This is a genomic window from Metabacillus sediminilitoris (assembly GCF_009720625.1).
Lineage (GTDB): Bacteria > Bacillota > Bacilli > Bacillales > Bacillaceae > Metabacillus > Metabacillus sediminilitoris.
Genome location: NZ_CP046266.1, coordinates 1,028,874 through 1,259,559, shown reverse-complemented (window position 1 = coordinate 1,259,559; position 230,686 = coordinate 1,028,874). Strand labels below are relative to the sequence as shown.

Genomic DNA, 230,686 nt, shown 5'->3' with positions numbered 1-230,686 from the left:
CATGTTAATACTCCCTATAACCGTTATTTCAGCCATATTTATCCCTCACAGTTTTATACTTTTATTGACTTCGATATCTTCGATAAAATTTCGGAGCTTAGAAACCGCTAATTCTAATGAGAGATTTGGCTTAAATAAACTAGAAGTTCCACAAACTAGCATATTTGCCCCATTCTTCAATACATCAGGAATGGTTTCATAGCCAATATTCCCATCCACTTGAATATCAATCTTGTATCCGTTTTCATTAATAAGATATGTTAAATCTGCTAGCTTCTTGTTCATAAGTGGAACAAATTTTTGTCCCGCAAATCCAGGATTGACAGTCATTACTGTTATATAATCAACAACATCTAATACATATTCAATATCTTGAATAGAAGTTGCTGGATTTATTGCTACTCCTGCCTTCAAACCTCGATCTTTTATCGTTTGTAAAGTTCTTTGCAAATGATTCGTCGCTTCAGCATGAACAGATATCATGTCTGCACCCGATTCTATAAACAAGTTTAAGAAATCTTCCGGCTTTTCTACCATAAGGTGTATATCAAATGATTTTTCTGTAAACTCTCTTAATCTCTTAATTAAATCTGGGCCTAGTGTAAAGTTTGGAACAAATTTCCCATCCATTACATCGATATGAAAAAAATCTACACCTGCTTGATCTAGTGTTAAAACTGAATCTTGAAGATTCCCCATATCAGCACACATAAGTGAAGGACCGATTAATGCCATACGTAAACTCCCTTTCATCACCATTTTATTAAAACCCCTTACATATGAAGGGATAGTCGCTTTTCAGTTTGTTTTCTTGTTAGATTTACTATATAAAGAATCCCGCTTTGTTACTAGGAGACAATATTCTGATTAGGGTGATATTATTCGGATGATTACAAAAGACTTCTTTATTTAAACAGAAAAAAACTCCGTATTTTGCTGACACTTTCTTCAAAATACGGAGTTTCCTATTAAGAAAAATCTTATTTCTCTTGCAACACTTGCTGTTTATAATTTCTTTCCCTATATTGGGATGGAGATTGATTCGTCCATTGTTTAAATAGTCTACTAAAATATTTTGTATCTTGATATCCCACATTTGTAGCGATATCATAGATTTTCATATCTGTCTTTTCTAGTAATTCCTTAGCCTTTTTTAACCTTGCATTTGTTACATAATTTAATATGGTTTCACCTGTCTGAACTTTAAAGATTTCACATAAATAAGTAGGGTTTAAATAGACATTGTCTGCCATTTTCTTAATGGTAATATTTTCACTCAAATGATGATGAATCCACGTTTTTACTTGATGGATTGGATCAGTTTGCCCGGAATCTATTTCTTTCATTTTATTTACCAAACGAATCATCCAGTTTTTAATTTCATCCTTTAATTGAATGAAATTCGCCGCTTTTTTAGTCATTTGAAATGTTTCAATAAACATCTTGATATCTACAGAAAAACGATCGTTTTCCACCAAATGATTGATGCTGCGAATACATAAATATTGTATAGACTCTTGAATTAATAAAGGTGATTTTAAGCTTTCGATTTCTCGAAAGAAATGAGAGAGCGCCTTTGAGATTTCTGCTTCACTTTTTTCATCGAGTGCATTCATAATTTGCTCCGTATATTTGTACACCGAAGATGACATTGTCGATGATTTTTCAATTGAGAGTTCGTTTAAAGTACTCAGACGGAAAATAACATGATTACCTTTGATCATACGAAATTGGATTAGTGATAGTAATTGCTCTCTCATAGTTGGCAAAAGTGATAAATCTTCAAATTCATTTCCGATTGCAATCGAGGCTGTAAATTTCAAATATTTTCGAATGATCATTTTTAATTTTGCTAAATATTCCTCAACTAGACTGGAGAAGGATGGATTCACTCTAATCAATTCCTGATCATATAACAATAACCAAAAACTTAAATTATCATTTTTCCAAACCCAAGAATCTATCCCTTGATTGCTTAAATCATTTGCTATCGACTCTTTTATAATATTCTCAACAGCAAAATGCCAAGCTCTACGCTCTGATGCTGAAATTCCCTTTGATTTTGCGAAAACTTGGTCAATGTCGATATGAGCAAATAGATACCGTCCCTTCGGAAACTGAAAATCCCATTCCATTAAGGAAATATCTGTTTCATCGTTCCAGGTCAACTCACTTAAAAATTGAATTTGTTTCGTATAAAATAATTGAGATGCTTTTTCTTGAATATCTCTCAATCTATCTTTTTCTTTTTGTTTTTGTATAATTTTTTCTTTTACTTCATTTAATTGTAATTGAAATTTTTCGCGATCGATCGGTTTTAAAATATAATCGGTTGCCCCTTCCCGAATCGCCTCTTGTGCATATTTGAAATCATCAAAGCCACTAATAATGATTGAAAAAAAGTCATTCGATTCGCTGTTTAATTTTTTTATAAGTGTTAAGCCATTCATAATTGGCATTTGAACATCAGTAATTAATAAATCAATTGATTTAAATGTATTCACAATGGCATCATACGCTTCTTGTCCATCGGAAAATGCCCCGATCACTTCCCAGTCTTCTCCATTTGATCGTACAAGTCTTTCAATTCCTTTTCTTATTCTCGGTTCATCATCTACAATAACAGTTTTGATTTTCCCCACTGTTAATTTCCCCTTTCGATATTACTTAGGCTAGGTTCAACGGTTTTAGGAATTCGTAGATAGACTTCTGTTCCTTTATCGACTTTACTTTTTATTTGTAAGCCAAATTCCTCACCAAACATCATCGCAATCCTTGCATGTACATTGATAATCCCAAATCCAGAATCTCTGCTTTTCATTGGATCAGATCCTAATAAATGATGAATCCTTAACAAGGTGTTTTCATCAATTCCAGGTCCATTGTCTCGGATAATAAATAAAATAACCGACTTACCATCTTGATTGATTTCTTCAACCACTTCGATTTCGATTTCGATTTCCTTTCTTTTTTCTAATCCGTATTTGATTGCATTTTCAATGATCGGTTGTAATACAAACTTCGGTGTATAATACTTACAACTTTGAACCTCTTCATGAATTTGAAAGGATAACCGATCTTCAAACCGAAATTTTTGAATATCCAAGTAATCACGAATGTGTTGAACTTCACTAGCAATTAAAACTAGACTGTCTTTATTACTAATCGAAAATCTCATCATTCTTCCTAACAATGTAATCATATGAACGCTCTGTTCTTGCTCGCCGTCTTCAATTGCCATTCCGATTGTTTCTAAGGTGTTGTACATAAAATGAGGATTAATTTGTGATTGTAATGCGTATAACTCAGCATTTTTTTGCCGAATCTCTATTAAGTAGTTTTTTTGAATCAATTCTCGTATTTTATTAACCATGGAACGAAAACTTTTTGCTAAAATACCGACTTCATCATCTGAATGTATAGGAACTTCTACATTAAAGTTGCCTGTTTCTACATCTTTCATAATATGGCTTAATTGTTTAATCGGTTTTGTTACTGTCCAAGCTAAAAAAATAGATATAACCGTCGAAATACAAGCCATTATAACAAAGATTAAAACGGTTACATTTCTAACAATATCTGTTTGTTCCGTTAGGTTTTTCTTCGGTATACTATGTCCTAAAATCCAAGGAAATTCTTTACCTTCATCTAAACTAATTAGTGTTTGTTGACCATTTACATTTGTACGGAAGCTTCCATTAAATAGTGGAAAATGCTCAATTTCTTTCATTGTTTTTCCCATTCGATCTGGATTTGTATGATAAAAAATCTTACCTTGTTTATCCATAAGCCACATTTCAGTATTTTCTTTTCTATTCAGGTCTTCTAGAACTCCCTCAAAAAAACTGACATTTACAGCTAAATATAAAGTACCTAAATATTCTCTATTATCAAAGTCTGTAATTTGTTTAACAAGTAATATAAATGATGGGTTGTCTTTAAATGTTAGATTAATTTGATTGGATAACAACAGATCCATCTCACCGAACTGAATCCGATCATTGGCATAAGGTAAAGATCCATCCTCAAAACCAAATCCTTGATAAGATGTTCTTGTACTAGCAAATAGGCGTTGATTTGAAACTAAAAATGCACCCAATATATCAGAATTATTTGATGTAAGGTAAATACTAGATAAATAGTTTTGAACAACATACTTACCTCGAAGCTGAGATGACTTATTTTGTACCCCGTGATTCCTTAAAACTTCCATCACTTCACCAGAGCTATATATAAGTTCAGGCAAGCCTTCAAGCTTCCTAATTTCATTTTCAATATTTTGATTTGCTTGATTTAATAATTGTGGAACATATTCTCCAACCTGTCTCTCAATAGATTTGGAGAATTGGTTATAGACAATGAATCCTAATGTGGCCATTGGAATGACTGTTAATAATATGTAGGTAATGATTAATTTGTTAGATAATCTCAAGCTCTTTATTTTTCTATATTTAAAAATCATATTGATCAACATTTTCCTTTGAAATATTAATTGGCTGGCCCATAATGACCATATCATCTTCATATCCAATAATTCCAATATTCTGAATTTGTTGTCCACTATATGGACTCTCACCATTTAGTAAGTTATTTCCCAAGCTAACTGTTAAGTACCCTAGTTTTTGAGGACTCCATAGTGTGATCATTTGTGCAACTCCCTCTTTTAGAAACGGCTTCATTAATAGGGGAGATGATACACCGATTACTTTTATATCTCCTGTCTTTCCCTTATCTTTGACAACCTGGGCAGCTACAGGGGGATTGACAGTAGATATACCAATAATCCCTTTTAAATCTGGGTATTTCTCTAAAACCTTTTGTGTTGCCAAATATGCAGTATGTGGGTCTTCATTTGTTGGTATTACATCTACCCGTTCCATATTCGGATAATACTCAATATTTTGCTGATCGATCCATTTGATCCAATCATTTAAATTCGCTGCAGTGGATGAGCCAGTTAATATGACATATTGTCCATTTTCATTCATTTCTGAGGCAAGCACATCCATTAAATGTCGTCCTAATATTTCTGGGTTGACCATATTAACAAAAAAACTCCGGAATTCTGGGTTGGTATCTGAATCCCATGTAATAACTTTTATTCCTCTATTTTTTGCCTTTTGCAAAGCATAGCCCAATTTTATTGGATCATTTGCCGCAACTGCAATGACATCTACATTACTTTCAATCAATCCTTCTATGATTTGTGCTTGCTCTTCCCAACTAGCGGTTGATGGACCTTTATAAATGATTTTTACACCTAAATCTTTCCCAGCTTCTAAGGCTCCTTCTCTAACAGCGTTAAAATAAGGGATCCCTTCAATTTTAGGTACAAATCCAATCGTATAAGGTTCATCATTTCGTGTCTTTTTTGGTTCAATGTCCTTCTGTTTGTTTCCTTCACCATTATAAACAACTTTATACTCAGTCGATGTTCCCCCAAGTATACTGCAACCACACAAAGTAATTAGAATTAATGTAAAAAGAAAGTATTTTATTTTCACAATAATTCCCTCCATTCATACTATTTAAGAGAACAAATTCATTTAGAGAATAGAGGAATAAAAGTTATAATAAAGTGACTGAATCACTTTCAAAATATATATTGATTTCATCATATCTAATGTTATAAAACGCTTTCATTTTCTTCCAAAAATATATAAGCATATCCTCATATTTATTTTTGGATGTTTAACATATTTTGCGAATTTACACCTATTATGCAGGTACTTATTACTAATACAAAATTATACCATATTAATCTTTAAAAAAATTATTTATATCCTATTAAATTCCCCCCCTTTAATTGTTTTTCATAGACATTGCTGTTTCAATAGTTACTAATATGTTCATCATAATGGAACATAGATTATTGGGGACTTACATAGATTTTACATAGATCAATAAAACACAACCTTTTTTGGTATAACTAGATATATGGTTGTGTAAGCAATTGATCTGCTAGGTGAAAAGCATCATACGACATCGTTTTATCAATACTTGTAAACCTTTGCTTATTTTGTGAATTTGGATGATATCCTCTGGGAGTTCTATAATAATCTACTGCTTCTGACACGTCTAAAGTAGTAATACCAGCTTCATCTCTTTCTTCATGGGTATTCGGGATATAGTTAATAATTAAACCTTCATCACCACGTGCTACAGCAGAACGTTGTTTACTTACTTCATCTAAAGCTTTAATAGTTTAGTCAATGCTACGTGGTGGTCAGTTAAGTATCCAAATTGAGAATGTCAAAAAAGATATATTAATAATTGTAAAAGACAATGGAGTCGGAATGACAAAAGAACAGGTAGATAGACTTGGTGAACCTTACTATTCAACTAAAGGTTCAAAAGGAACGGGACTTAGGATGATGGTAGTAAACAGCATTGTCAAAGCAATGAATGGAATTATTCGAGTTGAAAGTGAGGTAGGTGTTGGGACAACTTTTCGTTTTATTTTCCCACATAAACTTTAATTAAATACGTAAATTGAACATTCAAGGAACATAGAAAATAAGAGTTTATCTTACAATATAGAAGATAAGTCTTCTTATGTAAGCTTATTTGATAGATCCATAGAGGAATTGATATAATTCTTCCTCTTTGCACAAATACGGTTAGGGTATTGTTTTATTTCTGCTATGTTTTTCACAGAAGAATTAAAAAAACAATATAATCCTGTATTTTATATTAACAAACTTCCCCTGTTAAGAACCTAATTTTGCTATCTTATTCCTTCCAAACGTAATAAAACTCCTGGAAATATTAATTACCAGGAGTTAGAAGCGTTTTCATTTTCATTCTTATAATGCAGCAATATCGTCTTTGTTTACATTTGATTTAATTTGTGCAATTCCCTTTTGAATGTCTTCCATTCTCTTAGCATCAAGATGATAGAACTTCATTGCTATAATTGATACGATCAAGCAAAGAGCTGGTAAACCAAATGCTAATACTAATGTTGTAACAAACAATGGTGTGGTTAATGAATCTCCAACTTCAGGAAATTGTGACTTGTAACCAATAATTCCGACAACAGCACCAACTATAGTAGGTGCTAAAGATGAAACAAGCTGATCAATAAAAGAGAAAATCGTTCCCATCATCCCTGGTACGTAACGTCCTGATTTATGTGTTTCATAGTCTGATACATCGGCGATCATTGGAACAACTAATGTTGTTGGAATATTGGCAAAGCCTATCGCTACTGAATATAGAATTAAGAATAAGACAGTCGAAACTCCAATACTCTTAAGTGAGATTGTTGACGGATTATCTATTAGTAAAAATAGAACAATTAAGCCCGCAAAGCCTAGTATTCCGATCCATGCTGAAATAACATATGACTTTTTTAAACCTGTCTTTCTAGCGATGCTAACAATATAGAATGTAATAAATAAAGTTGGAATAATTGTAATCATACCAATTGTACCACTTAGCGTATAATCCCCTAGTAAAATACCAAACAACATCACGCCTACTACAGAATAACGATTAATGCTCATTGCTAATTTATCAAATGATGCGGAAATTGAAAGCATCTGTAACGGCCTGTTTCCTTTAATAACGCCCCAATACTCACGTAAAGTAGTTTTTGTTCCCTCTTCTGCTAAACCATAGTATTCCTTCTTATCTTTTGCCCAAATACCTACGATAGCGAACAGTGCACATATCCCGGAAATAATAAGTCCATACATATTCAATTCTGTAAATAAAGATAAAGTAAAATTTCCGTGTTTGGGTACTAGATAGTTTGAAACAAAAATTTGTCCCCCAGTGAAAACTCCAATGTTATAAACACTATCAAAAATTGCATAAAGCGGACGCTGTTTTGGATTATTTGTTAATACAGTTTGACCAGCTTTTGTAACACTGCATTGTAATGAATAACCAATTTTGTTGATAATCAACATAGCCGTAAAGAAAATGAACTGCACCGATTCTGGCAATAAATGAGTAACACTAAAGATAATAACGATAGTACCAGCAGAAATAATATTTCCTACTATAATTAACGGTGTAAACTTACCAAACTTAGACTCAGTCTTATCAATGATATATCCAATGGCCGGATCAATTATTCCATCGAATAGCCGTGCTGCCATTAAAACCGAACTGATTATCATCACAGCAAGTCCTGCAATCCCTGTAGCATAATAAGTAACAAACCCTAGTATAAAAGCGTGAAGATTCGTGGATGTGTTGTTTAGCGTAAAAAAGGCAACTTGCCATAGTTTTGCTTTATTATTCGTTGAATTTGACATAATCCCTACCCCCTTATTAAATTAAGCGATCTCATTTAAAGATATAAAAAGTTGGAATATTCCTTATCAAGAAAGCCCTTTCATTAAAATCTAAAATTCAAGCTATATTATTTACAAAGTCAAAGTGTTGGCTTAACCAGTACTTTGACTTTGTGTAACCGTTTGTCTTTTAACCTTTATAACCAAAGTCCGGTATTTCTTTCCAACGCTCTCTTAAATGGTGTGCAACAGCCTTTGGTTTACGATCACGGGTGAAAATACCTTTTTTATTACCTTGAACACGCACTATTCCTTGACTTGTAGCAAAATCAGCAAAGTTCCACACTTGCTCACCAATAAATTCCTTATATTCATCAAAAACTTCATGACTTGAACGGTAGAATTCAACCTGAAATTCTTCTGTAAACATAACAGGGTCAACATCATGCAAACCTGCTATCGTATCTGCACCATACTCTGTGAACATAATTGGTTTTCCAGGGCATCGTTTTCTCCAGCCGTCCAGTTCTTTCCCAAGATATGCTTTGACGATATCCCATTCACCACCTTCGATATACCATCCATAGTAACGATTTAAGGCAAGTATATCGACAATTTCAGCGATCTGACATTTTTCTGGGCTTGACTCTACATGAGTTACGATTGTAACAGGCCTCTTCTGCGGATCAATTTCTTTTGCCAAATTCACAAGAGGCTCAAAATATTCACGAGCACCTTCCTCCTCTGAAGCTGGTTCGTTTGCAATAGACCACATAACAACACTCGGATGATTTTTATCCCGTGCAATTAAATCTTTAATTACCTGGCAATGATGGTCGTATGTTCCAATATGTTCCCATGTATTACGAAACTCCCTTCCACCAAAGAAAGTAGCAGCAAAATTTAAATGAACACCAACAGCTGGAGTCTCATCAATCACAACAATACCTTCACTGTCTGCCAAACGCATGATTTCCTCTGAATACGGATAGTGTGCAGTACGGAAGGAATTTGCACCAATCCATTTCATTAAGTTGAAATCCATGACATTTGCAGCTTCGTCAAATCCTCTGCCGTGAATTGCAGTATCTTCATGTTTACCGAATCCTTTAAAATAAAATGGTTTATTGTTAATTAGGAACTTACCATCTTTTATTTCTACTGAACGTACACCAAATGGCTGTTCATATACATCAACCACCTTACCATCTTTAATAAGTTCGATTTTTAATGTATAAAGATATGCATTTAAAGGTTCCCACAGTTTTACGTTTGATATATAAAGAGATCCTTCTTCCCCTGATGCTGACGCTACAGTTAAACCACTTTCGTCTATAGCACTCACTGTTACTTCTGCATTCCCAACAATATCAACTTTATATTGAACAGTCCCATCAGTATCAGTAACAACAGCAACATCCTGTAAAAATGTTTTCGGTGTTGTATATACCTTTACTGGTCGATGCAGACCAGCATAGTTAAAAAAATCAAAATTTGGTTGATTCCTTATTACTTTCCCTATACCTTCAACCTCACGTTCTTTGTAAAAACCAACAGGTAAAGTTGTTTCATCTAATATATTATCAACCGCAACAGTTAATCGATTCTTTCCACTCTGCAAGTATTCGTTAAGCTCTGCTTCAAATGGTAAAAATCCACCTTTATGCTCAATTACTAGCTCCCCATTGATATATACTTTTGCTTTATGTGTGGCTGATCCGAATCGAAGAACAATACGCTCTGTTGAAAATAGTTCTGGAACAATAAATTCTCGCTCGTACCATACCAAACCAACATGATTACGAATATCACCAGTAACACCAACATCATTAAAAGAAGATGGTACAGCCATACTGATCGAGTCTGTTAATCCGTTTTTATACCACTTTTCATGAAGTCCTTCACCTTTATCCACTTTAAACCGCCAGATACCATTTAAGTCAATGACACTACGTGTTTCAGTTATAATTGGGTATAACATATTTGTTGACTCCCCCGTTCTTCCTTTTTACCTAGGATATTAATCTCTACTAAACTTTTGAAACCGATTTCTTAAAATGATTATAGTTTTTATTTTTATAACATTATGGTATGTTTTACAGATAAAAAGTAAAAATTACACATAATTTTCAATTACATTTACTTGTTCTAGGGGGTTTAAAAATGCTTAACTCACTTGAAGGTTTACAATATATTTGTAGATTAGTATTTAACTTGCATAAAATACCAATCTTCTTATTTGATAAAAAGGGGAATTTAGTATATGAGATATTAACCGATTTTTCTCGTAATCCGTTGTATCCCTCACATGAGGCTATAATAGTTCAACTATTTTCAGGTACTACTACTTATCGTGTCCCAATACTTAAGGAATCTAAATACCTTGAAAAGTATTTCTCAATCAGTATCTATTCAAATGATCAATTTATCGGAACGATCGCAGTTGGTCCTGTTATGAATTTTAGGATGACAGAAGAAACCATTAATGGCCTCTTTAGAGATCATAATATAATAGCAACCAAGGAAGAAATGATCCATTATTATAAGCAAATTCCCGTTTTAAATAATTATGATTTTATTAATTTAAGCATGGTCCTTCACTACATGGTTTATCAACAAAAATTAGAATTGGTAGATATCTTAAAAAATAATGAAATAATGGAAAGAGAAGAAGATGATATAGAACAACCAGACATACATATAACTGAACAACTTCAAAATAACAAAGTTCATACGGACATTTCAGTTGAAAGGAAAATTTTGGATTGTGTAAAAATGGGGAGAAAGGATGAACTAAGAGAAACTTTTCATGCCATTCTTAAACAGGGGAAATTAGGAATACTTTCGAAAACTAGTTATTTACGGAGCCAAAAAAATCTAGGTATCTCAATCATCGCACTCGCCACAAGAGCTGCAGTAGAGGGCGGACTTTTTCAAGAAATTGCCTACAACCTTAGTGATTTATTTATACAGAAACTTGAGGAATTAAACGAGAGCAAGGAAGTCACCAAATTAACGGAAAGTGCCTTATTAGAGTTCGCAGAAAGAGTTGCACATAGCAAAAAATATAAATATTCCAAACCAATTAACATGTGTCAAAATTATATATTTACTCATCTATACGAAGATATAACCCTAACACAACTAGCTGATTTAACTTCAATGAATCCGAATTATCTTTCAGTACTATTTAAAAAAGAAGTTGGAATTTCGCTTCGTCAATATATCCATGAGGTCAAGGTAAACGAAGCAAAAAACTTATTGACTTATACTAGCTATTCTTCTTCAGATATTTCCAGTCTCCTAAATTTTCATGACCAAAGCCATTTTATAAAAGTATTTAAAAAAATTGAAAGAGTAACACCAAAACAATTTAAAAATGGGTATTTTAAATTTCGCGAACAGTAATTCAATCGGTACCAAAGTTAAGACAATAATGTCATGATATTGCATAATTACCTCCACCCATTTTACTTACTCGGGTGGAGTATTTAAATATATCCATATCGACTTTAAGTATAAAAAAGTGGTTTATAGGCTAGTTTAGAAAGGCAATAGTGAGTATAGCAGATTATTTCAATTGACTAGTATTGATGAAATAAAAAAAGTAGGCAAGGACACAATGGAAAAAGACGACATTAGAATTTCATTTTCGCAGTTCGAAATACAAGAAAATTATTAAATATTATCATTCATGATAAAGAAGGTGGTTTTCTTATTGCGCAAAAAGACCGTCTATGATAGCCATGTTCTTTTTCTACTTTTTTACTCAAAAATAACGGGTCCCTCTAATCTTTTTATAGATACAATGAGGTTATGGTTCTTTACTCCGGGCAAGATACGGGACGCTCACAGCCGCTTTATGAATCTACTTTTCTTCTTGCCAATACCCAAGCAAATCTCTGTGCACTATCTTTAACCTACTGATCTTCCATAGCAGTGTTCCGAGTCGTGCACTGACTATCTGTTTCCACTATTTACGCATGTAACGCACGAGCCCTATACCAGTCCCACAGTTTTGGACAAGGATAGTTTTTGCGTCTAAACTAGCAGCGTGAGCCAGACTATATAAAAGCGACTTCTTGTCGCAACATAATCATCATTATAGGAAACCGCATGCTAAGTAGGCTTTTAAAAGCTTTTTTATTTATAATAAGTAATCAATAAAAATAAATAAAAACACCGTTTTCAATAAACGGTGTAATAAAAATTCGTCCTAAAATAAGTTAGCTTGGATCATTTTCATCTAAAGAGAGGGTAGTTACGTTTGTATACTCTCCTCTAGAAATTTCCTCTGGGGTGGCATCTTTTTGCAATTCATCTTCAGTATTCATTCCTTCTGCAATTGTTGGTTTATCAGTTGAGTTTTTTTGTTTTTTCATCTATTACACTCCTTTCAGGTGTATTTTCCCCAACAATAAACCTTTCATCCTCTGGTTATAAAAGTTCAAAACCATTGCAATTACCGGCTGTTTAGATAAGATGCCGGCACCAGCTAATAATATGCCTCCCCAACTAATAGAGGGATTGCGGAATATAGACTTCTATCATTCATCTGATCAGAGTTTTTATCATAAAATCATCACAATTGTAGAAACGATGTAAGAATTTGTTGAAATCAACATAACATCAACTGACAATATATTTATACTCTAGCTGCTTGACTTGTAAATCCTATATCTATTTATGTAAAACCTGCCGTTATTTTATTTGATTATGACGGTTTTTTTATTGGAATAATTGTACGATTTGATTGTTTTTTGATTTTTTTTCGATAGACGATTTTAGACAATGTGACACTAAATTCATATAAAATGAATAGTGGTACGATAACCAATATATCTGAAATGATATCGGGTGGAGTTATGAAAATAGCTATGAGGGTCAGTAAAAAGTACGACAGCTTTCTAGCCTTAGAAAGAAGCATCGGATTAATGACACCTATAGAAGTAAGGAACATAACAATGATTGGAATTTCAAATAGAAATCCAAACGGCAGCGTTAAGTTAATCATAAATTTAAAATACTTTTCGGCCGTAAACATGGTTTCAAACTGCCCTATAGATAAGGATAATAAAAAGTTAAGAACAAGTGGATACACGACAAAATAACCGAATGAAAGTCCTGTAATAAACAAAGTAAACAATCCAGGAATGTAGGCTAATGTTATTTTTCGTTCTTTTTTCGTTAGTCCTGGTCTTACAAATAACCACGTTTGATGTGCAGCAATTGGTATGGTAAGCGCGATCGCACATACTCCTGAAATCATAAAATATACCCAAAGAATTTCACTCGGTCCTAAAACGGCTAAATCACGATTAAGATCGCGAATAAGCCACTCATAAATGTCCTTCACAAAAATGAAGGCACCAAATATAAATAAGATAAAGGCGAGTAATGTAATGATGATTCGTTTCCTTAATTCTCCAAGGTGATTAACTAACGTTAACTCTTGATTTTTCATATAAGGATCTTCCTTCTTCCCTTTAGAAATAAGAGGAAGATGTAAGCTTTAACCTACATCTTCGACATTTTTACTTAGATTGACCACGATCTTCTTTTTCCTCTGACATTAAATCCTTTGCTGAGCTTTTAAATTCTCTTAATGTATTCCCAAATGCACGACCAATTTCAGGTAACTTGGATGGACCAAATATAATGAGAGCAATAATTAATATTAATATAAGTCCAGGTACTCCAATATTTTGTAACATGTTGTTTCCTCCATAAAAATATATTTTCAAACGATTAAAACGGATAGATGAATGATATTTACCCTTGTATCACTATTTCCTTTTCTCCACTATTTAATGGTAAAGGATTCATACTTTGATCGTTCGCTGTTAAATCAATTCCATAATCCTTTGCAAAAACCATGTGAGTTTCGACAAGAACATCCTCTTTATTTTCATCTAAATTGAATACTCTTGCTCCACGAAGTCTATTCCTATCAGCACCAGAAAGACCATACGTACCGAAACCTGTGTTTCCAGCATATCCAAGCAAAATTCCATAATAGTTACCACAATAGGTGTTAATATGATCATGCCCGCAGAAAACGCCTTTAACGTCTCCCCTATCTAACATAGCAGAAAACAAGCCGCCGTTAACCGGTCCTGGACATTCATCTTCATTTCTTTCACCTACTATTTGATGCTTTGCCACTGCCAATTCATGATTTGCTGCTGTTCTACTATCCACACTGCCATACCACATGAAGCGATGTTCCCAAAGAGGGATATGAATGAACACGAGCGAAGGTACTTTATACCCGTATTGCTTTTCAATTTTCTTAGATTTCTCATAATACCAATTAACTTGATTAAAACGGAGCCAGTCCCATGTCGGGTATCCTTTAAAATCTTGCCCAGCTATTTGTGCAGGAGCATATCTACCACTATCAAGAAGCCAAAGGTTAAATGCGGCTTTATTACCTTTCGATTTCTTAATTAACAGGTTCATATTCCCTGTTCCAGTAAGACCTTTTTCTCCAGGCTCGTTCATATTATATTTGTACTGCATATAGAACTTCAGCATGTCCTCCTCGACCATTCCGCTCTTAGAAGAGGAATCTTCATCATGATTTCCAAACGTAACTGCCCATTTAATCCCTCTTTTTTCCATCGGTTGTGCTACATTATTTAGGGCTTGTTTCATTTCTAATTCCGTATCACAGCCTCCAGATATATTGTCACCGTTAAGAACAACAAAGTCCGGCTTTTCTGAGTCAAGAACTTTCTCCATAAGTTCAAGTGTTCTGCGATCAATACGTTCATCATCTTGAGTATCGTTAAATTGTACGACTTTAAACTTTCCATCTGAGTTGAATTGAAGTTTAGTATTTTCTAGTTTTTCTGCATGTGCTTTGTTCGTAAATAAATCTCCCGGCAATCCAGCAGACGCAGCTGTTAACGCTAGCGTACTCATTCCTCCTATTTTCAAAAAACTCCTTCTGTCCAGCCCTTTGTTTTGATCCTGATTACTCATAAAAATTACCTCCAATTTTTTAAAATGAATAGAACCTAGCAATCGAAAAGAGAAAAAAAGAGGGAAATTCAAAAACTAGCAATCATTATTTAAAATTGAACTGCCGCCATCTCCCTGTAATCTACTTATTCATCATAGAAAAAAAATATTGATAGATTATTAATCATGCTAGAAAGATAAGTAAAAAAAACAAAGAAAAAACAGAAAACAAATAAACCAAAGAAACCACACTAATCGCATTTATTAAAGAAAACACTCAAATTTTTAGTAGAAAAGATCGATAAAAAAGAGGTTTTTTGATTTTGTTTCACTTACCATTTTTGTTTCATTTACAAAACTTAATATTTTCGTAGTCTTTTTTTTATATTTGGTTTCTATAATTGATTAAAACAAAACAAAACAAAATGATTGAGGCATTGGGAGGATAAAATGAATAAGTCTTTAATTGCAGAAAGGTATAGAGCAATCATTAGAGAACTTGAGATAAAAAATAAAATTAATGTAGTAGATTTAGCAGCAAAATTAAACGTAACACCTGAAACGATTCGAAAAGATTTAAGCGTGCTTGAGGAGAAAAAGAAATTACGCAGAATTCATGGTGGAGCTATTCAATATTTTGGTTTGATTAAAGAACCTCATTTTAATAAAAAAGTCGGCATCTCTCATAATCAAAAAAAATTGATAGGGGAAGCTGCCGCAACTTTCATTATGAATGGAGAAACAGTTGCTCTAGATGTAGGGACAACAACCCTTCATATTGCGAGTTCAATTAAAAACGTAAAAAATGTTACGATTGTAACCAACTCTTTAGCAGCAGCCGAAATCCTAAATAATCGATTAGAAAATCAATTATTTGATGGTAAAGTAATCGTACTTGGTGGAACGACTGATCCCCTGCAACGTTCAATTACTGGATCATTAACGAATCATTTATTAGAGCACTTTTATTTTGATAAAGCGTTTATTTCATGTGGAGGAATCAGCAAGGAAGGAATATGTGATTACAATATTGATGAAGCAACTGCATCTTCTATTATGATGAAGAGATCAAGACATGTTTATGTTGTAACTGATTCTTCCAAAATTAATCAAAAGGCTCTTTTTCATATAGGGTCATTCTCCTCAATCGATTGTGTTATTACAGATCAAGAAATGCCTATTGATTGGTCTAAAGATGCTGTGATTAGAGAGAAAGATTGGATAAAAGTAGGTGTCATGAATGAGAATTGATTACCGTAAAGTATCGAGTGGATCATATTGAGGATTAACGAATATTTCTTTAAAAACAAAATAGGCTAAGTAGCAATTATCATGCAATACTTGGCCTTCACTCATTAAAAAATAAACAATGTAAATCACAATAACCTTAAAATACAGTAAATCGCAAATTTTTATTTTCCTCTTAAATGCCTTTTAATTCTTATTATGCTAAAAGCTAGCATTTGTTAAAGAAAGACCAACTGAATTTCTATTATCATTTAGCTCACATAATATAAAAAAATGACGTGCTAAAACTGTTACCAGTTTACACGCCATTTTCAATGTCATTTAACTATATTGACCTTAAAACAGAACCCTTTAAAAATGCTTGCCCCGTCATCATTTTTATATTTGAGCTTGAAGTTCATTTACAAACTGTTTTTGTTCATGTTTAATATTAGCTTGAGCTGCTGCAAGTCGTGCAAGAGGTACACGGTATGGTGAACAGCTTACGTAATCCAATCCTACTCTATGGCAGAATTGTATCGAATTTTTTTCTCCTCCATGTTCTCCGCAAATTCCTGTTTTTAACTCTGGTTTTGTTTCTCTACCTAGTTTTACGCCGGTTTCTACAAGTTTGCCTACACCTTCTTGATCAAGTGAAACAAATGGGTTTTCTGGCAGAACTTTGTTTTCAATATAGGCTTGGAGGAACTTACCCTCTGCATCATCACGACTAAATCCAAATGTAGTTTGCGTTAAATCATTTGTTCCAAAGGAGAAAAAGTCCGCCTCCCCGGCAATTTGGTCAGCTGTTAAGGCTGCTCGCGGAATTTCAACCATCGTACCTATCAGATAATCAAATTCTTGTCCTGTTTCTTCCTTAACTTGCTGCCCAGCATTAATGACCAATTGACGCATTTCTTTTAACTCATTTACATGACCAACCAAAGGAATCATAATTTCTGGTTTTACGTCCAGTCCTTTTTCCATCATTTCCGAAATGGCATAAAAGATTGCTTTTGCCTGCATGACGTAAATTTCTGGAAAAATCATTCCCAGTCGGCAGCCACGATGCCCCAGCATTGGATTAAATTCATCTAATTGACGTACCTTTCTTAAAAGATGTTCCTTATCTTTTAATTCTTTCGAATGTGGATCTGTGATCTGTAGTTTTGTCACTTCAACCAGCAGTTCTTCCTTATCCGGCAAAAACTCGTGGAGAGGAGGATCTAATAAACGAATGGTTACAGGATGCCCTTGCATAGCTTCAAAGATTCCCACAAAATCCTCTTGTTGCATTGGCAATAGCTTAGTGAGAGCGCTTTCTCTCTCCTCATATGTTTCAGCAAGGATCATATCCTGAACAATTGAGATACGATTCGCATCCATAAACATATGCTCTGTACGGCACAATCCGATTCCGCCAGCTCCAAATTCAAAAGCTTTTTTAGCATCCTCTGGATTGTCGGCATTTGCTCTTACGCCAAGCTTTCTTTCCTCATCAGCCCAGCTAAGTAACAATTGAAACTCGTCTGAAAGCTGTGGCTCGATCATTGGAATCTCACCTAAGAAGATTTCACCAGTTGAACCATCAATTGTAATAATATCTCCCTGATTAACGATCGTATCTCCTACTTTAAACTGCTTTGATTTCAAATCAATTTTTAATGCTTCACAGCCACATATACAAGCCTTTCCCATCCCCCTTGCAACAACTGCAGCATGGCTTGTCATTCCTCCACGGCTAGTAACCGTTGCACCAGCCGCTACAATTCCATGAATATCGTCAGGTGTCGTATCTGGGCGAACAAGAATAACCTTTAATTCATCTTTTGCTAATCTTTCTGCATCATCTGCATCAAATACGACTTGCCCAGTTGCTGCTCCAGGCGAAGCTGGCAGACCTTTAGCCAACTGTTTCCGTACATATGAATCATCAATTCGACGATGAAGCAGCTGGTTAAGCTGATCAGGATCTACACGCATAATCGCTTCTTTTTTATTAATAATTTGTTCTTTTACTAATTCAACCGCTATTCTAATTGCTGCTTGAGCTGTTCTTTTACCCGTCCGGGTTTGGAGAATAAAAAGTTCTCCACGCTCGATTGTAAACTCAATGTCCTGCATGTCTTTATAATGCTTTTCAAGAAGTTCGCATGTCCGGGAAAACTGCTGATATACTTCTGGCATTTCATCTTGAAGGGTAGCAATTGGCTCGGGAGTACGAATCCCTGCAACAACATCCTCTCCCTGAGCATTTATCAAATATTCACCGTAAAGCTTCGCTTCTCCTGTAGATGGGTTACGTGTAAAAGCAACGCCAGTACCAGAATCGTTGCCCATATTACCAAATACCATGCTTTGAATGTTTACCGCTGTCCCAAGATGACCAGGAATTTTTTGAAGACGGCGGTATACAATCGCACGTTGATTGTTCCATGAATCAAATACAGCACTGATGGAGAGGAATAACTGCTCCTTTGGATTCTCAGGAAAAGTCCTTTTAGCATGCTTTTTAACAATGTCCTTGTATCCTTTAATAACTTCTTGCCAATCTTCTGCAGACATTTCAGGATCTGAATCATATCCCTTTTCTTCCCTGATTTCCTCTAAAAATTGCTCAAAATAAAAACCATCCACATGAAGGACAACATCACTAAACATTTGTATGAACCTGCGATAAGAGTCATATGCAAAACGTGGATTTTTTGTAAGCTTTGCGAGCCCCTCCACAGTGTCATCATTCATTCCAAGGTTTAAAACTGTATCCATCATTCCCGGCATCGAATGTACTGCACCGGAACGGACGGAAACAAGCAGCGGATTTGATGGATCTCCAAGTCTTTTACCTGTTTTTTCTTCAAGAATGTTAAGGGCTTCTAAAACCTGAAATTCGATCTCTGTTGAAATCGATTTTCCAGCATCATAATATGTGTTACAGGTCTCTGTTGTTATCGTAAAACCATAAGGAACGGGTAACCCAATTCGGGTCATTTCTGCTAAGTTAGCCCCCTTACCTCCTAAAAGTTCCTTTTTTTGGCTGTTCCCCTCATCAAACATATAAACAAATTTAACCATGTAATACTGCTCCTCTCTTTTTTAACATTGCTAGTATTAAATCAGCCGTCTCTTCTATCGCTTTATTTGAAACATTAATGACCGGACAACCTATTCGTTTCATAATTTTCTCAGCATATTCTAATTCTTTAAGGATTCGATCCAAATTCGCATAATTCGCTTGGGTTGTTAACCCTAAATTTTTTAATCGCTCCATGCGAATTTCATTCAGTTTGTCTGGTGTTATGATTAAACCAACACATTTATTTTTGGGAATATCGAAAAGTTCATCAGGAGGTGCGATTTCAGGTACTAAAGGTACATTTGCCACCTTAAATCGTTTATGGGCCAAATACATAGAAAGCGGTGTCTTTGATGTTCTAGAAACTCCAATTAATACAATATCTGCATGTTTTAACCCTCTTACATCTTGTCCGTCATCATATTTTACTGCGAACTCAACCGCTTCAACTCTGCGGAAATAGTTATCATCTAATTTCCTCATAAGCCTTGGCTGCCTGACAGGATCCGTATTAAATTTTTGTATAAATGCTTCCATAAGCGGATTCATTAAATCAATCGCCATTATTCCTGCTTCCCCTGCCCGCTGGTCAAGAAATTGCTTTAAAGACGGTATGACGATCGTATAGGCAATGATTGAGTTATTATATTTAGCGGCAGTAATGACATTATTAAGATCTTTAATATCCTCTACATAGGAAATATGTTTGATTTCAACATTTTCCCCAAATTGTGATGCAACTGCTTTTACCATCAGCTCAGCTGTTTCGCCAACCGAATCAGATACTACATAAACAATTTCCTTCTTATTCACATCCGACCTCCTATTCCTTTCCCTCTTAATTGTTTCATAGAGTTATTATGTTATACTATTTATCCAATATTCATATAAATATGTTATACTATTTAATAATATATTACAATTAATGATGATTCGTTACAATCCCTTTCTTTGAATATAGTCTAAAAACTCAAAATAAGATGAAAATAAGGATTAAATTATAAAAACTATTACGTTCATAAATTATCTTTAGACTTTTATAGACAATAAAAATGTTAATTTCCTATATTCATTTAAATACATTTTTTGTTAAAAAATCCATTCTCGTTTTTGCATTATCTTTTGTAACGATATCAACGCCACTATCAATCCTTTTGTCTACATGTTCTCCCTTAATTGCTTTTAATGCTTGCTCTACACTTAAGTACCCCATATCATAAGGATTCTGGGCTAAGGTAATACTTAACTTCTCCTCTTCAACAGCTTTCAGCATTCCTTTAGTACCGTCCGATCCAATGACAGGAATCTTTAATTCTTCTTCCTCTATTGCTTTCAGTGCATCTAAAGCTAGGATGTCATTTGTAGCAAACACCCCTTTAATATCAGGATAAGTTTGCAATATGTTACTCATTTCTGATTTCAAATTCACAGATTTGTCATATCCTAGCTGTTCTATGACAATCTCAATTTCCACACTTTCTAAAACCTCTTTTGCTCCCTTAATCCGGTCATTCACAACGGAATTAGTTTTTGAATCGACAATAAACAATACTTGATCCCCTGGATACAGTATTGAAGATAATATTGCTCCTGCTTTTTTTCCTAATCTAAGATGATCTGTCCCAATAAAAGTAGTTTGATCCTTCCATCGAGCATCTTGATTCAACATTATTACCGGTATACATCTTTTTTGATACTCCTTGAATATGGGAATAGTAGCAGATGGTTGAATTGAAGTGACGATTAGTGCATCTGGATTTTGTTTCAGAACATCTTTCAACATAACTATTTGTTTTGAAACTGAATATTGTGAATCAGGCGCAATTACTTTCCCATCTATATTAAAATCATCAAATCCTTTTTCTATTCCTGCTTTGATGGTCTTCGAATAATCAGTGTTTAATTCTTGTAAAACAACAACAACTTTTTGGTGTATATCTAACAACTTATTGGAATAAGAACAATCTCCTTTTAATCTTCATAACGAATTTTCTATTCTTTTAAATAAAATGAATAATGGCATAATAAATACTTCCATTTTTGTTCTTACAATCAGACTCTATGAATTTAGAAGGAGAGATAAAAGTGATAGATATTTTAAGAATCGGAAGTGCCTTTATAGGAGTAATTGTAGGTGCTGGATTCGCCTCTGGACAAGAAGTACTGCAATACTTTACTAGTTTTGGATTAATGGGTATTTTGGGAGCGATTACGGCAACAGTTCTTTTTTCATATATTGGCATGTGGCTGGGTAGTCACACAAAAACAACATCACATAAAGAAGTTATATACAGACTTAGTGGACGATACCTTGGAAAAGTTATTGACTATATTCTTATCTTTACATTATTTGGGGTAGGAGTTGTCATGATTGCCGGTGCAGGTTCTAACCTGAATCAACAGTTTGGATTCCCTTACTTTGTTGGTTCCACTCTTATGACTATACTAGTCATTTTAACAGGATTATTAAATGTAAATCGTGTCGTTTCCATTATTGGAAGCATTACCCCATTTTTAATATTTATTGTTGTGTTAATATCCATTTATAGTTTAGTAACTATAGATGGAACATTTGTAGAACTTAACCAAGCAGCACAAACAACACCTACTACACTGCCAAACTGGTTTATTTCCAGTATTAATTACGTTTCATTTAACGTTGCTGTAGGAGCTTCGATGTCAATTGTAATGGGCGGAACTGAAAAAAGTCCCAAAACAGCTGCAACAGGTGGATTAGTTGGTGGACTTGTTTTAGGAATACTTATTATATTAATCCATTTATCTATATTTTCTAAAATCAAAGAAGTTGGTGCCTTAGACATGCCTATGTTAGGGATTGGTAGTCATTTATCACCTATACTAGGCATTTTGATGTCATTAGTTATATTTGGGATGATCTACAACACCGCTATTGGAATGTTCTTTTCGTTTACAGCTCGTTTTGCAGAGTCAGAAACAAAGAAATTTAAAATAATCTTTATCAACACTATGGTTGTCGGATATGTGGCAAGTTATGCAGGATTTACCGACCTAATCAGTTATTTTCACCCATTGATCGGTTACCTTGGTATCATCTTAATCGTTACTTTAGTTATTGCCCCATATATTATTAAGAAACAGGATAAGGAAAATTTGTATATAGAAAATTAATTTTAACTTTTATTGATAACAGCAATATAGTAGTTGTTTAAAACCTAGCGGGAGACCTTTAATCTTACTTATTGATTATTCAGAAACTATTTTAACAGTTGTTTGTAATTGAATTTCTACATTACCTCGAATTGCCCGACTAATCATACAGGAGTTTTCTGCTTTCTCAGCAAGTATATATACCAATCTTTTGTCTCGGTCGGAGGCATTTTGTTTCAATACAATTTCAGGACGATGGATAATTTTCTTATACGTAATGATGCCTTTGGTTACATCAACAATTCCTTCTGACGTCATTGTTAAACCGGCCTTATCCAATTGACTGCGCTCCATCATAGCAGCTAGAGTAATAATATAACAGGTTGCTGCTGCGCCAAGAAGCATTTCGTCGGGATTGGTCCCTATTCCGGGACCATCCATTTCCGGTGGGATAGAGATTTTTGTTATTAAATTGCCAGTTTCAATTTCTCCAACATCATTACGTAATCCGGGCCAGGTTGCTTTCAAATGAAAACTATGTTCTGCCATTTTTCTTCCTCCTTGCTTTTGTATCTTTTAGTGTAAAGCATTTAAGTAAGAAAGAGCCAAAATGTTTGTTACATTAAAGAGGAATATTTAGTTTGGTTATTTTTGCACCAAAACCAAAAAATAGGACTGATTCAAAAGGTCATTTTAAGTGTCTTTTTGGGTCAGCTCTGTTTTTTATTAATTAGCAATCTTTCAATCCTTTAATTGTTCAAATTGCTTTGTATATTTTAGGAGTTAAAACATCTTCACCAAAAATAAGGGTAGGAGAATCAATAAAAAGTTGATAGGTAAATCTTTCGCCACAATACTCATGGTTTCACCGGACTTTCAAGTGAAAGTTGTTTTTTCCATTTGCCACTTGATTATTTTAACCATGATTCCAATTATCCGGGTCCCACGAGATAGAGTGCGATACTTTGAATGAACAGCAGAGAAGACCTTCGATAATAAACAACGAAGCATCATCATCCTGTTTACATAAACCACCAACTATTGATCACTTGATAAAGTGAAATAGGTAATATAACAAGTGCAAAAACAAGGAGTATGATATGTACAAAGTTTACCGTACGCTTTCGTTTATTTTGAAGAAAGAGCAATATCCAAAGAATAGCTAAAGACATATTAATGACATCTGATAAAAGCTCAGTTCCTGCCAATGACCTCATCTCCTATGATCTTAGTTTAAACTTAGTTGTGAAAATCCCCTCATATTTCTCTTTCTTATCTCTTTAGATCATATACCGCATGATCATTCAAACAGGTGAACCATGAAAAGCAGCCTTGACTTTTGAGACAGTGCTTGACTGCTTTTAAGGAAAAGATAGTCTTGCACGAGAAACTTCGTAATGAAATCAACTCATGCAAAAACAATCGTTTTATTACCATGAACAATTACTTTATCTTCAACATGCCAGGAAACGGCTTCGGCAAGAACTCTTCTTTCCACATGACGTCCGGCAATTTTTAAATCTTCTGCTGTATAGCGATGATTTATCCGCTGTACATCTTGTTCAATAATGGGTCCTTCATCAAGATCATTGGTTACATAGTGTGCAGTTGCTCCAATTAACTTCACTCCGCGGTTAAACGCTCTCACATAAGGATTTGCTCCAACAAATGCTGGTAAGAAAGAATGATGGATGTTAATAATTTGATTTGGAAACTTGGAAATAAAATTAGGGGAAAGAATTTGCATATATCTTGCCAGGACAATAAAGTCTACTTTCCCTTCCAATAGTTCTAATGCCTTTTGTTCAGCGTCTTCTTTCTTTTCTTTAATCATTGGGATATGATAATAAGGGATGCCATAACCCTCAACTACTTCTTTTAAATCAGCATGATTACTGATCACCATGGGAATTTCCACTTCAATTTCCTTGGATTTCCATCGCCAAATCAGTTCCATAAGAGCATGATCCGCTTTAGAAACAAAGATGGCCATTCGCTTCATCTGTTTTTTGCTGCTCAACGTCCAATCTAAAGCATAATTCTGGGCCAACACATGTAGATCTTGTTCAAGTTTTTCAAATGAAGAATCGAAATCTTCCAAATCAAACTCGATACGCATAAAGAATTTACCTGCTTGTGGATCGGTTGTATGTTGATCAAAATGTACAATATTCGCTTTATGTTCTAATAAAAAGTTAGTTACAGTCGAGATAATACCAGGCTTTTCTGGACAAGAAATTAATAATTTGGCTAGGTTATGATTTACTGTTGTATTCAATACCCTTCCCCCATTCTTTAAATTTGATCTTAAAATGTTTAAAAAGAGAAGTGCCTTCAAAATAACAGAATAGAATGTATCAACACAATTTATTTAAAACGTTCATCATAAGTCGCGTTTTCATTAGAACAATACTATTGCACGATTTCCTTAGCTCTAAGCATGAATCTCCTTACCATCTACTGCTAATGCTGCTTCACCAATCGCTTCAGCTAATGTTGGATGGGGATGAATCGTATGGGCAATATCCATGGCTGTTGCATTCAATACTCGAGCAATACCTGCTTCTGTAATCATATCAGTTACGTGCGGCCCAACCATATGCGCTCCTAATAGCTTATTAGACTCTTCTTCAACAACAAGTTTGACAAAACCATCTGATTCACCAAAAACAAGAGCCTTTCCTATTGCACGGAAGGAGAATTTCCCTGTCTTTACTCGATAGCCTTTCTCCTTTGCCTCATCCTCGGTTAATCCTACACTCGCTACTTCCGGTCTGCTGTATACACATTTTGAAACAAGAGTCGAATCAAGTGGTGAAGGATTTTCGCCTGTCATATGTTCAATTGCGATGATTCCTTCATGTGAGGCAACATGAGCAAGCTGCAATCCGCCAATTACATCACCGATTGCATAAATGTTTAGTTCATTTGTTTGGTAGTACTCATTTGTTTGAATAAAACCGCGCTCCATTTCAATCGTAGTATTTCCAATTCCAATTCCTTCCACATTTGGCAATCGCCCGACGGATACTAATAATTTATCTGCAGTAAATAGCGTTTCTTTCCCTTTATGCTCCGCCTTAATTGAAACACCCTCACCTTTTTCTAACGTTTCTGGAAGCACCTTTGCCCCTGTTACGATTTTGACGCCTTTTTTCTTCATTAAACGCTGTAGTTCCTTTGAAACATCTTTATCTTCTGTCGGTAATATGTGATCTGCATATTCAATCACGGTTACTTCTAATCCGAAGTCAACGAGCATCGATGCCCATTCGATTCCAATAACACCGCCGCCAACAATGATAATAGAATTTGGCAGCTCTTCCATTTGCAATGCTTCATCAGATGTCATCACATATTGTCCATCCGCTTCTAGACCGGGGAGTGTTCTTGGACGAGATCCTGTTGCGATTAAAATATTTCGAGAGTTTAGAATGATTTCCCGTTCTTCGTTGTTCATTTCTACTAAAACATCTCTTGACTCTAAAATACTTCCTTTCCCCTCATAAACATCAATTTTGCCTTTTTTCATTAAATGTTGAACACCTTTAAATAATCGAGTCGTAATTTCTTCTTTCCGTTTCTGTACTTTTAAGAAATCCAGTCCAACTTCAGGGGCAATGACACCAAACTCTTCTGCATTTTTTGTAGTAGTATATACTTCAGCACTTCTTAATAATGCTTTGCTAGGAATACAACCGGCATGAAGGCATGTTCCACCGAGCTTCCCCTTTTCAACTACTGCAGCTTTTAAACCTAATTGAGATGCACGAATAGCAGCAACATATCCGCCTGTACCGCCACCAATGATGACAACATCATATTCTTTTATCATCTTATACCTCTCCTTTTGTGTTTAATTTGAAATGCTTAAAATACAAAAAGTACAGAAAAAGATATACAAAACTTGTGATGGACTCCTCCGTCCTTTTGTTTGAAAGATAACTATTAGTTGGGTATCTTTCTTTTGGAAAGGCTTTGTTAAAGTTGAATGTTGATATATTTTAAGTGGTGCTCACAGGCTCAATATATTAGTAAATCCTGATAACGAAAGGTTCCTGTTGGTGAAGATCGAATGATATCTATCATTTTTTGCAACATGATAATTTCTCCATTTAATTAATGATTGATTTTTATAACATCTGAATCAAATATGCCTTTATTCCTTTTCAATTCGTACATATTCTGTCTATAGTCATCTATATTCTTACTTAAATCTAGTGCCTTTTTCAAAATCATAAACCTTCTTCCTTTCTACCATTTATCAAATTTTGTTCATCTAGAAATCCTAAGTATCCTCCATAAAATGAATACAAGTTTTTATATCCATTTTTCTGCTACTCTGACAACCAGAAATCAACACTATTCTTTGATGACAACTTTTAGAAAAGAAGGTTCCCATTTCCATTAATACCGATAGTAAAACTAGGATAAGTAAATTGAGTATCTCAAATTCCCTTGAACTCTCCCAGTCTATTTGTACCCTACCAACCACGTTCCTGCATTCGTTATGAGTGGCTCAATGTTAAAATTTCAATACCTATCATTGCAGTACAAAGTCCTGTTGAAAAATTCGCAATTACCCTACTCCGCCTGCTGCACGGATGTCTGCCGGTACATGCTCAAGAGTCACTACAGCTACTGCTACTGCTTCTTAGCCATTTTTGCCTGCTCAACGCTCACGACATTCATAATGAAGCCGCCTTTTTGCATTTATGCTATACCTCTTTTTACTCGTTCTGTACCTAATTGTTGCAAATAAACTTCCTCCTGTTAGTCAATTGCGCATGCACTTGAGATAAAGCTCTCTCCAACTAGAAAGCCGTGTTCATCAGTATAATCAATTTGCGTTTCTTCATTTAAATAGCGCTTTGTAAAACGGTCGATACGAAATTGAATACCTCCATATTCAATAACTGTGTCATTTCGTCGCTGCTCATCAAAAACAAGAATAAATTTGACAGACAGTCCGCATCCGCCAGCTACATCGGCATCGATTCGAGGAGATTGTTCTTCCTTCAACCCCATTGCTTTCATCTTGTTCAATGCCGCCTCTGTTAATGAGATAACCATCAAATCCTCTCCTTCTCGCCAATGTCTTATATATCATGATTACACATTCACTTTTGCTGCCAGGACCTGTTCATCCGCATGATAGGAAGAACGAACGAGTGGACCTGCTTCACAATGACTAAACCCTTTTGACATGGCAATTTCCTTCAATTCATTGAATTCCTGTGGGCTCCAATATTTTTTGACTCTCAAATGACGTTTGGTTGGCTGCAAATATTGACCAATTGTCATAATGTCAACTTCGTTAGCCCGAAGATCATCCATCGTTTCCATGATTTCTTCTTTTGTTTCTCCTAGACCAATCATAATGCTTGATTTCGTTGGAATATTGGCATTCATTTGTTTTGCTCGTTTTAAAAACTCAAGAGAACGTTCATATGTTGCACGTGCACGAACTCTCGGGGATAACCGTTTTACGGTTTCAATGTTGTGATTTAAAATATCTGGCTTTGCATCCATTAATGTTTTTAAGTTGTCATATTCTCCATTCATATCGGATGGAAGAACTTCAATGCTGCAAAACGGATTGCGGCGCCTCACTGCCCGTACCGTCTCAGCAAAAACTCGAGCTCCGCCGTCTTTTAGATCATCACGGGCAACAGCCGTAATCACGACATGCTTTAAGCCCATCTGCTCCACTGATTCTGCCACACGTTCTGGCTCTTCCCAATCAAGTTCAGTAGGAAGCCCTGTTTGAACCGCACAGAATCGGCAGGCACGTGTGCATACACTTCCTAAAATCATAAAGGTTGCTGTTTTGCGTACAGCCCAGCATTCATGAATATTAGGGCATTTTGCTTCTTCACAGACCGTATGAAGCTTTTTTTCCCGCATCATTTTTTTTAGGCCTGTATACTCTTCATTGGTATTTAATTTAATTTTGAGCCACTCTGGTTTACGAACATAATCAATGGTCATATCATTCACTCCTATAACGGGAACATAACATAGACTTAAATAAGCCATATTTACGATACTTATATTCTTCAGTATTTATTTAGTTTTTATTTGAAACTACCAAGAATGAACGAGTGAGAAAATTCTTTACTCTTTTCCTTTATTCCTGGTAGTGTATTTTCAACTTTACAATTAGTTTCTCCCTGCTCAAGGCTTAAGAAGGCGAGAAGATTAACAGGTGGAATAACCTGGCTCAATCTAACTAAATCTACTAAGCTCTCGAGATCACTCATTTTCACTCTGGATAACGTGAGCTCCACAACTAATCATTAGTAGGGGGATGCTCCCCCACAACGATGATTTTATGCTTTTACGGTTTCTTTTTCTTGCTCTACCGCTTCCTCTTTTATATAACGCAAGATAGGTTGTCTTGCTGCTTGAACTTCATCTAATCGGCCAATGATCGTAGTATGCGGTGCCTCTAATACGATATCTGGATTTTCTTCCACTTCTTTAGCGATTTGAATCATCACTTCTGCAAAGGCATCCATGGTTTCTTTTGACTCTGTTTCGGTCGGCTCAATCATCAAACACTCCTCTACATTTAACGGGAAGTAGATTGTCGGTGGATGGTAGCCGAAATCAAGCAGACGTTTTGCCATATCGAGTGTTCTAACGCCAAGTTTTTTCTGTCTGGACCCAGATAAAACAAATTCATGCTTACAAACTTGTGAATACGGTGCATCAAAATACGGCTCAAGCTTTTTACGAAGGTAATTCGCATGAAGCACTGCACTTTCTGACACTTGACGTAGTCCTTCTGGTCCCATCGTACGAATATAAGTGTACGCACGAACCAAAATACCGAAGTTTCCATAATATCCTTTTACACGACCCATTGAAAGTGGGTGATTAGAGTTTAATACATATTTGTCACCGTCTTTTTCAACGCGAGGTATTGGTAGATATGGAATAAGTTTTTCATTTACACCTACTGGACCAGCTCCAGGGCCACCGCCTCCATGAGGCCCAGTAAAAGTCTTATGAAGATTTAAATGCACGATGTCAAAACCCATTTTTCCCGGTGTTGTTTTCCCTAAAATCGCATTTGAATTTGCACCATCATAGTAAAGTAATCCGCCTGCTTCATGGATAACATTTGCAATTTCCACAATTTCTTTTTCAAATAATCCTAGTGTATTAGGATTTGTTAGCATCAATGCGGCAGTATCCTGGTCAACATGCTTCTTTAATTCTTCTAAGTCGACTAGACCCTTCTCATTAGATGGAATTGTGACCGTTTTAAACCCGGCAACGGTGGCACTGGCAGGGTTTGTACCGTGGGCTGAGTCCGGAACAAGTACCTTTGTTCTTTTTTCTCCTTTTTGCTCAAGGTAGGCTTTAACCATCATTAATCCGGTCCATTCTCCTTGAGCCCCTGCAGATGGCTGTAAAGTTACTGCATCCATACCTGTGATTACCGCTAACTCTTCTTGTAAATGATATAAAAGCTCTAATGCTCCTTGAACCGTTTCTTCCGACTGATAGGGATGAATACGACTAAAGCCCTCTAAACGAGCTACATTTTCGTTAATTTTCGGATTATATTTCATCGTACAAGAGCCAAGTGGATAAAATCCATTATCAATACCATGGTTTTTATTAGAAAGCGCTGTATAATGGCGTACAAGCTGAAGCTCTGATACTTCCGGAAGCTCTGCTGCTTCATCACGGATCAAGTGCTTTGGAAGTTTATCTTCTAAATTGACTGTGTCAACATCACTTTCCGGTAGGCTTGAACCAACACGGCCTGGACGGCTGATTTCAAAAATTACATCATTATATTCAACCATTTACAACGTCCTCCAATACTTTTACAAATTGGTCAATCTCTTCTTTTGTTCGTTGTTCTGTTACGGCAATAAGCATTTGGTTGTCAAAGCCATAATCAATTCCTAAGTCATACCCACCAATTATTCCAGCTTCAAGAGCTTTTTCATTAACTTCTTTAACTGGACGAGGAAGCTCCACAACAAATTCATTAAAGAATGGAGATTGATTCTTAATAGTAAATCCTTTTTCTTGTAGACGCTTTGCCATGTAATCAGCCTTCTCAAAGTTCAGCTGCGCCATATGACGAACTCCTTGCTTTCCAAGTGCCGTCATACAAATAGAAGAAGCAAGAGCATTTAATGCCTGATTGGAACAAATATTGGATGTCGCTTTATCACGGCGAATATGTTGTTCACGTGCTTGCAATGTTAACACAAATCCACGTTTTCCTTGTTCATCTGTTGTTTGTCCTACAATTCGTCCTGGTATTTTACGCATGAATTTTTTACTCACTGCGAAATATCCACAGTGTGGTCCACCAAAGGACATCGGTATTCCAAGTGGTTGCATATCACCTATCACAATATCTGCTCCAAGTTTACCTGGTGCTTGTAACAGTGCAAGTGCAAGTGGATTTGCACTTACAATCAACAGTGCTCCGTGTGCATCTGCAATCTTTTTAATTTCTGCTAGATCTTCAATAGAACCGAAGAAATTCGGGTATTGAACAATTACTGCTGAAGTATCCTTGCCAATTTGTTCCTGTAACTTCACTAAATCTGTAACATCAGTAGCAAGATCTACTTCTTCAACAGTGTATCCTTGACCTAATGAAACCGGATTTATTATCGCACGGGATTCAGGATGAACTGCCTTTGATATAAGCACTTTTGATCGTTTTGTTGACGCAACTGCAAGTGACGCAGCTTCAGCAAGTGAAGTAAAGCCATCGTACATGGAAGAATTGGCAACATCCATTCCTGTCAATTCACTTACCATTGTTTGAAATTCAAAAATAGCTTGTAACTCACCTTGGCTAATTTCTGGTTGATACGGTGTATAAGCTGTGTAAAATTCAGATCTTGAAATCATATGATCTACTACACTTGGAATGTAGTGATCATATGTGCCTGCACCTAGAAACATTGGGTAATTATTTGCATTTTTATTTTGTGAAGAAAGCTGCTGCATTTTTTTCATTAGTAACGGCTCAGGAACCGCTGCTGGAATGTTTAATTCGCCTTCTAGTCGAATTTCAGCTGGAATGTCTTCAAACAACTCATCTATTGAGGAGACATTTAAAAGGTCAAGCATTTCCTTTTGATCTTGTTCCGTGTCTGGAAGGTATCTATATGTTGCTGTCATATTATTCCTCTCCCTCATTAATGAATGCCTCGTACTCTTCTTCTTTTAAAAGAGATTCTAAATCTTCTAGATTGGAAACTTCTACTTCAACTAACCAACCTGCATCATATGGATGTTCGTTAATTGTCTCAGGAGCATCCTCTAAATTCTCATTGACAGTAACAACCGTACCTGATACAGGTGAGAACAATTCAGAAACTGCTTTAACTGACTCGATTGTTCCCATTGATTCATTAGCTGTTACATCATCATCAACAGATGGGTTTTCAACAAAAACGATATCTCCTAACGCCTTTTGTGCATAATCAGTGATTCCAATTCGCACACGATTTCCATCTAATTTTAATACCCACTCATGTTCCTTGCTATATAGTAAGTTTGCTGTCGCATTTGTCATTGATTTTTCATCCCTTCACATAAATAGTTTTTACTATGATTTATTCGAATTTTAATAAAATGAATTTCACCTGAAATATGCATATAGAATGCACGATGACTAGGAATTACTAATTTCTGAAAAAATTACATTATGTCTCTTTTCATTTTATTTACCTTTTTTATAGAATGGTGTTTTGACAACAACTGCGTCAATTTGCTTATTACGGATTTCCACTTTTAATTGCATATCTACTTTAGCGTGTTCTGCTGAAATTAATGCTAGACCGATGCTTTTCTTTAAAGATGGTGATTGTGTTCCTGATGTTACGACACCAATTTCTTTTCCATCTTCAGAAAATACTTTGTAACCGTGACGAGCGATTCCTCTTCCTGTTACTTCAATACCAACTATTTTTCGTTTTAGTCCTTTTTCTTTTTGTTCTGTAAGTGCTGCTTTAGCGATAAAATCACTTTCTTTGTTCGTTTTTACAGCAAAACCAATTCCTGCTTCAAGTGGGCTGATTTCACTTGAGAGCTCTTGACCATACAGCGCAAGACGTCCTTCAAGACGAAGAGTGTCACGTGCACCAAGTCCACATGGCTTTAAGCCATCTTCGGTACCTACTTCTAGAAGCTTATTCCAAAGTGCTTCCACTTTTTCATTAGCTAAATAAAGCTCAAAACCGTCTTCTGCTGTGTAGCCTGTACGAGATACGAGAACGCCATCGATTCCACCAATATTTACATTTTGAGCAAAGGTGAAAAAGCCTATTTCTGATAAATTAACATCTGTTAAATTTTGCAAAATACTTTCTGCCTTTGGTCCTTGGATAGCAAGTTGTGCAGTGTCACTTGAAATATTTTTAAGTGTCACTTCTCCTTTTAAATTCTGCTTCATCCACTCGAAATCTTTCTCAATGTTTGAAGCATTAATAACGAGTAAATATTTTTCGTTTTCCAATTTATATACTAATAAATCATCTACTGTACCTCCGTCCGGATAACACATCGCTGTATATTGTGCTTGATTAATGCTAATCTTTGCTACATCGTTTGTTACAAGGTAGTTAATATAGCTTTCTGCATCTTTCCCTTCAACGAGCACTTCGCCCATATGAGAGACATCAAAGAGTCCTGCTTCCTTTCGGACAGCATCATGCTCTTCTAAAATGCTGGAAAACTGTACCGGAAGTTCCCAACCTCCAAAATCAATGACTTTTGCTCCATATTTTTTATATACTTCAAAAAGCGGTGTTCGCTTTAAAACTGTTCTTGTACTCATTGATACACCTCCGATTAAGATCTCTTACAAAATAACTGTTCTTTTACCTTTTTACCTGTTTCAGTCATCGCCAGACCGCCAAGCGCTGTTTCTCTAAGTGTTCTAGGCATTTCTTTTCCGATTTTGTACATGGCCTCAATCACTTCATCACATGGAATGCGGCTTTCCACGCCAGCTAGAGATAAATCAGCAGATGAAAAAGCAATGGAAGTACCAATGACATTGCGCTTAATACAAGGTACTTCAACTAGTCCTGCAACAGGATCACAAACTAAACCTAAAAGTGATTTCAAAGCAAGTGCTGTTGCATTCACCGCTTGTTTTGGGGTTCCGCCTTTTAATTCAACAATCGTTCCTGCTGCCATGGCTGTTGCCGAACCGACCTCCGCCTGGCATCCTCCTGCGGCTCCTGAAATAAAGGAACGGTTCGCAATGACATAACCAAGTGCACTTGCTGTGAACAATCCCATGACTAAATCTTTATAGGAAGTGCCATCATTTTTGTGTAGAGAGAACAATACTCCGGGTAAAATGCCGGCTGCTCCAGCTGTTGGAGTAGCCACAATGACCCCCATTCGCGCATTGCTTTCAGAGGTGGCCAGTGAAAAAGTCATCGCATCGCTTATATAGTTTCCTGATAGGGCTCTACCTTGATTTACATAATCGCTCATTTTAACGGCATCACCGCCGGAAATGCCACTTGGAGCAGCTGAGGCATCTTTTGTACCGCCTTCAACTGCCTCCTTCATTTTGATTAGTCGTTCTGCCATCATACTAATGATCGTTTCTTTATCTTTTCGCGATTTTTCTATTTCCATCATCAGCATGATTTCACCAATTGTTTTTTGTTCTCTTTCACAAGCTTCGATCAGTTCTTTCATAGACTGAATTTCCACCATATTGTCTCCACCAGTACCTTTCCTCTTGGTTAATACTGACTAGCAAGGACTGCAAAGTTATCACCAGCGCTTAAGCGAATATCTACCATCTCTTCGTCAATCATAAAGATTTTAGATAAGCCACCGCCAAGTGATGCACCACCTACTTTTACTACACATTCCCCGCGTTTTGCCGTAACAACCGTTGTATTCGGATGTTCAAAGTACGGACAACTGTCTTCAAGTTGAAATTCATAGAATAGTCCATATTGTGAGGTCAGCTCGATCGAATGTTTAATCCGTGCATCATCTGTTTCCATTCCAAGCAATCCGCCAAGAAGGGCTTTATCTGTTCCATGACCTTGATGTGTTTCGGTAAAAGAATCGTAGAAAATAATCGTTGCTTCTTCTGGACATCCGCCTACCAATTCATGAATGAACTTCCCAATCGAAACAACACCAGCTGTATGAGAACTGGATGGTCCTACCATGATAGGACCGATAATGTCAAAACAACTTTGAAATTCCATCATGATACTCCTTTCTTACACGGTGATTGGTTGTTGAAATAATGGATACATTTCACAAATCTCTTTTGTTGTTTCTTTTGCTTGTTCAAGAACGTATGTCTCCCCTTTGCTCTTTAAAACAGCTGCGATGACTTTCGCGATCTGCACCATTTCTTCTTTTTTCATTCCACGTGTTGTTAACGCCGCTGTTCCCATGCGGATTCCACTTGTAACAAACGGACTTTGAGGATCATATGGAATTGTATTTTTGTTGACGGTAATACCGGCTTCTTCAAGCAGCTTCTCTGCTTCTTTTCCTGTTAAGTCCCATGAGCGAACATCTAGCAGTACAATATGGTTGTCTGTGCCGCCAGATACCAGGGTTGCGCCGTTTTTCTTTAATTCTTCACCAAGTATGCCTGCATTTTCGATAATTTGTTTGGCATAGACCTTGAAACCTGGCTGTAGTGCTTCTTGGAAGGCAACTGCCTTCGCCGCAATAATGTGCATAAGAGGCCCGCCTTGAATTCCCGGGAATACAGCTTTATTAATGGCTTTTATCATTCTTTCATCATTTGTTAAAACGATACCACCGCGCGGTCCTCTCAATGTTTTATGAGTAGTGCTTGTCACCACATCTGCATATGGGATTGGTGATGGATGGAGACCGGCTGCAACAAGTCCTGCAATGTGAGCCATGTCTACCATGAATTTGGCTCCAACTTGATCTGCAATTTCCTTAAAGCGTGCAAAATCTATCGTTCTTGGATAGGCACTTGCCCCTGCAATAATCAATTTTGGTTTTTCTTTCTTCGCGATTGCTTCCAGCTCATCATAGTCAATCAAGTGAGTATCTTCTCTCACTCCATAAGACACAATCTCAAACCATTTTCCTGAAATGCTGACAGGGCTTCCATGAGTTAAGTGGCCACCATGAGAAAGGTTCATTCCCATCACTTTATCACCTGGTTGAAGCAGCGCGTAAAAAACAGCGAGATTTGCTTGTGCACCTGAGTGAGGTTGAACATTGGCATATTTCGCACCAAACAGCTTGGTGAGGCGCTCTATAGCTGTTTGTTCTGCCACATCGACAAATTCGCAACCGCCATAGTAACGCTTTCCTGGATAACCTTCTGCATATTTATTAGTCATCACGGTTCCCATCGCTTCTAATACGTCCTGGCTTACAAAGTTTTCTGATGCAATCAACTCCAGTGTTTGATGTTGGCGATGCTTCTCCTTCTCGATGGCTTCAAAAATTATTGGATCATTTTTTTGTAAACTCATTTCTACTCCTCCTTGAAATTTTGTCCAGACTTCCTTCGGCTGTATCAAACAATGTTTTGAAAATTTTAGAATAGCTGAAAACACTAAAATCTCTTTCTCGCTACAAATCTTCTTTTCCAAGAAAACTGCAGCGAGACAAGACGCTCTACTCCCTTTTTTGCACGCAAAAAAGGACAGAAAAGGGTAGCATAGCGTTCTCTACCCTTCTCTGTCCTTTTACCTGAGAGTTTAACTCCATTATTCATAGAGTCTTCCCCTTTGGTGGCGTACTCTATATACGCGCTCTCCAGAGGTGCGTCCCGTTGTGGTTCCATCTACCTGAGAGATTTGTTCCAAGGGTCTTTTTGGAACTTGCTCCTTCGGTGGCTTGTTTCTTGCTCTCTCCCACAACCGTCATCCGCTCATATTGAATTTTCATTATATTTAGAATAATTGTTGGAAATAGGAATGTCAATCTTTTTGTAAGCGTTAACAACATTTTTTATTTTGTAAGTGAAATAAATAACTAGCCCGATGATTAACCATGTTATAAAGCTATTCTAAGTACTTGCGGGCAATTGAAGAACTAAATAGCCACAAAATAGGTTCGCTAATATTGGCAGCAGCGGAACAAACAGTACTTTAAATTTCCTTTCCAAATCTGGCTGAGTTTAGCCAATTGATACATCGATAAAAGCGAAAAGAGTACCGATACCTCTTAATTTTCCGCTACCTGTTCTTGATTCGCCTGATCTGCATGAGTTGCATTCATTTTCCGCATCTTATAAATCGCGATCAGCAAAATAAACCAAACAGGAGTTACAAACAAGGCAATACGAGTATCTTCCGCAAGTGCTAGCACGACAAGAACGAACGCTAGGAAAGCAAGGATCAAGTAATTGGCAAATGGATAAAACGGCAATTTAAATTTGTTCAGTTTCGCTAGATCTGGTCTTGTTTTGCGGTATTTCAAATGACTGATGACTGTAATTCCCCAAATAAAGATGAAACATACTGTAGAAATACTTGTAATCAGTGTGAATACTCCCTCTGGCATTATATAGTTCAACACAACGGAAATAAGAATGACGACAGTTGAAAAGAACAATGCATTGGAAGGTACTTTACGGGCATCAAGTTTTGCAAATGGTACAGGTGCATTTTTATCTTTGGCAAGTGAGTATACCATTCGGCTTGTACTGAAGATGGCGCTGTTACATGCCGAAGCAGCGGATGTTAGGACAACAAAATTGACGATACCAGCAGCTGCAGCGATACCAACTGCTACGAATACTTGAACGAAAGGGCTTTCCGTTGGGACGATGGCGTTCCACGGATAAACACTCATAATGACAATAAGTGCCCCAATATAGAAAATGATAATTCGAATAGGGATATTATTTATTGCTTTTGGAATAACTCTCTCTGGATCTTCTGTTTCACCTGCAGTAAGACCTACAAGTTCAATGCCAACAAACGCAAACACTACCATTTGGAATGAAAGGATAAAGCCATTTATGCCATTTGGGAACATACCATCGTGGCTCCATAGATTCGTGAAACTGGCTGCGCCTGAATTTGTGGAAAAGCCTTTAATAATCATGAAAATACCAATGACAATTAGGGCTAGTATCGCAATGACTTTGATTAATGCGAACCAGAATTCCATTTCGCCAAAAAGTTTTACAGTTGCTAGGTTCATAATTAGCAAAATAACAAGGGCAATTAACCCCGGCATCCACTGTGGTACAGAGGGAAACCAATACTGGGTATAGAGTCCAACTGCTGTTAAGTCAGCCATTGCGATTGAAATCCAGCAAAACCAGTAGGTCCAGCCGGTCACAAAAGCTGCCATATTACCTAAATAGTCTCTTACAAAGTCAACAAAAGAATGATAGTTCAAATTGCTTAAGAGTAATTCTCCAAGTGCGCGCATGATTAAAAAACAAATGACACCTGTAATCATGTAAGCAATTAAAATCGATGGTCCTGCTAAATGTATAGATTTTCCTGCTCCGAGAAATAATCCCGTTCCGATAGCCCCGCCAATAGCGATTAGTTGTACGTGCCTGTTCTTAAGACCTCTTTCCAATTTTTGCTCCTGCATACGATTTTCCTCTCTCTACTTTTCTAGGATATTTGCAATTATAATTTTAAATTAATATCCCAATAAAAGTTTAGTATTATGAGTTAATCTGACCAAAAAAGCGCTTACAAATTTGGATAAAATAAATACTCAGGCAGGATCTGCATGCAGCAGTCATCCCTGTCTATACAAAGATTCCTGTTTCAATAATGACTCCAATCACTAACATGGTTAAATCCAAGGCTCCTAACTTTTTTCACAGGGCAGTTTCTTTAACTTTTGATTGTGTAATGTAGCTAAAAATAGCCTTTTAACGAAATAAGGTCATCAATCACTATAATCAAAACAGAATGAAGATTGATAGCTGCATTGATAGTCTTGTGCTTATCCTCCTCCTTTTGCTTATACCTATCTTTCTCTAACAAAAAAAGGACAGAGAAAAATAGGCATTTTCCTATTTTTCTCTGTCCTTTTACCTGAGAGTTTAACTCCTTTGGTGGCACATGGCTCTCTCCAGAGATGCGTCCTATTGTAGTCCTTTTTACCTGAGAGTTTGATTCCAAATTTATTAGAACTTGCTCCTTCGGTGCTAAACAATGCGTTTAGTCTCTCCCACAATATTCATCCGCTAATATACAATTAAATATATCCTATTCTATTAAAAGCAAAAAGTCAACTTAATATTCAGAATTCATTATTAATTTCAATTTTTAAAAATGCTTTGGAGGAAAGTTGTTTTTAGGTATCTATCTACTACAGATAAACTTTACAGTTATTAACCCTAACATAGATAGTAGAAAAGCCAATAAACAAATCTATATTCAAACCAGGTTGAGAAAATAAAATCCTCAACCTGGTTTATTCTAGTTCTATTAGTATAGATTTTATTATCTATTCATAGATAGTTTATTTATGGAGCAGTCTGCACCACTTTCGCACCGTACATATAAGTCTTCCATCACACCCCACTGTCAGGATCACCATTCTTAGTAGCTTGACTCGGTAATTGTATTGCTAATCTAATACACTGTTAAGATATGATCATCTATAAACCATAACGTACAAATTATTCTTTTTTCTAATCTAATTCATAATACCCGCAAACAACATATCCCACTGCTTTTGCTGCCACGAGCAGGGCATCTTCATCGATATCAAATTTAGGATGATGATTAAAATAAGGTTTTTCTACTCTTTTAGGTGTACATGCAATGTAAAAGAAGCAAGAAGGGAATTTTTCAGCATAGTAAGCAAAGTCTTCAGATGGCGGCATTGCTGGAAATTCCTTCACTTCTTTAATATCTTTATCATTTGCATTCATAAGGAACTCAGCAACCCTTTCTGTTAATGCAGGATCATTATATAAAGGTGGATAATCATTCGTATATGTTAGCTCACATGTTACACCAAATTCTACTTCAAGACCTTTTACAAGTCGTTTAACTTCTTTTTCAATTGTTTCTTTTGTTTCAACAGTCATATAACGGATATCGCCTTCAAGCTCTACACTGTCTTTAATGACATTGAATGTCCCTTTTCCATCAAAAGATCCAATCGTAATCACGCCAATATCAAAAGGACTTAAACGACGGCTAATAATCGTTTGAGCGGCGGTGACAAAATGAGAACCAGCCACAATGGCATCATTCGCTAGATGTGGTGAGGATCCATGACCGCCTCTGCCTTGAATTTTTAATTTTAAATAAGCCCTTCCGTTAAAAGAATAACCAGCGTGATAACCAACAACTCCCGCTTCATCCATTGGCAGCAGGTGGATACCAAATACATTATCTAAGTCGTCTAGCAAGCCGGATTCCACGATACTCCTTGCCCCGCCTGGTGGCACTTCTTCCGCATGTTGATGAATAATTTTGATAGTACCAGGAATTTCATCTTTTAATGTAATTAAGCAATCCGCCAAGATTAATAAATAGGCTGTATGGCCATCATGGGCACATGCATGCATAACACCTTCATTTTTGGATTTAAATGGTACATCCGTTTCTTCGACAATTGGAAGCGCATCAAAATCAGCGCGCAGACCAATGGTTTTTCCGGACTTTCCACCTTTGATTGTCACGACAACTCCGTATCCATTTCCTACATTCGATTGGACTTCTACATTCTTACCTTTATAAAAATCAATAATATATTGAGCAGTTTTTTCTTCTTTGAAAGAAAGTTCGGGATTTTCGTGTAAATGTCTGCGAATTTTAATAATCTCATCTTTACGGGACTCCAACATTTCCATTAATATACTTTTCATAGCTCGTCATCCTTTGAATATTTTTCTAAAATGCATTACATGTGGCGCAAAACATTTCAAACTGCTATTTATTCAACAACAGGGCTTCCAGCTGATTTATTTTTAGAAGTATTAGATATTTTTCCGGCATTTTTTATTCCATGAAGATAATGGATAATTGCACTTTGTCCTGTTCTGTGACTTTTCCATTTCTTGAATAAAGGTATGTAACTTTTTAAATCATACGTAATCATCATGTTTAGCTTGTAACGCTTCTATAGATCCTTCTGAGGGTTGTTTTTTAGGTCCTTTTTCCATGAATGGACGAGGAAAATCCTACGCCTCGAGAGTATTCTGGTCCCTTCAGATAATCTAATCCCCTATCTGCTTTTAAATGAAATGACGATAGTAAATAAAGATAAAATAATCAATATTCCTCCAACAAATGGATTGTGTTCAATTGATAGCTCTTCAACGACCATACCACCAATAATAGAACCAACCGCTACACCTAAATGAAGGGCGGAATTATTTAAACTCTGCTGAATATCAGAGGTTTTAGGAGATGTTTCGATTAAATAAGTTTGCATGGCCGGTGAAATCGCCCAGCTTAAAATCCCCCATATAATTAGCGTAAGAAATAGCATCGGAAATATTTCTGTCGTAAAAGGTAAAATAAAAAATACAAAAGAAAACAGAATGAGTGCCAATAAAATAGATCGTTTTGACCCAAACAAATCAGCCAAAACACCTCCAATACCTCCTCCACTCACTGCAGCCACCCCAAAAATTAAATACACTATACTCACCCATCCCCCATCCAGATCAGTAGTCGTCTGGATGTATGGACTAAAATATGCATATATAACGGTATGACCAGACATATAAAGAAACGTAGTCATTATAGCAAATGTAATTTTAGGGCTTTTTAATGAAGCTAATTGAACTTTTAACGGAACTTGTGTTTTTGGTTGTATGCTGTCCATAAAGAAATGAACACCAATGATTGATAAAGCTGTTAAACCAGTTATCAATATAAATGGTGCTCTCCATCCAAAAGCATTACCAAGTAAAAGGCCAATCGGTACTCCTAAAACAAGTGAAGCACTGACCCCCATTGATACAAATCCAATTGCTCTGCCCCGGTATTTTTCCTCTACTAAACTTGGAGCCATAACTAAACATAAAATGATTAATAATGCCCCACTCAGAGCTAAAATGATTCGTGCAATAAATAAAATGGTAAAGTTCGGGCTCAATACTGTAATGATACATCCTATTAAAAATATGTATAAACAGATTAATGTTAACTTTTTTCGTTCTACCTTGGCTGTTATTACTAATAAAATTGGAGAGGCGATTGCCATTATTAAAGCAAATACAGTAATCAGCAATCCTACTTGCGCCAAACTTACCTGTAAATCTTCTGCTATTAGATCTAGAATCCCGCTGATAATCAGTTCAACCATTCCAATAACAAATGATATGACCATTAAAAAATACACTCTTTTATCCATGTTGTCTTCCTTCCACATCTTTGTCTCCATTTAATACTAGCTTTCATATTTAAAAAATACAATTTTTGTATTATGACAAATCTTATAAATGCCCATTATTTTTCCTCATTCATTTTTGTCTGATTTATCAACATATTTAAATGTTAATTAATAGTCCATTAAATGAAGATCTTCCTTACTTAAGAAATGCGTCCGTTACTTGAATAAGGAGGAAAAACCATTCATCTTGAGCCATTTTCACTACTTTACCTCCTACATAAATATAGAATTTGGTTATCTTCAACTGCTTTTAAAAACAATTAAAGTGGTCTTGCAATTTCATATCCTTGTTCTACTCGAATATTAATTTCACTTTTTTTGAAATATTGGTATTTTAACCATCCATTAGCACTACCAGTAGCCACGTTTCGGGAATACAATTATAATCTGCACGGTTAAATATGATTCTTTCATGAAAGAATAACATTACATATTTAAAGCTGATCTGCAGAACTAAAAACAATGATTTTTAAGAAAAGGAAGAATACTGATGAAAAAGTTTTTATTTTTATTTACATCATTAACTATTTTTTTAAGTTTTTTTGTCCTAAATAATACGGAAGAACCTCATTATGATGATTTTCAAGTTAAGGACACTTCAGAATCAGAAAATAACGTGATCCTTTCAAAAGAAAATAATAAAACTTACACAGCTTCGTTGTCTGCAATTGGTGACGTTCTTATACATGACCGGGTATACAATCCAGCACATATCGGAAACGGAAAGTATAACTTTGTATCTCATCTAAAACAAGTTAAACCATACTTAGAAAAGGCAGATATTACTGTTGCGAATCAAGAATCGATGATAGGTGGTACTAAAATTGGCCTTTCGTCATATCCTTCTTTTAACAGTCCTCATGAAGTGGGTGATGCGTTAAAGCATAGTGGGGTCGATATAGTAACACTAGCAAACAATCATACATTAGATCGTGGAGAAGATGCAATACAAAGTGCAATTACTTACTGGAATAAGATCGGTATGCATTATACTGGTTCTTATGTTTCTTTAGAAGATCAAAGGAAAATCAGAATAATAGAAAAGAATGGTATTATTTTCTCCTTTTTAGCTTATACCTATGGTACGAATGGTATAAAAATCCCAAATGATAAACAGTATTTAGTTAACCTGATAGATGAAAATAAGATAAAAAAAGACATTTCAAGTGCAAAAGGAATATCTGACGTTGTTGTCGTCAGTCTTCACTTTGGAAAAGAATATCAAAGGTTACCAAATGAGGAACAGATCCAATTGGCTAGGCAATTAGCACTAGCTGGTGCTGATATTATCATCGGTCATCATCCTCACGTTCTTCAACCAATGGAATGGATTAAAAGAGAAGACGGAAGACGTTCGATTGTTGCATACTCTCTAGGAAATTTTTTTTCTGGTCAAACTGGAGACTATAAAGATATCGGCGGCATTATGCAAATAAAAGTTGATAAAATAGTTAAAAATGATGAAACAATCATTACGCTAAAAGAACCTTTATTTATACCTACATTTGTGGATAGTAATTATTATGTTACCCCTCTCGCTATGATAAATGGTAATGAATCATTATATAATGAAATTAAAAACCATATGAAAAAATGGATGCCTGAATTAAAGTTTTCAACCCAATTTTAAGGACCGTTACTTAAAAATCAAAAAGGATCTACGCTTTATTTTATATCAACTACCTTCTTTGTTTGAAGATTGAATTTCATCCCCCCCTATGTTTTCTAAGGGATTTCTGCTCTTTTATACACATATCTTTCTTTGCAGATTCGAACATTCGATCTGCAAAGTTTTGAATATAGGCTTCTGTTAACTATTTAAGAAAAATATACCCAATAAGTCACGGTTAAGATTTTCTAACACATACCACTTATAGGTCCAATATTCATATTCTCTAACGTATATTGCACACGCTTTAGAAAATCTTCCGAACCTTTTTTATTACTAGAATGAATAATTGTCGTTGGCCATAGGTCGAGCTGCGCTCCGCCCTGGCAAACTTCAGTTCAGCAAGAATAACAACTCAACTATATTTAGCTTTATCAATTCTGGGGTACTTCTCTGAAATCCTACGCCGGTAACTATCAGGTAGCTTAAGTTAAATAAGCAACTGAAAGGATCTTCTCAGTTGAAGGTACTTTTCACATTGCCCATAAATAGTTTAGATTTCATGTTGTTTTTGTGGGAATATTTAGGTTAACGTCTATTCCTAGGACATTAGTGGAACATAGAATAAATTTGTGTTCACCTTAAAAATCCAAGGACTTAGGAGAGCGATGTATGGAAATAAAAAATCAAAGACAATACCGAGAAGATTTGTTGAAGTGGTGTAATCATTTTTATTTTCACTGGGAAAGTAGAAAACCAAGTTTTTCAAAACTTTTTGATTTAAAAAGCCTAGAAGAATGGGAAGAGTCATTCCGTGGATTAAAAGAAAGACTACAGACAGATTTAAAAGTTAATTACGATGACTATCAAACAGCTAAAAGCTTATATGAACAGTGGGAACTGCTATATGAAGAATCTCAGGGTTATCAGAAAGAAGAATCTGATGTGAGAAATATTGCTGAATTACCATCTGATTCTGATCGGGAAACAGCAATGTTTAGTCAGGAGGTAAACAATACAGTAGAAGAATTAGATAAAGAATGGGTTGAACTCATTCAAATGGTTATTAATTTAGAAATACCGATACAAGAAATCAGAAAATTTGTTTCAGATTATAAAAGGGCAGTAAATTCATAATAATCGTTTTAAATTTTATGATCGAATACAAAAAAGGAAAGTCTACACCCAATTTCTCACACCGACGAAGATTAAGTAATATTGGTTGTAGACCTAGTTTCCCTAAAAAATGTTACTTAAATGATATAGAAAAGAAATTCACAAATAAAAAGTGAATGAATGTTTCCTTTTATTGTACATGTATTTAGTAAGTCCTTCTATATAGCATCAGGCAACGTACTGGCTCCTGTTACTTCGAAATACTTTGCCAGTTAGATTTTATATGAATAGTGAGTTTATGATTTAGATTCTTGAAAGAATAGTCGCTAATGTTTTGACATCATTGAGTATTTCTGTGAAAAATACTCAATGATGCTTATAATCAGAAAAAACGTGCCCAAAAGTTATAATTTTGGGCACCCTCTTTTAACTTTTACTCTTTTTTAACCTGATATTTTTTTATTTTATCGATATAGTTGATTACTCGAACCATGTGTTGGATTTTGGTACTGAATTACATATTGTTGAATTTGCTCCTGATTTTCAGGAAAGAAGAGTTTTATGCACCTCTAATTCAATATAATGACCCGATTGAGGAACAACAATAAAATATTCCTTTTCTGCCTATTTCACATAATCCGATGTAATAAATGGAGCTTTGTTTATACCCATTTTTTAAGGATATAGAACGTCACTTAATTAGGAACTAAAAACGTGTTTTATTTTGGTGATTTGCGAAAGAGCTGCAGAAATCACTATATCTTTAAGGACATATTTACTGCTTCAATAGCATGTATATAAGTTGTGTCAAACAGAGGAACATCGGAATCCTCGGATTTTATTAATAATCCAATTTCTGTACAGCCTAATATAATTCCTTCAGCTCCAGTTTCGATTAAATTTTGGATAACCTTTTTATAATAATCCCTTGATTTTTGTTGAACCTTACCTAAACATAACTCTTCATAAATAATCTTGTTTACAATCTCTCTTTCATTAGGATTTGGAACGATAACCTTTATACCATTATATTCTAAACGTGATTTGTAAAAATCTTGCTCCATAGTATACCTTGTGCCAAGTAATCCTACGGAACTAATTCCTTGCTCATTGATTTTATTAGCTGTTGCATCAGCAATATGTATAATAGGGATGTTAATTTTTTCCTGTATATCATTTATAACCTTGTGCATGGTATTGGTACAAATAACGATAAAATCTGCGCCCCCTTTTTCTAGAGAATGTGCAACGTCACCCAATGTTTCACCAGCTTTTTTCCAATCGCCCTCTGACTGAAAACGCTCAATTTCTTCAAAGTCAACGCTGTATAAAAGGCATCTTCCAGAATGTAACCCTCCTAACCTTCTTTTCACTTCTTCGTTAATAATCCGATAATACTCAACAGATGATTCCCAACTCATTCCACCAATAAGGCCAATAACCTTCATGTTAAATCCCCCTAACCATAGCCATTTTTGTAATTCTTATTTAACATCAAATACAAACCTTCTTATTTAAAAACTTCCCTATAAAACAAAATACATCTTTTAACAAACTTCCATTTACAAAAAGTTAATTCCTTCTAATATTCAGAAAATGGCCCAATAGTTAAATAAGAATGTCTAAAAGGAAAAGCCCATATTATATTACAATTATTCTAAATAAATAAGTCCTTAATCAATCTATTTAAGACTTACGAGCATATCTATTTAAAAATCAACAAATAATAGTAGTTAAATTTAAGGATATATAGGTATCGATTAAAACTTAGGAGGAATATTATGGAGAAAATTATACAAAACTTAGATTTGTCAGCAAAAGGTATATGGTTTCCAATTACATAAGGTACTATCGCTTTTATTTATATGATTTTCATGCCGAAACGATTAAGTTGGAGAGAGATTTGTCTTATCTTTGGTACGATTGGCTATGTAGCAATAATAATAGATGTGTTCATTATGTTAAATTACTTAGATGTATTTGATTTAGGTCGTGACCCCAAGCAAGAAGGAATTGGTGATTTGATATGTTATGGTTTCATCCCTTCCTGTTATGCTGTAATATTTCTTAACTATTTTAAACAGGAAAAGAAATGGATATATGTTACCCTTTTTACTCTCTTGTCCTTCTTGTCTGAATGGATGCTTGTTCAAGTAGGATATATGAAATTAAAAGGATGGCATACTTGGTTTTCTATCCCTGTATTCATTATTGTTTTTGGTTTTTGGTTACCTTGGCAATTAAAGTTAATTCGAAAACCGGCATAAATAAAGGTTTTTAAACAAAATATTGAAACGGTATATCGCATTCACATTTAATACATCTCTTTATAATCATTTGTCATTTTATTTTCTATAATACCTATATTTGTATTGTTTCTTCTCTGCTTTTCAACTGGCCCTAAAAATGAAAAACGAACGCTTATCCATGTTCCAGGATCGCGCCCTTTAATGGAATAACTGTTATATAGCCTCATTCATAAAATCACTTAATCCTTCATCAACTAAACCAGCTAATAGGATGTCAACATTTTTCAATAAAAATCCTATAAACAAAATGATATACTAAAAATATTCATGCCAAATAACCTTCCTCATTTATATTGGAAGGTTTTTCATGTTTTGCCTAATTGTTTTTGTTAAGCTAAATCCAGGAAAGCTTCTTTACGTTTTAGTAAGGCATAAATCCAATGAATAAGCTTATTTACACATGCAATCATTGCGACTTTAAAAGGTTTTCCTTCTTCTCGCTTTCGATCATAGAACTCTTTTAGCTTCTTATTACGAGAGGATCTGATCCCACAGAGAACAGCCATATATAAGGCATGTCGCAGTCTGCTTGAGCCTCTCTTGGTGATTCGATTAATCGTCGCTGTAAATTTCCCCGATGAATGTACACTTGGATCGATTCCAGAGAAGGCAACCAATTTTTTAGGGTGATTAAACCGTTCGATTTCTCCAATTTCAGAAATAATCGTTGCCGCGATTTTTTCTCCGATACCGGGAATCGACTGGATAATCTTATATTCTTCTATTTCTCCTGCCAGGGCATCTATTTGATCATCTAACTTTGCTAGATGCTCTTGGTATTGGAGAAGCAGTTGAATATACATTTCAAGGCTTATCAAATGACTTTGATAGACTATGCTCTTAAATGGGTTACGCTGAGCTGCTTCATAAAGCTTCTTTGCCCTTTCTTGTGCCCAACGTTCCGAACGACTCATACATAAACTCGCTATTTTATCGGTTACCTTGTTTTCTCCAGCCTGTACCACAGATTCTGACGTACTAAATTCCAGGAGTATGTTTAGAGAAACTTTTGAATACAAATCTCCAAATACCCCTTTATATTCAGGAAACACTTGATCTAAAATCGCATGAAACTGTAACTTAGCTTGAACATACAAACCCGTAAGGGTTTCATGTTGTCTAGTAAGATGACGAAGGTTTAAACGTTGGATACCCCTTTTTTTATAGGGTTCAAGCTCTTCTTTGTAATACAGTTCACACAAGCGAAAAGCATCTATTTCATCTGTTTTCACATTTCGCAAACTCGATTTTTTTGCCTGATAAGACAGTAAAGGATTGATCATAATGTATAAATAATTCTGTTCCTCTAAAAACTGAATGACAGGAGTGTGATAATGTCCCGTCGATTCTAATATTACACTTGGTTTTATACCAGTCTCATTTTCTACCACTTTCAAATAATGAAGTAAGGCATCTAGTCCCTCAGTCGTGTGTGATACACTAAAACTTTTTCCAAACGGCTTTCCTTTATCTAAAAATGCTTGAACCTGGCTTTCCCCTTTTGAAACATCCAGACCGATTACTGGATTCATTCTTTATCTCTTCCTCTCCATTTGTTTTGCCAGTAGCCCCTATTCCTCTTGCAGTATCATAGCTTCGCTTGTTATACGAGATCGTTGTCCCAACCAGCCTCAAACATGTTTCTTCAAGTAGGGGGCGGACAGTTTAGTTGACGAGATCATGGTCCCACGCACCCGTACGTCCTACCCTGGCTACCGATATAATAGGTCCTATATAAAAAAGGTCAACCAGTAAAAACTGGTTAACCTCATAATACGAACGCACCCTTTAGCCATCCATGAAGCGCAAAATCGGCGCTTCACCACAAAGAATGAAAATCGTCCATACTGCTTCTAAGGCTGGGAGAGGAAGGTCGATAAACTATGGTGCCTTAGAGCCCATCCGTTAGTCTGACTCCAACGACCACGGTGCACCACAAACTGTCGCTCCCTTACGGGAAGCACTCATGGTAGATTAATCCTTATTCTGATTGTTGCACCAGCCTCCAATTTACAAGCCTAGAAAGGAAGAATTTCAATGGATGTAATCATTGAAAGAGCATGTGGTATGGATGTTCATAAGGACAATATCACTGCATGTATTATGACACCTGATGGAAAGGAGATTCAAACGTTTCCTACCAAAACAGTTTTTCTGCTTAAGTTAATCGACTGGATTAAGGAACATGACTGTACTCATGTCGCAATGGAAAGCACGAGTGTTTATTGGAAACCTATCGTTAACCTACTAGAATCTGAAGGGATTGAGTTTCTAGTAGTAAACGCCCAACACATGAAGGCACTCCCCGGTCGTAAGACCGACGTTAAAGATGCCGAATGGATTGCCCAACTTCTTCGCCATGGTTTACTCAAAGCGAGTTTCATTCCAAACCGTATTCAAAGAGAGCTGAGGGAACTTGTCCGTTATCGCCGCAGTATTATCGAAGAACGTGCAAGACAACATAATCGAATTCAAAAAGTTTTAGAAGGAGCCAATATCAAACTAGGCTCTGTCGTTTCAGATATTATGGGGGTTTCCTCGAAGGATATGCTTCGAGCTATCGCTGACGGCGAGGATGATCCTGAGAAACTAGCAAACTTCGCTCGTCGTACAATGAAAAAGAAAAAAGCAGAACTTGAATTAGCACTTCAGGGCTATGTTAACCCACATCAACGCTTAATGCTTAAAACGATTTTAACTCACATTGATTTTCTAACTGAGCAAATTGAAATGTTAGATCAAGAGATAGCCCAACGAGTAAACTCGTATGAAGAAGATATTGAAAGACTAGATTCGATTCCTGGAATCGCCAGAAGAATGGCTGAACAAATCCTAGCTGAAATCGGTACTGATGTTCAAAATCAATTTCCAACTGCGGCACATCTTTGTTCATGGGCAGCTCTCGTACCTGGACATAATGAAAGTGCTGGGAAAAGAAAATCAACTAAATCTAAAAAAGGAAATAAGTATTTAAGATCAGCATTAACTGAAGCAGCTCAATCAGTCAGAGGGTCAAAAAACTATCTTGGTGCATTGTATCGACGAACAGCAGGACGAAAAGGCAACAAAAGAGCAGCTATAGTAGTTGCCCATGCGATATTACGGATCGCATATTACCTGTTAACTAGAAAAGAAATGTATGTAGACTTAGGCGAAGACTACTTTGATAAACAAAGACAGGTATCAATTGTACGCCATTCGGTTCGAAGACTAGAAAACTTAGGCTATACGGTTACAATAACAGAAGCTTCCTAATCCATTAAACAAGTAAATAAACACCAATGATCAGACGCTCTCCCCTTTTAAAAAGATGAATGAGCTGCGTCTATTTAAGTATTGCCATTTTTCGGATCTAACAGAAGTTAATTTTCATGGTAGTTTAAGTACAATCTTTCACACTTTTTGCCCAGGTTCAATTCTCTTTCATTGACCTTTATCTCTATATCTTTTAAAATTCATTCAGCAGTTGAAAACAAATTATTGGCAATATAATCGTTCCTCAAAAAGCACGGAGAGGGCTTCTTTTTTAATGAAACCTTGCTATCGTTAAGGTTTGTTGGGAAAGGAAGGTTTTCTCCTTATCCGCATTCCTTTGGAATAGTGTAAAAAAGTGGGAGTTGATAGAATGGATTTCTTGGGACTGTTCAAGCAGTTGCCCGTACAAATTTTAACGGTGGCCCTGCTTATTATAATTACGGTTTATTTGATCCGCAAATCCATCAAGCTTTTCTTTGACAAAACGAGCATCTTGGATGAAAAGCGGGAAGAGACATTGATGCATTTCTCCAACCAGGTGACAAAGGTATTGGGACTTGTGATCTTCTTTATTTTTGTGCTTAGCAATTTCTTCGACCTGACAAAACTTGTCACTGGTTCGGTCGTTCTGGCTAGTGCCTTGGCATTGATCCTCCAGCATATCATCCGCGATTACATTATGGGGCTGACCTACTTGTTTGAGCGCCAGATCCATCACGGAGATTATGTAATCATTAATGGAAATCGTCAGGGGAAAATCGAGGAAATCAGCATGCGTCATCTGAAGATCCGCCAATATGACGGATACCTCTATACGGTCTCCTATAGCAACATCACGGAACTTCAGAACGGGAATCGGGGCATGCGCCGGGTGAACGAAAGCCTTGTCCTCAACTATAGGCAAAATCCAGACGATGCTTACAAGGTGATAGAGGAAGTGGCAAATACATGTAATGAGAAGTACGGGGAATACTTGTTAAAGGATGAGAACGGCGTTCCCGTGGAGAGTTTCAAATTCAACCAAATCACCGAACTGAACGTGGATTTCAGGGGTCACCGATATTCATTAACAGGTGTTGTGAAGGAAGCGGATTTCGTAGAAGTAGGTAAAAAAGTGAGGTATGAATTGGCGATAGCTGCCTACAAGAACGACTTGATGATGGCAGAGAGCGGGGGATTGGAAAGCCAACAAGGCTTGTGATCCTCAAGCTTCCTTAAAAACAGAACATCGAAGCCTTTTTCAACTCGGAAATATACGAACCTTTAAAGAAAATAAGAATGGCAAATACCATTAGAAAAGCAATCGCTGCAGAAGGTCTATAGTTTATAAATATTTCTTCAAAAAAGCAGACTGCTATTTAAGCAGTCTGCTTTATCCTTATAATATACCTTCTTTTGCTAACCTGCCCGTTCGTATTATAAGGTCAGCCAGATATTTCTGGTTGATCATTTTTTATATGATTTTATTATTACAGTAGCCAGGGTAGAACGTAACTGCCCGTGGGGCTTGACCCCGTCAAGTAAACCGTTCGCCCCCTACTTGTAGAAACATGATTGAGGCTGGTTGGGACTTAAATCTCGTATAACAAGCGAAGCTGTGATACTGCATGGAGGAATTAGGGGTTACTGGCAAATTTACTAGTTTAGGAGGAGATTTAGAATGAATCCAGTCGTGGGTCTGGATGTTTCAAAAGGTGAGAGTCAAGTTCAAGCATTTTTAGATAAAGGCAATCCATATCGTAAGAGCTTTAAAGTTTCTCATACTGTTGAGGGTCTTAATTCACTTGTAGTGTTTCTTGAGGATGTGAAAAGAGAGTCTGGAAAGAAGCCTTCAGTCATTTTAGAAGCTACTGGGCATTACCAAACTCCTCTCGTTCATTATTTAGAAGAACGAGGATATTTATTGATTATCCTTAATCCATTGATTTCATATAAGGCAAGAAGTTCTAGTTTAAGGAAAGTTAAAACAGACGCAGTTGATGCTTATTTACTTTGTGAGTTGTTCTATAAAGAAGAGTTAGAGCCATATAAAAAGCGTGGAGTCCAGTTACTAAACCTTCGTAATCTTACAAGGCAACATGAAAATATAACTGGAGTCATGATTCAAACAAAACTTCAATTTCAGGCTGTGCTTGAACAAGTATATCCTGAATATAAAGGGGTATTTGGAGATTTATATTCTGTGGTGTCACTCTTAACTCTTTCAGAGTTTCCCTCTTCTGAAGATATTTTGAGAGCTAGTGAAGAAACAATTAGAGACAAGATATTTGAATTATGTAATAGTAGATCAATCAAATGGGCTAATGAAAAAGCGATTCAACTAAAAGCTGCGGCGGCTCGTAACCCTTTTGAAAAGACAGTTTATCAGAGTCATATTTTAAGTCTGGGTATGTATATAAATATTCTTCTTCAATACAAAGAGCATCTATCAAAGTTAGAGTCAGAGATAGATGCCCTCGCAAAAGAAATTGAAGAATATAATATCATCAAATCTATCCCTGGTATCGGTGAAAAAATCGCGGCAACGATTATTTCTGAAATTGGTGAGATAGATCGATTTAATAATCCTAAGAAACTTGTAGCTTTCGCTGGGATCGATCCTAGTGTATTTGAATCTGGTAAGTTTACAGCCACAAAGAATCGGATAACAAAACGAGGATCTAGTAGGCTTCGTCATGCCTTATATATGGTCGTTCGTTGTGCCATTCGTGATTGTCGTAAGAAGAAAACGACGGATGAAATCATCCCTCGAAACAAAAAAATGAGAGAGTTTTACGACAAGAAACGTGAAGAAGGAAAGCCCTTCAAAGTAGCTGTAATAGCTTGTGTAAATAAGCTATTACATTGGATATTTGCCCTTTTAAAGAATAGAACTACTTTCCAAGATATAGCTTAGAACCTAAATCTAACTAAATAACACAAAACCTTCCAAAATTAGACTAACGGAAGGTTATTTGACATGCTTATTTTTAGTATAGCATGTGATTTTTTATATTTTTATTGAAAAATATTGACATACTATTAGCTGGTTTAGTTAAAATTGCCACCCAACGGCAGCTAAGATAACATTTTACCTTTACTTCTTATACTATTTTTCCCTTACCTAAATTTATATGGTAAAAAGTTGGTTAGTAATGTTAAATCCAGTTTTATTAGTGCTTATTTACAGAACTAATACAGTTTATTCACATTAGCTTAACAAAGTAATGTTATTTTAAAATAGCGTTAAAACGCTATGAACAAAAAATATGAGTTATTCGAAAGAGGAGGACATTATGAAATATCTAAATAAGAAACTCGCTTTAGCTCTAGTTCTAACTATATCAACTGCAACTTTCTCTACAGCGTATGCAGCTGTTTCAGAACCAACAATGGCTGCAAACACTGAAACTGTGAATACAGCAATAAAAAATGATGAGCCTACATCAGATAGAATCGAACACTATAAAGAAATGGCCATGTACTATTACTGGCATGGCGGAGATATAAAACAAGCAGAAAAAGAAATTTTTAAGGGAATTACACTAAAAGGTAAATATGATGTAGTTGAAAATGCATTTAAAGAAGCAGTGTTACTTGATCCTTACGATCTGGATTTAAAATTTTCACTTGCATCAACACAAATCATTCAGAAAAAAACATCAGAAGCTTTAGGAACATATGAACAGATATTAAATTTAGATCCAGAAAATTTTAATGCTAATCTTCTTCAAGGACTTTATTCTAAAGCAATTGGAGACAATTCTTCATATAAAAACTCGATTTCAAAGTTAAAACAAATTGATTCTAAAAAGGCAAATGAATATCTTCAAAAGTTAGAAACAACAGATTCTGTTATCAATGAAAAATTAAACACTGCACCACCAGCTAATCTGCCCCAAAAAGACCATGCAATTGTTATACTTGGATACGCTCTTGCAGAAGATGGTTCTATGAAAGAACCTCTTATTGAACGTTTAAAAGCAGGTATTGCCATAGCAAAACAATATCCAAATTCCAAAATTATTGTATCAGGAGGAGTTCCAAAACAAGGAATCACCGAAGCCGATGCAATGAGTAACTGGTTACAAACTCAAGGAATTGAAAAAGATAGAATTATTCTCGAAAATAAATCAACAGATACAGTAGAAAATGCTCTTTTCTCAACTGAAAAGCTAGAAAAAGAGGGAATAAAAGATGTAACGCTTGTTACAAGTGCAAGCCACATAAGAAGAGCGTTAACAGTGTTTAATGAAGCTAGCGATTTTTATGCTAAATTGAATGGAAAAAACAGCGACAGAGACTTTACTAATGTCGTGTATTTAGATTACCCATCTATAGAGGAAGCGCAGAAGGTATCTAAGGATGAAATTCTAGTTATCTACCGTGACCTTCTAAGGACTTCTGGCATCTGGCAATACCCTGGACTCCAAAGATAAACCAAGAGACCTACTGAACTTTTTTGAATACTCTTTCTCAAACTCAGTTAATTAATTAATTCATATAATCCCTTTTGTGTAGACAGTTTAAAAACATGCTGTTACGCAGGAGGGATTAATATTTTTTTCCAACTCTTATCTTCTGTTACCCTGTCCCGTTACCTCAAACTAATAGATAATGCTGATTCAATTTCCGACAAAACCTATCCCCCCGAACAAGCTATGTGGTTTGTTTCAATTAGTTTATTCAATGAGTAAGATTTGAAATCCTTCTTAAACTAACCTGCCCCTTTAGCCGCCCATGCAGCGCAAAAATCAGCGCTGCACCACAGAGAATGAAAATGGTCTAGAACCGTCAATACTGATTCTACGGCTGGGAGAGGAAGGTCGATAAACTATGGTGCGTTAGAGCCCACCCTTTAGTCTGACTCCTTCGACCACGGTGCACCACTGACTGTTGCTCCCTTGCGGAAGCACTCATAGTAGATTAATCCCTGTTCTGGTTGTTGCACCAGCCTCCACTAATATGTCGTAGAGAGGAAAATTAAAATGGATGTAATCATTGAACGAGCATGTGGGATGGACGTTCATAAAGACTCTATCACCGCATGTATTCTTACACCAGAAGGAAAGGAGATTCAAACTTTTTCAACGAAAACCGTGTTTTTGTTAAAACTATTAGACTGGATTAAGGAACACAATTGTTCTCATGTTGCCATGGAAAGCACCAGCGTATACTGGAAGCCAATTGTGAATTTACTAGAAAGTGAGGGAATTGAATTTTTAGTAGTCAATGCACAACACATTAAAGCTGTTCCTGGACGGAAAACTGATGTAAATGATGCTGAGTGGATTGCGAAGCTTCTTCGTCATGGATTAATAAAAGCTAGCTATATTCCCAATCGAGATCAAAGAGAATTACGAGAATTAGTTCGATACCGTAGAAGTATCATTCAAGAACGGGCGAGACAACAAAATCGAATCCAAAAAGTGTTAGAAGGTGCTAACATTAAACTGGGTTCAGTTGTGTCACAAATTAAGGGTGTTTCCGCTATGGAGATGCTTCGTGCGATTGCTGATGGAGAAGATGATCCCGTAAAGCTCGCAAGCTTCGCTCGCAGAACATTGAAAAAGAAAAAAGAGGAACTAGAGTTAGCATTACGAGGCTACATTAGCCCTCATCAGCGAATGATGCTTAAAACAATTATCACTCACATTGATTTTCTTACAGATCAAATCGAGAAGCTTGATAATGAAATTGCAGAAAGAATGAGTTCTTATCAAGATGACGTTGAACGTTTAGATTCAATTCCAGGTGTCGCTACCCGTATGGCAGAACAGATTCTAGCTGAGATTGGAACTGATGTTAAAAATCAATTTCCAAGCGCTGCTCATATGTGTTCTTGGGCAGGGTTAGTTCCAGGACAAAACGAAAGTGCTGGTAAAAGAAAATCTTCCAAAACTAAGAAAGGGAATAAATATTTAAAATCAGCCTTACAAGAAGCAGCTCACTCAGTAAGAGGATCTAAAAACTACCTTGGGGCATTGTATCGACGTACAGCTGCCCGCAAGGGTACAAAACGCGCTGCTATTGTTGTCTCTCATGCCATATTGCGAATATGTTACTATCTTTTAACACGAAAAGAAATGTATGTAGACTTAGGTGAAGACTACTTTGATAAACAAAGAGCACAATCAATTGTACGTCATTCGCTTCGACGACTTGAAAGCTTAGGCTACACCGTTTCGCTGACAGAAACAGAAGCATCCTGATCCAGTCTAAAGATTAGCTTTTTAATTGCCTATGAATCAGGCGCTCTCCTTTTTTTAAAAATGAATGAGCTGCGTCTTCTTTAGTATTGCCTTCTTTTCTTCCTTACATAATTTAATTTTCATAGTAGCCGCCCATGCAGCGCAAAAATCAGCGCTGCACCACAGAGAATGAAAATGGTCTAGAACCGTCAATACTGATTCTACGGCTGGGAGAGGAAGGTCGATAAACTATGGTGCGTTAGAGCCCACCCTTTAGTCTGACTCCTTCGACCACGGTGCACCACTGACTGTTGCTCCCTTGCGGAAGCACTCATAGTAGATTAATCCCTGTTCTGGTTGTTGCACCAGCCTCCACTAATATGTCGTAGAGAGGAAAATTAAAATGGATGTAATCATTGAACGAGCATGTGGGATGGACGTTCATAAAGACTCTATCACCGCATGTATTCTTACACCAGAAGGAAAGGAGATTCAAACTTTTTCAACGAAAACCGTGTTTTTGTTAAAACTATTAGACTGGATTAAGGAACACAATTGTTCTCATGTTGCCATGGAAAGCACCAGCGTATACTGGAAGCCAATTGTGAATTTACTAGAAAGTGAGGGAATTGAATTTTTAGTAGTCAATGCACAACACATTAAAGCTGTTCCTGGACGGAAAACTGATGTAAATGATGCTGAGTGGATTGCGAAGCTTCTTCGTCATGGATTAATAAAAGCTAGCTATATTCCCAATCGAGATCAAAGAGAATTACGAGAATTAGTTCGATACCGTAGAAGTATCATTCAAGAACGGGCGAGACAACAAAATCGAATCCAAAAAGTGTTAGAAGGTGCTAACATTAAACTGGGTTCAGTTGTGTCACAAATTAAGGGTGTTTCCGCTATGGAGATGCTTCGTGCGATTGCTGATGGAGAAGATGATCCCGTAAAGCTCGCAAGCTTCGCTCGCAGAACATTGAAAAAGAAAAAAGAGGAACTAGAGTTAGCATTACGAGGCTACATTAGCCCTCATCAGCGAATGATGCTTAAAACAATTATCACTCACATTGATTTTCTTACAGATCAAATCGAGAAGCTTGATAATGAAATTGCAGAAAGAATGAGTTCTTATCAAGATGACGTTGAACGTTTAGATTCAATTCCAGGTGTCGCTACCCGTATGGCAGAACAGATTCTAGCTGAGATTGGAACTGATGTTAAAAATCAATTTCCAAGCGCTGCTCATATGTGTTCTTGGGCAGGGTTAGTTCCAGGACAAAACGAAAGTGCTGGTAAAAGAAAATCTTCCAAAACTAAGAAAGGGAATAAATATTTAAAATCAGCCTTACAAGAAGCAGCTCACTCAGTAAGAGGATCTAAAAACTACCTTGGGGCATTGTATCGACGTACAGCTGCCCGCAAGGGTACAAAACGCGCTGCTATTGTTGTCTCTCATGCCATATTGCGAATATGTTACTATCTTTTAACACGAAAAGAAATGTATGTAGACTTAGGTGAAGACTACTTTGATAAACAAAGAGCACAATCAATTGTACGTCATTCGCTTCGACGACTTGAAAGCTTAGGCTACACCGTTTCGCTGACAGAAACAGAAGCATCCTGATCCAGTCTAAAGATTAGCTTTTTAATTGCCTATGAATCAGGCGCTCTCCTTTTTTTAAAAATGAATGAGCTGCGTCTTCTTTAGTATTGCCTTCTTTTCTTCCTTACATAATTTAATTTTCATAGTAGTTGAATAACAAAAAAGCCGGCAATAAATGTAACCTTTGCTCCAAGAGCTCGTAACACTGGCATTCTCATAAAGTCGGACAAGTTTTGTTGGTTACCGGCGGTGAGGGTTGGTATCAAGAAGAAGAAAAACCATTCTCGGTTACTCAAAACGGGAGATGTGGTGAACATTCCGCCAAATGTAAAACATTGGCACGGTGCGACAAAAGACAGTTGGTTTGCACACTTAGCTATGACACCGGGCGAAACGGAATGGTTAGATCCTGTCAGTGATGAATGGTTTAATAAATTATAATGGAAGTACTATGAAAAAAGCAGATTTTAACTATGGTAATCGGCTTTTTTCTATGATTTCGGGAAAAATTTTACTTCAACTAACCTGCCCCTTTAGTTTAAGTACATTTCTTCACAATCTCTTCTAAAATATCCATTTGAAAATGAGTTACTCAACAATCTGGCCCGTTTGTTGAAGATATGCACCCTATTTATTCATCCCAAAGCTAATAATGTATTCCGCTTTTTATTGAAAGAGCATCTGCTTGCAAGCAGATGCTTCTTTTATTGAAGGGTTTCTTTTATTATATATTGACCTTTTTAAAGTCTTTTTCATATTCCTTAACTAACTTATAAAAAGTTGTCTTTTTAACACCTAATTTGCCCATGGCTTTAACGGCTGTCATCTCTCCTGCTTTCCAACGATCATATAGACTTCTTTGAATTCTTCTTTAACCTGTACTTTTGATCGACCAAATGCTGCGCCATTTTGCAAAGCTATATCAATTCCTTCACGCTACCGTTTCCGAATGCGATCTCGTTCTTCTTGTGCCATCCAAGAAATAATCTGTAAAACAAGATCCGCAATAAAGATACCTAAGCTAATCCTTGTATTGTGTCGTGTCCAATAAAAGCATATCCACTACCACAATGTCTGCCTGGATATCTTCGTAATATCATTCCTCTCCTGCAAAATCCCTTTTTTATTTCGACCAAATCGATCTAAGGAATGAATATAGAGCACATCGCCTTTACGTATAATTCTTTTGAGCAATTGATACTGAACTCGGTCAAAATCTTTACCACTCTGTTTATCCATGAAGACGTCTCTTTCGTCTACACCCATTTTTTTCATAGCTTCAAGTTGTCGTCCTTCATTTTGATGACTCGTATGTATCCAAAACTTTCAAACGTCCATCTGAATCTCCTTTATTTTGGTTACAATTATTTCTTAAACTGACTCCCTCTATAAAGAAAGGAATACCCTTAGCTTCGATTCACTTTCTAATAATTCCATCTCTTGTTCAATAATATGGCCCAGGCCAGAAGTGGTGAAATTTCAATTTACTGTATATATCTAAGCATCATCAATTACTGCAAAAATACACTACTTTCCTCTTGAGTAACGCTATCCATTGATATTATTACTCTAGTGCAACCTTTGATTTTTTCCCTTTAAGCCACCTTCGGTAAAGAAACAAAACAACTAGAATAAAAGCTATGTATAAAGCAAGAACTTGCACGAATGTTTGAAAAGAAGTAAATAATTGATTTCCTAAATAGGCATAAACGATCATTGCAGGAACCTGACCAATGGCGGTTGAAAAAAAATATGTTTTAAATGACATAGTGCTTAACCCAGAATAGATGTTAATTACCAGAGGAGGAATAACATAAATTAATCGGGTGAGCAATACGGTAATAAAAGGACTCCGATTAATAATACCATTCAAATTTTTAAAAGCTTTATATCGAATTACATATTGTTCAAATTCATGAATAAAAAAATAACGTGCCAGAACAAAAAAGATTATTGCACCACCCACTGAGCCAAACCAGTTAATCATACTACCAATCCAAATCCCATATTTTGCCCCCATCATTCCAGCAAAAACTGAAAATGGAATAATTGGAACCACACTTAACACTACCGACAGAAAGAACATTAAAGGAATTTGTGAAAAATCACTGTCATTTAACCATCTAAATAAGAAAGCTCTATAATAATAGACAGTAAGGAGGATGACACCATATATTATCGCAAAAATTAACCCTTTTCTCATCGATTTAAACCTCCCAACATAGATACTAGAGCTTTTTCAGTAATTATCCTTATATAACACTATTATCTGTGGATTAAAGACAAAATATGATTGTCTCAAAACAAGAACAAATAGGGGGAATCAGAATGAACAATTTTAACACTCTTTTTTCATTAATAAGAGGAAGAAGTAATCAGCGTTTCTTTAACATGTTTGGAAATAAAAAAACGAATAACGGTAGCATGATATTATGGTCATTACTTGGCTTAACGACACTTGGTGTAATCGGAAGCCGTAATACAAGATGGGTACAAAAAATCCGAGAAGGATATAACAACCTTCGAAATAATACGAGAATACCATTAAAAAACCAAGTATATTTTCTAATGAATTTACTGAAGATATAACACCTAAAATTCTTAATAAGAACAATAATAATCAATAGAGGTTTTTTTCAATAGGGACTTTCTTAAGAAAGTCCCTATTCTCATTATTTTTGGGTACCTACTAGCTATAAATTAATATTGTATTAAAACCCCCATAAACAAATTTAGTTTACCTGTTAATCAGGGTAATATTCTAAAAAAACCAATTAATAGGTTTCGAAAACAACTACAAATCTAAATAAAGATATACCAAGTAAATAACATAAGGGTGATAATAGTTTAAAAAATAATTGATTAAAATCCATACAAATCATTGATCGTATACAAGGTGTGTTAGACAAGCAGGTTAGTATATCAAAGTTACAAAGTGAGATATCATTTATTGGGGATTTCTGTTAATAATCAAATGAATGGCGTTAAGAATAAGACAATTAAAAAAGTCGATTTATTTATATGAAATCGACTTTTTTTAGGCTGAATTTTATTAGCGTACAAAAATTCTGAAATGATGCAGTACCTTTAACTATCCTATTTAATCTAATGCGTTATGCTTCTTTTTCTTTATTCGGCGAAAAGAAAACCTGTTTGGAATCTCGTGAAAATGATAAACGACGTTTGCTGATGTACAAGCAACAGTATGTTTGCTTACTTTCAAAGGTTCCGTTATGGGCGAACGGCTGAAATTGTTATTCTGAAGCTGCTCTACGGAAAAGCCCTTTTTAGCTAAAGCTTCATCAAATTCTTTCTAGGCAGCTTGTTTAGCCTTAAACAACATCATTTGTATTCTGCTATAAACGTTAATTACCCCATCTCCCATTGTTTCAATTGGAAGAAAAATCGCTTCAGGGTGAATCTCGGTCATGAGTGACTGAACTCCGTCGAAAACACCAGATGAAGGCATGCATCCGAATTGTTTAACAGAAATGGTCAATTTAACTTGACGAAATAAAAACTGCTATAGAAAATCTTAAGTGATTTTACCTATCTACGGGTGCAACCGTATGACAAAAAGAGCCTTTTCAAGCTAAACAGAAAAGGCTCTCGAATTATCGCTGCATTATTTTGTTTTCAGCTCGTTTCATATTCGTTTGAACGGTTGATTTGCTAACACGTAATAAGCAGCTATTTCTTCATAGGAATAATGCTGACCGTCGGTGACAAACCAATCGACACTACACTACAATATTATCTTTATTCCTTCACCCGACCAATCTTTTTGTTCAAACTATTATAATAGAATCATGTTAATATGGATAAAACTATAATCTCGATAACAATGAATTAACTATTAGCTCACATTGCTTATTTTCTCTTCTTGATCTTCTATCATCACTTCTTTTGGAACTGCAAATAAGTAAGTGATGATAAGTGCGGCAGCAAAGATCAAAATAGAAACCACTAGATAAGCAAGGAGCTGATTCCACTCATAAATGTACATTAAAGGAGACAGCACTACGGCCAACCCATATGAATTCGCTTGAATGTTTAATAAGGATAGAATTGCGCCTCCAACTGCCGAGCAAGCAATCATCACATAAAGTGGATTCATACTGTACCTCATCACGACACCAAACAGCGCAGGTTCACTAACACCAAGTAATTGTGTAGCAGTTGCACTTGCCCCCATAACCTTTACCGTACTTTTTTTCGCTTTAATTGTAATCGCCAAACAAGTACCTGCATTTGCAAAACCATACATCGCACATAACGTAATAAGCGGATTAAACCCTGTATTTGCAAGCAATGTTGTTTCAATCATAATAAACAGGTGATGCATTCCCGTCATAACGGCTAACGGATAGATAAAACCAATTAACAATCCTCCAATACCAAGAGGAGCATCAATAAGTTGTGTAACAACCGTTATTAATCCCGCTTCCACAAAATGCAATAAAGGCCCTAAAATGAGCAAACCTGTAATCATCATACATAATAAAACAAAGAAAGGTGTAAAAATTAAATCTAATGCATTCGGCATAACAACTCGTAACTTCTTCTCAAGTTTTGCTCCCAGAATCCCAACAACGAGAGCCGTTAATACACTACCTTGGTAACCAACAACCGGTATGAATCCGAAAGCCATAATCGGTTCTACCCCACTATTGATATCTGCTACCGCATAAGCATTTGGAAGGGCTGGGGAAACAAGCATTAACCCAAGGACAAAACCAATAATAGGCATACCGCCGAAATTTCTAAATGCTGACCAACAAATTAATGCTGGCAAGAAGGCAAAAGCAGTATCTGTCAGAACAGATATAAGAGTGACTAGATAACTAGGAATATCATCAATGTTCATACCCATTAAGCTTAATAGTGCATCACTAAATAACACACCCTTTAAACCAAGGAATAAACCCGTTGCCCCAATAATTGGGATAATCGGGATAAAGATATCGGCCAACGTACGTACAGCCTTTCTTATTCCCTTTTCGTTTTTAGAAGAAGATTCACCCTTCTTCACTTGCACATCCTCTCGGTCAGGTTGGTCACCTCTTAAAGCTGAGTAAACCTTATTAACAGTACCAGTTCCTAATATAACCTGGTATTGCCCTGCATTAAAAAACACACCTTTAACTTCATCAATCTTTTCAATTGCTTCATCATCAATCTTCTCGCGATCTTTAACCGAAAATCGCAATCTTGTTGCACAATGAACATATGACTCTATATTATCCTCACCAATGACGTTAACAATTTCTTTTCCAATACGTTCGTATTTGTTTTCACTCATAATAGCTCGCTTCTTTCTGTTGAAGTACTAGTGCTTGATATGGTTTCAAAGAAAATTCGTTTTCACTTATCGTTTCTTTTTCATCTTTGTAATTGTTTAATAAAAAATAATAATTATTATGTTCAAATTTGACTTTTTGAGTTTCTGAAGAAAAATTGAAATAGCAAACAACTTCTTCATTATTCAATTTACGTTTATAAGCAATAATCGTAGGGTGTTCTTCTAAAATAGGCTCAAACTCGCCATAAATTAAACATTCATTTGACTGTCTAACTCGAATGATTGTTTTATAAAAATTCAGGACGGAATCCGGGTCCTGCTCTTGTTGCTCGACGTTGATCGTTTTGTAATTCTCGTTCATTCCTAACCAAGGCTTAACTTTTGAAAAGCCACCATATTCTTTTGAATTCCAATGAAATGGCGTTCTTGAGTTATCACGGCTTCGTAAATTAATAAAGTGTAATGCCTCTTTTTCACTAAAGCCTTCATTCATGGAACGATAGTACTGATCAATACTTGAAATATCATCGAATTCCTCAATACTTTTCCGTTCGAAGTTTGTCATTCCAATTTCTTGACCTTGATAAATAAAAGGTGTTCCGCGAAGATAGAAAAACAACGCTCCCAGCATTGTCGCAGAGAAGTAGTTGCGATTCTCTTCTTTTATATATTTACTTATCGATCGATTTTGGTCATGATTTTCTAAAAAGTTTGCACCCCAGCCTGCTTTTTGGATTTCCTTTTGGCTAGTAAAGATTAATTTCTTAAGGTCTAGTACATCCCAGTCGACTCTCTTAAACCACTCACTACCAGAGGCTACATCAAGGTCTGCATATCGAAAATCAAAAATCATTGAAAAATAGCCATTGTCCCCAATGTAATCATCGTATTGCTCATAAGGTACTCCTGGAGCTTCGCCAATCGTTACACAATCATACTTGGAAAAGGTTTCATCTTTTAATTCATGTAGGAATTCTTTTATGCCCGGTTGATTACGAGCCTTTTTTGTACATTTTACAAGCCCATCTACGCCATCTGCAGGGAGATTATCATAGTTTTGATCTTTCTTTATAAACGTTATGGCATCTACTCTAAACCCTGCAATGCCCTTATCCAACCAGTAATTAACCATTTTATATAATTCTTCTCTGACTTGCTTGTTTTCCCAATTTAAGTCAGGTTGTTTCACATCAAAGGAATGAAAATAGTACTCTTCTGTATTTTTCAAAGGCTCCCATACACTGCCACCGAATACAGAGCGCCAATTTGTAGGAGGCTGACCGTCTTTTCCTGATTTCACAATATAATAATCTCTATATTTACTATTATGTGGGTTCTCAAGTAAATCTTGGAACCATGGATGTTCATCTGATGTATGATTTATAACTAGATCAAGGACAATTTTTATTCCCTTTTCTTTTGCCTTATCAATTAATTCGTCTAGATCTTTCATATTACCGAACTCTGGATTTAACCGATAATAATCTGAGATATCATACCCATTATCTGCCATTGGTGATTGATATATTGGGCAAATCCAAACCATCGTAATACCCAAAGATTGTAAGTAATCTAGTTTTTGTGTAATTCCTTTTATATCTCCTATCCCATCATTATTGGAGTCATAAAAGCTTTTAGGATAAATTTGATAAATAACTTCTTTTTGCCACCACTTCTTCTCCATGTTGTCCCCTCCATCATTGTATATATTTAATATATTTTTAAGATAATCATTTGTGGTATCGGTTCCATGCAGGTATAAAAAAATACCCTATGACATCTTAAGTAAAGTGCGAATAAATTAACACTTATGATAAAAAAATGATTGCAAATCTAAAAAAACTATATGGTATCGGTTCCATATGTAAATAAAAAAATTATTTCGTTGATGGAACCGGTTTCTATTTTAAATTATACTTTTAGTTTTTGATTTCTGTCAACGCTTTCTTTAGAAATTTTTATACCTCCTAACTTTCAAAATGTGAATACCTTTATTTTCTAAGGATTATAAAGTGAAACTGTAATGAGAGTTTCACTTTATAATCGATAGGCATCCTTTACATAACTATGTGGATTGTCGAACAATCAACTCGATTGGCAACTCGTAGTTTTGAATCTCCAGTTTTGGATTTTCAAGCATCTCTATCATCACTTCAATTGATTTTTCTCCCATTAGATCTACTGGTTGTCGAATAGTCGTTAGCTTTGGATCTAGTATTTCTGCAATTGGCTGATCATCAAACCCAATAATTGCAAGGTCAGAAGGAACAGTTAAACCCAATTCTTTTGCTTGGATCATGATTCCACCAGCAACTTCATCACTTCCAGTAAAAATAGCAGTTGGGCGATCTTCCATCTCTAGAATTTGCTTCATTACCTGTTTACCATCCTCAATCGTATGTTGGTCTACAAAAATCCATTTCGGATTGATCTTAATACCCGCCTCATGTAACGCTTTTTGAAACCCTTGATTACGATCTTTCCCTTTCCCCTGCTCATCAAACAATCCACCAGTACAGTAAGCAATTTTTTTATGACCCTTTTCAATTAAATGCTTAACACCTAAATATGCCCCTTTTGTTTGATCCAACCGGATCATTGGAACTTCTGATTGATTGACGTAATCATTGCATAATAAAATTGAGCCGTATTCCTTATATGACTCTATCATATCCCAATCATTTTCAATTGAAGTCATAATAATTCCATCTACTTGCTTTGTTTTTAATAAGTTTAGGAATGCTAATTCTTTTTCTTTATCTTCATAACTTTGGCCAATCAATACTTGGTACCCCATTTTATAGGCGGCCTGCTCAATCGAATTAACTAAATATGAAAAGAATGGATTGACAATTCTAGGGACAATAACACCTATCGTAGTCGTTAACTGTCCTCTTAGCCTTCTTGCAGAAGGATTTGGTGTATAACCAAGCTCTTTCATAGCATTTAGTACTAATTCTCTCTTTTTGTCCGAAACATACGGATGATTATTTATTACACGTGAAACGGTTGTTTTCGATAATCCGGATAATTTTGCAACATCTGATATTGTAGCCACTTGCTCTCACTCCACTTTTAGTATAAACATGAAATCAGTTTCATATTATTTTACTTTAGTAAAGATGCCTATTGCAATGAATTTTAATCAATCAAATTATTCGGGACATATTATTTAAGCTATGAATTAATTACGCTCAGTATCTCTTTTGGTACTATACTGCTATGTCCTTTTGCGAAAAGTGATAATTGCCAACCTTGCAAATTGCTTTTTTTCAACTTCTAACTTTGCCAATCTCAGAATGTATTAGGTTGTATTCCTTCATTCATATACCAAGCTGTTGTCATTGACACCTTTTTGATCGATAACAAAAAAACGCTCCAAATTGGGCGTTTTTGTTTTTTATAAAGTGATAACTATTTTATTAATGGATATTTAGGATTTTATAATTTTTATGAGCAACCACCGTTTTATTTCCTTCAAACTCTTGCTGCGAGTGGTTTTCTGTAATATTTATGATCACCGAGTTCTCATTTACTTTTTCCACGATTCCTTTTACACCAGTTTTAGATATAATTTCATCACCTGTATTTGCTTTCATATATTAGCCTCCTTCCAAAATATAATAACCTATAAAATAACAAAAAATCCATAAGTTTACATAATTGATTGTTATCGGTAATTAAAAAGGATCTTCGATTGAAGATCCCTTTATGCTGCTTGTTTAATTAAAGCGCCCCTTCGTTATGAACTATACCCCGAATAATGGACACCACTAAAAAAGGTGCCCTATATTCGGGGTTTTTTGTACCTCTCAAAAAAATCCCGTTTATAATAAACTTAATGAATATGAACGGAGGATTATCTTAATAAGGAATTTATATACAGATTTTCAAATTTAGGAATTAGAAAAAAATCCAAATATAGTAAGTGTTTCAGAACGGACAATAACAGTTACGTTTTAATCCGCTGGTTCTTGGCTATTTTTTTAAGGGAGAAGACTGAATAATTCTACTTGCTTAGTAAAGTGTTAGAAGTCATTGAAACAGTCTTACGAAAATTCCCTAATATTCAAGGAGTAGTTGCTACTAGTGATCGATTAGCTCTAGATGTGTAAAAAAACATTAGAGGAAAAAGAGGTAAAAATTCCTGTCATTGGGAAAGATGGTATTTCAGAAATGGTAGAAGCCATTGAAGCAGGAAAGATGAATGCTAGTAAAGCGCAGAATCCCTATGACATAGGATATCTAAGTGTAAACAGGCAAAAAGAGCAATTAATGGAGACAAAACTAAAAAAAGAATTATAGTGGTATTGATATTATAACTTAGGGTAATGCCAAAGAAAGATTAAATTTTTTTCAAAAACTTTTAGATTGAAAACCTAGGAAACCCTTGGAATGTCTGGTTAAGGTGCAAAAATGAATGTACATTAAAACTGAATTTTAAAGAGGACAAACCTCGAGAGACTTATCCTTTATTTATCGATATTTCCAATCCTTAGTTACTGCCTTTAGATAACGATTTTATAAGTCTCTTTAAGGTAATTAAAAACCATAAGATCAAAATTCTTTAAAGCTTGGTCTTTATCTTCTCCAAATCTAACTAAGGTTATATCCTCATTAATTGAATTGAAAATGATGTAACCTTTATCTCTAATCCATATCAATTTTAAATGATCGAATTCTTTTATTACAGTAGCTATCATTTCCTGTGTTTCGATTTTCATTATATATACCTCCTACATATCAAAGAAATCATCTACTCTTGCATTTTGGTCTAATTGTCGTATAGCGATCATTACTTTTTTTATGGTGGTTGCTGTAGGTGAATAATCAGGATCGGAACATATTCTACTTGCTGTACTTCTGCTGATTTTAGCTGCTCTAATTAAATCCTCTTGAGTAAACCCGCGCTTATCAATAAATTGACCAACTTTACTTCGTTTTTTCCCCAAACCCCACATCAGCATATACCACTCCTAATGCTTTAATATCTAGATGAAGTATTAACTGGATTTTATAGATATATACAATATTTTTTCAAATTTGGGAGTATATTTTCAAAAATGAAAAAGTTTTTCATTATTTACATATATGTCTCAATAAAGCAAAGCATTTCTGTATCATCTACGAAGATGATAACTTTTACTCGTCCCTTTAACATCTGGCCCAAAATAAAAATAAGCGCTAATCTTGTAGAGATAGCGCCTGATTGCTGTAGATCATTGTTAAGCTAAAGATAATTATGGTTAAATGACATTGAAAATGGGGAGTAATTACTTATTAAGACTTTTCTAACCATCATCAGGTGTCACCGGCTATTGAAGAAATGCTCTATTACTTTAACTTCATACATTTTAGCGACACTCTTTAAGATAAGTGGAGATTGGTTTTACGTCCTGCCTCCTGTCGCCTTTCCTTAATACAAATCACTCCAATTAAGCCTATCATGGAGAAGATAACTGGAGTGATAAAACCGAAGTAATATCCATCACCGATACTACCTGAAGCAGACTGAAAATGATCCAATACATTTCCAAAAATACTTGGCAGCAATACGGCACTTAGAAATCCACCCGTATTCGCAAACCCAGAGACAATGCCAGATTCTATTATAGGAAAAGATTGACGAACCACAGCAAATGTTAAGGCACTTGCCCCATATCCAAAGCCAATGATAAAGAAGAGCATAATTAAAAAGGAAAATGGCGGATTCCCTTTAAAAAAAAGAAAGGAAGACCAACTCAATAAAGTAGTGATATGAATAACAACATAAGGCTGTTTAATTGTTTCTAACCTACTTGAAATCCAGCTCGTTAGAGGAGCACCTATAAGCGCACCGATAAGACCAATCATAATGAGCTGACTCGCATCTGAACGTGTCATTCCATACACATTCATCCCATAGGGTACTGCCCACGAACTGATAAATCCTACATACGCACCGACAACCCCAAAGTGACAAAAGAATAAAGCCCATGCTTGCCGATTCGAAAACATTCTTCGTAATAAAACCAATGTTTTTTCACGTTGTATTTCATTTTTAACCAATACCGATTCATTAAGAAAGATTTGTTTTGGTTTTTTTAAGAGTACAAAATAAAGGAGAATTCCGCTTAAACATAATAATACTCCTGCTGAAAAAAATGCTGTCCTCCAACCAAGTAAGACAATCCATGCAGAGAAAGGGACTGTCGCCAAAACGAAACCAAGGCTTCCTGTCATTCCAGCCAGACCAATTAATCGAACAAATTCCTTTGCATTAAACCATTGGCCCAAAATTAACACCATATTTACCCAGATGGTCGCATCCCCCGTCCCCGTCATTATTCTTGCGAAAAATAAGACAACTTCATGCGTACCAAGACTATAAATAATTGTACCTAACCCTGTAAGTAGTGCACCTATAATTAAAAAATAATTGGGCCCAAAACGATCAGCCAAAATACCCATTGGAATTTGCAAACCTGTGTATACAAAAAATTGTATACTTGTCAGTAACCCAATCGTTGATGCAGTTACATTAAAATCCTTCATCACTTGGTCTGTAATCAATCCTGGAGCGGTTCGTTGGCTCGCCATTAATAAATAAGTAAACATTACAGAAGCAAATATAACCCATCTAAATCTGTTATTTTGTTTGTCCAATGATTTCTACTCCTGTTAGCTTTTACTCTATATATATGAATTTCTTATAGCTGTAGAATCAAGCACCCGTTAATAAAGTACAATAAGGTTTATTCATACTCACATTTTATTGGTTTTACAAATTCTAGTGATTTTTTTGCAAGTACTAGAGAAGTTTGTGTGGTATGACCGTATAACAAGGCTATGCCCGTCATACCCTATCCAGCCTACACTCATCCCCTTATCTATTTTTATTACCACTGCTTCGCTAATTTTACTTTCCCAATTACCTTGCCATTGACTTTCTTCTCCACTAAAAAAATCTTTATTTGTTTTTGTATCAATTTCTTCCACTGCGTTGATTTCAAAGTGCATAGTAAATTCATCAATGACCAACTCAATAGCTTTCAAGAATTATTTGTTTGATCTCTTTAAACTCTGGTGCCTCTAGTTGTTGTTTTCTCCCTGCTCCCCTTTTAGAGTTTATTTTGAATCTTGTCTTTTTATTTATTAAAAATAAAGGGCTTACAATAAAAGTAAGCCTTTAAAAGCATAATGATATTTAAGTTTAATCGTCTCCCTAGATAGAATCGTATACATAAGTTCATCTACTATATACCCAAGTCTAGAGGTTGGTCTCTTTTTAAATTAGAATAATATATTTAGTATTACAAGCATACGAATCAAGGAATAACTAAAAGGATTGTGTCCTGTAGAGTACAGGATCCAATCCTTGATAGTTTCATATATTACTTGTCTAAATTTTTGGAGTCACTTCAAAATCGGCCTCTAAGTTTTTCTAGATAATCAATTGATCAAAGCATAACGCTTACAATCGTACCGGATAATAAACTGACTAAAGTGGCTCCAAATAAAAGCTTTAACCCAAATTGGGAAACTACATTTGCTTGTTTCTGGTCGATGCTCTTCGTCGCTCCTGCAATAATCCCAATTGAAGAAAAATTGGCAAATGAAACGAGGAATATTGATAAAATGCCAACAGATCGCGGCGATAAATCTGCCGCTGCTTTTGATAAATCGAGCATAGCAACAAACTCGTTTGTCACTAATTTTGTCGCCATGATTTTACCTGCTTCCAACATTTCCGATGCCGGAATTCCCATAATGAAGGCAAGCGGCGAGAACACATATCCTAATAAAGTTTGGAACGTAATGCCAAAGATAGAGTCGAATACGCCATTAATCGCTGTGATTAATGCCACAAATCCGATCAGCATCGCTGCAACAGTGACAGCAATGGCAAATCCGAGCATAATATATTCGCCCAGCATTTCAAAAAATGTTTGTTTTTCTTCCTCTTGCAATTCTAAAATATCTTCCTCTTCTCGTACCGTGTAAGGGTTTACAATATGGACGATGATAAATCCGCTGAATAAGTTCAAAACAAGTGCCGTAACCACATACTTCGGATCAATCATCGTCATATACGAACCGACAATTGACATAGAAACCGTTGACATGGAAGATGCACAAAGCGTGTATAAACGATTTTTAGGCAATTGACTCAATTGATCTTTTACTGTAATGAATACTTCACCTTGCCCGATAATCGCTGCAGCAACAGCATTATATGATTCTAATTTTCCCAAGCCATTTATTTTGCTTAATAATAAACCGATCCCTCTGATGATAATAGGCAAAATTTTAAAATGCTGTAAGATTCCAATTAACACAGCAATAAAAACGATTGGAAGTAATGCATTAAGGAAAAATGGAAATGCCCCTTCATTTGCCAACCCGCCAAATACGAAATTAACACCTGATGCCGCGTATTCCATCAACGTTCCAAACACATTGGAAATCCCTTGTATCAAGATAAGCCCGACACGCGTATTTAACAAGAAATACGTCAAAATTAACTGTATAACTAGCATGATTGCAATCGGTTTATATTTTATTTGTTTGCGATTGCTGCTTACAAGAAAAGCCAGTAAAAAAATAGTGATTAGTCCGAGAATGAAGATGAGAAATTTCATGCTCTATTTCCTCCTCCTAAAGAGATATGAATAGCAATCTAGTTTTTATTTATTTCGTTAATGAAACTGCTCATCCTTAAAGCAAATACACGTCATGCTTGTCTATCTGCTTTAAGGAGTAAAGTTTGAGCATGCAAATATTCCTTTTCATCTTTTTGCAAAATTTAATGTACAAAAACTGACGTAGCGATGATGTTCAACAGAAACAGTGCAGCGATCACATACACCAAAGGAGACACTTGTTTCCACTGACCTATGGCCGCCTTCATCAGCGGGTATGCGATGAAACCGAATGCTAAACCATCAGGAATGCTGGATGTCAACGGGATGCAGACGATAATTAAAAAAGCAGGAAACCCTTCAGAAAAATCATGCAAAGGGATGTGGAGTACGCTTTTCATCATCAATGCCCCAACGATGATCAGCACTGGAGCAACGGCATTGCTAGGTATGAGCTGAATGATTGGCAGCGCCAGCGCTGAGAATGCAAACAAGACCGCTGTCACTAAGGTTGGGATACCCGTCTTCCCTCCTTCAGAAATCCCTGATGCACTCTCAGCCGCGACAATGGTCGGACTGGTGCCAAAAATTCCCGAAGTAATCGTGGAAACCGCTGCCGCCTTGTATGCACGGGGGAACTTTTCGGGATCCGCCAATAACCCGCTCAGCAAACCCATGTTTTCAAAAAGGACAATCATAGTCATAGAAAAAATCGCGATCCAGAAAGAAATCTGCAAGACACTAAAATCGGCGGAGGCAAAAACCTTGCCGTAAGCGTGCAAGTCTGCTGAGTTACTGGATATTTCTGCTTTTCCTGTCAGTGCAAGGGTCAGGATGCTCGTAAAAAAGAGACCAAGCAGCAAACTTCCTTTTACGTTTCGGGCAAACAGGATCAAAGTGATCACGAGACCAACTATCGTTGACAATGTGACAGGGTTTCCGAAATCCCCCAATGCAACAAAAGTCGTTTCATTAGGCTGAATGATCTCCCCCTTCTGCAGCCCGATAAACGTAAGGAATAGTCCTATACCTGCTGTAATGCCATGTTTTAACGATGCAGGGACGGACGTTAATATCCTGTTTCCTAACGGAGTCATGCTGGCGCAGAAAAAGAGCAGTCCTGATGCGATCACTACAGCCATACCCTGCTGCCAAGTAAGTCCCAGTGATTGAACAATGGTATAACTAAAAAATGCATTTACCCCCATCCCCGGAATCAGTATGATCGGCGCATTGGCCCAAAGAGCCATCAGCAAACAACCTGCAATAGATGCAAGGATGGTTGCCATGACACCGGCACTCAATGAGATTCCAGCGTCTTTTAGTATTAAGGGATTAACCAAAATGATATATGCGCTTGTGAAAAAGGAAGTCACACCTGCTGTCATCTCTCTTTTCCACGTTGTCCCGTGTGCTTCCAACTGAAAATATCGGCTAAACCGCTGTATCATTATACTTTCAATCCTCCATATAAAATCCCGCACCCACCCATTATGCTTAAGGAGCATAACAATATTGCCTGTCTATTCTCTAATGCTAATTTCATCCATCTACGTATAACTCTTAACAATGCAATTAATCTATCTTGTAACAAACAAATTGCATTCCTCTACAATTCAATAATGATTCCTTTAACCAATTGCAAAAATTGGGCTTTAATTATTTCAGTTGTTTCTATCACTTCGTCATGCGTTAAAGTATCATCGGAAATCCCGGCTGCCATGTTGCTGATGCAAGAAATGCCAAGAACATCTAACCCACAGTGCCTTGCAACGATTACTTCAGGCACTGTCGACATTCCGACCGCATCCGCACCGATCATGCCCAAGAATTTAATTTCGGCCGGAGTTTCATAACTAGGTCCAAGCACCCCGGCATAGACGCCTTCCACAACTTTCACTTTTTCCTTAGCTGCAACTCCCTTTGCCAAAGCAATCAATTTCTTTGAGTAAGCTTCAGACATGTCTGGGAATCTTTCGCCGAATTCGGCTTCATTCGGACCAATCAACGGGTTTTGGGATGTTAAATTAATATGGTCCTGAATGATCATTAAATCTCCTGGTTTAAAGCTTCGGTTAATGCCTCCCGCTGCATTCGTGACAAGGATCTGCTTGACCCCAATCGCTTTCATAACACGGATTGGGTAGGTAACAGCTTCCATCGAATGCCCTTCATAAAAGTGGAACCTTCCCTGCATCGCAATGACGCACTTTCCCTTTAAGTCACCGATCACCAACCTGCCTTTATGGCCAGCAACTGTTGAAACAGGAAAATGTGGAATTTCATCATAAGAAATGCTTATTGGATTTTCGATTTCTTCTGCTAATACGCCAAGTCCCGAGCCAAGGATGAGACCTATTTCTGGGGCTTGTCCGGCTTTAGAAAGGATATATTCCCTCGTTTGTAGAATTTTTTTACTTAAGATCATTTGTTTTCCCCCTTCAAGTACAATAACTTAAATTTATTTGTTGTACGATGTCTGACAAGTGATGGTAAAAAAATAGTCAAAAAAAGTTTCGAATTATCTCGTAAGGTCAGCATGCAACCGGTTTACTTCGGCCATCACTTTTTCTTCATCAATCGTTAAGCAATTGCCATCTTTCACAATTAGCTTGCCGTCAATGTAAACATCACAAACATCACGTCCGCTTGCCGCATAAAGCAAATGTGAATAGGCTTCACTAAGCGGCTGCAAATGCGCTTTATCATATGGATAAATGGTCAAAAAATCAGCTTTTTTGCCTGCTTCCAAAGATCCCGTATATCCCATGCCAATCGCTTCTGCTCCCACTCGAGTGGCCAAGGAAAGCGCAGTTTGCGCAGTAAATTTTGTTGCATCTTTGTAGACGCCTTTTTGCAGCAATGCAGCTGTTCTTGTTTCCTCAAACATATCAAAGTTGTTATTGGAGGCAACACCATCGGTTGCAATTCCCACTTTAATCCCTTTATCCAAAAGACTGACAACGTCCGCGATCCCTGATCCAAGCTTCAAATTGCTAATCGGGTTATGTGCGACCCGAACATCATATTGCTTTAAAATCGATCGCTCTTCATCGTTAAGAACCACTCCATGCGCCATGACTGTTGGCTGATCAAACAGGCCCAACCGGCGAAGAAACTCTACAGGTCGAACTCCGTAGCGCTTTTCGATATCCAAAACTTCAAAATCCGTTTCCGAAACATGGATGTGGACCATCAAATCATTCTCTTTAGCAATCCGCGCGCTTTCAGCGATTGCTTCAGGCGTGCAAGCATACGGGCTATGAGGCGCCACCATCGCAGTCAAGCGACCATTGGCATACGTTTTATAAGTTTTGGAGAACCGTTCAGCCCCTGTAAGATTCGCTTTCTGCTCTTGTTCTGTTCCGAAACTGAAAATCGAATAAGAAAAAGCTCCGCGCATACCAGTTTCTCCAATCACTTCCATCACTACATCCGCATCTATTCCATTCGGATTGAACATATCCGAGAATGTCGTTGTTCCCGATTTTAACATTTCCAACATGCCAAGCTGGGCACTTACTGAAGCGATTTCAGTAGTGAATTTTGCCTCAATCGGCCAAATCTTCGTTTCCAGCCAAGGTTTCAGCAGCATATCGTCCCCATTTCCGCGTAAAATCGTCATCAAAATATGGGAATGGACATTCACAAGGCCGGGAAGAACCCATTTCCCACGAAGATCCACCACTTGATCTGCATCTGACAGAAGATCTGCTGAAGATGGGCCGATATAGGAAATCTTTTGATCATCTACGATCATCATGCCATTTTTAAAGATATGATTGTCCATATCCATTGTATAAAAATCAGCATTTAGATAAGCTATTTTCAATTCCTCCACCTCCTAAAATTCTTTTAATCTTGCAGCATTAACCGCATACCATAATAGAAAGTTCTATTGCGAAAAGCATTTCTTATTTTTTCTTGGATGCAGTTTTCACCAATGATATCAGCCACAACATCCGGATCCATTAAATTCTTCGTCTGTTCTTAAGTGAAAATCCCACTCCAAAACTCAGTTTTCATACCACCTATATAAATGCCGAAAACAGGAATAGGATTATATTTTAGGTAGTCTTTTCGCTCACATCGTTGTTGGATGTCTGACAACTGAAAGCGTTTGATTCATTCTAGCATTTTAAGTTCTGATATTCAATATTTTTTTTTAGGTAAATCAAAAAACGAATTCATGAAACTTCAGTAAAATATTAACAAGTGATTAGGATTCTCTTTATCCGTTTACAACATAAGCATTTGGGTCATTAAGAAAAGCTGAAGCAACTGTTTAGCGGCATATGGATTGGACCGTTTCGAATGAGATAGGGATACATGAAGACGTAGTGGTTCGGTGTTGACTTATCGCAAGGAGGTGTTGGAAGTCCAATAGCCACTACGCGCTGGGCTAAACAAAAAACAAAGTTCAAAAACTCTTATAATTTACTATCCTAAAAAAATGTGCATCTAAGCGATACACATTCTCTCTAACTGCATATTAAAACTATAAAACTTCTCTTATTTTAAGCGCTTGCGGAAAACATTGAAGCTAAAATTATTGGAACGGAAGTAATTGATTGAGTATAAGACAAGGCGGGTTTTTTCATCAAAATGCGATTGTTTCAAAACGAGCAAAGGTGTTTTCACATCGCATTTCAAGTTTTCTGAGATCTCCGGCAAACCATTGATCGTTTCTATATTCGTTGTTGCACAATCGATTTTAACCTCTGCTTTATCTTCTAAAAAATTGAAAATCGACTCCCGATCCAGTGTGCACCCTTCTGGCAATAGATGAGCAGGAATCTTATCGATACAATAGACCAAAGGTTCTTGATTCGACGTTCTTATTCTTTTCACTAACAGTATTTTTTCGTCATCTTTGAGATTAAATATTTCTTTTTCTTCGGCATTTGCGGTTTTATATTCTGAGAAGATCAGCCTAGTTCCAGGTGTATGCCCTCCTCTCAGAATTAAGTCTGTTACACTAAAAAGTTCCTCTATGCCGCTTGTGTATAAAGGTTTCGCTTTTACAAAAGTCCCGATGCCGTGCTTTTTAGTGACGATATTTTCTTGTTCCAATGCTCGTAAAGCTTCTCTTATCGTTGAGCGGCTCACTTTGAATTGTTTCGCCAATTCAGGCTCTGAAGGCAGCCTCTCGCCAGGATTAAAATCTCCCTTTTCTATCCTATCTTTTATATTATCCATAATAATCAAATACCGTGATTTTTGAAAATCCTCCGAATACATGAACTCGACCTCCATAAAAACATTCGTTAGTTTAACGTATCAAAATAACCTCGATTTGACCATATGTATTCTAATAAATTTCGATCTTGCCTATCACAGTAAAGCTTGATTTGGACAAATACACCTGCAATGAACAAGATTAAGTGATACAGAGGTTAATGACTGCTGTTGTTTACGTTTGTTTTAGAAAGTCAAATATATATCATCAGAATTTTGATGCGCACAAAAAGAAGCCAATCATTTTTTTTATGACTGACTCTTTTATCCTTATAATCTTTTAAATCATATCTAAGGGTGACATCCATTAGAGACTTAATTATCCTTCTATTTCCCGTCCATATTGATGACATTGTCCCCAACAATCAAAGCACCAGGATTGGCTAAATCGTATTGAAGCTTCCAAATCTCAGGGGGGACGGATATATTTTGAATGCCATTAGCAAAAATACTCTTCAAAACATTATCTAATATTGCATCTTCTTTTATCTACAATATACTTTTTCTACATTCATACTTTACCTCCACAATTTAAATAGGTTGAACTAGTTATAAATTTAGCAATTTATATAACAATGCGTGATATTTATATATTGACCTTTTCCGCCTATTTACGTTGAAAGCACTACATAAACTAGATAATGATCTTCTCGTTTTTTACGGTAAGTATTTTATTTTTTCTTCAATCGGTGTTCTTTCTTTTGGTTGATTTATTTCTTCTGGGTAACCTAAACCAAAGATCCCAATCATACCCATCCGGAACTCCAAGAATTTCACGGTTTTTCTGTGCAATACCCATCGATGACTAAAATGTTCCAACCCCTTCTTCCCAAGCAGCTAAATTAAAATTCTGAACAAAGCAAGCAGTAGCAAGTCCATTTTCTACTGTTTCGGCGGCTAAATGTTATTAGTTTCATTTCCAATCCTACAAATAGGATTATTATCCAATAAAATATACGACATTTCTCTAATAGTTCTGCTAAGGGTTTGATTGATAGAAGGTATCTTCAAAAGAATACAAATTAGTAACTTAATTGAAGGAGTTGTTCATTAAATTGTTCAACATCTAGATTTAATTGCTGAATAAGTTGCTGCTTAGAACGAAAAGCTTTTTCTTCTCGGATAAAGAATAAGACTTCTACCTCTAATTGCTCATGATAAATATTCTTATGAAAGTCTAAAATATGAACTTCATATGAAACCCTGTTATCATCTTTAAAAGTTGGTCTTACGCCAATATTCATAACTCCATAATAAGCTTTTTCATGGTGAATTACTTTTACTCCATAAACACCTTTTTTTAAGTTATCTTTATTTACAGAATATAATGCAAGATTAGCTGTAGGAAAACCAATTGTCCTCCCAATCTGACGACCTTTGACAACCGTTCCTTCTATTGATGCTCCTAGTGTGTGGTTCCTTTCCTCCATCAATCTCACCCTTTTCTAATAGTTTTAGCTAGTAGCTTTTAATACATATACTGTTAGGACTCGTAATCTATTTGTGAATGTAATCAAGTTCAATTCATAATAATTTATTTTACTAATGGATAGAATTCTGCCGGTATTGCTCCGAAATGTCTGCGATGATAAAGCATTGGTTCTTTGTCTTCCTTTTGAATATTGATTACTTCTCCAATTAAGATTGTGTGATCTCCTGCTTCAACTGTTTTAAAGGTTTTACATTCCATAACAGCGAATGCTCCTTCAATAATCGGAAGTTGATTATCAGATAATTGCCATGTGCAATTGCTGAATCGGTCGACATTTTTGCTAGCAAATGTTTTACAAAGCTCCTGTTGTTCCCCTGCTAAGATATGAACCGCGAATTTACCGCCTTCAATAAATGATTGAATAGTTGACACTCTATGATCAATCGACCAAAGAATCATCAGTGGATCTAGTGATACGGATGCAAAGGAATTTACCGTTAGCCCTAGTGGTGTACCCTCAATGTCAGTCGTAGTCAAAATAGTTACGCCTGTAGGATAGTTGCCCATAACCTCTTTAAAAAGCTGTTGATTTTCAGTATTTGTCATGATTATCTCTCCTTAGAGTTTGTATTTGAATTACTTTTAGTAGACGAAACATATCTGACCAACACTTTATTAAATATGTTCCATTCAATCAATTTCTTATTGGATACTGCTAATTTCACTTTCTTCATTAATAAAACTCTCATTTACTTTACGTGCGGAATATTTTTCTTGTACAAATAAAAGTGTAATCGCTCCTATAATTCCAGGAATGGCAAAGACAAGAAAATTTTGATAATATGGCAGACTCATACTAAAAAGAAATCCTCCCATCATTGGACCTGCAATAGCTCCTAATCTCCCCACTCCTAAAGCCCATCCAAGACCGCTTGAACGCATTTCTGTCGGATAATATTGGGAGATGTAGGAATTACAAATAATCTGTGTTCCAATTGTAGAAGCACCTGCGATTCCTACAAGAATATTTAATATAATCATATTTTCCAAAAAACCAATCAGTGTAAGTGATACTCCGGCAGAAATAAAAAAGACGATTAATACTTTTTTAGCATCCCATTTATCTGCCATCCATCCGCCGAATATTGCTCCTAAAACTGCACCGAAATTTAGGACAAATAAGAACATTAATCCAGAACCAACCGATAATCCAGCCCCAGTCATTAAATTTGGCAGCCATGTATTTAGACCGTAAATCATCAGCAGGCACATGAAAAAAGAAATCCAAAACATGATTGTGCTGAAAGCGCGACCATTTTTAAATAATTTAACTACTGGTGCACCCGGCTCAGATCTAAATTGCTCAAATCCTTGATTTTCACTGCGTGTGTATAATGGCTCAATTCTTCTTAGAACTGAATCAATTTTACTTGGTTGGTTTTTAATTACTAAAAACCTTGGTGATTCTGGCAATGTTTTGTACATTATGGGCAACAACAATAGAGGCAGGACACCGACGAAAAATAGCGATCTCCATCCAAATTGTCCTATCATGACAATTGCAAGGCCTGCAGCCATCATTCCTCCAACAGAATAGCCACTAAACATAACGGAAACTAAAACACTTTTTAAAGACTTCGGGGAATATTCTGTCATCAATGCGACTGTATTTGGCATAATACCACCTAATCCTAACCCTGCGATAAACCGAAAGATACCAAATTCGAGCGGGCCAGTTGAGAAGCCAAGTAAAGCAGTAAACAAGCTGAAAATAGCAATACATGTTAACATCACACTTTTTCTGCCCATTTTATCGGCTAATGGACCAAAAATGACAGCGCCTAGCATCATTCCAAATAATGCTGCACTTCCTAATGTCCCTGCCTGTGTAGAAGTTAACGCCCATTCTTTCATAAGTACAGGAAGAACTGATCCATAAACAACGAGATCATAGCCATCAAATATCATGATAAAGGCACACCAAAATACTATAGATGCATGAAAGCGGTTAAACTTTGATTCATCAATAAGTCTTGCAAGATTAATAGAATTCATCTTTTACCTCCACATTTATTCTTTCTCTGAATCTGCATCTGGCGGCTAAAACTCATGATGTTAACGTTTGTAAATTATTTTCAGAAGAGATATCCCTCCTTTTTATTATATTCACAATCGGTAAACAAAATTATCCTCTTGTGAATAACAGTTTATTATATAAAAAGATCATTTGTAAAGTTCTTTTCTGAATATTCTTTAATTACGCTTTAAGGAAATATTCAAAAAATTTTCAAAAAAACACTTTACAAGATTTCCAACCCTCTGTTATCGTTTTAGTAACGAATAGTGAATCGAATTTACTAATCGTGAACAAAATAATTGATGAGGTGAGTTTTTATGAAAATAGGCTATTTTACACTGACTGACAACCCGATTGAATATGGTGATACTAGAAAAGACCCTAATCAAATGATTTTAGATTTAGCAGAACAAAGTATTTATGCGGAAGACTTAGGGTTCCATTCTCTTTGGGTACCAGAGCACCATTTCAGTGCATTAGGAGTCTTACCTTCTCCTTCTATGTTTCTTGGCCATGTAGCTGCAAAAACAAAACGTATCAAACTAGCACCTGCAACTGTATTACTTCCAGCAAGCCATCCAATCCGTATGGCAGAAGAATATGCATTATTGGACCTACTAAGTGATGGTCGAGCAATCTTCTCTGCTGGACGCGGTTATGATAAACGTGAATATGACGTTTTTGGAATTGACTTTAATAAAAGCCGTGAAATTTTCTTTGAAGGTTTAGATATTGTTCAAAAAGCTTGGAAACAAGGTACTCTTTCATATGAAGGTAATTATTTCTCTTTCCCTGAGATTGAATTAACTCCAAAACCTGTCCAAGATCACTTGCCAATTTATGTAGCCGCTTTCAGTAGACCTTCTATTGAAAAAGCTGCAGAAATGGGTGAAAACGTTATCTTCGCTCCTTTTGCAGCTAATATGGTTTTCGGAACGATGGAAAACGCTATCAATACATTTAACGACTTATCAAATCAACACGGCTTCTCAGATAAAAAAGCAAGCTGTTCTTACTTTATTAATGTAACTGAATCAGCTGAAGAAACAGAAAAAACAAAACAAAGAATGTTAAAATACTTTACTGGTTTAGTTCCTGCATTCCCAGATGATCCAACAAAGGCTCCACCACATATTCGATATTTTGCTGAAATTGTTGATAATCTTAAAAATATGACTACTGATAAATTAGGCGATAAGAGCATTATTGTTGGAGATGCAGAATATGTAACAGAAAAACTGAAGGAAATGGAAAGAGCTGGATTAGACGAAGTTATTTTATACTTTGACTTTGGAGGTCTTTCTCACCTTGAAACAATGAAGGCAATGGAACGTTTTGCAAAGAATGTTATGCCTCATTTCAATCAAGAAGAATCATTAGTTAAATATTAAGATTACGAGAGGTTTTCTCAAAAAGTCTGCTCTTTCAACAAACATCAATATTTAGTTATATTGGTTTTGAGGAACAGACGCTTGCTGAGACAACCTCTTTTTACTAAACAGAAAGAAGGTCCTCATATGAAAACAATGACAAAAAATATAACCTCTATTACTCCAGTACATCTTCCTGACCTGCATTTTATCCAATTTTGCGAGAAAGAATTTAATGTTAATAGAGGTATTTATAATACAATTGATACTTGGTTTTTTAATTATGGGATCAAAAACCTATTAGAGAGACGACAGACCATCATTTATTTTCTACAAAACCTTAATGAAATAAGAAAAAAAAATAACACAACTAAAATTAAATTTGGTAGCGGCGGGCTAACTTCTTCTCTTACTGAGTTTTGCCAAACTAATCATTTATAAGTGGTTGCTAATATAGTATTGGAAACTAATGGCCTATATCCTTTCTTCTTTACTTTTTCCGCTAGAGTCTTTACTTGCTATAATTAGTTTATTAGGTGGCTAAATCCTTTTTTAAAACTGTATAATGTTTAAGGAAGCCTACAGTAAAGAAATAATGGTAGTAATTTAATACATTCATTATTTTTCTAATTAAATGAACAAGGAGATACAACATGGACGGGGAAGAAGTAAAAAGCAAAGGTATACAATCCATTGAAGTTGGTATGGATATACTAAAGAAAATTGCTGAAAGAAACAAACCTCTATCAATTACAGAAATAGCGATAATATGTGATACTTCTAAAAGTAAACTACATCGTTATTTAACAAGTTTCGTTAAAACGGGGATTTTAGAGAAAGACCAAAATGGCAAATATATTCTTGGAACTGAATTAGTTATGCTCGGATTCAAAGCTTCACAAAAATTAAATATTATTGACATAGCTGCCCCACATCTAATTGATATAAAAGATACATTAAATGAGACTGCTGCACTTACAATTTGGGGAGAAAGCGGTCCTTTTTTTGTGAGCTGGGAAGAAGCAAATGGGCCAATTAATATAGGGATAAAAGTAGGATCTAGGGTGAGTGTTACTCAAAGTGCTTCTGGAAGAGTATTTGCGGCCTTTCTAAATAAAGAAGCAACTGAAGAGAAAATTAATAAAGAACTAAATAAATATCACCTTAGCCAAGATCAATTTCAAGAAGCAATTAGCTTCGTTAAAAAAAATGGGTATTCCTTTGTCAACAGTACAATTATTCAGGGGATTAGTGCAATCGCCTCTCCCATTTTCAATCGCTCGTCTAACTTGGTAGCAGTACTTACTGTAGTTGGACTTGAAAACTCTTTAGATACATCAGAACATTCCAAAGCAGTCCATATTTTAAAAGAAAAATCAGTCATGTTATCTAGACTGTTAGGATGGAATGGTGATTTATAATTTTTAATTGACCCTAAATATATAGTTACTTCTCTTTTAGGTGCTATATGTTGGGGTTTTTAGGTTTTTAACATATTCGATATGTAAATATATTCTAAAAATCTGTATCAAAACTCTTGAATTTTGGTATTTCAACAAGTATTTAACTTAACTTTTCCCTCATTTGTACAAAAATAAGTATCATTTTCGCTCAAATTCGCAGTAATCTTTCACCAACTACTCTGCATTGTTAGTTCACAAGAAAAGCTGCCAAAAAGGCAGATTGATCTTCCATTATCGCATAAGTTAGTTGAAAAGCTGCCGATTACTGAACTGCCCCGTAAATGTTAGACACTAAACTAACATTTACGGGGTGTTTTTATGGCGAAATTTACAACGGAAGATAAAATACAAATTACATTGAGATACGTTGAAGGAAATGAAAGTATTGAAAAAATTGCAGGAGAAGTAAAAGTTAGTCCTCCTATTTTAAGTGGATGGGTTAGGCTTTATGAACAACACGGTATAGAAGCATTTATTAAGTCCTATACAAATTATTCTGTGGAGTTTAAACTAAATGTACTCAATTATATGAACGAAACGGGTACATCTTCTTATGACACAGCTGCCATTTTCAATATTTCTTCACCAGGTATGATCCGAAATTGGCGAAAGGCTTTTGAAACTGGAGGAGTTGATGCCCTACAATTAATGAAAAAGGGGCCTTCATCCATGAAAAAAGTATCGAAATTAAACAAAGAACAACAACCACCCGTTGAAGGATCGATCGAAGCTCTACGAGCTGAAAATGAGCGTTTACGTATGGAGAATGCCTATTTAAAAAAGTTGAACGCTTTAGTTCTAGAACAGGAAAAATTACAAACAAAATCAAAGCGCAAGTAATTTTTGAACTAAAGCATGAGTTTGATGTAGTGGAACTAGTTAAAGTCGCAGACATTCCACGTAGTACGTATTATTACTGGGAAAAACGATTAAATTGTGAAGATAAATATGCAAAGGTAAAAGAAGCGATTGAAGCTATTTATCATGAACATAAAGGACGCTATGGTTACCGTCGTATCACCAAACAATTAGAAAGAATGAATATTCACCATGATCCAAAGACAATTAATCGTTTAATGAAAGCGATGGGCTTAAAATGTGAAGTGCGGATGAAAAAATTCCGTTCGTATCGCGGAACAGTAGGCAAAATCGCGCCGAATTTATTGAATCGTAATTTCCACGCAGACAACATGAATGAAAAATGGGTAACTGATGTTACAGAGTTTCATTTATTCGGGGAAAAACGTTATTTGTCGCCTGTTTTAGATTTATGTAATGGAGAAATAATTGCGTATAAAGTTATGAACCGTCCAGTTTATGCTCTTGTTGGAGATATGATAGAAGAAGCAGTAAAAAGGATACAACCTGATGATGAAATCGTCCTCCATTCAGATCAAGGCTGGCACTATCAAATGAGTAAATATCAAAATAAATTAAAAGCGCACGGTATACGACAAAGTATGTCCCGTAAGGGAAACTGTTTAGATAACGCAGTCATGGAAAATTTCTTTGGCTTATTAAAGTCTGAACTACTCTACTTACAAGAATTTGAGAGTATGGAACATTTCGAACGAGAATTAGAAGAATATATTTATTACTACAATCACAAACGAATAAAGGCAAAATTAAAAGACCTAAGCCCCGTTGAATACCGGACTCAGGTCTTGAAAGCAGCCTAACCTTTTTGTCTAACTTTATTGGGTCAGATCATACCCGGTTCATCTAGCTTTTCTACTTGCTATCGGCAACACCTTTTTATCCTTGTATGCCAGACTAATAGTTCGAACAACAGGTGGAGAAATTGCTTTCGTTACACGACCCCCTCCCTGTCAAAATAAGAATATATAAAATTTGAGGTTAAATTGCTATCCATTTTATTTATTCATGATAACACATTTTTCTATTGGAATTGATCCTAAATAGAAATACGAATATTTCTTGTTAGTTAGAAGGTACTTTGCAGTTGTATTTTTCATATAGAAAATCATTTAGGTGCTGATATATTTCAAGTTTGGCGTTAGTAGTTTTACTCCGATTCCCCTTTGTGTATGCACTTTTTCAACCGACTGCGCCATTTCAAAAGGAGAAAAATAGCTATCATACAACACAAGATGATTAAGAAAAACTTCAAAAAATGTTCTATCCAAGTAAAGACAAGCTGCCATTGATTACCGAACACATAACCGATCCCTATAAATATAGATACCCATAAGGCTGCCCCTGTATAGGAGTAAACTGCAAAGGTCCGATATGGAACAAGAATGATGCCCGCAAAGTAGCCGTTAAACTGTCTCACACCGGGCAAGAAGAAACCAAAAAGAAGCATTTTGTTCCCATATTTTTCATAAGTTTTTCTTGTTTTCTTCAAATATTCTGGTTTCAAAAACAGCCATTTACCGTATTTCTCGATTAGTGGCATGCCTATTTTTTTTCCGATCCAATATGTAATCGTTATACCTAGCACTGTTCCAGAATAAGCCGCAGCTAGAGCTGGTAGAAGATCGAGAACATTTTTGTAGGATAAATATCCGGTGTATGCAAGTGTCGAATTTCCAGGTGGTATCGGAAAAGCAATTAATTCAATGGGAAGACCGATCAACAACACTAAATATCCATATTGAGCAAACAAACGTTCAACGATTTCCATAAACTCTCCCTGTCTGCTTTTAATAATAGAGGATAGATGTATTATCCATATCTATTTGAGTCCTATATCATTATCATTAGTTAATTATTAGACTTTATACAAAAAAATGGTGTCAGACATTTGAGATGGACAAATATCCTATCGTGGCTTTTTACACCTTAGCTATCAAGTTAGGCAAATAAATATTTTGTCTTAATTAAGAAACTGGATCCAATACATAAACTCTTTTCTATGGTAATGCAACCTGACGGCGTAATTCTTATTATCGATATTTATGAAAGCAACCGATTTATAAAAAAACAAAAAAGCTTTGATCCCTATCTATCAACGGATCAAAGCTTTCACTTTAGATGATCTGAGGAATTCTAACACCCGACCACATACGAAGTATAAATAAGCATTGAATATAGCTGTTTACCTTTTAAAAAATTTAGCTCGTAACCTCCAGAAATACTTCCGAAGGTTACGAGGGTTACCTTAAGAGGCTAAATCATTAATCGTTTTTAACTTAACGCTTTTTCCGGCACCTCATAAAAATCTACCCATACTGCATCGTTATCAGCAGATTTCACACATTGCTCAACCCAATTCCAAGGAGGAATTCCGACTGTAGCTGTGAACACACCGGTAAAGTAGTGAACATTTTTAAAACCTGTTTGTTCACTAATATCTTTAATGCTTATATTTGTCGTTTTAAGTAGAAAGCTGATTTTTGTATCCTTTCATTTTTCACATACTCTGAATAACTAACTCCTAGCTCTTTTACAAAAAGTCTTGATAAGTGTCGACTAGAGATATGTAAATATTGAGCTATATCACTGAGTTTTAATGTATCAGATAAGTTATCTTTGATGTACAGCTTTGTTTGAGTTAGAATCGGTGAAGTCTCTTCATTTAATACTTCATTATTTGAGTTAGTTGAGAACATTGGACTGAATCTTTCGAGTAAAGAAAGAATAAGGAAGTAAGCAGTATTTTTAAGTATTTCTTCGAAGAAGGGATAATCACTTCTCGAGGCCTGAGACAGTAAAGATTCCTAAAGTAAAAAGAATGATGCCCCTTCTTCAACATCAATCATAATCTTGGTGCACTCCCTAATCTGCTCCATCATCAAGCTTTTTATCTTGGGAAGGCTTCTTTTTTAGAAACTCGTATCATTTCACTACGAAAATATTTATTAAAATATTTTTCTACCTTTACATGTAAATCTTTTTGATACCACTTTGATAAACCATGTTCTTCAAATAGTTTTGGCATTCCTAATCTTTCTGAACGTTTCCCCATCAAGCCATCCCCAATACTTAGAGTATCGATCCAAATATGGTCCGCGATACCATCCAATACTTTTGGAAAATCAGGAGTAAAGGGTAATACTGGAGAAATTGAAGCTTGTGTCGATACTCCAGCATCATGTACTTCTTTTAAGGCTTTGATCCGTAATTTTATACCAGGTGCATATGGAGAAAATAGTTGCTTTATATCTTCTCTATCTGTTTCGATTGTCATCGATACAAGGACTTCACATTTATCTTTCAAATTCACTAACAAATCAATATCCTTAGTGACCAGTGGGCTTCGTGTTTGGATTTGAAGAAAGTCGGGTGGATTTTCAATCATTTCTTCTAATATCCCCCGTGTAATGTTCGCTTTACGTTCTATGGGTTGGTAAGGATCTGTTGCAGAAGACATAAAAATATTCACTGGTTTATTTTTTTTATGAAGCTTGATCATTTCATTTCGGTAATTTTCTGCTGCGTTTGTTTTTATGTCCAACCATTCTCCCCAAGGAATTTCTTTGAATCTTTGAATCGGCATTTCTCTTACATAACAATACCTGCAAGAAAACGCACAACCACTATAAGGATTCAATGAATGAGTAAATCCAACATCTAAATAACCCTTTGCTTCAGTAAGAATTTTCTTTGCGAGGATTTCTTTTATTTCAATCCCCATATACGTCACTCCTTTCTTTAAAGTGATTGAAATATGTTAGTGAAAAGCTCTTATGTAGTTTCTTGATTAGCAAGCCTTAATCTTTGTTGAGTAAATGATTTCTTTCTAAAACTCTTTAGCTACACTGTTAGCCTTTTTCTTCCCTACAGCTACTTCATAATTCATTTTTCTCATTTCCTCATCAGTAATTAAACCAGCACGTTTATTTAAAATACCTCTTAACTCTGGATATTTTTCTAATGTTATTTGCTTTAATAAGGGTGCTCCTTGATAGGGAGGAAATAAATGTTTCTCATCCTCTAATACGGTAAGATCATATCTTCGTAATTCACAATCAGTTGAATAAGCATCTACTAAAATTATCTTACCCGAATTTACAGCAGCATACCTTAATTCTGACTGCATAATAATTTTTAGAGAATTGAATATCATAAAGTTTTTGTATGCCGAGGAATCCATCTTCACGCTCTGGAAATTCTGGCGTAAAGCTAACTTTTATCATACCTTCTACTGGTTTTAAGTAAGAAATAGTCTTAGGTTTTATTGTAGGTATTAGCCAAAAGGTACTCACACAGACACAGAATTTACGGTCAATGGAGGAGGATGGGATAATAGAACGCCAAGTTTATGCCGAGGTTCCACCAAGAGTAGAATATTTTCTTAGTGATTTAGGTAATACACTCAGACCAATTATAGATGTAATGGCTGAATGGGGATCAGGTTATCAATAAATGATGAACAACAGTTCCAATTGAATCGAATTATATAGATTTTTAGAAAAAGTATCATGGTGATGTGGAGATTTAAACTTACTTCTTTTTGGATCTGATATACCTTCTTTTCAATTCAGTCACTTTTTGACGCAAAAAAAGTGTCATTCATAACATTTCTGAATGACACTTTTGTTTAAAAATGAATTAAGCAGTAACTGCTGCTAAATTTTTTGCCACAGCTGCAACTTTTTCTAAACCTTCAGCAATAATTGTTTGGGCTTGATCTGGCATTGCATTATGACCTTCAATAATAACTTCATCAATGATTTCCAAACCGAATACTCCGCCAACAACATTTTTAATATAAGTAGCAGCCATTTCCATTGGTGCCGCTTCTGGTGTTGAGTAGACGCCACCACGTGCACTTAGAATAATCGCTTTTTTGTCAGTCATTAATTGTACTAATTGGCCATTTTCATCATATTTGAATGTAAAACCTGCTTGGTATACATAGTCAATGAAAGTTTGTAATTTAGCTGGGATTGTTAAGTTCCATAACGGGAACGCAAATACAACTACGTCTGCTGCAGTTAAAGCATCCATTGCTTTTTGTTTTGCTGCTAAAAGTCGTTGTTCAACATCTGTCATTTCTTCCCCAGATTCTACTTTACCGAAAGCGTTGAATAACTCTTGACCAAAGTAAGGCATATCTTCTGCAAATACATCATAAGTAGTTACATTTACACCTTCTATGTTCTCCATGAAAGTTTCATACATTTTACTTGATACAGCATCTGAAGCTGGACGATTATTGGCTTTTACTACTAATACGTTCATTATATGTCATTCTCCTTTAATTAGATTACTTTTAATTGATTTATCTCGAATTAATAATATATCAATCTAGTATAATAGTCAACAAATTAAATCGTTATCACATTCTACATTCTTCAATAAATATTTTGTCTTTTCGTATTTTATTCACATCAATTTTGAACTGGTTCATACATTGTTTATTTGATGGTTTCAACTATTGTTAGTAAGTCTTTAGTTGACCTTGATATGCGACTTATTTCGCGAATGATTACAGTATCACCTGATTCAAGCTCTTCTAATATCCTTTATAATTCTGGACGCTCCATTGAAGCACCACTTATTTTTTCTATTTAAAACTCCGTGCAACCTGCTTCTTTCAATGACTTCTTTTAAGGTGCAATGTTCTGTCCTTTACTACTTTCCGAATGATCCCACTGCTTTCAGATACATCACCTCATTACAGTTATCTTTAACTTATTTTTCTAACGATTAGGGTTAATGGTCTATTGGTAATGGAAATAATGAGGTCTTACAAAAAAAAGCAAGGCTTTAAGCCTCGCTTCTTAATTATTGTATGCCTTCATTTGTTCTTCTCAAACAAATTTTTGTGTAATGAAATCATATGGATGGTCCTTCTTAGCATATGAGATTATCCTAAATAGTAGTTAATTTAAAATTAGATGTACCTCATAGAAAATTTATAAATTAGCTAATTTGTTTATATTTACCTTCAAAGAATGAGAACATCTTTCTCTGAAATTAATGCAGATACATTCGTATCTTCTTCAAGCGGATTTCCTACTTTAAGTTTCTTTGTTTCCTCAACTAATTTATCTACAAATTCTCCATATTCATTTTCATGGACATAAATACGTTGTAAGGAGATACAAACCTGGCCTTGATTACTGAAGGCTCCTTGTACACATCTTGGTACAACCTTTCAAAAAATTTATGAATATTTTTACTGTAATCCCTTTCAATAACACTTAGACTTAGTTAAATACTATATTTCCAGAACTATTTTTAGGATTAATCCAAGTATCTGAAGTCCATCCTGTAAGATCGTAATCACTTAAAGCTTGATCAACGAATGCTTTATATTTTGCTGTTTGTCCAGATGTATCCGCCATTTTAAGAGTATCGAGACGAATAGCATCTTGATTCCCTGCATAGTTAATTTCATACAATTCACCACGTCCCCCGAACTCTGTTCCAATCGCATCCCAAACTAATTTTAATAATTTAACGCGTTGCTCAGCAGTTATCCCCTCAGAACCTTTATAGTATTTATCTAAATATTGACGAATTTCAGGATTTAAAAAGTCTTGTGCACTTGAAGGCAATTGAATAAGTCCGCCAGCAACAACTTGAGCAAAAATTTCTTTAATTTTAGGCCAAACCATCGGTGCAAATGTACGATATGCAGTCGCATATGTGCTATTAGGTAATACATATCCATTAGGCGCTTCTTCTGGATCAAGTGCCATTGCAGTTGAAATTGACCAAAACATATTTCTCCAAGCAATGACTTCCCCGATGCTTGCCTGAACGCCTCTAAATTGATTTGAGCCAGCAGCTTCAGTTGCTTTCATCAACAAGCCAACCATAAAATCAAGTTTTACAGCAAAACGCGTACATCCTTGGAATGTATAACGATTCAGCCAACCAGTTTTAGGTCTAAAACCATTCGTAATTTCTATATTTTTGTAGGTTAAAATATCCTCCCACGGAATGAATACATTGTCTAATACGATTACAGCATCATTTTCATCAAAACGACTTGAAAGTGGATAATCAAAAGGTGTTCCTAATTTCGTGGCAATTTCTTCATAAGATTGACGGCTAATCATCTTTAATCCTGGTGCATTCATTGGAACAAAGAAGATTAACGCATGGCTGTCATCTCCTGGAAGAACAGGTGCATAGTTCGCTACGAAATTATAATGTGTTAATGCCGCAGAGGTTCCTACCATCTTGGCACCGCTTACAATAATCCCATCATCTCTTTCCTTAACGGCACGAACAAATACTTCTTTATTTTTTTCTAGTGGTTGGCCCCGATCTAATTGTGGATTAACTATTGTATGGTTACAGAAAGGAACATCTTTTTGTGCTTTTTTGTACCATCTTCTAGCATTATCTTCAAAACCCTCATAAAAATCTGCATATGGTCCAAGAGAACCTGTAAAAGCCGCTTTATAATCCGGTGTACGTCCCATAAATCCATAGCTTAGTCTTGACCACTCTGCCATGGCATCCCTTGCTTCCAATAATTCTTGTGCACTTTTTGAAGCTTTGAAAAATTTATGTGTTTTAAATCCGAATTCAGATTCTGTCGTAAGGATTGGAGCCGTCCGTGGGTCATGCAAAGCATCATACATACGTGCAATCGACCTTGCGGCATTTCGATAAGCCGGATGTGTTGTTACATCATCCACTTTTTCCCCATTTAAATAAACAACACGTCCATCCCTCAAACTCTCCAAATACTCTTTACCAGTTAACATAAAACCAACCTCCATTACCATTAGAATATTTTGAATAATTAAATGATAACAGGTAATTCTACGACAATTCTTGTTTATAATCTCTAAATGAATAGACATATTTTGTTGGTTTTATGGCTAAGCTGCACATCTTTTTAATCCAATTTTATTTCGCCTTCTACAATGAGAACCTGTAATGTGATGAATAATTGATATCCATATGCAGGGTTACGAACTTCTTGTCCAAGTAAAGATTCGATTTTCTTTATTCTGTAACGTAATCCACTCATAGACAATGAAAGATCATCCATCGTTTTCTCAAGATTACAAGAATTTGATAGAAATACATAAAGCGTTTTGATAAGTTCTGTATTATCAGTTTTATTTTCATATAATGGCCCTAATAAATGTTTTGCCTTTTGTTTGATCGCTATATTGTTTTTGGAATGAATCAACATGCCGACAACACCAAGATCTTCAAAAAGAATCATTTTATTAGAAGAAGCGGCCATTTGTAATGCAGTTATAGACTCTTCGTAAAATTCCGATGCCCGCCCGATATCTTTGGCTAACGTACTAATCCCCATTTTAAACGTGCAATCTATAAAACGTTTCTCTAAAGAATTAATAAAACGGTTACTTACATGTGTGATGTTTTCACCTTTTGAATCGATTTGCATAAGGACAACAATATTTCCGTTTCGTTGTCCAATTAAGACATTTGAGCGATCTTTAAAATATGTGAAAACAGACTCCATGATCTGTTCGTGAAAATGCAGATCATTTTCTAACGTTTCATTGTAACTACTATATTTTATAGAAATAAGGTAATAAGGGCGTTCTAAATTTATATTCACATAACGTCCACGTTTTAAAATTTCTCCTTTAGATGAAAAATGGCCGTTAAGTATTTGCTCCAGAAAGTAACCTTTCATACGCTCCAGTGCTTCAAATGAATTTTTCTCATTTAGCATATAGAGAGAACAAATCGTTGCCACTCTTTCCAAAATCATTTGATCCACTTCTGTCGGGCCCTTAGCTTCTTTTTCATAAATAAAAGAACAATATCCTACAATCTTGTTTTCTAATACGATTGACGTAACTAAACGATGATGATGTGCATGAGAAAATTTAGTTGTTTGATGAAAATAATCGTTTCGATGATCTCGATTTTGCAGCTCATTTTTAAAATCTGAAACTACTTCTTCAAATCTATCAGAAGATAGACCTGCAAATGAAATCGGGGTAAATTCTACATCCTCTATAATAATTGGATGTTTTGTTGTTTCAAAAACAATGTCTACAACGGATTGTAAATTATTCCCTCTTATTAATTCTTCCGATAACCTTTTATGAATGGAGAGTGTAGTAGATAGATTATTACGTTCTTCAAGCAATTTCTCATATGTTTGTTCTAATTCTTTTACAATCGTCTTATTTTCATAGTATTGTAATTCATCATCTACCATCCCTCCCCATTCATGAAGAGATTTACCAACATAACGACATGTTTCATCCCCTGTAGCTTTACACGCTATCTCTTTAAAAATAACAGTATGTCCGCAAATGCCAGAATAGTAACCGCTCGCATAACCAATCAGTGTATAACAAACTGGTAATTTCGACTGCCCAAATTGACGTAAATGCTCTTCTGCTTCATATGAACTAAACCAGCTTCCTTCTACATGAACAGATTTTGCTGATCCACTCGAATCATAATCAACATGAAGGTGTGAAGTTTTCACTTTCGTATAACCTTTCATCATGTGTAAAACTGGACCCTGCCGCAAAATATCTTTAATAGAAGGCAAGTTCTTTTGAAGCATCTTCTTTGCATCATTCATTCCTAAATTCCATCCGTATCGAATAAGGAATCCTTTCATTCGATCCATGCCGATATTTTCAATTAAGTCCTTACGAAGCGTTCCAAAGACAGATGATGATGTTAAAATCATTCTTTCGTTTTCTAAATAAAGAGATCCCTCATCCTCATTAACATTAAAAGGTTCATGTAATAACATATTCTTCACCTTCTTATACAAAAATCATAATTACTATACCTCCGAGTCTAGCAATTTTTATAACAAATTTATAGAGTTATTATCCAGGGTTTCATAATAATCTTATTAAACTCTTTATGTTCATTATTTTAAATTAGAAGTTTATAGCAGACCCTTTATCTTTTTCGACTGATTCTTCTTGACTGTTTTTTTGACGGGTTATTACCATATAAATGATGAGAAGTAAAATAATAAATAAAGAAGTATAACTATACATAACTTTATAACCAAACTGACCGGCCACCATTCCGAGAGTGGGAGCTCCTACGGCCATCCCTAAATCCATACAGGTAAGAATCATCGCATTGGCCGTTCCTTTTTTATTTGGTTCCACTTGACTGACCGCCCATGATTGAAGGGTTGGATGCATTGTTCCATAAGCTACACCATAAAAAACGGCTGCAATTAATAGAATCAATAGATTATTCGTCACTCCCAAAAGTAGTAGCCCGATAACACCACAAATCCCAGCAGGGTAAATCAACATTTTATGGCCCTTTTTATCAAAAATCCTCCCTGATATCGGTCGAATGAAAAGCATCACAAACATGAAGATTAAAAAAAAGAGAGAAACATTTGCACCTAGTCCTGCTTCTCTACCGAGCCCGTCAATAAAATTAAACACACCACCAAATGTCACACAAAGCAAAAATACTAATATACTTGGAAGTAATGCTTTTTTATCAAAAATAAACTGAAAAATAGAGACATTCGTATTTGTTTGATGATCTTCTTTTGTTTGTTTATTTGAATGAACATTTCGAATAAATAAACTGCCGACAAAAATTCCAGTTACAATCATAAGGGTAAACAAAAGCACAGTATTAAAAGAATGGGAGTGAAATAATGATAAAGCTAGTACTGGAGATAAACTAGCTCCTAAACTTGTGGCCATACCAAAGTAACCCACTCCTTCCCCTAGTCGTTCACGCGGGATGATGTTCGTTGCCATTGTTGCTAATAGAGTAGTAATAATACCAAACCCTACTCCTTCTAATCCTCTAATAAAGAGTAAAAAAGGAATAGAAACTCTATTGTAACTAATTAGTATACAGAGGAAAATAAAAATCAGAGTCATGATTATCGTTTTTTTCATATTGATTTTATGAAGAAAAATACTAATAAAAGGGCGGGTAAAAATGGCTGCCAACATAAATGCAGTCGTCATCATTCCTCCTAGTGCTGGATTATGACTAATATCTATAACAAATACTGGAAAAGATACATTTAACATATGCAAACAAAGAAAAAATAAAAACGTGATCATGATGACTTGGAAAAATTGAAAACTCCATAATTTTGGTTTGATTTTATACATTCATACTCCTTCTTTCTCAAATGTGAGATCTCACTAACTAGAACTTAATCAAGATTAGATATACTACATTAGAAAAACTTGGCTTATCGCCAAGTCCTAATGGCGAAAGCCTTAGTTTTTCTTATACTATCATCCTTAAGATATAATTTCTGATAGTATAAAAAATGAAATAGAGTACATGTCGTTATTGCTAGACAATGTACTCTACTACTAAAATTAATTCCACTACTATATAACAATAAACATATTTTCATATTCTTCAATCTGACTATTACCGAATTCTTGCTCAATAAAATACATAGTAATATTGCCTTCATCATAATTTATATGACTATTTAATAAATGGACTTCAATTGTACCTGTATTATGAAGCGGAACATAAAATGTGCCGTCGAAAATGGAATTGTCTAATTCTGCGGTTATTTTATAAAGACCCTTTTTAGGTAAGTGATAAGAATGGTCAATTTTGATTGTCAAAACATTTTCATTATGGTTTATATGATAATTGCGAATTACTTTTCCTTTTATAGAATAATAATCTTCTAAATACATTGGGATCTTTTGTACTTCACCAGTAATTAACATTTCTCGAATCGCGCTTGAGCTTATCTTCTCATGATTATGCTCCAATTTAGAGACAGTCGTTACATCAAATCTTCCATTACTATCTGAAACCATTTGATCCATATTTCCCTGACCTTTATAGCCATAGGTGAAGTCGAACCCTGCAACAACGTGTTGACACTTTAACCCTACTATATATTGCTCTACAAATTGTTGATGTGAAAATTCCGAAAAATCGGTATTAAAATTTACAATAAATAATTTTTCAACTCCCAAACATTTAAATATTTCTTTTTTTACAGGCAAAGGGGTTATATAATGATCTATTTTTTTCGTTTTACTAATGACATTACTAGGATGAGGAAAAAATGTCATTACTGTAAATTTAATTTTCTCCTTTTTGGCAATTTCTTTTGCAGTCTCAATAATTTTTCTATGTCCTTTGTGTACACCATCAAAAAAGCCAAGTGCCATGACACACGGTTCACTATTTAGTGAAACTGTAAGATCAATAGGATGGTCTAAATTTACAACTTCCATTTTTTCTTCACCCCAATTTTTTAGATTAACTAATGTTCTTATATTGTCCTTCAAAGAATGATAAAGGGTTTCCATCATTTAATGAAATATCCGTTACCTCACCAATATATAGCGTATGATCACCTTCAACATGTGAATTATGAACATTGCATGTCAGATTAACAAGTGCACCATCAATTACTGGTAACTCATCCATCCATTTAAAGTTAACATTACGCTTTTCTTTTATTTGACCAGCAAATATCATCGACATTTCTTTTTGCTCTTCAGATAAAAAACTGACAGCAAATTTACCAGATTCTTTAATATACTCATTCATTTTTGCTTTTTCTCCAATTGAAATTACCACTAGTTTAGGAGAAAGTGAGACTGACATAAATGCATTAGCTGTCATACCATGAGCTTCTTTGTTTACAGCAGTTGTAATTACCGTTACACCTGTTGCGAATTTTCCCATTGCGTTACGAAATAAACGATCATCCATTATTAACTACACTCCTTAATTTCGATTGATAACGACCAATTTCATTTCTGTCATTTCTTCAATTGCATATTTAATCCCTTCTTTACCAGTACCACTTTCCTTTACGCCGCCGTATGGCATGTGATCGACACGGAATGTAGGGATATCATTAATAATGACTCCACCTACTTCTAAGTCATCAGCTGCATCTAAAGCTTGAGCAATATCATTCGTGTAAATTCCAGCTTGTAAGCCGTATCTAGAATTGTTTACGTGCTCAATTGCCTCTTTTACTGACTTTACTTTATTTACAATAACGATTGGAGCAAATACTTCTTGACAAGACACTTGCATGTTTGGATCAGTGTTCAAAATAACAGTAGGATATAATGCATTACCTTCTGAATATCCGCCAGTCGCAACAATCGCCCCGCCATCTTTTGCCTCTTGAATCCATGAAATTGTTCTTTCAACATCTTTCTCTGAAATTAAAGCAGATACATTCGTATCTTCGTCAAGCGGATTACCTACTTTTAATTTCTTTGTTTCATCGATTAATTTTCCCACAAAATCATCGTATTCATTTTCATGGACATAAACACGCTGTAAAGAGATACAAACCTGACCTTGATTACTAAAGGCTCCCTGCACACATCTCGGTACAACCTTAGCCTTATCAATACCTTCATCAATGATGACTGCTGCATTAGAACCTAGCTCTAGCGTTGTTCGTTTTAAACCGGCACGACTTCTAATTCCGATTCCAACAGCAGGGCTGCCAGTAAATGTAATCATGTTCACACGATCATCCATGACAATTCCGTCACCAATTACACTCCCACTACCTGTTACAACGTTTATAGCACCATCTGGTAACCCAGCTTCTTGTAAAAGCTCAGCAATGAAGAAAGAAGAAATTGGAGTTTGTGACGCAGGTTTTAAAACGATTGTGTTTCCTGCTGCAATAGCGGGACCAACTTTATGTGCAACGAGATTCATAGGAAAATTAAATGGTGTGATCGCACCAATAACCCCTAGCGGCTCTTTAACTGTGTAGGCTAGACGATTCTCTCCACCAGGTGCAGCATCCATAGAAATTGTTTCGCCACCGATACGAGTTGCTTCCCCAGCAGCAAATTTATACGTTTGTATCGTACGCTTTACTTCTTCTCTCGCTGTCGTGATTGGTTTTGCAGCTTCTAATGCAATTATTTTTGCTGCTTCCTCAGATCGTTCTTCTAAAAATGCGACTAATTTCTCAAGGATGGCTGACCGTTGATGAATTGGCATCTTCGCCATTTTTTTACGCGCAGCATATGCAGCCCCAATTGCTTCGTCTAATTCTTCCTTTGTTGCCATAGGAATTTCAGCAATTGGTTCTGAAGTATAAGGAGATTTTAAAATGGAATAATTTTGAGCTTCAATCCATTTTCCGTTAATAAATAAATGTTTTCTAAACATAGTTTCGATCTTTGTCACTTACCAGCACCTCCGTTTCAACTAATAGTAAACTCTAAATCACAAAATTTTAATTTTCTATTTAAGTATGTTAATATAAACGTGATGGCAAAGAACCGGCAGATTTACTGAGTTTGGCCGCACAGAAGAAATGCCGTTCCTATACCAGTCTTAACGTTCACGTTTATAGTAGTGAGTCATTTATTAGATAACGAAAATTGGTTTAGCTTGTTTTAATTTTCCAGGAGCAGTCGTTACTTGTTCTCCAGTATGAACATCTAATACTGTTGATGCTTCATTAAACCAGCAATCTGGTGCTTCTGCTCCCCAGAATGTTTGGCGGCGTTTGTCGTTTAATTCCCAACGTACTGGTTTGAAATCTGGATCACTCGTTAAATAGTCTCCATTGTATAACTCAATACGGTGGCCATCTGGATCTCTTAAATATAGGAAGAACGCATTTGATAAACCATGTCGTGCTGGTCCACGCTCAATATTGTCTGCATAGCCAAGAGATGCAAGTACATCACAGCCTTGAATAAGAGCCATTGGATCACTTAACCAAAAAGCAACATGATGAACTCGAGGTCCTTGACCGTTCATAAATGCAACATCATGTACTGATGGCTTACGGTGTATCCACGCTGCCCAAATTTTATCATCATCATCTGCAGTGTATTCAGAACAAGCAAACCCTAATTCATTAATGTAGAAATCATAAGCTTTTTGAACATCAGGTACCATATTATTAAAATGGTCAATACGTTGAGCCTTAGCACCTTGGTATAAATCATACCGTTGAAGCATTCTTTCTGCTGCATCCATTTTTGCAAAAAACTCGATCGGTAAGCCAGAAATATCTTGAACTCGTAATGCACGTCCAATCGCATGTTGGCTGCCTTCCTCTAACCACTTCGTTTTCATCCCGCGTTGCTCAAAGAATACAGCTAACGAATCTAAATCTGCCTCAGACCGTACTTTATAGCTTGTTACTTCTATATTTGGAGTATCTGCTTTCTTCAATACAAGACTATGGTGAACATGCTCCTCAAGACCTCTTAAATAAATAGTAGAATCATCAGATTCAGTTTCGATTAACCCAAGACCTTTTACATAAAAATCACGAGATTTCTCTAAATCAGTCACATGTAAAATCGCTCTAGCCGTACGGATAATATCAAAATTCACACTCATTTGAAAGCCCCCTTATACATTTAGAAAATTAGAATTTGTATTTTTTACTGCTTTTCCTAAGAAATCCTTTACTCGATCTTTCAATAAATCTTTCGCTTGATAGTTATCGAAATAAGTCATACCCATTCTGATCGGATCACCGAAGAAATAGTACTCATAATGCATTTGTCTGCTTCCGAATGCACTCATTGTAATATCCCATGCTAAACGGAATAATTGGACACGCTCGTAACCTTCTAGGTTTTTACCTTGTAATCCACGGTGAGCAATTGCACCAATATCCGGATTATTAAAGTCAGCTTCTGTCGGAATACCCATTAAACCAGATGCACCTAGTACACGTAAGATTTCAACAAGACGTGGATAAATTCTTGGATACCAGTTACGAGCAGCATCTAATGCTTCAAAATCTGGTGTCATTGTGCCCCATTTATCTAGCTGTGCATTATGCTCTGCACGATAAAGATGTGATTTCATCGCTTCAAGTGCCAGCATAATTTCAGTTCCTTTGTCTTTTACGTGTTGGAAACCGTCAATTCCAATTGCATCCATGACAGATAATGCAACACCTAGTACAAATTCAGTTTTGATAATATTTTTAGAAATAACTTGGTGTGACATATGAACAACAGCATTTGTTTCACGGAACGTGCGGTTACAGATTGAAGAATTTCCACAAACAAATACTCTTTCCCAAGGTACGAATACGTTTTCAAAAGAAACAATCGCATCACCTTCTTCAAATCGGGATCCAAGTGGGTGATCATAAGCATTTTTACCGTAATCAAATGACTCGCGGCTAATATATTTAAGGCCTGGCGTATTATTTGGAATCGCAAATGCTAATGAATATGGATCGTCTTCTTCTCCAGCTTTTTTAACTGTTGAAGGAAAAACTAGAATTTCATCTGTAATTCCACCTTGAGTTGCTAACAAACGAATCCCATCAACAATGATACCTTCCTTTGTTTTCTCAACAAGGTGAAGCGCAACATTTGCATCCTTTTGTTCACTCTGTGCTTTTGCACGGTTAATTTGTGGATGGATTAATGTATGTGTTAAGCTAATATCATTTTCTCTAGCAAACTCGTAATATTTACGTGCATTTTCTGCAAACATTGGGTCTGCTTCAGCAAATAATTCATTCGAAACACCCATTGCCATAACTTCTGCATTTAGATAGTCAGGAGAACGCCCCATCATACCTCCTGATGTTAGCGCCCATTCCTGTATGGCTTCACGTCTTGCCATGACATCATCAATTGTTTTCGGCTGTAACCATGTAGTACCAACTTTTTCACCTGTCGTTGGTGATGTGTATAGCATTTTTTCTGGTTTTTCAAACTGTAGATCGTATAGGTTTGCCATTGATTGAATGACACCTTTTAAACCTGGATGTTCTGTTACGTCGTTTACTCTTTCTCCGTGAATATAAATATTGTTATTTGCCTTCTTTAAGCGTTCAATATACTCTTTACCTGTTTTTGCACCCATCTTAATTCACTCCCTAATCAATGATATATTTATTTCTTCTTTCCAAACTGTGGAATATGGTGATCACCTATTGCCACATGAATAACTTTCGGCTCTGTATAGAATTCAAAGATTGCGTAATGTCCGCCTTCTCGGCCAATTCCGCTTGCTTTCGTACCTCCAAATGGAATGCGAAGATCACGAGTGTTTTGTGAATTGATCCAAAGCATTCCTGCTTCTACAGCTTGTGCTACTCGATGGCCGCGTTTAATATCATTCGTCCAAACATAACCAGCAAGGCCGTATTTTACGTCATTTGCAGCAGCAACAACTTCTTCCTCTGTTTCAAATTCAATGACCGCCATAACAGGTCCGAAGATTTCTTCCTGACAAACTTTCATATCATTTGTTGCTTTCAATAATAATGTTGGTGGAACATAATTCCCTGCTTTAAATTCTTCAGGTATAACCCCTTGAATAACTTCACAGCCTTCTTGTTTTGCAATTTCAATATACTCTTTTACTTTGTTATAATGGCCTTTCTCAATTAATGGTCCAAGTTGTGTTGATGGATCCATTGGGTCACCAATTTTAATATTAGAAACTCTTTCCTTTAATGCTTCAACAAATTGGTGTTTAATGTTCTTGTGTAAAAATACGCGAGAGTTTGCTGTACAACGTTCACCATTGAATGAGAAAATTCCCCAAACCGCAGCATCTAAAGCACGGTCAAGATCTGCATCATCAAAAACGATTAATGGTGATTTTCCACCAAGCTCCATCGATGTTTTCTTTAATGTATCAGCAGCATTTTTTATAATGATAGAACCTGTAGTAGTTTCTCCTGTGAACGAAATTGCTTCAACATCAGGATGAGCCACAAGTGAAGCACCTGCTGTTTCACCGAAACCATGAACAATATTAAAAACGCCTTTCGGTAATCCTGCTTTATGAATGACTTCAGCTAATTTATTCGCAGTTAATGGTGATAGCTCAGCCGGTTTTAAAACAACGGTATTTCCAGTTGCAAGTGCTGGAGCAACCTTCCAAGTTTCTAACATGAATGGAGCATTCCAAGGTGTGATTAATCCTACAACACCTAATGGTTTATAAATGGTATAGTTAATAAATTCATCGTCTACTTGGTATGCTTCTCCATGCAGCTTGGATTCTACCATTTTTGCATAGAAGCGGAAGTTTGTAGCAGCACGTGATACCATTTTTCTAGTTTGACTAATTGGCAGACCAGTGTCTATCGCTTCTAAAATAGCAATCTCTTCAACTTCTTCATCAATGACGTCTGCAATACGATTAATGTATTTCATCCGTTCAGAAATTTTCATCGTACTCCAAGTATTTTTAAAAGCGTTGTTAGCAGCTTTTACTGCTTTATTAATATCTTCTTCGCGTCCTTCAGCAATATTGTTAATTTGTTCATTTGTAAATGGACTCATATTTGCAAATGTTGTCCTAGACTCTGACTGAACGAACTCGCCGTTAATGTATAACTTAACGTCCTCTACTTTTACGTTTGCCCGTACATTACTTTTTTCAGAAACTTTATTAACCACTCTTTTCACTCCTTTTTATGACACTAAATAATTAGTTTTTGATGTTTTTTTTAGAGAGGATAGACGCTTGATAATTGCCTGTCCTCTCTTTTATAAGAAACGGTCATCTTTTTAAAATCTATTTATTTTGTTACAACACTATCAGGAAGATCCACGTGAGTCTTCACTACGCTTCTGATTTCATCTTGTAATTTTTGTGTTGGTAAATCCATTGGTAAACGTAAGATTGGTTTGATTTTACCCATCATTCCTAATGCTGCTTTAATAGGAGCAGGGTTTGTATCTTTAAACAGAACATCATTTAGTTCCATTAAGTCATAGTGTAGATCAAGAGATCTTTGTACATCCCCGTCTCTCCAAGCATTGTAGATTTCAGCAACTTTATCAGGAACAACGTTTGCTGTTGCGCTGATATGTCCTGCGCCGCCGATTGCAAGCATTGGGTAGCAAAGTAATTCAATGCCTGAATACAAGTTGAAATCTCTTCCACATTTTAATAACACACGGTTAATATGTTCGAAGTCTTTATTTGATTCTTTAACACCGATAATGTTCGGGCAAGCATCTTTTAATTTCACCAATGTATCAATCTGTAAATTTGTTGCTGTTCTACCTGGAATGTTATAAAGGATGATCGGTAGTTCAGGAACTGAATCAGCAACTGCCTTGAAATGTTTAAACAACGCATGTTGTGATGGTTTATTATAATAAGGAACAATGACAAGTACTGCATCTGCTCCGATTTCTTGTGCCTTTTTCGTTAAATAAAGTGTTTCTTGATGATTTGTTGATCCTGTACCTGGAACGAATGGAACTCTGCCATTGATTGCTTTTGCAGCTGCTTCCATCACCTGAACTCTTTCATCAACAGTCAAGGAGCTAGGTTCTCCAGTTGTTCCTGTTACTGAAATTCCATGGCTTCCACTTTCAATATGCCAATTTATTATTTTTCCGAAAGAATCAAAATCAATTGACCCATCTTCATTAAATGGTGTAATGACAGGAGATATAGAACCTCGTAATCTTTGTTTAGCTTCATCAAATCTAGACATGCTTTAAACCTCTCCTTTTGGAATAATAGTTAATTCGAAAATTTATGAATATTTTTACTGTAAACCCTTTCAAAAACAGTGTATCATGTGTTAAATTATATGAAAAATATTGATTATGTTTGTTTTGTATATGAAAAAAGTATGGATTTTAAAACGAATAGCGCCTTGTTCAGCCCCGGGAAATGAAACGATCAGGAATAGAAGGGTTTTTTGCCTTCAATTCCTGATCGGCTGCAGACTAAAGAAGCATAAGAATGCAACGTCCTGTTGCTTCACTGCATTTGCACGTCTTACGCTTCGGCTGACAGCGCTGGAGCTGGTACTGGTGCACTTTTCCATAGTTCAAGAAATTAATAGTTTTCTAAACAGAAACAAGACAAGGGGGCAAAAGATGGATATTAAACAACTTCACTATTTTTGTACAATCGTTCAAGAAGGGCAAATTACCCGCGCTGCAAAAAAACTTCATATGGCACAACCTCCACTAAGTCAGCAGCTGAAACTATTGGAACAAGAGCTTGGAGTAAGACTGTTTGACCGAAATGGGAGAAATATGGATTTAACCGATTCCGGAAAGGTTCTTTATAAAAGAGCAACAAGAATCCTTTCACAAGTTGATGAAACAATGACCGAAGTAAAGGAAACGGGAGAAGGGATAAAAGGGGTACTATCTATCGGGGCAAGTAAATCCTGCTTTGCCTACCTACCAGAACGCATCCGCACATTTCGAGAAAAATATCCTCTTGTAACGTTCCAATTAAGAGAAGGAGACACCTTTTACATTGGGGAATTATTGAAAAATCGAGAAATTGAGCTAGCAATTACACGACTGCCATTAGAAATGGATGACATCTCTATGATACGTTTCCCTATAGAGCCATATATTTTAGTTATTCCACAATCGTGGCAGGATCAAGTGAAAAACAGATTATCCATTAAAATGATTGAAATTAAAGACTTTCCATTATTACTCTTACATCGAATTAATGGTAAAGGACAATTTGAAATTGTTATTAACGAATGCCGAAGTCACGGCTTTGAACCAAATGTTGTCCTTGAGTGTCCAGATGCTTCCATGCTTCTCTCTCTCGTTGCAGCTGGAGTCGGAGCAACAATTGTACCAAAATCTACTCTTCTATCACATTATTCTGATCAAACAATTGCAATTGAACTTGAAGATGCCTCTATCATGTCTGAATCCGCAATCATTTGGTTAAAAGATCGTTATCTATCGAAAAGCGCAAATCATTTAATTGAAACGTTTAAACAAGTTTAAGACCCTATTTACATTCCTTCACAACTCACTTTAAATAAAACGACAATTGAAATCATATATGGAATCATATATATTTTACTAGAAGGTAGGGAATGTGTATGGAAAAAAAATTAAATAAACGACAATATGCTTATGAAGTTATTCGTTCAAGGATAATAGACGGAGTTTATGTCCCTGGCCAAAGAATTATCATTGATCAAATTGCGAAAGAAGTTGGCTCCAGCCCTATTCCAGTACGTGAGGCTATACACCAGTTAGAATCTGAGCAATTGATTGAATACAAACCAAATGTTGGAGCAGTCGTTCATGGAATTAATGATGATTTATACAAAGAAACACTCCATGTACTAGCACTTCTTGAAGGCTATGCAACTGCTCTAAGTTCAAAATTTATTACATATGAGGGAATAGAAAAGCTAAAACAATATAATCAGGAAATGAAAGATTCCCTTACAAATTTTGAACTAGATAAAATAGGCAGACTCAATAGAAAGTTTCATAATTTGATTTATTCCTTTTGTCCTAATAAACTCTTGTTAACCAATATCCAACAAATGTTAGATCGTTTAGATACAGTTAGGAAATCAGAGTTTACTTTTTATCCAAAGCGTACTCCACAGTCTATTCTAGAGCATGAGCAAATTATTGAATCATTATGTGAAGAGCATGACTTCCGTAAAATTGAAGAACTGGCAAGACAACATAAATTGAATACCCTTCAAGCATTTAATGAGCAATAAGAAAAGTGCAAGCACCTTGTTCAGCTCCGACAAGCTTATGACTCGAGGCGTTAGGCACTGAAGCTAGATACCTCAACTAAGTAAAAAGAAATTATCTTTTTTACTATTTAAAAAGGCGATTCTATAAAGAATACGCCTTTTTCCTAATACATCTATTTATTAAATACCACTTTCATAATCAATGTTGAACAACACCTTTAACGTCACTTCCTGTATTTGACTTAACTACAATCTCTGAAAAATTATCCTCTACGATCTGTTTCTTACGTGCACCTACCAGTGTGCCAATATAACATGCAAAGAATCCTAACGGAATCGAAATAATACCTGGTGAGGCAAGTGGGAAGATAGGTTCTCCTGTAATTAAGGCAGCACCTGGTATTGGATTCCAGACATTCGGACTAAATGCTACTAGAAGAAGTGTACCAAATAAACCAACAAGCATACCGAAGATTGCACCAGTTTTATTAAACTTCCTCCAGTAAATTGTAAATAGAATGACTGGTAAATTCGAACTTGCAGCAAGTGTAAAGGCTAATGATGCTAAAAATGCGACATTAAATTGTTGAAGAGATAATGATAGAGTAATCGAAATAATCGTAATGATGATTGATGCAAGACGAACCATATTCATTTGCTGCTTCTCTGTCGCTTTTCCATCTTTTATAATTTCGTTGAATAAGTCATGGGAAAAAGCCGTTGCTCCAGTAACCACAATTCCAGCAACAACTGCAAGAATGGTAGCAAAAGAAACTGCAGAGATGAAAGCAAACATAAGGTCTCCCCCTACTAACTGCGATAGCAATGGTGCGGCCATATTTCCTGCTGGATTAGCCTCGATAATATTATCAGTTCCGACTAGTTTTGCAGCCCCGAAACCAAGGAAAATGACCATAACATGAAAAGCACCCATGATCCACATAACCCAAACGACAGATTTTCGCGCTACTTGAGCATTCGGTACAGTAAGAAAACGGACTAAAACGTGAGGAAGACCTGCTGTTCCCAGTAATAGGCCCAGTGTTAAGGATGCCGCATCCCAACCACTCGTATACTTCACACCTGGATTTAAGAAATCAGCTCCAAATGGTGTTGCCGTTTTCATATCAGTGAATATCCCAATAAAATTAAAATTAAATTGCCACATTACCATAACAAACAGAATAAATGTCCCGCCTACTAAGAGGATTGCTTTTATTATTTGTACCCAGCTAGTTGCCGTCATGCCTCCGAATAAGACAAATGCTAACATACCAATTCCAACGATAATGACTGAAACATTAAACGGAATACCTAATAATAATTTAAATAAAGCCCCTGCTGCCACAAGTTGTCCAAGCATATAAAAAATTGAAATGACGATTGTATTAATAGCTGTTACTGCACGAACTTGTTTAAATTTATAGCGGGCTGTAACCATATCTCCCAATGTATATTTTCCTAAATTACGCAATGGTTCTGCTACTAAAAATAAAATCACAAGGAAAGAAACAAGTGCAGGATACATGAGGAAAAATCCATCATACCCAGTTAATGAAAAGGCGCCAATTAATCCTAAAAAGGTTGAAGCAGACATAAAATCCCCTGCCAAAGCAAGACCATTTTGCCTAGCCGTTAATCCACCTCCAGCAGTATAAAAGGAACCTGCTGTTTTTGTTTTTTTAGAAGCGTAATACGTAATAAAAAGTGTTCCTAACGTCATAACAGCAAAAAGAATAATGACATTGATACCCATAGATTATAACCCCTCTTTCTCCAAAATTTCCTTTGCCTTTTCGTCAAAATAAGCCGCTTTCTTTACATAGATGCTACAAACAAGTAATGACACTGGTATAAAAGAAATACCATAAATCCAGGCAAAAGTGATATCTCCAACTACTGGTTGATTTAATAGATCTGTGTATAAAGCAAGAAATGGTAAAAGAAGCGAGTAAGCCATGTAAAAAAGTGTAAATGGTACAATAAACTTTTTCTTGTTTGAAAGCAATTTTTTAAATTCTTCTGTTGAAGCGATGTGCTCGTAATCGATTTGCTGTTTCATTTCCTCAAAAGGAATCTTCTCATTCATTTGACTCATATTTAACAACACCTCTATTCAAATTAGTTTCTTGCAAATTTCTTTAAGAGGATACATTTCTGAAAACCCTTTCAAAAGTACTCTATCATTTGTTTTCTTCAAGAAAAAATATTAATTATATATGTATGCCATACGAAATTAGTATAGAAAGTTCCTTTTCCTTTTAAAATGCTATAACTGTTCACATGGACATCCATTTATTCTTAGTTGAACAATAAAAATAATTTGAAAACAAATCACAAATCATATATGATTTGTGATATGACATCGTATTTTCTGAACCCTTTCATGATTTATTCTGTAATCGCTTAAACTATTAAAAAGAAAATCTACTGCAGTTATACAAGGGAGTGAAGGTTATGAGTAAAGCAATAGTTAAATTTAGTAGTTTGCTTCATACGAAAGAAGTGGTTGTCGATTCAAGCAGTAATACAATATTCCTTAACGATAAGAAATTCACTACAGAGCAAACCTCATTGGACGCTCCAATATCCGGTACAGTGTATGGAACAATTCTAAACTATAAGGGTGAGCTTGAAGCATTAGGCACAGCTGTTAATGAAGCACCCTACAAGCAACCGCCAAAAGCACCTGTTTTATATATCAAACCAATAAATACAATCATTGGTTTTCAAAAGCCAATTCCATTGCCTTCTAATGTTTCTAATTTACAAATCGGTGCTGCATTAGGGGTTGTCATTGGAAAAAATGCGACAAATGTAAGCGAAAAGAATGCCTTAGAATATGTGGCAGGGTACACAATTGTCAATGATGTCAGTGTTCCTCATGATAGTGTCTATCGACCAGCGATTAGTCAAAAATCAAGAGATGGTTTCTGTCCTGTAGGTCCTTGGGTCATTGAACGTGATGCCATAGCTGATCCGAATCAACTTTCCATTCAAGTGTTTATCAATGGAGAGTTAAAACAGCAAAACACAACAGCAAATTTAATTCGTCCTGTATCACAGCTAATTTCTGAAATTACCTCTTTCATGACTTTATATGAAGGTGACACACTTCTAGTTGGCGTACCAGAAAATCCTCCACTAGTAAACGAAGGAGATCTTGTTCGAATTGAAATAGAAGGAATTGGTTCATTAGAAAACAAGGTCAAGCCAGAAGTTGAAAGTCTATTGAAGGAGGAAGCAAAATGAAACATGCACGTGTAGCATTTAAAGGAGCAATCCATCATGCAATTGAATCAGATGGACATCTTAAGTTAGATAATGGTCAAATTGTAAGTGAAGAAGAAGTTGTTTGGCTTCCACCTGTTGAACCGAGAACTGTTTTTGCATTAGGGCTAAATTATGCAGATCATGCCGCAGAGCTTGCATTTAATGCACCTACAGAACCATTAGTATTTCTTAAAGGACCTAATACCTTTGTTGGACACCGCTCAAATACCTATCGTCCAGCTGATGTAACATATATGCATTATGAATGTGAACTTGGAGTCGTGATCGGGCGATCAGGACGTAATATTAAACAAGAAGAAGCCTATGATTATGTCTCAGGATATACAGTTGCAAACGATTATGCCATTCGTGATTACCTTGAAAATTACTACCGTCCGAATTTGCGCGTTAAAAATCGGGACACATGTACACCAATCGGTCCTTGGTTTGTGGATGCAAAAGATATTAAAGATCCTATGAATCTACAATTACGGACATATGTAAATGGGGAAATTACACAAGAAGGAACGACGAAGGATATGATTTTTAGTATCCCAATGTTGATTGAATACTTAAGTAGTTTTATGACACTAAACAAAAATGACATTATCCTTACAGGTACGCCTAAAGGCTCAGTCGATACGAAAGTTGGAGATGTCGTTATGACAGAAGTTGAAGGTGTAGGCCGATTAGTTAACACAATTATCGGTGAAGAATAAACGCGAAAGCACCTGAGCAGCATTAGGCAAATAGTACGTTGCCTATAGGAGGCAAAATCGCGACACTAGCGTTTTACACAAGTTTCAAATCTACATTTCGGAGGGAAAAATGCCACATTTTATTGTTGAATATACAGATAATATTAAAACCGAAGCAAACATTCCTCTTCTTCTTGAAAAGGCAAACAAAATATTAATCTCTAAATCTCCTCTCTTTCCAGTTGGAGGAATTCGCTCTCGTGCAATTGAACTGAAAGATTATTATATTGCTGATGGTGAAGAAGATTATGCTTTTGTACATGCAACATTAAAAATCGGCGCAGGCCGTTCTGAAGATGAGAAAAAAGCAACTTGTGAGGAACTATTTTCTGCAATGAAAGATCATTTTGCTGAACTATACAATAAACGTTACTTGGCATTGTCAATGGAACTATTTGAATTTAGTGAGGCAGGTACGTATAAACAAAATAATATTCATGGACAATTTAAAAAATAGTCTAAGGTAAAGCTCTTTTATATTTGAGCACTATGGTGATTGGAGCGGAAACGTTCCGTTGTAATAATCGGAACAATCTTACTTTTAATAACTGATTGTGGTACATTAACTAACATAAAAACTCTATACTAACTGATTGAATATGTGAAAAGATCAGTTAGTATAGAGTTTTATTTATGCAATATAGTTTAAGACTTAACTTTTGAGCCTAAACTCCAAAAATTTGATTGAATATCTATCACTTTTTCTACTGCCTCTTTCTGATGAGGATACAACACATTCGTTGGTAAAGTAGCAATAGCCTCATAATAAGGGTCTTCTGTTACTTTACTTTTTAACCCACTTAAAGATTCTATAATTCTCAATGAACAAAAAGGAACATACGCTGCACTATACCCGCCTTCATGACTAAAGACTAATCGATTTTCACATAGTTTCTCAGCTAAGTCTTTGACCAATTTTGCCATTATTCCAAATCCATCAGCTGTGACCATCATTCTAGCTAACGGATCAAATACATTTGCATCCTGTCCAGCTGCTACAATAATAAGTTCAGGTTTAAATTGTTCAGCTATAGGAAATACCACATTTTCTAATGCATAGATATATCCAGCATTTCCAGTTCCAGCTGGAAGTGGGATATTTACGTTATAACCTAGTCCTGCTCCCTCGCCGTTATGATTCATTAACCCTCTATTAGGAGGAAAGTTTAGTTCTTGATGAAGAGAAACTGTTAATACATTTGGATCATCATAAAAAATATTTTCTGTCCCATTTCCATGATGAACATCCCAGTCTAATATTAAAATTCTGTTTAAATCATATTTTTCTCTCGCATGCTTTGCTGCTACTGCAACATTATTAAATATACAAAATCCCATCCCTTGATCTTTTTCAGCATGATGCCCTGGTGGCCTTGTAAGGGCATAGACATTTTTAACTTTACCTTCCATTACAGCATCGACTCCAGAAATCGTCCCACCAGCAGTTTTTAATGCTATTTCATAAGATCCTCTTCCTACTAGTGCAAAGTCACCTGCATCACCTCCAGTTGTATCACTAAGATGCTTTACTTTATCAATATAAGATGAAAGATGAACCCTTTCGATTTCCTCCCTAATAGCAGCTCTTGGTTCCATTACTTGTAATTCTTTGATAAATTCACTTCGTTCTAATAGATTTTTTATTCGTCGTTTACTTTTAGGACTTTCACCATGTTCATCTGCTTCAATCCATCCGCCTGGTTGAAGGGATAATGCTCCATTACCAGTATCATGCCAAAAATAACTTTCATCATAGATAAATCCTGTTTTTAATGTCATTAATTTTTCCTCCTTAAAATTAATAATTTGATGTGAAAATATAAAACTTATATTGTAAAGTCATGATTGTTTAGCAGTTTTATTTGTTACTATTACCTTAGAATTCCTTTTATTTGTTTCTTTAAGGAATAATCCAAAAACAGCCATTACTAGCGCTGAAATTGATGCAATAATCATCATAAAGGTTAAACCAAATGAATCTGCATATGTACCAGCCATACCCAAAATGACTGACCCTAAGATTTCACCTAGGCCAATAATGAATGCACTTGATGTTGCTATTAATTGGATTGAAACACTTTCACTAGGTATAATATTTTGAAAAATCGGTGCAATGGATCCTAATAAGCCTCCAAATATGATTAAAGCTCCAGCACCTATCCACCCACTTGGTGCTATATATAGACCTAATGGTGCTAGCACTGCTAGCAAGGAAAACAATACTAAAGCAGTTTTTCTACCATAATAGTCAGAAAAAAGTGGAACAATAATTGTTGAACCAATCTGTAAAATCTCCATAAGCGACATGATTAAACCCATTTTAGGGATCGAAAAATGACTAACTGATGTTAAATATAATGGTGCAAAAGAATAAAGAATCCATAAACCAGCCATACAGCAAATAAAAATTAAAATACTAATGTTCACATTTCTATACTTAAAAACGGCTAAAAAGCTGGATTTTATAGTTGATTCACTTTCCTCAACTTTTGATAAGACTGTTCTTACTTCTGCTGTAAATTTCCAAATGATAAAGCCTAGCACTAAACTAGGGATTCCTATTAATACAAAAGCCCATCTCCAAGTTGTAAGTGTTATTAATTGAGTAACGATCAAGGGACCCAGTGTTGTAGCAATAACTGCAACGCCAGCATTTACTATACCCGCATTTCTTCCAAAATTCCCTTTAGTGGATACAGAGGCTACCATCGTCATGGCTATTGGTAAAATAGGGCCTTCTGCTGCTCCAACTAAAAATCGAATAAACAACAAATAAGTAAAAGAATTCGCCAGTGCCGATAATGCTGAAAAAATCGAGGTTGCAATAACCGCTGCTATTAATATGATTTTCCTCTTTCCTGTTTTATCGGATAATACCCCTATGACTGGACCAACTATGGCAAATCCAATTGTTTGCCACATGACAACCTGACTTACTTGACTATTCGTTATACTTAACTCTTCAACTAATGCAGGAACGATATAGGATAAAGCGGTACGATCCAAAAAAATAAATCCCAAGCTAAAAACATTATTAAAACGACCCTATACTCATAACCTCTTGAACCCGGAATACTATCCATTTAATCCCCCTTCTTTAGACTTATTAATATTCAACTACTACATTTATAAATTTACAAAATTAGTCATGCTAATTCATTGTAAAAAACGGAATTATTTAATTTTTTCAAATTTTCCAAACTGTTTTGTTTAGATTTTTCATTTTGCTCTATCTTGTAATCTTTCATATTACATCACTAAAAGATTCTTTATTATGAAAAAACCATATCATTTTCGTATATTCTAAATTACCTCTTCTAAGTTTCCTTTATAAGTTATATAATTTGTGTAATCGCTTACAAAAAGGATAATCTTCTATCACAGTAAGTCTTCCCAACAATTTTATGTCAATCATTATCTCGTAAAATTACCTTGTGACATTTTATGACATGTCTCTTGTGTAATTACATACCATGTTTACTATTGTTAACATAAATACACAATAAGGGGGAAAATAAATGTTTAATAAAATGAGATATTCTTTTTTCCCATCTCAACCGGAAATCATGTCTAATTGTTCGTTTTATAAAGAATATAAGCCTATGAAATCGGCAAATAATGATATAGCACTTTACTGTGAATTCCAGCTAAAAGATAAAGCATCTTCTATTTTACCTATTATTCCCGATGGTTCTATCGAAATACTCTTTTCATGTGATGAAAAGGAACCTATTGCATTTGTAGCTACCAGCCCTGAGAAAAGATGTGATTATCAGTTCCAGTCAAATATTCGTTATTTTGGTATTAGATTATCACCAGGCCAAAATAAAATACTTTTTAACTGCTCTATGAAAGAACTATTAAACTACAAACAAATTCCTCTATTGGATGTGCTTAAAGAAGATGAGTCTTTTATAGAAGGAATGCTCATTAAAAAGAACTTTAAAGAGAGAATAAATTGGGTTCAGTCATACATAAACAAAAGTGACACCGATCATTCTTATGCTAAAAATCTCCTTACTTATTGTTTAAATAGAATTTATTCAACAAACGGTACGATAAATATAAATGAACTATCATCGGAAACTGGTTATACGGATCGATATATCCGAAAGAAATTTGAGAGTTTTGTTGGCTATTCTCCTAAAAAGTTTTCTCAAATTGTAAGACTTCAACACTCTATCAATAAACTTGTGTCACAAAACATAAAGGTATCCAATGTAATTGATGAGCATGCTTTTTATGATGAATCTCATTTTTACAAAGATTTTAAGAAATATATCTCCCTAACTCCTAATGAATATTTAGATCAATTAATAAACCAAGGTTAAATAACAATTTCATATATCGTTTACATAAGAAAAACCGGGCAAAAACCGCCCGGTCCTTTTTTATTTAGAGATAATTTATACTCTATACCATGTACACCTTTGTAATACTCGGGGGTACATTTCTCCACCACATGTTTCGCAAGAAAACATTGGAGGGTTACACCCCTTCATACAATTAGTATTTGATTTTAATAAGTTTAGCAATCGAATTAGATAAATAAAATTGGGTATAGTCAATCTATTAACTTCCCATCATAAAAGTAATTTGGTCCAATGTATCCTGTCGTTTTCGGTTCTAATAAAAAAAATGTGCCCCCTTAAAAGAGCCACCCTATCTGAAAATAAACAATACGACCTTTTAAAGATTAAATTCTAACAAACTAATATACTATTATAAAAATTTAAATTAAATTTGTTTTTCAAATGCTTTAAGCGCATCTGACATTCTATTAATAATATCCTCCACTTGAGTTTTTGTAATAATAAGCGGCGGTGCAAGAGCGACAGTATTTGTTCCTTTCCAATCAAAGTAACGTAATTGCAACCCTAAATCCATACATAGATCTGTATATTTTGCGGCTGCATGCTCAGATGGATCAAACGGAACACCCGTTTCAGGATCTTTTAACAATTCAATACCCGCTAATAGTCCAAGCCCTCTTACTTGTGTCACGTGTTTATGGTTGCTTTCTAAATACTTTAAGCCTTTTAATAATTCTTCACCTCGAAGTCTACTATTTTCTACAATATTATCTCTTTCTAAAATTTCAAGCGTTTTTAACCCTACTGCGCAGGCCATTGGATGCCCACTGTATGTGAAGCCGTGGAACATCATTTCATCTGATAGAATAAACGCTTCTCTAATGTGCTCTCTCATAATAACGGCTCCAAGATGTGCATATCCGCTAGAGATCCCTTTTGCCACACATAATAAGTCAGGTACTACATCCCAGTTATCTACACCAAACATTTTACCTGTACGTCCAAATCCACAAATTACTTCGTCGGCAATCATTAAAATACCATGCTCATCACAAAGCTTACGTACTGCTTGAAGGTATCCTTCAGGAGGGAATCTCACACCACCGGCCCCTTGAATAGGCTCCACGATGACAGCAGCAATGGTATCAGCACCTTCTGCTTCAATCACTCCGCGAATGGAACGGGCATAATTTGGATCGCTCTTATCTCCTCGCTCTGCATTTAATGCATGTGCTATTGCTTTGAGAAAATTCGGTGCATTAGATGTAGTGAAATTTTGGAAGCCTTCAATACCAGTGGCACTTGTTGCACCTACTGTAACGCCGTGAAATGATTGCTCCAGAGAAATAATTTTTGTTCGCTCCGGCTTCCCTTTTATCTTCCAATAGAAGCGTGCTAACTTAAAGGCTGTATCATTTGACTCTGAGCCCCCGGAAGTAAAGAAACAAACATTTAAATCACCAGGTGCTAATGAAGCTACCTTTTGAGCCAGAAGTATTGCAGGCTCGTTTGACTGACCACTAAAGGAAGAACTGTATGCCAGCTTTACCATTTGATGTTTAGCAGCTTCAGCAAGTTCCTCATTACCATAGCCAAGATTGACATTCCACAGCATGGATACCCCATCAATTCGTTCTTGCCCTTCAACATCCTTTAGGTAAATTCCTTTTCCTTCTGAAAAAATGGTTGAAGGACCGGATAAATAATGAGCTTTTGGTGGAGTAGTTGGATGTAAGTAATGTTTTATATCGATTTCTGCTAATTCTTCTCTAGTTAAGGTTCCAAGTCTATTTGTTTGTTGCATTTCTATTCCTCCTATAAAGTTTACATTTTATTTTTATACTAAAGGATTCTGCCTACCTGGTTACAACATCGCTTTGTTACCATAACTTTTCTACTAAACTTCATTTATACTGTTACATTTTGACGTTCTAAAACATTTTCGATAGAAACATAGGAATAACCATGTGCTTCTGCAACTGCATGATACGTTACGTAACCATCAATAACATTAATCCCTTTTGCTAATGCACGATTCTCTTTGGCTGCTAGTTTGTACCCTTTATTGGCAATTTGAATACCATATGGAATCGTGACATTTGTTAAAGCTAATGTAGATGTTCTCGCAACAGCGCCTGGCATATTAGCTACTGCATAATGAACGACTCCGTATTTAACGTAAGTAGGATCACTATGTGTAGTAATATGATCAATGGTTGCAATTGAACCGCCTTGGTCAATCGCGACGTCTACCACAACAGAACCGGGGTTCATCGTTTTAATCATTTCCTCTGTTACTAATTGAGGAGCTCGAGCTCCTGGAATAAGTACTGCACCAACTAATAAGTCCGCTTTTTTAACAGATTCCGCAATATTATAGCTATTTGAAGCTAATGTTTTTAAACGACCTTGGAACATGTCATCCAGTTGTCGAAGACGATCGATATTTACATCTAAAATCGTTACATTTGCTCCCATTCCAACGGCCATTTTTGCAGCATTCGTTCCAACAATCCCACCGCCAATAATGACCACCTCTGCTGGTGATACTCCAGGTACTCCCCCCATTAGTACACCTTTACCACCGTTAGGATTTTCCAAGAAACGAGCTCCAATCTGGACAGACATTCTTCCTGCTACTTCACTCATAGGTGTTAATAACGGAAGTGTTTTATTGTCTAATTGGATGGTTTCATAAGCAATAGCCACCACTTTCTTATCTACAAGTGCTTTGGTTAATTCTGGTTCAGGAGCAAGATGTAGGTACGTATATAGAATTAATCCCTCGTAAAAATAACCATATTCCTCAGCAATAGGTTCTTTTACCTTAATAACCATTTGTGCTGACCATACTTTTTTAGCAGATGAAACGATTACAGCACCCGCATCCATGTAATCTTGATCTGTAAATCCACTTCCTAATCCTGCACCTGTTTCTACCCATACTTCATGATTACACTTTTTAAATGCTACAACTCCTGCTGGAGTAATACCAACTCGATTTTCATTATTCTTAATTTCTTTTGGAACACCGATTATCATGATTATTCTCTCCTTTTTCCTATCTGCCTTTCTAGTCGCATAAAGGATTTTTTAAATAGTTTTTTATTCTACTAATGTTTTGATTTCTTCATTTTTATTTCTTATGAATCTTTTGAACTCTTTAGAGAAGTATGAACGAATGAGGAGGTAGATCAAACCAATTCCCATCCAAGTAAAACCAACGATTTTCCCGGCTGTTGAAAGGCCCCATAAGATATACAAACAAACTGCCATCCCCATTAAAGGGACAAATAGGAATTTAAAGAAATTTCTTTGCTTATTTTTGATATAATAGTGGTTAATAACACAAACATTAACAAAAGAAAATCCTAGTAACCCTCCAAACGCTACTAAATCTGATACTAGTTGCATATTCATTAATATGGCACCGATAATGCCTAATATAGACATTAAAAGGATATTGTTTACAGGTGTTTTAAATGTTGGATGAATATATCCGAAGAATTTTTTAGGAATCACTCCATCTCTCCCCATTCCTAAAAGCAGTCTGCTTGATGCTGACTGACTTGCCATTGCACTAGCAACACCAGAAGCTATAATGGTCGATGTAACGAAAGTCTGAAGAATTACTCCGCCAATGATGTTAAGGACATCAAAAAATGCTGTATCAGGATTTTCAATGGATGTATAACTACCCTGCAGAATGACAGCTAAATAGGTTACTGAAACAAAAAATACCGTTTGAATGACACAAGTAAAAATAATTCCCCAACCAATTTTGTTTCCTCCTATATCTGTTTCCTCTGCTAATGTTGTAATGGCGTCAAATCCCAAGTAAGCAACAATCACGATAGCAGCTCCACTTATAATTGCGCCTATTGAAAAAGAATCCTGACTATAAATGGCACTAAAGTCAATTAGTGACAGATCTCCTGTTACAATATAATGTCCAGCACTAATGACAAACGCAACCACTGCCATAACCATAAGTAACACTAAAATCGTATTAACCTTTGCTGCTACTTCAATACCAATAATATTTACGATAGTGATAGGCAAAGCAAAAATGAGGACCCATATCCAAATTGGAATACTAGGCACTAGTGCATTGGCAAAATTAGCACTGATCAAAAACGTCAGCATTGGAATTAAAAGATAATCAAGCAACATTCCCCATCCTGCAATAAACCCGATTCTTGGATGAAGTGCCCGCTGTGCATATGTATAAGTAGAACCAGCAACGGGATAAGCTTCTACCATTTTTCCAAAACTATAAGCAGTAAATAACATAGCTACAAAGCCAATAATATAGGACAGTACGGAATGCCCTTGAGAAACTAACGTAATGATTCCGAATAATGACATGGCTGCAACTGGAGCCATAAAGCCAAGTCCAAAAATCACTAAATCTCGGAACTTTAATGTTCGTTTTAATTCTGGCTCACTTGATGTAATGGGTAAAACATCCAATAATTCTTTTGATTCCACTGAAAACACCTCCATAAAAAAAGTAAGCTTCAAACATAAGAACTGTTTTTTATAGAAAGCTGTCTATTACCATTTGATCATTCCGTTACAATTGAAACATTTCAGGATATCCATTTTTAATCTGTCTTACCAAAAATGCGGTACGATTTAAGAAACTTACTCAATTGCAATAATCCCAATATCATGTAGAAGCTAAGTGATACATTTATTTAGGAGGTTTTACTTGCTAACTCAATTTTCTTGTTTCTCATTTTGATGTTTTTACTCTCCCCTTCTTTCTATTATTCTTACTTAAGTGATTAAATAAGATATATTTATAGTACATTATCTTTTTTAAAAAATTATTGTAAAAAACGGAACATTCAGATATACTTCCATCTCCATTTTATTAAGTGGTCACATACACTCTAGTAATTTAAAACAGCCCTAATCCAGTATTTAACTATTTGGGCTATAAAAAAGATTAAATCGTCTAGAAATCTTGCTTATCATATTAAAATGGATACTCAAGGTTATCCTTTTGGATAGAAACCCATTTAGTCGTAGTAAACTCCGCAACGACCCATTCATATCCAAAACGCCCAATACCGCTTTGTTTAATACCACCGAAAGGTACATTTCCCTCCAAAACTTGTGGTATATCGTTTACATGCGTTGTACCTGATTCAATCTTAAGAGCTAACCTTTCACCTTTTTCTAAGTCACTAGTTACTATAGAAGAAGATAAGCCATATTCAGTGTCATTGGCAAAACGAATCGCTTCCTCATCACTTTCAGCTCGAATGATTTGTGCAACTGGTCCAAAAATTTCAGATGTTGCAAGGCTTGAATAATTAGGGACATTAACAAAAACAAATGGCGAAATAACATTACCTGTTCGTTGGCCCTCCAGAGCAATCTTTAATCCATCTTCTTTTGCCTTATTGACTAGCCCCATAATTTTATCTGCTTGTTTTTCATTAATGACAGGTCCAATAACCGTGTTAGGATCTTTAGGATCGCCTACTGTTAAACCCTTTACCTTTTCTACAAATTTACTAACAAACTCATCATAAATATCGTTTTGAACGATGATACGATTTGTAATAGCACAGATTTGACCACTATGAAGGAATTTTCCAAAGATAGCTATTTTAACAGCTTGTTCAACATCAGCATCACCTAGTACAACTAAAGGATTATTTCCTCCAAGTTCTAATGCCATTTGTTTAAATGTACCACCAGTTACTTTTGCAATATGTTTACCAACACCAGTTGATCCTGTAAAACTAATAAACGAGGAGTTAGGATTTAATAAGAATTCATCTTCAGATTCTTGTAGATCAGTTAAAATAGAGTTGAACACTCCAGCAGGAAGTCCTGCTTCTTCAAAAGCCTTCGCAAAAACCTGTCCACCTACTATCCCAACTTGCAGATCAGGCTTATGAACAACGCTATTCCCAAGAGCAATTGCAGGGAAAATCGTTCTTGTCGCCATGTTGAAAGGGAAGTTAAAAGGTGTGATTGAAGTAATAACACCTAAAGGCAATCTATATACACGGTTAATCTTACCTGGTGTAACAGATGAATAATCTTTTGGTGAGTATATTTCATCAACCATATTAATAGCATCTTTTATATCACTAAGACCAAATCCAAACTCAACTTGAGCTTTAAGCAATGTTCCACCTGTTTCACGTGTAATTAATTCCAATATATTCTCACTATTTTTCTCCAAGTAATCTAATGCTTTCATTAAAACTTCTCTTCTTTGTTCTGGAGTAGATTTAGCCCATTCCTTTTGTGCTGATTTTGCTTTATTATAAGCATCTTTTATTTGTTCTAAATTAGCTAACTCTACTGTTGTAATGGTTGAATGATCATAAGGATCTTTGATTGAATAATTCCTCCCGCTGCCACCTTCTACCCATACACCATCAATAAAGCTTTTGCTCATTTTATTTATCCATTCAAAGCAGTTTGCATCTAATACCTGATTCTGTGTCATTTGAAAGCCCCTTTCTAAAATGAGAATCTTTTCACCTTGGAAGATTTTATATTTCAGTATTCTTAACAGTATGTAAATCATATTGTAAGCGTTATCTTTATTGAAATTAATGTAAAAAACGGAACACTCAGAATAGAAGGATTGTCACTACTAACTCAACCATGAGAAAACGAGATAATTTCTACAAATAAAAGCTATTTATGTGTTGGGATTTAAATGAAATAAAGCGATTCTCTTATCTAAAAAATGATTATTTCTTAAAATAGCAATCTCATTTAGTAGTATATGTTTTTATATCTAATATCAAGAGAACCCTGACATAATGACGAGATAAAGGATGTCAATTTGGAACTAAAATGGTAAATTCCATCTTGATTCCCCCTCATAATCTATGCGAGTTTATGTAATATGGAAAAATGGATATGTTAATATATCTATAAGGATTGAAAAATTAAATAAAAAAGAGGCTGAGAAAATTCCTCATCAGCCCTCTTAACATGTTTCAAGTAAACGATTATGTGAACGATTTTTTTCGAATTTTTAAAAATGACTTCTGCATATTGCATTAATTCTCTTAACTTTTGCAAATTGCTCAAAGTATGTTTTTGCTTATGCTTTACTTCTTCATCCGTTAACTGTTTTCTAGCTACTGACTTTCCTGTAGGGTTCTTTTCTAAAAGATTGTTGTTTTTTAGTAGTTTTTTAAGCAAAAAACTATTTTAGGTTGATTGGAGCGGAAGTACGAGACTCCTGCGGGTGTAGCTGGACAGGTGAGACCACGACAGGCGTTTACGCAGAGGAGGCTCACCGCCCGCCCCTCGGAAAGCGAGCATCTGGAGCAGAAATCAACCACTCCTCACTACAAAGTAATTGCAAAAAGGTTTGCTAAAACAGCCTAATTTTAAAAAAACCACATCCCTAAAAAAGGGACGTGGTTTGACACGTTCTTCTTTCTTTGGAAACAGCAACTAACTTTAATTCAATACTTTTCAAATAACGGTACAAAATAGTTAAGGACATGGTGAAATACCATGTCCTTTTAAAATTTGATCTAATTTGATTTCTTTTTTTATTATTTCTTCAGCATTCTAACTAAATAAAAAAACTCGGTAGATTTAATTTCGAGCCAGCGTTTTGTAACTCCTCTTTTTCATTACTCACAGGTTCTTCTTCTTTCTTTTTCTCTATACCCATTCATCATTTTGAAATGAAATAAACTTTATTGAACACTCACTACTGTTTTTTCTGCTAAGGGTAATAGACGCATTTTGATGTCTTCCCTATTTACATGCTTTTGCGAAACACCTGATTCTATTGCAGCGTCAGCAACGGCAGCCGCTACATATGCGGCCACTCTGCTGTCAAATGGATCTGGAATGACATAATCGCTATGTAGGTCCTGCTCATCAATTAATCCAGCAATCGCATAAACAGCTGCAAGCTTCATTTCTTCATTAATTTCTTTTGCGTGAACATCTAAAGCTCCCCGAAAAATACCAGGGAATGCAAGTACATTATTGACCTGGTTAGGAAAATCAGAACGTCCTGTTCCTACTACCAGGGCTCCCGACTCTTTTGCCTCCTGGGGCATAATTTCCGGTACAGGATTTGCCATTGCAAAAATGATTGAATTATGATTCATAGAACGAACCATTTCTTTCGTAATAGCACCTGCTGCTGAGACTCCTACAAATACATCTGCTCCCACAAGTGCATCTGCTAATAAACCTTGTTTTTGTTCTCTATTGGTAATACGAGCCATTTCCTCTTTAAATGGATTCATTCCCACAGAGCGACCTTCATAAATGATTCCTTTTGTATCACATAAAATGGCATCTTTTACACCCATTTGAAGAAGTAGCTTAACAATTGCCACACCTGCAGCACCTGCTCCATTTACGACAACACTGATATCTTCAATTCTTTTATCAGCTAATTTTAAAGAGTTCATTAACCCCGCAGCTGTTACAATGGCTGTGCCATGCTGGTCATCGTGAAAAATCGGAATCTGACAAGCTTTTCGTAAGCGATCCTCAATTTCAAAACAATGTGGAGCCGCAATATCCTCTAAATTAACTCCACCAAACGTTGGCTCCAATAATTTGACAACTTCAACAATTTTATCTGGATCAGTTGTATCTAGACAAATAGGGAAGGCATCCACATCAGCAAATGACTTGAATAACAATGATTTACCTTCCATTACAGGCATTGCGGCTTTCGGTCCAATATTACCAAGGCCAAGTACAGCTGATCCGTCTGTGACAACCGCAACTAGATTCCCCTTCATTGTATAGTCATATACTTTGTTTTCATCTTCATGTATTTCTATGCAAGGCTCTGCTACCCCTGGTGAATAAGCTAGACTTAAATCTTTTGCATTACGTACAGCAACTTTTGAGTGGACACCGAGCTTTCCTTGATTTTCCTTGTGCATCTTTAATGCTTCTTCACGTAAAGTGGACATCTTTTTTGACTCCTTTTGTTAGTGTAATAGATTATGATTTATTTAAAAGAGATAAGGAATCTTTGTACAGTATGGACCTTATTTTAAGGCAAAATGACTAAATTGCTATTTCCCTTTTATATCACGTACAGATCTTAAACAATTGCTTTTGAAAGATTATTATCATTAAAATAAATTATTTCCGAAAGAACCTTGTTACTCCCTTGTATATTCTCGTACGTTTCCCGGGCTTCTCTTTCAGTTTCAAATTCATACATTGTCATGTTAGCCTTTGAATAGTGAATAATGATCCACACTATGAATTCCTCCTAAAGATATCGTTTCATCATTTTCATAAAGATAGATAAGTAATTTATTCTAAACGTATCGCATGTACTCGAATTATCATCCTACGTTTAACTTCCGGCACCTTAGACAAAACCATTACAAGATTGTAGGTCCCATGGCTGATTTGTTGTTAAAAATGCAGCTAATTCTTTACTTTTTTGTTTTCTTTCTTTACGGATTCTTGCTCTCTCTGGTGCAGTTTCATGTAACTTTTTTTCTTCCTCTGATTCGGGAATCACCTGTGGAACGCGTGTTGGCCTTTTCTGTTCATCAAGAGCAACAAAAGTTAAGAGGGCAGTCGCTGCCATTTTACGTTTACCGCTTTTTAAGTCCTCTGCGATAATTTTCACAAAAACTTCCATCGATGATGTTCCTGTCCAAGTTACATATGATTCGAAACAGACTGAATCTTTCGGCTGAACAGGATGTAAAAAATCAACTGAATCTGTTGAAGCCGTTACACATTCTCTCCGGCTATGACGTGCTGCGGAAATGGAAGCGATTTGGTCCACATCACTCATTAATTTTCCGCCAAATAATGTATTGTGATTATTTACATCATTTGGGAATACACGACTTGTTCGTATCACTCGTGACTCTTTGCAATATTTTGCTTCCATACATACATCCCCTTAAAACATATCAATCTATTGACGCTACGTTGTTTACCCCATTCATGACCTGGATTGCTTCGAAAACTTAATTTAGCTTCTCTATTAGATCAAGCGCTCCTTACAGAGAAGCTAAATCAATAAATCATTTTATTTAAATTTTATCCTTCTATTAATAAAGATTCTGGATCCTCCAACAGCTCTTTTATCATAGCTAGGAAGCTAACAGCTTCTTTGCCATCGACAATGCGATGATCATAAGAAAGAGCAATATACATCATTGGACGGTTTTCTATTCGATCATTATCGATAGCGATCGGTCTTGTTTGAATTTTATGCATACCGAGAATACCTACCTGCGGAGCGTTTAAAATCGGCGTTGACATTAAAGATCCAAATACGCCGCCATTTGTAATGGTAAATGTACCACCTTGTAAATCTTTTAATGACAGGGCATTGTCTCGTGCTTTTTTGCCGAGATCGCTAATATCTCTTTCAATTTCAGCGAAACTTTTTTGATTTGCATCACGCACAACCGGTACAACCAATCCCTCTGGAGCTGCTACTGCGATTCCAATATCATAAAATTTCTTGATGACAAGCTCATCCCCTTGAATTTCGGCATTCAAAAGCGGGTATTTCTTTAAAGCTGCTACAACGGCTTTCGTAAAGAACGACATGAATCCTAGACGAACATCATGTTTTTCAAAAAAGGCATCTTTACGTTTTTTGCGCAGATCCATAATAGCCGTCATATCGACTTCGTTAAATGTCGTTAACATCGCAGCAGTATGCTGGACTTCAACGAGACGTTTGGCAATGGTTTGACGACGGCGGGACATTTTTATGCGTTCCATCGGTTTGTCGTTCTCGTGATCTACCTGTTTAGCGGATGGCTTGGAACTTGTCTTTTCCGATTGTGGCTCTTCTTTTGTAACAGGTATCTGCGTGTGTGCTTTCACATCGTGCGGTCTAATTCTGCCAAGTGGATCACTGCTGACTACTTGACGTAAATCAATTCCTAGTTCTCTTGCTAATTTTCTTGCTGACGGTGAAGCAATCGGTTGGGCTGCTTTTGGAATTTCTGGTGCTGGCGGGGTACTCGCATGCTGCACCGCTTCTTTTTCCGATTTTTCCGGAGCTGCTGGAACAGCTTGTACTTCACCTTCAGCAACATTGTCTTCTAAAATGGCGATTACATCTCCTACTTCTACTGTATCTCCAGGCTCTTTTAGTACTTTTGTTACGACACCTGAGTATTCTGTGTTTACTTCTAAATTGACTTTGTCTGTTTCCAATTCTACTACACTTTCACCTTTGGTCACTTTATCACCAATCGTAACGAGCCATTCTAAAATGGTTCCCTCTGTAATGGATTCTGCTAGATCTGGTACTTTGATTTCAATCATGTTACTTCTCCTCCCGTGCCTTTATCTCTTCATTAATTTAATAAATGTGCTAATCAGTTTGTGCTTATGAATGTTAGTTTATAGCAACCATACTCCTTGTTTATCTGTATCTACTAAACTATCAATTTTCAATGTTTGATGGACAATGCGTTCTTGTTCTTTCTTATGAACTAGCGGGTCACCACCTGCAGGACTGGAACGATCCGGACGTCCAATGTACCCTACTTTTAAGCTTCCAGAAGCGAGCTCAAATAGGATAGGGGCGATATAATGCCATGATCCCATATTCTTTGGTTCTTCCTGCACCCAGACCATTTCTTCTAAGTGTGGATATCGCTGCAGTATTGCTTTCACTTCATCTTTCGGAAATGGATACAATTGTTCGATACGTATAATGTGTATCTCATCCAGGCTTCTAGCTTCTTTCGTTGCTTCAATGTGGGCAGCCAAATCAATTGCCATTTTACCTGTTGTTAATACTAGACGCTTCACTTTGTTCACCTTAGTACCTAGCTGCGGCTGTTCCACTACCATTTGAAAATGACCTTCACTAAGCTCTGTACCAACAGAAGCAGTCAGTGGATGTCGCAGCAAACTTTTCGGCGTCATAATGACTAATGGTCGAACAAACTCGGATCCTAAAATAGCGGCCTGACGACGTAAAATATGAAAATATTGCGCTGAACTTGTCACGTTCGCAATTGTCCAGTTATTTTCAGCTGCCAATTGTAAAAACCGTTCCTTACGAGCACTCGAATGTTCCGGTCCTTGCCCTTCATAACCATGAGGCAATAAGAGGACGAGACCTGATTTTTGCCCCCATTTCGCTCTTCCTGCGGAAATGAATTGATCAAAGTACGGTTGGGCGGTGTTGGCAAAGTCACCGTATTGCCCTTCCCAAATCACAAGTGTTTCAGGTGCAAACACATTATAGCCATATTCAAAACCAATCACTCCCGCTTCAGAAAGAGGGCTGTTGTGAACTGCAAACGAAGCCCGTGCTTGTGGGATACGGTGCAAAGGTGAAAAGGTTTCGTTTGTGCTGGAGTCATGCAGTACGATGTGACGCTGTGCAAACGTTCCACGCTCCGAATCCTGACCAGTTAGACGAATCGGCGTGCCTTCTTTTAGCATCGCTGCGAATGCCAAAGCTTCCGCTAACGCCCATTCTACCTTTCCGTTCTGTTCCAAGGCATTTTCACGACGTTCCAAAATTCGCTTTAATTTTGGATATACATAAAAACCGTCTGGCCATTTCAGTAAATCCTTATTTAATTCACGAAGGGTATCAATGTGAACCTTCGTCGCAATACTTGGAATTCCTTTGGCAATAACTCCTGGTACCATTACCTCTGCGAGAGGTTCCTCTTGCTTCTTCTCAGACGCTTTTTCATACTCGGCTTGCAAAGTATCTTGCACACTGCTATAGATTTGTTGTATTTCTTCTTGATTGAGAGTGCCATTTGCTTTTAATTGATCAGCATATAATTCTCTTACGGTTGGATGTTTTGTTACTTTTTTGTACACCTGCGGCTGGGTGACCGCCGGATCATCCATTTCATTATGGCCAAATCGCCGATATCCAACTAAATCAATCAAAAAGTCTTTTTTGAAGCGTACCCGGTATTGATAGGCAAGATAGATGGCTTCTAGACATGCTTCTGGATCATCGGCATTCACATGTACAACTGGAATTTCGTATCCTTTCGCAAGGTCACTCGCATATCTTGTGAAACGGGAATCATGACTGTCTGTCGTAAAACCTACCATGTTGTTGGCGATAATATGGATAGTTCCACCTGTTCGATATCCTCTTAATCCCCCTAAATTCAAGGTTTCTGCTACAATTCCCTGACCAGGAAACGCCGCGTCTCCATGGACTAAAATTGCAAACGCTTTTGAAGTATCCTGTCTAGGGTAGCCGGTGTGATGGCGTTCTTCTTGAGCGGCTCTAGCAAATCCCTCTACAACCGGATCAACAAATTCAAGATGGCTAGGGTTATTCGCTAACGTAATACGGGTACGAACAGCACCGGAACCTTTCATGAATCGATCTCTTCCTAAATGATATTTCACATCTCCGGTCCATCCCTCACTAATATCGAGCAAATCTCCTGATGGCCCTTGTGGTTTTGCGGAGGAGTGCTGAAATTCAGAGAAAATCTTATGATAAGGTTTTTCTAATACATGAGCTAGGACACTTAAACGACCACGGTGAGCCATTCCAATCATGACATTGCGTACGCCATCCGCTGCACCTTCACGAACCGCATTCTCGAGCATCGGTACTAGCATGTCGACTCCTTCTATAGAGAATCGTTTTTGACCGACAAACGTTTTGTGTAAAAACTGTTCAAATCCTTCAACATCTGCCAGCCTCTTTAATAGGCTTTTACGTTCTTCCTTTGATCGTTCACGTATTAAAGAACCGTTTTCCACCATCGTAGTTAACCAAGTTCTTTCTTCCATATTGTGTACATGACCGAACTCGTAGGCCAAAGAGCCCGTGTAGACATTCTTTAATTTGTTCACTGCATCAAGTGCGTTGTGAATCCCCTTTGGAACATCTGTCCATACCAACTCAACTGGAATCGCTTTCAAATCATCTTCACTTAAGCCATATTGTTCAGGAGATAGTATAGGGTCATCATTTTCATTATTTTCTAACGGGTTAATTCGCGCGGCTAAATGTCCATATGAACGAATGTCATCAAGTAGTTTTACTGTTTTTATGATTTTTTTCGTACCTGCCAGATCGTTAGGAACAGGACTTGAACTTTCTACACTATGTTGAAATTGATTTTCTTCAACGAATATAGGAGGACCCCAACTTACAAAAAGCTCCTTTAATTCTGGATTAACGGTGTCAGCATCATTTACATACAACTCATATTGTTCCATTACATAGCCAAGGTTTGGACCATGAAAATTTCTCCAAGGATTTTGTTGATTTTTCTGTATTGTCAATTACAATACCCCCATTGTTTCGTTACTTCTTAATATTTTGTATTGCATGATTAGATAAATAAGTATTAATTGCTTACGGATAAGGATAATGTAATAATTGAAATAAATAAAATAGTGAAAAATTATATATAAATATAAAAAAAATATATATCGCAAGGATTTGGGGAATAATGGATTATCGTGATTGGGAAATATTGAAGGTTCTTTATAGCCAAAAAAATATAACAAAAGCAGCCAGGCTTTTATTTATTACTCAACCCGCATTAACAAACCGTTTAAAGCATATGCAGGAAGAACTGGGTATTAAAATCGTAACCCGTGAAAGCAGAGGAGTTCATTTTACTCCTCAAGGAGAATATCTTGTCCATTGTGCTGAGGAGGCCCTTTCTCATTATCAAAAAGTCAAAGAAAATGTTCGCAATATGAGTAATATTTCTAGTAATGAAGTTGTAGGGACATTAAAATTGGGCGTATCAAACTTTTTTGCCAATTATGAACTTCCTTATATTTTGAAATTATTTAAAATGCAATATCCCCATGTTGAATTTAAAGTGATTACAGGATGGAGCAGAGACGTCACTCAACTGATACACAATAAAGATGTTCATATCAGCTTTATTCGAGGAGACTATGGTTGGAGAGGATTATTGAAACACCTATTATTTGAAGAAACAATATGTATTACATCAAAGGAAGAAATAGATATGACAGAACTCCCCCATCTTCCAAAAATCGAATATAGAGGGGATTACTTATTAAAATCAATAGAAGATCATTGGTGGGCTGAAAACTATGCGGAAGAACCCTTTATTAGTATAGCAGTCGACCAAGTTGATACCTGTAAGGAAATGGTTATCAATGGCTTAGGATATGGGATCTTGTCCAGCAGGGTACTTGCAGGAATAGATGATTTATATAAAATAGATTTAACTGATCAAAATGGAGATCCTATACTGCGAAGAACGTGGATGTATTACCATGAGGAATCTCTAGAATGGAATGTCGTTAAGGCCTTCGTCAATTTTATCGAAAATTTCGATTGGAAAGAGAAATGAATGATTGGTTCTGATAAAAAACTACTATTTAACAAAGGGAAAGATGAAAAATTCACCTTTCCCTTTGTTAATTTTGCACTTTATTCTTACACTTCTGTTGTCTGGAAAAACTGTGGTAAATGCTCCTTATGTGCTTCTAGCATTTCATCTAAAATCACTTTACCTACTTTATCAGATGGAACAAGCGGATTTATTGTCATAGCCAGTAAAGCTGTATCGTAGTTACCAGTAACAGCTGCCTCCGCAGCTACACGTTCAAATGATTTAATTTGTTGCACTAGACCTCTTACAGCAACTGGTAAATCTCCATTTATGATTGGTTTTGGTCCTTCTTTCGTGATGACACAACTTACTTCCACAGCTGAACCATAAGGGATGCTAGCGATTGCACCATTATTAATTGTGTTAACAGGCTGAATATCCCGTTTATCGTTATAAATAGAAGAAATTAATCGAACGGCAGCATCACTGTAATACGCTCCCCCACGTTCCTCTAACTGAGGTGGTTTAATTGATAAATTAGAGTCTTTGTACAACTCAAATAATTCTTCTTCTAATTTTTTTACGACTTCTGCTCTTGTTTTGCCTTCTTTAAAGTTTTTCATCTCTTTTTCTAGCATTTCATCACTCTTATAATAGTAGAGGTGATATGGACAAGTTAGGACATTTAATGCGCGAATAAATTCCGCCTCCCACCCTTGCCCTTCTATGTTTTTAACAAAGCTGCTGTTCTCTGGATTAGATAACAGTTCTATTACTCTCTCTTTAACACTTACACCGTCCAGATACACATCTAATCCATATACCATATGATTTAAACCAGCGAAATCAATTCGAATACGAGAATGGTCAACATCTAATAGTTTTGCTACTCCCATCTCAATTCCAATCGGAACATTACATAAACCAACAATTTTCTTGTGGTCCGTATAGCGAAGAACAGCTTCAGTCACCATACCTGCTGGATTTGTAAAGTTAATCAACCAAGCGTCTGGACATAGTTCTTTCATATCTTTTACAATATCCAAAATGACTGGTATCGTACGCAGTCCCTTAAAAAGTCCACCTGGTCCATTTGTCTCTTGACCTAATACCCCATGACTTAAAGGAATTCTTTCATCTTTAGCACGAGCATCCAGTAAACCTACGCGAAATTGTGTCGTTACAAAATCTGCATCCTTCAATGCCTCTTTCCTATCTAAGGTTAGATGAACCTCGATTGGAAGTCCTGCCTTTTCAATCATTCTTTTTGCAAGGTTCCCTACGATCTCTAACTTTTCCTTCCCTGCTTCTATATCAACTAACCATAATTCCCTTACAGGCAGTTCATCATATCTTTTAATAAAACCTTCTACTAATTCAGGAGTATAACTTGAACCTCCGCCAATCGTTGCGATCTTAATTCCCTTATTCATGGATCATTCCTCCTAAAAAATAACTTATTTACACAGCCTATTATAGAGAAGGAAAAGGGAATTCGACATAGTTTTGAAAGCGTTAGATTTGTTTTTCACTTAAAGGTATTTGTTTCTTAAAAGTAACACTGTGTTTCTCTTTTGAAGTATAATAACAAAAGAAAGTTCACACGAAGGGAGAAAAGGATTTTGTTTACGAATGAAGTAATTGCAACATTCAATGACCTTGAGATGCTCATTTACAAATATGTTATGCAACATAAAGAGAAAGTCATTTATATGCGTATACGGGATCTTGCTGATGAGGCTCATGTTTCCACATCAACAATCATGCGGTTCTGCAGGAAATTAAATTGTGAAGGCTTTTCAGAATTTAAGGTAAAACTGAAGCTAGCAATGGATGAAAAGAGGGACACCCCGATCAAAAGCGGCCAGCATGTGGTAGCGGAGTTTTTAGAGCGCACTCAAAATGAAAATTTCACTTCTAAATTAGAGGATGCTGCAGATGCCATTTCTAAAGCAAATCATGTATATTTTATCGGGATCGGCAGTTCGGGTACTCTTGCTGAATACGGTGCTAGATACTTTTCAAGCCTAGGTACGTTTTCTACATACTTAAAAGATTGGTATACGCCTATTCACGCCAACTTAAATAATAGCATTACGATTGCTTTATCCGTTTCGGGAGAAAATCAGTTTACCATATCTCACATTCATCAGTTGAAAGATAAAAACAGTAAGATTCTAAGTATTACAAACAATGGACAGTCTACAATAGCCAAAATTTCTGACAAAAATGTATCCTACTATGTGTCGGAGGAATTTTTTGAAACTTCAAATATTACCACACAAATTCCAGTTATTTTTATTTTAGAGGAATTAGCAAGAAGGGTGTATGAAAAGAGTAGAAAGAGTGATTGACTTGGAGTAAGCCTCAAAAATAAACAAATTACTTGTCATTGCTAATAAAAAATAGAAGAAAAGGAAAAATGATAAAGTAGGAAGAATTTTTCAAGCTATCTTATAAAAGAAACTAAAACCTATGAAAACAGCAGTTGCTTTAGACCGTTATATCGTTTAAATTTTTTCCGTATAATTTTTCACATCATAGTTAGAGAAACTAAACAGGGAACGAAATCCGTTCCCTGTTTGACTACATGACTAACCCTATTTAAAGTTTTTTACTTAGTGAATTTTAGTTTAAAATCACCATTATATGGAATATGTTCAACGGTAATAGTTATGTCATTACCATCTTTGTCTTTACCGTTTCTTTTATAAGTGAATTTATTTTCATTTAGTTCTGTTAGTTCGAGAACTGCACCATACTTCATTCCTTGTGAAACATGAGCTCTTAACTTATTTCCATATACAACATCGAAATAGCCGTAATCACCGCGGCTTTCACCAGTTATGGCATCAAAAAATTCATATTTATTGGTTTTATCATCATATCTTGCCAGACCTAAATAATTTGAATTATAGCTTGATACATCATTGCCGTTTTCATCTAATGCCACTGTTCCTTGCCATAGGGTGCTGGATAAAATTTTATCCCCATCAAAATTTGTAACTACTTCACCTGTGTAAGTTTCCAAAGTCTTATTTGGTTCAGTAAAGGCAAGTTCTGTTTCTTTATAAGGAATATGATCAACGAATACCTCTACGTCGTTACCATTCGCATCTTTACCCATTCTTTTATAGGTGAACATATCTTTATTTAGTTCTGTTATTTCGACAACAGCTTGGTAACCCATTGATTCTGAAATTAATACCCTAATTTTCCCATCATTGGTAATAAAGAAAGTTCCTTTATCGCCGCGGCTTTCTTTTGTCGTTTTATCAAAGAATTCATATCTCGATGTTTCATCATCATATTTTGCAAGACCAATAAGATTTGCGTTCTCTTTTGTTAAGTCATTATTATCTTTATCATAAACCTTTGTACCTTGCCAATTTGTGTTACTTAGAATACTAGCCAATTCCTGTCCTTTGGTTAACTTATTTTCTTTTTTAGTCTCTTTAACAGTTTGTTCCTGCTTCTGTTCACTTTGTTTGGCTTGTGTTGTACTACATCCTGTAATGACTAATGTTAACCCTAAGAAAGATGATAATATTATTGCTTTTTTGTTCATTTTGTTTCCTCCTCATTTTTAATGTAGTGCAGTTTATATTAATTTCTAGTAGTATTACGGTTCTGTTTTTAACGATTGAGTTGATTCTGGTTATTTTGCTCCTGCTTTTAAAAACATTTATTCAATGTCTTTAAGTCCTTTTTTACGTGCATGTTGTAGAGGAGTCACATTATTTTGATCAGGGATGTTGACATCTGCACCGTGATCAATCAGTAAATTCACGGTTTGCTGCTGTTTTTCATCTCCATCATTTAAAATAATTGCTTCCAATAAAGCCGTCCAACCAAGGTCATTTACATGGTTAATATCAATATCAGTATTGGTTAGAAGCTCTTCGATAACATCGACATATCCATGCTCTGAAGCAGGGATTAAAGCGGTCCCTCCATACCTATTAGTCAATGCTGGGTCGGCACCTGCTTCAATCGTTAGTTTTAGGATCTCGATATAACCTTCTGCACCAGCATACAAGAAGGGGTTATTTTCTATGTTATCCTGGATATTGACGTCTGCACCTGCTTCAATTAGGATTTTTGCAGTCTCAACATCATTGTTATAAGTCGCAATCATAGCAGCAGTTCGCCCTTCTGAATCCTGTGTATTAATATCTGCACCTTCCTTAATCAATCTGCTTACTAGTTCTGTTTCTTGACGTTCCGCAGCTTGAATAAGCTGTTGATTCAAATCTATTTCTAGTACCTCTTCTTGATTTTTTTGTTCTCCTTCGCTATCTGAAACACAACCCTGAAGAATGAAAATACATCCAAGGACGATTGTCAGCCATCTCCACATGAGATTCCCAACCTAACGATATTTATGATTTTTTTGTTATTATAATTGTAAAAGTTAAGCAAAGATTCCCCTTTTTTATATACATTCCGACAATACTTATTCTTTATATTTGAGCTTCCAAGTAATATTCCCCCTCCTATCTACTTAGTTATTTCGTCCGTCTAAAATGATATTAATACTTAATGTTAAACTGCCTCTAAACTAATTCTTAAAAAAAGATAAACTTATTAGAAAAATTTTTTAATATAAATAAAAAAACCCCGTCACATTAGTGACGGGCCAAAACATACTATTTAAACATTAAATCGATATCCGGCTCCCCAGACGGTTTCCAAGAATTTCGGATTTGCAGGATCTCTTTCAATTTTCCCACGTAATTTTCTGATATGAACTGTCACAGTTGAAACATCTGCAGCTGATTCTAACCCCCAAATATTTTCATAAAGCTGCTCTTTGCTCAATACTTGATTTGGATGCATCACAAAAAAGACAAACAAATCGAATTCCTTTGTAGTAAATGGAACTTCTTCTCCGTTAATATGAACTTTGCGTGCTGACTTATCAATCGACATTCCATGAACGAAAATTGTATTTGTTTTAGCTTGGCTTCCTGCTAAACGTTCATAACGCGCTAAATGTGCTTTCACTCGAGCAACCATTTCACTGGGACTAAAAGGCTTTGTTATATAATCATCTGCTCCTAACCCGAGACCACGAATTTTATCGATATCCTCCTTTTTGGCAGACACAAGCATAATAGGAATATTTTTGACAGCGCGTATTTGTTTACATATCTCAAATCCATTTACTCCTGGAAGCATAATGTCCAAAATAATTAAATCATAATGATTTTGAAGGGCCAGTTGGAGCCCTTTATCACCAGAATGTTGAATATCAACACTAAAATGATTAATTTCCAAATAATCTCTTTGCAATTCTGCAATACTAACTTCGTCTTCAATAAGTAATATCTTTTTCACATTAGCTCACCCTTCATTAAGGAAAAGAAGACATCTGTACCTTTTCCTAGCTCACTAGTTGCCCAAATATCCCCTCCATGCTCCTCGATAATTTGTTTTGCGATTGCAAGTCCTAATCCACTTCCACCTGTTTGAGAATTTCTAGATTTTTCAGCTCGGTAAAAACGTTTAAAAATGTATGGCAAAGCAGATGGTTCAATTCCATAGCCATTATCTGTAACTTGTACAACCACATCAAATAGTCCTTCATGCAGAGAAATGGAAATGTACTTTTTATCTTTATTCATATACTTCACACAATTACTAATGAGGTTTGCCAATACGCGTCTTAATTTCTCTCTATCTGCTGTTACATTTATCGGTTTAGACAAAAGATGAAGTTCAATCTGTATCCCTTTTTGAAGTAAATCCAAATGAAGTTCTTCTACATAGTCTCGCATATATTCAACCAGGTCGATCGTTTCAAAAGAGAATGGCTCTTTCTTTAAATCCAGTTTTGAAAATAAAAACAGTTCATCAATCAATAAATCCATATCTCTTGCTTTTGAATAAATAGTTGTTAAATATTTCTCCATTTTTTCCGGGGTGTTTGCTACACCGTCCTTTATGCCCTCAACATATCCAATAATAGAAGTAATGGGTGTCTTCAAATCATGAGATATATTAGAGAGAAGTTCTTTTCGATTTTCTTCATACTGAATCTGGAGATTGACGGACTCTTTTAATTTTATTCTCATTTCCTCAAACGCTCTATTTAATTGTCCGATTTCATCATTAGAAGTAGTTTTGATCTCAAAGCTTAAATCTCCTGATTTTATCCGCTCTGCACCTTCTTTAAGAATTGAGATAGGCTTGATGATGCTTCTTGAAACTAAATAGTTCAACATTCCAATAATCATGATAAACAGAATGAGCAATAGACCGAATAAAATTGGAAACAACTCTCGGGACAACTCTGCATAGGAACTTACCTTTCTCAATACAAAAATACTTCCTTCACTTTTATCTGAAAAATAAAAGTCAAACTTCACATATGTGAAAAAAAAGTCATCAATTTTTATTGTATCTCGCGTATTGATGTTCGTTTCTTCAAACCCTGGAAGTGACTTAACCAATGCTTGCTGATCAAGTGTTGGGGAAACATACTCAATATTCATATCTTTTCTAACGACAATTTCGATATCCTTATGTTCAATCTTCTTCAACTGTTCATCGTTTAGAAGCTGTTCAGGATTATTTTTAGCCAAAAGCTTTAAATCAAGAAACACACTTTCCTCTACTGTAGTCAAAGGTTTTTGAACATAAGATTTTTTGTAAAAATACTCGATAGATTTTATATCACCTGTTATCGCAAAAATAAGTAAAAACCCAGCTGCTAATAATAAAGTGATAGAAATAAGGATTACTCCAACGTAGGACAACAGAAACCTCGTTTTAATTGACATTATTTATTCACCCCAGCTTATTTCTTTCACTCACACTTAATAGAATTTTCACCTTTTAATGAGCTTATTTTTGATTACAAACGATCAAAGCCACACGGTTATCGATATTTTTTCTAAGAAACTAAAAGAACCATATCACACAATCCTTAAAACTTTCTAAAATATGTATGAAAAATTCCTAAACATCTAAAATAAAACGTGACTTCAATTAGGAAGTTTTCCTTTCTACCTAATAAATAGATAGCAATGCTTTTTTTGATGTTTACAGACAATTATCTCTCACCTATCCACTTTGGTTCTCTTGAAACGAGGCGGATAAAAATCCCCCTATATAAACGTTATCAATACGTATATCTTTTGGATCTGCATTTCACTTTGTTTTATGTATGAGCTTAGTGTTTTTGTTTATAATTCCACTTACGCAGAAAAATAAGTGCCTTTTCAAAAACAAAAATACCTCCCAATTATATTAGAAGGTATTACTGAAAGCCATGAAACTTTAATTTCTACTGATATGATTATTTTATCAACTATAATAAAATCACAATAGAGCTGCATTAGTAATGTAGCTCTTTGTAATTTCCTAGTTGATTAATTTTTAGAGGTATAGATTACTTGAGTTCCTGCAATTAGATCATGTATAGATCGTTTATCTTTTCTTAATCCTATCATAAATGCACTAATAATGAATGCAGTTCCAAGTGTTACACCATAAACAAGCGATGCTAAAATGTATCGTTTCAATGTTGTACCAATTCCTACTTTTTTGCCATCTGTACGTACAATTTTAATACCTACCACTCTTTTACCAACTGTAAAACCTGACCATATCACAGGGATAATAAGATAATATAAAAAATTAATGCTATTTACAAATATTTCTGTTGCAATGTCAGATACACCTAGTAACATGCAAATAAGATAAAGTGGTGTAAGTAATAATCCATCAATAATAATTGAACCTAAACGAATCCAAAATCCTGCTGCTTTGTGTCCATTCATGTTGTTTATTCTACCTTTCTAATAGTATTTGTTCATATTTTAATATTTTTCCTTACAATTGCATACAGGAATAATATAACACATGCCCTCTCCACCGGAATTAAATGGAATCTCTATATGAAATGACTTCAAATCTACTAAGGATCGAGTACGAAAAGGAGCCAACTTGCTTAAAGAATGCGCCCTATTGTTGAATTATCAAAGTGCCGACCAATGTCGGATCCCTTTCAAGATTCGTAATGTTGAAAGTTTCAAGGAGTTTCTTATCTTTTATAAGACATGAGCTCTTCCGGAGACCTTTGTTACAATACAACATGGTGACATACTAATATAAAGCTAAAGGAATAAGAAAAGCTCTTAACTAAAATCATGGGAAGGGAGCAAATAAAATGGTAACCATTATCTGTGATCTTTGTAATGCATACAATTATTGAACAATTTGAGGATGAAAAAGTATCAACTTTATATGGTCAGTGTAGTTGCAGTAATAAGACAAAGGAAAATGAAAGTAACTAACGAATTCTATGCTTACAAATGATAAACATTAATAGAATTTAAAATTCCCTAATTTGGAATCGCTCTCAATTATTTTTATCTTCTTTAGTAATGCTTTACTAAAAAAGCTACAATCCATTAGTTTAAGGAATTGTAGCTTTTTTAACTATTCTTAAATATTACCAAAGTTATTAGTAGAATATATCCCCTTACTTTTATCGATTGGATTATTATGAAACACTAGAAACAGTATGATTACTGCATCTAGCGTTTACTATTTCCGATGATCCGAGAGGGAATTGGATTCTATTTCATTGCAAAAAAACTAGCTTTCGAGTTCTAAGACTTGAAAGCTAGTTTAGCTGCTGTAAATCATGTTAGGTTAAGCAATCTCTTATTTACCTCATAATAGTTTTGATAAATTTATCAATCGTTTTGTATTTTCTTCAGAGATTGATTTTCCACTTTGAGCTTTTAATTGATTTTCAAAAGCATTTAGTTGACCATTCATCGCCTGAAGATTACCCTTTGCTGCAGATTCTTTCGCAGCTTGAAGCTTTTTCACTAGTGATTCAGCGACCCCTTCTTTTGTGACTAGAGCTTCTGTTAATCGACCTAAACTATCAAAGTCAACAGTCACTGTAAATTGGATTTCAGCGTTCGCTGTATTACCTGCATTGTCTGTCGCTGTAGCAGTGATTTTATTTATTCCTAACTCAAATTCATAAGCTGGTCCTGCAACATTTTTGCATTCTTTTGAAGCAATCCCAGACAGCTCATCGCTTATACTACAAGTGATCTTAATAAACGAATCAACCGAATACGTTTCTTGATGACCCGTAAATTCTATCACTGGTGCAGTCGTATCAAGAGTAATCTTTTGTTGGTATGACTCGCTGATGTTTCCGGCATGGTCTTTAAATTCAACAAATACTGTTTTCTCTCCATCTCCAGCTGGCAATGTTAATTCTTTTGATGTTTGATATTCCTCCCACTCACTCCACTCTTTTGCATCAGTTGAATAGCGCATCTGACTAACTCCGCTTATATCATCCTTCGCTTCTAGAGATAAAGTGACAGTTGAATCATTTGTATACTTTGCTCCATCATTAATCATAAATTGTCCTACTGGTGGTGTAGAATCTTGTTGTTTCTCTACTGTGACAACACTAACAGCCATTAATCCGCCATCAACTGTTGTTGCACTGATTTTTGCAGTCCCTTCTTTCAGGGCAGTTACTTTCCCGTTTTCATCAACAGTCGCTACTTCTTCATTATTACTAGACCATACAACAGCTTTATTGACTGTGTCATTAGGTGCAACTGTTGCACTTAGCTTTCCTGTTTGCCCCTCTGACAACTTCAATGTTTCCTGATCAAGTGTTACACTTGTTGGATGTTGTACAGGACTTGGGACTTTAACTGCTGGAACATTTGCAAGTATTGCTTCATGCTCAGCTTTTGTAACAGGGATTACTGTTCCATGACGCGGACGTGCTGGTAAGTCATAGTCTTCAGACATTTTCCATTCACCTGACTGCAAATCGGTTGTTTCAAAAGGAACATATCCTCTGCCGCCAAACTCATCAATAAACATATACCATTTTTCTTCAGTATTCGATTTGAAGATGGTTGGCCCTTCACCTGCACCAATTGAGCCTTTACCAATCCCCTCTTTAATAAGCTTGAAGTTAGGATCAAGTACAGAATCTCCTACCTCTTGGAAAATAAATTTACCGTTTGGTGAAGAAGCAGTATTGTTTCTTTCATCCTTTGATAATCGATAAACTTTATCGTAATGTTCAATCATCGTTGTATCAATGACTGAGTATCCACGATCAATATATACTTCAGGTTCTGTAAATGTATAGAAATCTCTTGTTTTACTGTACATCATTTTGTTATAAGTTGATCCACTATGTTCTTCATTATCATATAACTTAGAAGCCCAGAAAACGACATACTCTCCTGTCGTATCATCGTAAAAGATTTCAGGTGCCCACGTATTTCCTGCTTCTTTTGGTGCAACTTCGACCATTCTTTGCTCAGACCAATTAATCATATCAGTGGATTCCCAAACCATAATCGATCTGCTTCCAGATCTTTGTGCTCGATCCCAGTTCCAATCTCCATTTATTTTTAAATCTGTCGCAATTAAATAGAATTTATCACCTTCTGGTGAGCGCATGATAAACGGATCTCTAAGTCCTTTTTCACCTAAATCAGAAGTGATGGCAGGAGCTCCATTGTTTAACTCATTCCATTTAAGTGGATTGTTGCCTTCACTTAATGCGAAATAAATTTGTTCCCCATTGGTGTAGCCTTCACCTGTAAAGTAACTGAAGACGTAACCTTCATACTTTTCTTTTTTCGGCATTTCTTTGATATTTGCTAAAAATGCCTTTGTAATTGTTTCGTTATTTAATTTGATCGTTGCTGTTAACTTAACTTTTGTATTTCCTTCGCCATATGCAGGACGTTTTACCTCCCCGGTAGAGGTAATGATCTTTGAATCACTTGATTTCCATGTAATCGTTGACCCGTTTTCTCCGGATGTCGGCAATGTTAAATTTCCGCGAACATCATCAATGTTATAAACCTTCAATAGTTCTGCATCTGTTTTTACTGCGACAGAATCGTGTGGTTTCTTTACTACGGTTACTGTAAATTCTTTTGTTGCCTCGTTCTTTCCGTCTGAAACAGTTGCTGTAATCGTTACTGTTTTGTTTCCTTCTTCATATGCAGGTCTAGTAACCTTTCCTTCATTTGAAATGATGTCCTTATGATTTGATTCCCAGGTGATAGAAGTTCCGTTTGCTCCTGTCTTAGGGAATGTTAAATCTAATGTGATTTGATCTTTGTTTTCGTTCTTATTAATAATAGTTGAGTAGTCTAATTGTTTGATCGCATTTTGAAGGAGCAATCCATCCATTTTAGCAATTTTTTCATCCGCTTTTTCTTTTAATTTACTTACTTCCGAATCTGTTAATGCACCATCATAAACTTCAAAATCGGCAATCATCCCGCCAAAGTATGGATCACTAGAATAGAATGATCTTCCGATAAATCCACTTCTGCCATTTTCATTGTTTATTTGTGCTAATGTATACCCATTTGTAGGTCCAGTTGCTACTTCAACACCATCAATATACAATTTCACTGTTTTATCTTCACCAGACATAACGGCTGTGACCAATTTCCATTCATTTGACTTTAGTGGTCCTGTTGTTGCATTTGCTCCGGCCTCATTATTCCAACTTGTTATTCCAAGACCGACTCGAGCAGAACGGTCACCTGAATTGCGTTTTGGTGTTGTGAAAAGATATTTATTATTGTCCTGACCTAAAGCAAAAATCCATTCAGCCTCATTCTTGCCATCCCAATTAACTAAAGATGAAACAGTTACACTTTCTAAACCGTTTAAGACACCTTGAGGCATTTCAATATAGGAGCTTGTAGAGCCACCTTTAAAGTTGATAGCACCAGCTTCTTCTCCTTTAATGACTTCAGCGTTTTGCGGGTTTACAAACTTTCCATCAAAATTACCTGTCTGATCGACCACTTTCGTGTCTTCAATTTTATTCATATCATAATCAAGAATTAACTTTGTTTCGTTTGGCTCCTCAACTGGAGGTGTAGAAATCTCTTCATCTGCTAAATTAGCAATTTCTTCAGTGTTAAGAGCTCTGTTGTAAATTTTAAAATCATCAAATTTCCCTTTAAAAAGACTGTGATTTTCGTTGCTAGACTTACCTAAATAGTTCATTGTTGTTTCTAATAGCATTCTCGGCTCTACATTATAGGTTGTGTTCCTTGACACTTCTTTTCCATCAACATATAAAACAGCATCAAATCCTTCAATTGTCATGGCTACATGATGCCAATTTGCAGTAGAAAGCATTGGCGCTCTCACAGCATATTTATAGGAACTTCCTAAAAGAGAATGTTGATTTGCAAATTTTTCGGTGAAAGGTGTAACGATCGCAAATTCCAAGTTACCTGAATCACCCTGTGTACTTAAATACATCGTATTGCGATTTGCTGCTCTTCCAGTATTAGAAGAAAAATCAAAAATTCGTTGGTTTGCTTGATTTCCCTCTACTTTAACCCAAGTAGACATTGTCATACTTTCTAGATTAAGGTCTTTAATTGTATTTTTTGGTAATTCAACATATCCGGTACTTCCATCTAATTCTACTGCACCTGATGATTGACCAACTGTGTCATTTGAATCAATCTTAGACCCACCGACTAATTTTGCATCAAAACCATTTTTTGAAACATCTTTTACAGTTGTACCATCAATATCCTCTTCGTCAAATGTATAATGAACGACTGGTTCCTCAGATTGTTCTGGTGAAGGCATGCCATATTTTTCTTGAAGAGCATTATATTCTTCACTAGTGATTGGAATAACGGTTCCATGCCTTGGTCCTGGTGGCAGCGCATATTCAGATTCAGGAAGCAAATTGTTGGCAAATTGTGATCCATCCTCTAAATCTGTAGACCAACGAACATGATATGGCCAAGAATCTAAGAACATATACCATTTATCATGATGGATATCTTTAAAGATTGTTTGCCCTTCATTGTTTCCTTGGTGACCGATAAGTCCTTTGTTTCCATCTTTTGTACCTGAAATTACATCATATTGAAACCCATTTTCCTGGATTCCATCTTTATCTTGGAAGATATCTGTTGCTTTCTCGTAATATACTCTGTAATTCACTTCAGATTTTGTAAATCGATAAAATGTTTTATTATCTTGAACAAAACTTGTATCGATTGTAGGGAAGCCTTCATCAATAAACACTTTTGGTTCTGAGAAAGTATGGAAATCCCTAGTTGTTGCGTAATACATGACATTATACTGTCCTGCTGGTCTTCCATTAGGGTAATTACCATATGTTTCTGCATCTTTCATCGAAGATGCCCAGAATACAACATATTCACCAGTTTTTTCGTCATAAATAGCTTCAGGTGCCCAAGTGTTCCCACCCGTTTTAGGAGCAACTTCTACCATTCGCTGTTCGCTCCAATTCACAAGATCGTCTGACTCCCAAATCATAAGCGAATGACTTCCAGTGATTTGCGCTTGATCAAAATTCGTGCTTTCACCCATTTTTAAGTCAGTTGCTAACATATAAAATTTATCTCCTTCAGGAGAACGGATGACAAATGGATCTCTAAGCCCTTTTTCACCCATATTCGATTGAAGAACGGATTGACCATTATTTAATGCTCGCCATTTCAATGGATCTTCTGCTGTAGCGAAAGAAATCTCTTCTCCGCCTTCGTACTCTCCAGTGAAATAGGAGAAGAAATATGCATCATAAGTCAATTTGCCAGGATCTTTTATGACGTTAAGATTGAATTCTTTTTTCGTTTCAGCGTTTCCTTTAGAAATTTTTGCTGTTAATGTAACCTTTGTATCTGCTTCAGGTCTTGTTACCCAGCCGAGCACTTTAGCATTTTCAGCTGCCTCTGCAGACCCTTTAACAATTTCTGGATTTGAGGATTCCCAAGTGATGGAACTTCCTTCTTTACCTGATACTGGTAAGCTTAAATTTCCTTTCACGTTATCTGTGTTATTAACTGTTATGTTCGACGCATCCAGCTCTACGATTTGATCATCGGAATACTCTTTTAAAACGGTTACATTAAATTGTTTCTTTGCTGTAAGTCCTTCATAGGATAAAGTTGCTGTTAATTCAACGACTGCATCCGATTCTGTTTTATCAGGACGAGTAACTTTTCCATCAGTTGCTACGACTTCCGTGTTACTTGAACTCCAAGTAATATTTACTCCATGCTTGCCTTTTGTAGGAAGTGCGAGATTATTCGTTATTTTATCAGTGCTTTCATCACCGCTATCTAAATAGTCAGCAATATCAAGAGATTCTGAAGCATCATTTATAACAAGCTGATTGATTTTATCAATTTTATTAGATGTTTCTGTATATACATCAGTAACTTGTTCTTGTGATAATGCACCATTATATACTCGGAAATCACCTATCATCCCTTTAAAGAAAGGATCATTTTTAAAGATTGATTTTCCGATAAAACCTGAAAAACCTGCTGATGGATCAATAATCTCCGATAACTTTTTACCGCCTGCTGATCCTGTTGCTACCTTATTTCCATTTACATATAGTGTCATCGTATTTGATTTTTCGGAAAAAACAACAGTTGCTACTTCCCATTTTCCAGCTGTCATTGACGATGTCGCTTTGACTAATGTTTCATTTCTCCACCCTGCTTTGGAAATCCCTGTTGCTGCTACATTTCCTGAACCATGGCGTGGTGTAACGAAGAAATATTTATTACCATTTTCAGCATCATCTGTTACTGCTCCTAAACCAAAAATCCACCGGTTTGCTCCGTCATTATTCCAATTCACAAGTGCTGAAACGGTTACTTCTTGTAAACCAGTTAATAAATCTGAGCCATCTTCACTTTTTGGGATTTCAATATATCCGCTTTTTGATGTTGAACTTCCTCCATTAAAAGAAACATATCCAACTTCATCATTATGAATGAATTGGCCATTTTCTGGATTTTTGAATGCACCATCAAATGCTATATCATTTCCTGAAACATCCTTTATCGTGATTTGATCACCATTTTTCACACTCGTTTTCATATCATAATGGAGAATCAACTCCGGAGTTGCGGGATCCTGCTCTTCTGCAAATGACACATTTGAAAATAAACCCGAAAAGGTTTGGAAGAGCATGATCGATAATAGAATGATCGATATTCTTTTTCTATTCTTCATTTTTTCACTCCCTAATTTTTTTGCTTTGTAAAACTTGCCTGTTGATTTCCGGTCCGGGAGCCCCTTCGGCACGAACACCTGTGGAATCTCCCTTTGACCCGAATTCCCCGCAGAAATCTCTCACCTTCTGCTCTAATCAACATCGTGAAAATCAACAATGAGTTTTAACATAGCTAGTTTTAAAGCTTAGTGTGCTGCTATAGATGATTGATTTGTTTTACTTCTAGCTACTATTACGCGCTGTAACACGATAAACAATAATAATAATGCTCCAATTGCAATTTTTGTCCACCATGAACTTAATGTTCCTTCAAAGACGATTACTGTTTGGATAATACCTAAAATTAGGACTCCAACAACACTGCCTGCTACATATCCTGCACCTCCTGTAAGCAATGTACCGCCAATTACAACAGCGGCTATCGTATCAAGCTCTAGACCGTTTGCATGAAGTCCATATCCTGATAACATATAGAAAGTGAAAATTAATCCAGCAAGAGATGAACAAAATCCACTAACTGTATAGATCATAATTTTTGTTTTCCCTACAGGTAATCCCATTAATAATGCAGATTGTTCACTTCCACCTAATGCATAAACATTACGCCCAAACTTTGAAAAATGAGCAACAAAAATAGCCGCAATAACCACTAGCATTGCTATGATTACACTGATAGAAATAAAGTTCCCACCACCAACTGGAATTCGGGTACTTGCCATAAAGCTGAAAAATTCATTATTGATCGTAATTGATTCAACACTAATGAGATAACATAGCCCTCTCGCTAGAAACATTCCTGCAAGTGTGACGATAAATGGTTGTAAATTGAAGTAATGAATAAAGCAGCCCATACAGAAACCAAGTACTGTACCAACAAGTAAACTTAATGGAATAACAAGGACTGGAGAAAGCCCTGTATTCATTGTGAGACTAGCGGCTACCATACTTGTTAATGCAATGATGGAACCAACTGAGAGATCAATCCCCCCTGATAAAATAACAAATGTCATTCCCACTGCTACAACGATCAAGAATGCGTTATCAATAAACAAATTCAAAAAAACTTGTGTTGAAAAAAATCCAGTATATCTAAGTGAGCCAAAAATAAACATCATGATAAACAATCCAATTGTTGCTGCTAAAGGGAGATGTTTTGAATCTAACTGTAATCTTTTTGTCATGATACGGATACTCCCTCCCTTTTCTTTTCTGTTTTTTTCACTTCAAATGCACCAAATACTTTCTTTCTGAATTCAGGTGATTGCAATAGACAAACAAGTAATACAACAAGTGCTTTTACAACAAGATTTATTTCTGGAGCAATTCCAATCGAATAAATCGTAGTAGTTAAACTTTGAATGATAAGGGCGCCTATGACAGTTCCCATCAAGTAAAATCTGCCACCATTCAGTGATGTTCCTCCTATTACCACAGCTAGAATAGCATCCAGCTCATACCATAGCCCAGCATTGTTTCCATCTGCACTAGCAACATTCGAACTTAAGAGCAAGCCTCCGATCCCTGCACATAATCCAGAAAACACATAAACCATTAATAAAATATTTTTTGAATTTATTCCTGAAAGACGGCTTGCTTCTGGGTTCGTACCGACAGATTCAATAAATAGGCCCATTGCTGTTTTTCTAGTTAAGAGTGAAGCAACTACCAACACAGTTGCTACGATAAAGATAGAAAAAGGCAGCATTAAGAGGTGCCCACCACCGATGAACGTATAAGGATCATAATATACTGTCATAATCTGACCATCTGTGATTAATTGTGCTATCCCACGACCGGCTACCATGAGGATTAATGTTGCAACAATTGGTTGAACCCCAATTCTTGAAACTAGTACACCATTCCATAAACCAGATAAGATAGAGATCCCAATAACGAATCCAATTGCAGTAAATAGTGGTACTAAACTATCTCCACTAGCACTACTTACTGTCATAGCACCTACTGCACCCGCCATTGCTATGACCGAACCAACTCCGAGATCAACTCCTTTTGTTGCAATGACAAGAGTCATCCCAATCGAAACCAATAACAATGGTGCCCCTCTATTAAGAATGTCTATTAGACTGCCAGTTAAATAGCCATTTTTCACTTCAATCGTAAAGAAATTTTTATCAAAGAAAAGATTGATTAATAGAATGAGTACTAATATGACTATTGGCCAAAATAATTTTGATTTCATCATCACGTCATCCCTCCAGCCATTGCCTTCATTATGTCTTTTTGTGTAATTTGCTGGTCATTCTCTATTTCGGAAACTTTCTTATGATCTCGTAGAACTGCAATTTTACGGCAAGTCCGTAACACTTCTTCTATTTCAGAAGAAACAAATAAAATTGACATACCTTCTTTACTTAATGAAAGCATTAATTTTTGAATTTCCGCCTTAGCTCCAACATCAATTCCTCTTGTAGGTTCATCTAGAATTAATAATTTAGGATTTGTAATCAACCATCTTGCAAGCAAAACCTTTTGTTGATTTCCACCACTTAAATTTTTAATTAATTGCTCAGGATTTGGCGGGTTGATGTTCAATAGCTTGATATATTCATCTGCAATTTCAATTTGCCTTTTCTTAGGAATATACTTAAACCATCCTTGTATACCTTGCATGGCTAGTATCATATTTTCTCGAATGGTTAGGTCTGCAATAATTCCTTCTGTTTTTCGATTCTCAGAACAAAAAGCGATTCCATTGGAGATAGCTTGTTTAGGGGAAGCAAGATTCGTTTTACTCCCATTTATCTTGATTTCACCCGTATCAGCCTTATCTGCACCAAACATCAATCTTGCTAATTCAGTTCTGCCTGAACCAAGGAGTCCAGCAAGACCTACAATTTCACCTTCATGAATATCAATATCAAAAGGTGCAATTTTGCCCTTTTTCGAGATGTTTTTCCCTTGCAAAAATAGCTTTTTCTTTTCAAATGCCTTCCTACTCGTTCCACTTTCTGTTCTTTTAAGCTCGTTTAGATCTTTGCCAATCATCTTAGAGACTAATTCAAGCCTCTCAATTTCATTTGTCTTATATTCACCAATCCATGTACCATTACGTAAGACCGTTAGCCGATCTGTTATTTCATAGATTTGGTCAAGGAAGTGACTGACAAAAACAATTGCTAAGCCTTCTTGCTTTAATTTTCGAATCACATTAAATAATTGATTAACCTCATTTTGATCAAGGCTTGATGTTGGTTCATCCAAAATCAGTACTTTTGCTGATACTTTAAGGGAACGTGCAATCGCTATCATTTGCTGGATTGCTACAGAATAGGATGACAACAGCTTCGTCACATCAATGTCCAAATTTAACCTTGTTTTTAATAACTCTTTTGCCTGACGAGTCATTTCTTTCCAATCGAGTCGGCCTCTTTTCATCACCTCTCGACCAATAAAGATATTTTCAACGACAGATAAATTTGTACATAAATTCACTTCTTGGTATACTGTGCTAATGCCTAAGTTTTGTGCTTCAAGTGGATTTGTAACTCGAATGGATTTACCTTCTAAAGTGACAGAACCCACATCAAACGTATAAACACCTGTCAAAACTTTAATTAATGTGGACTTCCCTGCACCATTCTCTCCCATCAATGCATGAACCTCGCCAGGGTAAAGTTTTAGCTGAACATTTGATAAAGCTTTAACTCCTGGGAACTCCTTTGTTATTCCTTCCATTATAAGTACCGGAGTCTGTTTCTTCACACTTTCCTCCTCCTAACAATCTCTTAAATTAATAGCCACTAGGAAGTAAATAGTAAGGGATCCTACTAAATCTAGTGGCTAAGGTTTGTGGTTTTCTATTCTTGATTAATATTCACGAGTTGGTAATAGCTCCTCAGCTTGATCCATTGTATACATACTTTCTTCAACAGCTACACGTTTTGGAATCTCTTCACCAGCCAAATATGCCTCAATTAAGTCGACCATTTGCGGACCAAACATAGGGTTACATTCAACTGTCACGTTCATTTTGCCTGCTGCCATTGCTTCAAACGCACCTCTTACCGCATCCACTCCGATGATTTTAATGTCCTCACCTGGCTTTAAGCCATACTCCTCAATCGCTTGAATAGCACCAATGGCCATATCATCATTATGTGAATAGAGAACATCAATATTTTCTCCATCTGCTTTTAAGAACGCTTCCATTACTTCTTTTCCTTTTGCACGAGTAAAGTCACCTGTTTGAGATTTTGTGATTTTAAGATTTGGATGATCTGCAATCACTTCTTCAAACCCTTCTTTACGGTCAATCGCAGGTGCTGAACCTACTGTACCTTGAAGCTCAACGATATTAACATCACCTTCTGCATCAGCAGTTTCCTCTACTAACCAATTTGCTGCTTTTCTTCCTTCTTCCACAAAGTCTGAACCTAAGAATGTTACCCACAGTGAGTCATCTTTAATATCAACAGCACGGTCAGCGAGAAAGACTGGAATTCCTGCATCCTTTGCTTCTTGCAATACCGTTTCAAATCCTGTTTCGACAACTGGTGAGAAGACAATGGCATCTACCTTTTGTGCAATAAACGAACGGAGTGCCTTAATTTGATTTTCTTGTTTTTGTTGGGCATCTGAGAATTTCAATTCATGGCCAGCATCTTTAATGGCATCCTGCATTGACTTCGTATTAGCTGTTCGCCATTCACTCTCTGCACCAACTTGTGAAAAACCTATTACTAACTTATCACTAGACTTGGAATCTCCTGAACTAGCACCAGATCCAGTTTGCCCCCCTGTCCCTGATGAGCTACATGCTGATAATAAGAGCATGAGTGCCATAATCAGAAATAAAATCGTCTTTCCTTTTAATAAATTTTTCATAATATGAAGCCTCCCTTTTTCCCTCGATTCAAAAGATGATTAAATATTTTTTGAATTTGTATAATCTGATTATAAAGCGTTTACACACAAGAGGTGAATGGAATAACTTTCGAAAAAATTGTAAATTCGTTTAGTTCTTATTAATCTTAAAATTTATAAAACTAAAATTTCTTTTTAAAAATTGCACTATTTTTATCTAAAACATCTGAATTTGAAAAAAGAAGAAAAAAGTTCAGGATTCAAAACCCTGAACTTTTTTAATTTAATCCACCTTATTTGTTGTGCGTACCTGTTTAACTTATTTTAAGGATTATCTTTTTAGAAGATCTGCTAAAGATACTAATAGATTACTATCTTGTTCGTTAATAGATTTCCCGCTTTGAGCATTTAGTTGATTTTTATATGCATTTATTTGGCCATTCAATGCCTCTTTATTTTCCTTGGCTGCTGATGCTTTTGCCAATTGTAGTTTTTTCGTCAATGAATCTGCAATTCCTTGTTTTGTTACGAAAGCTTCTGTTAATCGACTTAAACTATCAAAATCAACAGTCACTGTAAATTGGATCTCTACTTTCGCTTTATTACCAGCTTTATCAATTGCTGAAGCAGTGACCTTATTTACTCCTACTTCAAAGCTATAGGCTGGTCCTTCCACACTTGGGCAATCTTTAGAAGCTACTCCTGACAACTCATCAACTATCTCGCAGGTAATGTTAATAGCCGAATCGATCGAGTAGGATTCCTGATGACCCGTAAATTGGATTTCAGGAGCAGTCGTATCAAGTATGATCTTTTGTTGATATATTTCGCTGACATTTCCAGCTTGATCTTTAAATTCAACAAATACGGCCTTCTCTCCATCTCCAGCTGGTAACGTCAATTCTTTTGATGTTGTATACTGCTCCCAATCTGTCCATTCTTTTCCGTCAGTTGAATAGCGCACTTGATGAACTCCGCTGCTGTTATCTGTAGCTTCAAGAGATAAGGTAACATTTGTGCCATTTGTGTACTCTGCGCCGGAATTAATTGTAAAGTGACCTTCTGGACTTTCTGTATCACCTTTCTCTACATAAACTGGCTCAGTTATCCCTTTTAACGTTGGTTTTACTTGTTTAATCGTACCATCTGCATTAAATTCCATCTTGTCAATGACAACTTCACGGTTAAATCCGTTACCATCAGGAATCGCATGTCGGGCATAAACAATATAATATTCATCGGTATTCGGTATATTTAATACAGAGTGATGACCAGGTCCTTTTATTCCTAGGCTCAAATCTTTACTAAGAATGACGCCTTTCTTCGTCCAAGGCCCCATTGGAGATGAACCTGTTGCATATGCAACCTGATAGTTCTCACTGCCTGTATCATCTTCTGACCACATTAAGTAATACATACCGTTTCGCTTAAATACAACAGGAGCCTCTCTAAAATTCGCAGGTGTCATATTAACTGGATCTTGAGCAAATGACACCATATCATCATTTAGCTTCGCGCCAAATAAATTTCCATTACCCCAATAGAAGTAATACTGTCCATCATCATCTTTAAATACATATGGGTCAATCGCTTGGCCAGGATATTTTCCAGTTGGCACTAATGGTTTGCCTAAAGCATCTTTAAATGGCCCTGTTGGAGATTTAGATGTTGCTACACCGATGTTGGCGTCTGCAGAGAAATAGTAGTAATACGTCCTATCTTTTTCTGTAATGGTAGGTGCCCAAGCACGGTTATCTGCCCACGTAACATCATCTGTTGCAAGATCTAAAATAACCCCTTCATCCTTCCAGTTAATTAAATCTTTTGAAGAAAACGCTTTAAATTGTGAGCCAGACCAACCATCAAAACCATCTGTAGTAGGATAAATATAGTATGTATCCCCAAAAACAGCGATTTGTGGATCTGCATAAAGTCCTTGCAATGTACCTGATGGATACATTCCCAGTTTCACAGTCCATTCCTGCTTGTTTCCATCCTTGTCCGTCACCGTATACGTAACAGGGTTTGTAAAATCTTGTGCTTCACCTGATGCTGGACTTACTGTAGAACCAGGTAAAAGAGTAATCGTTGGTGTTAAATTTGTTATATCTGATCCTTGCCCTTCTTTAACATAAACTGTAATTGTTTTAGATTTTTTATCAATTTCAACTTGACCTTTTTGACCAGGAACTTTGAAATTAGCAATCTCAGTCGGTTTGAAAGTCATTTCTAGAATTTCAGCTTCTGAGAGAGCACGATTATAAACCTTCACATTGTCGAAATATCCTTTAAAGTATTGATCTCCTGAATAGAGGGATTTCCCTAAGTATGCTGATAAATCTGCTCCTAAGTCTTTCATTGCCACTCTTACATCGTTATTTTCAGCTACAAGAATACCATCCTTATACATCTCCATACTTGTAGGTGTCAAAACAAGTTTGATATTCATCCACTTGCTTTTAATAGAAGGTGTATTCGTTTTAACCTCTTGCTCGCTAGACCAGCTGTTTACCGTAATGGCATTTCTTAATTCTGTATCACGTGTTCTTAAGAACATATATTTTTGGTCATTCTTACCTACTGTAAAGGTAAAGAAGTTTCCTGATACTGTTTCCGCTTTAACATCCATAGAAATGGATACTGTATCTCTTCCATCAAAGAAACCAGTTGGGAAAGCAGCAAATGTATTAGCTGTTCCGTCTAGATATAACACCTTTGAGTTCTTTTCTTCATCTGTCACGTATGTTGCGTTCCCATTTAATGTACCTTTATAGTCATTTTCTGAACCATCCTGAATAGAACCGTCAGTAGTTGTTTCGTCAAAGTTGTACTCAAGGATCGGCTCTTCTTGTTCTTCTTCATCCGGTGCTTCGACTACTTTGTTCCATTTTGCCATGACAGTTTCGTACTCTTCTTTCGTTATAGGTAAAACAGAACTATGTCTCTTTTTGTTAGAGCCCAATGAATAGCCCGAAGTTGTTAATTTAGTAAATTCACCACTTGATAGATCAGTCGTTAGTAACGGGAGATACCCTTTTCCTGTTGCATATTGATCAACCATTAAATTCCATTCTTCACTATCATTAAATTTAAAAATTAACGGTCCTTCTACATCATGTCCTGTTAATCCTGTTGAAGATTCTATTGTTCCAACCTTTGACCATGTGCCAAGAATTTGATCACTTTTTTCGATAGTAATTTGTCCATCACCTGAGTATCGGTAATACATATCATTATCTTCGATGATTGTTGTATCAATAATATGAGTATCACCTGGACGGTCAATAAACACTTTTGGTTCTGTAAAGGTATGGAAATCTCTAGTCTTTGCATAATAGATATTATGTGGTTCAAAAACACCTTGTTCATTATTAACCGTAGAAGCCCAAAATACAACATACTCACCTGTTTTTTCATCATAGAAAGCTTCAGGTGCCCATGCATCGCCAGCTTTAGAAGGAGCTACTTCAACCATCCTAGGCTCTGACCAGTTTACTAAATCAGTAGATTCCCAAACAATAAGAGATTTACTTCCAGCTGTTTGTGCTGCACCCCAACCTTTTCCATTCGCAATACGTAAGTCTGTTGCTATGATATAAAATTTGTCTCCCTCTGCTGAACGTAAAATATAGGGATCACGCACACCCTTTTCTCCTATATCAGATGTTAATACTGGATTACTGTCATTTAAGTCTTTCCAGTTTAAACCATCTGTACTACTAGCAAAATATATCTGTTCCCCTATATCATGTTCACCTGTAAAATGAGTCATCAAATATGAAGTAAAATTCTTTTTTTCTGGTTTAGCCTTAACCGTTAGGGTGATTTGCTTTGTATCACTTATTTCACCAGAAGTGATCGTTGCTGTTACTTTAACTTGTGTATCAGAGTCCTGTCTTGTTACAACTCCAGCCGGAATATAATCATAATTTTCATTTTCTTTTTTATTTACACTTACTACATCTGGACTGTCTGTTTCCCACGTGATTGTTGCTCCTTTATCGGAACTTGCAGGTAACGTAATATTGCCGCGGATGTCGTCTGCATTCGGAATGTCCAAGTTAGCTTTTGCTATTCCAACAATTTCCTCATCCGTTAAAGTTGCATTTTGTTTGATTTCTTCTGCAGATAATGCAAAGTTATACACTTTAAAATCAGCTAATTTTCCAGTAAATGCAGAATCTGGCTCATATAGTGATTTCCCAATAAATCCAATAAAATTTGCTGTAGGATCCACACCTTCTTTTAAAATGTCCAATACTGAATAGGTATGAGGTAGTGTTCCCACTGGTTCCCCATTAAGATAAAGGGATATTTCACCTTCTTTAAACGATGCTGTAAAGGTATTATATTCCCCTGAATTAATGGTTGCATTTTGGAAAAGAAGCTCCTTATCAGAGTTCTTAATCCCGAATCTAACAGTTCCATTCCCTTGTTTTGGATTTAAAAAGATATAATTTTTCACATTAGGCCAAACACCCGTTTTGTTGCCAAAACTGTAAAGCCAATGTGCAGCACTTGTACTTGTGCTAAATGTTGTTTCAATTGTGAAAGTTTCATCATCAATAATTCCTGAAGGTAATTTTACATATTTTGATTTATCTCCTGTAAAGTTTAATACCGAATCGCTTTGCTCTTGTATGAAATCTCCATCATTAAATCCAACATATTCTGCATCAAACCCATTGTTTGTCACATCTTTTAACTTTCCATTAGACTTTGACATATCATAGTGTGCAATCAAACTATTTTCCACACTATCAATCTCTTCTGCTTGGATCGCTTGTACTGGGAGTAGTGAAATTAGTATTACTAGTGACATAAATAGTGCTAACCACTTTTTTCTCTTCATAGCACTTTACCCTCCTTACTTATAACGATTAAAAATCTGTAAAGAACTTAATAATCGAATTCTGTCTATTACTCGTTAAAAACCTTTCTTTTTTATGGCAACAACTCCGTCACATAAGGAACTAACATTTAAATAGTTTTACGAATTTATCGTCCACCTCCTTTTAAGTAATCAGATATGTATAGTAAGAAATGGATGTATTTTTATAAGAATAATTTGAGTTCAACTAATCAAATTTTTTATTTAATTCTTTTATTGGGAAATGGTGTATTAATAGATGAAACAAACTAGTCCCTAACATAAGAATAGATAGCGTAGAAGCTGTTATTTTCCGGTAGAGCTTCATCTTTTTCATCCTTATATACTTTTATAAACAACAAAAAGCCACTAGTTTCATTCCTGTCTATGATTCCTAGTGACCTTTTTGTTTATTTCATTAATACTCACGAGTTGGTAATAGCTCCTTAGCTTGATCCATTGTATACATACTTTCTTCTACGGCTACTCGCTTCGGAATCTCTTCTCCAGCTAAATGTGCTTCAATTAATTCAACCATTTGCTGACCGAACATTGGGTTACATTCAACTGTTACGTTCATTTTACCTGCTGCCATCGCTTCAAATGCTCCTCTTACCGCATCTACACCGATGATTTTTATATCTTCACCTGGCTTTAAGCCATACTCTTCAATTGCTTGAATCGCACCAATGGCCATGTCATCATTATGAGCGTATAAAACATCAATGTTTTCTCCATCAGATTTTAAGAATGCTTCCATAACTTCTTTTCCTTTTGCACGTGTGAAGTCACCTGTTTGAGATTTTGTGATTTTAAGATTTGGATGATCTTTGATTACTTCTTCAAATCCTTCTTTTCGGTCAATCGCAGGTGCTGAGCCTACTGTACCTTGAAGCTCAACGATATTGACGTCACCTTCTACATCAGCAGTTTCTTCCACTAACCAATTTCCAGCTTTTCTTCCTTCTTCAACAAAGTCTGAACCTAAAAATGTTACCCAAAGCGAGTCATCTTTAATATCTACAGCACGGTCAGCAAGAAATACTGGAATTCCTGCATCCTTTGCTTCTTTTAAAACGGTTTCAAATCCTGTTTCAACAACTGGAGAGAACACAATTGCATCTACCTTTTGTGCAATGAACGAACGAATGGCCTTAATTTGATTTTCTTGCTTTTGTTGGGCATCTGAAAATTTTAATTCATGCCCCGCAGCTTTAATGGCATCCTGCATTGACTTTGTATTTGCTGTTCTCCATTCACTTTCTGCACCAACTTGTGAAAAACCTATTACTAACTTATCACTCGACTCAGAATCTCCTGAACTAGCACCTGATCCTGTTTGTCCCCCTGTACCTGATGAACTACACGCAGCCAATAAAAGCATGAGCGACATCATCAGGAAGATTACTGTTTTTCTCTTGAATAATTTTTTCATCATTAGATCCTCCCCCTTTCATTCTCAATTCAATGTTTTAGTAACATTCTTTGAATTGGAATAACCTAATTATAAAGCGTTTACATTTCCGGCGTGAATGGAATAACTTTCGAAAAAATTGTAAATTCCTTTAGTTTGTATATTGATTTTCTTTTATAAAACTATAAATTTTTTCAAAAAAGTGTAAAATATTTTTATCTACTTTTAACTCTTACTATAGTAAAATATGGCTAAGGAGGGAGATCATAATTGAAAGCGCATCCAATGTTCTCAGATCTACCATTACGAAAAAGATTAATTCTCGTTTTCATGGTCATTCTTTTATGGCTTGCAACAATTAACTGCGTACAAATCTATCTTTTCCTTGGGTATGTTCGTCAATATAACGCAATGATGGAAACGATTACATTGACGAATTCAATTAATGGTTCACTTAAGCAAAAACTAGATGAAGAAATTAGGGATATTGCTTATGGAAAAGTACTTTTTGAAAATGGTACTCAATATGTTCATCTTAACAATATGTATCAAAACTTAGATAAAATTGAACGGGATGATAAAAATGGCCAATTTACTAAGGAAATTTCAGAGGTTCGCCAAACATTAACTACTACGACTGAATATATTGACAAGCTTGGAGAGCAAATCGAAGGAAATGTACCTGCAGATACACGAAATATCACCTATGAATATATTACAATTCTTACAGACCTCATCGATGAAAAGGTTCAGTCACTCTTACAAAAGACCCTTTTAGTAAAAGGGGAATCACAGAATATCATTTCTACTAACTTAAAAAGAGACATATCAATTTATATCTGTGCATTTATTGCCGTTATCATAATCTCATTATTATTTGCAATATATATATCAGGAAGTTTTGTAAAACCTATTCGCAGTTTAGGACAAAAAACAAATGAAATTGCAGCAGGAAACTTAACAATAGGAGCAATAGCAAATCCTTCTAAAAATGAAATAGGAGAATTATGTCGTTCTTACAATCGTATGTTTCATAATTTAAAGGATATTATCATAAGTGTGAGAAATACAAATGATTTAGTTGTTTTAACTTCAAAGGATATTCACCAGAGTATTCTTGAAAACCGACTTGCTGGGGAAGAAGTTGCTGAAGCAACACAAACAATTTCAATCAATCTTCATAAACAAGATAAACTCATTCAAAAATCAGTTTCCACATTTGAACATTTACTTTTTAAATATAACGAAGTACTAGGAAAATCAAATAAAATAAACCTTCAATCAAATGAAACCTTACATATTACAAATAAAATAAGCAATGAACTTATTACCTTCCATCAGCAGCTTGAAAAAATAAGTCAAACTATACATCAAGTAAACAAAGATACAGAAGAGCTTCAGAAATTGTCAGGGGAAATGAATGAATATTTACGATTAATTAAGCTTGTTGCACGCGAGTCTAGTTTATTGTATCTCACTCTAAAAAATGACATGCATAAAAGTTCAGCAAATGAAAAGATAGAAAACGTATTAACACAAATAAAGGAAATTTCTGACGAAACAAACAAGGTTTCACAAGACTCCGATTACAAAATAAACCATATCTTGAGACTAACATCATCGATCAGAAAACAAAACTGTGAAACACTAGAGAATATTCAAGCTGGCAGATTAAAAAATGAGCAAATACAGAGTGAATTCCAAACTATTCGTTCAATTAGAAATAGACAGCAAGTTGAAATTGAAGGCATAAAGGAAGACATGCAAGAGGCATTTGATCAGATGCTTTCTGTTCGTCAAATGATCTCAGACATTGAGCAGAGCTCTCAAATTACGAATGCAGAAGTTTCTGGGATTGCAGCTATGGGAGAAGAACAACTAACTACTCTTGAGGAAGTTTCCGATGCATCTTATAAACTTGTAGAACGAATTCAAGAAATGAAAGATAATATTAGGCAGTTTAAAATATAATAACAAAACACATATAACAATTTACTTATTATACTACTGACAGGTTGGTTAGATTATGAAATTCAAAAAATGGGTTGTTTCAAGTTTACGTACAAAACTTTTAATAATGTTCCTTTTTTTAACGGTAATACCTCTCATCCTTGTTGGGGTGATTTCATATATGAAATCTTATAATATTGTTGCTCAAAAATCATATTCATTAGCTCAAATTCAAGTAGCACAACTACGCACAGAATTTGATGATGTTATTCAGGATATTAAAAGGTTTACCGAAATTGGGAAAAAGGATAGCACTGTTCAATTTTTAATTGACAAACAAAATACGGGTGAGGAATCAAAAAGTATTTTAGGAATGATAAAGCTTTACAGAGAAAGTTATCAATATAGTGATAGCATCATGAATATTAAAATTATTAGTCTTGATGGGAAAGCCGTTAGCGAAGACCGAGGGGTTCATCAATTAGAAGGTCAGGCACTTACTAAACCTCCATTTGTGAAACTACTTGATGAGCCATCTAAAACATTGATAGAACCAATCTATAAAAACAGTAATCCAGCACTTTCTATGACAAGTACAATCGTTTCGGATAATTCGAAAGAAGTCATTGGTTTCATTAATATTGTTATTAAAGCTTCCGTTTTTAAGGATATTCTTCACGAAGCTTCCTTAAGAACTTCCGATACAATTAAAATTGAATCTGAAACGGGTAATATTTTATTTTCACATCCACAATTTGCAAAGACTTCACCTATCTCAGATAGAAAACCAATAGAAGAAAACCACTCTGGCTATTTTACGAAAGGTGCAACATTTTTCGTCTTTGATACATCTGAATTGACTGGATGGAAATTCATTAGATACACACCTTTATTAGATATTACAAAAGAAGCAAATGAAATTAGAAGTCTAATTGTATTAACTGTAGGCTCAGTTTTAATTTTTACCATTGGATTATATTTCTTTATCACTTCAAGATTAATTCTTCCACTTAGTATATTAAAGGAGAAAATGAAACAAGCATCTCAAGGTGATCTTAATGTGCAGCTCGACAATAAAGGTACAGATGAGATTTCAGACCTAGGTGAAAATTTTAATAGCATGATTATGAAAATCAAGGCTCTACTTACGAAAAGTGTTAATGAACAAAAACAATTAAAAATTGCAGAATTACGCACTATGCAAGCCCAAATCAATCCCCACTTTCTATATAACTCACTTGAAACAATTATTTGGATGGCAGAAGCCAAAAAAAGTCAACAAGTAATTGAAATTACGAAGGCATTATCCCATTTTTTTAGAATTTCTTTAAGTAAAGGCAAAGATTTAATTCTTTTAGAAGATGAGATTGACCATATCCGAAATTACCTCACGATTCAAAAAATGAGATACCAAGATATCTTAGATGTAACTTTTCACTTAAATGAAGATATTTTACAATATGAAATTATAAAATTAACACTTCAGCCAATTGTTGAAAATGCTATATATCATGGCATAAAAAATAAACGCGGTAAGGGATTTGTCCGAATTAAAGGTGATTTTACTCCAGAAGGATATATTTCTATAGATGTTATAGATAACGGTATTGGAATTACAGAAGATAAGTTAAAAGATATTCGATTTCAATTATCTCAAGGGGTCCCTTTTGAAAAGAATCAAGGAGGATTTGGTATGGTAAATGTTCATCAGCGAATTCTCTTACACTATGGAAAGCCTTTTGGTTTAACAATCAATAGCTGGTATGGATCTGGCACTCGTGTTAGTTTAATCATTCCTGCAGAGAGGGGATATAAATGAAAAAAATATTTTTAGTAGATGATGAAATGGCTATCCGGGAAGGGATTGGGAAAAGCATTGATTGGAATCGTGAAGGGTTTATTTATTGTGGTGATGCTTCAGATGGCGAAATTGCCCTTCCTTTAATTGAAAAACACCAACCTGATATTGTTATTACAGATATTAAAATGCCTTTTATAGACGGATTGGAACTAAGTCGTATTCTTCGCGAAAAAATGCCTTCTTTAAAAATAATTATACTTAGTGGACATGATGAATTTGAATATGCAAGAGAAGCAATGCGCATCCAAGTTACTGAATATTGCCTAAAGCCTGTTAGTTCACAAGATTTACTTACTATATTAAAAAAAGTTTCCACAAAAATTGATGAGGAAGAAATAAACATTAAAAGATTAAGTGACTTAGAAAATCAAGTATTACAAAATAAATCTGCTTCTAGAGATAAATTTCTATATGAACTCTGTGAAGGATTGTACACTTTTTCAGAGGCAATTAAAGAAGCTTCAAATTTAAATATGAATCTTATCTCAAGTTATTATTATATCATCATTATAGAATGTACAATTGATTTAGATTCCATTAACTGGATAGAAGATGAATATGATTGTTTGCGATTTAGTAGAAAATTGAAAGAATCTATTTTTATTATGATGGGAGAATCAAAACAGACACTTGAACGGGAGTCAGAGATAATAAGACAGCGCTTGCTTGCACATGAAGAGCTACACCCTGAGAACCCACTAATTTTTGGAATCGGAAGAGTAGAAAGCCGTATTCAGGGTATTACCTTATCTTTCTCTGAAGCCGATGAAGAGAAAAGCTATTCAACTATTATTCATAAATATAGTTCGAAGGAAACTGAAATAGACATTGAGTCCAAAAAAGAAATGCAACATTTTAACCGAAGAGATTTAATAGACTTTCTAAAATTTGGACTATCAAGTGATATTTCTAGTTTTGCTCGTTCTTATTCATCTTATCTAGAAAAAGGAAATGTTCGATCTCCTTTTACAACGTATTATTTTTTAATGGACTTTACTATTACGATTTCACATTATTTAAAGGAATTAGAAATGGATAATCTTGAAGTTATGCAGGAAATTAATCAATTAGAAATGAAAGCAAGCTGGATTAGAAATTATCATGAAGTTCTAACCTATATCGAAGAAATGTTACACCTCGTTATTTCAACTAGAGATCGCTTTACTAGCAAATACTCTTCATCTGTTCAAATGGCGGTAGACTATATTAACGAAAATTTTTCTGACTCTCAATTATCTCTTCAAACTGTTGCAGATGCTGTAAATGTAAGCGCCTCCTATTTAAGTCATATGTTTAGTCAAGAAACAGGTAAAACATTAATTGAATATTTAACATACACCAGAATTGAGAGTGCAAAAGATCTTTTGAAGACAACAAATAATAAAACATATGAAATAGCCCATCAAGTTGGTTATAGTGATTCACATTATTTTTGCAGAACCTTCAAAAAAGTAACTGGATTGACAACAAAGCAATTTAAAAATCAGAAACAAGTTTTTTCAATTTAAGTAATGATTAGCTATTTTCAAACTCAAAAAAAGCTTCCACACTAATTTTGTAAGGAAGCTTTTTATCTTTATTAATGATTAATTCTCCAACATTTTATTTCTTTTTATATACATTAAGTTAATAATTTTTTTATCTAAATCTTGACTAAATTTTATGACATCTGGATCAGATATCCCTTTTTTCCTTGCTAACTCATACATATCGATACGATGGTTATCTATACAATTCATGATATGAATGACATTTGATTGATTCATAAATAATGTTCCCCCTATTTTTTATTATTTCTCCTATATAATAGCTTTCAAACTTTCCAATAAAACGATGATAATTTTTTTAACATTTTTCCTTTTTTACTGGAGCCATAGAGCATAAAGTACATCTAATCTATTCAACTCTCGTTGATATATTTCATATAATAAAACGTTTACAAGATAGTGTGAATAGAAAAATTTTTGGAAAAGTTGCAATTTTTTCTTGATTATTTACTATTAATACTAGGAATTCATTAGAAATTGGACTATTTTTAGCATTCTATTATTCCAAATAATAAAAACACGAAAAAGGCCAGTATTATGTAAAAACTACTGACCTTAGATTTCAATTTTACATTTTCGAATTAAATAAAACTGTATATTTCACTTTATTCTTCCCATCTTCAGACGTAACAGTTATAGCAGCCACTCCAGGTATTGAAGATGGTGTTTCAATTTGATAGGTTGCAAATAAATTATTTGTAATAACCTCAATAGTCGGGATTTCTTGATCTTTTTTCTTTACTTCGACACTATAATTTAAGGTATCCTTATCAAATCCTTCTAATAGCTTACCATTAATAAGTATCGTTTCTAATGTTGCATCACCACTTTGACCCGGAATATCATTTTCACCAATCCCTAATACTTCCATCTCAGAAATGGCTATACAAGTCCCTTCCCTTGCCTTCATTAATGCACGAATCTTTTTTGTTACTAATGGAGTAAAGTCAATTGTTAGGTCCTTATTCTGAACTTCTGTTTGTGTTCCTTCAATTTCTTTCCATTCTGTTCCATCCAAATATTCAAGTCGTAAAGATTTTGCTGGTCTTGTGCCCCCGTTGTCATCATAGAAGTTAAATTTTACTTGTGATACTGTTTCCTCTTTGTCAAATTCAATGGCAACCCAATCTTCTTCTCTCCAGTTATTTGGATCCCAGTTCGTCCATCTTGCACTAGAGATAATTCCATCATTGACATGCCTTGTGCTATCCCATTGTCCAGTAAAGGAAGCACTTACTTTAGGGTACTCATTGTCTGAACCGGCAGGATTTAATGCTAAATTTTGAAGTGCTGGTTCTGTCACCTGGACATTGGCAATTGCTTTAACGGGACTTTTCGAAATAGATCCTTTTACTGAGAACTTACCTAAATCTGCATATAGATTTGGATCAATTTCCTCCCAATCAACAGTTACATTTCCTGATGTACCAATTTGCAGTTTGGCTTTTACTTCACTCGGTAATATTGGGGCGTTACCTGGAGTTGTTTTTACCTTAATAGGTTCAATGCTTTCAATTTTACTGACTGTTATTGTTGCTACTGCTTTAATTGTTGTTCCCTCAACAGATCCTTCAACAGTAAAAATATTTTCCTTTGCATATAATTCAGGATCGATTTCTTCCCAAACTACTTTTTTCTGAACCTTTTCACCATTACCATAAATTGTAGTTACCTCTGAAGGTAATTCTGGTGCTGTCTTTTTCTTTGTAACAACAACATCAACTGGCTCTACTTTGGTGATACCAGAATTTACGACCTTCCATTGCTGGTGGTTACCAGCTGTTGGATTCCACACTCCAACTTTTGCTCCTTCTTCCTTAGATTCACCACCCACTTCTAGTAGATTTCCGTCTTGAACGTTTATGAAGGTGTATTCACCATTTCCATATGTTGACAGCATCCATTTTTGATTCGGTGAATCTTCATTGTTTTGAAGTATAACTGAACCATTCTCTACACCAAGTACACTTCCATTAGCATTATTAACAATTTTATAGATTTCTTTTGTGCTATTTCCATCTGTCATTTTTTGAATACTAAAGTTTTGACTTTCTTCATCACGAATATTTGTTTTTTGGACAATTGCTTTTCCATCTTGTCCAATATCAAGCACTTTACCACTGTTTTTATTGATGAATTTGTATTCTTCGTCATTATTCAAGAATAAGTTATCCTTATTCACGCCGGATACATCAGATACAACAAATGTTGTAATCGATTGTGGTTCAACTACTGCTGAGAGCTTTTTATCTGAGATCGTTACATCGGATTTTTGGACTAAATTATCTGTTTTTGATGTAACATATGGTGTTGCTTTTGCACTTGTTTTTACTGTTTCAAATCCTGACAAATCAAAGTTAATAGCTTTCTCTTCTGTCGTGGAATTCGTATAAACTACAACGACAGAATCTTTATCTTTGTTTACAGCGGCTAATGTGCTGCTGTTATTAGAATTAATCACTTGGTATCCTGGGCGAATAAATTTACTGTAATTTCCCATAGCATAGTATTTTTTATTTTTATAAATTTCTACGTTTCCGAAATTAGCTGGATTAAAATCTACTTGAATAAGTCCCCAGTTGCTATTTTCATGTTCTGGACTCATGTTAACCTCATCTTCAATTGCTTGCCAGAGCACCCATGCCTCTGATTCTAATTGCTGAATATCCGTGGTAATTCTCTGAGATAATGCAAGACCCGGTATAATATCTTCATGATTTTGTTCGGTACCTGCACTAAGATCTACTTCAGACATCCACAGTTTTTCACCTGCACCCTTTGCAATATCTCTTGCACCAATCTGCTGTGTAGGACCGTAAGTATGTACGTTTAACTGTCCAATATTATTTCTAGTTGTGTTATCATATTGCTCCCAATTTTGTCTGAACTTTTGAGGGTTTGTTTCATCCATAGCCGATACGGCTGTGTTAAGACCTTTTTCATCTAATTGTTTTTTTACTTCATTAATGATCTTAGCTTGTGAAGCTGGAGACCAGTTTGATCCTTCCTGTCTACCTTTTGCTCTCCAATATCCAGTATTAGGTTCATTTACAGGTGAAAGTGTTTTAAATTCAACATCCATTTTCTTTTGTAATTGGTCTACTACTGTTGTTAAATATGCTGCAAAATTTTCAAATTGATCTGGCTTAATATTGTCATCCCATGAATTCCAGTTACCTGATACATACCCGCTTTGAGTCATAAAATATGGTGGTGAGTTTGAAAATGCCTCAAATGTATCAGCACCTCTAGCTTTAGCTGCACTAACCCACCAACGTTGGTTAGCATCAGCTTCCCAATTCCAGTGCTCAGGATTTTCAGGGTCCCACCAATTTTTTTGCTCGGCCCATTCTTCCGTATTCCCCTCTGGTGGGGCATATTCAGCCGGACGATTCCAATAACCTGGGACAGCTCCACCTTTACGCATATATGGCTCTGTTTCAGGGGAATCTCCGCCGCCAATATTATAGCGAGCAATATTAAAACCCAGTCCGTCCTCACTGAATAGCTCATCAGCCAGCTCATTTCTAAGTTCATCTGGCCAACCACCTGTTACATTCGCAAACCAAACAAGTGCCGTTCCCCAACCATCAAATGGCTCATGTTGATAGCTTGGATCTAGTTTTATTGACTCTGAATTAGAAATCACTTTATTTCCTGTCTCCTCTGCTTTACTTATAGTGGGTAAAGCAGGTAAAATACTTCCTGTTATAAGGATTACAATTAAACAATAAACGATTAACTTTTTAACAACCCCTACTTGCAACATAAAATAAATTCCCCTTTCGTTATCTAAAATTCCCATTATTACTGATACATAGAAAAAGGTGGTTACTTTCCTATTTAGCTAAAAATCGATAAAACGTTCGTTAAATTCCTCTCGCTTACATTAAATTACTAATTTCTTTTTTCTCTATATTTTTAATTTCTTACTAAATCTATCACCCCCTTAAAGTGAGCGCTTCCAAAAAGAGTATTAAATTTACTCTGCAAAGAATAAAGAGAAAGAGTATCTATTTATGTAATATTTCTATTAATATTCGAAATCGATTTCTTTTTTAAAGCTCTGTTAAACTGACTGTTGATTTTCCACTCTAATCGTTTCTAGACGTTCGCTTTTCTCGGGCGTTCCGGGAGACTCATCGTGCCGTGCGCCTGTGAGGTCACCCTTTGACCCGCTTTTCCCGCAGGAGTCTCACACTTTCAGCTCCAATCAACATCTTTTCAAAACTACAATGAGCTTTAACATAATCCTTTTTATTAATAGTTCTTTATTATCTATATCGTAGAGCGTTTTCATTATTTAAGAAATAGAAATTCTTTTGAGAAAAGTATAATTTATTTCGTTCCCTATTAATCAAATAAACTATCTAAACAAGTTCTAAAAGAAGCTATTATTTCATTAATGTAAAAAAAATTAAGGAGATCAGAGATACTGTTGAATACGAGAATGTAAACCGGGGGCTTTTTATAATATAAGGCAGACTTACAAGACGCTGAAAATTATCACTGACTTAGCACCCTTATCGTAATCCATATATAAGATAAAAAGATAATTGAATTGGATAAATTAACAATTAAATCAATTAAAATTTGTTTGTTTTAAACCAAGAATGCCCATACATTATTTAACTCAAATAATGGGTCATGAGGATCCTAAAACCACTTCTATTTATACTCAACTAGAAGTGAATAAGAATTTTCCTTTTCCATTTGAAAAACTACTAGAACAAATCCTATAGTTTAGAAATATATTTGGTATAGATTTATTGTGTATTGAGATAAACAATTTTATTAAATACTGTAAATATAGTAAGGCTACCCCAAACAGACCTTTTTGTAGTTGTTTCACATTATGTGCTTTACCTTTTAAAAAATCATTAGCAAAACAAGATTTACATAAAAACAAATTAGGAGATATCTTTTTAGAAAATGATCTTGTTAATAATGTGCAAAAAATGTGCAAATTTTAATTTGAGGATTGTTTGACATAAGATAACGGAAATATAAAAGTTCCAATCCTTTTCATAGAAACTTTCATCTCTGATGACCTGTGAGGGACTTGCCCCCCACCCCCTTTTATCTTTTTCATTTTTAGATCACCTCCTTGAAGGCAAAATAAAAGAGCCGCCGATAGGCGACTCTCAGTAAATATATTAGTTAATGTAAAGGTACATAAATTGCACACCATTATTTTTTATTTAATTCCTTGTATGCCAAAACTTTTAGAGCAAGTATTTCTTCTTCAGTTAAATTATTTTCTACTTTCTCTAAAATTTCTTGTTTTTCATCATTAGTTACTCCATCTGATACTTTTGATTGAATTTCTTGAGCTTCCTTAATACCTATCTTTTTCACTACGGTTTGTATTGCATCTTCCTTTGTTGTAAAAGGTAATTTACTTTCGTCAATATTTTCAATACCATTCTCTAAAAGTTTTTGTAATTGAGGATCTTGTTCTAGCATTCCTTTAATTTCCTCAACTTCTCCACTTTTTTTAATTTCAGTCGATACATTTTCCATTACTTTATCTGAAGCGATTTTAGTTCCAAAATGATAAACACCAAACCCAAGCAATAGTAGAATAACAACAATTAGAGTTAATACTTTTAGTATTTTCATTAAATTTACCCTCCTCTTGTTCAAACTATAATATACCCTGAGTGGGAATGTATAACAAGGAAGTTCCATTTCACGTTCTAATCGAAAAGACTCGGCCATAAAGATATTTCAACCACAATGAACTTATATACACATGTTACAAAGAAAATGGATTCTAATGTAGAAATACGCCTTTTTAAAGGTTAGAAATTGATTTTGTCAGTAGGGTTTATCTATTGTTCTGTTACTCAAAAGGTTACTCTGGAGCGTATCGAGGGGGAAGTTTGCTTATGAGTCCACCTTGGGAGTCACCTTTGGAGAAGCTCTATGAGACGTTTTAACAGCTTTCTCAATGCTTCTCGTGTACTAATGTAACTGTATCAAGAGGTCACTAAGGAGGTTAACCATTGTTTCAGCTGGATATTCACCTCATACATAACGATAAGGTTATTAATGGATAATATAAACCGGGTAATCCCCGTTTTTTTTCTTACAAGTGTTCTATAATTTCTAATCTATCCTATTGATTCCTTAGTCATACTCTGGAAACATGTCTCTCCCATCACCTTTTCCAATTAGACTCCCGCGAGGAAAAGAGCTAACTTTTAATAACAATGCTAAAAAAGCGGATTTATTTAAGGATGGTTTCTTCGACTATCTACTTATTTTTAATATCCGAATATATTATTAATGGACAGGTTGCTTCAATATTGAAGAAATAATTGACGATGGAAAGAGTAACTGTCTGCCAAGTTTAAAAAAGAAAGGAGGATGAAAGATGGCAAATATTAATCGGGTTCGAAATGGCGGATTTGAACAATCCAACCCAAATGCCACAGATTCTCTTGCACCCTTTTGGATAGGTACTGGTACGACCGAAGGTGATGATGATCAGCTTTTGGGAAATATTAATGGCGATATTGATGCTGGCGAATTTATCGCCCAGGCTTTATTGCCATTACAAGTTGGTGAGACCTATGAATTCAAAGCAGCTATTACTTTTAGTGACGATGCAACTAGTGGGACAATTGACGTCAGTATTACCGGGAGTCCAACTCGGAGTTTTCAAGCCGTTAATATAATATCCACCGATGAATATGCTTTCTACAGTTTTACCTTTGTAGCTACTGAAGCAAATGCTGCTTTAGCAATCGCTAACAATTCGAACGGTGATATAGATATCGATGTTGTATCGATTAAATTAGCTTAACAGAAATTGTCAACTGTTATTGAATCTATGCTTGGATACAAAATCTTAGAATCTAGCTTTTTCAGTATAAGAAAAACCGGGCAAAATAGACTGAAACAGGCATATGAGACAATAATAAAACACCCTCTTAGGCTGCCATACTTCCATATTCTATTGGTGTGTGGTAGCCTAATTTTTCTTGGATACGCTCTTCATTGTAATATTTCATATATTGTTCCACTTGCTCTCTGACCTTCTCTAAAGACATTGAATTAAACTTCACGTACTGGAATCCTTCTGATTTTAGATTTGAGTGGAACGATTCAATAACTGCATTATCCCAACAGTTTCCCCTTCTTGACATACTACTAACCAAATTCTTTTCTTTTATTAAATTTTGATACAAATATGAAGTATATACGCTACCTTGATCCAAAAGTGTGTAGTCCTGAAATAATTCCAGGTGTTACTTTCGCTTTCTTCTGGAAGAAATCCGTTATTAATTTTGACGATGCATCCATTAAATCTTTTAATAGATGTCTATGAAGAAGAAAAACCTCAAGTAACCCTTCATCAATTGTAAAAATCACATGTCGGTGATTGACTTGTAATACATCCTTCTCGTCTGTTAGACTGTCGTCAGTTAATCCAAGGAACTCTCTAACTTCCTCAACAGTTAACCCTAAAGCTTTTGCTTCCAAGAGTAGCTCAATCCACTCTTCTCTCATTATAATAGACCCCTTAATGGGTTCGACTCATCAAGTGCTTCTTTAAGCTCATGGCTAAAGTAACCAACGTACTGACGAGTAACGTCAATCTTAGAGTGTCTTGCTAGGAGTTGAGCCTGTCTCAGATTTAACCCACCCTTAAGGACTCCTTTAATGAAGTAATTTCTCAGAGTATGAGGTGAGAAGTAGCAGTGACTTGTTCCTCATTAAGCCATCTTGTAAAAGCTCTCATGAGTTTAAGCTTGGTGTTCACTGTTTTAGGTTTGTTCCCTCTCTCCTCAATACAATACAAGAGGAAAGCTTTTGAATTTCTACTGTTTAGCTGGTCTACTCTCTCAATACCCTCTTGTCTTAACCACTCATTCCAACCTTTGAAGAAGTTGACGTAACTCGTTAAACTGTTCTCAGTCACCCCCTCAAATTTCTTCTCAGCCATAAAATCTTTTTCCATCATTTCAATTGAAGCCATGAAAAAAACCTCCTTAGTTTCACTGTTTGGATTAAACCGTACAGCGTTCACTAAGAAGGCTTTTTTTGTTCACAAGTTGGACTCTGTGCAAATTCCCTCTCTTCAGAGAGAAAAGCTCAGTAGTACCAAGGGTTGATGACCTGTGAGGGACTTGAACCCCGACCCCTTCCCTGTCAAGGAGAATCTATAAGCATTATATATTTTATTTATTATTGGAATAACCTTTTATATTTCAAAAACATTGATATATCAGGCTTTTTAAAATAATCATTTTTAATAGGTTGTACCTGATAAATTGAATGGCACCATTTTCGGCACCAATATTGGCACCACAATTATAGTCTTCAAAGGTTGAAGTGACAAGCTTCTATAGGATAATAAAATCAGGAGGGAAATATTATTGTTTGGTGTGTTGATACATTAAAAATTGTTGGTGAAGGTATGGTGAAAAAATCAAATTTATGTAATTTCGAATTGGATTTAGGATATTATAATGATTTTTTAATAATAAATAAAGAATATGGTGAAGTAATTAAGAGTATTGTCTTTCCAGAGAAACTATTTGAAAAGAAATTTTTTGGAGAGAAAATTAGTATTATTCTATGCATTTCATTAAATATACAGAAGGAAGACCTTGCTGGATTGAAGAAAAATATATTGAGTTAATTGCAAAGGAGTATAATAAAAGAAGTGGAAAGAAACTTATAGTTATTAAAGAATTATAGAATTGTTCTACTATTGTTACATACAAATCCCTCTTGGTAATTTTTCACTAAAAGGGATTCTCATAAAAAAGTAATCCACCCTGCCGACCAAAGCTGTATAAATTACTCTATTAGTACCACCCTCGAGATAGGTGACCGCCTTCTAACATAAATATAAAATATTACCAAATAAAAAGCAAATGGTTTGATGTCACAAGCTTAATTCAATTGACAAACCATAACTATACATTCTCATTTATATTAACTATAAGGATTGTGGCAATATTTTTCATGTATTGTGTTACAGTGTGAACAAATTTATGATGTGCTTTTCATGCACCCTCCATGTATTAATCCCCACTTTAAAATTGACCTTTACCCTGTCAATGCAAAAACCATACATATAGGTAAGACCTGCACTATTTGCAAATCGTTGATATATGAGCATTTCCTTTAATTTTTGATATGTCTTACCTAATATATCAATGGCACCAAATATGATACCAGTAAAAAGTTCTCTACAAGTTGATATGGTAAAGCTTTATAATAAATTAATAGTTCCAGCTTTTTTCAAGAAGAAGTCAATAATAAGGTTAAATCTCAACCTTAAACTGTTGCATATAACCTTGAATATATTTACTTAAATCGGGTGGGATAACTTCTATTTGATTTAAATATGTAGTCAAAAATAAAAAAAATAATAAAAAGCTGTCTGAACTCGCTTCAACAGAAGCAAATACTGAATCTTCATCTGGAATAAGACTAACTTCACTTGTTTTCCTGTTGATATTTAACAGTATTCCCTGATTAAGTATACAAACTAAAGAAGGTCTTTCCTTATAATGAACCGATTCATTAAATTTATTTAGTTCGTTTTTAAGTTGCTTTAAGCTAACATTTGTTTCAAATGCAAAAATAACACCAAAAGTTTGGGGGTTTGTACCTGAGACCTTAATATCAGGACCTATAGGACGATAACCATCTAGTTTCGGCAATCTCCGTACCCCACTAATAATTTTAATAGCATCTTTTACACGTTCTATAGTTAATTTTTGTTTAATTTCAAGAACAGCACACACACTTTCCGAAGGAAGAATTTGATACTTTTTGTTATACCACAAAGGACAGCTTGCATGGGCAAAGATTACGCAATCTAACTGCCCAGTACTTTGTCCATCGTGAGCAACAACGTACCCCGCTCCAATTGAATATTTACTTGGTAAATGGTTATTTAGGAAGGTTTTGATTGTCTCTTCGGTAATCATGCCTTTTTGAACAGCAGCTAACACTTTTAATTCATCAATCATTTCACGAGAGAATGCTTGAAATAGATGTTCTAATCTCACTATACTCCACCTTTAATTTATATATTTTAATTTTTATGAATAAATAGATATACACTGGAATTTTTGATATAATTTTCCATGTTATTTATTATATCAAGAAGATTGGAGAGATAGTATGGTTGACTTTAATGCATTAGACCCTACGGTCATGAGTTTACTATCAAATTATTTTACTACTTTTACCGCACCAACAATTGAAAAGGTTTTTAAAAGGGTTTTTAAGGTCAATCCTGATTTACAAATGAGACTTGAGAATGCTACTACTACACAAGAAATTGAATCTATTTTTCAAGAAGCAGTTGGAGTAATAGATGTTAATGCAAGTGATGGTTCTGTAAGCGTTCAAGGGGGCCTAGAGGAAAAATTACTCATTGAGGCTTTAAAAGGGATAAGGTTCGACCACTCTCATGGACAAGTTACAATCGAAAACACCACCCTACAGGCTCCTGTTTTACGCACAGGAGGAAGTAACGCTGCTACAGGTACTACTACCGTTGCAGGCGGTACTATCTTATCTACTGGGGGAACGAGTATTAACGTTGGCAAAGGGGCAAAGATTACTATAACCGGCGGTGCTCAAATTACACAAAAATAATTTATGAAATTAACTATATAATACTTTTATATCACTATAAAAACCACTCATAAATTATATATGAGTGGTTTTTTTATACAATTTCAATAATTGAGACAAAGATAAATTCCATAACATTCACAGTTTAATTTGGATAAAAACCATTGAATCTTCTCCTGTAATCTTGCTGAACTATTTATCCATATGTCTAACAAATCTCAAAAGTTAGACGCTTATAATTGCTGTTATGAGCGGTCATATTGTTTAAAAATACTACTTGTTCCTATTTTTATTCTTCCACTCATGCCCCCAATAGTTTAAGTGAATTTTTCCCACTAATGATTGATCCTGAATTAATGCTGTAATAAACTAGAAAGAACTGAAGAATGTCAATTCCTTTTTATCTTTCTTATTGAGCCAAATGCTGAATTTAAAAACCACTTTTAATCCATGTTCCATTAATAGTTCTACTTTATTTTAGTGTCTAGACGATATTCGAATGGAGCATTAAAAATCTCAGTTGTTTTTGGAATTGAATAGGGCTCATTGCAGTAGCCTCTTTAAAAGAGCCTATGTAGCGAGATACACTCATATTTGCTATTTCTGTAAGCTCTTCAATTCTAAAAGAGTTATCGTAGTTTCTTTGTTAAGACACTAAAAGTTAACCTTCTACCGATAAGATCATTCGTATATATCACTTCATCAGCACCTGCATTTTTAACATGTTGAATATTTTTCCTTAACATTGTTTGGACTATGCAATAGGCTGTCTCGTTCATGGTTCTTATCGTTAAAAGATTAATAAGAGTTTGTTCATCAGCATCTCTTTCATTCTTTTGTTGGTTAGCTGTAATAACAATAAAATCTGCAGAATGTATATTTGCATCAATTAAATTATTTCTTTCAATAGGATTTCCTTTTATTAATTTTACAAAGGAAAGTGGATACTCATCCATTGTGTTATCTATTAATGTAATCTTAGCATTGTTATTTACTTTATTTATGAAATTAATGACTTCATATGAACAACTGTTCCAACCTATAACGATTATATTATTTAGATTATTCCCACTCATTTTTTTGCTCCTAACGAATAAGTCAATTTCCCCTTAATATTCTTATACAAAAAACTAATAAATTAATGAGCAAAATCTAAGTGCATTTTGCATTTATCTATATCTGTTTTTACAAGTGGAATTACACGGTTTGCATTTTATAATACACCTATGTCTTAATTTGATTCTCTAGTAAATTAGAGAGTAGCTCAATAATCTCTCTTCTTCTGATAATTCCAATAAAAACTCCATAATCATCAACAACTGGGACAAAATTTTGATTTAAAGAAGTATTCACTATATTCTCAATTTCACTATTTACTGAGATAGGTTCATATTTTGTATGAAGGGATACATCTCTTAGCATGACTTTATGAGTATGCTGAAAGTCTAGGTATTCAGAGTTTTTTAATTTCCATAAAAGGTCACCTTCTGTTAATGTACCCAAATAGTGGCCATTTTTATCTAAAATCGGAACAGCAGCATATCGATGATACTCCATTTTTTCAATTGCTTGTCTCATTGTCCAATGTTCATAGACATAAGTTACTTCACTTTTTGGAATTAAGAAAAAGGCAACATTCATAATGGACTAATCCTCCTTTATTGACTTGCTATCAGCTACAATGTGAATGTCAATATTCGTGGTATCTCTCATGATTTCATTTACAATTGATCCCTTTGTAATTTCTTCCCATCTCGTTCTAGCAGATTGTCCTAGTAAGATTTGAGTGATAAAATGCCTTTTTGCAACTTCTACAATGACCTTCGAAGGTTTACTTTTTCCTTTTTGTTCAAGAATAAAGTTAGCATTTAGTTGTTCACACAACTCTCTCCAGTAATCAATTTTTTGTTTCATCAAGTTTGTCATATTAAGTGGGTCTTGATTTACAACATTTAAGACATAAAGCTCAGCCTTTAATCGGTTGGCCATTCTCCAACCTCTTCGAATTAGCTTCTCTGCAGTTTGGCTGTATTGAACACAAACTAATATCTTTTCGTGAAGACCAATCGGTCCTTTAAAAGAATGACCGTTTTTTTGTTCAATTTTTTCATCTACATCATCAGCAACTTCTCTTAAGGCCAATTCCCTAAGAGCAGAAAGATTGGCTTCAGTAAAAAAATTAGTTAAACTTTGCATGATTTTTTCTTTTGTGTAGATTTTCCCTTCTGAAAGCCTTTTACGCAAAGTAATAGGTGTTACATCGATAAGTTGTATTTCATTTGCTTTATCTACAAAGGTATCTGGTATTCTCTCTCGAACTCTAATACCTGTTATATTTTCAACGATATCGTGCACACTCTCCATGTGCTGAATATTTACTGCTGACATCACATCAATACCCGCAGTTAGAATCTCTTCTACATCCAAATAACGCTTTACATTATTTGATCCTTTAATATTTGTATGAGCTAGTTCGTCAACAACCACAATATCGGGCTTTCGTTCTATAACCCCTTCTACATTTAGCTCAAAGAACATCTTGTTTTTATAAGTGATTTCTTTAAGAGGAACATGCTCAAGATTCTTTATTTGTTTCTCTGTTTCAACCCTGCCATGGGTTTCGATTAATCCGATGACTACATCGAATCCTTCCGAGACTAAATCATGTGCATCTTGCAGCATTTTATATGTTTTACCTACACCAGGAGCAGCCCCAATATATAATTTTAATTTGCCTCTGCTTTCGTCTTGTATTTCCTTAAGAATTTCTTCTGGGGTCTTTCTTCTAAAATAAGGATGCTTTTTTCCCAACTCATCATCTCCTGAAAAGAGCCTCGGTCAAAACCGAGGTTAGATCATTATTGAATTAGTTTAGCCAAGTCAAGATTAAGTTTTAGTACATTGACCCTATCCTCTCCAAACATCCCTAGTTCTTTATTTTCTGTATGTTTATCAACTAATTTGTTTAGATCATCATTTGATAAACCTGTTGCAGATACGATTCTTGGTATTTGTGCTATTGCTGCTTCAGGACTTATGTGTGGATCTAAACCTGAACCTGAGTTAGTTATTAAGTCAATTGGCAATTGATCTATTGGTACATCAGGGTTCGCTTTTTTCCAATCTATAATTAATTCTTTTGTCCGAGAAATCATTTCTGTATTGGACGGTGCATAGTTATTTGATCCAGACCCGGCTGCATCATATTCAATGCTTGAAACACGTGAATGAAAAAAACCTGGAGTCGTAAATTGTTGGCCAATTAGCTCTGATCCAATTACTTCTTTTTCTTCATTATATAGAAGACTGCCATTTGCTTGATGTGGCATTGTGACCTTTGCAATCCCCGTTACAACGAGAGGGTACAAAAGTCCACACGAAAACATTAGCAGCAAGCTTGTTCTAACAATCGTTCCTATCATTCTGATCTTCCTTTCAATTTATCTTATTGAGGAGAGGGGGAATCCCCCCTCAAATTAAATAATTAATCCTACTGCTACGTCGATTAATTTAATTCCGATGAATGGAACAATAACACCACCAAAGCCATAGATAAACATGTTTCTTTTTAACAATGAATTGGAACTCATCGGCTTGTATGCTACCCCTTTCATCGCAAGTGGAATGAGGAGGGGAATAATGATGGCATTAAAAATGAGTGCCGAAAGGATTGCAGATATCGGCGATTCTAATTGCATAATGTTAAGAACATCCATTTCAGGTATTGCAATCATAAACATCGCTGGAATAATTGCAAAATATTTCGCAATATCATTTGCAATACTGAATGTTGTTAAAGCCCCTCTTGTCATCAACAGTTGTTTCCCGATTGAAACAACCTCAATTAATTTTGTGGGATTTGAATCAAGATCAATCATATTCGCTGCTTCCTTCGCTGCTGTTGTTCCACTATTCATAGCCAAGCCAACATCAGCCTGTGCCAAGGCAGGAGCATCATTCGTTCCGTCTCCAGTCATTGCAACAAGTTTTCCTTGTGATTGTTCATATTTTATAACATCAATTTTATCTTCTGGCTTACATTCTGCAATAAATTCATCTACACCAGCTTCTTTTGCAATAGTTGCAGCTGTTAAAGGGTTGTCTCCTGTACACATGACTGACTTAATTCCCATTTTTCTCAACTGCTCAAAGCGTTCTCTCATCCCAGGTTTTACAGTATCTTTTAGATAAATTAATCCTAGTATTTGATTGTTAATGGCTACTGCAAGTGGTGTGCCACCTTCCTTTGAGATTCGATTTGTTTTTTCATCCAAATCTTTTGGTACAATTCCCCCTTGAGAAGCAACCCATTCTTTTACTGCATCCACGGCACCTTTTCGCACTTTTCTTCCATCTGTTAAGTCCATTCCACTCATTCGAGTCTCTGCTTTAAACTCTATAATCTCCGCATTTTGAGAAACACTTTCATCAAAAGTCTTGTTTTGCTTTTTAAGAAGTTCAATAATAGAACGACCTTCAGGAGTTTCATCTTTTAATGAACTTATTGCGAGCCACTGTATAAATTCATTTTCGTCTGCTTGACTAACTAGTACAAATTCACTTGCCATCCGATTTCCAAATGTAATGGTACCTGTTTTATCTAAGATAATTGTATTGATATCACCTGCTGCTTCTACTGCTTTCCCTGACATAGCTAGCACATTGAACTGTGTCACTCGGTCCATTCCTGCGATCCCAATGGCTGAAAGTAATCCACCAATGGTTGTTGGGATTAAACAAACAAGAAGGGAAATGAGCACAGGGACTTCTATATTAAAGCCAAGATATTGAGTAAAGAAAGGCAGCGTTACAACAACAATTAGAAAGATTAATGTTAAACTTGTTAACACTGTATTTAATGCAATTTCATTCGGTGTTTTTTGGCGCTCTGCGCCTTCAACTAATGAGATCATTCGATCGAGAAATGATTCCCCAGGATTATTTGTAATTCTTACTGTAATCTGATCACTTACCACACGTGTACCACCAGTAACAGAGTTAAAATCTCCACCAGCTTCTTTAATGACGGGAGCTGATTCGCCTGTAATTGCAGACTCATCTACAGATGCTAAGCCTCCGATTACTTCACCATCCCCTGGTATCATCTCACCTTGTTTTACAATGACAATGTCACCTTTTCTAAGTTGAGTTGAAGGGACTTCTTCAATTATTCCGCTATCTAGCAAACGGTTTGCACTAATCTCTTTTTTTGATTGTTTTAATGAACTGGCTTGGGCTTTCCCTCGCCCTTCTGCAATGGCTTCTGAAAAGTTACCAAAAAGCACGGTAAAAAGAAGAATAAAGGAAACAACAATATTGAACCAAAGCTCAACATCACTTTTTCCAAAAGCATTCGGTGCAAAACACATGATTAGAGTAATCAAAAAACCAATTTCAACTATGAACATAATCGGATTTTTTATCATGATTCTTGGATCTAGTTTCACAAAGGATTCTTTAACAGCTTGTATAATCAATTCTTTGTTCATTAATGATGCTTTCTTTTGTAATTTATTTTCGCTTTCCACAAAAAGTTGACTCATGATTTTCCTCCACCTTTACAAAGTCAGGTATTCAGCGACTGGTCCCAATACTAATACTGGGAAAAATGTTAGGGCTCCAACGATAAATACTGCAACAATAAATAGAATCCCAAATAATGAAGTATCTGTTTTAAATGTCCCAACTGTTTCTGGAACCAATCTTTTGGAAGCTAACGATCCTGCAACAGCTAACATTGTGACGAATCCAAAGAACCTTCCAATAAACATGACAATTCCAGTTGATATGTTCCAGAATGGTGTCGCATCTCCAAGACCTTCAAATCCTGAACCGTTGTTTGCAGCTGAGGATGTAAATTCATATAAAACCTGTGTGATTCCGTGATAACCAGGATTAGAGATTCCATCACTACCTAACGGTGTAAATAAGGCCAACGCTGAACCCCCTAAAATTAAGAAAGGAGAAATCAATAATGTAAGAGCAATAAGCTTCATTTCTTTTCCTTCAATTTTCTTACCGAAGTATTCAGGAGTTCTACCGACCATTAGACCTGATAAGAATACAGCAATCATCACGTACATGATTATATTCACAAACCCTGCACCAACACCCCCAAAAACAATGTTTAAGAGCATGTTTGATAGAGCGAGCATCCCTGTTAATGGTGTTAAAGTATCATGCATCGTATTAACTGCACCAGTTTCTGTAGCAGTCGTTGTAATGGCATAAAAAATAGACTGTGCTGTCCCAAATCGAACCTCTTTACCTTCCATGCTTCCTTGTTCAGCAGAGATACCTAATTCATTTAAAGCTGGATTTCCTTTATATTCTTGATAAAGAGATGTCCCAAGGAAAACTAGGAAAATCATCGCCATTGAGACGAATAAAACTCTGCCTTGCTTAAGATTCCCTACCATTTTTCCATACGTATATGGAAGAGCAACAGGCAATAAAAACATTAGAATAATTTGTAACACGTTACTTATTGCATTTGGATTTTCAAATGGATGTGCAGAGTTAACTCCAAAGAATCCGCCACCATTGTTACCCAACTCTTTTATTGATAAGAAAGAACCGACAGGCCCCATTGCAATATGTTGTTCGATTCCCTCAATCGTTTTTGCCGTAATTGTTGGGTCTAGTGTTTGTGGTACGCCTAATGCAATAAATATGAAACTTGTAATAAAAGCTATTGGTAATAAAACACGAGTAATGGATCGAATTAAATCGACAAAGAAATTTCCTATTTCTTTACCAGTTAACCCGCGGATAAAAGCAATCGCAACTGCAAGGGCTGTTCCTGGTGCAACAAACATCATAAACAAGATACCGATTAACTGTGATAAATAAGATAATCCACTCTCACCACTGTAATGTTGCAAGTTTGTGTTAGTCATGAAACTAATCGCTGTGTTAAAAGCTAATGTTGGATCCATGCCTGCTATATTGCTTGGATTTAAAGGCAGTACTCCTTGTAATCTAAAAACAAAGTAGACCAGTAAAATCATAAAGGTATTTACACCAACAAGTGTAATCGCATACTGCTTCCACGATTGGTTATCTTCTTTAACTCCGCCAATCTTATAAAAAAGTTTTTCTATAGGTAAGAAGAACTTATCCATCTTGGAATGCTGATAATCAAAAACACTTGCTATATATAAACCAACAGGTTTTGCTATCAGAAAGATGATTAATAAAGTAAAAGCTATTGAAATAAGCGTTAAAACCAATGTTTTTCCCTCCGTTTAAAACTAGAATTTTTCAGGGTTTAATAATACGTAGGTTAGGTAAATCATTAAAATGATAGAGACTCCAAATAATAAGGAAATCATGATTGATCACCACTTTTTTTAGAAATTGTCCCTTCTGACCACTTCGCTAAGCCATACATAGATGCAGCTAATGAACCAATCACAATAATCATTAAAATATCAAACATAAAATCCTCCTGTTTATTCTTCAATTAAGAAGTCAATAGTTCAATCATTTGTATATACGACATGATTTTCTTCAAGATTAGTAAAGGGCTTCTGCATACGTGAGCTCTATGTTTTTGTAACCCATCCTTTTTCATCAGCCATTTTTGTCGCCTCTTTCAATTTTTATTTTCAGGTAAAACATAGATGAAATGTAATCTTTTTTTGATTAATCTGTTAAACTATTGAACACGCTATCTTCGCATTTTTTTCATTCCTCTTTGATTTTTCTTCATCATTTTTATCTCTAGACCACTTAAACGCAGTAGCATATTTTTTCCTCTCCAATTAAAATTTACAAAAATTACCAGTAATAAACCACAAAGAAACCCGCTGTATTACACAGTGGGTTTAAAACCAAATGTAATACCCTCTTCCTTAACGCTTACGAGGTTAGCTGTCGGATTCGGGCCATAGAAGTAGCCCTACCTTTGCAAAAGGATTCACCCCAAGTGACAGTGTCACAGAATTGGTTCCCCCGCTCTTATAGATTCAGCGATTTAAGATATTAACGTATTAAATTACTAAAGATTAAAAAAGACCACAGAGGGCTACCCCGTGGTCGAGTTGATTTTTTCGATCACCAGTTTCACATCCTCTCCCTAACGCTTACGAGGTTAGCTGTCGGATTCGGGCCATGGAAGTAGCCCTACCTTTGCAAAAGGATTCACCCCAAGTGACAGTGTCACAGAATTGGTTCCCCCGCTCTTTTTAGACTCAGCGAATAAGAATGATTTAATTTTATGAGAGTAATATTACTCCTGGAAATTTTAGTTTGTAAAGAGTACAAAAAGCTGATTTTCAATCAAATTCACTTAAAAACACTTAATATAAACCGTTTCCTCATATTTTTAAATGAAATACTCTATTTTTCTTTATTTTTCGAAGTATTTCGAAGGCATTCAATTTGATATATAAATTTCGTTATTCACTTAAAAGAATTTTCAATTTAAAAATTATCATGTAAAAATAATGTTAATTTTTTATTAATTTGTAAAAATTCAAAATTTTATAAGAGGTTTTTTCTTTATATTCTTTTTTTGTAAATGATTAATTAATTATGCTTTATATGTGCAATCTAGGGGTATTGAAGATTTGAGGAAAATGAAGGAGGGAGATAATAATGGAAGCAAATGTAATGAATATTGTTCAACATGAACTATATATGATTACAATGGTTTTTATATTTGGACTTCTAGCAATAAAAATAGCTGAACGTATTAAGATTCCAGATGTAGCACTATTTATGATTGTAGGTATTTTCCTTGGCCCATCTGTCTTAAACCTAATTACTGCTCCGATCGATTCAGTATCTTATCAATTCATTATTGTGATTGGGTCTATTTTAATCCTTTTTGAAGGTGGCAAAGCTATTCAATTTTCTATACTTAAAAGAGTATGGTTGACCATTTCTCTCTTATCTATAGTAGGAGTAATAGTTACAGCTATAGTTGTAGCAATTAGTGCATATTATTTATTAGATCTTCCAGTACTATATGCTCTATTACTAGCATCTGTCATTTCATCGACAGATCCAGCTACTTTGATTCCTGTTTTTAAACAAGTAGCAATTAGGGAAAAGGTCAGACAGACTGTAGAAAGTGAATCAGCATTTAATGATGCAACTGCGTCAATTTTAACTTTTACTATATTAGGGGTCATTCTTGGTCAAACGAACTTATCCTTTTCCTCAAGTCTATGGAGTTTTGTCCGTGAAGCAGGTGGTGGGATTTTAGTAGGATTATTTTTTGGCTTCATTGGCTGTTTTTTAACCGCTGAACATAAATGGGGACTATTTAAAAAATATGGTACGATATTAAGCATTGTTATAGCAATCAGCTCTTATTTGTTTGCAGGAGTAATCGAGGCAAGTGGTTTCATGGCGACTTTTACAGCAGGACTTATTTTAGGAAACCCTCAATTATTCCGTTTTCAAATATCTCAGGAGAACAATTTAACTGTATTTCACTTTTCAGAGACTTTGACTTTGCTTTTAAGAACTCTTATTTTCATGTTACTTGGTACACAAGTTAATTTTAATATTCTAAGTCAATTTTGGTTGCAAGGTATACTTATCGTATTAATTTTTATGTTTGTGGCTAGACCTCTTACTGTCTTATTGTGTACTTTGCCTGACCGTAAAGCAAAATGGAGTTGGAATGAAATTTTCTTTATGTTCTGGGTTCGTGAAACAGGTGTTATTCCAGCAGCTCTTTCGGGAATGATTGTTGCTTCAGGAGTTGACTATGCAAATGAAATTTCATCGGTTACTTTCATAGCAATATTAGTTACTATTCTTTTACAAGCAAGTTCAACTGGCTATGTAGCCAAAAAGTTAGGACTTATTTTAAAACCACCTATTAAGGCTTTGAGAAATTAAAAAGGGTTAATTAGTGAATAATTCTAGTTAGGTAGGTAAAAAAATGATAAAAATAAAAGAATATTTAGATCCTCCAAAGATTCTTGTTTTAGGCTTCGCGACCATTATCATGATTGGAGCAATTCTTTTAACTCTTCCAATTGCTACAGAAGATGGAATAGGTCTCTTGTTTCTTGATGCTTTATTTACAGCTACATCTGCAACTTGTGTAACAGGTCTTGTTGTGGTTGATACGGGTGATACCTTTTCAATATTTGGAGAGTTGGTCATATTAACACTTATTCAAGTAGGTGGACTAGGGTTTATGACCTTTGCAACTTTTTTATTTCTTTTACTAGGAAAAAAAATCTCATTAAAAGAAAGATTATTATTAAAGGAAGCATTTAATAATATCCACCTTGCAGGAATTGTAAAGTTGGTAAAACGAATATTGATTTTTACAGCATTGATTGAAAGTATCGGTGGAATATTGTTATCGATTCGCTTTTCTATCGATATGCCTATCGGAAAAGCAATCTATTATGGCTTTTTTCATGCCATTTCAAATTTTAATAATGCTGGCTTTGATTTAATGGGTGAGTATCGAAGTTTAACTCCTTATGTCGATGATCCGATTGTCGTATTAACTGTTTGTACTATGATTACTCTAGGCGGTTTAGGCTTTATCGTAATGAACGAAATTTATGAATACCGTGAAACACGACGGCTTTCTATACATACGAAAGTGGTATTGTTTACAACACTAATTCTAACAGTGGGTTCAACAATACTAATCTTCCTATTTGAATATGGAAATGATAATACCTTAGGTCCTTTATCATTCTTTGGTAAATTTCTAGGCGCGTTGTTCCATGGGGTTACTCCACGAACTGCTGGTTCAAATACTTTACCAATTGCAGATTTAACACACTCTACTTTATTCCTGACAATACTTCTAATGTTTATTGGAGCCGGTCCAGGATCTACTGCTGGAGGTATAAAAATTACTACTTTTGCTGTATTAATGGCAACTTTCTGGTCCCAAATTAAAGGAAAAGAAGATGTAGTTTTATTTAAACGACGCATTGTAATTGAAACAATTTTAAAAGCATTTACAGTAGCCATAAGTGGGTTAATCATTGTTATTATTGTAACCCTTTTATTAAGTATTACAGATAAGGGGCAACATTTTATTATGTATTTATTTGAAGCTGCCTCTGCTTTTGGTACGGTTGGTCTATCCATGGGATTAACTCCAGAGCTTTCTCCTATTGGTCGCATAATTATTATTTTAACAATGTTTGCAGGGAGATTAGGACCTTTAACCCTTGGTTTTGCTATTACTAAGAGACGTACATCCGAAGCTTTTCATCATCCAAAGGGAAAGATTATGATTGGATAATTTATTAACATTCAGGAGTGAATTTAGAATGGCTATAAAACAATATGCTGTTATTGGACTTGGTAGATTTGGAACAAGTATAGCTAGAAGATTAAATGAAGCAGGACAAGAAGTTTTGGGAATAGATGTGAATGAAGAACGAGTAGAAGATGTAGAATTATATGTAACTCATGCTGCCGTAGCAGATTCCACAGATGAGAAAGCACTAACTTCCTTAGGGGTTCGCAATTTTGATTGTGTAATTGTAGCAATTGGGAACGATATGCAAGCAAGCATCTTAACCGTTATGCTTCTTAAGGATCTAGGCGTTAAAAAAGTTATTGCTAAAGCTTTAGGCAAGCGTCATGGAAAGGTTTTAGACCGTATAGGTGCCGATTGGATTATCTATCCTGAAAGGGATATGGGGGAACGAGTTGCTAATCAACTCTTATCACCTAATATGCTAAACTACATTGAACTTTCAAAAGAATACAATATTGAAGAAATCATGATCCCTTCAAAAATGGCTGGGAAAAATCTGCGGGAACTTGACATTCGTGCCAAATATAATATCAGTGTCATTGCCATCGTTAGTGAAGGAGATATCATCATATCTCCTTCTCCAGAACAGACGATTCACGAAGGTGATCTATTAGTGGTGATTGGCAGCAGAGATGATCTAGCTAATTTTTCAAGTATAGAATAACAGAACTTGAACTTAAGTCATTAAGATTGTGTTAAATCTATATATTTTTCTAAAGGTAATGAATAGGAACTTCACTAACTAAAAAGTTCCTATCTTTTTTATATAATTCCTCAACAATCTGGCCCGATTGATGAATATAAGTTAAAAACCTCTCTTAAACTAAACTTCCCAGTTAGCCATCCATGAAGCGAAAAATCGGCGCTTCACCACAAAGAATGAAAATATATTGAATCCGTCGATACTGTTCCTAAGGCTGGAAGAGGAAGGTCGATAAACTATGGTGCCTTAGAGCCCTTCCGTTAGTCTGACTCCAACGACCACGGTGCATCATAAACTGTCGCTCCCTTGCGGGAAGCACTCATGGTAGATTAATCCTAATTCTGATTGTTGCACCAGCCTCCAATTTTCAAGCCCAGAAAGGAAGATTTCAATGGATGTTATCATTGAAAAATGGTGAAGACGATCCTGAAAAACTAGCAAACTTCGCTCGTCGTACAATGAAACGAAAAAAGGAAGAACTTGAATTAGCACTTCGGGGCTATGTAAACCCACACCAACGTTTGATTTGAAAACCATTTTAACTCATATTGATTTTCTAAGTGAGCAAATTGAAATGTTGGATCAAGAGATAGCTCAAAGAGTAAGCTCTTATCAGGAAGATATAGAACGACTCGATTCCATTCCTGGTATCGCAACTAGAATGACTGAGCAAATCTTAGCTGAAATTGGTACGGACATTGGAAACCGATTCCCGACTGCCGCACATCTATGTTCATGGGCAGCCTTATTTTCCTGGACACAATGAGAGCGCAGGTAAAAGAAAATCTAGCAGATATAAGAAGGGAAAAAAGTATTTAAGATCCGCATTAACAGAAGCAGCTCAATCAGTTAGAGGGTCAAAAAACTATCTCGGTGCACTGTATAGACGTACAGCTGGACGAAAAGGAAAGAAAAAGGCAGCAATTGTAGTCGCCCACGCGATGTTGCGAATCGCATATTACCTTCTAACCAGAAAAGAAATGTATGTTGACTTAGGCGAAGATTATTTTGATAAACAAAGACAAGTATCTATTGTGCGCCATTCGGTTCGGAGACTAGAGAACCTAGGGTAGCAGCTAATCAAATTGATGCCTTGCTTGCGAAATAACCACAGAAGTAAGGTTACGGCACCAAATCGGCACCAAAGGTTATGCGATTGACGACTTTTGTGCCGATATAAAAAACAAAAAAAGCCCCAATCCCTTATATACCAAGGAATTGAAGCTTTTATCTCAGATGACCTGTGAGGGACTTGAACCCCCGACCCCTTCCCTGTCAAGGAAGTGCTCTCCCACTGAGCTAACAAGTCGTTTCAAATGTAGGTTTTTTAAGAATTTTACATTACTTTGTAGATACTGACCACTAACCTTCTATTGGTTATATAATTTATTGTAAAGTGGTCATCATACTCCGTCAACTATAAACTCACCCTCTACATCAAATATATCGGTCTTTTGAAGATTACATTGGAGTGAAAAGTCACTCCTTAAATTCGAGAGTCTAGAAAGTCAATTATAAAGAGGATTTTAAGTTAAGAATCCTCTTTAAATATTATTATTTGTAAATTAGACAGAATTACATTTCTTATTGTTTCGATTTTCTTCTATGTAGATAAAACCCCCCAACAATTCCAGTTGGGACTAATACTAAACCACCAATTAGAATTTGTTTATTCCGCTCTTCTCGCTCTTCTTTTCCTTTTTTATAATATTTATTGTATAAATTTACTGCATTATTGTTATTCTTAAATTTAACTGGTATCGATAGTTCTTCAGCACTCTTACCAGCTTCAAACGCTTCTTCACGCAACTCTTCATCTTCTTCATTTGAATCAAATCCATTTTTATGTTGCTTTTGAAGATTGGAATATTCTTTATACTGGTCATCAGCTTTATACTTTGTCGTTGTAAACGCCAAGTCGTAACCTCGTTGATATGCTTCATCTTCTTTTGCATTATATCCATTTTCAAATCCTTGCTTAAAGGATATCTTGTATAATTCGGGAACGTCTTTAGGAATAGTAAAAGTCTGTTGATTATACCCTGCTTCATAGCCTTCCTTTTCATATGTTTCTTGTAAATGTTTAATCCTTTCGTCCTCACCTTTTTTAAAGCCTTCTTCAAATGCTTGTTTTGTTTCGTCTTCACTAGCATATTTAGAAGGGATATTGATGTCTTCATGTGTTAAACCTTGTTGATGCCCTTCTTCTTTTGCTTTTTCAGTTTGCTGCATCACTTGAATAACTTTTTTGTATCCAGCTGCAAAGCCTTTATTCCAATATTCAGTTTGGGAGGAGTTAGTTTGTGGATTTTGCTGAACTACTTTGTTTTCAAAATCTATTTTTCCTTGCTGGAATCCTATTTTCTCTCCTGCTTGATAATCCTCTTCTTGTTGTTTTTGAATCTCAGCAGCTTTTTTTGCTTCACCTTCCGTATATCCAGCTTCATAGCCTGCTTCATACCAACTATAGTCAGCGTTTGATAATTCAGCATATTTCTCTTCATGAAAATCTACAAATACTTCACCGTTATACCCATTTTGATATCCAATATCATAACCTTCATTTTGTAATTCTTCGTAATGAACTTCTAGTTCTTCTTCAGTCATAACTGGAACATCATTTGAATAATTAGAGTCAGAGGAAGTACCACTTGAACCAGAAGATGATGAACTATCCGCTCCACCATGCCCATGATACTCACCATACTCTAATCCCCATTTTTCGCAATTGGTGCGACAAGTATGTTTTCCAAAACTATCAGTATTTCCCGGATGCGCTTTCACTTCTTGGCATATAAAAATTAATAAAATTGAAGTCGCCAAGACGATAAAATTTCTTTTCAATCTTTCCACCTTCTCCAGTCTTTGTTAAGTATGTCTATTGTACTTAATAAACCAAAGAAATAATGTCGAATCTTGTATAGAATTGAAATAATAGATAAATATGAACTATACAACTATGAATCAAAAGTATCCTTATTGACTTTCTAATACTTTTATATAATTTAAAAATCTTTATTCTTTTCATCTTTAATTCGTTTATATTTATATAATTCCACTAAAAAGAGCGCTAACTAGCGCTCCCTTTATCATATTGCTATACATTTCTTTCTTTACTTGTAATAGGTTCGTATTGACTACGGTTAAAATCCATTATGTGTGATTTAACCTACTATACACCTTAAGCTTAATTGAGTGGGTTTAAAATGTGGAAATATACCCCCATCGTACTAAATAGATTAATAAACTATTCCTATTCCTTCTTTTATTCCTTTTTCTATTTGACCAATTTTCTATTATACTCACTAACACTTTTATAAACATTAACAAGATAATCCTTTAACTAAATTATGTGCTGACTGTTTCATTGAATTGTTAGTCAATATCATTTACTTGAATTTTACAACTAAAGCCTAAACTCCTATCCCTCCAATTTTAACTATCACAGCCAACTCCATCTCCATCTCTGTCAAGGTGTTTGGCGTATCCTGGCTCGCCTTTATGAATTGGTGCAGCACCTGCCGCCTTTGCTTGAGAACAGTTTTTATAAAATACATTAGTCTGTTGTTCCTGTTCCTCTGCTAATCTAGCTTCTTCTTCTTGTTTACGCTGTTCCTCTGCTAAACGAGCCTCTTCTTCTTGTTTACGCTGTTCCTCTGCTAAACGAGCCTCTTCTTCTTGTTTACGCTGTTCCTCTGCTAATCTAGCCTCTTCTTCTTGTTTACGCTGTTCCTCTGCTAAACGAGCCTCTTCTTCTTGTTTACGCTGTTCCTCTGCTAAACGAGCCTCTTCTTCAGCCTTCTCTGATTCAGAATCAGATACCTCAGTAGTTGATTTAATAGAGTCAGTTTCCGTAGGTTCTTCTCCAAAAACTATTGCAATAATCATTAGCAAAGTGAATAAATAAACAAGCGAAGCAATAGTCTTTTTCCACCACTTTCCACTTCGGAAGCCAAGTATTTTTTGATGCAATTTTCTTTTTTTAAATTTAAAAGGGATATTAACTTTTGACAGTATATTAGCAAAATCTTTACCTGAACTATTTAGTACTAGTTTGCCTTCATCATTACTAATTACTGTTTTAATTGCAAAGTGGTCAATAACTGCATTAGTAAAGAAGTTATAAGACCATTTGTTAATTTGTTTAGCCTTTCGTTCCTTATTATCATATTCATATAGTAGTACATTATTATCAACTACAATAAAGTTACCCTTTTTCTGTTTATCTTGATAGAAACCTTCAACAATTAGTTCAGCATCTTTATGCTTTTCACGCAATAATCTCTCGCCATTTTTTGTATGCCCCATATCATCTCGCTTCATAAGAAATGATGTAATTTTAATTTCACGATTTCGTAAATTTTCTAACGTTTCAGCATGTAGGAAATAATCAAAATCATGAGTAACAGTTGTAATAATCTTTTGAGATTGATTTGTAATCATATGTTCTAAAATTTCAATAAATTCTTGGCTATCATCATTTTTCTTAATATCATCAAATGTTCGTCTTGACCGACCAATCTGAAGTGTTATCTGCCACTCATTTTTGTCTTTTCCGTCGGTACGAACATCAATATCACTAATTTGTGAATATTTATAAACCATGTGTTCACGTTTAGAAATAAATAAAACAGATTCCGTCGTTAAAATAAAAACTCCATCTAGTTCACGACCACTTTTTTTATCACATTCTGCCTCTATAACTTTTAGAATTTTTTCAGTCGGATTTAAGATTGTATTTTGTGCTTGCATTAATAATTTATCATACTTTGAAACCAGTGCTTTTTGACCCATTGTAGGTCTTTTACCAATCCACTTTTGCATAATATAACCCCCATATTTAATCATCTTTAATTATTATAAACTTTTTTTGTATACTTATGGTTTTATTTGTAATATTCATAGTTAAAATTTCATAGTTTTTTACTATTCTCTTATAATACTTACTTCCTTTGATATAAAAAACCTATGCTTTTCAGTTATTGCTAACATAAAAACGGCGAGTTACTCCTGTCTGTCTTTACAATTGATATTCATTTCCCTAAGGAAAGTACTACGGTTTTTTCATCAAAAAATCCTACCTTCCATAAAGAAGATAGGATTTTTAATTCTATTGAAATGATAAAATGCCCAAAATCATCTATATTAGGCATTATGGTATGTGCAGGGTCTTCTGGCTTGTCAGCAATAACAGCTTCAGTTGTTAAGAACATAGCTGCTACAGATGCTGAAAACCCTTATATAATCATGTTTTACTTATATTCAATTAGCACTAACCACTTCTCATGATAAAGCTACAATTTAAATTGTAAAGTAGTGATGGAAAACTGTAAAGTGGTTTAGATTCATCAAACATTTTTTATCAAGAAACCTATCTCTTCATGATTTAGGTCTTTGCCATTTCATTTATTGGCACTTATCCTCTTTAATACATAAATCATCATTTATTTTAATGACTAATATGACAAACAGTTTAAGAATCAAGTAGTAATCTATCTCGTATTGTTTCTCATCATTAGTATTTGTTCCATGTAAGTACTTGTTTCGAATATCATGACCATTGGTAAATTTTGATTTATTAAGATAATAATCAAAATAATCTTGTTCATTTCTTGAAAACAGGCTGGTTTCAAAATCAACAAGATTGCGACTATTTAACTCTTCTATCAATAATTGTAAATCCTCAGAATAATGCCAATAACTCATTACTTCTCTATAATACAGTTCCTTTAGAACATATATGACTCTCTGGTCAACAAACTGAATGTGTCCCATGTTACTTTCACAGATTAAGTCATTATCAAATAACCATTGCATTGTATTCAATTGATACGCTTGAAAATCGCTTCTGGTTAACTTTTCAGAAATTATTAATTGGAAAAAATTCTCATATCTCTCATCTTTATTTGGTAAATAGAATATGCTACTCTGGTCAGAAAACAATAAGAATGAAGCTGTTTTATACCAGTCACTAGAAGAGTAAACATACTTCATTTTATTAAACGACTTAATATCTTTAATTTTAAAACTTGAAGATGACATTTGAATTAATTCTTGGTCTATCACTCCATCTTCAATCAAAGTATTATACTGTTTAAAAACTCTATCTATCTCAGGGAGAATAGTTCTACACTTTTCGAAATATGATGCTTCACTCGACGGCATTTTAACTATAAAATCATTAATTTGAAATTCTTCTTTCAAATAATAATCAAAAAACCATTCAATCATTTCTTCCAATCTTACACCAAGAATATTTAACACACTAAAATAACTATGTATTTCAGCATTAGACAACATTTCTTTGAAGTAAAAAGAGAATGATTGGTAATACAAATGTTCTGCTTGTGGTCTAATTACTGACTCTAGAGCAGAGCTTTCACTTTTTTTTGAATCGAATTCTAATCTCATATTATCATCAACAAATCTAAATAGATAAATAAAATTATTCCAAAGTGTAGGAAAATCAGTATTTTCTTCTATCCACTTTCGACTTACCTTGATGTCTGCAGTACTACCATCCATAGTAAATAATATTGCTTCATCTTGGTCGTTCGGATAAGAAATCGTTACTCCCGATTCAATACCTGTATCGTTATTAAAGATTTTTTCTTCCTCTTTTTCTGCTTTCCTCTTGGCATGCAACTTGATTTTATCGGGTATACTTAACCCCTTATTTGGTGGGAAATTTATGATTTTTCTCAATACATTTATATGAACTAGCGGTGAGTCTATATATTCATCAATCAAACTTAATATATCTGTTTCATTTAAAGATGGTGGCAAATATAAATCATTCTCTTTTAAATACTTTGACAAAATTGTTTCTGCATTCCTAGAGTCAGATAATAAAACGCTTTTAACTGCTTCATTAAAGTACTCAGTCAGTCTCTTAAACTTGAGTACTGTATAAATGTGTACATTTTCCTTTTCAAGAAATCGTCTAAAATCATCAATTTCAATTCTTTGATATAATAACTTGTAACTTTCAAGAACTTCAAAGAAGTCTTCTGTGTTATCAAAGTCAATTTCATCATATAGATTGATGAAGTTATCCTTATGACAGCCTACGAAGATGCCGATTTTTTGCTTAATTTTCTTCTCAAAAGTTTTTATATCAATACTTGTCTTTTGTACAATATGGTTACTAAACTTTTTAATGTTTATGTATTTCAAAACATTATGAAAGTCTAATAAATCTGTTATACCCCATTCAGAATCAATAGCTTTATTTTCAACCATTTCTACTATCTTTCTCAGTTCCCAACCACTAGCCATGTCATGCTCAGAATGAAATTTAATCCCTGACATATGTTCTCCTTTCGTAACCAAGTAAATGCTTTAACTATAGTCTAATAATGAAATGGACTATTCTTGTATTAATTCCTTTATAATCGTCCCCAACGAGTTAAAAAGGTGAATTGTGTGAGTATTTTTTGGCATTTTCAATATCTCTTTGTTTAATATTTAGTTTTTCTCTCCAAATCTCACCTTCCGATTGAATAGTTTTAACTATCTCATCCGCTTCTTGAAAGCATCTTGAAATCTGGTAATTCAAAGCCTCACTGCTTAAATCTTCCCTTTTGACCCATAATGGTATATTGTCAAATATTGCTATAAATTCTTGATATTTATGAAGAAAATCATCTAAGTACTTATCTTTTGAGTGACCAAAATCACCAAAGTTCATAAAACACTCGTTTATTAATTCAGCATTGTTTGATACTTCTTTATCAAACAAATCAATCTTCTGAGATATAAACAAGCTTCGTAATAGGTTGTATAGGGGAAAAATCGCCTCGTATAAACCATGATTTTTAATAAACAATATCTTATCGTCAATAAAAACATTTTCTTCATAATAATCACTCAGTACACTATAATCATTTGCCACATTCCAGTAAAACCCCTTTTCGTCCATTTCTCCAATTGCAATGGGTTTATACTTATCATCCAAAGAATTATTTATCCATTGTCCAGTTAAAATCCAATTCCGCATGATATAATCGCTACCATTTTTAGCTACATAAATCCAAACTACATCATTATCTGATTTTTCTTCTAATATACCAACTACTATTTTCTTTATTTCATCAATATTCAGTGGTTCATTTAATACGATAACTAATGAAACACGAGATGCGTTAGGGTGAGGGATATCTGACTCTTCAATTACTGAATACATACCTTCACTAGAAAAATTAATATATTTGTATTTTTCTTTTATATATTCAGCTACTGATGGCAACTCTGGATATATAAAGGTCTCGTTTATTCCATATTTTTCATCTAATTCACGCTTTACAGAAGCTTTATATTCGTAGGGAATTTTAACAATGGCAATTGGTTCAATAGTATCTAGTGTTTTTAATTGACGAAGGATTTTTTCTCCTTCAACTATATTTCCGCAAATAGCAAACGTTCCTTTTTGATTGTATAATCGAGGATTTAGTTCCTTTAACTCATCCAAAGGTTTAACAAAAATAGTTTCCTCTGCCAAATTTAAAATTTCTTCTTTAGAAATCGATTCATAAAAATAACACTTATATTGTTGTTGAATATTTCCAATGTCATAATCTTTAAGGGTTGCTAAAAGAGAGAGTAAATTGATTTGTTTACTATTCATTTCATGAGACTTTTGTGAGTATAGATAAACATATCCATCATCTTTCTTGGTGTCTTGCACAGCAAAGAACAGTGCAATGAGTGGCTCAGTTGTAACATCAATTAGTCTAGTTGGGATACCATAATGCTGAAGTTTTGCTAAACGTTGAATTGGTTTTGACAGTGGTTCAAATTCATTCTGTTTCATTTCTATAGACTCAGCATAAAGAGCAAATTCATAGTTTAAATACCCTTTATCTCTTGCAATGCTGGAAGTAATTTCTTCATATTTAGCACCTTGTCCTCGAAACCAAACATCCTTTTCATTACTGTAGTGTTCTATCACCTTATTAAAAATGGATATACTATTTGCTTGTTCCATTTTTTAACCTTCTCCCTCCAGTCTATTTCCACTTATTGTAATGTCTAAATTGAATTTGGGCTTAAACTTTGTTAATCTACTAATTTCATTAATCTTTAAACTTCAATTTGACAATTGCATTTATTTTTTATAATTTAATGACCGTCTTTCATAGGTTTCAAGTATTAGGTTATCTAGTAAATTAGCTTTCATTTTTTTTTGAATTATATTGCTTGTGAAGATTTTATATTCAGTTAGCAATATCTTACTCGGACTTGGTACAGGTATGTACTGACAAGAGTCATTTACTTCCTGTCCTTCCCCGTTTATTAAAACTATTGCTTTGAAATTATCTTTCCCCCAAATATTAATATATGCTCCGTACCTATAATTTAAAGGTTCTCTCATCCAATCCTCTTTTAGTTTACATATATCAGATTGATTATCTTTTTTTGATTTTTTCAATTCAACTACTAAGTAATTCAAAGAATTCGTCCTTCTCTTATGAAAAATAATATCTGGTCTCCTATTATTGTAATTACGTTTTGTTACATCTAAATCAACATTTAACCAAAAAATATACTTTGCAATTTCGTTAGACAAATGATAACTTAAATTCCATTCTGTAAAATTTGTATATCTAGTATTAACAAAAATATCTGGTTGATTTTGAAAAAGATTTTTGATAGAAGAATATATAATATCTTTAATTAATTCATCCACAGCAACAAGCCTCCTCTAATCTATATATTGATTCTCGATATATCTCCTTTGCACCGTAAGAATAATTAGATATTTAATTTAGTACAACTTACTAATGTAATCTTCATAAGTAAAGTACTCCTTTTAACTTTGTATAGGAAAATGATACCATAACGATACAGAAAAAAGCAGCACCATAAACACTACTCTCATTTAACTCTTAAAGTATGGTTAAGGTGATATGGGAATATACTACATAACAATACATTCAAAATGTGGTATATTTTTGGACTATTAATAAGTGTCGCATGGAAAGAATCGCAAAATTTTGTGGTGACGATATGTAGTAACCTAGGACGAAACCGCTGAAAAAGTTCCGTAAAAACGTGCTTTTGTACCCCCATATCATCTACTGAATATAAAAAGAGACCCCTAGAGAGTCCCTTGTAATTGCTTAGCTTCTAACTCATTTTTCCTTCTGATTAGAGTTCTCTTATTAATCCCTGTCATATCTTCAACTTCCTTGTATGTATGATTCTCAAGCAATTTCAAAGCATGTTTCACTTGTTGCTTAGAATGCTTTCTTAGTCTTCCCTTTCTGAAATCCTCATGCTGCTTTGCAAGACACCCATTTCGAATGGAAGGAATCGAAGAAAATCGTGGTGCAGATTTGTCCCTACCTATCCTTATTCCTCAGAACCCACCTAGGTAATTTGTGGGAATTACCGCCCCCATTCCATCAACAAAAGAAAAGAGTCTTCTCGGCTTAGGAGTCTTTTTAGCTAGCTTCATATTCCTTAACCTTGCGATAGAATGTTGCCTTAGTCATATTTGATTTCTTCATTGCTTCAACCGCAGTGATTTCTCCTGCTTTCCATTGTTTATAAGCCTGCTCAAATTCAGATGTAATAGATGTTTTAGGTCTTCCTAGGTGTTTACCTTGTGCCTTTGCTGAAGCTATGCCCTCCGCTTGGCGAGTCTGAATCTTAATTCTCTCTTCCTCAGCAACCCATGATAATATTTGTAATACCAAGTCAGATACAAATGAACCGATTGAATCATTGTACTTTCGTGTATCCAGTAAAAGCATATCAACTACAACAATATGTGCTTTGATGTTCTGTGTGATGTCTTTCCACTCGTTTAGAATCATCTCTTTGTTTCGTCCAAGTCTATCTAAAGAGTGAATGTATAGTGTATCTCCTTTTCGCAAACGCAATTTCAAAGCTTGGTATTGAGGTCTATTGAAGTCTTTACCGCTTTGCTTGTCGATATGAATATCACGCTCATCAATTCCAAGAGCATACATACTATCCAGTTGTCGTGCTTCGTTTTGGTCTTTACTACTTACTCGTACATATCCAAACTCTTTGTTATCCATGTTTATCCACCTTTGATATCTGATATTCATATCTTACCGAATGTGTATCAAAAGGTCAACAACAAATATGATACGTTTCAAAAGTAGATTAGACACCATACGAGACTATCCAAACCGTTATTCAACCGTTTCATGATATGTGTTCCAAAAAGTGTACCTTTTGAAACTTTAGCTAATCAGAAACAACATAACAAAAGCAGCAGTGAGATTTCCCCTCTAATCTCACGTATAGAATATACTTCTGTTGTCGGATATCATTATCGAAGTTAATCAGATTATCACTATATGTTTAATTACTTTATCATACTAAAACCTACCTAATATTTGAGTCGTGTCGGAAATTTACCGAATACTTGTTTGTGGATGAGCATGGTTTCTGTATCCACCAACAAATTAACATGGAACTTTACAGCAGGTTTCATTATGCTCCAGATTTAATCCAAGCATAAATGAACAAAAGTGGTAAGAACCCCTCCAATTTCTCTAACTTACTATTCCTCCGATAATTGACCTTGCACACCTACCTATGTATAAGGCATAAGATACGTTGACAGTTATGCAGAAGGAGGACAATCATGTATTCAAATCATAATTTCTATAATTATGGTGTTTATTATAATGACTATTATCGTACAACAAATGACACTCAACTTGTAAATGATATTCAGAAAGCAATTAATGCAGAGTATAGTGCTGTTGCTTGTTATGAAAAGTTAGCCAAACTAGCACCTACACAGGATGAAAGGAACAAAATACTTGAGATACAAAAAGATGAAAGGCGTCATCTTGAAGAGTTCAGTAAAATTTATACAAATCTAACAGGTAGGCAGCCAACTTTTAAAATCAGTGAGGAATGTCCAGCTAAGTACAGAGCAGGAATCGAATTTGCCTTTAAAGATGAACAAGAAGCCGTTGATTTTTATTTAGATATCGCAGATAAGGCACAGGATGCTTCTATTAAAGATAGATTTCGTCGTGCAGCAGCAGATGAACAAAATCACGCTGTATGGTTTTTGTTTTTTTTAAAATCAAAGGTAACACACACTAATCGGCAAGTTGAAAATTACGGTGCTAAAGGAGCATTAAGTGCTTCCACATTGTCCGTACCTCAAATGCTGACTTATGCCCTTCAAGACGAATACTTGGCACAAGCAAGATATGATAATATTCTAGGAACTTTTGGATATATTCGTACATTTGCACAAATAAAAGAAGCCGAAATGAGACATATAAATGCGTTGTTGCCTCTTTTTGAACGTTATCAAGTACCTTTACCTGTAGATATATCGCAGTCATTCGTTTTAACTCCAGAAAACATTAAGGCAGCATATGCTGCTGGCGTTCAAGGAGAAATAGACAATATTTCTATGTATGAAAGATTTTTATCACTTGATATCCCTAACGATATGAGAACGGTTTTTTCACAACTTCGTAACGCCTCTTTGAGTCATCTTGCAGCATTTGAAAGAGGTCTTGCAAGAACTTTTTAGATTAAGGTGTAATTATGTCAATTTACATCATTAATAATTTTTCTAATGGAATCCTTTTTTCAGTAGTTTTAAATACAGAAAAAGGAGTATGATTATTAATGGAATCATACTCCTTTTGTATTGTTAACTAGTAGAACCTAAAGTTAGCAAAGGTTAAGTAAATCTTTTATCAAGAGGATTTTTTCTTTTAACTATATGATTTTACTCTAATTCTGCATCTTTTTGCTTTTCTGTAGAAGTTTGGATTCTCCTGTACGTTCCCATTCTTCAACTGTTTCATATGCTTTCTCAGGAGAATACCCTTTCCCTACAAGAACTCCCATTAGAATAAATTCTTGAAGAATGTGTGTCATATTAATTCCTTTTTTAACGTCTTCCAAGCCTTCTTTTACCAAAAATTCCGTATATCTTATCCATTCATCTGGAGTCCTTCCAAAAACTACTGTATTTCCATTTTCGTTACCATAGCCTTCTTCTGCAGCCATTGCGTCTGCTTTAGTCCTATGAACAGTACCAAACGGATGGTTGGGAGGAGCATATATTGAGTAAAGTTTTAGCGGGATATTACCTGTATTGATTACATTGTGCCATGTTCCAGCAGGTATCATGATTGCAGAATCATCATAGATATTTCTTTTAAAATTTAAATTATCTTTCCGCTTGCCCATTTGAACAATGCCCTGACCTTGTTCAACACGTAAGAATTGGTCAACGTTAGGGTGCATTTCCAAACCAATATCTTCGCCAACATTTAGACTCATTAAGGTAACTTGCAAATGAGTTCCTGTCCATAAAGCGGTACGGTACGTGTTGTTTTGCTTCGTAGCTTCATTGATATTAACGACAAACGGTTCTGCTCCATAATCTTTTAATGAAATTCTGGCATCACCATTGGAAAAACGAAATGAACTGTTTGCATGTCCCTCAACAGGAATATTCCAATAAACAGACTGTCTACCATAGTTATTCATTGGTACATTAACATAATAAGGATATTGATGTGGATACATATTTGGATAGTAGTACATTTTTCTCAATCCCTTCACAGATTATCAAATTATCCTATGCACTATGTTAGGTGAATGTACTTAAATTCAAATTGCTCGGAACATGGAAAAACACAAGAAGATAAGCCACTGTCTTGAATCGTTGCTTCCTAATGATGATTATCTTTTTTCATTTTATCTTAATATCGAAAAGGGTTAGAGAGTGAAGGATTGTACGCTTCATAAAATCACAGTTTTATTAGTTATTGTACACCCATGTTTCGGCTTCCAATCCATGTCCATCCACTCCAATATCTAATAAGGGAGACCATACTATGGTTAGTTTCTTTCAATAAACCTGCGTAATTATATTTTTTTACAGTAACAGTCAAACGGTAACGAAATAGAAATAGGGAAACCCTTACTACACTTTCATTTTCAATATATAACAAATGGTACCGTTTAACTACACTCTATCATTCACGATGATTTTCCCTACCAATATTAGTAAAAAAAATTACAACAATAATAAAGAAAAAGACACCCTAATTTATTGGATGCCTTTTTACAAATATTTCACTCGTTCTTGAAACGCTTTCTTCAGAAATGCAATTGCATTTGAATTTCTATATAAGTCTGAATAAAAATACACATTAGAATTTATTCACTTGTAGATGCAGCCTGTTTCAAATTTCCAATTAATTGGTTTACACTCCTAACCATCTTAGAAGCATCTCTTTGAGAAATCACATGTTCTTGCCCATGGACTAGTTTATTTCTCAAACTTACCCATTTTTCAACATCACTTTTAGAAACCTCATCTAGCACACCATTCTCTACTGCTAAATTAAGGAGTGCTAATATCGACATCGGAATATGACGATTAAAGACTTTTATCCTTTTTATAGTAGTTCCTACAGTATTCCCATCAAATAGTTTTCTTAATTCAGATTCTAAAAGTGTGAACGCTGATATAACAGCAGCTTTATATTCTTGTTTCCCTAATAAACGTTCTGGTTCATTAGTTAAGTCAATCATAATATTCTCAGATACTTGGGTTAACCACTCTTCAATTACATTTGTAAATTCTTCTGATTCAATGTTATTCAAATATATATTTCTGTCAACAAATCTTATATTATGGTTACCATTTAGTTTTGTATCAAAGCCATTTGCAGTCTTTGAAGATAAAACAAGAAGATAAAGAGGTTTTTGACGTTTTTCAAGGATATTTCGAATTTCATTTAAACTTTTATCATCTTCAGCATCAAAGATAATCATATCTGCTCTTTCTATTAAAGCTGTTTCTCTGGCTGTTATGTTATCACCCTGCATGACCAACTCATCTGATGAAACTGGTGAAAATCCATAATCCTCTATTATAGGAAAGATGTAGCTTCTGTATAAAGAAATACTTGAGTATGGTACAGCAACATAGCATAGCCTATTCGTAGCATCTACTGGTAAAGAAAGTTCCGCTAAAGTTTGCTCATTAAAAACAAAACTTTTACTTGGTAAATTTTCAATCCAATACTCTCTAATTTCTTCAAATAATGTTTCAAATACTTCAGCATAAGATTTTGCATTAATGTTTATTACATTTACTCCTCTTCTTTTATACCTATTCACAGCTGCATGTTTTGCTCCTACAGATAAAACATATGCAGGTCTTCGTAATTCACCTAAACGATTACTAATAATTTGCCATACTTGTCTAAAATCCGCATCCTCTAGACTATATCCAATAAACAAAGGAGTACGAGTTATTAAGAGATTTGCTAGATAAGTGGATATTAGTGGGAAATTTTCTAAAAAGGAATCATAATCCTGTTCAGTTGCTACTATCCTATTTGGATGATGTAAATCCCCGTGTAACTTTAATAAAAGAACATTTTTATAATAATTAATTAACTGGTTAGAACCTATAGATAATTGTTCCTCATCCATTATCGGAAGACAGTATTTCCCAACATTGTCATATCCTTTTTCCAATAAAAAATCAAAATTTGTAGTACAAACTATATCAAAGGGTACTCTACAAAATGATTTATGAACATTACTTGGTTTTGAATCTGCAACAAATAATAGTTGAGATAACTTTTCTACTAATTTAGAACGAGAATACTCAAAACTATATGCGGATATGGCATCTAGTGCATTGCTATACGGGTAATCGATTAAATCCTCAGAAAAGCTTTTTCCTAAATCTTCCCACAAGGGCATTTTTTTCCCTTTAGGTAATTCACAATTAAGCGAAAAACCTGCACCTATAATTGGAATACATCGATTATTTAATATATCTTCTAGTAATGGTTTAGGAATGAATTGAATATACTTTGTCATAATTTCCTCACTTTAAAAGATTCAAAATATTTTTTCCTATCAAACTAATTTATCTAGATTACAAATTATAAACAAACCTTTGATGATGATTAATTCTTTTTAAATATACATGACTTTATACTAGCCTCTTTATTTAAACAAATATTACAACACCAGTTTACAATACTAATAAAATCAAAATATTATTAAGTTTTCTGTCACTAGGAAATAATGGTTAAATAATGCTAAATATGGAAAAATCCATCCTCATTATAAGGCTTGAATAACAACAATTCATAATTGGATACTACCTAAATTCCTACTTCGTGAACATTTCAAATTTATAGTATTAGTAACTTGGTGTAGGACTGCTGTTAGACGATTGTCTATTAAATTGCCTTTCAATTATGGCAGCATATGCTAATGGTTGACGCTCAATTTCTTTTATTTTCTCCGTACTAAGGGCAACACCAACTGCACCTAATATTCCGACAGTTGCACTTGTAGTATCAAGTATACTATCCTCAGAAATCCCTTTTACTAAACTCAAGGCTGGAGACGCAATTGAACAAAATGTAGCAAAATTTATCATTCTCCATTTAAATGATTTCATACTTTCTGAAATATATCTGATTTCATCCCTTGAATTTTCAGCAAATATCTTTAGCTTTTCTTCAACTTGGTACTCTGGAAGGAGTTCAAGATTAAGAATAGACTCTTCTACGTATCTACGAAATCTTGTTAGCTTGTCATAATGCTTCTCTTTAAACCGATAAATATCGTAAGGGTCTTCGATATAAGCAGGAACAGGTAATACATTTTCAATAATCCTTGTCCTAAGTTGTTCTTTTAGTACCTCTCGGGTGTTCTCTTTCTCAACATTAGGAAGGAAATAGGATAACTCATTATAACTATCAGTAAGAGGTGTATATTCTGTAATTGTTCCTAGTACAGTTGCAAGGTATGTCATAAAATTAGATGCCGTATACCCCTCCACAGTGTACCATGACCCTCGTCCCTTAGTTGCTAATCCTCTTTGTTCTAGTCTATGTCCAAGGCTTCTAAGCTTCCCCATATGTATTTCTGTTGTCGTTCTTATTACTCCATCCTGACCAATTAACCCTAACCTTCCCAATTTAGAAATGGGACAAAATGCAGAAGTATTATCAATAAAATCTATGAATGCCTCTTCAAAGTTAGGTACATTCCATAAATGCTGCTCTGGTACTACTTGCTCAATCAACTCGACCTCTACTAATTTTCTCATATGCTCTCCTAGCAGGTTTGGCTTTTTTAAAAACTCTAGAGGTACGATAGAACCTACCTTATCCCAATAAAACAATGACCCCATTAACCATTGGCTTTTAGGAATAGAAATCGAGGGAAAATATAGTATTTTATCCACTGCATTCTCTCCTTTCATTTCATTGATTATCTACCATTTTTCATTCTCTGTTATCACATGAACCTTGATTCTATCATCGAATTACCTAGGCGGCTTAAAAACATTAACCCTGTGCCACTTCATATAAAGCTGCTGCCTCTCATTCATACTAATAATCATAGTTTCATTGATATTAAGAAAAACCATTGTAGCTTCATCCAAACTATCTGAAATCACAATTGCTCCATCCTCATAGAAACTTATATAACCTTTGTCAAACAACTTATCATGATTTGGACATAGTAAAAAACCATTATTAACATCTAGCCTCTCTTGATGATTAGATTGACTCCATGGCTTAATATGACTTGCTACAAGGAATCGTTCATCAGAAACTCCACATAATCTACATTTCTTTTCAATATTTAAAAGAGATTTCTTAAACGTTGATTGACCTATTCTAGACTTAATGACTTGTTCTTTCTCAGTCTCTGTTACTTCAATTTGTTCTGGTGCAGCTGTGACAATTGATTCTAGCTCAATATATTCGTCTGCAGAAGACCTACCTTCTATTTCTCGTTCACCATTATCTTTTTGAAGATATCTTTTAAGAGATTCAATAACTAAACTAAAGTCAGAATTCTGCTGCACTAACAGTTGTATTGCCTCATCTATGCTTAAATCCTTAAAGATTCCTTTATGCTTATCTTTTAATCCAATAAAGTGCAGTATTCCCATTGCTTGATATCCACGGCTTTCATCGGGATTCATACCTACTACATGCTCATCAAGCCAGCGGTGCGTTCTTGAATGAAATAAGTATTCATAAACAATCATATCTCTAATTGATTCATTATATAGGTTATATTCCCTAGAACGATTTACAGGTTCAAGTTCTGGAACACTGAATAAAGTACTTTTATCTGATTTTTCATTTTCAACAATTGTAAATCCTAGTCTACTAAGAAATCGATTTGTTTCGTCTCCACCACTAAACAAGGAAGGAGAATATTCTTCACCATTAGCAAAAATGTTTGCAATCGATATTACATATTTAGGTGGGTAATTTCCACCAGCATAAGAAAGATTAAACCTTGTCGATTCTCTTCTTTCTGGTACTCCCTCTCTATCAATCTTTTGAATAGCTTTTAAGATATGTTCCTTATTAATATTTTGGGGAATAGTCACTAATTGCACCTCAATGTTTCACTTTATTATTTAGTATTTATTGAATAAAACTGCAGCTGCTCACCAATCCCTTTTCCTTGAAGCGGTACATTACAATCGATACCTTTTTGTTCAAAGACAGAAATTAGATACTCTCTATATTTGACTCCAGCATAAAAGTCTATATTCGTTATATTCAATTGCAAACTATCTATCTGCTTAATAACTAACTCTGACCATGATTTACGCTCTGATGCTCTCATATTGTTAAGAGTTAAGTCGTAAGGCTCAATTACATCATGTTGTTTTAATAGTCCATACTTTGCAGATAATACAAACCACTCATCATAATCCTTTTGCTCTAAATATTTAACAGCTTTCTTAAACAAAGTTGACTCTTGGTACATCTCTCTAGCACTGCATGGATAATCGGCTTTTAATTTAGTACAACTTACTAATGCTATCTTCATAAGGAAATTACTCCTTTTAAAATCATATAGGAAAATCATACCATATTGGTAAAAAAAGAGCAGCACCTATGATACTACTCTCATAAAATATTGTATGTGTTTCTGTACCAATGGACATCGTTAGGAGAAGTAGCGTACTTACCATAATAACTAGTTATCATATCCAAGAACAAAGTGTCATGAATACGACACTTCATTCTCAAGCTGAAATAAGGTAACTCGTTGAAGTTACTCCATTCTTAACCCATGGAACTAAGTAACTTGTAGAAGTTACTCGGCTGTACTGTAAGAAGAGAGAAAAATTTTAATAATAGAGAGAAAGGATAAAAAGAGAGAAATACTATGCTCCCATCGCAAACGATGGGGAGCGTTGTGGATTTAAGTCGTGTTGTAAATATCTATGTTTAGACATCTAAAAAGGCTTACCTAGTGCCTTCAGATTGAGTCTTTTAGATTGAATAATGACTTACTGGAGTGCCTTCTGACTTGTGTCTGAGCCATTCCGAACAGTTTGTGAACGTGTGTCTATATGAATGGATTCTCTAACATTTAAACACTTATGAAACAAACTAAACAGCGGAGTATTTAATATTCTAAATAAACAATGGCTCTAACTAGATAACCAATAAGCAGATGAAAAAAACAAGATTGAATATATGAGAAAAGGGTAAAAAATGTTATGAAAAATACTTTTAAAAACGCCCATAAAAAGTGCCAAAATATGCTATTATTGACATATATATATAAGGAAAAGGAACTTTTTATGAAAAACTTACTTTTTAGCCCTTTCGTAAGAGCATTTGTGACATTGATAACAGCATTTGGGTCTGGTATCCTATGCAGTAGTGTGGTTACTGATATTACAGTTGAAGGAAAACTGGATTTTACACTTCTTCCAACATCTAAGGTATTTTGGTTTACTGGTGCTTTCATTATTGCTTTGCTGTTTTACTATGTACCAATGACAAAGAGGGATATGGCAACTAATGAAATACTAAGTAAATATGAAGACCAGGAACTTTTGAGTTCTTATTATAAGGGACAACACAAGGGTCTTGTAAGGCTGGCAAAGAAAGAATTAAAACTAGGAAACTTAGATAAATTAGAAGATATCAATAAATATGCGAATGGAGTGTTTGGAAATGAGCCAACCACTAATGACGATGCAAGCAAAAAACAAGATACAGGAGCTAGGTAAAAGTCCTTTATTTAGAAATTCTCTAGAAAAATTTCTGAAAATAAGTGAAATGTACACTAATAAAAATGAGGCAAAACTAAAATACAATCCTTTATTTGAAAGAAAATATAGTAGGATGATTAAAAAAATCACTAATGAAGATGATGTCTATATGTTTAGAGATAGAAATAACAGGTTTGTATTCACAATAGAAAAAGATAATAATGACAAAGATGTAACTATACTTATAGATGTATTAGATAGAAATGATGTAAGAACAAGATTGAAAAATAAATTGGTCGGAAAATAGGAGCAACCAAAAAGTTGCTCCTATTTTTATTTTTCCTCTTATAACATTACTATATGATAAATGAATATTTTTAAAGACAACTAACTTGCTTTGTTACTTTAAGTACATTCTTTCACAAACTCACAATCAATTTTACTTACTGTTACAGATAATAAAAGAAGAATTTTATTAGTTTGTGTAATGCTTGGATTCCTACCTATGTGAAATCATCTTCTCCGACACATAAAAAAGGAGAGTCTCAGTTTAAGAGAACCTCCTATGTGTTGTATTAACATAATTTATAATCAAAACAATCTTATTTATTTTCTACTTGTGGTATTGCCAATTTCCTTTCAAGTCGCACCAAGGTCTTGGTCATAGCAGTAAGTACAATCGCTTCTTTTTTTTCGTACTAGGTGGCAGCGTGCTACCATGTCCAGCGAATGGTTCAACATTTCTCCTCTTGTATATCTCAAGGGTGTATTCTAATACAGGCTCTGGAAATTGGAACGGTTTCGATAACCTTGAAAGAAAGATGCAAGCGTCTGAATTTATACTGCTGCTAAACCTACAACATCTTTTGCTTAAGTTGAATATTAGATATCACCGTGAAAAACCCTTAGTACTTTACTATCAGTTCTAATTCATCACCAATTTTTAAACTCCTAATGCAAGCATCCAATCATCTTTTGGCTTTTCTTTCTCTTCATAGAATATAGAAGACGACTCCTTAAGCTTTGTTTCTTCCTCTTTTTTCTTTTGTTTTTCTCTTTCCTTTATACGTTTTTGTCTCTCTCTATACTCTTTGTTGTAATCTTTAATTGGAGTAACAGGGTCATTCTTTAACTTTTCATTCGCCTTTCTTTGTAAATCAAACTGTCTTTTACGTTCCTTAGCATTTGCAATAATGTTATTTGAAAAGTATCCTGCCCACCCAAATTCTGGAATACCATTATTTCGACAAGTAAATTCTAATTCTTTAATAACAATTAATAATTGGTCAGTTCCGCAGATTTCAATTGCCTCATTAATCTTAGATTTAGTACCCTTGTGCATTGCTAATCCAGCTTTAACAAAACCCTCTAAAGTTGCTTCAATTGATGGGTCAAAACCAGTATTGTCACTTTTTTGTTTATCAGATTTAGACACAACTTCTTTTTTCGCCTCAACAACTGCCTCCTGTTGTTTCTTTCTGACCTTTGAAATGCGACTTGTTTCTTTAGCTTCAACAACCGCTTCTAATACATCTTCTTTATCATTCCAACGAGAATAAATGTTCTTTGATTTTTCGTTTATAGTAACTGTATCGATGTAAATTAGTTCATATTTTATTAGTATATCGTTATACCTAATTACAGTCTTTCTATCAAATCCCGTAGCTTCAGCTATTTGTTCTATAGTAGGATATGAAATTTTCCTTTCTTTTCCACTCTCGTTAACCATACCAACAATGTACAAATACTGAAACATAATCATTTGTTTACATTCTCTCTCTTCAAAGTAAACTAATTTGTTAAAGTCTTCTAAAGACATTTTCACAAAATTATCCTCTACTAAAGGGACTTTAGCATAAAAGTACTGTGTGCCTTTCAGTTCCAACAGGTTAATCCTTTTCTTTAACTTAAAGTCCACGAAAAATTCTAGTCCCAAATTACTTTCTAAATTTGCTAATGATTGCTTAATCTTATCTCTGTTTTCTGTTCTATTAGCAATACCAAGCATTTCAGCTAACTGCGGTAAATGCACCATAGCACCACCATCAAGTAGTGAATTCTTATTAAGGATGGAATAGATGTAAGCTTCATTTGCTCCCAGATTTAAGATTGTTTTTGAAATTTGAATGTGTAAATTTTCTTGTTTTAACAACTTTAAAACTCCTCTGTAATGTTTTTTTTAAACTAACATTACCTCCAGAGTGTCATTATTCTTCCCCTTGTTTAGCCTATTACCTTCTTTATTTCTTCCTTTAGCCTCACTCACACAAAGAAAAAAGCAAACAAAATGCTCGCTTGCGAGCGTCTATTCTCTTTCTTATTATTTGTTTCTTTCTTATTACTTTGTTTCTTTCTTATTAGAGTACCGTTGAGTGTGTATATTTCTACAGTCAGTGATATAATTAAGATTATTGAATGTAGAAATACATACACTCGTTGACTCCAACTTAGGATTGAGTGTGTATATTTATACACTAGTTAACTTGTTACCTGAGGCAACATCATCAACAGCTCTTATGTTAATTATTATACCAAAATCAATAATTAACATTTTATGTTTAAAACCATCAGTAAAAAGCTGTCGAATCTCGACATAAAATCCCAAATGTTGTGTCAAGCTCTTTTTTGAAAAATGTTTCATCTTTTAATTTCTAATGACTATTAGCTTCGAATAAACGATAGTGTTTTACAAGGGAATCTTTTTGTAAACTCTTGATAGGAAATATCGAGGCAGTTAATGTTTGTCTTAAGAAATCTAATTGAGGTATACACTATTAATGTAGGCACAAACATAGTTATCCTTCTCGTATCGGGATTTTTCACACCGTGTTGATGTGGAATGAGGCACTATCTCACTTTCACCATATTACTTTCGAACGACTATCTATTAGACACTGGTAACACAAACAATTTAAAGTGCCATCACAGGAAGATTTTTTTGATGATTGTGTTTCTACTTCTCCATACCTTTTTAATTCAAAATTATCATCCCATTCTCTTTCAATAAATACTGTCTCAAATGATAATAAGAATTCTTCTAGAGTTCCTTGTATGTTAATATTGTGCTTTTTTGCAGTTTCCTTTACCTGCCGTACTGTTTTATTTCTACTAAATATCCATAAATCTTCATTCCTAGGTGGATTAAAGTACCAAATAAATAGATGTTCTAAAACATGAAGAGGATAGATATCTGGGTCTATGATAACAACATGTAGGTACTGAATATTATTATCGAGTTTGCCGTTTGTTTTATTTGTATGACTTCTAATTCGATTTTTAAAATCATTGTTACAATGTCCAATATAAGCAACATCACCGCAAGTTTCTTGGAGAATATAAACCCCAGCGACACCTTCTAATGAAGTAACATTAAAGCCTTTAGCGTGAGTATATTGTTTTCCCATTGAAGCACCCCCATTTTTGTCTGCTGACTTATAATATCAAATCCAAAAGCTAGTGTTCCACGTATACAGTAAGGTCGCAATAACGAGGAAAACGGATTATCGTTGAGTAAATACCCTAAACATACAAAATTTCAAGATATTCTTTGTTATTTTCCATTAAATGTGCTACTTATTGGATAACACCATCTTTTTTCCAAGAAAAAAAGAACAGCCATATGACTGTTCTTAATCGCTTTATATATGAAAGGTTGGTTAAGAAAGTTTTATCCTATGGGGGAATCAAACTTCAATGAAGCTCTTATTATCTCGCTCAACATTCTTTTATACATAAGTAAGCGATTATGACGATAGGAATTTCTTACCTCTTTATAAGTTGGTATTGCTTTTGCACCCTCTTGAGCCACTTTTTTTGGTGTAATAGGCAATGTGCTTTATTTGCTTATTCATTCTTATTGCTCCTTAAACATCTAATGAATTTAATGGATTATACTTATCATTTTGCTCCCTTAATGCTGTACCCCAAATGGCAAGATACTTCTCTGTCATCTTTAGATTGCTATGACGCAACATTTTTTGAAGTGTGAATACATCACCACCATTCATTAAGAACCTGTGTGCAAACGTGTGGCGGAATGTATGAGCGGATAATCGAACATCTTTAAAATTCATGATTGCCTTCAACCGCTTGAACACATTTTTAACTGCATCAGTTGTCATAGATTTGTTTTCTCTGTTTATAAATACATGTTCAGAAGGTTCTGGAAAGTGTTGCTGACAAAACACCTTGTATTCTGCAAGTTCCTTAACCAATTTATCTGTAATTGGAATACTTGCTTGTGTACGATTTTTACCAAAAACTATGATTGTACCTGTTATCAAGTCTACATCTTTCCATTTAAGATTACATAATTCACCTAAACGCATACCACTGCCAAGCAAGGTAAGAATTAGAGTATAATCTCTATACGCATAAAATGAGTGTTCCCTACCCTTTAACCTTCTGTAGTAGTTCAACATCTGTTTAATGTGATTATCGTTAAAAACATCAATTTTAGTGTCTGTCTTAGCCTTCTCAATCTTAGACATTGGATTTCTTTTCTCCATGATTATGTCGCTTTCAACCATGTAATTGAAGAATGCTTTTAAATTCTTTATCTTTGTATTAACTGTAACAGGATTATTCTTTTTCGATTTCATACAGTATAACAAATACGATTTAATTGTATTTGCTGTTACATCTTCCACATTTAAGATTTCCTTCTCAGCACAAAACCCGTGAAACTCATTTAATTGAATCATGTAATTTTTAATTGATTGTTCAGACAGGTTTTTGAACTCCCTATCATCTTTAAAATCTTGAATAGCAAATTTCAACAACATAAAAAGACCACTTCCTTCTAAATTTTTCTAAGAAGGTTAGTGGTCTTAAATGTAAGAACAGGGTCTAGCACCGACCACTTTCTTACTAAGTCTGCAAATTCCTTGCAAAACCCTTGATACAACTACGTTGATGACCTGTGAGGGACTTGAACCCCCGACCCCTTCCCTGTCAAGGAAGTGCTCTCCCACTGAGCTAACAAGTCGATACATTAAGTTATAGATTATATTATACTTAAGCCCTTTAAATTGGTCAACTACTTCTCATTGGAATCTTTTAAAAAATCTTAGGTAAAAGTAATGCGATTAATTATACACCATTCGACTTATTTCCCGGAAAATACGAAAACCTGAATAGCCTCAATTTGAGGATCAGGTTTTCGCTACTATTTCCCCTTAAAATATATTAGCTTAAGCTTGAACAGACATGTTAGGCTTGTTATCTTTATCCCGTTTCCAGATAAACTGTAAAGTCAGCAATACAACAAACATAATTAGTCCAGTAATATCCGAAATTTTTTCAGGATAGATTAAGAGAATACCAACAATCACTGCAATGATTCTTTCGAGCCAATGCATTCCTCTCATCCAATAACCAATAACCCCTGCTCCAATTGCGATCATTCCAATCATCGATGTAAATACGACCCAAACGACTTCCCACCAGGTTGTATCAATCATTAGCATTGCCGGGGAGAGAACGAAAATGTATGGAATGATAAATGCTGCGATGGCGAGTTTTGATGATTCAATACCTGTTCGCAGCGGTTCTCCACCTGAGACCCCTGCTGCTGCAAATGCTGCTAGTGCAACCGGTGGTGTAATATCTGCAATAATTCCAAAATAAAAGACAAATAAATGAGCTGGTAAATCAGCTACACCTAATAAAATCATGGCAGGTGCTGCTATTGTCGAGGTTATGACATAGTTTGCTGTTGTTGGTGCCCCCATACCAAGAATAAGTGATGCAATCATTGTAAGCAGCAGTGTTGGGATTAATAATCCACCTGATAAGTCAATTAACCCATTTGCTAGCTTTAATCCTAAACCTGTTTTTGTTACGATTCCGACAATAATTCCAGCAGCAGCTGTTGCTGCCGCTACACTAAGAGCTGTTCTGGCACCATCTACTAATGCTAAAATGATATCGATCATTTTCATTCGGACATCTTTATTAATAAATCCAACAACAATTGAAATGACAATCGAGTATAAGGCAGCATGTGTTACCGTTATATTCGACATGAGCAACACAATGATCGCTACGATTGGAATTAACAAATAAAGTTTGCCAAATACTTCTTTTCTACTCGGCATTTCTTCTTTTGTTAACCCTCGTAGTCCAAGTCGCTTTGCTTCAAAATGGGTCATAATCCAGATCCCGGCGAAATAGAGAATCGCTGGGATAGCTGCAGCCTTTGCAATATCCCAATACGTAATGCCGTTTCCGATAAACTCAACCATTAGAAAGGCTGCTGCCCCCATAATTGGCGGCATTAATTGTCCGCCTGTTGATGCGGATGCCTCTACGGCGCCAGCAAATTCCTTCTTGTAACCAAGATTTTTCATCATTGGAATCGTAAAAGCTCCAGACGTTACAACATTCGCAACAGAGCTGCCGCTGATCGTTCCTTGAAGAGCACTTGAAAATATCGCAACTTTGGCAGGCCCCCCAATACTTCTGCCTGCAATCGCAATCGAAAGATCGTTAAAATATTGGCCGACACCTGTTTTTATTAAAAAAGAACCAAATAAAAGGAAGAGAAAGATAAAGGTTGATGATACTGCTAACGGTGTACCTAGTATCCCCTCTGTCGTAAAAAACATCGTCTGGACCATTCTGTCCATACTTAAGCCGCGATGTGATAAGAATCCAGGCATATGTTGTCCGAAAAGTCCATAAAGAAGGAAAATAATGGCGATGATCATAATCGGAAGCCCTACTGCACGTCTTGTAGCCTCTAAAACTAATACAATCGCTACTAATCCAACAGCAAAGTCCAATGTTGTCAATCGGCCTACGCTCATGACAAGTTCCTCAAAAAATAATGGCCAGTATGCTCCAACTCCAATACTTAAAATAGCTAGGACCACATCATACCAGGCAATTTGAAATTTTCCTTTTTGTCGTTTCTTTCGGTTGGCTGGAAAAAGTAAAAAAATCAATGATAGTGCAAAGCCTAAGTGGACAGTACGTTGAATTTGTGCAGTGAATACTCCAAAAATAGCTGTATAGAGTTGAAAAAGCGAAAAAGCGAGTAGGCCAAAAAACACAAAATAGCCGACTACTCCAGTTAACTTTCTTGTTCCTGCTTCTGGATCGTATTTTTCGATTAATGCCTGCTGTTCCTCTTCTGTTAAATACTTCGTTTCCTCTTTATTAGCCATTGATGTTCACTCCTTTCCATTGTTGCCATAACGTTATTTTTTTAATTGAAATTCTTACCCATGTCCCTGGTTTTATAGAATTAGATAATGTATATGTTATATGTTGATAGATTAGTCGATGATTTGCTCTCACTTGTCCAATTCTCAAGTCAATAAATGGGAAGGAACGGTTCATGTTTTTTATGTAATACACACCATCCTTTTCTTCAAACACCTCGCCTTTTTCTGCATTTGAAGGCATTCCGACGGCAAAGTCTTCGTATGCGAGCTCAGTTAAAGTAAACTGCTTGTCATCTATTCGATATGACTCAAGCACATCTGAGAGATGAATCGAGTGTGTATACTTTAGTTGAAAGGTTTGGTCATTTTTTAATGATACATATGCAAGTAGGTGCTCTTTGTCTTCATATGTAAAAGCAATGACTTGTTTATAGGGAATGAAAAACAGAAAAAAGAAGAAAAGTAGCAGGGAGACAAAAAGAAGAATAACTGCTACTTTCCATTTACGCATTGAATCCCCGCCTATCATTGTTTAGTAGTAAAATAGAATCGATAAACGCTAAAAACCGCGCCCTATCGATTCTATAAAGGAGTGTTTACTGTGATATCCCCTGTTCTTCAAAGTATTTGGCAGCTCCAGGGTGAAGTTCCATCTCACCTAAACCTTCAAGTGCCGTTTCAGGCTTAATAAACTCACCTTTTGCATGAGTAATTTTATCCGTATTCTCAAATAAGGCTTTTGTCATTTCATAAACCAGGTTTTCATCAAGATCTGTTGAGGCTACTAACATCGCTTTTACAGCAACTGTTTTCACATCTGACTTAATGTTGTATGTTCCACTTGCTACCGTATCTTCTGCATAGTATGGATATTTTTCTATTAAGTTTTGAATTTTATCATCTGCCAACGGAATAATTACAACATTATTTTGTGCAGATAAAGCTTCGACTGCACCGGTTGGTGTCCCAGCAGTAACAAATGCAGCATCAATACTACCTGATTGAATTCCATCAGTAGACTCATCGAATGATAGGTTTTGAGCTTTAATATCATCAACTTTTAATCCATGAATATCTAAAATTTGCATAGCATTTATATATGCGCCTGATCCAGGTGCACCTACAGAAACGGATTTTCCTTTGAGATCCTCTACAGATTTAATCCCACTTTTATCTGTTGTAACAAGTTGTACCGTTTCAGGATATAAAGAGCCAATTGCTTGAATTGTATCTATTGGGTTTCCTTCAAACATTTCTTTCCCTTCAAGAGCATATGCTGCGATATCTGTTTGAGAGAACGCAAGCTCTGCCTCACCGGCTCTCAATGTTTCCATATTTTCAGCAGAAGCACCTGAAGTTTGCGGTGTAATTTTGGCATTTGTGTTATCTGTGATAATTTTCCCAATTTGGCCGCCAAGAGGATAATATGTACCACCAGTTCCCCCTGTTAAGAGACTAAGATTTTTCTTTTCATTACCACTGTTTCCAGCCTCTTCACCAGCAACATCTTCACTCCCGCCATTCCCACAAGCAGCTATGATCATTGAAAGCGCCAAAACCATAACAAATAAAAGGCTACCGCGATTCTTTTTCATAAAATTCCCCCTTTTGTATTTTTGTGTAAAATAATACAATTTTATCTTAACATAAAAGACAACAAAATTGTCAATTGCGAAAATTCAGAAATCTACTTAAAATAAATGGAACAATTTGCAATTCCGCTTTATACTAAGTTTTTTTTCGATTTTCACTGTGTTATTTTACTATTTTTATATATGTTTCAGATTTTCGGTCCATGCATGTATATTAAAGGTACTCATTTTTCCTTATATAACCTTATTGTTTTTTGTACTTTCTAACACCTAAAGGAATAGTGTTTAGAATATCTTATTTTCCCTAATAAGTTTTTCATATTTTACTAACCAAAAACCGTACGATAATAATTAGATAGTATAGATAGGAGGGATTTAGGTGTTAGAGATTAAAAAAATTGCCCCAGAAGATACTTATTCATTAAGACAAAGTGCTTTACGACCGAATCAACCTATAGAAGCGAGCAAATATGAGATTGATTATTTAGAAGACACCTTTCATTTAGGAGCATTTTTGGATGGAATCTTAATAAGCATTGCCTCTTTTTATAAAGAGAAAAATCCTTGTTTTACTGATGAAGTCCAATTCAGACTTAGAGGTATGGCCACGCTTCCAGAATATCGAAAGCAAAAAGCGGGAAGTTCTCTTATCCTGCACGCTGAAGAACTTTTAAGAGAAAAGAAGGTAACATTATGGTGGTGTAATGCTAGAACGACTGTGAGTAATTATTATAAAAAGTTAGGGTTAAGTGAGTGTGGCGAGGTATTTGAAATTGATCCAATAGGTCCTCATAAATTAATGTTTAAAAAATTGAGCTAATCGATATAAATAAGTAAAAACGTGAAGAATATTCAATGAAACAAAAATCTTTTGAACCTTGTCTTATGTATTTTTATCTGTTTCAATTTATTGAATTTGATTTTTGGCTCGTTGAACTTCTATTTCGGTTCATTGAACTGAATTTTCGGCTCGTTGATATTGATCTGGTTCATGAACGGGATTTTTGGCTCATTAAACTGGATTTTCAATTTATTGAACTCGATTCTCAGCTAGTCGGACATGATTTACGGATCGTTGAATCCATCTTTCCGTTCATTAAACTTGATACATAATTACCTCTTAATTTATATACAAAACAAAAAAACTGACTCAGGTCGAGTCAGCTTAGCGAACACTTTCTTCTTTTTTTACATGTGGTAGTTTCTCTAATGCTTCATCAAAATCTTTTATTAAATCATCAACATTTTCTAATCCTACACTAAGTCTAAGCAGTCCATCTGAAATCCCCCGTTTTTCTCTTTCCTCAGGAGGCATTGCAGCATGTGACATTTTTGCAGGATAAGAAAGAATGGATTCAACTGCACCTAAACTAACGGCAAAAACAGGAAGCTTTACATTTTCTACTAATGTTTTAACAGCGTCATAGTTTGCAAGTTTAAATGAAAGCACAGCACCTGGACCATCTGCCTGATATCGTTGTGTATCATAGCCAGGGTGAAAGCTTAATCCTGGGTAATAGACCTCGTCAACTTTCGGGTGCTCACTTAAAAAATGCGCCAATTTCAATGCTGATTCTTGTGATTGTTTAAGACGAACGTGCAACGTTTTTAATCCTCTTAGCACAAGCCATGCATCTTGAACACCAAGTACTGCTCCAAAGGCATTTTGAAGTTTATATAAGCGATTGCCTAATTCCTCGTCCTTCACTACAGCAAGTCCTGCAAGTACATCACTATGCCCTGATAAAAACTTCGTCGCACTATGCAGCACAACATCTACCCCATGTTCTAAAGGGCGCTGCAGTTCTGGAGTTAAAAACGTATTATCTAAAAATGTCAGGCAATTGTTCGCTTTTGCAAGGTTAACAATCCCGCGGATATCCGTGACTTTTAATAATGGATTTGAAGGTGTTTCCATATAAATAACCTTTGTATTTGGACGAATTTCTGATGCCACTTGATGCAGATCCGTCATATCGACGAATGTATGCTCAATTCCAAATCGGGTTAACACATCTGTTATAATCCGAAATGTTCCACCATATACATCCTCTGTTACAAGGACATGATCACCTTGAGAAAGCAAGAGGAACGCAGTTGAGATAGCAGCCATTCCTGAGGAGAATGCTAATCCTCTTGTTCCTCCTTCCAATTCGGCGATCGCTTGTTCTAATGCTTCACGGGTCGGATTTCCAGATCGTGCATAATCATATTTGCCAAATTCATCTACATTAAATTGATGGAAGGTTGAAGAATGGTGAATGGGAACACTTACCGCTCCTGTTCCCGTATCAACCTTTGCTTCATTATGCAATAGCTTTGTTTGAAATGACCAATCATGATTGCTCAACAACTTCAGCCCCCTTCATATGTTTAAAGCTTTGTGCCAAGTCCTCGATGATATCTTCAGCATGCTCAACACCAACTGAAAAACGTAATAGTCGATTACACACACCATTTGCTATTCTAATTTCTTCTGGAATATCCATATGTGTTTGTGTTGCAGGATACGTAATAAAGCTCTCGATACCACCCAAGCTCTCTGCAAACGTAATTGTTTTCAGACTCTTAAGAAATGGATTTACCCATGCTTCATCTTGTAAACGGAATGACAGCATACCGCCTTTTCCAGGGTATAACACATCTAATACATCTGGATGCTCTTCTAAAAATTGGGCAACCTGACGAGCATTTTGCTCATGCTGTCTCATACGAAGAGATAAAGTTTTCATCCCGCGAATGAGCAACCAAGAATCAAAAGGTGAAAGAACAGCTCCAATGGCATTCTGATGTTGGAAAAACTCGTCACTTAGTTCCTGACCTTTTGTTACAACAAGGCCTGCTAATACGTCATTGTGTCCGCCTAAATATTTCGTTGCACTATGGATGACAATATCAGCACCATCTAGAATAGGTGTTTGGATAACTGGTGTATAAAACGTATTATCAACTATCACTAATAATTGATGTTTCTTGGCAACTGCAACAAGCTCTTTAATGTCTGTTTCCTGCATTAATGGATTTGTTGGCGTCTCAATAAACAATGCTTTTGTATTTTCTGTAATTAATTTTTCCGTTTCGACGGGATTTGTAAAATCATCATATTGAAAGGTTAACCCATATTTTCGCCATTCTCTTTCAAATAATCGATATGTGCCGCCATATAAATCGGAAGAAACGATTAAATCATCGCCACTTTTGAAAAGCGCCATGATTGTTTGGATTGCAGCCATTCCTGAACTGAAGGCAAATCCACGGTCACCATGCTCTAAATCGGCAATTGCTTTTTCAACTAGCAATCTAGTAGGATTTCCTGTTCGAATATAATCAAAGCCTGTTGATTCACCAATTCCATTATGGCGATAGGCAGTAGAAAAATAAACTGGCGGGTTTACTGTACCTGTAACATTTTCACTGCGATTTCCAATTTGTGCTAATTTCGTTTCAATTCGTTGACTCATGATTGTCACCATCCTAATTTAAAAGGTTAATTTTCTAGATTATAGTCGAGAGAAGAAGATACCTAGTAGTGGAACAAGTAGTTCAGCACAATGTAAGACCCAAAACAATTCTAGTTGTTATCCGTTTTGGAAGTGTTGATCAAGTAATGCGGGTTCCGCTCCTATTCTTTTTTGCAAAATAAAAAGTCTTCCTCGTTAAGAAGAAGACTGAAAATTTATGGGCGCTTCTTCTTATCTCTCAAGCATAATGCTGGTGTGGCTTGCTGGATTTAGCACCTTGGCACTCGGAAGATTTGGTATGTTGCTTAGATGGAGTTGATTTTGTTGGTATTACCTAGGAACTTTTAAAATAGTATTGTTTGTTTTCTAACAGCACGCAAGCTGTCGCTTGCTTGGGGCTTGCTTTGCAAGCCTCGACAGATAATGAAAAATGCTTCGAACAATGAAAAGCGTTTTGTTCGCTTCATTTTTCATTATCTGTCGGTGCTGTTAGAAAACTACTTAATTATTTGTTCCTAACTTAACAAAATCAACGGTTACCAGATCTTCACTCGTTTTGAACCGGTTGCTGAGGCTTCATAGGGCCAGTCCCTCTGCCTCTCTTGATAAGAATATTATGAAGTTTTTGAATTTAACGTTTTTTTATACTTTACCGTATTTATGTAATGATTGCAATACCATTGACGCAATATTCTATTTTGGGACAGGTTAATGTGAGATTTCCATCTATATGGTATAACTATCTGTTATGAGGATAAGGATGTTAGTTTTCAGGATACATTTCTTTTAAAAACGTGATAGATTGAGTAATCAATGCTTTTAAAACGTCTTCATCGATATCAGCCATTTTATTGATATACACACATGCTTTTCCTGTTGTATGTTTTCCAAAATCCTTTAATAATTCTTCTCGTTTTGTGTCACCCGTTGCAAAATATAAGCTGATTTTTGCTTTACGTGGGGAAAAGCCAACAAGTGGTGCATCACCTTCGTGACCAGAATCATATTTATAATGATATTTACCAAACCCTATAATACTCGGACCCCACATCTTCGCTTCATAACCAGATGTTTCAGTAAAAATATCTAATAATTTATAGGCGTCTTCTCGTTTCTTAGGACTATCAACATTTTCAATAAACTCAATGACACTGCTGTCTGTTTCTTTTGTTTTTAATTCATACATAATAGAATCTCTCCTATTCAAAGTGAAAATCATTACGTTGTAGCATGACGTTTTTTCATTTAGGCTGTTTTCGCATACATTGTTGCTATTTACCAAGTTGTGCGGTGTGGTTGATTGCAGAGAGAATTGCTCGCTTTTTAGCGGGAAGGGCGGTGAGCCTCCTCGGCGTCGCCTGCATGAGTCTCACCTGTCCCGCTGCTCCCGTATGAGTATCGCACTTACGCACCAATCAACCTTAAATATTTTTTTGTTTTAAAAGCAACAATCTCTTAGAAAAGAGACTTCATTTAAATTCCTTATCTAATTATTCTATCATGTTCAAATATAATCCTTTTGTTAAACGATATTAGCTGAACATTCCCACCCGAAAAAAGCGAAAGTGAGGATGAATAAATCCGAACGTGATAGAATAGAAAGGGATTACATGTAATTGTGGATGACCATACAAAAATAGAGAAAAATGTCATAGACTTGGGAGGTTTTTCATGAGCAAACAATCAGGTATCATTCAAGAGCACACTTTTTACTCATCATCCTTACAGGAAGAGTTAACATTACTTATTTATCTACCAGAAAATTTTTCACCATTATATAAATACAGCTTGTTAATCGCCCAGGATGGACAGGACTACTTTCGGCTTGGTCGTGTAGCAAGACAGGCTGAGGCCTTAATGAAAAATGAAGAAATTGAAAACATAATTATTGTTGGAATTCCCTATCCTAATGTTAGGGATCGCAAGGAAAAATATCATCCTGGCGGAGCAAAGTTTCATAACTATGTCCGATTTCTTGCACATGAGCTTGTTCCATTCCTTGATCAGGAATTCCCTACATATCAAGTTGGCTATGGACGCGCGCTTATTGGCGACTCACTTGGAGCGACCGTCTCCCTGCTAACTGGTTTAACGTATCCAAATATTTTTGGCAAGCTGATCTTACAATCTCCATATGTAAACAAGGTAGTCTTACAGGCTGTAAACGAATTTTCATCAACAACAAGACCGACTATCTTTCATCAAATTGGTCTAAAAGAAACAGAAGTAAAAATGACTGACGGCGATGTTCAAGACTTTCTATTACCAAATCGAGAACTAAAAAAAGCTATTTCCGAAAAAGGTTTTTCCTATACATATGAAGAATTTAATGGTAACCACACTTGGAAATACTGGCAGCCTGCACTAACACCAATCTTAAAAGAAATGTTTGAGTAATAAGAAAAGCGGAAGCGCCTTGTTTAGCCCCGACATGCATAAGACGATTAGGAATAGAAGGTGTTTTTTACCTTCAATTCCTAATTGACTTATGACCTCGAGGGGCTAGGCGCTGGAGCTAGACAATTAGAAAAGCGGAAGCGCTTTGTTCAGCTCCGACAAGCATAAGACGCAACTGAAATGAAGGTGTTCTTTACCTTCATTTCAGATATTACCTTCAATTCCTAATTGGCTTTTGGCCTCGAGGGCTAGGCGCTGAAGCTGGACAATAATATAAGCGCTTAGGACTATTGTCAGAAATATTTCTAAATTTAGAATGTACAAGTGCTTGTTCATATGCTTTGTTAAAAAAATTTGTTATACTTTGTATAAACTAAAATTTTGGAGGGAATGACATGAAATACGGAATTGCCCTTTTTCCATCAAAAAAATTACAAGATTTAGTGAATTCTTATCGTAAGCGTTATGATCCAAATTATGCATTAGTTCCACCACATTTAACAATTAAAAATGCATTTGAAGCTTCTGAGGAAGAAATGAAAACGATATCACAAGAGCTTCGCCATATCGCTCAAGAAGCAAATCCATTAAAAATTTCGATTAAAAAAGTTAGTTCTTTTTCACCTGTGAACAATGTGATTTATTTAAAGGTTGAACCAACAGATGAGCTCATTGATTTACACAATAAGCTTCATACAGGCGGGTTAGAAAGCAAACCAGAATATTCATTTGTCCCACATATTACACTCGCTCAGCAACTATCAGATGATGAGCATTCTGATGTTCTTCATAGACTTAAAATGACTGATGTTAGTCATGAAGAAACAATTGACCGCTTCCATTTACTCTATCAATTAGAAAATGGTTCCTGGACTGTTTATGAAACATTTTTACTTGGGAAGGATTGCAAATAATTGAACGTAAAACAAGTCACAACAAAAGAACAACTAGAAGATGCATACAAAGTAAGACGTACCGTTTTTGTTCATGAACAACAAGTTCCTGAAGAAGAAGAAATTGATCAATATGAAGATGTTGCTAAACATATTGTTCTTTATGATCATGAAGAACCAGTTGGTGCAGCACGAGTAAGAATATTGGACGGTATCGGTAAGCTTGAACGAATTTGCGTTCTTTTATCACACCGAAAAAAAGGTGCTGGAAAGCTGCTAGTTAATAAATTGGAAGAAATTGCAAGTTCGGAAGGAATTCAAAAATTTAAGCTTAATGCGCAGACACAGGCGATTCCATTCTATGAACGATTAGGCTATAAAATTGTATCTGATGTCTTTATGGATGCTGGAATTCCACATGTGACAATGATTAAAGAAATAAATGGTTAAAAGCAGCTTGGAGAAATTGCTCCAAGCTCTTTTTTTGCACACTAGTTCTACGGGAAAATGTTGTTGAAGAATGTAGTTTGGTCAACTCCTTATGACTTTAGATAATTTATCACTTAAAGCCGTTCATAAACCCATATATCAGATTAGCTAATGATTAAAAATCAGCTATTTTAATTTTAATAAATCATCATAAAAAACGGTCTATATGAAAAAGCTATGTGGTAGGTGATTGTTACGGAGGGTTTTTATATTATGGATTTCACACAAATTACGATTGAATTAGTTCTAGGATTTGTTGCACTTTTTGTTATTACAAGATTGTTGGGAAAAACACAAATTACCCAAATTACGACTTTTGACTTTATCTCTGCGTTAGTGATTGGAGACCTTGTTGGTAATGCCATTTATGTTCACGAAGTTGGTTTGTTTCATATTTTATATGCTGTTCTAGTATGGGGTCTGCTTATTTATGTACTTGAGATGATTACACAAAAATGGGGGAAATCCCGCGGTTTTTTAGAAGGAAAGCCTACTATCATTGTACATAAAGGGAAAATTTTGCGAGATAGTTTAAAAAAGAGCAAGTTAGACATAAATCAGCTGCAACATTTAATTCGATCTAAGGGTGTGTTTTCCATCCGTGAATTAGAATACGCTATACTTGAAACGGATGGAACCGTTAGTGTTTTAAAGAAAGCACTATATGAGATGCCTACAAAAAAAGAATTACAAGTAAATTTTGAAGAAGTATGCCTGCCTATTACCTTTATAAGTGATGGGAAATTGATAGAAGATAATTTAACAGAAGCTGGCTTTAACCTGACATGGTTAGAGCAGCAGCTGAAGAAAGAAAATATCTATCGAGTAGAAGAAGTGCTGTATGCTGAGTGGCTTGAAGGTTCAGGATTACATATTCAATCATTTTAAAAGGCTGACACGATTATTAAGTGTCAGCCTTTCTTTTGATTCACACGAATTCGTTCACATGCTTTCCTTTTTCAATGAAAGATGGTGATGATTTTATCTTTCTCATCTTACTTTCTAATATATCTGCAAAGCGCTGACGTGGTTCCCTTGTTTCTTGATTGGATAATTGTAATTGTACTGCAGCACTTGGTAGGACTTTCGAAATTTGATTTTTTACAGGAAGAGTTCGATTTGCGTATTGTGTGTATGTAACATGTTGAATTGGTAAAATATAGCCCATTCATCATCACCCCTTATTTATTTAATCCCCTTCTTTTCCCTTAACAAAACACTTTATATTTACCTTTTCGATCCCTTAGCATTCTGTTAAGATAGAATTTGTCGTTTATAATTAAATACGATAATTCTTTATTTATTCCTTTATTTACATATACGAGAAAAGCAATCTTTTTATGGGAGGAGGATCAGGTTGAAAAGTGCAAAAATGAAAGATACAGAATTCTTTTTATCTACTTTGCCTAGAGAAGATTATCAACAAGTCTATGAAGCTAGCTTAAAAGATGAAGTGACATGTAAAGCATGTGGCAAGCCTGTTAAACTATATATTGGCTTGAGTAAACCGCCTTACTTCTATCATACACTTATTGATGATCATCTAAGTTGCAAAAATCTTGTAGATGACCCTCCTATACAAGCAATTTCTTCGCAACAATCTGATTCCGACAATGAATATATTGAACAAAATGGTTTTCGAATTCCAAAATCGAGATCCATCGCAACGATGGAAAAACCGCAAGTTACTGAATGGCGTCAGCCAAAGGCTCTTAAAGGACGAACTCCTTTTGCTATAAAAAGAAAGACATCATCATCATTTCTTGGGATTACTCTTGACGATGAACAAAAAGAAGCAGTCATGACCATTGATGGGCCTCTTCTCATTTTAGCCGGTGCAGGCAGCGGCAAAACCCGCGTATTAACAACAAGAGCATTATATATGATTGAAGAAAAATCCATCGATCCCGGCTCAATGATGCTTGTGACCTTTACTGCAAAAGCAGCTCGGGAAATGCATGAACGCCTAAAAACACAAACAAAGCTACCAGCAAGTCATCTCAATCGACTCGTCATTGGAACTTTCCATAGTATTTTTTACAAAATGCTTCTTCACGATAACCGGGAAAAATGGAATGGACAACACTTACTAAAATGGGATTGGCAAAAGGAGAGCTACTTAAAACAGGCATGTAGAGAATTAGATATCGATGAAAAAGACTTCCCATTTGACCAAGCCATTCAACAAATCGGCTATTGGAAAAATACACTCAAAACTCCTACTAATATACATCCTAGTGATGAGTGGGAAGAAACGGCTCTTTCACTTTACACTTATTATGAAGAGCAAAAGCATCAGCGCGGACAATTTGACTTTGATGATATGCTCGTGAAATGCTATGACATGCTGAAAGAAAACACCCATCTGCTTAGCGCATATCAAAACCGATTTCACTATTTTCTTATTGATGAATTCCAGGATATTAACCCTGTCCAATATAAGCTTATGAAGCTTTTATCCAATCATACAAACAATATATGCGGAGTTGGCGACGATGATCAAACGATTTATAGCTTCAGAGGCAGTGAGCCTTCTTTTATTTTAAAATTTAAAGAGGAATATCCAGAGGCAAATATCATTACGCTATCTTCCAATTATCGATCCGATCATCATATTGTCTCTTCTGCAAATGAAGTGATTTCAAAAAATAAACATCGATTAAGCAAAAAGATGTATGCCCAATTTCAGACTGGACATTCACCGATTTGTTTCTTTCCGTATGATGAAGAAGAAGAAGCAACAATGATTGTGAACGACATAAAGGAAAAAATTGAAGATGGTGCCATGCCTCATGAGTTTGCGATTCTTTACCGAACACATACAGGTGGACGTGCTGTCTTTGAACGATTTGTCCAATCAAGTATTCCATTTGTTATTGAAAAAGAGCAAAGTTCATTTTATGAAAGAAAAATGGTGCGAGGAGTTCTTGCTTATTTGCGTCTCAGTGTAGATACTGATGATACGTCAGCATTAACTGAACTTATACGCGCTTTATTTTTAAAGCAATCAGTCTTAAATGATGTAAAGGCCTTATCAATCCTTCACGATTGTTCCCTTGTTGATGCACTATTATATTTAAAAGAGCTTCCGACTTTCCAAATGGCTAAGCTTAAAAAAATCATTCCAAGAATGAGTTCATTGAAAAAGGAAAAGCCTGTAAAAGCCCTCCAAATCATTGAAAAGGAACTTGGTTTTAATGACTATCTTAAAAAACAAGGAAATGAAGGAAATGCAATGGACAAGGGGTCTGATGATCTTAACGATTTAAAAGTAGTTGCAAAGAAATTTTCAACAGTGCCCGAATTCCTTCAACACACTGATCATATGACCTTAACGCAAAAAGCGTTAAAAGGACAAAATAATACAAATGGAGCTGGTGTTCAGCTTATGACCATTCATCGATCAAAAGGTCTTGAGTTTAAGTATGTATATATTGCCTGTGCTGTTGATGGTTCCCTTCCACACGATTTTGCTCTAGAGTCTGCTAGAAAAGGAGATTATGAATACCTGGAGGAAGAAAGACGGTTACTTTATGTAGCGATGACACGGGCAAAGGAGCATTTATTAATCTCTTGTCCATCCTATCGCCGTGGACGAAAAGCCTCCCCTTCGCGATTTCTTAAAGATTTACTAAACTAATCAGTCGCTTGATATCAGTAATACCATTTCATTATTAGTAAGCGATGAAGAAATTATATGCAGTTATGCCATAAAAGAATGATTTGAGGTTCAAAATAAAATGTTAAACATATAGTGTATAGAAATTACACGATAGAAAATTATTAAAAACTTGGGTGTAATTAAATGGTATTACAACGAAAGGAGTTTTTAATTAATGAAAGGAGTTATTCTTGCTGGCGGTACAGGGTCCCGGCTAAAGCCATTTACACAAGTCTTAAATAAACACCTATTGCCAGTAGGACCTTATCCGATGATCTATTGGCCAATTATAAGATTAAGAGATGCTGGAATAAATGAAATCTTAATTATCACGAATAACAATCACCTGAATTCCTTTGTCGAGTTATTAGGGCAGGGTGAGGAATTAAATGTTAAACTTCACTATATTATACAGAGAAACGAAGGCAGCGGTATTGCGGATGCCCTCATGTGCGCCAAAAGTTTCATAAATAAAGAAAAATTTGTCGTTTTACTGGGGGATAATATTTTTGAAGATTCATTGACACCTTATGTCCAGGCATTTCAAAAACAGGAAAAAGGCGCCAGAGTACTGCTGAAAAAGGTAAATGATCCTACTCGATATGGCGTCCCTCAATTAGATAGAACAAAAAAAAGAATTATGTCCATAATAGAAAAACCAAGTATTCCTCCTTCTTCCTTTTGTGTAACAGGAATATATATGTATGATCATGAAGTTTTTCAGCTTATTGGAGCCATTCGCCCTTCAAAGCGAAACGAGCTAGAAATCACAGATGTTAACAATTTATATATTCAGAAAAATCAACTTCACTATGACATTTTACAGGGATGGTGGATTGATGCAGGAACACATGAATCACTATATAGAGCCATTAAATATGTTTACGAAGATCCGATTAAGGAGGGAGACAATTGAATAAACACCTCCTTGTAACTGGCGGTGCAGGTTTTATTGGGGCAAATTTTATTTTGCATTTACTAAGTAACTCAGATTACTCTATCACCAACGTGGACTCCCTAACCTATGCAGGAAAATATGAAAATAATCAGCCATTCGAAAAATCGAACCGATATCGTTTTATCAAATGTGATATTGGCAAATTTGATGAACTAAGAACTGCACTTGATCAAGAATATGAGGCTATCATAAACTTTGCTGCAGAATCGCATGTGGACCGCAGCATTATGGATGCCGCACCGTTCATTCATACAAATATCAAAGGTACATTTAACCTCTTGCAGGCAGTATTGTCAGGAAAGGCTCGAAAAATGATCCAAATCTCAACAGACGAAGTATATGGTTCCCTAGAACCAACAGATCCTCCTTTTATCGAAGAAACTCCCCTTGCACCTAATAATCCTTATTCTGCCAGCAAAGCAAGCGCAGATTTGCTTGTCAGATCATATTCTATAACACATCAGCTGCCTCTGATCATAACGCGATGCAGCAATAACTACGGCCCTATGCAGCATACCGAAAAGTTTATCCCTAAAATTATTTCTAATGCCTTAAACGATATCGATATCCCTTTATACGGCGATGGCTTAAATATACGTGATTGGATTTATGTTGAAGACCATTGCCGCGCAATCCAGATGGTGCTTGAAAAAGGGGCCGCCGGAGAAGTTTATAACATCGGCGGAACAGAAGAAAAAACAAATCGGGAAGTTATTCAAGCCATTCTAAACCAATTGGGGAAGGACAAACATCTTATAAAGCATGTAAAAGACCGCAAAGGGCATGACCGCCGGTACTCCATGGATTCATCGAAGATATCCAGGGAGCTGGGATGGAAACCGAGTGTTTCTTTCGAGGATGGCATAAAAAAAACAATAGAATGGTTTCAATTAAGGACACATGAGAGAAGGTGAAAAGGTGGATATTTTAATAACTGGAGCTCATGGCCAATTAGGAAAAGAATTGGGAAGAAAATTAAGCCTTTTTCATTCTGTTGTCAGCCTTGGTAAAAAGGAACTAGACATTACGAAACAAGAAGAAGTAGCAAAAATAATTTCACATGTTAATCCCCAAATAATTATCCATGCTGCCGCTTTTACTGCAGTTGATCAATGTGAAACAGACCGAAAAAAAGCGTTTGAAGTGAATGGTCTTGGGGCTGGCTATATTGCACAAGCAGCCAATAAAGTGAATGCAAGAATGTTTTATATTAGTTCAGATTATGTATTCGATGGAAATAAACAAACTCCTTATATCGAGGGAGATGAGCCAAATCCACAATCAACTTATGGAATGAGCAAATGGCTGGGCGAAAAATTTGTACTTAATCTTTATAATGGAACTGTTATCCGCACATCCTGGCTATACGGGCATGATGGAAAGAATTTTGTAAAGACAATGTTGGAACTGGCTAAAAAAAAGAAAGAAATTAAAGTGGTAAATGATCAGATAGGCTCTCCTACTTATGTGAATGATCTCACTGAATCGATTATTCAATTACTGGATAAAAAAAATGGCATCTACCATGTGAGCAATTCGGGTTCATGCACTTGGTATGAATTTGCAAGAACCATTTTCGAAGAAGCAGGTTTCAATCCGAAATTGGTTTTACCTACAACGACGAAAGAATACGGGGCTCTAGCTACGAGGCCCCGTTACTCAGTACTTGAAAATAGCGCTTTACTTAGAGAAAGTATTAAGCCGCTTAGACTGTGGAATGAAGCGTTAAAGGAATTTATTCGAAAGGAGACTTATTCATGATAGATGAGGTGAAGGTAAAGAAACTCGTAAAGCATTGTGATGACCGCGGCTTTTTTGCAGAACTAGTCAGAGACGATGAACCTGAACTTTTATCCAAGTTCGGCCAGGCATCATGGTCGATGAGCTATCCTGGGGTTATTAAAGCGTTTCACTATCACGAAAACCAAGATGATTTATGGTTTTTCCCTTCAGGCAATGCTCAAGTTGTATTGTATGACCTTCGGAAAACTTCATTTACACAAGGGGAAACGGACGTTTTTTACATGGGTGAGGAAAATCCGATTATGCTCCTTATTCCAAAGGGTGTTGCCCATGGATATCGGGTGCTTGGACAAAAGCCTGCCACCATTATTTATTTTACAACTGAATCATATAACCCGAACGATCCTGATGAAAAACGAATTCCTTGGGATGATCCTGTCATCAATTTTAATTGGGAAACGAGAAATCGGTAATGAAATTTCAAAAAGCGATTAAGTAAATAATCGCTTTTTAAATTGCCCTAAATTATTCCTCCAATGTCAACAGTATGTTTTTTTCATACTATCAACACAAGAGCGAAAATATTTTTTTGAGAGGGGCTTTACGTCAATCAGACAAGTATTGATTGTTTTAAAAACGTTTTAGATTAAACTGCTATACTATTTTTAATTAACTAATTGCAACACCTGCACTAGCATAACCTGTAACAGTAGCAGTGGAAATAATACCGCCCGTTTCAGTAGTGATAAAAAATACCATCAATAGACGATCCTCTGGGGCTACTGGTATCCCCTGTGGAAACGCAGGAGTGATCGTACTAGTAATGTCGTGTCTAGTTGTAACAGGCAATACAACACCTGTACCCATAATTGGAGGCAAGTTGACAGCAGCTCCTGTAATCGGTGTAAACTCGTTAGGATTCGCAGCTGTTGGTAATGCTCTATACAATTGAGCAGTAATCGTTGTAGATGTGTCCAAAGGCAGAGTCACGCTTGCTAAAGTACTGAAGTACGCAGCTACTGATGTTATAAATCCTGCCCGAGGAGCCGAAAATGCCATGTTTACACCTGTACCGGCAGCATTTGTAAGATCTATGGCTCCTATATTCGCTATAGCAAGAGCGAGGCCGGAACTTCCAAACCCAATAAGGCCTACATTACGTAGTACAGCACCTTCTGCGGTAGAGGTAATATTAAGTGCAACTGGAGCTCCTGAAGCATATGGAATGATAGCACCTGCACCGGGTATTCCTTGAGGTCCACGCGGGCCTTGAGGTCCACGCAGGCCTTGAGGTCCTTGAATGCCTTGAATTCCTCGAAGTCCTTGAGGTCCTCGCTGTCCTTGAATTGGAACGGCAGGGCAACAACAAGGAATAGAGAAGCAGCGAGAGCAATGATTGGGTATAAAATTCACCTCCCTTCCACCTTATTAATACAGTTTATTTTTGTTCTACGAATTTGTTTGTGTATTCATCCTTAATTATCGAGATTTTTCCATTTATTTTTTAGTAACTTTTTTAAAGGGTTATCAATTAAAAAATTAGCCCAAGTGAAAGTGGTGATTATGATTTAAATATAATAATAGAATGAAGAGCGCTTCTCGAAGGGGGTATCTTTTATTACTATTAAAAAGTCAGCTTCTCAGATTTTATCCCCGAACACTGGTCAGTCAAAAAAACGGACTTTGCACGGTTTTGTCCTATTCCCTAACAGTAGCTTCTAAGTTTTTGTCTACCAGCATTTCCTATTAGCAATTAGAAAATATACTTTACGCTATTTTACAGAACAACATAGATATTAATATCACCATTCGAATTGTTTGCGATTATTAATACTACATTTGTTTCATTTACTTCAAAGGTATAACTAAAAATGATTAGGGTTCCATAAAAGTAGCTTAAAAACTCCGAGTTAAGCTTCCAGTAAAACGAATAAAATCTAATCACAAGCTAGGGTCAAAGTCATAGACTGATAGAAGAAATCTCAAAATGAAAGAAGGATTTATAGATGGCAAATGAATAAACTGTTCCAGGGGTTTTACAATAATAATGCTGCTTTAGCCAGTCCTATGGTTCAAGATTTAGATACCATTCGGGTGGCATCGGGTACGTATACCGGTCCATTATCATATGTACAGTTGTTAAATAATAATTATGTCTTCTCTTTCTTGACATAATAAATTTCTCTCCTATCCTCTTTTAATACGAATCATTTTTCAGGTATAAATATAAAGTGAACCTTTCATCTTTACTTCCCGTTAATCTGCGGTAAAAGAAAAAGGAAGTTACGAGACCCCCTTGGATATTACCATTTGTTAAAGCTGCTTCAATATCTTGTAACATACTTATTCTAACGTTGTCCTTCATAAGCTGTTTGATTGTCCCCGGTATTATTCTCTTCGCTTTCATCAGAAGCAGCACCGGCTACGATAATACCTTCTTCGATGTCATTTTCTCCATCTTTTTTAGCGATCTGTCCCATTTGATTTGCGTTCTGCCCGCGATCTTTAGCAATCTGTCCACCTTTATTTACGTTTGTTCTTGATTTCCACTGATTTATCCATCGCCAGTAACTTCATTGACAGGACTCAAAACTGAATTATCATCGCCCTGATTTTCTACATTACTGTTTCCCGTGAGAACTTTCCCCACCCTTTTTATCATCTTTTAATAACTCAGAACATGGTAAACCATTTGTTTACAAACAGTACCAAAACTTGCTGTAAATTTCCCTAATTGAATCTCATAGGTAATTTTGTTGAATCCAAAGGTTTGATTTATTCCAATTTTGCTGTCAAAAAAACCTAGCAGCTTATTTCATTGCCAATTTTTCAATTCACTGCGTTCATTTATGTTAATATGCTAAAACACTGTGTTGAAACCATCTGCAAAATGGACACTTCTCTTAGTACATTCGTACAAGCATGAGAAAATTGATATAGTATTATAATATAAAGAAGGTGAGGTGTTCCTATGTGTTTATGTCGTGAAATGAATAAACGTTTATCATCCAAAGGCTTGTACCATGGCAGATCTGTACAACCGACAATCCGAAAAGTGTCCTCCCCGGTTATGGTCAAAACAACACCTTATACAAATTACTTGAAAAGAAAGTAAAGAGATACGAAAAAAGAAGCGATTGTCGTTCCAAACGCTTCTTTTTTATATCATTTTATGAAATTAGACCGATATACTCCTGAAAACAAATAGGATTTTATATTTTACTAAAGCTAATCATTTTTTGGTTTCGCGGATGTCCCCAATCTCCGATATATTCCATTTGCAATGAGCTGCCTTCAATTAAATATTCAAACAAGGAAATATGGTAATGGTACGGGTCACTGTCGATTTTTGTGACAACACCGCCCGAATTCGGCTGGTTCACCGGATCAACATGAAACTTGCTTTCCGTCTCAAAAAAAGTTGCATAAAACTTCCCGCCAGGATTAAGAACTTGTTCAAGATGAATTAAGCATCTTTGAATCACATTTACCGGAAGATGCGTAAACACCGATTGGGCAATTGCGTAATCAAACTTCTTCTTAAACAGATTAAAATGAAAGCTGTCATTTACTAAAAGCGTTGGTTTCTTTGACATTAAACCTGCCTTTTTTATTTCAGACTGCCCGGCTTTTATAAGAGAAGAATTTAGATCGAGCCCGCTGTACTTTCCTTCATTTAAATACTCGATAAAGAAAATACCCCCGCGCAAGCTGCCGCAGCCAATGTCAAGCAACTCGTGATCAGGCTGTAATCCCTGCTCTTTCATGAACCTAAACTGCAATTCGCCAATTTCATTCCACTTCCCGCCTATCTGATTTCGATGGCTTCCCCTCTGTATTTCCTGATCCGTAAGATTTATACGGTAATATTGGTTCCACATCTCCGTGATCCCTCCCTTTTATTTACTGATAATATATTGTTTGCACCATGGATTGGTTCATATTGATTAATAAGAATACAAGTCGATCTTTTCATATATAGTAGGTAACCAATCATCTTAAAAAGGGAGGAGATTTTGCCGAAACCTCCAGTTTTCCACTTGGAAAAATTTATAAATCTAAACCAAACATAGCATTTTTGAACACTGTGTGTTCACAAGCGTTTCATTTCAGAAATTTTCCAACTTTACATCTAAAAATTCTTTAATCTTATTGAGATGATGATCTCACGGAATAGTAGTCCTCCCCTTACTCTTATGTAAATGCTACAGCCGGTCTGTTAGTTTGTAATGAAATAGAAGTTAATCTAATAAAAAGATTTAAAAGCATAATTTTCTTCAAATTAATAAAAATTCATAACCTAAGTAATCTGCTGATTTTTAATAGGGAATGGTATTGGCTATAGCAATTTAAATGTAAAAGCATAATATAAAATAAGGTAAAGGCCAAGCTAGGAAAGTAAAAAGTCTTATGTTTAAGGGATAAAAACTGGGAAGGTAATGACTATTTAATGCACACGGTCTGAGATTAAATGCTTAAGCCCACTATAAGTAATTGGATAATTTTACCAGAAAACATATTTTAGTGCATACTGGACAATATTTCACTCGTCATTAAGCGATATATTCTTCCGACAACTAGGGTTAGAGAACTAGATTATGTTTTGTTAAGCTAACAAAAATCCCTTGTGAAGCAACAATCCGTAATGT

General features: G+C 35.3%; 185 protein-coding genes, 2 tRNA genes, 10 pseudogenes and 6 riboswitches (1 of these 203 running past the window's edge). Of the genes and pseudogenes, 57 read left to right on the top strand and 140 right to left on the bottom strand.

All coding sequences use genetic code 11. The annotated features are described in order from the left end of the window. From rbsK to GMB29_RS06170, 5 genes are all read right to left on the bottom strand, one after another. Positions 1–36, bottom strand: the beginning of a protein-coding gene (gene rbsK, locus GMB29_RS06190) for a ribokinase (protein WP_136355352.1). Its footprint begins 924 nt before the window's first position; only the first 36 of its 960 coding nucleotides appear in the window; it begins with the start codon at positions 34–36; its stop codon lies beyond the left edge, outside the window. A 9-nt stretch (positions 37–45) separates the two neighbouring features. Next, positions 46–735: a ribulose-phosphate 3-epimerase gene (gene rpe, locus GMB29_RS06185; protein ID WP_136355655.1), complete on the bottom strand. Its 690-nt coding sequence runs from the start codon at positions 733–735 to the stop codon at positions 46–48. Positions 736–980: 245 nt separating this feature from the next. Further along, the gene (locus tag GMB29_RS06180; RefSeq protein ID WP_136355350.1) at positions 981–2,642 is read right to left on the bottom strand and encodes a response regulator; all 1,662 of its coding nucleotides are present in this window, start codon (positions 2,640–2,642) and stop codon (positions 981–983) included. 2 nt (positions 2,643–2,644) lie between these two features. Then, positions 2,645–4,432, bottom strand: a complete 1,788-nt coding sequence (locus GMB29_RS06175; protein WP_168733885.1) for a cache domain-containing sensor histidine kinase — start codon at positions 4,430–4,432, stop codon at positions 2,645–2,647. 19 nt (positions 4,433–4,451) lie between these two features. Beyond that, the gene (locus tag GMB29_RS06170) at positions 4,452–5,504 is read right to left on the bottom strand and encodes an autoinducer 2 ABC transporter substrate-binding protein (protein WP_227551544.1); all 1,053 of its coding nucleotides are present in this window, start codon (positions 5,502–5,504) and stop codon (positions 4,452–4,454) included. Between the two features lie 708 nt (positions 5,505–6,212). Here GMB29_RS06170 and GMB29_RS06165 point away from each other — a divergent pair. Continuing rightward, positions 6,213–6,479, top strand: coding sequence for an ATP-binding protein (locus GMB29_RS06165; RefSeq protein WP_136355346.1), 267 nt, complete (start codon positions 6,213–6,215; stop codon positions 6,477–6,479). A 327-nt stretch (positions 6,480–6,806) separates the two neighbouring features. Here GMB29_RS06165 and GMB29_RS06160 read toward each other — a convergent pair whose 3' ends face one another. Then, on the bottom strand, positions 6,807–8,267 hold the full coding sequence (locus GMB29_RS06160) for an MFS transporter (protein WP_136355344.1): 1,461 nt from the start codon (positions 8,265–8,267) through the stop codon (positions 6,807–6,809). A gap of 169 nt (positions 8,268–8,436) precedes the next feature. Next, positions 8,437–10,227 (bottom strand): beta-glucuronidase, encoded by a 1,791-nt coding sequence (gene uidA / locus GMB29_RS06155; RefSeq protein ID WP_136355342.1) that lies wholly within the window; start codon positions 10,225–10,227, stop codon positions 8,437–8,439. Between the two features lie 182 nt (positions 10,228–10,409). Between uidA and GMB29_RS06150 the strand changes: the two genes are divergently transcribed. Further along, positions 10,410–11,654: a helix-turn-helix domain-containing protein gene (locus GMB29_RS06150; protein ID WP_136355340.1), complete on the top strand. Its 1,245-nt coding sequence runs from the start codon at positions 10,410–10,412 to the stop codon at positions 11,652–11,654. 818 nt (positions 11,655–12,472) lie between these two features. On the opposite strand, the gene GMB29_RS26905 is transcribed toward GMB29_RS06150, so the two are convergent. From GMB29_RS26905 to GMB29_RS06135, 4 genes are all read right to left on the bottom strand, one after another. After that, on the bottom strand, positions 12,473–12,628 hold the full coding sequence (locus GMB29_RS26905) for a hypothetical protein (protein ID WP_168733883.1): 156 nt from the start codon (positions 12,626–12,628) through the stop codon (positions 12,473–12,475). A gap of 332 nt (positions 12,629–12,960) precedes the next feature. Next, positions 12,961–13,710: a twin-arginine translocase subunit TatC gene (gene tatC / locus GMB29_RS06145; protein ID WP_136355338.1), complete on the bottom strand. Its 750-nt coding sequence runs from the start codon at positions 13,708–13,710 to the stop codon at positions 12,961–12,963. A gap of 70 nt (positions 13,711–13,780) precedes the next feature. Further along, the gene (gene tatA, locus GMB29_RS06140; RefSeq protein WP_136355336.1) at positions 13,781–13,960 is read right to left on the bottom strand and encodes a twin-arginine translocase TatA/TatE family subunit; all 180 of its coding nucleotides are present in this window, start codon (positions 13,958–13,960) and stop codon (positions 13,781–13,783) included. Positions 13,961–14,018: 58 nt separating this feature from the next. Continuing rightward, complete coding sequence (locus GMB29_RS06135; RefSeq protein WP_136355334.1) at positions 14,019–15,233, bottom strand: metallophosphoesterase family protein; 1,215 nt, start codon at positions 15,231–15,233, stop codon at positions 14,019–14,021. Between the two features lie 429 nt (positions 15,234–15,662). Between GMB29_RS06135 and GMB29_RS06130 the strand changes: the two genes are divergently transcribed. Next, positions 15,663–16,463, top strand: coding sequence for a DeoR/GlpR family DNA-binding transcription regulator (locus tag GMB29_RS06130; protein WP_136355332.1), 801 nt, complete (start codon positions 15,663–15,665; stop codon positions 16,461–16,463). A gap of 375 nt (positions 16,464–16,838) precedes the next feature. Here GMB29_RS06130 and ppdK read toward each other — a convergent pair whose 3' ends face one another. The 3 genes from ppdK to GMB29_RS06115 form a co-directional block, all read right to left on the bottom strand. After that, positions 16,839–19,514 (bottom strand): pyruvate, phosphate dikinase, encoded by a 2,676-nt coding sequence (ppdK, locus tag GMB29_RS06125; RefSeq protein ID WP_136355330.1) that lies wholly within the window; start codon positions 19,512–19,514, stop codon positions 16,839–16,841. Next, positions 19,507–20,328, bottom strand: coding sequence for a pyruvate, water dikinase regulatory protein (locus GMB29_RS06120; protein WP_136355328.1), 822 nt, complete (start codon positions 20,326–20,328; stop codon positions 19,507–19,509). The genes ppdK and GMB29_RS06120 overlap by 8 nt, the downstream gene beginning before the upstream one ends. A gap of 256 nt (positions 20,329–20,584) precedes the next feature. Continuing rightward, a complete protein-coding gene (locus tag GMB29_RS06115; RefSeq protein ID WP_136355326.1) occupies positions 20,585–21,460 on the bottom strand; it encodes a sugar ABC transporter substrate-binding protein in 876 nt (291 codons plus the stop codon). Between the two features lie 140 nt (positions 21,461–21,600). On the opposite strand from GMB29_RS06115, the gene GMB29_RS06110 reads away from it, so the two are divergent. Further along, positions 21,601–22,665 carry a YkvI family membrane protein gene (locus GMB29_RS06110; RefSeq protein WP_136355324.1) on the top strand — a complete coding sequence of 355 codons (1,065 nt, stop codon included), beginning with the start codon at positions 21,601–21,603 and terminating at the stop codon, positions 22,663–22,665. A gap of 75 nt (positions 22,666–22,740) precedes the next feature. On the opposite strand, the gene GMB29_RS06105 is transcribed toward GMB29_RS06110, so the two are convergent. The 18 genes and pseudogenes from GMB29_RS06105 to GMB29_RS06020 form a co-directional block, all read right to left on the bottom strand. After that, the gene (locus GMB29_RS06105) at positions 22,741–23,193 is read right to left on the bottom strand and encodes an OsmC family protein (RefSeq protein WP_136355322.1); all 453 of its coding nucleotides are present in this window, start codon (positions 23,191–23,193) and stop codon (positions 22,741–22,743) included. A gap of 473 nt (positions 23,194–23,666) precedes the next feature. Beyond that, complete coding sequence (locus tag GMB29_RS06100; protein ID WP_136355320.1) at positions 23,667–23,852, bottom strand: hypothetical protein; 186 nt, start codon at positions 23,850–23,852, stop codon at positions 23,667–23,669. A gap of 200 nt (positions 23,853–24,052) precedes the next feature. Further along, positions 24,053–24,922: a formyltetrahydrofolate deformylase gene (gene purU, locus GMB29_RS06095; protein ID WP_136355318.1), complete on the bottom strand. Its 870-nt coding sequence runs from the start codon at positions 24,920–24,922 to the stop codon at positions 24,053–24,055. A 156-nt stretch (positions 24,923–25,078) separates the two neighbouring features. Next, positions 25,079–26,479 carry a dihydrolipoyl dehydrogenase gene (gene lpdA, locus GMB29_RS06090; protein ID WP_136355316.1) on the bottom strand — a complete coding sequence of 467 codons (1,401 nt, stop codon included), beginning with the start codon at positions 26,477–26,479 and terminating at the stop codon, positions 25,079–25,081. Positions 26,480–27,229: 750 nt separating this feature from the next. After that, positions 27,230–27,357: pseudogene (locus GMB29_RS06085) on the bottom strand (pyridoxal 5'-phosphate synthase lyase subunit PdxS); the annotation flags it as partial. A 60-nt stretch (positions 27,358–27,417) separates the two neighbouring features. After that, positions 27,418–27,717 (bottom strand): HesB/IscA family protein, encoded by a 300-nt coding sequence (locus GMB29_RS06080; protein WP_136355314.1) that lies wholly within the window; start codon positions 27,715–27,717, stop codon positions 27,418–27,420. A 39-nt stretch (positions 27,718–27,756) separates the two neighbouring features. Then, a complete protein-coding gene (gene lipA / locus GMB29_RS06075; protein ID WP_136355312.1) occupies positions 27,757–28,635 on the bottom strand; it encodes a lipoyl synthase in 879 nt (292 codons plus the stop codon). 341 nt (positions 28,636–28,976) lie between these two features. Then, the gene (gcvPB, locus tag GMB29_RS06070) at positions 28,977–30,467 is read right to left on the bottom strand and encodes an aminomethyl-transferring glycine dehydrogenase subunit GcvPB (protein WP_136355310.1); all 1,491 of its coding nucleotides are present in this window, start codon (positions 30,465–30,467) and stop codon (positions 28,977–28,979) included. Then, positions 30,460–31,812: an aminomethyl-transferring glycine dehydrogenase subunit GcvPA gene (gene gcvPA / locus GMB29_RS06065; protein WP_136355308.1), complete on the bottom strand. Its 1,353-nt coding sequence runs from the start codon at positions 31,810–31,812 to the stop codon at positions 30,460–30,462. The genes gcvPB and gcvPA overlap by 8 nt, the downstream gene beginning before the upstream one ends. 1 nt (position 31,813) lies before the next feature. Next, positions 31,814–32,209, bottom strand: coding sequence for a glycine cleavage system protein GcvH (gcvH, locus tag GMB29_RS06060; protein ID WP_136355306.1), 396 nt, complete (start codon positions 32,207–32,209; stop codon positions 31,814–31,816). A 147-nt stretch (positions 32,210–32,356) separates the two neighbouring features. Further along, a complete protein-coding gene (gcvT, locus tag GMB29_RS06055) occupies positions 32,357–33,472 on the bottom strand; it encodes a glycine cleavage system aminomethyltransferase GcvT (protein WP_136355304.1) in 1,116 nt (371 codons plus the stop codon). A gap of 14 nt (positions 33,473–33,486) precedes the next feature. Continuing rightward, positions 33,487–34,371 (bottom strand): L-serine ammonia-lyase, iron-sulfur-dependent, subunit alpha, encoded by an 885-nt coding sequence (sdaAA, locus tag GMB29_RS06050; protein WP_168733882.1) that lies wholly within the window; start codon positions 34,369–34,371, stop codon positions 33,487–33,489. Positions 34,372–34,400: 29 nt separating this feature from the next. Then, complete coding sequence (locus GMB29_RS06045; RefSeq protein WP_136355302.1) at positions 34,401–34,880, bottom strand: serine dehydratase beta chain; 480 nt, start codon at positions 34,878–34,880, stop codon at positions 34,401–34,403. A gap of 15 nt (positions 34,881–34,895) precedes the next feature. After that, positions 34,896–36,146: a serine hydroxymethyltransferase gene (glyA, locus tag GMB29_RS06040; protein ID WP_136355300.1), complete on the bottom strand. Its 1,251-nt coding sequence runs from the start codon at positions 36,144–36,146 to the stop codon at positions 34,896–34,898. 198 nt (positions 36,147–36,344) lie between these two features. After that, a riboswitch (glycine riboswitch) is annotated at positions 36,345–36,446 on the bottom strand. A gap of 101 nt (positions 36,447–36,547) precedes the next feature. Further along, positions 36,548–36,850: pseudogene (locus GMB29_RS27255) on the bottom strand (amino acid permease C-terminal domain-containing protein); the annotation flags it as partial. Beyond that, positions 36,844–38,232 (bottom strand): amino acid permease, encoded by a 1,389-nt coding sequence (locus tag GMB29_RS06030; RefSeq protein WP_136355298.1) that lies wholly within the window; start codon positions 38,230–38,232, stop codon positions 36,844–36,846. The pseudogene GMB29_RS27255 and the gene GMB29_RS06030, both read right to left, overlap by 7 nt. 440 nt (positions 38,233–38,672) lie before the next feature. Beyond that, a riboswitch (glycine riboswitch) is annotated at positions 38,673–38,731 on the bottom strand. Between the two features lie 2 nt (positions 38,732–38,733). After that, positions 38,734–38,836, bottom strand: a riboswitch (glycine riboswitch). Between the two features lie 453 nt (positions 38,837–39,289). Then, complete coding sequence (locus GMB29_RS06025; protein ID WP_136355296.1) at positions 39,290–40,477, bottom strand: amidohydrolase; 1,188 nt, start codon at positions 40,475–40,477, stop codon at positions 39,290–39,292. Between the two features lie 359 nt (positions 40,478–40,836). Next, positions 40,837–41,973: an MFS transporter gene (locus GMB29_RS06020; RefSeq protein WP_136355294.1), complete on the bottom strand. Its 1,137-nt coding sequence runs from the start codon at positions 41,971–41,973 to the stop codon at positions 40,837–40,839. 529 nt (positions 41,974–42,502) lie between these two features. Between GMB29_RS06020 and GMB29_RS06015 the strand changes: the two genes are divergently transcribed. Together GMB29_RS06015 and GMB29_RS06010 are read left to right on the top strand one after the other, a co-directional pair. Further along, the gene (locus GMB29_RS06015; RefSeq protein WP_136355292.1) at positions 42,503–43,642 is read left to right on the top strand and encodes a CapA family protein; all 1,140 of its coding nucleotides are present in this window, start codon (positions 42,503–42,505) and stop codon (positions 43,640–43,642) included. A gap of 651 nt (positions 43,643–44,293) precedes the next feature. After that, positions 44,294–44,758: a hypothetical protein gene (locus GMB29_RS06010; protein WP_136355290.1), complete on the top strand. Its 465-nt coding sequence runs from the start codon at positions 44,294–44,296 to the stop codon at positions 44,756–44,758. 734 nt (positions 44,759–45,492) lie between these two features. Here the strand turns inward: GMB29_RS06010 and GMB29_RS06005 are convergent. Then, a complete protein-coding gene (locus GMB29_RS06005; protein WP_136355288.1) occupies positions 45,493–46,185 on the bottom strand; it encodes an aspartate/glutamate racemase family protein in 693 nt (230 codons plus the stop codon). 426 nt (positions 46,186–46,611) lie between these two features. Between GMB29_RS06005 and GMB29_RS06000 the strand changes: the two genes are divergently transcribed. After that, positions 46,612–47,004, top strand: a complete 393-nt coding sequence (locus GMB29_RS06000) for a hypothetical protein (RefSeq protein WP_136355286.1) — start codon at positions 46,612–46,614, stop codon at positions 47,002–47,004. A gap of 371 nt (positions 47,005–47,375) precedes the next feature. Here the strand turns inward: GMB29_RS06000 and GMB29_RS05990 are convergent, their stop codons facing one another. After that, on the bottom strand, positions 47,376–48,578 hold the full coding sequence (locus tag GMB29_RS05990) for an IS110 family RNA-guided transposase (RefSeq protein WP_136359322.1): 1,203 nt from the start codon (positions 48,576–48,578) through the stop codon (positions 47,376–47,378). Positions 48,579–49,083: 505 nt separating this feature from the next. Here GMB29_RS05990 and GMB29_RS05985 point away from each other — a divergent pair. The 7 genes and pseudogenes from GMB29_RS05985 to GMB29_RS05955 form a co-directional block, all read left to right on the top strand. Continuing rightward, positions 49,084–50,301 (top strand): IS110 family RNA-guided transposase, encoded by a 1,218-nt coding sequence (locus tag GMB29_RS05985; RefSeq protein WP_155443843.1) that lies wholly within the window; start codon positions 49,084–49,086, stop codon positions 50,299–50,301. A 370-nt stretch (positions 50,302–50,671) separates the two neighbouring features. After that, the gene (locus tag GMB29_RS05980; protein WP_136359332.1) at positions 50,672–51,502 is read left to right on the top strand and encodes a mechanosensitive ion channel family protein; all 831 of its coding nucleotides are present in this window, start codon (positions 50,672–50,674) and stop codon (positions 51,500–51,502) included. A gap of 459 nt (positions 51,503–51,961) precedes the next feature. After that, entirely contained in the window at positions 51,962–53,197 is a 1,236-nt protein-coding gene (locus GMB29_RS05975) for an IS110 family RNA-guided transposase (RefSeq protein WP_155443842.1), read from the top strand. Between the two features lie 379 nt (positions 53,198–53,576). Continuing rightward, positions 53,577–54,719, top strand: a complete 1,143-nt coding sequence (locus GMB29_RS05970; RefSeq protein ID WP_136359318.1) for a YdcF family protein — start codon at positions 53,577–53,579, stop codon at positions 54,717–54,719. Positions 54,720–55,268: 549 nt separating this feature from the next. After that, positions 55,269–56,492, top strand: coding sequence for an IS110 family RNA-guided transposase (locus GMB29_RS05965; protein WP_136359330.1), 1,224 nt, complete (start codon positions 55,269–55,271; stop codon positions 56,490–56,492). Between the two features lie 382 nt (positions 56,493–56,874). Further along, positions 56,875–58,098: an IS110 family RNA-guided transposase gene (locus GMB29_RS05960; RefSeq protein ID WP_136359330.1), complete on the top strand. Its 1,224-nt coding sequence runs from the start codon at positions 56,875–56,877 to the stop codon at positions 58,096–58,098. 144 nt (positions 58,099–58,242) lie between these two features. Then, positions 58,243–58,518, top strand: a pseudogene (locus tag GMB29_RS05955) (cupin domain-containing protein); the annotation flags it as partial. A gap of 283 nt (positions 58,519–58,801) precedes the next feature. Here the strand turns inward: GMB29_RS05955 and GMB29_RS05950 are convergent. Continuing rightward, positions 58,802–59,343 (bottom strand): annotated as a pseudogene (locus GMB29_RS05950) (recombinase family protein). A gap of 298 nt (positions 59,344–59,641) precedes the next feature. Beyond that, positions 59,642–60,280, bottom strand: a complete 639-nt coding sequence (locus tag GMB29_RS05945; protein ID WP_136358872.1) for a TVP38/TMEM64 family protein — start codon at positions 60,278–60,280, stop codon at positions 59,642–59,644. 125 nt (positions 60,281–60,405) lie between these two features. Between GMB29_RS05945 and GMB29_RS05940 the strand changes: the two genes are divergently transcribed. Continuing rightward, entirely contained in the window at positions 60,406–60,666 is a 261-nt protein-coding gene (locus GMB29_RS05940) for a hypothetical protein (RefSeq protein ID WP_136358874.1), read from the top strand. A 1,267-nt stretch (positions 60,667–61,933) separates the two neighbouring features. Here the strand turns inward: GMB29_RS05940 and GMB29_RS05930 are convergent. The 4 genes from GMB29_RS05930 to GMB29_RS05915 form a co-directional block, all read right to left on the bottom strand. Next, a complete protein-coding gene (locus GMB29_RS05930; protein ID WP_136358876.1) occupies positions 61,934–63,379 on the bottom strand; it encodes a PTS transporter subunit EIIC in 1,446 nt (481 codons plus the stop codon). Then, a complete protein-coding gene (locus GMB29_RS05925) occupies positions 63,372–65,063 on the bottom strand; it encodes a glycoside hydrolase family 13 protein (protein WP_136358878.1) in 1,692 nt (563 codons plus the stop codon). Before GMB29_RS05925 ends, GMB29_RS05930 begins: the two co-directional genes overlap by 8 nt. 381 nt (positions 65,064–65,444) lie before the next feature. Continuing rightward, the gene (locus tag GMB29_RS05920; protein WP_136358880.1) at positions 65,445–66,437 is read right to left on the bottom strand and encodes a LacI family DNA-binding transcriptional regulator; all 993 of its coding nucleotides are present in this window, start codon (positions 66,435–66,437) and stop codon (positions 65,445–65,447) included. A gap of 364 nt (positions 66,438–66,801) precedes the next feature. Beyond that, entirely contained in the window at positions 66,802–66,978 is a 177-nt protein-coding gene (locus GMB29_RS05915; protein ID WP_136358882.1) for a DUF2187 family protein, read from the bottom strand. A gap of 508 nt (positions 66,979–67,486) precedes the next feature. On the opposite strand from GMB29_RS05915, the gene GMB29_RS05910 reads away from it, so the two are divergent. Continuing rightward, positions 67,487–67,684, top strand: coding sequence for a hypothetical protein (locus tag GMB29_RS05910; protein WP_136358884.1), 198 nt, complete (start codon positions 67,487–67,489; stop codon positions 67,682–67,684). 203 nt (positions 67,685–67,887) lie between these two features. On the opposite strand, the gene GMB29_RS05905 is transcribed toward GMB29_RS05910, so the two are convergent. The 12 genes from GMB29_RS05905 to GMB29_RS05845 form a co-directional block, all read right to left on the bottom strand. Beyond that, positions 67,888–68,103, bottom strand: a complete 216-nt coding sequence (locus GMB29_RS05905) for a hypothetical protein (protein ID WP_136358886.1) — start codon at positions 68,101–68,103, stop codon at positions 67,888–67,890. Positions 68,104–68,115: 12 nt separating this feature from the next. After that, positions 68,116–68,346, bottom strand: coding sequence for a helix-turn-helix domain-containing protein (locus GMB29_RS05900; RefSeq protein ID WP_227551541.1), 231 nt, complete (start codon positions 68,344–68,346; stop codon positions 68,116–68,118). Positions 68,347–68,746: 400 nt separating this feature from the next. Next, positions 68,747–70,024: an MFS transporter gene (locus GMB29_RS05895; RefSeq protein WP_136358888.1), complete on the bottom strand. Its 1,278-nt coding sequence runs from the start codon at positions 70,022–70,024 to the stop codon at positions 68,747–68,749. 99 nt (positions 70,025–70,123) lie between these two features. Then, positions 70,124–70,399: a hypothetical protein gene (locus GMB29_RS05890; RefSeq protein WP_155443841.1), complete on the bottom strand. Its 276-nt coding sequence runs from the start codon at positions 70,397–70,399 to the stop codon at positions 70,124–70,126. A gap of 419 nt (positions 70,400–70,818) precedes the next feature. After that, on the bottom strand, positions 70,819–72,000 hold the full coding sequence (locus GMB29_RS05885) for a NupC/NupG family nucleoside CNT transporter (RefSeq protein ID WP_136358892.1): 1,182 nt from the start codon (positions 71,998–72,000) through the stop codon (positions 70,819–70,821). A gap of 164 nt (positions 72,001–72,164) precedes the next feature. Then, a complete protein-coding gene (locus GMB29_RS05880; protein WP_136358894.1) occupies positions 72,165–73,451 on the bottom strand; it encodes an NCS2 family permease in 1,287 nt (428 codons plus the stop codon). Positions 73,452–73,609: 158 nt separating this feature from the next. After that, positions 73,610–74,428 (bottom strand): purine-nucleoside phosphorylase, encoded by an 819-nt coding sequence (locus tag GMB29_RS05875; RefSeq protein WP_136358896.1) that lies wholly within the window; start codon positions 74,426–74,428, stop codon positions 73,610–73,612. A gap of 93 nt (positions 74,429–74,521) precedes the next feature. Further along, positions 74,522–75,796 (bottom strand): amidohydrolase family protein, encoded by a 1,275-nt coding sequence (locus GMB29_RS05870; protein WP_196305256.1) that lies wholly within the window; start codon positions 75,794–75,796, stop codon positions 74,522–74,524. Positions 75,797–76,512: 716 nt separating this feature from the next. After that, positions 76,513–77,241 (bottom strand): GntR family transcriptional regulator, encoded by a 729-nt coding sequence (locus GMB29_RS05865; protein WP_136358900.1) that lies wholly within the window; start codon positions 77,239–77,241, stop codon positions 76,513–76,515. A 1,019-nt stretch (positions 77,242–78,260) separates the two neighbouring features. Further along, positions 78,261–78,668 carry a riboflavin kinase gene (locus GMB29_RS05855; protein WP_136358902.1) on the bottom strand — a complete coding sequence of 136 codons (408 nt, stop codon included), beginning with the start codon at positions 78,666–78,668 and terminating at the stop codon, positions 78,261–78,263. 104 nt (positions 78,669–78,772) lie between these two features. Next, complete coding sequence (locus GMB29_RS05850; RefSeq protein ID WP_136358904.1) at positions 78,773–79,276, bottom strand: flavin reductase family protein; 504 nt, start codon at positions 79,274–79,276, stop codon at positions 78,773–78,775. Positions 79,277–79,372: 96 nt separating this feature from the next. After that, entirely contained in the window at positions 79,373–80,725 is a 1,353-nt protein-coding gene (locus GMB29_RS05845) for an MFS transporter (protein ID WP_136358906.1), read from the bottom strand. A 339-nt stretch (positions 80,726–81,064) separates the two neighbouring features. Between GMB29_RS05845 and GMB29_RS05840 the strand changes: the two genes are divergently transcribed. The 4 genes from GMB29_RS05840 to GMB29_RS05825 all read left to right on the top strand — a co-directional run bounded on the left by GMB29_RS05840 (position 81,065) and on the right by GMB29_RS05825 (position 85,259). Next, positions 81,065–82,138, top strand: a complete 1,074-nt coding sequence (locus tag GMB29_RS05840; RefSeq protein ID WP_136358908.1) for an LLM class flavin-dependent oxidoreductase — start codon at positions 81,065–81,067, stop codon at positions 82,136–82,138. A gap of 126 nt (positions 82,139–82,264) precedes the next feature. Then, complete coding sequence (locus GMB29_RS05835) at positions 82,265–82,558, top strand: hypothetical protein (protein WP_227551538.1); 294 nt, start codon at positions 82,265–82,267, stop codon at positions 82,556–82,558. A 212-nt stretch (positions 82,559–82,770) separates the two neighbouring features. Then, on the top strand, positions 82,771–83,538 hold the full coding sequence (locus tag GMB29_RS05830; protein WP_136358910.1) for an IclR family transcriptional regulator: 768 nt from the start codon (positions 82,771–82,773) through the stop codon (positions 83,536–83,538). 360 nt (positions 83,539–83,898) lie between these two features. Next, positions 83,899–85,259 (top strand): IS3 family transposase gene (locus GMB29_RS05825; protein WP_136359328.1). Its coding sequence is split into 2 segments (ribosomal slippage): positions 83,899–84,355 and positions 84,355–85,259, totalling 1,362 coding nucleotides; the frame shifts between segments, so codons are not numbered across the junction. Between the two features lie 347 nt (positions 85,260–85,606). Here the strand turns inward: GMB29_RS05825 and GMB29_RS05820 are convergent. From GMB29_RS05820 to GMB29_RS05805, 5 genes are all read right to left on the bottom strand, one after another. Further along, complete coding sequence (locus tag GMB29_RS05820; RefSeq protein WP_136354881.1) at positions 85,607–86,227, bottom strand: DedA family protein; 621 nt, start codon at positions 86,225–86,227, stop codon at positions 85,607–85,609. Positions 86,228–86,730: 503 nt separating this feature from the next. Further along, complete coding sequence (locus tag GMB29_RS27950; RefSeq protein WP_328591446.1) at positions 86,731–86,937, bottom strand: AraC family transcriptional regulator; 207 nt, start codon at positions 86,935–86,937, stop codon at positions 86,731–86,733. Further along, positions 86,907–87,155 (bottom strand): AraC family transcriptional regulator, encoded by a 249-nt coding sequence (locus GMB29_RS27945; protein ID WP_136354884.1) that lies wholly within the window; start codon positions 87,153–87,155, stop codon positions 86,907–86,909. The genes GMB29_RS27950 and GMB29_RS27945 overlap by 31 nt, the downstream gene beginning before the upstream one ends. Before the next feature lie 191 nt (positions 87,156–87,346). Then, a complete protein-coding gene (locus tag GMB29_RS05810; protein ID WP_136354886.1) occupies positions 87,347–88,180 on the bottom strand; it encodes an SPL family radical SAM protein in 834 nt (277 codons plus the stop codon). Positions 88,181–88,285: 105 nt separating this feature from the next. Then, positions 88,286–88,639 (bottom strand): glycine betaine ABC transporter substrate-binding protein, encoded by a 354-nt coding sequence (locus GMB29_RS05805; protein ID WP_406600337.1) that lies wholly within the window; start codon positions 88,637–88,639, stop codon positions 88,286–88,288. A 68-nt stretch (positions 88,640–88,707) separates the two neighbouring features. Between GMB29_RS05805 and GMB29_RS05800 the strand changes: the two genes are divergently transcribed. Further along, the gene (locus GMB29_RS05800) at positions 88,708–88,911 is read left to right on the top strand and encodes a winged helix-turn-helix transcriptional regulator (protein ID WP_136354888.1); all 204 of its coding nucleotides are present in this window, start codon (positions 88,708–88,710) and stop codon (positions 88,909–88,911) included. Positions 88,912–89,097: 186 nt separating this feature from the next. Here GMB29_RS05800 and GMB29_RS05795 read toward each other — a convergent pair whose 3' ends face one another. From GMB29_RS05795 to hpaI, 13 genes and pseudogenes are all read right to left on the bottom strand, one after another. After that, positions 89,098–89,730 (bottom strand): FMN-dependent NADH-azoreductase, encoded by a 633-nt coding sequence (locus GMB29_RS05795; protein WP_136354890.1) that lies wholly within the window; start codon positions 89,728–89,730, stop codon positions 89,098–89,100. A gap of 176 nt (positions 89,731–89,906) precedes the next feature. After that, a complete protein-coding gene (locus GMB29_RS05790) occupies positions 89,907–90,011 on the bottom strand; it encodes a recombinase family protein (RefSeq protein WP_227551708.1) in 105 nt (34 codons plus the stop codon). Positions 90,012–90,451: 440 nt separating this feature from the next. Then, a pseudogene (locus GMB29_RS05785) lies at positions 90,452–90,649 on the bottom strand (aldehyde dehydrogenase family protein); the annotation flags it as partial. 52 nt (positions 90,650–90,701) lie between these two features. Next, complete coding sequence (locus tag GMB29_RS05780; RefSeq protein ID WP_136354892.1) at positions 90,702–92,216, bottom strand: 4-hydroxyphenylacetate 3-hydroxylase family protein; 1,515 nt, start codon at positions 92,214–92,216, stop codon at positions 90,702–90,704. A gap of 134 nt (positions 92,217–92,350) precedes the next feature. Further along, positions 92,351–94,216, bottom strand: a complete 1,866-nt coding sequence (locus GMB29_RS05775; protein ID WP_136354894.1) for a XylR N-terminal domain-containing protein — start codon at positions 94,214–94,216, stop codon at positions 92,351–92,353. Between the two features lie 133 nt (positions 94,217–94,349). Continuing rightward, positions 94,350–95,573, bottom strand: a complete 1,224-nt coding sequence (locus GMB29_RS05770) for an MFS transporter (RefSeq protein WP_136354896.1) — start codon at positions 95,571–95,573, stop codon at positions 94,350–94,352. Between the two features lie 228 nt (positions 95,574–95,801). After that, the gene (locus tag GMB29_RS05765) at positions 95,802–96,677 is read right to left on the bottom strand and encodes an FAD synthetase family protein (RefSeq protein WP_196305228.1); all 876 of its coding nucleotides are present in this window, start codon (positions 96,675–96,677) and stop codon (positions 95,802–95,804) included. Between the two features lie 25 nt (positions 96,678–96,702). Beyond that, on the bottom strand, positions 96,703–97,161 hold the full coding sequence (locus GMB29_RS05760) for a flavin reductase family protein (RefSeq protein ID WP_136354900.1): 459 nt from the start codon (positions 97,159–97,161) through the stop codon (positions 96,703–96,705). Positions 97,162–97,176: 15 nt separating this feature from the next. Then, the gene (locus tag GMB29_RS05755) at positions 97,177–98,601 is read right to left on the bottom strand and encodes an aldehyde dehydrogenase family protein (RefSeq protein ID WP_136355262.1); all 1,425 of its coding nucleotides are present in this window, start codon (positions 98,599–98,601) and stop codon (positions 97,177–97,179) included. Between the two features lie 201 nt (positions 98,602–98,802). After that, complete coding sequence (hpaD, locus tag GMB29_RS05750; protein ID WP_136355263.1) at positions 98,803–99,786, bottom strand: 3,4-dihydroxyphenylacetate 2,3-dioxygenase; 984 nt, start codon at positions 99,784–99,786, stop codon at positions 98,803–98,805. Between the two features lie 18 nt (positions 99,787–99,804). Then, complete coding sequence (hpaB, locus tag GMB29_RS05745) at positions 99,805–101,286, bottom strand: 4-hydroxyphenylacetate 3-monooxygenase, oxygenase component (protein ID WP_136354902.1); 1,482 nt, start codon at positions 101,284–101,286, stop codon at positions 99,805–99,807. 29 nt (positions 101,287–101,315) lie between these two features. Continuing rightward, positions 101,316–102,836, bottom strand: a complete 1,521-nt coding sequence (gene hpaE, locus GMB29_RS05740) for a 5-carboxymethyl-2-hydroxymuconate semialdehyde dehydrogenase (protein ID WP_136354904.1) — start codon at positions 102,834–102,836, stop codon at positions 101,316–101,318. 122 nt (positions 102,837–102,958) lie between these two features. Then, positions 102,959–103,888 (bottom strand): 2,4-dihydroxyhept-2-ene-1,7-dioic acid aldolase, encoded by a 930-nt coding sequence (gene hpaI / locus GMB29_RS05735; protein ID WP_136354906.1) that lies wholly within the window; start codon positions 103,886–103,888, stop codon positions 102,959–102,961. A gap of 391 nt (positions 103,889–104,279) precedes the next feature. On the opposite strand from hpaI, the gene GMB29_RS05730 reads away from it, so the two are divergent. Both GMB29_RS05730 and GMB29_RS05725 read left to right on the top strand, forming a co-directional pair. Next, complete coding sequence (locus GMB29_RS05730) at positions 104,280–105,164, top strand: LysR family transcriptional regulator (RefSeq protein WP_136354908.1); 885 nt, start codon at positions 104,280–104,282, stop codon at positions 105,162–105,164. 92 nt (positions 105,165–105,256) lie between these two features. Then, positions 105,257–105,904 carry a GntR family transcriptional regulator gene (locus tag GMB29_RS05725; protein ID WP_406600314.1) on the top strand — a complete coding sequence of 216 codons (648 nt, stop codon included), beginning with the start codon at positions 105,257–105,259 and terminating at the stop codon, positions 105,902–105,904. Between the two features lie 178 nt (positions 105,905–106,082). Here GMB29_RS05725 and GMB29_RS05720 read toward each other — a convergent pair whose 3' ends face one another. Further along, positions 106,083–107,639 (bottom strand): solute symporter family protein, encoded by a 1,557-nt coding sequence (locus GMB29_RS05720; protein ID WP_136354911.1) that lies wholly within the window; start codon positions 107,637–107,639, stop codon positions 106,083–106,085. 3 nt (positions 107,640–107,642) lie between these two features. Then, positions 107,643–107,981 (bottom strand): DUF485 domain-containing protein, encoded by a 339-nt coding sequence (locus GMB29_RS05715; RefSeq protein ID WP_136354913.1) that lies wholly within the window; start codon positions 107,979–107,981, stop codon positions 107,643–107,645. Positions 107,982–108,340: 359 nt separating this feature from the next. Here GMB29_RS05715 and GMB29_RS05710 point away from each other — a divergent pair, with 359 nt between their 5' ends. From GMB29_RS05710 to GMB29_RS05700, 3 genes are all read left to right on the top strand, one after another. Continuing rightward, positions 108,341–109,135, top strand: coding sequence for a fumarylacetoacetate hydrolase family protein (locus GMB29_RS05710; RefSeq protein WP_136354915.1), 795 nt, complete (start codon positions 108,341–108,343; stop codon positions 109,133–109,135). Next, complete coding sequence (locus tag GMB29_RS05705) at positions 109,132–109,875, top strand: fumarylacetoacetate hydrolase family protein (RefSeq protein ID WP_136354917.1); 744 nt, start codon at positions 109,132–109,134, stop codon at positions 109,873–109,875. Before GMB29_RS05710 ends, GMB29_RS05705 begins: the two co-directional genes overlap by 4 nt. Before the next feature lie 109 nt (positions 109,876–109,984). After that, positions 109,985–110,371 carry a 5-carboxymethyl-2-hydroxymuconate Delta-isomerase gene (locus GMB29_RS05700; RefSeq protein ID WP_136354919.1) on the top strand — a complete coding sequence of 129 codons (387 nt, stop codon included), beginning with the start codon at positions 109,985–109,987 and terminating at the stop codon, positions 110,369–110,371. A gap of 188 nt (positions 110,372–110,559) precedes the next feature. Here the strand turns inward: GMB29_RS05700 and GMB29_RS05695 are convergent, their stop codons facing one another. Together GMB29_RS05695 and GMB29_RS05690 are read right to left on the bottom strand one after the other, a co-directional pair. After that, on the bottom strand, positions 110,560–111,693 hold the full coding sequence (locus tag GMB29_RS05695) for a class II histone deacetylase (protein WP_136354921.1): 1,134 nt from the start codon (positions 111,691–111,693) through the stop codon (positions 110,560–110,562). 60 nt (positions 111,694–111,753) lie between these two features. Further along, a complete protein-coding gene (locus GMB29_RS05690) occupies positions 111,754–112,935 on the bottom strand; it encodes an MFS transporter (protein WP_136354922.1) in 1,182 nt (393 codons plus the stop codon). Positions 112,936–113,432: 497 nt separating this feature from the next. Between GMB29_RS05690 and GMB29_RS05685 the strand changes: the two genes are divergently transcribed. Then, complete coding sequence (locus GMB29_RS05685) at positions 113,433–114,245, top strand: helix-turn-helix transcriptional regulator (RefSeq protein ID WP_136354924.1); 813 nt, start codon at positions 113,433–113,435, stop codon at positions 114,243–114,245. A gap of 406 nt (positions 114,246–114,651) precedes the next feature. On the opposite strand, the gene GMB29_RS05680 is transcribed toward GMB29_RS05685, so the two are convergent. The 10 genes and pseudogenes from GMB29_RS05680 to GMB29_RS05645 form a co-directional block, all read right to left on the bottom strand. Next, on the bottom strand, positions 114,652–116,031 hold the full coding sequence (locus tag GMB29_RS05680; protein WP_136354926.1) for an aminotransferase family protein: 1,380 nt from the start codon (positions 116,029–116,031) through the stop codon (positions 114,652–114,654). Between the two features lie 104 nt (positions 116,032–116,135). After that, positions 116,136–117,269 carry an alanine dehydrogenase gene (gene ald, locus GMB29_RS05675; protein ID WP_136354928.1) on the bottom strand — a complete coding sequence of 378 codons (1,134 nt, stop codon included), beginning with the start codon at positions 117,267–117,269 and terminating at the stop codon, positions 116,136–116,138. 63 nt (positions 117,270–117,332) lie between these two features. Beyond that, positions 117,333–118,718, bottom strand: a complete 1,386-nt coding sequence (locus tag GMB29_RS05670) for an APC family permease (protein ID WP_168733868.1) — start codon at positions 118,716–118,718, stop codon at positions 117,333–117,335. A gap of 493 nt (positions 118,719–119,211) precedes the next feature. After that, positions 119,212–120,705 carry an aldehyde dehydrogenase family protein gene (locus GMB29_RS05665; protein WP_136354932.1) on the bottom strand — a complete coding sequence of 498 codons (1,494 nt, stop codon included), beginning with the start codon at positions 120,703–120,705 and terminating at the stop codon, positions 119,212–119,214. Positions 120,706–121,281: 576 nt separating this feature from the next. Further along, a pseudogene (locus GMB29_RS27940) lies at positions 121,282–121,373 on the bottom strand (hypothetical protein); the annotation flags it as partial. 551 nt (positions 121,374–121,924) lie between these two features. Continuing rightward, positions 121,925–123,172: an NADP-dependent malic enzyme gene (locus GMB29_RS05660; RefSeq protein ID WP_136354934.1), complete on the bottom strand. Its 1,248-nt coding sequence runs from the start codon at positions 123,170–123,172 to the stop codon at positions 121,925–121,927. A 134-nt stretch (positions 123,173–123,306) separates the two neighbouring features. Next, on the bottom strand, positions 123,307–123,468 hold the full coding sequence (locus GMB29_RS26900; RefSeq protein ID WP_168733869.1) for a hypothetical protein: 162 nt from the start codon (positions 123,466–123,468) through the stop codon (positions 123,307–123,309). A 114-nt stretch (positions 123,469–123,582) separates the two neighbouring features. Beyond that, positions 123,583–124,119 (bottom strand): acyl-CoA thioesterase, encoded by a 537-nt coding sequence (locus tag GMB29_RS05655; RefSeq protein ID WP_136354936.1) that lies wholly within the window; start codon positions 124,117–124,119, stop codon positions 123,583–123,585. 152 nt (positions 124,120–124,271) lie between these two features. Beyond that, positions 124,272–125,519: a 2-oxoglutarate dehydrogenase complex dihydrolipoyllysine-residue succinyltransferase gene (odhB, locus tag GMB29_RS05650; protein ID WP_136354938.1), complete on the bottom strand. Its 1,248-nt coding sequence runs from the start codon at positions 125,517–125,519 to the stop codon at positions 124,272–124,274. A gap of 78 nt (positions 125,520–125,597) precedes the next feature. Continuing rightward, positions 125,598–128,486, bottom strand: coding sequence for a 2-oxoglutarate dehydrogenase E1 component (locus GMB29_RS05645; protein WP_136354940.1), 2,889 nt, complete (start codon positions 128,484–128,486; stop codon positions 125,598–125,600). Positions 128,487–128,656: 170 nt separating this feature from the next. Here GMB29_RS05645 and GMB29_RS05640 point away from each other — a divergent pair, with 170 nt between their 5' ends. Further along, the gene (locus tag GMB29_RS05640; RefSeq protein ID WP_136354942.1) at positions 128,657–129,541 is read left to right on the top strand and encodes a LysR family transcriptional regulator; all 885 of its coding nucleotides are present in this window, start codon (positions 128,657–128,659) and stop codon (positions 129,539–129,541) included. Positions 129,542–129,627: 86 nt separating this feature from the next. Here the strand turns inward: GMB29_RS05640 and GMB29_RS05635 are convergent, their stop codons facing one another. Beyond that, the gene (locus tag GMB29_RS05635) at positions 129,628–130,956 is read right to left on the bottom strand and encodes a 6-phospho-beta-glucosidase (protein ID WP_136354944.1); all 1,329 of its coding nucleotides are present in this window, start codon (positions 130,954–130,956) and stop codon (positions 129,628–129,630) included. A gap of 189 nt (positions 130,957–131,145) precedes the next feature. Here GMB29_RS05635 and GMB29_RS05630 point away from each other — a divergent pair, with 189 nt between their 5' ends. Beyond that, positions 131,146–131,877 (top strand): MurR/RpiR family transcriptional regulator, encoded by a 732-nt coding sequence (locus GMB29_RS05630; protein ID WP_136354945.1) that lies wholly within the window; start codon positions 131,146–131,148, stop codon positions 131,875–131,877. Between the two features lie 260 nt (positions 131,878–132,137). Here GMB29_RS05630 and GMB29_RS05625 read toward each other — a convergent pair whose 3' ends face one another. The 5 genes from GMB29_RS05625 to GMB29_RS05605 form a co-directional block, all read right to left on the bottom strand. Next, positions 132,138–133,091: a DUF4822 domain-containing protein gene (locus GMB29_RS05625; protein WP_136354947.1), complete on the bottom strand. Its 954-nt coding sequence runs from the start codon at positions 133,089–133,091 to the stop codon at positions 132,138–132,140. A gap of 117 nt (positions 133,092–133,208) precedes the next feature. Beyond that, complete coding sequence (locus tag GMB29_RS05620) at positions 133,209–133,883, bottom strand: ankyrin repeat domain-containing protein (protein WP_136354949.1); 675 nt, start codon at positions 133,881–133,883, stop codon at positions 133,209–133,211. A gap of 293 nt (positions 133,884–134,176) precedes the next feature. Further along, positions 134,177–134,863 carry a response regulator transcription factor gene (locus GMB29_RS05615; protein ID WP_136354951.1) on the bottom strand — a complete coding sequence of 229 codons (687 nt, stop codon included), beginning with the start codon at positions 134,861–134,863 and terminating at the stop codon, positions 134,177–134,179. Next, complete coding sequence (locus GMB29_RS05610) at positions 134,860–136,308, bottom strand: sensor histidine kinase (protein ID WP_136354953.1); 1,449 nt, start codon at positions 136,306–136,308, stop codon at positions 134,860–134,862. Before GMB29_RS05610 ends, GMB29_RS05615 begins: the two co-directional genes overlap by 4 nt. 591 nt (positions 136,309–136,899) lie before the next feature. After that, a complete protein-coding gene (locus tag GMB29_RS05605; protein WP_136354955.1) occupies positions 136,900–137,310 on the bottom strand; it encodes an RDD family protein in 411 nt (136 codons plus the stop codon). Positions 137,311–137,513: 203 nt separating this feature from the next. Between GMB29_RS05605 and GMB29_RS05600 the strand changes: the two genes are divergently transcribed. Continuing rightward, on the top strand, positions 137,514–137,639 hold the full coding sequence (locus GMB29_RS05600; RefSeq protein WP_227551535.1) for a glucuronate isomerase: 126 nt from the start codon (positions 137,514–137,516) through the stop codon (positions 137,637–137,639). An 88-nt stretch (positions 137,640–137,727) separates the two neighbouring features. Continuing rightward, positions 137,728–137,826: a GapA-binding peptide SR1P gene (locus GMB29_RS05595; protein ID WP_227551532.1), complete on the top strand. Its 99-nt coding sequence runs from the start codon at positions 137,728–137,730 to the stop codon at positions 137,824–137,826. Positions 137,827–138,208: 382 nt separating this feature from the next. Here GMB29_RS05595 and GMB29_RS05590 read toward each other — a convergent pair whose 3' ends face one another. The 7 genes from GMB29_RS05590 to GMB29_RS05560 all read right to left on the bottom strand — a co-directional run bounded on the left by GMB29_RS05590 (position 138,209) and on the right by GMB29_RS05560 (position 155,716). Next, on the bottom strand, positions 138,209–144,586 hold the full coding sequence (locus GMB29_RS05590) for an immunoglobulin-like domain-containing protein (RefSeq protein WP_136354957.1): 6,378 nt from the start codon (positions 144,584–144,586) through the stop codon (positions 138,209–138,211). Between the two features lie 186 nt (positions 144,587–144,772). After that, positions 144,773–145,768, bottom strand: coding sequence for a galactofuranose ABC transporter, permease protein YjfF (yjfF, locus tag GMB29_RS05585; RefSeq protein WP_136354959.1), 996 nt, complete (start codon positions 145,766–145,768; stop codon positions 144,773–144,775). Next, a complete protein-coding gene (locus tag GMB29_RS05580; RefSeq protein ID WP_136354961.1) occupies positions 145,765–146,790 on the bottom strand; it encodes an ABC transporter permease in 1,026 nt (341 codons plus the stop codon). The genes yjfF and GMB29_RS05580 overlap by 4 nt, the downstream gene beginning before the upstream one ends. Beyond that, the gene (locus GMB29_RS05575; RefSeq protein ID WP_227551529.1) at positions 146,790–148,310 is read right to left on the bottom strand and encodes a sugar ABC transporter ATP-binding protein; all 1,521 of its coding nucleotides are present in this window, start codon (positions 148,308–148,310) and stop codon (positions 146,790–146,792) included. Before GMB29_RS05575 ends, GMB29_RS05580 begins: the two co-directional genes overlap by 1 nt. 105 nt (positions 148,311–148,415) lie before the next feature. After that, the gene (locus tag GMB29_RS05570; RefSeq protein WP_136354963.1) at positions 148,416–149,432 is read right to left on the bottom strand and encodes an ABC transporter substrate-binding protein; all 1,017 of its coding nucleotides are present in this window, start codon (positions 149,430–149,432) and stop codon (positions 148,416–148,418) included. A 310-nt stretch (positions 149,433–149,742) separates the two neighbouring features. Next, a complete protein-coding gene (locus tag GMB29_RS05565; protein WP_136354965.1) occupies positions 149,743–154,263 on the bottom strand; it encodes a family 43 glycosylhydrolase in 4,521 nt (1,506 codons plus the stop codon). A 436-nt stretch (positions 154,264–154,699) separates the two neighbouring features. Then, positions 154,700–155,716: an ABC transporter substrate-binding protein gene (locus tag GMB29_RS05560; protein WP_136354967.1), complete on the bottom strand. Its 1,017-nt coding sequence runs from the start codon at positions 155,714–155,716 to the stop codon at positions 154,700–154,702. A gap of 249 nt (positions 155,717–155,965) precedes the next feature. Here GMB29_RS05560 and GMB29_RS05555 point away from each other — a divergent pair, with 249 nt between their 5' ends. The 3 genes from GMB29_RS05555 to GMB29_RS05545 all read left to right on the top strand — a co-directional run bounded on the left by GMB29_RS05555 (position 155,966) and on the right by GMB29_RS05545 (position 161,014). After that, on the top strand, positions 155,966–157,666 hold the full coding sequence (locus tag GMB29_RS05555; RefSeq protein ID WP_136354968.1) for a methyl-accepting chemotaxis protein: 1,701 nt from the start codon (positions 155,966–155,968) through the stop codon (positions 157,664–157,666). 160 nt (positions 157,667–157,826) lie between these two features. Next, a complete protein-coding gene (locus tag GMB29_RS05550) occupies positions 157,827–159,464 on the top strand; it encodes a sensor histidine kinase (protein WP_168733870.1) in 1,638 nt (545 codons plus the stop codon). Further along, the gene (locus GMB29_RS05545) at positions 159,461–161,014 is read left to right on the top strand and encodes a response regulator transcription factor (RefSeq protein ID WP_136354972.1); all 1,554 of its coding nucleotides are present in this window, start codon (positions 159,461–159,463) and stop codon (positions 161,012–161,014) included. Before GMB29_RS05550 ends, GMB29_RS05545 begins: the two co-directional genes overlap by 4 nt. A 78-nt stretch (positions 161,015–161,092) precedes the next feature. Here the strand turns inward: GMB29_RS05545 and GMB29_RS05540 are convergent, their stop codons facing one another. The 3 genes from GMB29_RS05540 to GMB29_RS05530 all read right to left on the bottom strand — a co-directional run bounded on the left by GMB29_RS05540 (position 161,093) and on the right by GMB29_RS05530 (position 166,675). Continuing rightward, positions 161,093–161,272: an aspartyl-phosphate phosphatase Spo0E family protein gene (locus GMB29_RS05540; RefSeq protein ID WP_136354974.1), complete on the bottom strand. Its 180-nt coding sequence runs from the start codon at positions 161,270–161,272 to the stop codon at positions 161,093–161,095. A gap of 349 nt (positions 161,273–161,621) precedes the next feature. Next, a complete protein-coding gene (locus tag GMB29_RS05535) occupies positions 161,622–164,822 on the bottom strand; it encodes a glycoside hydrolase (protein WP_168733871.1) in 3,201 nt (1,066 codons plus the stop codon). 1,421 nt (positions 164,823–166,243) lie between these two features. Next, positions 166,244–166,675, bottom strand: a complete 432-nt coding sequence (locus GMB29_RS05530; protein WP_136354979.1) for a hypothetical protein — start codon at positions 166,673–166,675, stop codon at positions 166,244–166,246. A gap of 757 nt (positions 166,676–167,432) precedes the next feature. Here GMB29_RS05530 and GMB29_RS05525 point away from each other — a divergent pair. After that, a complete protein-coding gene (locus tag GMB29_RS05525; RefSeq protein ID WP_136354981.1) occupies positions 167,433–167,864 on the top strand; it encodes a hypothetical protein in 432 nt (143 codons plus the stop codon). A 127-nt stretch (positions 167,865–167,991) separates the two neighbouring features. Here the strand turns inward: GMB29_RS05525 and GMB29_RS05520 are convergent, their stop codons facing one another. The 4 genes and pseudogenes from GMB29_RS05520 to GMB29_RS05510 form a co-directional block, all read right to left on the bottom strand. Beyond that, the gene (locus tag GMB29_RS05520; RefSeq protein ID WP_168733872.1) at positions 167,992–168,207 is read right to left on the bottom strand and encodes an integrase core domain-containing protein; all 216 of its coding nucleotides are present in this window, start codon (positions 168,205–168,207) and stop codon (positions 167,992–167,994) included. Between the two features lie 61 nt (positions 168,208–168,268). After that, a pseudogene (locus tag GMB29_RS28160) lies at positions 168,269–168,463 on the bottom strand (IS91 family transposase); the annotation flags it as partial. Positions 168,464–168,502: 39 nt separating this feature from the next. Then, positions 168,503–168,571: pseudogene (sinI, locus tag GMB29_RS28155) on the bottom strand (DNA-binding anti-repressor SinI); the annotation flags it as partial. A 166-nt stretch (positions 168,572–168,737) separates the two neighbouring features. Further along, positions 168,738–169,040, bottom strand: a complete 303-nt coding sequence (locus tag GMB29_RS05510) for a phage integrase N-terminal SAM-like domain-containing protein (RefSeq protein ID WP_136354985.1) — start codon at positions 169,038–169,040, stop codon at positions 168,738–168,740. A gap of 444 nt (positions 169,041–169,484) precedes the next feature. Here GMB29_RS05510 and GMB29_RS05505 point away from each other — a divergent pair, with 444 nt between their 5' ends. After that, positions 169,485–169,706, top strand: coding sequence for a hypothetical protein (locus tag GMB29_RS05505; RefSeq protein WP_136354987.1), 222 nt, complete (start codon positions 169,485–169,487; stop codon positions 169,704–169,706). A gap of 631 nt (positions 169,707–170,337) precedes the next feature. Here the strand turns inward: GMB29_RS05505 and GMB29_RS05500 are convergent. Further along, positions 170,338–171,090: a DUF6602 domain-containing protein gene (locus GMB29_RS05500; RefSeq protein ID WP_136354989.1), complete on the bottom strand. Its 753-nt coding sequence runs from the start codon at positions 171,088–171,090 to the stop codon at positions 170,338–170,340. Between the two features lie 115 nt (positions 171,091–171,205). Between GMB29_RS05500 and GMB29_RS05495 the strand changes: the two genes are divergently transcribed. Further along, positions 171,206–171,685 carry a hypothetical protein gene (locus tag GMB29_RS05495; protein ID WP_136354991.1) on the top strand — a complete coding sequence of 160 codons (480 nt, stop codon included), beginning with the start codon at positions 171,206–171,208 and terminating at the stop codon, positions 171,683–171,685. Between the two features lie 493 nt (positions 171,686–172,178). Here GMB29_RS05495 and GMB29_RS27250 read toward each other — a convergent pair. The 8 genes and pseudogenes from GMB29_RS27250 to kdpF all read right to left on the bottom strand — a co-directional run. Then, positions 172,179–172,304, bottom strand: a pseudogene (locus GMB29_RS27250) (AraC family transcriptional regulator); the annotation flags it as partial. Further along, positions 172,294–172,740: an NAD-binding protein gene (locus tag GMB29_RS05490; protein WP_136354993.1), complete on the bottom strand. Its 447-nt coding sequence runs from the start codon at positions 172,738–172,740 to the stop codon at positions 172,294–172,296. The gene GMB29_RS05490 and the pseudogene GMB29_RS27250, both read right to left, overlap by 11 nt. A gap of 148 nt (positions 172,741–172,888) precedes the next feature. Then, on the bottom strand, positions 172,889–173,305 hold the full coding sequence (locus GMB29_RS05485; RefSeq protein WP_136354995.1) for a CBS domain-containing protein: 417 nt from the start codon (positions 173,303–173,305) through the stop codon (positions 172,889–172,891). 6 nt (positions 173,306–173,311) lie between these two features. Next, positions 173,312–174,475 carry a KdpD-like non-kinase potassium sensor gene (gene kdpDN / locus GMB29_RS05480; RefSeq protein WP_136354997.1) on the bottom strand — a complete coding sequence of 388 codons (1,164 nt, stop codon included), beginning with the start codon at positions 174,473–174,475 and terminating at the stop codon, positions 173,312–173,314. Between the two features lie 47 nt (positions 174,476–174,522). Beyond that, a complete protein-coding gene (gene kdpC / locus GMB29_RS05475; RefSeq protein WP_136354999.1) occupies positions 174,523–175,086 on the bottom strand; it encodes a potassium-transporting ATPase subunit KdpC in 564 nt (187 codons plus the stop codon). Between the two features lie 54 nt (positions 175,087–175,140). Next, complete coding sequence (kdpB, locus tag GMB29_RS05470; protein ID WP_136355001.1) at positions 175,141–177,207, bottom strand: potassium-transporting ATPase subunit KdpB; 2,067 nt, start codon at positions 177,205–177,207, stop codon at positions 175,141–175,143. 15 nt (positions 177,208–177,222) lie between these two features. Continuing rightward, a complete protein-coding gene (kdpA, locus tag GMB29_RS05465) occupies positions 177,223–178,881 on the bottom strand; it encodes a potassium-transporting ATPase subunit KdpA (protein WP_406600336.1) in 1,659 nt (552 codons plus the stop codon). 36 nt (positions 178,882–178,917) lie between these two features. Next, positions 178,918–178,998, bottom strand: a complete 81-nt coding sequence (gene kdpF / locus GMB29_RS27935) for a K(+)-transporting ATPase subunit F (RefSeq protein WP_136355269.1) — start codon at positions 178,996–178,998, stop codon at positions 178,918–178,920. Between the two features lie 511 nt (positions 178,999–179,509). Continuing rightward, positions 179,510–179,650: riboswitch (cyclic di-AMP (ydaO/yuaA leader) on the bottom strand. A gap of 83 nt (positions 179,651–179,733) precedes the next feature. Continuing rightward, positions 179,734–179,875, bottom strand: a riboswitch (cyclic di-AMP (ydaO/yuaA leader). A gap of 390 nt (positions 179,876–180,265) precedes the next feature. Here kdpF and GMB29_RS05455 point away from each other — a divergent pair. From GMB29_RS05455 to GMB29_RS05440, 6 genes are all read left to right on the top strand, one after another. Further along, on the top strand, positions 180,266–181,522 hold the full coding sequence (locus tag GMB29_RS05455; RefSeq protein WP_136355005.1) for a cation:proton antiporter: 1,257 nt from the start codon (positions 180,266–180,268) through the stop codon (positions 181,520–181,522). Positions 181,523–181,565: 43 nt separating this feature from the next. Further along, the gene (locus GMB29_RS05450) at positions 181,566–182,903 is read left to right on the top strand and encodes a TrkH family potassium uptake protein (protein WP_136355007.1); all 1,338 of its coding nucleotides are present in this window, start codon (positions 181,566–181,568) and stop codon (positions 182,901–182,903) included. A 28-nt stretch (positions 182,904–182,931) separates the two neighbouring features. After that, positions 182,932–183,588, top strand: coding sequence for a potassium channel family protein (locus GMB29_RS05445; protein WP_136355009.1), 657 nt, complete (start codon positions 182,932–182,934; stop codon positions 183,586–183,588). Positions 183,589–184,022: 434 nt separating this feature from the next. Then, positions 184,023–184,157, top strand: coding sequence for a hypothetical protein (locus GMB29_RS27610; RefSeq protein ID WP_264766595.1), 135 nt, complete (start codon positions 184,023–184,025; stop codon positions 184,155–184,157). Between the two features lie 44 nt (positions 184,158–184,201). Beyond that, entirely contained in the window at positions 184,202–184,393 is a 192-nt protein-coding gene (locus GMB29_RS27605) for an IS110 family transposase (protein ID WP_264766594.1), read from the top strand. Then, positions 184,314–184,700 (top strand): transposase, encoded by a 387-nt coding sequence (locus GMB29_RS05440; protein WP_319941488.1) that lies wholly within the window; start codon positions 184,314–184,316, stop codon positions 184,698–184,700. Before GMB29_RS27605 ends, GMB29_RS05440 begins: the two co-directional genes overlap by 80 nt. A gap of 164 nt (positions 184,701–184,864) precedes the next feature. Here the strand turns inward: GMB29_RS05440 and GMB29_RS05435 are convergent. The 8 genes and pseudogenes from GMB29_RS05435 to GMB29_RS05405 form a co-directional block, all read right to left on the bottom strand. Continuing rightward, positions 184,865–184,936, bottom strand: a tRNA-Val gene (locus tag GMB29_RS05435). Positions 184,937–185,211: 275 nt separating this feature from the next. Beyond that, positions 185,212–186,471: a hypothetical protein gene (locus tag GMB29_RS05430; protein ID WP_136355011.1), complete on the bottom strand. Its 1,260-nt coding sequence runs from the start codon at positions 186,469–186,471 to the stop codon at positions 185,212–185,214. Positions 186,472–187,062: 591 nt separating this feature from the next. Then, complete coding sequence (locus GMB29_RS05425; RefSeq protein WP_155443839.1) at positions 187,063–188,451, bottom strand: excalibur calcium-binding domain-containing protein; 1,389 nt, start codon at positions 188,449–188,451, stop codon at positions 187,063–187,065. Positions 188,452–189,033: 582 nt separating this feature from the next. Beyond that, positions 189,034–190,938: a hypothetical protein gene (locus tag GMB29_RS05420; RefSeq protein WP_136355017.1), complete on the bottom strand. Its 1,905-nt coding sequence runs from the start codon at positions 190,936–190,938 to the stop codon at positions 189,034–189,036. Between the two features lie 97 nt (positions 190,939–191,035). Beyond that, on the bottom strand, positions 191,036–192,613 hold the full coding sequence (locus tag GMB29_RS05415) for an FRG domain-containing protein (RefSeq protein WP_136355019.1): 1,578 nt from the start codon (positions 192,611–192,613) through the stop codon (positions 191,036–191,038). 120 nt (positions 192,614–192,733) lie between these two features. Then, positions 192,734–193,315: a hypothetical protein gene (locus GMB29_RS05410; protein ID WP_136355021.1), complete on the bottom strand. Its 582-nt coding sequence runs from the start codon at positions 193,313–193,315 to the stop codon at positions 192,734–192,736. Positions 193,316–193,726: 411 nt separating this feature from the next. Then, positions 193,727–193,918: pseudogene (locus GMB29_RS26895) on the bottom strand (recombinase family protein); the annotation flags it as partial. 154 nt (positions 193,919–194,072) lie between these two features. Then, positions 194,073–194,675 (bottom strand): recombinase family protein, encoded by a 603-nt coding sequence (locus GMB29_RS05405; protein WP_136355023.1) that lies wholly within the window; start codon positions 194,673–194,675, stop codon positions 194,073–194,075. Positions 194,676–195,250: 575 nt separating this feature from the next. Here GMB29_RS05405 and GMB29_RS05400 point away from each other — a divergent pair. Further along, positions 195,251–196,165: a ferritin family protein gene (locus GMB29_RS05400; RefSeq protein ID WP_136355025.1), complete on the top strand. Its 915-nt coding sequence runs from the start codon at positions 195,251–195,253 to the stop codon at positions 196,163–196,165. A 206-nt stretch (positions 196,166–196,371) separates the two neighbouring features. Here GMB29_RS05400 and GMB29_RS05395 read toward each other — a convergent pair whose 3' ends face one another. The 5 genes from GMB29_RS05395 to GMB29_RS05375 all read right to left on the bottom strand — a co-directional run bounded on the left by GMB29_RS05395 (position 196,372) and on the right by GMB29_RS05375 (position 202,494). Beyond that, complete coding sequence (locus GMB29_RS05395) at positions 196,372–197,193, bottom strand: cupin domain-containing protein (protein WP_136355027.1); 822 nt, start codon at positions 197,191–197,193, stop codon at positions 196,372–196,374. 618 nt (positions 197,194–197,811) lie between these two features. Beyond that, positions 197,812–199,494, bottom strand: a complete 1,683-nt coding sequence (locus tag GMB29_RS05390; RefSeq protein WP_136355029.1) for an SIR2 family NAD-dependent protein deacylase — start codon at positions 199,492–199,494, stop codon at positions 197,812–197,814. Positions 199,495–199,822: 328 nt separating this feature from the next. Next, a complete protein-coding gene (locus GMB29_RS05385; RefSeq protein WP_136355030.1) occupies positions 199,823–200,878 on the bottom strand; it encodes a DUF6236 family protein in 1,056 nt (351 codons plus the stop codon). An 81-nt stretch (positions 200,879–200,959) separates the two neighbouring features. Next, positions 200,960–202,045: an HNH endonuclease gene (locus tag GMB29_RS27235; protein ID WP_227551525.1), complete on the bottom strand. Its 1,086-nt coding sequence runs from the start codon at positions 202,043–202,045 to the stop codon at positions 200,960–200,962. A gap of 26 nt (positions 202,046–202,071) precedes the next feature. Further along, positions 202,072–202,494 carry a DUF6884 domain-containing protein gene (locus tag GMB29_RS05375; protein WP_136355031.1) on the bottom strand — a complete coding sequence of 141 codons (423 nt, stop codon included), beginning with the start codon at positions 202,492–202,494 and terminating at the stop codon, positions 202,072–202,074. Between the two features lie 679 nt (positions 202,495–203,173). Here GMB29_RS05375 and GMB29_RS05370 point away from each other — a divergent pair. Both GMB29_RS05370 and GMB29_RS05365 read left to right on the top strand, forming a co-directional pair. Then, positions 203,174–203,692, top strand: coding sequence for a hypothetical protein (locus tag GMB29_RS05370; protein ID WP_136355032.1), 519 nt, complete (start codon positions 203,174–203,176; stop codon positions 203,690–203,692). After that, positions 203,637–203,981 carry a hypothetical protein gene (locus GMB29_RS05365; protein WP_136355034.1) on the top strand — a complete coding sequence of 115 codons (345 nt, stop codon included), beginning with the start codon at positions 203,637–203,639 and terminating at the stop codon, positions 203,979–203,981. The genes GMB29_RS05370 and GMB29_RS05365 overlap by 56 nt, the downstream gene beginning before the upstream one ends. A 636-nt stretch (positions 203,982–204,617) precedes the next feature. Here GMB29_RS05365 and GMB29_RS05360 read toward each other — a convergent pair. The 7 genes from GMB29_RS05360 to GMB29_RS05330 all read right to left on the bottom strand — a co-directional run bounded on the left by GMB29_RS05360 (position 204,618) and on the right by GMB29_RS05330 (position 212,438). Beyond that, positions 204,618–205,826 (bottom strand): hypothetical protein, encoded by a 1,209-nt coding sequence (locus GMB29_RS05360; RefSeq protein ID WP_136355036.1) that lies wholly within the window; start codon positions 205,824–205,826, stop codon positions 204,618–204,620. Positions 205,827–206,532: 706 nt separating this feature from the next. Beyond that, positions 206,533–207,078: a GIY-YIG nuclease family protein gene (locus GMB29_RS05355; RefSeq protein ID WP_136355038.1), complete on the bottom strand. Its 546-nt coding sequence runs from the start codon at positions 207,076–207,078 to the stop codon at positions 206,533–206,535. 459 nt (positions 207,079–207,537) lie between these two features. Further along, a complete protein-coding gene (locus tag GMB29_RS05350) occupies positions 207,538–208,458 on the bottom strand; it encodes a tyrosine-type recombinase/integrase (protein WP_136355040.1) in 921 nt (306 codons plus the stop codon). A 131-nt stretch (positions 208,459–208,589) separates the two neighbouring features. Then, positions 208,590–208,661: transfer RNA gene (locus GMB29_RS05345), tRNA-Val, on the bottom strand. A 205-nt stretch (positions 208,662–208,866) separates the two neighbouring features. Next, positions 208,867–210,843: a TRAP transporter permease gene (locus GMB29_RS05340; RefSeq protein WP_136355042.1), complete on the bottom strand. Its 1,977-nt coding sequence runs from the start codon at positions 210,841–210,843 to the stop codon at positions 208,867–208,869. Beyond that, positions 210,836–211,354, bottom strand: coding sequence for a DUF1850 domain-containing protein (locus GMB29_RS05335; RefSeq protein ID WP_136355043.1), 519 nt, complete (start codon positions 211,352–211,354; stop codon positions 210,836–210,838). Before GMB29_RS05335 ends, GMB29_RS05340 begins: the two co-directional genes overlap by 8 nt. Positions 211,355–211,439: 85 nt before the next feature. After that, a complete protein-coding gene (locus tag GMB29_RS05330) occupies positions 211,440–212,438 on the bottom strand; it encodes a TAXI family TRAP transporter solute-binding subunit (protein WP_136355045.1) in 999 nt (332 codons plus the stop codon). 376 nt (positions 212,439–212,814) lie between these two features. Between GMB29_RS05330 and GMB29_RS05325 the strand changes: the two genes are divergently transcribed. Both GMB29_RS05325 and GMB29_RS05320 read left to right on the top strand, forming a co-directional pair. After that, the gene (locus GMB29_RS05325; protein ID WP_136355047.1) at positions 212,815–213,255 is read left to right on the top strand and encodes a GNAT family N-acetyltransferase; all 441 of its coding nucleotides are present in this window, start codon (positions 212,815–212,817) and stop codon (positions 213,253–213,255) included. Between the two features lie 35 nt (positions 213,256–213,290). After that, entirely contained in the window at positions 213,291–213,548 is a 258-nt protein-coding gene (locus GMB29_RS05320) for a hypothetical protein (protein WP_136355049.1), read from the top strand. Positions 213,549–213,600: 52 nt separating this feature from the next. Here the strand turns inward: GMB29_RS05320 and metC are convergent, their stop codons facing one another. From metC to GMB29_RS05305, 3 genes are all read right to left on the bottom strand, one after another. Continuing rightward, a complete protein-coding gene (gene metC / locus GMB29_RS05315) occupies positions 213,601–214,785 on the bottom strand; it encodes a cystathionine beta-lyase (RefSeq protein ID WP_136355051.1) in 1,185 nt (394 codons plus the stop codon). Next, complete coding sequence (locus tag GMB29_RS05310) at positions 214,772–215,896, bottom strand: methionine biosynthesis PLP-dependent protein (RefSeq protein WP_136355053.1); 1,125 nt, start codon at positions 215,894–215,896, stop codon at positions 214,772–214,774. Before GMB29_RS05310 ends, metC begins: the two co-directional genes overlap by 14 nt. Positions 215,897–216,408: 512 nt before the next feature. Beyond that, positions 216,409–216,508, bottom strand: a riboswitch (SAM riboswitch). A gap of 151 nt (positions 216,509–216,659) precedes the next feature. Beyond that, positions 216,660–217,082 (bottom strand): DUF1801 domain-containing protein, encoded by a 423-nt coding sequence (locus GMB29_RS05305; protein ID WP_136355055.1) that lies wholly within the window; start codon positions 217,080–217,082, stop codon positions 216,660–216,662. A 485-nt stretch (positions 217,083–217,567) separates the two neighbouring features. On the opposite strand from GMB29_RS05305, the gene GMB29_RS05300 reads away from it, so the two are divergent. The 4 genes from GMB29_RS05300 (at position 217,568) to GMB29_RS05285 (ending at position 220,563) form a co-directional block, all read left to right on the top strand. Further along, positions 217,568–218,293, top strand: a complete 726-nt coding sequence (locus GMB29_RS05300) for an alpha/beta hydrolase (RefSeq protein WP_136355057.1) — start codon at positions 217,568–217,570, stop codon at positions 218,291–218,293. A 395-nt stretch (positions 218,294–218,688) separates the two neighbouring features. Then, a complete protein-coding gene (locus tag GMB29_RS05295) occupies positions 218,689–219,207 on the top strand; it encodes a YjcG family protein (protein WP_136355059.1) in 519 nt (172 codons plus the stop codon). Next, the gene (locus GMB29_RS05290) at positions 219,208–219,636 is read left to right on the top strand and encodes a GNAT family N-acetyltransferase (RefSeq protein WP_136355061.1); all 429 of its coding nucleotides are present in this window, start codon (positions 219,208–219,210) and stop codon (positions 219,634–219,636) included. A 252-nt stretch (positions 219,637–219,888) separates the two neighbouring features. Then, complete coding sequence (locus GMB29_RS05285) at positions 219,889–220,563, top strand: YetF domain-containing protein (RefSeq protein ID WP_196305226.1); 675 nt, start codon at positions 219,889–219,891, stop codon at positions 220,561–220,563. Between the two features lie 40 nt (positions 220,564–220,603). Here GMB29_RS05285 and GMB29_RS05280 read toward each other — a convergent pair whose 3' ends face one another. Continuing rightward, on the bottom strand, positions 220,604–220,843 hold the full coding sequence (locus tag GMB29_RS05280; RefSeq protein WP_136355063.1) for a hypothetical protein: 240 nt from the start codon (positions 220,841–220,843) through the stop codon (positions 220,604–220,606). A 189-nt stretch (positions 220,844–221,032) separates the two neighbouring features. On the opposite strand from GMB29_RS05280, the gene GMB29_RS05275 reads away from it, so the two are divergent. From GMB29_RS05275 to GMB29_RS05255, 5 genes are all read left to right on the top strand, one after another. Further along, positions 221,033–223,315, top strand: coding sequence for a UvrD-helicase domain-containing protein (locus GMB29_RS05275; RefSeq protein WP_406600313.1), 2,283 nt, complete (start codon positions 221,033–221,035; stop codon positions 223,313–223,315). Positions 223,316–223,511: 196 nt separating this feature from the next. Further along, positions 223,512–224,252 carry a sugar phosphate nucleotidyltransferase gene (locus GMB29_RS05270; RefSeq protein ID WP_136355065.1) on the top strand — a complete coding sequence of 247 codons (741 nt, stop codon included), beginning with the start codon at positions 223,512–223,514 and terminating at the stop codon, positions 224,250–224,252. Beyond that, positions 224,249–225,208, top strand: coding sequence for a dTDP-glucose 4,6-dehydratase (gene rfbB / locus GMB29_RS05265; RefSeq protein WP_136355067.1), 960 nt, complete (start codon positions 224,249–224,251; stop codon positions 225,206–225,208). Before GMB29_RS05270 ends, rfbB begins: the two co-directional genes overlap by 4 nt. Positions 225,209–225,212: 4 nt before the next feature. Beyond that, positions 225,213–226,055, top strand: a complete 843-nt coding sequence (gene rfbD / locus GMB29_RS05260) for a dTDP-4-dehydrorhamnose reductase (RefSeq protein WP_227551522.1) — start codon at positions 225,213–225,215, stop codon at positions 226,053–226,055. Further along, positions 226,052–226,510, top strand: a complete 459-nt coding sequence (locus tag GMB29_RS05255) for a dTDP-4-dehydrorhamnose 3,5-epimerase family protein (RefSeq protein ID WP_136355071.1) — start codon at positions 226,052–226,054, stop codon at positions 226,508–226,510. The genes rfbD and GMB29_RS05255 overlap by 4 nt, the downstream gene beginning before the upstream one ends. 196 nt (positions 226,511–226,706) lie before the next feature. On the opposite strand, the gene GMB29_RS05250 is transcribed toward GMB29_RS05255, so the two are convergent. From GMB29_RS05250 to GMB29_RS05245, 3 genes are all read right to left on the bottom strand, one after another. Beyond that, on the bottom strand, positions 226,707–227,450 hold the full coding sequence (locus GMB29_RS05250) for an exosporium glycoprotein BclB-related protein (protein ID WP_136355073.1): 744 nt from the start codon (positions 227,448–227,450) through the stop codon (positions 226,707–226,709). 935 nt (positions 227,451–228,385) lie between these two features. Then, the gene (locus GMB29_RS27600) at positions 228,386–228,517 is read right to left on the bottom strand and encodes a hypothetical protein (RefSeq protein ID WP_264766592.1); all 132 of its coding nucleotides are present in this window, start codon (positions 228,515–228,517) and stop codon (positions 228,386–228,388) included. Positions 228,518–229,249: 732 nt separating this feature from the next. Then, positions 229,250–229,918, bottom strand: coding sequence for a class I SAM-dependent methyltransferase (locus tag GMB29_RS05245; protein WP_136355074.1), 669 nt, complete (start codon positions 229,916–229,918; stop codon positions 229,250–229,252). Positions 229,919–230,686: the final 768 nt, after the last annotated feature.

What these genes read in the sequence shown, in the direction of transcription:
- ppdK (WP_136355330.1), bottom strand. Translation starts at nt 19,514, where the DNA reads ATGGTTAAATTTGTTTATATGTTTGATGAGGGGAACAGCCAAAAAAAG.
- GMB29_RS05590 (WP_136354957.1), bottom strand. Translation starts at nt 144,586, where the DNA reads ATGAAGAATAGAAAAAGAATATCGATCATTCTATTATCGATCATGCTC.
- GMB29_RS05820 (WP_136354881.1), bottom strand. Translation starts at nt 86,227, where the DNA reads ATGGAAATCGTTGAACGTTTGTTTGCTCAATATGGATATTTAGTGTTG.
- GMB29_RS05610 (WP_136354953.1), bottom strand. Translation starts at nt 136,308, where the DNA reads ATGTCAATTAAAACGAGGTTTCTGTTGTCCTACGTTGGAGTAATCCTT.
- GMB29_RS05305 (WP_136355055.1), bottom strand. Translation starts at nt 217,082, where the DNA reads ATGTATGAATTAAAAACAAAAGAAACAGACAGCAGTGTCATTGAGTTT.
- GMB29_RS27600 (WP_264766592.1), bottom strand. Translation starts at nt 228,517, where the DNA reads ATGGGACAGATCGCTAAAAAAGATGGAGAAAATGACATCGAAGAAGGT.
- GMB29_RS05355 (WP_136355038.1), bottom strand. Translation starts at nt 207,078, where the DNA reads ATGGGAAAACAATATACTCACGCTAAAGGCTTTAATGTTACTTCATTA.
- GMB29_RS05560 (WP_136354967.1), bottom strand. Translation starts at nt 155,716, where the DNA reads ATGAAAAAATTATTCAAGAGAAAAACAGTAATCTTCCTGATGATGTCG.
- GMB29_RS05965 (WP_136359330.1), top strand. Translation starts at nt 55,269, where the DNA reads ATGGATGTAATCATTGAACGAGCATGTGGGATGGACGTTCATAAAGAC.
- uidA (WP_136355342.1), bottom strand. Translation starts at nt 10,227, where the DNA reads ATGTTATACCCAATTATAACTGAAACACGTAGTGTCATTGACTTAAAT.
- tatC (WP_136355338.1), bottom strand. Translation starts at nt 13,710, where the DNA reads ATGAAAAATCAAGAGTTAACGTTAGTTAATCACCTTGGAGAATTAAGG.
- GMB29_RS06000 (WP_136355286.1), top strand. Translation starts at nt 46,612, where the DNA reads ATGCCGAAACGATTAAGTTGGAGAGAGATTTGTCTTATCTTTGGTACG.
- GMB29_RS05795 (WP_136354890.1), bottom strand. Translation starts at nt 89,730, where the DNA reads ATGAACGTATTAGTAGTAAAAGCCAATAATCGTCCAGCTTCAGATGCT.
- GMB29_RS05400 (WP_136355025.1), top strand. Translation starts at nt 195,251, where the DNA reads ATGTATTCAAATCATAATTTCTATAATTATGGTGTTTATTATAATGAC.
- GMB29_RS05905 (WP_136358886.1), bottom strand. Translation starts at nt 68,103, where the DNA reads ATGAAAATCGAAACACAGGAAATGATAGCTACTGTAATAAAAGAATTC.
- GMB29_RS06045 (WP_136355302.1), bottom strand. Translation starts at nt 34,880, where the DNA reads ATGGAATTTCAAAGTTGTTTTGACATTATCGGTCCTATCATGGTAGGA.
- GMB29_RS06080 (WP_136355314.1), bottom strand. Translation starts at nt 27,717, where the DNA reads ATGGTTATCTCATTAACAGAGGCGGCATTGAACAAGATGAAAGCAATG.
- kdpB (WP_136355001.1), bottom strand. Translation starts at nt 177,207, where the DNA reads ATGAGTCAACTTTTTGTGGAAAGCGAAAATAAATTACAAAAGAAAGCA.
- GMB29_RS05445 (WP_136355009.1), top strand. Translation starts at nt 182,932, where the DNA reads ATGGCTATAAAACAATATGCTGTTATTGGACTTGGTAGATTTGGAACA.
- GMB29_RS06105 (WP_136355322.1), bottom strand. Translation starts at nt 23,193, where the DNA reads ATGGCAGAACATAGTTTTCATTTGAAAGCAACCTGGCCCGGATTACGT.
- GMB29_RS05665 (WP_136354932.1), bottom strand. Translation starts at nt 120,705, where the DNA reads ATGACACAGAATCAGGTATTAGATGCAAACTGCTTTGAATGGATAAAT.
- GMB29_RS05940 (WP_136358874.1), top strand. Translation starts at nt 60,406, where the DNA reads ATGAACAATTTTAACACTCTTTTTTCATTAATAAGAGGAAGAAGTAAT.
- GMB29_RS05720 (WP_136354911.1), bottom strand. Translation starts at nt 107,639, where the DNA reads ATGGGTATCAATGTCATTATTCTTTTTGCTGTTATGACGTTAGGAACA.
- GMB29_RS05975 (WP_155443842.1), top strand. Translation starts at nt 51,962, where the DNA reads ATGAATCCAGTCGTGGGTCTGGATGTTTCAAAAGGTGAGAGTCAAGTT.
- GMB29_RS27605 (WP_264766594.1), top strand. Translation starts at nt 184,202, where the DNA reads ATGTTGGATCAAGAGATAGCTCAAAGAGTAAGCTCTTATCAGGAAGAT.
- GMB29_RS06015 (WP_136355292.1), top strand. Translation starts at nt 42,503, where the DNA reads ATGAAAAAGTTTTTATTTTTATTTACATCATTAACTATTTTTTTAAGT.
- GMB29_RS05390 (WP_136355029.1), bottom strand. Translation starts at nt 199,494, where the DNA reads ATGACAAAGTATATTCAATTCATTCCTAAACCATTACTAGAAGATATA.
- GMB29_RS05405 (WP_136355023.1), bottom strand. Translation starts at nt 194,675, where the DNA reads ATGGATAACAAAGAGTTTGGATATGTACGAGTAAGTAGTAAAGACCAA.
- GMB29_RS06160 (WP_136355344.1), bottom strand. Translation starts at nt 8,267, where the DNA reads ATGTCAAATTCAACGAATAATAAAGCAAAACTATGGCAAGTTGCCTTT.
- GMB29_RS05700 (WP_136354919.1), top strand. Translation starts at nt 109,985, where the DNA reads ATGCCACATTTTATTGTTGAATATACAGATAATATTAAAACCGAAGCA.
- GMB29_RS05945 (WP_136358872.1), bottom strand. Translation starts at nt 60,280, where the DNA reads ATGAGAAAAGGGTTAATTTTTGCGATAATATATGGTGTCATCCTCCTT.
- GMB29_RS05850 (WP_136358904.1), bottom strand. Translation starts at nt 79,276, where the DNA reads ATGACAAATACTGAAAATCAACAGCTTTTTAAAGAGGTTATGGGCAAC.
- GMB29_RS05865 (WP_136358900.1), bottom strand. Translation starts at nt 77,241, where the DNA reads ATGTATTCGGAGGATTTTCAAAAATCACGGTATTTGATTATTATGGAT.
- GMB29_RS06130 (WP_136355332.1), top strand. Translation starts at nt 15,663, where the DNA reads ATGAATAAGTCTTTAATTGCAGAAAGGTATAGAGCAATCATTAGAGAA.
- GMB29_RS05755 (WP_136355262.1), bottom strand. Translation starts at nt 98,601, where the DNA reads ATGTTTAGAAAACATTTATTTATTAACGGAAAATGGATTGAAGCTCAA.
- GMB29_RS05880 (WP_136358894.1), bottom strand. Translation starts at nt 73,451, where the DNA reads ATGATACAGCGGTTTAGCCGATATTTTCAGTTGGAAGCACACGGGACA.
- GMB29_RS05625 (WP_136354947.1), bottom strand. Translation starts at nt 133,091, where the DNA reads ATGAACAAAAAAGCAATAATATTATCATCTTTCTTAGGGTTAACATTA.
- GMB29_RS05680 (WP_136354926.1), bottom strand. Translation starts at nt 116,031, where the DNA reads ATGCAACAAACAAATAGACTTGGAACCTTAACTAGAGAAGAATTAGCA.
- GMB29_RS05835 (WP_227551538.1), top strand. Translation starts at nt 82,265, where the DNA reads ATGAAAACAATGACAAAAAATATAACCTCTATTACTCCAGTACATCTT.
- GMB29_RS05280 (WP_136355063.1), bottom strand. Translation starts at nt 220,843, where the DNA reads ATGGGCTATATTTTACCAATTCAACATGTTACATACACACAATACGCA.
- GMB29_RS05420 (WP_136355017.1), bottom strand. Translation starts at nt 190,938, where the DNA reads ATGTCAGGGATTAAATTTCATTCTGAGCATGACATGGCTAGTGGTTGG.
- GMB29_RS05285 (WP_196305226.1), top strand. Translation starts at nt 219,889, where the DNA reads ATGGATTTCACACAAATTACGATTGAATTAGTTCTAGGATTTGTTGCA.
- GMB29_RS05960 (WP_136359330.1), top strand. Translation starts at nt 56,875, where the DNA reads ATGGATGTAATCATTGAACGAGCATGTGGGATGGACGTTCATAAAGAC.
- glyA (WP_136355300.1), bottom strand. Translation starts at nt 36,146, where the DNA reads ATGAGTTTACAAAAAAATGATCCAATAATTTTTGAAGCCATCGAGAAG.
- hpaI (WP_136354906.1), bottom strand. Translation starts at nt 103,888, where the DNA reads ATGTCTAGATTTGATGAAGCTAAACAAAGATTACGAGGTTCTATATCT.
- GMB29_RS06010 (WP_136355290.1), top strand. Translation starts at nt 44,294, where the DNA reads ATGGAAATAAAAAATCAAAGACAATACCGAGAAGATTTGTTGAAGTGG.
- sdaAA (WP_168733882.1), bottom strand. Translation starts at nt 34,371, where the DNA reads ATGGTGGAAATTCAGTCTATGAAAGAACTGATCGAAGCTTGTGAAAGA.
- GMB29_RS05350 (WP_136355040.1), bottom strand. Translation starts at nt 208,458, where the DNA reads ATGTTGTTGAAATTTGCTATTCAAGATTTTAAAGATGATAGGGAGTTC.
- GMB29_RS05765 (WP_196305228.1), bottom strand. Translation starts at nt 96,677, where the DNA reads ATGGAAGTTGTAAATTTAGACCATCCTATTGATCTTACAGTTTCACTA.
- GMB29_RS05775 (WP_136354894.1), bottom strand. Translation starts at nt 94,216, where the DNA reads ATGTTATTACATGAACCTTTTAATGTTAATGAGGATGAGGGATCTCTT.
- GMB29_RS05805 (WP_406600337.1), bottom strand. Translation starts at nt 88,639, where the DNA reads ATGGATTCCTCGGCATACAAAAACTTTATGATATTCAATTCTCTAAAA.
- GMB29_RS05685 (WP_136354924.1), top strand. Translation starts at nt 113,433, where the DNA reads ATGTTTAATAAAATGAGATATTCTTTTTTCCCATCTCAACCGGAAATC.
- GMB29_RS05855 (WP_136358902.1), bottom strand. Translation starts at nt 78,668, where the DNA reads ATGGAGGAAAGGAACCACACACTAGGAGCATCAATAGAAGGAACGGTT.
- GMB29_RS05425 (WP_155443839.1), bottom strand. Translation starts at nt 188,451, where the DNA reads ATGCAAAAGTGGATTGGTAAAAGACCTACAATGGGTCAAAAAGCACTG.
- rpe (WP_136355655.1), bottom strand. Translation starts at nt 735, where the DNA reads ATGGCATTAATCGGTCCTTCACTTATGTGTGCTGATATGGGGAATCTT.
- GMB29_RS05335 (WP_136355043.1), bottom strand. Translation starts at nt 211,354, where the DNA reads ATGCGTAAATGGAAAGTAGCAGTTATTCTTCTTTTTGTCTCCCTGCTA.
- GMB29_RS05450 (WP_136355007.1), top strand. Translation starts at nt 181,566, where the DNA reads ATGATAAAAATAAAAGAATATTTAGATCCTCCAAAGATTCTTGTTTTA.
- gcvH (WP_136355306.1), bottom strand. Translation starts at nt 32,209, where the DNA reads ATGACAAATGCGACAGCAAACTTACTATATAGCAAGGAACATGAGTGG.
- GMB29_RS05310 (WP_136355053.1), bottom strand. Translation starts at nt 215,896, where the DNA reads ATGAGTCAACGAATTGAAACGAAATTAGCACAAATTGGAAATCGCAGT.
- GMB29_RS05715 (WP_136354913.1), bottom strand. Translation starts at nt 107,981, where the DNA reads ATGAGTCAAATGAATGAGAAGATTCCTTTTGAGGAAATGAAACAGCAA.
- GMB29_RS06025 (WP_136355296.1), bottom strand. Translation starts at nt 40,477, where the DNA reads ATGAAAAGTATATTAATGGAAATGTTGGAGTCCCGTAAAGATGAGATT.
- GMB29_RS05885 (WP_136358892.1), bottom strand. Translation starts at nt 72,000, where the DNA reads ATGAAATTTCTCATCTTCATTCTCGGACTAATCACTATTTTTTTACTG.
- gcvPA (WP_136355308.1), bottom strand. Translation starts at nt 31,812, where the DNA reads ATGACAGCAACATATAGATACCTTCCAGACACGGAACAAGATCAAAAG.
- GMB29_RS26905 (WP_168733883.1), bottom strand. Translation starts at nt 12,628, where the DNA reads ATGAAAAAACAAAAAAACTCAACTGATAAACCAACAATTGCAGAAGGA.
- GMB29_RS05730 (WP_136354908.1), top strand. Translation starts at nt 104,280, where the DNA reads ATGGATATTAAACAACTTCACTATTTTTGTACAATCGTTCAAGAAGGG.
- GMB29_RS05635 (WP_136354944.1), bottom strand. Translation starts at nt 130,956, where the DNA reads ATGAATAAGGGAATTAAGATCGCAACGATTGGCGGAGGTTCAAGTTAT.
- GMB29_RS05545 (WP_136354972.1), top strand. Translation starts at nt 159,461, where the DNA reads ATGAAAAAAATATTTTTAGTAGATGATGAAATGGCTATCCGGGAAGGG.
- GMB29_RS05455 (WP_136355005.1), top strand. Translation starts at nt 180,266, where the DNA reads ATGGAAGCAAATGTAATGAATATTGTTCAACATGAACTATATATGATT.
- GMB29_RS05970 (WP_136359318.1), top strand. Translation starts at nt 53,577, where the DNA reads ATGAAATATCTAAATAAGAAACTCGCTTTAGCTCTAGTTCTAACTATA.
- hpaB (WP_136354902.1), bottom strand. Translation starts at nt 101,286, where the DNA reads ATGGGTGCAAAAACAGGTAAAGAGTATATTGAACGCTTAAAGAAGGCA.
- GMB29_RS05550 (WP_168733870.1), top strand. Translation starts at nt 157,827, where the DNA reads ATGAAATCTTATAATATTGTTGCTCAAAAATCATATTCATTAGCTCAA.
- GMB29_RS05705 (WP_136354917.1), top strand. Translation starts at nt 109,132, where the DNA reads ATGAAACATGCACGTGTAGCATTTAAAGGAGCAATCCATCATGCAATT.
- GMB29_RS05830 (WP_136358910.1), top strand. Translation starts at nt 82,771, where the DNA reads ATGGACGGGGAAGAAGTAAAAAGCAAAGGTATACAATCCATTGAAGTT.
- GMB29_RS05370 (WP_136355032.1), top strand. Translation starts at nt 203,174, where the DNA reads ATGAAAAATACTTTTAAAAACGCCCATAAAAAGTGCCAAAATATGCTA.
- GMB29_RS06135 (WP_136355334.1), bottom strand. Translation starts at nt 15,233, where the DNA reads ATGAGTAATCAGGATCAAAACAAAGGGCTGGACAGAAGGAGTTTTTTG.
- tatA (WP_136355336.1), bottom strand. Translation starts at nt 13,960, where the DNA reads ATGTTACAAAATATTGGAGTACCTGGACTTATATTAATATTAATTATT.
- GMB29_RS05365 (WP_136355034.1), top strand. Translation starts at nt 203,637, where the DNA reads ATGAGCCAACCACTAATGACGATGCAAGCAAAAAACAAGATACAGGAG.
- GMB29_RS05660 (WP_136354934.1), bottom strand. Translation starts at nt 123,172, where the DNA reads ATGTCCACTTTACGTGAAGAAGCATTAAAGATGCACAAGGAAAATCAA.
- GMB29_RS06165 (WP_136355346.1), top strand. Translation starts at nt 6,213, where the DNA reads ATGCTACGTGGTGGTCAGTTAAGTATCCAAATTGAGAATGTCAAAAAA.
- GMB29_RS27610 (WP_264766595.1), top strand. Translation starts at nt 184,023, where the DNA reads ATGTTATCATTGAAAAATGGTGAAGACGATCCTGAAAAACTAGCAAAC.
- GMB29_RS05245 (WP_136355074.1), bottom strand. Translation starts at nt 229,918, where the DNA reads ATGTGGAACCAATATTACCGTATAAATCTTACGGATCAGGAAATACAG.
- gcvT (WP_136355304.1), bottom strand. Translation starts at nt 33,472, where the DNA reads ATGAGTACAAGAACAGTTTTAAAGCGAACACCGCTTTTTGAAGTATAT.
- GMB29_RS05330 (WP_136355045.1), bottom strand. Translation starts at nt 212,438, where the DNA reads ATGAAAAAGAATCGCGGTAGCCTTTTATTTGTTATGGTTTTGGCGCTT.
- GMB29_RS05870 (WP_196305256.1), bottom strand. Translation starts at nt 75,796, where the DNA reads ATGGATATGGACAATCATATCTTTAAAAATGGCATGATGATCGTAGAT.
- GMB29_RS05725 (WP_406600314.1), top strand. Translation starts at nt 105,257, where the DNA reads ATGTGTATGGAAAAAAAATTAAATAAACGACAATATGCTTATGAAGTT.
- GMB29_RS05760 (WP_136354900.1), bottom strand. Translation starts at nt 97,161, where the DNA reads ATGGATGATCGTTTATTTCGTAACGCAATGGGAAAATTCGCAACAGGT.
- GMB29_RS05925 (WP_136358878.1), bottom strand. Translation starts at nt 65,063, where the DNA reads ATGGAGAAGAAGTGGTGGCAAAAAGAAGTTATTTATCAAATTTATCCT.
- GMB29_RS05535 (WP_168733871.1), bottom strand. Translation starts at nt 164,822, where the DNA reads ATGTTGCAAGTAGGGGTTGTTAAAAAGTTAATCGTTTATTGTTTAATT.
- GMB29_RS05840 (WP_136358908.1), top strand. Translation starts at nt 81,065, where the DNA reads ATGAAAATAGGCTATTTTACACTGACTGACAACCCGATTGAATATGGT.
- GMB29_RS05930 (WP_136358876.1), bottom strand. Translation starts at nt 63,379, where the DNA reads ATGAGTGAAAACAAATACGAACGTATTGGAAAAGAAATTGTTAACGTC.
- GMB29_RS05415 (WP_136355019.1), bottom strand. Translation starts at nt 192,613, where the DNA reads ATGGAACAAGCAAATAGTATATCCATTTTTAATAAGGTGATAGAACAC.
- GMB29_RS05580 (WP_136354961.1), bottom strand. Translation starts at nt 146,790, where the DNA reads ATGATGAAATCAAAATTATTTTGGCCAATAGTCATATTAGTACTCATT.
- GMB29_RS05570 (WP_136354963.1), bottom strand. Translation starts at nt 149,432, where the DNA reads ATGAAAAATTTATTAAAAGGAAAGACGATTTTATTTCTGATTATGGCA.
- kdpF (WP_136355269.1), bottom strand. Translation starts at nt 178,998, where the DNA reads ATGATTTCCTTATTATTTGGAGTCTCTATCATTTTAATGATTTACCTA.
- GMB29_RS05540 (WP_136354974.1), bottom strand. Translation starts at nt 161,272, where the DNA reads ATGAATCAATCAAATGTCATTCATATCATGAATTGTATAGATAACCAT.
- GMB29_RS05810 (WP_136354886.1), bottom strand. Translation starts at nt 88,180, where the DNA reads ATGGGGATTGAAATAAAAGAAATCCTCGCAAAGAAAATTCTTACTGAA.
- GMB29_RS05510 (WP_136354985.1), bottom strand. Translation starts at nt 169,040, where the DNA reads ATGGCTTCAATTGAAATGATGGAAAAAGATTTTATGGCTGAGAAGAAA.
- GMB29_RS05375 (WP_136355031.1), bottom strand. Translation starts at nt 202,494, where the DNA reads ATGAAGATAGCATTAGTAAGTTGTACTAAATTAAAAGCCGATTATCCA.
- odhB (WP_136354938.1), bottom strand. Translation starts at nt 125,519, where the DNA reads ATGATTGAAATCAAAGTACCAGATCTAGCAGAATCCATTACAGAGGGA.
- GMB29_RS05710 (WP_136354915.1), top strand. Translation starts at nt 108,341, where the DNA reads ATGAGTAAAGCAATAGTTAAATTTAGTAGTTTGCTTCATACGAAAGAA.
- GMB29_RS06005 (WP_136355288.1), bottom strand. Translation starts at nt 46,185, where the DNA reads ATGAAGGTTATTGGCCTTATTGGTGGAATGAGTTGGGAATCATCTGTT.
- GMB29_RS05485 (WP_136354995.1), bottom strand. Translation starts at nt 173,305, where the DNA reads ATGAATGTTGCCTTTTTCTTAATTCCAAAAAGTGAAGTAACTTATGTC.
- GMB29_RS05255 (WP_136355071.1), top strand. Translation starts at nt 226,052, where the DNA reads ATGATAGATGAGGTGAAGGTAAAGAAACTCGTAAAGCATTGTGATGAC.
- GMB29_RS27945 (WP_136354884.1), bottom strand. Translation starts at nt 87,155, where the DNA reads ATGTTCTCAACTAACTCAAATAATGAAGTATTAAATGAAGAGACTTCA.
- GMB29_RS05655 (WP_136354936.1), bottom strand. Translation starts at nt 124,119, where the DNA reads ATGGAAGCAAAATATTGCAAAGAGTCACGAGTGATACGAACAAGTCGT.
- GMB29_RS05985 (WP_155443843.1), top strand. Translation starts at nt 49,084, where the DNA reads ATGGATGTAATCATTGAAAGAGCATGTGGTATGGATGTTCATAAGGAC.
- GMB29_RS05595 (WP_227551532.1), top strand. Translation starts at nt 137,728, where the DNA reads ATGCATACAATTATTGAACAATTTGAGGATGAAAAAGTATCAACTTTA.
- GMB29_RS05565 (WP_136354965.1), bottom strand. Translation starts at nt 154,263, where the DNA reads ATGAAGAGAAAAAAGTGGTTAGCACTATTTATGTCACTAGTAATACTA.
- GMB29_RS05900 (WP_227551541.1), bottom strand. Translation starts at nt 68,346, where the DNA reads ATGCTGATGTGGGGTTTGGGGAAAAAACGAAGTAAAGTTGGTCAATTT.
- GMB29_RS05525 (WP_136354981.1), top strand. Translation starts at nt 167,433, where the DNA reads ATGGCAAATATTAATCGGGTTCGAAATGGCGGATTTGAACAATCCAAC.
- GMB29_RS05990 (WP_136359322.1), bottom strand. Translation starts at nt 48,578, where the DNA reads ATGAATCCAGTAATCGGTCTGGATGTTTCAAAAGGGGAAAGCCAGGTT.
- kdpC (WP_136354999.1), bottom strand. Translation starts at nt 175,086, where the DNA reads ATGATAGGAACGATTGTTAGAACAAGCTTGCTGCTAATGTTTTCGTGT.
- GMB29_RS05530 (WP_136354979.1), bottom strand. Translation starts at nt 166,675, where the DNA reads ATGAAAATACTAAAAGTATTAACTCTAATTGTTGTTATTCTACTATTG.
- lipA (WP_136355312.1), bottom strand. Translation starts at nt 28,635, where the DNA reads ATGACCATTGATTATGTTCGTAAACCAGAGTGGCTCAAAATTAAATTA.
- GMB29_RS05915 (WP_136358882.1), bottom strand. Translation starts at nt 66,978, where the DNA reads ATGAAAGCAAATACAGGTGATGAAATTATATCTAAAACTGGTGTAAAA.
- GMB29_RS05695 (WP_136354921.1), bottom strand. Translation starts at nt 111,693, where the DNA reads ATGACATTAAAAACAGGATTTATCTATGATGAAAGTTATTTTTGGCAT.
- GMB29_RS05620 (WP_136354949.1), bottom strand. Translation starts at nt 133,883, where the DNA reads ATGTGGAGATGGCTGACAATCGTCCTTGGATGTATTTTCATTCTTCAG.
- GMB29_RS05295 (WP_136355059.1), top strand. Translation starts at nt 218,689, where the DNA reads ATGAAATACGGAATTGCCCTTTTTCCATCAAAAAAATTACAAGATTTA.
- GMB29_RS06150 (WP_136355340.1), top strand. Translation starts at nt 10,410, where the DNA reads ATGCTTAACTCACTTGAAGGTTTACAATATATTTGTAGATTAGTATTT.
- GMB29_RS05495 (WP_136354991.1), top strand. Translation starts at nt 171,206, where the DNA reads ATGGTTGACTTTAATGCATTAGACCCTACGGTCATGAGTTTACTATCA.
- GMB29_RS05640 (WP_136354942.1), top strand. Translation starts at nt 128,657, where the DNA reads ATGGATTATCGTGATTGGGAAATATTGAAGGTTCTTTATAGCCAAAAA.
- GMB29_RS05980 (WP_136359332.1), top strand. Translation starts at nt 50,672, where the DNA reads ATGGATTTCTTGGGACTGTTCAAGCAGTTGCCCGTACAAATTTTAACG.
- GMB29_RS06030 (WP_136355298.1), bottom strand. Translation starts at nt 38,232, where the DNA reads ATGCAGGAGCAAAAATTGGAAAGAGGTCTTAAGAACAGGCACGTACAA.
- GMB29_RS05490 (WP_136354993.1), bottom strand. Translation starts at nt 172,740, where the DNA reads ATGAGTGGGAATAATCTAAATAATATAATCGTTATAGGTTGGAACAGT.
- GMB29_RS05770 (WP_136354896.1), bottom strand. Translation starts at nt 95,573, where the DNA reads ATGTATAAAATCAAACCAAAATTATGGAGTTTTCAATTTTTCCAAGTC.
- yjfF (WP_136354959.1), bottom strand. Translation starts at nt 145,768, where the DNA reads ATGACAAAAAGATTACAGTTAGATTCAAAACATCTCCCTTTAGCAGCA.
- GMB29_RS06020 (WP_136355294.1), bottom strand. Translation starts at nt 41,973, where the DNA reads ATGGATAAAAGAGTGTATTTTTTAATGGTCATATCATTTGTTATTGGA.
- gcvPB (WP_136355310.1), bottom strand. Translation starts at nt 30,467, where the DNA reads ATGGTTGAATATAATGATGTAATTTTTGAAATCAGCCGTCCAGGCCGT.
- GMB29_RS05320 (WP_136355049.1), top strand. Translation starts at nt 213,291, where the DNA reads ATGAAACAAAAATCTTTTGAACCTTGTCTTATGTATTTTTATCTGTTT.
- GMB29_RS05845 (WP_136358906.1), bottom strand. Translation starts at nt 80,725, where the DNA reads ATGAATTCTATTAATCTTGCAAGACTTATTGATGAATCAAAGTTTAAC.
- GMB29_RS05270 (WP_136355065.1), top strand. Translation starts at nt 223,512, where the DNA reads ATGAAAGGAGTTATTCTTGCTGGCGGTACAGGGTCCCGGCTAAAGCCA.
- GMB29_RS05875 (WP_136358896.1), bottom strand. Translation starts at nt 74,428, where the DNA reads ATGATCTTAAGTAAAAAAATTCTACAAACGAGGGAATATATCCTTTCT.
- GMB29_RS05340 (WP_136355042.1), bottom strand. Translation starts at nt 210,843, where the DNA reads ATGGCTAATAAAGAGGAAACGAAGTATTTAACAGAAGAGGAACAGCAG.
- lpdA (WP_136355316.1), bottom strand. Translation starts at nt 26,479, where the DNA reads ATGATAAAAGAATATGATGTTGTCATCATTGGTGGCGGTACAGGCGGA.
- GMB29_RS05395 (WP_136355027.1), bottom strand. Translation starts at nt 197,193, where the DNA reads ATGTACTACTATCCAAATATGTATCCACATCAATATCCTTATTATGTT.
- ald (WP_136354928.1), bottom strand. Translation starts at nt 117,269, where the DNA reads ATGATAATCGGTGTTCCAAAAGAAATTAAGAATAATGAAAATCGAGTT.
- GMB29_RS05780 (WP_136354892.1), bottom strand. Translation starts at nt 92,216, where the DNA reads ATGTTAACTGGTAAAGAGTATTTGGAGAGTTTGAGGGATGGACGTGTT.
- GMB29_RS05605 (WP_136354955.1), bottom strand. Translation starts at nt 137,310, where the DNA reads ATGAATGGACACAAAGCAGCAGGATTTTGGATTCGTTTAGGTTCAATT.
- GMB29_RS05300 (WP_136355057.1), top strand. Translation starts at nt 217,568, where the DNA reads ATGAGCAAACAATCAGGTATCATTCAAGAGCACACTTTTTACTCATCA.
- GMB29_RS05910 (WP_136358884.1), top strand. Translation starts at nt 67,487, where the DNA reads ATGTGTAAAAAAACATTAGAGGAAAAAGAGGTAAAAATTCCTGTCATT.
- GMB29_RS05520 (WP_168733872.1), bottom strand. Translation starts at nt 168,207, where the DNA reads ATGTCAAGAAGGGGAAACTGTTGGGATAATGCAGTTATTGAATCGTTC.